Genomic DNA, 164,107 nt, shown 5'->3' on the forward strand with positions numbered 1-164,107 from the left:
TATCTTATAAATTGATAGCTTTATGAATGAGTTAGGTAGTAAATCAGGGCGATAGATGGATTGTTCAAGGGCAATGTTAGTATTATTAAGAAACCTGCCTAAATGATGATTGATGCGTATCGCGTATCATTTAGCCGATGTTTCGACCTATCTAGCAATGATTGTGATAATTCATATTCGCTTTTCTTTATCTCAACATGATACTCAATCATAGTCAATCTATTAACGCATACTAAAATGTATCTAAGTACGCTCTATGAGGTGATATTAGAGATAAGAAAGTCAGAAAAAAACCAAAATAACGAATTATATGAATGACAAGTTGGGAATAAAAAAGATTATATAAAAGTGAGGGCGTAAATAATCAGGATATTGAGTAATAGTTGTCTACGCAATAGTCTCAGAAACATAGCGAAATACTAAAAAACTGAGCGTAAAACGTCAATTTACTATACAACGCTATATTTGTTATATAAGGCTATTTAAGATAAAAATCAAGATCAAAACAGAAAGAAGACTGACTACTTAGGAGCGTTCTTAAGATGAGGAGAGATGTTAGAACGAATTTACTGTGAGAGTAATAGTAGAGCTGCCTGATAAAAGGCTTTTAAAAGTGTTACTAATATATAAGCTCAAAAGTGGCAGTATTATATTGCCGATTAAAAAGCATCCAACAAAGTGAAAAGTCACAAGAAAATGAAGCAGTTATGACATCTACTCACCTTGATGCGGTTCTATTTGAGTCAATAGAGGATAGCCTTCGCGATGAGCCAGACTATTTACCTTTTTGGCTTTGGTTTCAGCGATATCTTTAGGATAAATACCCGCAATACCTTTACTACTGTTGTGAATCGTCAACATAACTTCAACAGCAGAATCAACACTGTGGCGAAACTCCGACTGCAAAACGTAAACGACAAACTCCATCGGCGTATAATTATCATTATACATCACGACCGCATACATCGGTGGCTTCGCCACTTCTGGCTCGGCTACGAGCACGTCTGCTTGTGGTGACGTCTCACCCTCTGGCTCATTATCTTGAGCGCGTTGCGCAGGTATATTAGGAAAGTGCCAATCAAAAACGGTCGGCCTAGCTTGTAGAGTCATAGGTTTTATCATAATCAAAATATAAGGGTAAGTTTAGAATAAAAAGAGATTATACAGAGAGGCTGTCAGAAATAGCATAAAGTACCATGGTTATAACAAAGTATCGTTGCTATAAGCTAGTGGTTATAAATAGCCATTGTGCTTAACTAACTTTGGTTCATACCACTAAATTTCAAGTACTTATTAGATTTTAAATGCTAATTAAGGCTCAATAGGACTTTCATCTACTTCTGGCAAATCTAAAAGCGATAGCGGCATATTGTCGACCCTATCGCCAAGCTTCCAGTCATAAAGCTGTTCTTTTTGCTGACCACCGGCTCTCAAAGTCAGTTTTGCCTGCAATGGCTTAAAGCCTGATGGCATCATAAAGCGGCCACGAATACGCACAATACCCTTAATCGAATAACTGGCAGGATCTAGCGGCACTTCCACGAAGTCATCATCATCAAGCAATGTCAACGTTGGTGTTAAACGCTTGGCATTACCATCTTCACTGAGCATACCGATGTCAAAACCATACTCAAAAGCATTCTCAGGTAGCGGCTTAATATTAGCACCAATTATCTGTAGTGGCATGCCACCATTATCAGCAATCACCTCAGTATAGAGCTCATTAAGCTGGGCAACTTGTTTGTTTTCAACAGTTAGTGATTTTTGCGTTTCGCGTAACTCTTTCAAGTTTGCCAAACTAATCGCCAGCTCTTGCTTGGCAGTCGCAGCCTCACTGGTGGCTATTTTGTTGCTAATCCGCAAGTCTTTTAGCTCTTTGGTTGCCTCATTGCTATTGATAATTGCTTGCTTGGTCTCGGTTTGCATCGAATGAAAGCCGCGCTGATAGCCAAGCTTATGACCAAATAACAATCCAACAGTAGCGGTCACTAATATGGCCACAACAAAGAGTGCCAGCACCAGTGTCGATGCCCCTTTTTGACCAGCAATGAGATTGTGATGGTTGTCGATAAAGCGGTCACTGCTTTGTAAAGAATGCGGTCTACGCTCCACTTGATATGGAACAGAGTCTTGGCACGATAAACGTGCTGGCTGTGAGCAAAAGCGTAGTACAATCTTAACACGCATTTAGACAGTATCTCTTAACAGTAAGGGCAGGTTATTATAGCGGAATTTATAATCAATACCTAGCACCATCAATATGAATGATTTAACAGTAAAAATACAATGTTGGATAGTAAGATTAAGGGACAATCGGCGCAAAATTCAACCCCTGTGACTCATCAAACCCAAACATCACATTCATATTCTGTACCGCCTGCCCAGCCGCGCCTTTTACTAAATTGTCTTGTACCACAATAACCGTCAATTCAGAACGCTCATTGTCCTGATGTACCGAAATCCGCAGACGGTTGCTGGCTCGCACACTGCGCGTATCAGGATAAATACCTTTTGGCATGACATCAATAAACAACTCTGACGCATAGCATTGTTCAAATGCTTGTTGCCAATCGATGGCAGCGCCTTCTTCGGTCAACTCCATATGGATAGAGCTTAACATGCCACGAATCATTGGCACTAGATGCGGTAAAAAGCGAACACGATGGCTAAACTGACTGTCTAATAACTGCGCCACCCCCTGCTCAATCTCTGGCAGATGACGATGACCTGTAACGCTATAAGCTTTAAAATTGTCCGTTGTTTCCGCATAATTAAGCGCCAGACTCGCCTGACGTCCCGCCCCTGAAACGCCAGACTTCGCATCAATAACAATACGAGCATCGATCAATCGGGTGGCTTGCTGATTTTGCGCGTCAATAATGGGTTTTAAACCCAAAATAGCGGTGGTTGGATAACAGCCAGGATTTCCTACGACCAAAGCGTTTGCAAGTTTATCGCGATTGACTTCAGGTAAGCCATAAACAGCCGTTTTCAGCAGCTCAGGACAGGCATGCGACTGTTTATACCAATGCTCAAACTCCGTCAATGACTGGAGACGAAAATCAGCCGCCAAATCGATGACTCGTACACCTGCTTGAGTCAACGCTTGTGCTTGTTTCATCGCGACACCATGTGGCGTGGCAAAAAACACCACATCACATTTTTGTAAGGTGGCAAGCGTATCATCACCCAAGTCACTAAAGACAATATCCGAGATACCGCGTAAGCTTGGGAATATCTCATCAGCACGTGTACCCGCTTCACTACGTGACGTTAGCAAATCAATAGAAACCTCAGGATGAGCGGATAGTAAGCGAATCAGCTCAATACCTGTATATCCTGTGCCACCGACGATTGCTGCTGAAATCATAAGATATCCCCTTTTACTCAGTAATGTAATTGCTAGCTATCGCTACCACTGGATTTTAAATTTATAAGTCCAATTTATCATAGCATTTAAATATCTCAGTGGCTAAATACCACAATGATTAAATAGCACAGTGATTAAATAGCACAGTGATTAAATAGCACAGTGATTAAATAAAGCAATGGCTAGATTTTGTAATCATGCACGGCATCGATAAACACTTTGGCATTGTCAGGGTTGACCCACTGCGTAATACCATGACCCAAATTCGCCACGTAGCCAGTTTTTTCGCCATTAGCATAAGCGCTATCTAGCATTAACTTTACTTCTGAGCGGATGGTTTCAGGAGAACCGTAAAGGGTTGCTGGATCCAAATTACCTTGAAGCGCTTTGCTACTCTGTAACTTCTTATGCTGTTTGGTCAACTGACGCTGACTCTCAGTCAATGCTTGACGCGCCCGATCAAGCGGCATCGTCCAATCTAGACCTAAGGCATCCGCCTCACTATCCGCTTGGACATCTAGCCATAGTCCGCCGCCCTTGGTAAACAGTACCACTGGTATATCAGGGTGACGCACTTTTAGCTCAGCGACGATGCGCTTATTATAAACATGTGAAAAATCGATAAACTGACGATGACCAAGCGCGCCGCCCCAGCTGTCAAATATCTGCAATACTTGAGCACCAGCAACGACTTGCGCATCTAAATAGTCAATAACAGACGTGGCAAGCTTATCTAATAATTGATGTAAAAAAGCTGGGTTACTATATAAAAAGCCTTTGGTATAACGATAATCTTTTGAGCTGCCGCCTTCAATCATATAGGTCGCTAGTGTCCACGGACTACCAGAAAAACCGAATAAGGGCACTTGCCCATTTAATGCTTTACGAATGCTGGTCACCGCACGCATGACGTAATCCAGAGAATCATTGACATCAAGCACAGGCAGTCTATCTAAATCAGCTTGCGTACGAATAGGGTGTTTAAACTTCGGCCCTTCTCCCGCTTCAAAATACAAACCCAAGCCCATGGCATCAGGAATGGTCAAAATATCACTAAATAGGATAGCTGCGTCCAAATCATAACGACGTAGTGGCTGTAAAGTGACTTCTGTCGCGCGAGCGGTATCGCGGCACAAGCTCATAAAGTCACCTGCTTCAGCACGGGTGGCTTTATATTCTGGTAAATAACGACCAGCTTGGCGCATCATCCACACGGGCGTGGTGTCGATCGTTTCAAAACGAAGGGCACGTAGCAATCTGTCGTTTTTTAAAGGGGCAAACTCATGCTGAAGCGAGTTATTATTGTCTGAAGCACTCATGTACAAATCTCCAAAACAGCACGGTATTCATTGATAAGAATGACAATGAATACCGTGCTGGATAAAATAAGTTGAATATAAAGAATATAGAACGCGTCACACATTAAATAATCAGGTTTTTGTGCAAAGACGCGTTTTAATCAAAATCGCGTTTTAAGCCAAAAACGTCTAGTATCACAAAATAATACTGGTTTTCGAGTTTTTGAGTGCTAATTACTTTTAAATATTAGGGCGTGTTGATAAGCTTTTAGTCGCGGATAAATTTCCAACCTTGATGAGTATAAGTAATGGCATGACCAAAATAGTCTACTGACAAAAGTCATTTGATGCCTTATTTATACTTATAAATAAGGCATCTTTATACCTGTACATAGAGAATCAAGCGCATAGGAAATCGATACTACTACATCGTCAATGCTAGGTTGTCACGATGTACCATGACCACGCGCTCTTCATTATTACCAAGAATTCTATCGAATTGCTCAGTACGCTCACGAGCCACACGGCGCGCGTCACGAGAGGAGAAGTTGACTTGGCCAACGGCGAGACGCTCGCCTGTATCTTGGTGCACAATTTCGACCACATCACCTTCATCAAAATCACCGCGTACTTCTGCTACGCCGACTGGTAGCAAGCTCTTATGATGTTCAACGACGGCTTTTGCGGCACCAGCATCAACAATCAAAGAGCCTGACATACGTAGATGCGCTGCTAGCCATTGTTTACGAGCAATGATTTTATCTTCGTCATTAGTCGTTAGCAACGTACCAACCGCTTCACCAGATACCACACGGGTAATAACGTCATCGATAGCGCCGCTCACAATTACGGTAGGACAACCACCCATGGCGGCAAGGCGACCAGCACGAATCTTGGTTAGCATTCCACCACGTCCGAGTTTGCCACCATCACCTGCAATATCAAACAAGTAATCAGCCATGGCACGCTCTTGACGAATCATTTTGGCATCAGGGTTATCACGCGGATTATCAGTGAACACGCCGTCTTGATCCGTTAAGATAATGTACAAATCAGCATTGACCATCGCTGCTGCCATCGCACCTAACGTATCGTTGTCGCCAAATTTGATCTCATCAATGGTGATGGTGTCGTTTTCATTAATGACCGGTAGCACGTTCCATTCTAATAACTGTGTCAGTGCGCCTGTGGTATTCAGATAACGACTACGGTTGGACAAGTCATCATGGGTTAGTAGTAGCTGAGAGCTTTGAATACCGTGCTGAATCAACGCTGACCACCAGGTTTCAATCAAGCCCATTTGACCAATAGAAGCACAAGCTTGCAGCGCCGCTAATTTTTTGGGACGCTCCTCTAGGTTCATGCGTACCACGCCTTCAGCAACTGCCCCTGACGACACGAGCAGTACTTCCACGCCTTGCTTGTGCAGCTTAGCAATTTGCTTTGCCCATTCGTAAATGGCAGTTCGATCTAGCCCTCGACCGTTATTGGTTAATAACGATGAGCCAATCTTGACAATAACGCGCTGAATATCAAAGTTGCGAGTTTGCTTAATAAACCTTGCTTCTTCGGTCGTGTTTTCTATGTCACCTGCCATATAAACTCCTGTGTCTTATGTCAATTAATTACGGGGATTGATCTAAAAAATTCAAGTATATCAGTTTAAGCACCATCATTTAAGGAACATAAACGACTTCAACGCCATCTTCATCGTCATCATCTAAATCATCATCGTCGTTTAAGTCCAACCCTTCACGTGCCGCTTTTCGAGCCGCACGATAAGCCTCACGCTGGGCTTCAGTATTCAGACGTACTTCTACTTCTAAGCGCTCAAAACGTGTTCTTTGTGCTTCAGCGAAGATGGGGTCCTCTATTTCGCGTTCGCGCTCACGTTCAATCTCATTCATCAAATGATATTTAACAGCATCAGTCCCTTCACCCATTAGAGTTGACGTGCGAAATACATCTCCTGTCCAACCAAGCTCAGCGACAATATGGGTACAGAGCTCATTTAACTCTTCTTCAGGCACCTGATCAATTTTGTTTAATACCAAAATTTGGGGTAGGTTGGATAATTCAGGCGAAAAACGTTCAAGCTCATTCAAGATAACACGAGCATTTTTTACCGGATCGCTGCCATCAATTGGCTTTACATCAACCACATGTAACAGACGGCGCGTACGAGCAACATGCTTTAAAAAGCGAATGCCAAGTCCTGCACCTTCTGAGGCACCTTCGATTAAACCCGGAATATCCGCCATGACGAACGAGCGATGACGACCAATATCGACCACGCCCAGATTTGGAACCAACGTGGTAAACGGATAATCAGCAACTTTTGGTCTAGCAGCAGAGACTTGGCGGATAAAGGTCGATTTACCCGCATTAGGTAAACCAATCAAGCCAACATCAGCCACAACTTTTAGCTCAAACTTAAGAACTTTTAGCTCACCTTCAAAGCCTGAAGTAGCCTTGCGCGGTGCTTGATTGGTCGAGCTTTTGAAGTGAGTATTGCCCAAACCACCATCACCGCCTTTGGCAATGAGCAAGGTCTGACCAATTTCAATCAAATCACCCAATACTTCATCGGTTTCGGTATCGACTATCGTAGTACCAATAGGCACTGGCAAAAATAGATCGTCAGAGCCCTTACCCGAACAGTTTCTACTGTGACCATTCTCAGCTCTCATGGCGTCATAGCGACGCGTATAACGATAGTCAACTAGAGTGTTGGTATTATCTTCTGCAATGGCATAAACATCTCCGCCCTTGCCACCATCGCCACCATCAGGTCCACCACGTGGGACATACTTTTCTCGGCGAAAACTGGCGATTCCGTTACCACCGTCACCTGCTTTTACCGTTACGACGGCTTCATCAATAAATCGCATCTTACGTTCCTTAATTTACCATCCAGTTTATAAACTGGTTACAGCCAACGACTGTATTTTAGGGTATAGCTATGTGTTTGTGTAGTTGTAAAAACTTAATGCTTATAAAAAATTAGTGCTTGTAAAAAACTGGTTTAAAAATAATTATGACCCTAGTGTGCCAAAATACTTAGCAACAAGTATGACAACAACACCCGATAACCAATCGGACTATCGGGTGCTTGAGTATCACATCTAAAAAACATGGCTTCTATACGAAACTTAATGCATTAGCGTATCACTGCTATAGACTTAGAATTTTTACGCTGGAATCTGAGTATAGCTGATGCCGGCCATTTGTGTCGCCAAACGTAATACTTGCGTACTGTAGCCCACTTCGTTGTCATACCAGATATAAACGATGGCATGATTGTCCGTGAGAATCGTCGCTTGTGCATCAACGATACCGACGTGCGTATCACCGACGAAATCAGTCGAGACCGCTTCGGTAGAGTCCGTATAAGCAATCTGTGTTTGCCACTGGCTGCTATTAGAAACTTTACGCATAAACTCATTTAACGCATCAGCACTGGCAGGTGCAGTTTTGAGGTTTAAGTTTAAAATTGCTAAGCTGACATTCGGCGTTGGGACACGAATAGCATTACCGGTTAATTTGCCGCTAAGCTCTGGTAGTGCTTTACCAACTGCTTTTGCCGCACCAGTACTAGTGATAACCATGTTCAACACTGCACTGCGGCCACGGCGATCAGCTTTATGATAGTTATCGATTAGGTTTTGATCGTTGGTGAACGAATGAATCGTTTCCACGTGACCATTTTCGATACCGTACTCATCGTTCAGTACTTTTAGCGTTGGTGTAATCGCGTTGGTCGTACAGCTCGCCGCGCTGACAATCGTATCATCACCGACCGTATCATTGTTCACACCATAAACGACGTTTTTAATCTCGCCACCAGCAGGAGCCGTTAGCAATACTTTTTTAACGCCTTGAGACTGTAGATGCTTACCAAGACCGGCTTCGTCTTTCCAAATGCCCGTGTTATCAATAACCAATGCATCGTTGATACCATAAGCCGTATAATCAATTTCGCTTGGGTCTTTAGCATAAATAACTTGCACAAAGCGACCATTGATAATCAGACCGTTATTTTCATCATCAACCACCACGCCACCAGCGAAGCTACCATGAATCGAATCACGCTCTAGTAATGATGCACGCTTGGCCAAATCACCAGCAGCAGCCGGACGTACGACGATGGCTTTGAGTTGTACGCCTTTCGCGCTTGACGCTTGCGATAACAATAGACGCGTTAAGATACGACCAATACGACCAAAACCGTATAGCACGACATCAGTCGCACCATTGATAGCATTGTTGTCACTGCTAATAGATTGCAGAGCCGCTTGTACATCACTGTCATTAGCAATCAATTGACCGACATCGATACGCGCAGCTTGGATAGTCTTATTGTCTGCTAGCACTTTAACCATTGCTAGCGTATCAGCGATAGCGATGGCTTTTGCATCTTGATCACGCATCGCTACTTTTTGATGTAGTGCCAATATGCGACCGACTGAGGTCGTATCTAGCGTTTCGCCGAACAAAGTCACTTGGACGTCTTGCTCATTATAGAGCTTGTTCAAAAGCCCCATGAGCTCAATCGCTTGTTGCTCTTGGTTGTTATAATTGCTCAAGTGCTCTTGATGTAGGTGGCGTAAGGTATCAGCGTTGCTCACGAGAAACATCCTTATGGTCAGTAATGTATGATCAGTAAAGTATGAAGAAGTATCAAACAGATAGATTGTATTTAGTCTAAGTGACTATTCAAATACGGTGAGGTCAAATACGATGAGGGCAAAACATCCATGCCAATCATTTTTCATTTTCATCAGTGTATTTAGATCGCCTAGATTTTAGCCTAAAACGGTCAATTTTGCCAGTGATAACATATCAGCGCGCACTTATAACCTATTTTGGGGCTATATTGACTTGATTATAAAAATAAAGGCAGCCTATTACGCTACCTTTGTTAAATTCGAACGCCTTAAACAACGATGCTGTTAAACAACTAAATCGATAAACAACTAGCGCACTAAACAATTAAGTCACTAAACAATTAGGGTACTAAAGTAACTGTTTGATTGCTTTGTGCGGTCAGTTTAAATTCTTTCAAGTCGTAGCCTTGTTGCTGGGCAATTTGGCGATATTTCGCATAGGTTTCCTGACTGACATTGGGCGAACGTGCTAGTAACCATAAATAGTCTTTGTCTGGCGTACCAACTAGCGCTGTCTGATAATCAGCATCGCGCGCCAGTACCCAATAATCGGCACGACCGACTGGTAACCAGCGAATCCATGAAGGCAAGAACGTCACTTTTAGCTTGCTACCGGTATCGTCGGCAGGTTTTGCCAATCCCTCAGCAGTAATATCTGAACCGTCTTCAGCTTTACATTTATTGGTGACTACCACTCCGGAGCCGTCTGTTTTTTGGGCATAGTTTGCGGTTACATCACTAGCACAGTTGCGCTGAAAGTACATTGGTAACCGACCTATCTCATACCACGTGCCTGCATACTTTTTGAGATCCACACTGTCGACGGTGGTCGGTGTGTTCGCAGACTTATGGATGATGTCGCTGGGCTTCACAGACAAGGTTTGCGTTGTGGTTTTATCAGTCGTCGCCGTGGCAGAAGTTTTACTAGTGGACGCGCTAGTCGCTGGTAACGGCGCAGCATAAGCCGAAAACGCCGCCAACGGTATAATAATCGCTAGGGCAATGCCAGTATGCTTAATAAGCCCATTCATAAATATGCGCTCCGGTATTTCTTTATATGAGGTCGTCGTCAATGATAAATCATCTGTGTTTTGAGGTTTTTCTATTGAAATATTCGCTTGTTCCTCTGACATCAGTACATCTACTTTGTTAGATTCCTGTGCTTGCTTCTTCTGCGCTTTTTTGTAGCCACGGATTTTTTGAGAGCCGCTAGCTTTTTTGAAGCCATTAGCCGTGTCAAAATCCTCTATATCGCTATTTTTTGAATCGTTACTGTTGATATTACCGTTTTCAATCATAGCAAACTCTTTTGCCTGTGTAAGGCTTTTGTCGATGCTTTTGTATCCAAAATAGCTGTCTTGCAAAGACGATGTTTTTGCCAAATGGTTTGAATGTTCGCCGTTATAACTGTCGCTGTCATTACTCGCATTGAGACTTTTATTACTATTGATAGCATGGTTATAGCTTGCATCATTGCTGGCACTATTTACGTGTTGCCCATTATCCTGATAATGGTTCTTTAACTGACTGGTTTGCTGTGATTGAGAACCGGCTGCCTGTGCATCAGACCATGATGACTGAGGTAACTTATTGGTTTTCATAGGGATACCATTAATTATTGGTGATGGTTAAAAACTTATTCATTATCAAATAAATATTATTTGATTTTCTACACAAAAATATTGTTACTAATAAAGATAATGTGAGAAAAATCAAATATTATTATGAGTAGTGAGAGTCGCTTGACCAGACAATTGGTTTATTAAAAGCCAAAAACGTCATCTATAAAAACAGCTTGAAGACTCTCTAATTTGATAGCCTATCTTAATGGCAGTGCTATGATTAAAACAGTGTCGCAATGTAGGAAAACGCAACGGTTTGTAAGTAATTCTGTATTTAGATTAGAGAATAAACACATAGTTACCGATTGGATAAATATAAGGGAAGCTTATTATTATTAAGAATTTACTTTGATAAATGGTAGCTACTGTGCTTGACGTGATAGGCCTTGTACAAGCACTTGATGAGCATAGTTAACTTGGTATTTATTAATAAAAACTTGCTAAAAAAACGCCTAAACGAACTGGCTGATACCGGCCACGCTGATACCGCCGTATTGGACAGCTTGCTCAATCATAGCTGGTGACAAGCCACCCAAACCAATGACTGGCATGTCAGCCAACTGTGCCAAAGCTGACCACGCTACCCAACCTAATGGCGCAGTATCGGGATGCGTTTGGGTCGCTAGTACTGGTGATAAAAACACACCGATCACTGGTGCTTGCTGCTGCTGTAAACGAACACTAGCAAGCTGATTAGCGGCATGGATACTGGCTGCATCGTGACAGCTGATTATTAATGGTCGATCGAGAGGTAACGCCTGCTCACCTACGGAACTGTCTTGCTCATTATCAAACCATTTCATGAGCGCAGTCTGAGAGATTTGATGAGCAACGATCTGATAATCGGCTTGTAATGAATGAAGGCGACGCTCAAATGGCAGAATCACTTGAATGTCTGGACGCAAAGCCATCAATTGCTTTACGCTATTATCAAAGTCTGAGTCCTTAACTCGAATGTATAGCCAAGCATGGGTCCCTACTTTTTCCTTGTGATAGGTCAACCATTCTGTTGCTGGATTGGGCAGATCATTAAAGTGCGCCAAAGGATAGCTAATCGCTATCTGTGCGGGTAGACGCAACCATTCTAAAATCGTTTTATTGGCAGCAGGCAAATGATACTTCCCTGCCAATAGCGCAGATTTATTGACCCATTTTAGCGCTTGCCCTTCTAAGCCATAGCAAAGATGGCGATGTTGCTCATACTGCCCTGCTGTCAGCTCAATATTATAGACCTGCAAGCTCACTTGCTTATCCCCATAATCATGATGCAGTCGTCCAAGTTTGACGACAGTATTGTCGTGAATATCGATCCCAGTTTCTTCAGCGACTTCGCGTATTAATGCCTGTTTTGCGGTTTCATTCGCCTCTATCTTGCCACCTACAAACTCATAACGGTTGCCCTGATGTTGGGCCGCCTCTCGAAATCCGAGCAAATACTGTGCCTGATAATGAATAACAGCGACAGCGACGTTTACGATTTTTTGATGGTGGGTTTGTTGAATTATTGCGACGTTCACCATAATACTGTCCTCAAATGCTTGTTTTATTTGTTATGACTCGAATGCTTGCTTTATTTGTTATGAATAGTCACTTGCGATAATAAGCTGATATTAATTTAAGTCATTGATATAAATAATAAAAAATAAATTCAATCTGACTTTATCATCGTAGGTTTATATAAGTTTACATAATGACTGCATTTTATTTTATCAATTACCTTGCAAAACAATCCAATCTAAATGATAATTATTATCGTTAATGACTATTACTCTCTGATGTCGACTACTCAACTGTTTTATCAAAAGGAATTTATTATGAGCATGGTTATCTCTCGTTACTTGAACTGCCGCGAAAACCGTCTACCGACTTTGCAATCACAGCATCTGTTTGCCTTGACCAAAGAGGTACGTATTGAGCACGAAGGTGAGGAATATCGCTTACGCTTAACTCGCAATAACCGCTTAATTTTGACCAAATAGTTAAAATTACACCTCACAAAAAAACGCCTTTATCGAAAGGCGTTTTTTATTGATTAAAGTACAGTTGATTAAAGTACAGTAAATACTATTTGGGCAATATTAGAGTTAATAAATCAACCATTAGCTGATAACAGTATTATCCAAAATTGCCTTCTAAAATTGCCAACTATAAACCACATCAACCGCGTTTTCTGCCGCCGACGTTGCCTCGACATAAATTCGACGGGTCAACTGGTAACGAACAGATAGGCTGTTCTGCGCATTAAAGACACCTACCCCGTAGCGAATGTATAAGTCAGGGGTCACGTAACCGGTGACATTGACGTTAGTGTCTTCACTCCCGCCAGAGGCATCAACAGTCAAGCTTTGTAGACCAAAGGCTTGACCAATCTGGTTGGTTAAGTTGCGTGTACCGCTCAGCCCGAAGCTCAGCCCAGCGGCCGCTAAGTTATTCGTCACTTGCGACTTAAAGCCCTGCTCACTGATTTGCGTGGCGCTCTTATTATCGATACGACCAGTGACCAACGCATTCATTGCTTGCTGCTGGGTCAGACCAGCATTATTAAAGACGATAATGTTTGGACTCTCAGTACTGCCTTTAACACGCACGCCAACTGTTTTTCCGCTAATGACTTTGACAGCTTCAATACTCAGGTTAGGCTTCATCACATCCCCATTGAAGCGCACCTGCCCATAGTTAAGCTCTAGACTCTGACCGAAAGCATTGATATTGGTACGACGTGATACTTGCACCACCCCTGTGGCACGCATAATGCCCGTGCCGTTTTGAGTGATATTAATCGCACCTGCCAACGGAATAACCGCTCCAAAGCCACGGAAGTTAATGTCATCACCCAAATCAACACCGATATCAGCATTGATCGACCACGGTTTTGAGATAGCTAAGACTTCGTCGATATTACCAATGAGACGACGATCTAGGACGACCGCATCTTCTGTTTGCGTAATGATATCTTCACTAGCCTCTGGCGGACGAATGGTCGCTGATGGCACGCTGATGGCCCCTGTAATGTTGACGTAACGGTCGCCAGGACGCACGATAATATCGATATCAGGATTAATCTCAGCCAATAGCAAGGGTGGCTGGGTCAATACTAAGCGCTCACCAACGATACTCAATTTGGCTTGTAGTTTTTGCTGCCAGTTTACTGTTCCCGTTAGCGTGCCGCTACCCGTACCACTATTAAAGGTGCCGTCGATAGTTGCTTGCGTTCCACGAATCTTGGCATCGACATTAACTTTTCTTAAATTGACTGGCAAGTCAAGCATCGCGATACGACCGTTGGCCAATTTCACATCACCATAGAACTGTGGTTTTTCTAGCGTGCCACCAAGTCCGCCCGCCATAGTGATATTGCCTTCAAGCACACGCATACCGGGGAAGAAAGGTTTAAAAATCGCTAAATTAAGCTCATTGAGTACCAACGCGCCCGAAATGGGTTTGGGGTTTTTATAAGGATCGACGATGACTTCCGCGTAACCACGCGCGCCGCGACCAGTATTGATATCTGTCCGTAATTTAAGACCTTCAGGTACTGACAAGGCAATCAGTGACACACGCTTGTATGACAAGCTTACAGGAGCGCTGTCACCATCTTGAAGCAAGCCGATTTTGCCATTATCAGAATATAAAGTGGTATTGATAGTCGGTGGACGACCACGTTGCCAGCCGACAATCGCCTTACCATTAATCTGCCCTTGCCAATCAATATCTTTGGGTAAAAACACTGAAAATAGCGAGGCGTCTAGCTTTTGCAATGCCAAATCGACCTGACCACCAGACGGTGAAGCGATTAGGTTTTCACGTAAACACAGCTTGCCGGTTTGATCGGCCGCCTGCCAGCAATGCGCGGCAAGTTGCACCTTAAGCTCGCGGTCACTGCCGTTTTGCTTGTTAGGCAAATTGACAATCAACTGCGCTGGCTGCAACTGGTTCAAGGTGGCATATCTGGACTTAACACGACCTTTACCAATCACCCCAGACCAACTGAGTGTATTACGATTAAAACCACCTTTGAGTCTTGCTGCAATATCGAGCTGCTCGTTAGCGACATTGAGATCGACCACATGTGCCTGCTCAGTACCATTAAAAGACGCATTAACGCTTTTGAAGCTTTGCCCGCCAGCATCTAAGCCTTCAGCACTGATAATAAGCTGACTTGGGCTGTTTGCTAAATTCACGATTTTGCCGCGAATACGACCTTGACGCAAGATAAAGCCCGGCAGCGCAAGTCGCTCACCGACCAAATCAATATAGATAGTGGGTAACGCTTGTCCCGCAGGCTGCGATAAGGTCGCACCGCCAGTCACTTTGCCGGTCAGCTTACTAGAGAGCTGATCGAGACTGGTGATATTAATCTTGGCTTGTAATTGCTTGGCATTGCCATTGGCAGTGATGTAGTTATCGCCCCAGCGTAAGACGAGGTTATTGGCATTTAAACTCTCGATTAAGGCGTTCACTTGCTTATATTGCGCCTGTGCATCTTGCTTTTGTAAACGTTTAAAATAGCTCGCCAAGTCTTTTGGCAATCGCATTTTTGCAGCTAAGCTGCCTTTTGCACTAAGCGGCTGACCTTTTAACATGCCAGTCAAGTTGATTTGTTTGATATTAATGGTTTGCTGGGTGTCACTCCAGCGACCGTCGGTATCTATAGTACCGGTGATAGCGCTTGGCGTACTTTTGAGGAAATAACCTAAATTAAAGCGATTCATTACCGCCTTAATATCCCAAGCGATACCTTTACGCACATCGACAGTGCCGCTAGCATCGATACTACCTGCAGCGCCGACATGACGGAAGCGTTTGATACGGATGAGCTGGGCATCGCCACTGGCATCGATAGTCAGTTTGCCTGCTGGTAACTGCTCGGCATCTAATACACCGTCAAAATTTACTGCAAATCTATTTAGCTTACCCTTGGCATTCGCTTTGTTTTTTGGTGCTGTTTGCCACTCGCCACTGGTTTTTAAATCACCAGTAATAATGGCCGGATTGTTGGGTAAAAAATAACCCAAGTTGAAGTCATCAAAGCGACCATCCACTGTCCAACCAATATTTTTTCGCAAATCGATGACACCCTTCGCATTCACTGCGCCAGCCTCACCCTTATAATTGAGCTTACGAATACTGATCAGCCTTGGCGTGCCAGCCGCATTGATAGACAGACGACCCTTTGGCACATCCGCCGTATCGACCTGACCATCAAAACGCGCATCGAACATAGAAAGCTCGCCGCCAACGATATCGACTTTGGCATTACCACCACCAGTGATGCCGATAGCACGGCCGTCTTGCGTGGCATCAAGCTGCGCCTGCAAATCGGTATTGTTTAAATTAATAATATGACGCTGACCTTTAACCCCGCTTTTGCTGATATTCACTAAGCGGCCACTGGCACTAATACTGCCCGTTAGACGCTCAAGCGGTAGATCACTACGATACTTTTTGGGTAATAAACCATTAGTACGGGCATCAATTTGCCACGTTAATGGGCGCTTCTTGGTCGCCAGTTGAATCTGTCCTGTACCTGATAAATCACCGACGATACCATTATATTTGAGACGATTGATGTCAATGACATTGCCAGCTTTGCGGACGCGCACATCATAGTTGCCTTTGGGAGCAGCATTAAGCTCATTGATGACTGCATTGGCATCGACAGAGAGGGTCGAACCGCGCACGATGACATCAGCTTGACCACTAGGACTATCGATATTACCAATATTCGGAACATTACGACGGATCAGATTTTGCCAAGTGGCATCGATATACCAAGGCGCTACCTGTTTAACCTTCGCAGAGGTTTTACCACGTGCAATATTGGCATTAACATGTTCGCCATCACGCTGACGTAGATCCGCGTCAATCTCTAAGTTACCTGCACTGTTTTTTTGTTGATAATGTAGCGACAATCGACCGTTGAGTTTTTGCGGAGCGTAGGCTTTAAAATCAGCATAGTCGTCAGGAATCGCGCGGCGAATGTCAAAATTGCTACCAGTCGCGCGCACCTTTGCATCGAAGCTATTTTTCCAGTCTAAAATACCTTGTAATATTAGGTTTCCAGCTGGAACCTGAGCATCCAAACGATCAATGCGCAGTTGACTATTGGCAATCACTGCCCGCCCTTGATAATGCCCTGAAGGAATATCTTTGGCAGTCAGCTCAGTATTGATACGCAAACGTATCTCAGAGATGACCCCTGAGGCAGTGGCTGTGCCGCTTTTTAGGCGAATGGCTTGGCTTTCGGCATAAGGAATCAGAATGTCGTCCCATTGCAGTTTTGCCTGAAACGGTGAATCCTTATCGAGTCCTTGCACTACAAAATCACCGCTGACATCGTTATCATTGTAGCGGCTACGCACCTTACCAACGGTACGTTTTAAACTACCCGTAGCAGTAATATTGAGTGGATCAATGTAGGCTTTTTCTAAGGCACTGACCTCAGCAATAGCACTTAAGTCCAACGGATAGTCACCTTGCAAATCAATCTCACCTTGCAAAGCACTAACCTTGACGATATCTGCATACTGTAAATTGCCGCGACCTACCGTGACCATGCTGCCAACCCACGTCAAATCACGAGCGCTGATATCATGAATGACAATATGATCTTTGGTCACTTGTTTATAGACAATCGTTTTTATTTTGGCTTGATCAAAACGCAGATTTACCGGCAGTTTGAGCGTTTTATAATCAAATGGCTCACCCGTTGGCGGTTTTTTATTGATAATCTCAATACGCTGAATGTCGGCATCGCGCAGATGGACTTCTTTAGCAAATACCGCACGCCAGCCTATTTTAACGTAGGCTTTGTCTACCAAGATCTCAAGGTCTTCGGTTGCCTCGATATCGATATCTGTGACCAACAGACCATCACGTAAATTACCGCGCCCATATTTAAACTTAATACCCGTCTCAGCGCTAATCTTTTCTAATAAGAACTTAGTACCCGACTCAGTACCAGCCGCATAAAAAAAGATGGCGAACATAATCGCCAGTACGATGAGCATGAGTACCAGTAGCTTGAGCAAAAAAGACAGCGGATACCAACGCCTTACAGCACGGGCATCACGTTGCGCCGGATCTTCATCCGGTGAATTATTAGGCGGGGTATTTTTGGTCAACATCACACTCAACTACGTTAAAAAAATGATTGCCAACAATCGCTAAAAACGATTGACGAGGCTACTATAAAGGCGATCCAATAAAGAAACTCAACCTGACAGGAACACTTTCTTCTGTGACACCAGCGGCAACATCGACCCGCACCACACCAACAGGTGATGCCCAGCGAATACCAACACCAACGCCGACCTTTGTATCAGTCTCGAAGTTTTTGTCATAGGCATTACCCACGTCGGTAAAGACGGCGGCGCGGAAGCCAGGTTTAAACTCATAGTTATATTCCGCACTACCGACGGCGAGCACTTGCCCACCAGTCAGATAGCCGTTGTCGATAGGCGATAAGCTCTCATAATCATAGCCACGAATACTTTGATCACCGCCTGCAAAGAAGCGTAATTTATAAGGCACTTCATAGAAATCATCGGCCCAAATATAACCTGCATTGAGACTGCCAAGTACTTGATGCTTTTTGTCATCACCGAAACTATAAATACCGCTGACACCCGCCCGTACAATCGCCAAATCTGTATCGCTCAACGCCTTTTCAGCGCCTGCTTCCACAGAGTAGTACTGACGGATACCACGAGTCGGATTGGTCGCACTATCCACGTCGGTTTTATTGATACCATAGCCCAATAACAACGCTTGCTGCTTTGGTCTAGAAGAGGTAAAGCGTATCGGCAGATCTTCTAACTTCGTCTCATCAACCCCTGTCTCTAGCTCGTCTAAGCGATAACGTACAGAGTAGCTACGATTCCAGCCACTGTCACGGCGAATATTACGTGCCAATGAAGCTTTTAGCGTTCGGGTAGACAAATCAAAGTTACCTTTGCCTTGATCGATGACCTCCTCTTCATAGGTGAGGCGCGCATCTAGCTTATCATTAAGCGGATGCTTCCACGGTCGGCTGCCATAGACCGAGACATTCTTACTAATTCTAGAAACCTCAGTTTCTGCGCCAGCTTGATAGCCTTGACGATTGAGCAGATTGTAATCTATCTTAGCCGTCGCACGTACACCGGTATCGGTACCATAACCAATACCTACTTGGGCGTCGCGTGGCTTACTGGAAGAGACAAAAACATATAGCGGGACTTTTTTACTCTCTTGCACTTGTTGCGGCGTTTTACGTCCTGCTAGCGTCGGTGGTACAAAGTTTTCATCCGCAAGAATACTCTTTTCGTCTGGGAAGATTTTTTGTGCCACGTTGCTGATAGAGTCACTGATTTTACCTAAAATCGTGTCGGTCTCTTGGTCTTTTTCATCTAACACCCGATCATCTGGTAAGCGGCTTAAGCGATTGGCTTTTTGTTTGATGGCTTGGAGTTTATCCAGTGTTTGCTCATCTGCTTCAAATTCGATGGCAGCGATATCTGCGGGATTAACTTTCTCCCCACTATTGCCACTATTAGCATCGCCATCACTACTATTTGCTGCATCACTGTTTTGCGCAGTGTCATTTTGAACAGTACCATTTTGAACAGTGCCATTCGTATTACTGCTACTTTCTGCCCCATTATTTGCTGCGGCTACATCATCAATAATTTCTGAAGCATTGACCTCACTGTCAACATCGTCGTTGCCAGTATTACCAGCCGCATTGCCAGGCGCATTATCGAACGCTAAGGTACTGTTTTCACTGCTGTCATTGGGTGGCAAAATAGACTCGACATTGACAGTATTAAAATAACGTGTCGCTGATAAGTCGTTACTAAACTTAGTAACATCAGGGCGATAGAACGGCTCGCCGGGTTTGAAGTCAAACAACTGCTGCAACAATGACAATTCGACAGGTAGCTTATCAGGGTCGCGGGTCAGCGTATTGGTCGCTGCATCATAAGTAAAGAACACCACTTCGTCGTACTCGTAGCGGTCACCAGTATTATAAACCAGCGATACATCGGCGGTATTGTCTGGCAAAATGATATCGACTGATTTGTTCAGCCAATACTGGTCAAAATAACCATAAGTGTTGCTGAGTGACTCTAGCGCCGCTTTACTGTTTTTGTAAACGCGATGATTGAATACATCGCCTTCTTGCGGTGGTAGCTCTTTTTCCAACGCTTGGTATTCTTCTTGCTCGCGACCTTCACCGCGAATTTCGATAATACGACTGTCGACAATGACCGGCTCACCTAGATCTTCAATGACCACCTCAATGACGTCACTATAAGGCTGACGTAAGCGCATGGTCACATCATAATAACCAACAGCTTGTGCGGCATCTTGTGCAGTTTGGCGCAGACGCGGTAAGGCTGCGGTAAAGTCAACGACAGATTGGACAGTGGTGTCATCAAGCGCAGCTTTGATGTTTTTAATCGGTTGCGTGTCTTCGTCTGCTTCGATGAGTTTTTGCGGCGTATTAGTCGCATCGTCAGCGGCAACTTGCTGCAAGTAAACCGTCGTCTCGACGTGCGGTAACGCTTGAGCACCGTCATTAAAAAATCGATTGTAGAGTCGCTTAACGATATTGGTTTTGTTACGAGCCATGGTTTTTGGCTTTTTGGCTTGCTCGATACTTTGATTGACGGCTTGGGTTTCGGACTGATAATCAGGCAAATAATCTTCTGGATTGATAATATCTGACTGCGTGCCCTCTCCTCCTGTCACATTGCCTGCACTTACTGACCTCTCATCATCGATCATACTATCATCGTCGTTATCAGCGCTTCCACTACTGACAGCATCGCTGACATTGATGGGCCGTGCCATGATTTCAGCAGTCTCAGCCTGTTCAGCCGCTGTCTCGCTTTTGCCCAGCGTATCGAGATTGCTCGGTGCTGGCAAATTGGTCGCATCAAGACTCACGTCTAAGCCAATAGGCGGGGTGGTATCATTTAAAGTCGCGATAGGCGCATCAAAGTCGCGGTCGTTATTACTGATGCCATTCATGTTACTGACATTGGTGTTGTTAACGTCGTTACCATTATTAATGCTGTCAATGTCTTGCGCATTCTGTCTATCCAGCGCTGCCAGCTCGCGATCAATCTCATCAGGCGTCATCATCTGATAGCCCTGCTGTTGCACTGTCGCCGCTTGCTGCTCCAAATCTTTATTTGCCACATTCGCCTGCGCGTCACTCAACTCGCCTACATCATAAAGGTCGTTATCCAAATCACTGGCATCATCGACATTATCATCATCTTGCTGAGCGTTGGCATTGGCATTGGCATTGGCATTACCATTTACTCTTTGAGATGGCGAATTTTGTAGGTCTTTTTCTTTAGTACCAGACTGCTTAATACCTAGGTTTTGTTCGCTATAGTCATCCAATACTGACTTATCGATGATGCCTTGTTCCACTGCTTTCTTTAGGCGCAAGGCATCTAAGGCGATATCAAGCTGTGTATCCTCAGTAGAGGAGAACTGAGGGTCTGTGCGAGGGGGTTTAGGGGTTGGCGGTTGCGGTGGCGTTACAGTATTGAAAAATGGTTGGTTGGCTGTATTTTGCGTATCACGGTTCTGACTATTAAGGTTCTGACTATCAATAATTTGACTGTTCGTATTGGCATTGGTCGTGGTGTCAGCCAATGCTGCAGGCGCGATACCAAAACCCACCAAACTGCTCGCCAAGGCACTAAAAAGCGCTGAGCGCGTAAAATGAATACACGGCGCAGTCTGCTGTAAATCGTCCATCACGGCACATTTAACAGTATTGGTAGCAGCGCTGGCACGATTACCAGCATGAGTGTTTGAGGCTTTGTGCTGCGTAACCGACAAGTGGCGCGCTAGAGTTGAAGGCTGATGTTCCATGTATACTTATTTCCTATCACCTCACGCGGCACAAGGGAATGACGATAGCAGTCGCCAAGTCTTACCGGTGAATAAACGTAGAGCAGTTAACTGAGATTTTCTATGGCGACCGTACTTTTTTAGTGCTGGTTTTAGCGCTGAGCCTATCTCATCTGAACTTACTGACATAAGATAGGTAACTTTGAGTGATACCGAGGCTTTAATCTCGCTCAAATTTTCAAAAAGTAACTTTTCAAAAGACAACCATGTAAAATTTACAAATCATAACTTAGTCAATTATGAAATCATAGCTTCGGGCGCATGTATTTTTGCCAAAGCCTTGCTATTATACGGCTTAATATTGATAAAACCTATGCTATATTTCGATAAGTTTTTGATACTGTTGATAATTAATGGCACCCGAAAGCTGTGCTCAGCCCTTACCTCTCATCTATCAGCCGCGATCCATCTGTAGGAATTTTCATGGCCAATCAGTTTCAGTTATTTAAGCGCCGCCGTTTTAGCGCCATGTTTTTTACCCAGTTTTTGGGGGCGTTTAATGACAATATTTTTAAACAAGCACTCATATTAGTACTGACTTATACCGCTGCCAGTCAGTTGGGTATGGAAGTTAGTATCTTAAATAACTTAGCGGCAATGCTATTTATATTGCCCTACTTCCTATTTTCGGCACTGGCGGGACAAATTGCCGATAAGTTTGAAAAATCAAAGCTCACGCGCTTTATTAAGGTGCTTGAGCTGGTGATTATGGCGATTGCCGCCGTCGGCTTTGTTTTTGAATGGTACGGCTTGTTGTTTGTGGCATTGTTTTTGATGGGCACGCATTCGACCTTTTTTGGACCGATTAAATACGCTTATTTACCGCAAGCGATGAAGGAAGATGAGCTCGTCGGTGCCAACGGTCTGTTTCAGATGGGCACGTCGCTAGCCATCCTCCTTGGTATGATTATCGCTGGTGTCTTGACCCAGCTATCACAGTCGTTGTATTGGATTAGCGCCACTGTATTGGCGGTCGCTGTTTTAGGTTATCTGGCGGCTCGTTACATCCCTACCATGCCAGCCATGCAGCCGACGCTCAAAATTAATTGGAATATTTTTACCACCAGTTGGTCGACGGTACGCTATTTGTACTCGCTGCCGTTTTTATTCTTTGTCATTCTTGGCAACAGCTGGTTTTGGTTTTATGGTGCGACGTTTTTGACACAAACACCAGAATTCAGCAAGGTCATTTTGCATGGCGATGAGTCGGTGGTTATTTTCCTATTAACGCTATTTTCTGTTGGCGTGTCGATTGGGTCTTTGTTATGTAAAACCTTGACCAAAAACCAAGTCAGTTTACGCTTACTGCCCTTTGGTATTGCTGGTTTAAGTATTTTTGCTATTGATTTGTATTTTTCCTTGTCAGGTCTCAACATTGACGTTAATACTGAAACATTATTAGGCATTAGTGATTTGTTTGGTATGAGCGGCAGTTGGCGCGTATTTGCCGACTTGTTCTTTTTAGGCTTTAGTGGCGGTTTATATATCGTGCCTTTATATGCGTCTATGCAGGCTTATGCACCCAAAAGTCATCGCGCGCGTATCGTCGGTGCCAACAATATTTTTAATGCCATATTTATGGTCAGCTCAGCGATTTTTGCGATTGTGGTGCTCAACACCTTAGGATTGACGCTACCGCAATTATTTTTGGTTACGGGTGTGCTAAACATTGCTTTTGGCGCGTTTTTATATATTAAGCTTAATAAACACGTGCAGCATGCGGTCATACATACTAATGATGACGAGCTTAGCCGACAAGACTAAATGCCTAGAAGATCTAGCGATTATGAGTAGCGTTGGTGTTCACTAAATCATGCAGCCGATAATAGTGGTGCCGATAATTTATATTGTTTGCTATAGTAATGTGCATGAACAGAATATTGCTGCTTTAAAAAGCAAATATCAGCAATATCTTAATAAGAAGTTTTTTGATAACAATTAAAGCCATCAGGAGTGAATCATGGCCCTGCGTCCTTTATCCAAAATTGACCAGCTATTACTTGGGGTTGACAAGGCACTGCGAGCGGTTGTTCCGCATTCTAATCCCAGTACTCGCCCATTGCCCGTCAGTAATGACGAGATTCCTGAGCTGACCATTACCGAAGCGCGTCACGTGGCAGGATTGATGCGCATCAATCATACTGGTGAAGTATGTGCGCAAGGCCTGTATCATGGTCAAGCCTTTACCGCTAAAGACACTGGCGTCAAACAAGCCATGCAGCATTCAGCCGAAGAAGAAGTCGATCATCTGGTGTGGTGCGAAACACGGTTAAAGGAATTGGGCAGTCATGCTAGCCTATTCACCCCATTGTGGTATGGCATGTCTTTCGGTCTTGGCGCGGTCGCAGGGGCTATCTCTAACGAGTTTAGTTTGGGATTTGTCGCTGAAACCGAAGCACAAGTCAGCGAGCATCTGCAAGATCACATTGGACAATTACCCGTGCATGATCAACGCTCAAGAGAAATACTGGCACAAATGGATATTGAAGAATGTCACCATCGCGAGCTGGCGCTAGCAAGTGGCGGCGCAGCTCTTTCACCACCGGTGCGTCAGACCATGCGCTGGATGGCCAATCGGATGAAAGCCACGGCTTATCATCTATAAATGAATAGCGAGTAGCGCCTCTCATCGGGTTTATTGAATCAGGTAATTTAACAATCCTACTACTGATAGCATTGAGCTTAATTTGCTAGGGTATTAAAAATTTGTTCGATTTTGCTTCAATAATATAAAAAATTTCTAAGCATACAAAATAGCGTCGATAATACAAAACAACTATCAATCGATTGTAAATAACGACTTAATAAACAAGGTAACGACTTTTATGAAAGCCATCAACCAATCCAGCTTGTCTAGCAATGCTACCAAAGCGCCTACATTTGCGACCCTAACCGCATTAGCCGCTGCCTGTGCACTGATGTTGTCTGCCCCTGTCAACGCTGCCGAAGCGGATAGCAGCGCTAACGCTAGCACCACTGCTACGAACCCTGCTGTCCCTAGTGCCATGGATTCAAGCAGACGTGTCATTCGTCTCGCTAAACCAAACGCTACTGCTACTGCCAATACGGCTCAAACCGACGCAGCGGCAAATATGGCAACAACAAATAGCGTTCCGCCAAACAGCATTCAGCAAAGCAGCTCGCAACAAAACAACATGCCATCTAATACTACACAGGCACAAGAGCCAGCACAATCAACTGCACAAGCCAATACTGTGCGAGAGCGAGCACAAGCACAAGCACAAGCACAAGCACAAGCACAAGCAGCAGTTAATGCTGCGAGCGCGCAAGTGCAAGTGCAAGCGACAACTAAAATACCTGACACCGCAGAGCTAACAGGTACTACTAGGGTATATGAGCGTGGTCCAATGACTGCTACTGGCATTGATCTTCGTGGTGGTCAGTTGCCCAATATCCCAACACCGCAAGTACAACTTTCAAGCGTTAGCTTTGTACCGACGGTCTTAGTTCCACAGCAGCAAGGCTTGGGTACTGATAAGCTCGACGTTAGCTTGCTAGATGACTTTATCGAAGATGTCTCTCCTAACGCCCGTCACTATCCACCGAACTTCCCTAACCGCTCACAACGTCACTATACTCGTGAAAAAATCAAAGTATTGACTGAATGGATTGAGCCTTATGCCCAATCGCCAAACGCCTCTTATGACGTGCTGATTCGAGCGGCTAAGCTCAATGGTATGGGTCGTAACTTAGATTTAGGTTCAGACTATACGGTACGTGGCGGCAAATATGTCGACCGTGCTATCAAAATCAAACCTGACAGTGGTGAAGCCAACTTCTTATACGGCATGATGCTGTCAGAAGGTGGCGGCTTTAAAGAAGGTCAAAAATATCTAGACCGAGCCGTCTCATTGGGCTATACCGAAGCAGAACAAAGCTTGGCGCAGTCAGATTTATTGAGCGATCGCCGCGACAACGCTCTAGAACGTTTGCGTCGTCTTGAGCAACAAGTGCCTAATAATACCGTTATTCGTCAACAAATTAAGCTCGTTGAAGATGGTAAGTTTTATATTTGGGATATCCCAGCACCTGACATCGATGTAAAACCAGGGGCATAAACTCAGTTGTAAACATTATTCATTAGTAATAGTGACTTATAGTGTTATTATTGACTTATTAAAAAATGATTTGAGAGTAAAGCATATAGTGCCTTCTTTTTATATTGGTTTAGTATCAATAGGAAAAGAAGGCTTTTTTTGCAGATGATTTCTCGTTCAGCCAGTCTTATTTAATTAACTTCGCCAAAGTCGTTGCCAATGATTGTCGCTCCCTATCAATCACTGCCATTCACTATCAATATCCCCTTAGCCCCAAATCTGTTCGATAATCTAGGGCGTGTCCTCATTTTAGGTTAAAAGTTTGATACCCCATTACGCTTATTTTATCTTGTCCATTAGCGACGGCATTTGACTGTGAAGTTTCAAATATAATAGGGCGTGTTGAACATTCGATCATGGCACTGACAGAGACTGTTTTTTAGGCGATTCAAAGATAAAAATAGTAAGTTTAGTCATTCTAAGCGCCTCTTTTTATCAAAGAATCAGCAAAAAATAGTCCTGTCCTTTTAGGCTGATGCTAAAATTGCCCCATACTGTGTTGCAAGTCTAGCTAAGATATCAACATAATCTTCGACTTGCGCCGTGTCTGGAACAATTTTAGCGATCAGCAGTGTTCATTTATGAATGTTCAACACGCCCTAGTGAAATCCAAAAAGTTACGCTACACTCATCCTGTTATACTGACTACTTATAGTCAATATATTCTAAAAGCACGACGGTATTGCTGATATCAATTTTTTATAGGCTCTGTCTGGTGGCCTCTGTCTGCGTAGGCACAGCAAGCAAGAAAAATGGATATCAACAGTGCATAATGGTTCGATATTATGTTTCACTCACTATATCTATCTTATAGGCTTGACTATTATTTACTGGAATCCCCTATGACTTTCGCTAGCTCTGTCAGCAATCCGGCCACACACGCTATTAAAAAAACAAAGCCTGTCATTCTATTAGGGCTAATAACAGCCGTGGCGCTACTACCTGCCTGTAGTACAGTTTCTGTGACACAACAAGCCTCAGCAAAGACCATTTCTGCACAGCGTGGCAATATCGTCACAGACGATGAGCTCAGTAGCGACACAGCATCGGCTTTATTGTCAGCAGGACTTAATGAGCAGGCCTGTTTTCAGCAGTTTGACTTGTGCTTGACGCAGCTTACTGACAGTATGCTTAATGAACATTATCGTCCAGCGCTGTCCGTTTTTGCCGAGTTACATTACGCCAAAGCTCGCCAGCTTGCCGAGTCTAAAGAGTGTCAAGATGCGCTCGCCCGTCCGCCGCTTGATCCTTATTATGCCAATGCACCTCTGAGCGATGATGAGGCTAAAGAGCAGCAGAAAAATACAGATGCCTGCTTGATTAGTTATCAAGGTCGACTATTCGATGCCATTAAGTTCAGCTATACCTATCTGTTTTATGACAGTTTAGCGCATGATTTTGAAGGGGCAGATAAAGCAAAAAGCCAAGCTCAGGCCAAAAACCGCATTCCAACTGACATCGATATCCAAACCCAAGACATTTATAACTCAGCCAGCAATGACGTCATTACCCAGCTATATCAGTCGGTAGATGGCGCAAATAAACTCATGGGCAATACCAAAGTAGAGTATCTACCGATGAGCACCACTGTGCCCGATACTGGCAGCCAAGGTGCTATTGCAAACCATGCACCTTTAAAGGGTAAGCCTACTGACCAAGTCAAGGTCATGAAGGTACAAGTAGACCGCTATGATCTCAATATTTTTCTGCCTAACGAAAGTAACTACCTTCAAAATGCGCAAAAGCAAACCTCAGCGCTCGCCGATTTGGTGTCCACTTATGATCTACGTCTCTCGGGTCTTAACTCAATCAGTAAGCGCCCAGGACTGGGGATTAGCTTAGTCGCGTCACTGAATGATCGCTATACCACCACTGTGCGTCAGCTCTTGGTTTCATCGCTGTCGGGACGACTGAATAAAGACACGGTCGATGGCAAAAAGGATGATAGTGCGCCCAGCTCACGCATTTACCCCACGGGTCATTTATTGATGACGGGCCTAATTAAGCCCGCTGGCGATAGCATACTGGATACGCTCAGCAGTCATCAGCTCGATATCCACTTATACAACCCTCATCGTAGCGAGAGCGCCACTATCTTGGGTGATAACTATCCACTGGCGGCGAACTTCTCTGCCGGTTATGGACTATGGCTGGCAGAAAACCAGCTCGATGGCGTTGGTTACTTAAATCTAATCACCCGCCAGAAAGAAGCCAGCTTACCCAAACTGTTTATGCTAGAGCCTTACGATCCTGATAAACGGGTCATCATTATGGTGCATGGCTTGGCGTCTAGCCCCGCCACGTGGGTAAATTTGACCAACGATATTTTTAATGATGATAAGTTGCGCGATAATTATCAAGTGTGGCAGGTTTTTTATCCGACCAATTTACCTATTTTAGAGAACCGCTATCAAATTCAGGAGCTGATCAAGAGCACTTATCAGCAGACCGATCCTCAAGGAGGCAACCGTGCTAGCAAAAACAGCGTCATTATCAGTCACAGTATGGGCGGTATCATCTCTCGCATGATGCTGTCTGATGATAATCTTGCCAATAACTTAGACGCTTTAGAGGATAAAGACTTGCTCGAAAACAGCAGTAAACGCCAAGTCGATGAGATGCTAAAACAAGCCTTTGCTAATGATGAGCTGCGCAACCGTTTTGAGCTACATAGGCTGCCACAGGTCGACACTGCTATCTTTTTATCCTCGCCCTTTCAAGGTACCGACTACGCTGATCGCTGGTTTACTCGAGCACTACGCCGCATCGTTTATTTACCGGTTGGCTTGGTAAAGACCCTCACTGATAACTTGGCTACTCTCGCCATTCAAGGGGATTTGGCACAAAATCCTTTAGGTGCACTGTACCTACAGAACGGTGCCAGTCAGTTAAGCGATAAATCGTCTTTTATTCAGCTGACCAAAGATATCAAGATCAATGACGACATTACTTATCATTCGATCATCGCTAACAATGATGCCGACATCACTAGAGGCTTGGCGCAAATGCAGCCCGGCGGTGCAAGAATTGACTTATCTCAAGAGATATTAGAAGACAACAGCGAGAGTGCGCGCACAAATGATGGCCCCAAACCTGCATCTGAGTCAACCAATAAGCCCCTCGTCGCTGCGGTGACTGTCGATGAAGATATTAGCCAAGCACTGACCGAGCGCTTATCAGATGGTATCGTTCCTTACACCAGCGCCCATCTCGAAGGCGCCACCTCAGAAACCATCATCACAGGTGGTCATAGTATTCAAGAAAATCCGCAGACCGTGTTGACCCTGCGACGGATTTTGCATCAACAATTGCAGCAATGAGGCTCGTCTAATTGACAAGATACTGACTAGGGCGTGTCCTCATTTTAAAAATGGTATTGATAATAAATACTAAACACCCTCTATGCTTTTGGGCTATGTTCATTTATCGACAGGGTATTTCTTCAAGTAAGTTTTGGTGACTGGTAGGTGTGCGACCAGTCCCATAGGTAACTTGCGTGTGTACTTAGGGTGGCGCATACTACATTCATTGTAAATGACAGTAATATATTAATTTATAGGGATATAAATTACTTCATTCAGCTAGACAGTATTAGCTCAGCCGCATTTGATAAATTGATAGTGGTTGCTAACTAATACTGAGCCATTGCCCGTAACACTTATCATCCTGATTTACGGACAGCTACTTAAGCGTGTCATGGAAGCCTGCGCTATTCAGCTAACAGATAAAGGTAACCGTTTATGTTCGCTACATTTATGATTGACCAGCTTGATGCGCTGATGCTCGCGCGAATTCAATTTGCTTTTGTTATCTCATGGCATATTGTCTTTCCAGCTTTTTCCATCGGTCTTGCCAGCTTTCTAACGGTCTTAGAGTTCCGCTGGCTCAAAACTGGTGAGCCTATTTATGCCGAAGTTTATAAGCACTGGGTCAAGATATTTGCCGTAGTGTTTGGGATGGGTGTAGTATCGGGCGTGGTAATGTCTTACCAATTCGGTACTAACTGGGCCGTATTTTCTGATAAAGCCGGTAACGTCATAGGCCCACTACTTGCCTACGAAGTATTGACCGCCTTTTTCTTAGAAGCGTCGTTCTTAGGCATTATGCTGTTTGGTTGGGGTCGCGTCAGTAAACGCATGCACCTTGCTTCAACAGCGATTGTCGCTATTGGTACGCTAATATCTGGTTTTTGGATTTTGGCTGCCAACAGCTTTATGCAGACGCCGCAGGGCTTTATGGTCGGTGCTGATGGTTTGCTCTATCCAACCAATTGGCTTGAAATTATCTTTAACCCCTCATTCCCTTACCGTTACGCGCATATGATGACTGCGGCATTTTTGACCACAGCTTTCGTTATCGGTGGTATCGGTGCGTATTATCTGCAATCCAAAAAGCATGTTGAACATCGCAAACATGGTCGTGTCATGCTCGGCATGGCGATGGTCATGGCCATCTTTGTTGCGCCAGCACAAATATTTATTGGCGATATGCATGGTCTAAATACTCTAGAACATCAACCTGCTAAAGTCGCAGCGATGGAAGGTCTGTGGGAAAATGAGCGCGGTGCACCGCTTGTCTTATTCGGTATTCCAGATCAAAAAGCAGAAAAAAACCATTATGAAATTAAAATCCCTTATGTCTCGGGCTTAATTTTAACGCATTCATTAGACGGCGAAGTTAAAGGCCTTAAAAACTGGGCGCCAGAAGATCGGCCCTACGTTCCTATCGTCTTTTGGTCATTCCGCGTTATGGTGGCTATCGGTACATTAATGCTGCTTGTTGGTCTATTTAGCCTTTATAAATACTTTAAAAAACAACAATTCGATCCTGAAAGCAAATGGTTCCACCGTGCGTGGATGATGATGACGCCGCTTGGTTTTATCGCGATACTCGCCGGTTGGTTTGTGACCGAAACTGGTCGTCAGCCATGGACAGTATATGGGGTGATTCGTACTGCTGAGAGCATGTCACCGGTTGCAGCACAGCAAGTCGCAACGACACTTATAGGATTTATTGTGCTGTACGTCTTTGTATTTGGTGCAGGCAGTTTTTATATCTTACGCCTGATTGCTAAAGGTCCACAACCTTATGAAGATCCAGCAGATGACAACTTCTATGAGCATTCTATCACTGAAGGTCAAGGTCGCACGTTAAGTGGTGATAGTAACGTCAGTGAGAAAGTAGAAGATTTGGATAAACCTGCCGATGACGTCGATGATGGAGGGTTACGCTAATGTTTAACTACGGTGATGTATTAGATTTACCTTTAATTTGGGGCGGATTAATTGCCCTATCCGTCTTCATCTATGTCCTGTTGGATGGTTTTGACTTAGGCTGTGGTATTTTGTTCCCCTTTGCCGGCTCAGACAAAAACCGTAGCCGTATGATGAACTCTATTGCTCCCTTTTGGGATGGTAATGAGACTTGGTTGGTATTGGGTGGTGGTGGTTTGTTCGCTGCTTTCCCAGTGGCTTATGGCATCATCATGACCGGTTTATACCTGCCTGTGACTGCCATGCTATTTGGTCTTATTATGCGCGGAGTGGCGTTTGAGTTCCGTTTCAAAGCCTCTTCACGTCGTCATGTATGGGATACGTTCTTTTTCGTCGGCTCAGTAGTGGCGACATTCTCGCAGGGTATTATGCTTGGGGCGTTGGTGCAAGGCTTAGAGGCGAGCAATCGTCTGTATACTGGTGGTCCATTTGACTGGTTCACCCCCTTCTCTATCGTCTGCGGCTTTGCCCTGATAGTCGGTTATGCCTTGCTTGGCTCTACGTGGTTAATCATTAAAACCGAACACAAGCTGCAAGTATGGGCACGTAAAGTGTCTGGTTGGATATTATCGGCATTGGTATTGGCGATGATTGTCGTTACCGTGTTTATGTATTTTTCAGATATCGAAGCCCTCGAGGGTTGGTTTAGTTTGCCGGGTGCGTTATATCTAGCGCCAATGCCAGTTATCGTGCTGCTGCTATTCTTTTTCATGCGTAAGGATTTACGGACTGAGCGTGAATATCGCCCCTTCTTAATGACCGTTGCGCTGTTCTTGATGGGTTATATTGGCGTCTGTACAGCGTTGTTCCCTTATATAGTACCGTACCAAATGACTATCTATGAAGCGGCCGCTGCTGATACATCGCTGTCCTTTATGCTCATTGGTGCGGGTATTATGTTGCCGATTATCTTGAGTTATACCGCTTTTGCCTATTACACATTTAAGGGTAAAACGGATCACGAGCATATGTATTAACGGCTATATGTTAAGGAGAATCAGCCTTCGCTACTATTACTATTCTTGGTAGCGAACGCTTAAGATCATTAGCGCCTTAATACGTCACTGGGAGACGATTATGAAAAAACTCAGCAAAAAACAATCACAATGGGCATGGTTCATTGGTCTATATATAGCAGGATTTGCCGTTATTTTTACCATTGCCCAATTAATAAAGTTGGCAATGGGCGTGTAAAACCTGCCCTATTTCGCTAAACAAAAGCGCCGCATTGATTGTAAATCAATGCGGCGCTTTTTATGATCTTCGTTAAAGTAAGATTGATTGAAGTAAGATCTATTAAAGAATTATTAATTAATATTAATATCCCCTAAAGTTATGCACCGCGGTGGTTAGCCACGCCATGACTGTCAATAAATTCGTTGACCTGCGTTAAGCGCTCAGGTGTACCCACGTCTATCCAATTATCACGAATAACTTCCGCCGTAATCTGGAACTTAAGCATCGCTTGCTTAAGCAGAGGCGCTAGCGCAGCGGGTTGCCCGCTTACCAGCCCATCGACCAATCGTGGCGACATTACACTAATACCAGCAAAGGTATATTTGTCTGCATCACCAATTGGCTGCTCACTAGCCAGACCATTATTGAGCGCAAAATCACCACCGTTATTATGCTCTGGATTGTCAATCAACAATAGATGCGCCCGTTGATCAGCACCCAGCTCATAATCCTGCAACTGAGCAAAATTATACGTCGTCCAGACATCGGAGTTGACTAAGATAAATGGCTCGTCTTGTAACTTACCTGTTTGTAACGCTTGAAAAATTCCACCAGCGGTCTCTAAAGGTTCGTCATCTTCTCGTGACCAGTGCAACTTGACCCCGTAATCGCTACCATCACCCAAGGTATCCATAAGCTTGTCAGCAAGCCACGAGGCATTAATCGTAATATCAGTAATCCCCGCTGCTTGCAGTGCCTTAATATGCCAGACAATCAGCGGCTGACCGCCTACCTCGACTAATGGTTTGGGCGTCTCAAGTGTCAACGGACGCAAGCGCGTTCCCTTGCCAGCAGCTAAAATCATTGCTTGCGTAATGGTAGACATGCACGCTCCTTATTCAATTTATAATGATAGTGATAGTGATAGTGATAGTGATAGACGCAGCTTATTAGCCCTTTTTATAACGAGTCAAACTTATCTTTATAAGCCGGTAATACCGTGTCTTTTAGCCATTGATTAAATGGCAGTAGCGCTTGCTTCATCGATTCATTACCATGCTCAGCAAGCCAATTTAGCTCAAGTACTAGATCTCGCATGACTTTGGGAATATCAGCCAAATAACGGTCTTTACCATCGCGCTTAGACAAACGGATAAAAATCCCTAATACTTTGAGATGCCGCTGCACGCCCATCACATTCATATCATTTTCAAGCTGCTCAACACTATCGGCGGTGGTGAGCGCTGCTTGCTGCTGCAATTGCCAAAAGTCACGAATCCAGTCAGATATTTGATGCTCTGACCACTCAACATAAGCATCACGCAACAATGACACCAAATCATAAGTGTAAGAGCCGATCACCGCATCTTGAAAATCTATCACGCCCAAACGCGTGGGGTCGGCTTGGTCTTGCATAAGATTGCGGCTGTGATAATCACGATGCACAATCACTGCAGGCTGCTGTAAAATCTCTTGTATCAATACCGTTTTTACGTTATTCCATAAGTCCTGATTCAGCTCTACATCAATATAGGGGATAAACCAATCGCTAAATAAATCCATCTCGCGGTTCAGTAATGCTGTGTCATAATCGGGCAATTGGTGCTGCACTCTGGCAGTCTCTACTGGCACAGTCTGTAGGGAAACCAAGGTCTGCATGGCCAATTGATAATAATCGTTGATCTGTTCAGGCGTCGCCTCGACGAGTAAATGGGCAAACTCAATCGTACCAAAGTCTTGTAACACCAAAAAGCCTTTTGCCACGTCTTGCGCAACCAGCGTTGGCACATTGATGGCGGGTGTCATTAGCTTCGCAACATTAATAAACTGCTGCAAGGCGTCTTGCTCATCAGCAGAATCCATGACAATATAACGCGCAGTGTCAGCATCGTTATCAACCAATTGGATACGGTGATATTGGCGGGCACTTGCGTCACCAGGCAAACTGTCGAGCACAAACTCTCGGTCGATGAACACTTGTTGCAACCAATTCTCTAGCTGCTGTTGGCGGTTATTCCTATCGTTCAGAGTGGCATTCAGAGGGGTATTTAAAGGCATGGTATCAGTCATAGAGGGCATCGCAGGTTAAATATAAGTCATAAATCATTAAAGTAGTGATAAGTCAGGCAAAACCTTGCTAAAATAGTGGCAGCTTGATTGACAGTATCTGTTGTAATATAGATATTGACACATAGTTTTATCAACGCGCTAAGCAATAATCTAAAAAACGGCTTGGCGATGTTATAAATTTTGGTAAATAGTGTAGCTGATTTGGTTTTTTTTGACTATGATTAGTCGTCATTATATGTAAAACACCCAAATTTTTGAGATTATATGATTAGTTCCTGATTTTTTAATCATTAATGAGCCGCTAAATATAGCTAAAATACGGCTACTAAACTAAATATCGTCATTCAATAGGCTCTGCAATCATAGGTGTGCCCTTGTTATATTCTCCGCTTTACCAAAGCATCCGTTTGGTTTTATTTGGTGCCTTAGGCTTATCAAGTTTGACCGTCAGCGCAGCACTTACCAATGCTGACGCACAGACGACCGCATCTTTGCCCGCTGATACTACCAGCAGTTATGTCTCTGACCTAACCGGCGATATCAATACCGACGCCAATACCAATGTCAACGCTAATGTCAACGCCATCAATCAAGACATTAGTTACCAGCGTGCCGCTGCGCAGAGTAGTGTTTATGAAGCAGGCGAAGAGACTGTAAATGCTGCCTCTGAGAGCAGTAATCTTGACTTAGATACTGGCAGCACCCTCGATAATGGCAATTTAGACATCACTGAAATCGCTAACAATAGTGATGACGATGCACAAGCTCAGGCACAAACGCAGAAAAAACCCTTAGCGGCTGTCAGCGACAATGATGCAATCGATACCAGTGACGAGAGTATTCAAGACAGTTTACGGCGTTTGGCAGAATTTTATGAGCTCACCCCTGATACTGACTTATCAACGCAAAACGCTAGTGACAAACCCGTAGAGTCTGAAGATGACACTATCCAGAACACCCTAACACCTGCCACGCAAACCATCCCAAAAGTAGGCAAAAACTTGCGCCTACTGCCGAATGCTGTCGATAGTGCCCAACGCTGTGAAGGTCAATGGGTCTACCCACAGCAAAACGCTAATTATCAGCGCGCCGTCAATGAAGCGGCAATGGATAGTGGCCAGACGGCAACCAATCTAAATGGTGTGGCTAATAATCAGGCGCCTTTATTTGCAGAGTCTGATTATGGATATTATGACAATGTCGACTATGCCGAGCTCTCTGGTAATGTGATTGTCGATCAAGGGACTCAGCATATTGAAGCCGATAAAATCGTGCTGGACTTAAGCAGTGGTGTTACCGCAGCGCAAGGCAAAGTAATGTTCACCGATCAAGCGACTGGCGAGCAAGTAACACGTGCCAATACTCAAAACAATACTCAAAACACTGCTACAGGAAATATCACCGATCAGGCGGCAAAAGGCGGTCTTATTGGTGTCGCAGACAGTCTGGCTTATAATACCGAAACGGGACAGTCCACAGCCAATGATGTGGCATTTGCTAGCGTAGAACTCCAAGCACATGGCTATGCCAAACGCCTCAACCGACCTAACGACAGCCAGTATGAGCTTGATCGAGTCATGTTCAGTACCTGCCCACCAACTGACCGTAAATGGCAATTTGATGCCAAAAGCATTGATTTAGATACTGAGACAGGTCGCGGTAAAGCTTACAATACTACTTTCCGTATTGCAGATGTTCCGGTGTTTTATCTGCCTTATTTTAACTTCCCCATAGACAGTCGGCGCAGTACGGGGTTTTTATTACCGAATGCGAGTGTCAGTAGTAAAAGCGGACTTGAGGTTGATATCCCATACTATCTCAATTTGTCACCTAATTATGATGCGACGATCAATACACATATCTACAGCGATCGCAACCCGATGCTCGCAGGTGAGTTTCGCTATTTGACTGAAAATTATGGCGAAGGAATTTTTAACGGCTCGTATTTGCCGAACGACAAAGAGTATAACGACGAAGATCGCGCCAGTTTTTTTTATGATCATTACTGGTCATCAAATAGTATTCCACGCTTAAGTGGCGATGCTAAATACAGCTATGTGTCGGATGAAGATTATATTAACGACTTTGACACCCTAGGCTTATCAGACAATACTTTAAACTTACCGCGCCGTGCTCGACTTAATTATTATAATGACTATGTGAACGGTGAATTAAAAGTCGAAACCTTCCAAACGCTCAATGCTTTTACCGACAATGGTCAGCCATTACAAGACAAAGACAAGCCATATTCACGTTTACCACAGCTCAAACTTGATTACCGATTGCCTTGGGCAGAGCGTTTTGATATTACGGGTGTCCATGATTCTGCTTATTTCAAAAAATCTATCGATGATGGTTCTGAAAATGAAAAAAGCGGTGCGCGAATCTATAATAAAATTAGCGCCGCTTATCCGATGGAAAAGTCATGGGGTTATATCAAGCCCAAAGTCAGCCTACAACACCTGTATACCTCTTATGATGAGGACAGCTTAGCGGACAATCAACTCAATGATCAAGATGGTAGCCAATCGGTATTTGTGCCGCAAGCCAGTATTGACGCAGGTCTAAACTTCTATCAAGCAGGCTCACCTTTTGGGGCTTTTGACGATACGCTGGGTGGCTATCGCCTATTAAGTCCGCGCTTGAAATACACCTACTCACCGTTTAAAAACCAAAACGACATCCCTAACTTTAACACTCGTATTGCTTCCATTAACTACGAGCAGTTGTTTTCGGACAGTTGGTTTTTAGGGCATGATCGCTTGCAAGATTTGCATTCTATTACCCCTGGGGTTAATTATCGTTACATCGACGCAACGGGTGTGACACGTTTTGATGGTAGCATTGCTGAGCAGTTTTATATCGATGATGGGCGCGTCACCCTTGAAAACCAGCAACCCGTTTTTAGATCTTCCTCTTCTGGAATGGTCTGGGATACCAGTACGCAACCTTATAATAATGTTTGGGTGGATGTTAGCGGCGCGCTCACTGACAGTTATGACTTGAACTATATTACGACTGAATTGCGTTATCAGCCATCAGATAACAGCTTGTTTAATATCGGATTTGTGAAGCGCCAGCGCGATGAAAATACCAATCAGTTGCCGCTATCAGCTTTTACTGCCTCAGCTGTTTTCCCAATTAATAATAACTGGCGCGTATTGGCGCAAGGTCAATACGATTATAATCGTGATAAGATGCTCGACTCGTTAGTCGGTATTGATTATGAAGATTGCTGTTTCGGTTTTGCAGTTTATGGTCGTCGTTACTATAATGACTTGAACGTTAGAGACAAACCAACACAAGCGATTATGGCAGAGATTAGATTGAATGGTCTTGGTAGTAGTAGCAGCCGTTTGACACGATTGCTCGCTGATAAGATCTTAGGCTTTGAACCTGTGCAAACTGCATGGAAAGACTAAAAAACGCAAACAATGCTATATTGAGGCATTATTTGCGTCACTACTTACCTATTACATAACCTTGTTCGTAACCCTATTATGGACGACTTTATACAATATTTGCTTATTAAAAGTATTGGATAGCGTTGACCGACTACCATCCGATGCGATGACATTGATGAGGAGCATCATGAGATTTTTTTCTTTACGTCAGACCAGCCGAGCCGTACTGCTTTCTATGAGTATGAGTGCAGGCCTTGTACTTAGTTTCAGTGCTCAAGCTGCTACCGTTAATGCTGCAAAAGCACCAACGCCTAAAGCAAACGCTGCTGCTGAGCAAAGTAACGTCAATCGCTTGACCCCAGCCAACAGTACCGATGGTATCATTGCTTTAGTCAATGAAAACGCTATCTTAAAAAGCGACTTGATGGACGCAATCACCCAGACCCAAGCACGCGCCCAAGCGGCTGGTGAGCCGATTGCCAATTCAGCACAGCTACAGTCTGAAGTATTAAATGCTCTCATCTTGCGTGAACTACAACTGTCATTGGTTAAACGCGTCGGTCTAAATCCTGATGAAGCTGAGATTAATCAGCGTCTTGGTCAAATCGCTCAAGCTGAAGGGCTTGGTAGTATCGCCGCTTTGCAGCAACGCCTAGATGCCGCGCAGCCCGGAAGCTATGCGACCCTGCGTGCTAAGCTGATTGAAGATGCTGCGATTCAGTCTCTACAACAACGTCAAATCAGCAATCGTGTACGTATTAGCGAGCAGGATATCGATGCATTTTTGGCCTCTCCAGAAGCCAAGCGCCTAAACCAAAGCGAATACCAGACCGTCCATGTACGCGTGCCTTATATGGATGACTACAGCCGACTGTCAGAAGCCCAGCGTGAAGAAGCACTCAAAGTAGCACAAGCACTACGTGCGCGCTTGCTAGAGCCCAATGTCGACGTGGCTGCAGCCGTTACTGCCAGCCAAGGTAGCTACCCTATTCCAATACAAGGTGGCGATATGGGCTTTCATAAAGCCGCCGCTCTCCCGACCGAGCTATCGAGCGAGATTACCAAGCTTGATGTCGGCGCAGTAAGTGCCCCATTAGTGACGCCAGAAGGCATTGATATCATTAAGCTCGCTGATAAAAAAGACAGTGATAAAATGCTTGTGCCGCAGTGGCATACGCGTCATATCTTAATCAAAGTAGATGAGCTACAAACGGATGCGCTTGCTGAGCAAAAGATTAATGATCTGTATGAGCAACTGCGCAGCGGTGCTGACTTTGCTGGTCTGGCATCGACCTATTCAGACGACCCAGGTTCTGCAGGACGTGGTGGCGATCTAAATTGGGTAAGTGCAGACGATATGGTTGGACCGTTTGAAGCAGTGATGAAAAATACAGCAGTCGGTGATTATTCTGCGCCTTTTAAAACCCAGTTTGGCTGGCATATCCTAAAAGTAGAAGGTCAGCGCCAAGAAGATGTTAGTGAACAATATCGCCGTAGCATGGCACGTCAAGCGTTATATCAACGTCTAGCACCGCAAGCCAAAGAAGACTGGCTACAAGAGCTACGCGCCGGTGCTTACATCCAAGTACTTGGTTAATATCTTAGCAATGCGCTAATAAGTGGCATCTTAGTAAAAATAGTTGAATAAAAAGGGATATATGCCAATGCATGTACCCCTTTTTTGTATTAATAACTCATAGGTGTTTTTTCTTCTTACCTAGGAAAGCCTGTTTTTGTTCTTAGTAAATTACTTAGAAAGTTGGATATAGTGAGTGAAAAGTAATATTGATACATTATGCACTGCTGATATCATTTGATATGCTAGAAACTGCTACTTTATTTATCAGCTCATAATAATACACAAAGAAAAGCCCCGAACCTAGGGCGATTGGTTCGGGGCTTTTCTTTGTGTATTATTATTATTTCTTCCATTCTGACTTATCCTAAGTCGTAAACAGTAACTTATAAGACAGCGGGCTGACCTGTGCTTAGATTGTCACTGCCTCAACACTGCATCCTTGCCTATCCTTGTGTTGATGATTGTATTGTAGGGCAATTGGTTAAAGACCACTAGAGGCTAAAGACCTTATTTGACGTAAGCATTTGCTTACGTTTTGAGGAAGCCTATTGGCGTAGCCCTTAAGACTATAAAGGTTTAGCGAAAATACTAGGACATTCTCTAACTACGACTGCTCTGCTGCATGCTCTTTTGAGACTTTACAGCCTTCTTTTTTGCCAGCTTCGATTTTATTTTCTGTTTCTTTAACATCTTCTGCATTAGCAGTAGGAGCATTTTGCTCTTGATTGCTGGCTTCTTCTGGCTCATATTGTAAGGTCGTCATGACCGGAAAATGATCGGAGCCAATAGAGGGCATACGTCTGATATCAACCACGGTAAAGCAAGCACTATGGAAGATATGATCCAGGGCCCAACGTAAAAACGGATAATTGACATGGAAGGTATTGATAAAGTGACGACCAATACGAGGATCTAGTAGACCTGAGATACGTTGGAAGCGGCGCGTTGTCTTTGACCAAGCCACATCATTAAGATCGCCAGCAAGTATCGCCGTTTGCTCATTTTCTTTGATATGTTTGCCAACCATAAGCAGCTCTGCATCACGAGTCGTTGACTTATCCGCTTCCGTCGGGCTTGGCGGCATAGGATGCAAACAATATAACCAAATCACTCGTCCGCTTTGTAAGCGCAGCTGCGTGTGGATAGAGGGAATATCATCAATCATTAAATATTTGACTTTAGGATTTATCAGCTCAAGCTTAGAATACAGATGCATGCCGTACAGGTTATCCAGCGGTACTTTTACGGTATACGGATAGTCTGGCTCAATTTGCTGCAGGGCTTTTTCCCACTTTTTATCACTTTCTAGGGTAATTAAAATATCCGGCTGTCTTTGCTTGACTAAATCGACCAGTTTTTGCGTTTCGTCATTAGGGGTTAAGACATTTGATACCATAATTTTGAGTTGATGATCTTCGCCATCTGGCTTGTCCTTGGCACTTTGTACTTCTTTTTTCCACAATTTGGTATAAGGCAATACCATTCTCAGCTGAAAGGCCAAAGTCAGGCTTAAGACGACAAATAACAGCCACTGCCCTAGCTGCCATTGTGACCAAAATGCGAGCATGCCAACCCAAGCAACGACGCCAAGCACCATTATTTGAATACGAGGGAACTCAACGCCGCGCACCCACCAATTATCAAGAGGCAACAAACCCCAAATCGTCACAAACGCGATGAAACCAGCTAAGCACTGCGCGCCATAATATAAGAGGGAAAGATCCATAATGTGTAGTAACCGTTTATTAAGTGGATGATCAAACCAATGATTCTTATACTCATCGCTCGTCAATGACTAACGCCTGTATGATTATCTAAGTCAATCGTAGGTGCTTACTTTAGCATCTCATAACACTATCGCCTACTATTGAGCCTTAATTATGCGCAGCTGAGCATAAAACGTTACAATTTCAACTGATGCAAAACAGTGAGCTTGTTATATTTTCCATCATTCTTGCTTGCCCTGTATGCAACATGAGCACAACCGATATGATAGCGGCCTCATAATAATAACGTAAAGTTATAGTGGGCATAGTTATTAGTGTATGAAAAACAGTCAAAATCTGCGAAAACGCCTTGCTTTTTAGGGCTATTCACGGCATTGTTATCGGCTGGCGATGCAATAAATAATGGTAAAATAGGATTAGATTTCATGAGTGATTTAACAGTAGGTTTGGTAGGCTGGCGCGGTATGGTTGGCTCAGTGTTGATACAACGTATGCAGGAAGAAAAAGATTTTGACGGTATCACGCCGGTATTTTTTTCAACCAGTAACGCGGGTGGTGATGCGCCAAGTTTCGATGGTATTCAGACCAGCCAACTAAAAGACGCTCATGATATTGATGCACTCGCTGCTTGTGATGTGATTATCACCTGCCAAGGTGGCGACTACACTTCAAAAGTCCATCAACCATTGCGTGCCAGCAGTTGGAGCGGCTATTGGATTGATGCGGCAAGCACTCTGCGTATGGAAGATGACAGCATCATCGTTCTTGATCCGGTCAATCGCAGCGTTATTGATAGCGCCCTAGCCAACGGTCAAAAAGACTTTATCGGCGGCAACTGTACAGTATCACTTATGCTGATGGCCATCGGCGAGTTGTTTAATAGAGGCTGGGTAGAATGGGTCAGCGCGATGACTTATCAAGCAGCGAGTGGCTCTGGCGCCAACAACATGCGCGAGCTCATCAACGGCATGGGTGTACTACACGATGCGGTCAAAGATGAGTTGGCTGATCCTGCTAGCGCTATCCTTGAGATTGATAAAAAAATCGCCCAAACTCAACGCTCAGATGACTTTCCTAAGCAATACTTTGGTGTGCCATTGGCTGGTAGTCTAATCCCCTATATCGACGCACAGCTAGAAAACAAACAGTCAAAAGAAGAGTGGAAAGGCGGCGTCGAAACCAATAAAATCCTTGGTAACTCTGAAGCAGATAAAATTGCTATCGACGGTATGTGTGTCCGTGTGGGCGCCATGCGCTGTCATGCGCAAGGCTTAACCATTAAGCTTAAGAAAGATATCCCATTAGAGGAAATCGAGGCGACACTAAAAAACAGTGGCAATGAGTGGTTAGACTTGGTTGAAGACGATAAAGAAGCCGCTATGAACCGCTTAACGCCAGTGGCAGTGACAGGTACTTTGACAGTAGCTTTGGGTCGCTTGCGTAAGCTGAATATGGGGCCAGAATACCTAGGTGCGTTTACCGTCGGTGACCAACTGTTATGGGGTGCGGCCGAACCATTACGCCGTATGCTAAATATCATTCGTGAGCAAAAAAGCTAAAATTTATTTCCTGAAATTTAAGCTCAAAAAAAGACAGCGCTTGCTGTCTTTTTTTGGCGTCATTTTTGATGATAAAGGATCATTTTGGCTGATAAGCAATCATCACTTCATTGCGACGCATAAAAGGTAACGTCCATGGCGGATTATAGCGGGCAAGTTCCGGCACGCCAGTAACTTTTAAATTTTGGGATTGCATCCACGTCTGCAGCTCATCGGTTTTTTCTGCTACTTTTTTGCTGCCTGCCAATCCGGAGAATTTAATAACGCCATAAGTCTGTGCCGGTACTTTTTTAATCTCAATATTTGGATTATTGGGTTTGGGCAACGTTTGCAGCGTATATTGGCTTGGCATCGTAAATTGTACGCGCCATTTGCCATCGGCTTGTTGCATACTCACTGGTGCCGTCATAGCAATTTTCTGCGAATCACCATCACTCTTTTTGTTATTAGGCTGCATCGTAACAGGCGCTGTCATGCTAATCTTACGACTGCCACCAGTTGGGGCAGTATTATTGCCAAAAATATAATCTGCTAAAATCTTAAATCCTGCACGACTGGCAGCATCTTGATCACCCATTACCCAAGTCTGTGCCACCAACTGGGCATCATAATGACGCAATTCAAAACTCTTCGTTTTTGTCAAAACGGTATAGGTAGGCTCTTCGGTCGCCATAGCTGCTCCTGATATTAGTAATAGGCTACTGAACAATGAGCTACTAAATAGCGAGCGATTAGGTAAAAAATAAGTTGCTTCGATCATGTTCTTTATCCGCCATTCATCAGCAATGTTTAGTGGTTTTAATATTTATTCTTTACTTTAACAAGCACTGAACGACACTGTCTGTGTCTTTTGGTTGTTGTCGTAACACACGTACCAATGGATATAGAGTCAAAATATCCTAAAAAAATCTACGCTATTGCTGATATTAATTTTTTGTCGCCTCTGTCTGCGCAGGCACAGCAAGCAAAAAAAATAGATATCAGCAGTGCGTGATGTCTCGATATTACTTTTCACTGACTATATATTAATGACCCGCAAACATCGATGTCCAAAAAAATCGCTAACAATGCTATAATTAGCGCCATTTTCATAGTGTAAATAGCGGTTATCATATGCAATTTGTCTTACATAAAACAGCCAGCGGCACAACGCGTGCCCGCCGTGGTACGGTTCACCTCAATCATGGCGATGTGCAAACGCCAGCGTTTATGCCTGTCGGTACTTATGGTACGGTCAAAGGTATGCTACCACGTGATATCGAAGCCATTGGCGCTGATATCGTGCTAGGCAATACCTTCCACTTATGGTTACGCCCGGGCACTGAAGTCATCGATAAGTTCGGCGGCTTGCATAAATTTATGCATTGGGATAAGCCTATCTTGACCGATTCAGGCGGCTTCCAAGTATTTAGTTTGGGTGCGATGCGTAAAATCACCGAAGAAGGGGTCGACTTCAAATCCCCTATCGATGGCGCGAAAGTGTTTCTCTCGCCAGAAAAATCGATGCAGATTCAATATAGCTTGAACTCAGACATCGTCATGCAATTCGATGAATGCACGCCCTACCCAGCCACCCATGATGAAGCCAAAAAATCGTTAGAGCTCTCACTACGTTGGGGACAGCGCTGCGTTGATGAGCATAATAGGCTAGGCAGCACCAATGCCCTATTTGGCATCATCCAAGGCAGTATGTATGCCGATTTGCGTCAGCAATCACTCGAAGGCTTGCTCGATATCGGCTTTGATGGTTATGCCATCGGTGGTCTGTCTGTTGGTGAGCCAAAGGACGAGATGATGGATGTCTTAGATTATATCCCAGACGCCATGCCAGCAGACAAGCCGCGCTACCTAATGGGCGTGGGCAAGCCTGAAGATATCGTCGAAGCAGTCCGTCGCGGCGTAGATATGTTTGACTGCGTCATGCCGACTCGTAACGCGCGTAACGGTCATTACTTCGTGACAGGCGACTTAGACAATGCAGGTGTCGTCCGTATCCGTAACAGCCAATATCGCAATGATGAAGGCACATTAGACCCAGAGTGCGACTGCTATACTTGTCAAAACTTTAGCCGTGCTTATTTATACCATCTTAATAAATGTAAAGAGATGCTAGGTGCGCAGTTGGCGACTATTCATAACTTGCGTTATTACCAACGTCTGATGCAAGGTATTAGAGATGCTATCGAACAAGACGCCTTCGATGAGTTCGTCATCGGATTCTATAGCAAGCGTGGACAAACGGTTCCTGAGCTAAACTTACGCTAATCGTATTTTTGGAACAGTTATATAGTCAAAATATCCTAAAAACGCAATGGTATTGCTAGGGTCTGCATAAGCACAGCAAGCAAGAAAAACGGATATCAGCAATTCGTGATGGTTCGATACTACTTTTCACTGACTATACATACAGAAAGGGCTTAAGAATTATCTTAAGCCCTTTTTGTTGCTTATCATCTTTAAAGCTAGTGATTTAAATACTTTGAATTCGTATAAATCCTAGCCCATTAACGTAGTAATAAAGACCACGATAACGGCGATTGGCGCGACGAACTTAGCAACGATTTGCCAAAGCTGCCACATTCCATTAGATAGACCCAGCTCCTGTTGAATCGTACGCTGATCCATTTTCCAGCCAACGAAAATAATACCCGCAAGACCTGTCAGCGGTAATAGGAATTTACTGGTAAGCTTATCTAAAGCATCAAAGATACCATTACCCATAATGGTAAATTCAGACCATAGATTAAACGATAACAATGCCGCAACACCCAGTAGCCAAATCACCGTACTAGCAACGACTGTGGCCATCATACGATTCATCGATGTCCGCTCTTCCAAGAACTCAACCGTCGGTTCAAGTAAAGAGACAGATGAAGTAATAGCAGCGAAGGTAATCAATAAGAAGAATAAGGTTCCAAGAATTGTGCCTGCGCCCATACTACCAAAAGCAATCGGTAAACTGACAAAAATAAGGCCAGGACCTGAAGCCGGATCGAGACCATGACTAAAGATAATTGGGAAGATAGCCAGACCTGCAGCTAGTGCAATGACTGTATCCAAAATAACCACGGTTCGTGCTGTTTTGAGCAAGTTTACTTCGCGGCCCAAATAAGAGCCATAAGCCACCATAATACCCATACCAATGGACAGGGTGAAGAAAGCATGGCCCAAGGCTGCGAGCATAACGTCAGCGGTGAGCTTGCTAAGATCTGGTGTGAACAAGTAAGCCACTGCCTCACCAAAGCCACCATTGATCACGTTATAACCAACCATGATGAACAAAATCAAGCCCAACAATGGCATCAAAATCTTAGCAGTTCCTTCAATACCTTTGGTGACACCAATTCCAACGATTAAAGCAGTCAGCGCCATAAATACGGTATGCCAAACAGTCAGCGTACCAGCTGAGGCGAGCATCGCATCAAAGGTTGCAGCAACAGAATCGCTGTCTTGACCAGCGAAGCTACCGCTTGCGACTTTAGTAATATAATTCAGCGCCCAGCCACCAATCACACTATAAAAAGATAGAATCAAAAAGCCGCCTAAAATACCAGTGGCACCAACAATACCCCAACTGCGTGACTTGCCTTCGCTTGCGGCGACATCAGCGAAAGTATTAATAGGGTTTTTTTGCCCACGGCGACCGACCAACCATTCTGCGACTAATATTGGAAAACCAACCAGCGCGATACAGAATAAATACGCAATAACGAAAGCTGAACCACCGCTTTCACCAACCATATATGGGAACTTCCATATGTTTCCTAAACCAACTGCCGAGCCTACTGCCGCCAGTACGAAGCCAAAACTTGAGCTCCACTGCGCATGTTCTTGTTTATTGATAGCCATTTTGCCGTCCTCATGCTTCAATTAATGCTGCTTATAATCATCCGTGATTATTATAATTAGCTGCTGATATAACAGGCTACTTAATTAACGCCTCAATGTGACGCGCCTAGCAACATTATGAAAGAATTGTTTACAATATCGTAAACGCTCAGTTTCTGCTAAGCGACCAAAAAAGTCAAGTAGTCATAAACATAAAAAGCCATAACAATTGGTTATGGCTTTTTGACAGTTTGACGCTAATTAACAACAGTTTGGTATATCGACTATTCGAGATTAAAACACCACAAATTGCTATCTCTACAATAGCTCGCGTTTGGTTAGCGAACGACGCCGCGACGGCTTTTTTGTAGGGAATCAATGAGCAATTGAATCTTTGGCTCTTTTGGCAATAGCTCTTGCTTTAAGACTTCAAGCGCTTGAGCGGTCGTTAACCCGGATCTAAAAATCGTACGATACGCTTGGCGCAAGGTATCAATCGTGTGCTTAGACCAGTCTTTTCGGCGCATTCCTTCGACATTGAGACCATGTGCCTTTGCTGGATTGCCTGATACCATGGTAAAAGCGGCCACATCCTTCAAAATCAAACTGGCACCACCGACCAAGCTATAGTCATCAACGGTACAAAACTGATGAATACCTGAGTTACCACCAATTATCGTATGATCGCCAATGGTTACATGACCAGCTACGCCGACGTTATTGGCCAATACATTGTGATCGCCAATCACACAGTCGTGAGCCACATGCGTATTTACCATCAGCAAGTTGTGACTACCAATTTTGGTAAGCTCACCATCCTGCGCAGTACCACGATGCAAACTACAAGCCTCACGAATGGTATTATGATCGCCAATTTCAAGCCAAGTACGCTCACCAGCATACTTTAAATCCTGTGGATCCTCACCAATGCTAGCAAACTGATAAAATTGATTATGGCTGCCAATACGCGTCAGTTTTGCCACGACGACATGGCGATGCAGCGTGGTATGTGCACCAATCTTTACTTCGTCACCGACAATACAATAAGGACCAATGATAGCAGTCTCATCAATCTGAGCGGACGGTGAGATGAGTGCTGTTGGATGGATCTGACTCATAATTTGGACCTTTGTATCATCTGATGCAAGTAAATAGTAAAACAAATACCACTAATGTAGCGTTATAAATTAAGCCAATACCCGTTCAGATTATAAGTGAGTTTTGCTATTAACAACATGGGCGGCAATCTTTACGCAGTTTAGCCAGTGGTTATCTCGAAATAATAACGATAAGCTACTGCTCTTGACGGGCAATCATTACCTGAGCACTCGCTGCAAGCTCATTTTCGACATGAACCGTACAATCAAACTTATAGATACCACGCTTTTGCATAACTGTTTTGGCCCGGATAATAAGCTGATCGCCAGGAATGACGCGACGTTTAAAACGAACCTTATCCACCCCTGCAAACAGATATAAATAACCATCTTCGGCGGTCAATCCCGCGCTAATAAAGCCCAATACACCTGAAACTTGCGCCATACATTCTACCATCAATACCCCTGGCATAATCGGCTCATCCGGAAAATGACCATTAAAAAACTCTTCATTAATGGTCACGTTTTTGATACCGGTAATGCATTCGCCAGGCTGGCAGGCAATAATCTTATCTACCAACATAAAAGGATAACGATGCGGCAAATAATGCTTAAGCGTATGATAAGTTAACGGCAACGTGAGACCTTGCTCTGCCAAGCTTTTAATGTCTTCATCCGTTGGTATATCGATATGGGTGCTGCTCATAATGACGCTTCCTTGCTATATTTAAAAAGCCATATTTAAAAATTTATTACTGCTGAACTTGTATGAGCGCTAGTCATTACCAAGCTGACGAAAGCGCACAGCGGCACGGCGCCATTTAGCAGTCGGCATTGCCGCTGTTCCAGAAGAATATGACCCAGCGATCTTGATAGATTTGGTCACCATGGTCATTCCGGATAATGTCACATCATCGGTGATATTGATATGGCCAGTGATACCGACTGCGCCGCCGATGATACAGCGTTTACCAATACTTGTGCTACCTGCGATTGCTGTTTGGGCAGCGATTGCCGTGCCATCACCGATGTGCACGTTATGAGCGACTTGTACAAGATTATCAATAATAACATTATTGCCAATCACTGTGTCATCAATGGCGCCGCGATCGATACAGGTTTGGCTACCAATGCGTACATGATCACCAATGATGACGCGACCGAGTTGCGCAATGCGTTCCCAGCCTGTGATGCTAGGATTGCTGGTGGGAGCAAAACCAAAACCTTCCGCACCCACACTCACTCCTGCATGTAGTCTCACATGATTACCGATGACACAATCATGCCCGATGACCACTTGTGATTTGATAACACAATCACGCCCAATATTAGTATTTGCTTCGATTACTACATGAGCATCCAGACAACTGCGATCGCCAATACTTACATTATCACCGATAACACAAAATGGACCAATATTGACCTGTTCACCAATGAGCGCACTGTCAGCAATGACTGCACTAGGATGGATGCCACTACCTAGGATTTGACGAGCGAATACCTGACTGGCACTAGCATAAGCCAAATAAGGTGCTGCCACTACCAATGCTATAGAAGTGGCCGGTACTTGGTCACGATATTTAGCGGTGACCAACACAGCGGCTGCCTGACTGTTAGTCAGGCTAGAGAGGTAATGAGGATCTGCCAAAAAGCTTAATTGCGCATCGTTAGCAGTGGTTAAACTACCAATACTATTAAGTGTTAGCTTTAACTGTGTATCGCTCAGTTCTGCCTTATTAATAATAGGCTGACGCTGCTCAATCCGCGTGATAAGTTGCTCAATCGTTATCATAGTTGGCATTAACATTAGTATGAATAAAAGAGTCGTCAAGTTGAAATATCAACTCAACGACCTGTGAAGATCTGGCTTTTGATTGATGGTATTAATTTAATACAATCCATCCAAAAAGTGCTAGCAACTTAAGAGGCACTAACTAACTTAGAGCATACTAAGCTCTTTAGAACGTACTACCAATCTGGAACTGTACCTTCTCAGTCTGATCACCTTCTTTGTCACCAATCGGTACCGCATAACTCAGTGAAATTGGACCGATTGGTGTGTACCACGTTATACCTGCACCCGCACTAAAGCGTAAGCTATTATCTTGCGTCAATAATGGCACGCCGGTATCAGTCCCGTTATTAGGGTTGATAAAGGTACGATCTTCTTTATCCGTAGTGTCAAATACCTGACCACCTTCGGCGAACAGTACTGGACGTACTTGATCTGCCCAGTCACCCTTAAATGGTACTGGTAAAATCAATTCACTACCGAAGCTGACTAAAGCATTACCACCAATTTCTTCATCTCTAAAGCGTCTGTCATCATTGATCGCATCAAAATAGCCTTGCGACTTAGGACCCAATGTCGATGCCTCATAACCACGCACCGAACCATAACCACCAGCATAGAAGTTCTCGTAGAATGGCAAATCATTACCATAACCGAGTTTGGTATAACCGCGTGCTATTACATCTTTATAGATAGGATAATATATGTTGCCGCGATAGATAAGCTTCTGGTAGCTGGTATCACCTAGACCAATCGTTGCATCGACCGTATGACTCATCCCTTTAGTCGGGAATACGGGACGATCTAGCGTGCTGTAATCCCAGCCAAATAGCAAGTTATAGGTTTGATAGTCATTTTTGAAGCCAGTACGACCCGAGTCAGCCCCTTCGTTATTGACGAAGTTTTCATACGTGCCGCCATCGTCGATGATTTGCTGGACGTTTGACACGCCTAGGAAACGACCGCCACGTACTGAGGTATTATCAACGTTTAAGCCAGCACTGACACGCTTGGTTTCATCGACAGGATAGCTATAGTTAAGCGTGGCACCATAAGAATCGGTGACATACTTACTAACGTTTCTATCATCGAATTTGGTCTCACGATAATAACCACTTAGACCCTGCGAAACACCATTTTCCGTAAAGTACGGATCGGTATAACCTAAGCTATAAGAGTCGCGGGTTTCTGAACGCGATAGCGCTGCTTTAACACGGTTACCGGTACCCATGAAGTTATTTTGCGTCAAGTCTAACTGGAACGTGACACCGCCACTCTGTGAGTAACCGGCGGCAATCGTTGAGCTACCAGAAGGCTGCTCTTCAACCGTAAAATTCACATCCATTTGATCTGGCTGATTGGGTACTGGCTTGACATCGACATTGACTGCTTTAAAGAAGCCGGTACGCATCAGACGCGTACGTGACAACTGAATTTTTTCGCTAGAGGCAAGCGCGCCTTCTAACTGACGCATTTCACGACGCAGCACGACATCCTGAGTTTTGGTGTTACCCGTGAAGTTGATACGGCGTACGTAGATAGGGCGTGCTGGATCGATATAATAATCGACATCGACCATTCTCGTCTCGTCATTGATACGTGGTACCGGTCGAATTTGTGCTAAATAGTAACCTTCGTTACCATAACGGCTCTTTAAAGAGGCAGTCGTTGCATCAAGCTTGGCTTGTGAATATTTTTCATTGGGTGCAAAAGTAACCAGTTCTTTAAGCTCATTGGTCTCAAATGTCGGCTTGCCTAGGAAATTCACTTCCCCAAACTGATATTGCTCGCCTTCACTCAAGCTGACTTCGATAAAGACGCTGCGCTTGTCTTCACTGATATTAAGGACTGCATTGTCAACGTTAAAACGCACATAACCATCATTTTGATATAAGGCTTTTAAATTCTCTAAGCTGGCGGCCAGCTTTTCTTTAGCGTAGCGGTCAGACTTAGACAGCAAACGCGTCCATGACGATTCTTTGACAGCAAAAACGTCTTTAATCTCTTCATCACTAAAGTGCGTGTTACCAATGACATTGATATCGACAACTTTGGCCGGCTTACCTTCGATAAAGCGCACGTCAAGCTTGACGCGGTTGCCATCTAGCAGCGTCTGATCAACTTCGATATTACTGTTGTAATATCCTTGGCTAATATACTGCTGCTGCAGCTCGTTGGCGACGCCTTGCAATGTTGCTTGCTTAAGCACATCACCGACTGACAGACCAGCGTTGCCAAGCCCTTGCTCCAGACCTTCTTTTGGAATGAGCTTATTGCCTTCAAAATTGACCTCAGCAATAATTGGCCGCTCGACGACGTCAAATCGTAGCTGACCGCCTTCGACACGGCTTTGGATATCGGCAAAGTTATCAGTCGCATATAGCGCCTTAATACTGGCTGCCAGATTACTGTCACTTACCGTATCACCTACCGAAATAGGTAGAACCGGATAGAGACTATCAGGAGTTAGTCGTTGTAGACCATTGAAACCGATGTCAGTGACCACAAATTCTGCAGCCTGTACTGGCATACTCATCATCGCTACAACTAACGGCAACCCAGCCGCGCTCATAAATAAAGGCGTACGCATAAACACTATCCGTCAATAAAAAACTTGCTTAAGTTAAGTTAAAAAGCGCATGTTGTCTAGCCCAATTCGAGTAAAGTGATTCACTCACTCGCGGGAGACTCAGGACACTTTATATAAAACGCATCATAAAATAAACTAAAAATTACGATTAGTACAGAGACAGCGATACAAAAGAGCGCAGCACGCCTACCAAGAATCAGCGCACGATACGCGCAAAACCATTAGTGTATCGCGGCTTACCCTTTAGGTTGCCCTGCGATTCATCAAAACAGCCGACTGATATCATTACCAATTGCTAACACCATGAAACCTGCCAGCAAGAGTAAGCCGATATTTAGCCCTACCATTTGTACCCCTTCCGACAGAGGCTTACCGCGTATCAGCTCTATGAGATAATACACAATATGACCACCATCTAACACTGGAATCGGTAAAAGATTGAGTACGGCGAGGCTCAGGCTAATCAAAGCCGCGGTGGACAATACCATCTGCCAACTGATATCAAAGCTTTGTTTGGCGACTTTAGCAATCGTAATCGGCCCTGATAAATTGTCTAGACCAATCATACCTGAGAGCATCTTGCCCATTGAGCTAACCGTCATCACTGCCAATTGTTCCGTCTTTTCAAACGACTTAACCAATGACTCACCCGGGCCATATACGATGGTGGTTTTATAGGCATCGGGAATGACAATCTCAGACTGCGCCACCATAGCACCAATCTGTCCAAAGTCATTACCTAGATTGTCTTTTTTACCTTGCGGCATAATCTGAAGCTGTACGGGTTTACCCTCACGCAATACGGTGAAATTAAGCAAAGTCTCAGGATTGTCACGGATGATACGGGTGACACTGATCCAATCTTTGATTTCTGTATCATTGATAGCCGTAATGAGATCACCAACTTGCAGACCTTGACGACTGGCAGCACCATCAGCACTCAAATCGCTAACGATTGGTTCAATCTGCGGCTGCCATGGTAGCATGCCAAAGCTGGTTAGCGCGTCTTTACCTTGCGATGCGCCTTGCATAAATGCTTGGACAGGTGCTTGATAAGTTTTCGTTGTATTGGAAGCCTGTGACTCTGATTGCAAGGTAATGCTGACATTATCAGTCTCGCCCATTCGTCCAGCAAGGCGATAATTGATACCTTCCCACGTTTGTACCTCATGGCCGTCAATCGCGACGATTTTATCACCAACGGGTAACTGCGCCATAGCCGCTGGTGTATCGGGTAATACTTCACCAATCTTCGTCGCCAACTGCTCTGATGGCGTCATAAATAACACCCAAAACAACGCAATCGCGATAACAAAGTTCATGATAGGGCCAGCGGCAACGATGGCAATCTTTTTTAGTGGATGTTGACGATTAAAGGCCAAATGTAGCTCATCTTTGGCTACCGCGCCTTCACGCTCATCCAGCATCTTGACATAACCACCCAACGGCAGCGCTGAGATACGATAATCAATACCGCTCTTTTTGCTCGTCCAGCCAAAAAGCTTGGGGCCAAAGCCGATAGAGTATGTCAGCACCTTGACGCCGCAGAGCCTTGCGACAATATAATGACCCCATTCGTGTAAGGCAATAAGCGGACCTAAGACAAATATTGCCGCAAGCAGCGTTAATAAAAACGTCATGATCTTTTCTCAGTGTTTTCTCTTAGCATCTTCTATTAATATCGTTTTTAAACTAGGGTCTGTTGAACATTCAAATGTGGTACTGGCAGCGTCTATTTTTTAGACAATACGCAGTGAAATTTTTGACGCCTAGTCGTTCTAGGGTAGATAATTTCGCCATGTATTGGCAAAAAATAGTCCTGCCCTGAAAGGCTGATGCTAAAATCACCCCAAACGTTGTTGTAAACCTAGCTAAGGTCTCGACATTATCGTCGGTTTACGCCTGATTTGATAAAAGGTTTGGGACGATTTTAGCAATCAGCAGTCCTAATATTTGAATGTTCAACAGACCCTAAGAAACTCTTGCTACGATTATGCCAACTTTGCCACAAGTTTGTCAGTAAGATGGCGCGCTATCTTATCAATTGTTAATATATCTTCTATGTCAGCCGTGTCGCTTAATGGTGGTACCTGTATATCATCTAAGGCTTGCTCATTAATATCGGCAATATCCGTCAAACGAATCTGACCGTCCAAAAATGCAGCGACGGCAATCTCATTAGCAGCATTGAGTACAATCGTTGCCTGTGTGCCTGCTTGCATAGCTTGACGGGCAAGACGCAAGCACGCAAACTTCTGCAAATCAGGCTGAATAAACTCTAGAGCACTTAACGCAAACAAGTCTAAAGGCTGTGAGCCGCTCTCGATACGATCAGGGTAACTGAGCGCATGGGCAATCGGGGTTTTCATATCTGGGCTGCCGAGCTGCGCTAAAAAGCTGCCATCGCTATATTCTACCATTGAGTGGATGATACTTTGTGGATGAATGACGACATTTATCTTATTTTCTGGTAGATCAAATAAATGACAAGCCTCTATCAACTCAAGCCCCTTATTCATCATCGTTGCTGAGTCGACCGATATCTTTTGGCCCATCGACCAGTTGGGGTGTTTGACCGCTTCAGCGACGCTGGCTTGCTGCATCTGGGCAAATGACTGCTGCAAAAATGGCCCGCCTGATGCGGTTAACCATAGCTTACGAACACCATGGTTTGGCTGATGAATTTGAGTGTTGTCTTGTTGAATAGCGAGCGGCAAACACTGAAAAATCGCATTATGCTCAGAATCGAGCGGTAGCAAGGTAGCATTGTGCATTTTAACGGCATTAATCATTACCTGACCGGCCATTACCAGCGCTTCTTTATTTGCCAGTAAAATACGCTTACCTGCCCGTGCGGCGGCTAAGGTAGAAGGCAGACCAGCTGCGCCAACAATAGCAGCGACAACGGTATCGGTTTGCGTATCAGTAGCAATATCGACCAGTCCTGCTGCCCCGCCTACCACATCGATATCAAGACCTGCTGCGCTAAGACGCTCAGCAAAATCATCGACTGCAGCTGTCGGCACGCTGACACGCTTGGGCAAAAACTGCTGGCAAAGCGCAAACAATTTGTCTAAGCGGTGATAGCCTGATAGCGCATAGACTTGATAATTAAGCGGTTGCGCCGCCAAAATTGCTAGCGTGCTATCGCCAATCGAGCCTGTTGCGCCTAGTACGGCGATGCGTTGTGTCATAACCATCAGTGCCCACAATATTGTTACTGTTAAAATTTAAATAAAAAATCAGGAAAGTTAATAAGGTATGAATGATAGAAAAGCATCGATGCTAGATTATGTCGATGCTTTATTATAATAATAATTAATAAGACTGAGCTATTGGCAAAAACCAATTCATTCACGTGTACCAATTAGCCTGCATTAGTTTCTTAAACGACGATGAAGCCCAGCTGCTGTATCGCCCAAAAGCCAAGCGCAAATATTGGCGTCGCAGATAATAGCGAATCAATACGGTCAAGTATCCCGCCATGCCCCGGTAATATCGTTCCTGAGTCTTTTACATCAGCGCGGCGCTTGAGCATTGATTCAAACAAATCACCGAGTACAGAGGCGAGAATAGTGATGGCTGATAGCGACACAAATGCGATTAACGGTACACCAGTTAATTGTAGTTTGAAGACACTAATAACAACAACCACGAGCAGACCAGTCACAAGACCGCCAGCCAGCCCTTCCATACTCTTATTGGGAGAGACATTCGGTGCCATTTTGCGGCGACCGAGCTTACGTCCAACAAAATAAGCACCACTATCGGCACACCATACCAGCAAGAATACGTAGAGTAGCCACCATGCTGATAGCTGCCACAAATAAAACATAGCAGTGATCGATGCTGTCAGAATCACAGCGCCCATCAGTGCTAGCTTCCTACCATACCAATTGGTATGGGTTGGGAAAACGCGCACCCAAGATAGTGCCATCAGCCATATAGCCAGTGAAGCCACCCACCAAAACAGCCAAGTCACTTTAAACATTAGCGACACTAAAGTCAGTACCAATACCAATACCACAAACACCGCAGGCTGGCGCCACTTTGGCATCAGCTTGGTCCACTCATGCGCCGCGATAATCACACCAATGGCCAATAATGGAGCAAACAAAATAGGAGTTTGGCTCGCAAACATTGCAATACCAACGATAATAACGAGAACAATTGCCGTCTTAATTCGTTGCCACATACTTGTCGAACCTTATAATAATGAAAAATGTCTGGTCAAAGAGTGCATTATAGCAGCTAATCTACATTAGCCTACTAATCGCGATCGAGGCTAATTAAAGCGCTTTGTCATTTCACAAGCAAGTAATACTAATGGCTTGGTAGATTTTTGAGCATCTATTCTTTGAACACAGTAATTATCTGAATCAATAAATGCCAGCGAGTATTCTACTGATTTAATCATGAGCCACTTGACAGTGAGCAATGTAATACTGATAAATGAATAACGCTAGCGCTGCTCTGTCACTATCTGCTCGCTGGTTTTGCCAAAGCGCCGTTGGCGCTGAGCGAACTCTGCAACCATCGCTGCCAACTCATCGGCGGCAAAGTCTGGCCATAGGGTTTGAGTAAAGAACAGCTCAGCATAAGCTGATTGCCATAATAAAAAGTTAGAAATTCGATATTCACCGCCCGTCCGCACCAGCATATCGACTGCGGGTGCATCCGCTAATTGCACATATTCGCCAAGCATTTCTTTACTGATATTTTCAGCACGCAACTCCCCTGCTGCTACTTGCTGCGCCAGTTGTTTTGCCGCATTGGCAATGTCCCACTGACCACCATAACTGATGGCAATTACCAGTGTCATAGCATCAAAATGAGCCGTTTCGGCTTCTGCATCTGCCATCAATGTCTGTAAATCATGACTCAACTGGCTACGATCACCGATGAAACGTAAGCGAATGCGGTACTCGTTCATACGCGGCATTTGCTCATGAATGGTCGATGTTAATAGTTGCATCAATAGCGCCACCTCACTGGGTGGGCGTTGCCAGTTTTCGCTAGAAAAAGCAAATACCGTTAGCACCTCAATACCCGCATCGACACAATACTCCACGATAGGATCTAGCACATCTTTACCCGCCACATGTCCTTGACCTTTGCCGAGCGCATTGGCTTTACCATAGCGATTATTACCATCCATAATGATGGCGATATGGCGAGGAATGAGGGCAGGAGCCAAAACGGTGGGAGTAGACATGGGCGATACGACTTATTGTTGAGGTAGAATAATGTGCTGAAGTAAAACAATCATAACGCGCTCTATCGCATTAAAAAAGCATAATGCCAAATATTCATAAACTTATCATAAACCAGTCTAGCAATTGGGCTAATGACGATTGGCAAATAATTAAAACAACTCTGTAATGCTTAGTGTTTTTATCATCACAGTCTATATAGCAATAGACAGCCAATAGTGATTGACCATTAGCTGTCTATTATTATGATATTGTCTGCATTAAAAGACTTAATTTTTAAGCGCTTGGTTTATTTTTATAAAAAAAATAAACCAAAGACGGTACTTAAACGTCCATCAAATCGCTTTCTTTTTTGCTCAGGCGACCATCGATAGTTTCGATGTACTTGTCAGTGATTTTTTGAATATCATCACTGGCGCGGCGCTCGTCATCTTCCGAGATTTCTTTTTCTTTGGCCAGCTCTTTGATGTCATTCATCATATCGCGGCGGATATTACGGATAGAAACACGGCTGTTCTCAGCTTCTCCGCGCGCAAGCTTTTGCATATCGCGGCGCGTGTCTTCGGTCAATGCCGGCATCGGTACACGAATCACATCGGCCGTCATTGGGTTCAGACCCAAATCAGCTTCACGAATGGCTTTATCAATCGCTTGTACCATGGTACGGTCGAACGGCTGTACCAATAACGTGCGCGAGTCTTCAACGTTGACACTAGCAACTTGGTTAAGCGGTGTAGGAGCACCATAGTAGCTGACCATCACCCCTGACAACATGCCTGGATGCGCGCGACCAGTACGAACTTTACTAAAGGTACTCTCAAGCGCTTCCAAGGTCTTTTGCATACGCGCTTCGCCGTCTTGCTTAATCTCTTTGATCATCATGTATCCTTATTTATCGCTATCGACAAATCATTCATTATTGTTAGTTATAAAAATTTATTAAGGTAAAAATTATTAAGGTGTTTGCTGTTATATGAATTATCACTTCATATAGCAGTCATGCCAACGCTTGCTATATTAATGAAAAACGCGTGTGCCTTCGTTTTCGCCCATAATGACATTTAATAACGCATTAGGCTTGGTCATATCGAACACTTGTAGCGGCACGTTGTGCTCACGGCATAAGGCAATGGCAGTTAAATCCATAACGCCAAGCTTTTGTTCTAACACTTCATCAAAGGTCAGGCCATCATACTTAACCGCGTCGTCATGTAAGCTTGGGTCTTTATCATAAACCCCATCTACTTTGGTGGCTTTTAAAATCAAACCTGCTTCGATTTCAATACCGCGCAGGCAAGCAGCCGTATCAGTGGTAAAGAAGGGATTGCCCGTACCTGCGACAAAGATACACACTTCGCCATTTTTTAGGTAGCGAATCGCATTACGGCTGCTATAGCTTTCAGTAACTTCACCAATAGGTAAGGCTGACATCAAGCGTGTTTTAATATTGCGACGCTCAAGCGCATCACGCATTGCTAGACCGTTCATAACCGTCGCTAGCATACCCATTTGATCGCCAGTGACGCGGCCAACCAAGCCTTCTTTTTGCAGCTGGGCACCGCGATATAAGTTACCACCACCGACCACGATACCGACTTGCACCCCAAGCCCTCGCAAATGCGCGATAGACAAGCTCATCTTATCGAGCACTTCGGTATCAATACCCATGTCTTTGCTACCGGCTAAGGCTTCACCAGAGAGTTTCAGCAAGATACGAGAGTAACGCGGGTTTTTGTCAGACATGAGGTCACCTTATTTCGTTAAATTATAATTAAAATTATCGGTAAAACACAAATACAGTTAGCCTTGCAATTTACCTACCGCCCCATACTGGGTGATCAGTGTGTAAAAAGGCTAAATTGCGCTAATTGTAGCAAAAACTGCCTATCATTGGGCAATTTTCACTCACCTATTATCGTAGTCATTTAACCTTTATAGCGGTTGTCTAACTTTTATATTAGTCACCTAATCTTTTTAGCGGTCAGTTAAATAACAGTCATCTAACCTTTATAACTGGCAAATAAATCGTATTCGCTCGCATCATCAATCGTGACGGTTAGGAATTGGCCGACTTTAACTTGCGCATTGATATCGTCAACATAGACATGACCATCAATCTCAGGAGCGTCAGCGTAGCTGCGGCAAATCGCAATGCCTTCCTCGCTATCAATCTCATCGACCAATACCGTCAAGGTTTTACCAATTTTTTCTTGTAGCTTCTGTGCTGAGATGTCTTGCTGTAGCGCCATGAAACGCTCATAGCGTTCTTGCTTGACGGCTTCAGGGACGTGGTCTGGCAAATCATTGGCGACTGCGCCTTCGACTTCTGAATAGGTAAAGGCACCCACGCGATCAAGGCGAGCCTCGACCAACCAATCAAGCAGGCACTGGAAATCTTCTTCCGTCTCACCAGGGAAGCCAACGACAAAGGTCGAACGAATGACGATATCTGGACAAATCTCACGCCACGCTTTGATACGCGCCAAGGTGTTTTCGCTGTGCGCCGGACGCTTCATTGCCTTTAGGATGCGATGGCTGGCATGTTGAAAAGGAATATCCAAATAAGGCAGCAGCTTCTTCTCGCCCATGAGTTCAACGACTTTATCGACGTGCGGATACGGATAGACATAATGCAGACGTACCCAAATACCCAAATCGTTCAATGCTTGGCATAAGTCATAAAACTTCGACTTAAGCGGCATACCGTTCCAAAAGCTAGTCTTATACTTCAAATCCAGCCCATAAGCAGAGGTATCTTGCGAGATAATCAGCAACTCTTTCACGCCAGCATTTTTCAGTGCCATGGCTTCATTCATGACATTATCAATCGGACGCGAGACCAAATCTCCGCGCAAGCTTGGAATGATGCAGAAGGTACAACGATGGTTACAACCTTCCGATATTTTTAGATAAGCATAATGACTTGGGGTTAATTTGATACCCGCTTCATTGATTAAATTTATCTTTGGATCATAGTTTGCGTCCAAACTGCGGTTCGGCTTGGGTACATGCTGCGCCACTGCCGTAATCACTTCATCATACGCATGCGCACCGGTCACGGCTAGCACGGCTGGGTGCATGGCGCGGATTTTGTCCGCCTCTTTACCCAAGCAACCAGTAACGATCACCTTGCCGTTTTTGCTAATCGCTTCACCGATGGCGTCCAGTGACTCTTGCACTGCAGATTCAATAAAGCCGCAAGTATTGACCACGACCAAGTCTGCGCCTTCATAATCACTGGCAACCTGATAACCATCACGGCTAAGTTCTGTGATGATGCGCTCACTATCCACCAAGGCTTTTGGACAACCCAGTGACACAAAGCCAATCTTTGGTGCTGTGCTAACGGGTGCATTAGCAGTCGCTGCTGTTGTTTTATTTGATGTCGATGAAACCACATTGCTGCTTTGTTCAATGCTACGGTTTTGATTGTGATTGGCTTTATGGTGGTAAGGTTCACTACTATCCGTTGAGCTTTGCGCAGGCGTTGCTGGCGGCTTGGCAGGATTAAAAATAGTGGCAGTGTCTTTGGACATAGAAGCTGTTGGCGTGGAAGCTGGCTGTGGGGTGGTAATAGTCGTATTAAGCGACTCGGTAGAAGTTTTAGGCATGGCTGACCTTGCTAGAGAAAAATGGCTGTGCGCATTGTACGTTTTTTTTGCAAAAACCGCCAGTTTTGCCGCTCTAGTGTGTTGATTTATGGTTAAATATTAAATCTAGCACCTCTTTATTCTAGGCTTTAGTCATGACAGCTGATTTAACCACCAAAAAACCAACCCCGAACTTAGCATTTATATCTCAGCATTTATTCACCGCTATCTTGTGGGTCAGTGATGAGCTGGTCATTACGTGGCTAAATGCCCAAGCTGAGCAACTACTGGCTATTAGTAGTGGACGCTTGCTCAATCAATCTATATTGACTCTGCTTGCGTCCGAAAAATTAAAGAGGGATGAGCGCACGGCTCTGACTCTGGATAACGACAATAATAACACCGACCGTGACAAGCCAGACAATCACTGCGCCTTGACCGAGCGATTTCATCAGGCAAAGCAATATCAACAGCCCTTTATCGACCACGATCACATCATCAATACCCCACTCAATGGCAATTTACCACTCTCAATCGATTATAGCGTGACGCCTGTCATCTATGAGCAGCAACCTTATTTTATTATCGAGATGTGGGGTAAAGACCGCCAGAGTCGCATCTCAGAAGAGCAACGTCAGCAGCAACAATACAACGTTGCCCGTCATATGCTGCGTTCGGTTGCCCATGAAATCAAAAATCCATTGGCAGGTATTCGCGGCGCGGCGCAGTTATTACAGCGACAATTTATCAAGTTCAGCGAAGCGACTACTTTACATCATCCTCTGTCTGCTGTTATTAGCGACATAAGCTCTGGCACAAACTCAGCTTCGAATAGCGATAAGCAGTTGCAAAAGACAGCGCAGAAGCTCCGCAGCTATACCGACATTATCATCTCAGAGACCGATCGATTGACCCATCTTATCGGTCAATTTCTTGGCTCTAATCAGCTGCCAAATTGGCAAATGCTGAATATTCATGAGCCGTTAGAGCATGTCTTGTCTTTGGTCGTTAATCAATATCCGCAAGTGCTGCTACAGCGCGACTATGATTTGTCGTTGCCCGAGCTATGCGCTGATAGAGATCAATTGATTCAAGTGTTTTTAAACCTCATTAATAATGCCTGTGAATCGATGACTGAGCTTGAGCAAGCTCTGCAACAAAGCGCGCCAGCCGCCGCTCATCAATTGCCCTTAGATACTTTGCATAGTCATCTTGATATTGAGGCCAAGTATCAACCAAAACTGCATATTCAAACGCGCATTGCTTTTCAGCATACGATTGGCAGCCAACAGCACAAACAAGCGTTGCAAGTCAGCATTACCGATAATGGCTCAGGGATAGATCCTGCGCTGATTGGACAGATATTTTTCCCGATGGTGACCAGCCGTGCCGCCGGTACTGGTCTTGGCCTATCGATTGTGCAAGATATCATCAGCTGTCATCATGGTATGATTGACGTCAGCTCGAATCAAACACAAGGCGCCAATGCAAACTATAATCCCAGTTATAATGACAATAACAGTCAGACACGCTTTACGCTGTACTTGCCTTTTAATCAGCCCGCAACCGATGCGTAAATACGACTGAATCTATCAAACAACAACCCTGAATCACTTGCTCATTAGGCCTGATACATGACTGCATATAACGACAACTTCAAAGCTAACAGTGACAATCAAGGCTCGAATGATAAAATCTCTGACAACCAAATATCTGATAGCCAAGCACTTAACAGTCAGACCATAAAAGTAACGGTCAATAACGCGCCTGCTGAAAACCCTGCGACCTTATGGCTCATCGATGATGATTCAGCGCTGCGCTTGGTGTTGGCAGATACTTTTGAAGACGCTGGATTGACGGTTGTCAGCTTTACCCAAGCACAAGCAGCATGGACACGCCTCAATGATATCTTGCAACAGCGCGAGTCAGCCACTCAGCTACCGGATGTGATATTGACCGATATCCGAATGCCAATGATGGACGGCTTGTCTTTTAGCGATTGGGTGCACGACCACTTTCCTACGCTACCAATTGTCATCATGACCGCGCATTCAGACCTGAGCTCTGCCATCAATAGCTACCAGACAGGGGCATTTGAATATCTGCCTAAGCCCTTTGACTTAGATGATGCCGTCGCTACGATTTATAAAGCGATTAATTTTCAACCGAATATGCCGATAGCCACTCACGCAACCGCGTCTGTGACTAACAGAGCCACTGAGACAGCCGATGCTACTCAAGCAAAGTCTGATATTCATTTCAAGCCCAATACTGACGCAAAGCCGCAAACCAAATCTGCACGCAAAGTTAACACGACAGACAAAACCAATAAGACCGCTAAAAATAAGGCTGAGATTAAAGCTGAGACACCAGCCAATGACAACCCCAGCGGTATCATCGGTCAATCACAAGCGATGCAAACAGTGTTTCGTGCCATTGGCAGATTGGCGCACTCACCTATTACCGTTTTGATTACTGGTGAATCAGGCACAGGGAAAGAGCTGGTCGCTAGTGCTTTACATCAGCATTCACCGCGTAGCCAGCAGCCTTTTATCGCCCTAAATATGGCGGCTATTCCACACGATTTGATTGAGTCGGAATTATTCGGTCACGAAAAAGGCGCGTTCACTGGGGCCACGACGACGCGGCAAGGTCGTTTTGAGCAAGCGGATGGCGGTACATTATTTTTGGATGAAATCGGCGACATGCCGTTTAGCACCCAAACGCGGCTGCTACGGGTATTGGCCAACGGAGAGTTTTTCCGTGTGGGCGGACAGCAGCCAGTCAAAGTGAACGTGCGCATCATTGCCGCCACCCATCAAAACTTGGAAGAGCTGGTCAAACAAGGCCGATTCCGTGAAGATTTGTTTTATCGCCTCAACGTCATTCGCCTACCGCTGCCACCGCTACGGACGCGCCGCGAAGACATTCCTGCCTTAACCCGTTATTTTATGCAACGCGCGGCTGAGCAAATGAATACCGCATCCAAGCAGCTACAACCTGCCGCGCTACAGATTATGCAAGCCTTCGACTGGCGCGGCAATGTCCGCCAACTTGAAAACGTCTGCTTATGGCTGACGGTCATGGCGACTGGTGATACGGTCATGATTGATGACTTACCGCCAGAGCTGCTTGAAGGGATGCCAGCGAACACAGAGCTGCAGACACAACAAACGTTGTCCTCGTCTGAATTTGCTCAAAACAATCATCAGCAACACAGTGCTAGCCTGCATAGCCGTCATCAAAATAACTTTATTCAAGACAACTCTATTCAGAGCAATCAAACTCAGAATGGTGCTAAAAACCCAAGCTGGCAGCAAGCACTAGCAGAGTGGGCTCAGCACGCACTGCAAACAGGCGAAACTGACATCTTGCAAACGGCAACGCCTGAATTTGAACGAGTGTTGCTCACAGCGGCACTCAATCACAGCGGTGGTAAAAAGATAGCGGCTGCCAACTTACTCGGCTGGGGACGTAATACGCTGACTCGCAAATTACAGCAACTTGATATGTCAGCAGCAGACACACAGACCAAAGAGTAATAAAAATGCAAAATCATTAAATTAAAAATTTAGTAAAATCAGTTATTTATCATAGCAAGCAAAAATAATCGTTAAATAATTAAAAATAATTGCGAAAAGGGCTTGTCAAACCATTCAAACTCTATATAATAGCCAACCACTGAGACGCACTACCGAATCAGTTAACTATCTATGTTGTGTTTGAATTTAAACGCCAATAATGATAGAGTAACGAAAATGGGGCTGTGGCGGAATTGGTAGACGCACCAGATTTAGGTTCTGGCGCCGCAAGGTGTGAGAGTTCGAGTCTCTCCAGCCCCACCATTTTCGGATAGTACATCTTAGACCAAATATCAAAACCTGCTTTTTAGCAGGTTTTTTTGTGTCTGAAATATGGCATTTATTATCACAAACGCTCTAAACCCTCCAACATCTCATCCATAATCTGATACCTTTTCTCCACCCGCTTCGCCAATGCTCTATCAACAATACATTGATAATAACTATACTCTAGTGGCAGTCTTGGAATCGGTTGTTGACAATGTTGTGTCGCCCACTCGTTTAATACATCGCTACTTTGAGTATTTATCTTAAACGGTCGCTCGCCCATTAATATCTCATACAGCATTATGCCAAACGCATAAATATCGCTTTGCACCGTTGCGCCCTGCCCCTGCCAACGCTCAGGTGCGAGATACGCTGATGTGCCTGCAAGATGATGTAACTTTTTGGCGGCATGAAAACGCTGCGCTAAGGCAAAATCTGTCAATAACAAATCAGGCATTACCCTGCTATTATCCGCACTATTTGGCAACAGACCATCTAGCAGAATATTACTGGGTTTAATATCATTATGTAGCCAGCCAACGTTATGTAAATTAGTGATGAGATGAGCAGACTGCACGATAAAATGATGCTTTTGTTGAACGGTCAATAACGAATGATTATTAGCATTGATCCGCATTGCTAAGCTAGCATTGAGATAATAAGGCATGACAATTATCGTTAGCTGCTGAGAGTGGTTTAATGCGGGAATGGTTGAGTTGTCATAGGCTAGGATGGGCGGAGCAATAGCGGTCAGATTATTTTTTGTTAAAGAAGCTAAAGATGTCAAAACCTTAGCTTCATGATTTAAATCAGCGAAATTTTGATCAGAACCCTCATTTAACTGCCATTTAATCATCACCCTACCAAACTCTGAATGCTGAGCGCGCGTTAAGCCTTGATAGTCCGTCTCGCTACCCTTACTTTGCTGGCTACTAATACGCTGATGCACTATTTCACGATAATGCTTTGCTGACAACGCTTGAGTAATTAGTGGCAATACTTGCTGAGCGTGCGCTTGCAACGCTTGTATATTCGACAGATTACTGGCACTATTTTCCATAGTATTTTTTTCATCTGACCAGTTTCTCATGATATGGTGATACCTTTATCAAACCGCTATTCCTAATGTAAACGCACCTTTAACCGTTAGAGTCATTATGCCGCAATCAGCCAATACATCTCAGCCTTTTCCTTCATCTGAAGCCTCTGATCCGTCTGCTCATTACGCCCTGCCCGCGCCTTTGTTAGCGCTGCTCAGTCAATATCTGCAAGAGCAAGTCACGCCAGCTATCGAGATTGATCCTGCTCAGCTCGCTTATCGCTGGGTTGGTGGCCGCACCGGACATTTAAAGCCGTTGGCAGTCAATCTGTTTTTGAGCTTGGACGACTTGCATGGTATCGATACGCAAAAGGCAAAATTGGTACAAAACACGCGCCAGTTCTTAAAAGGTTATCCCGCCAATCATGTGCTGATGACGGGTACACGCGGTGCGGGTAAATCATCACTGATTCGCGCATTGCTACAAGCTTATCATAGCGAAGGCTTGCGCATTATTGAGATTGCTCGGGATGACCTACAAGTGCTAGACAAGATTCGTGCAGCGATCAATGAGCTGCCCGCAGATTGTAGTTGTCGCTATGTGGTGTACTGTGACGACTTGGCATTTAACGGTCAAGACGAGAGTTATCGGGCGCTAAAAAGTGTGCTTGATGGCGCGCTCGACTCTGAGCAAGACAAACTGCTGGTCTATGCCACCAGTAATCGCCGTCGTCTCCTACCGCAGATGATGAAAGACAATCTTGACATTTATAACGGGCAGACAGATGAAGTCAATCCCTATGAAACGATTGATGAAACCGTGTCGTTATCGGATCGATTTGGCTTATCATTGACCTTTCATCCCATGGATCAGACGACTTATTTACATATTGTTCAGCATTATCTGAATTTAGAGCAACAGAAAATTTCAGCCAGTCTTGATGATACTGATACTGCCCTTGATTTGGCAGGTGAAAATCTGCCTGATACTATCAGGGCCGATGCCTTGCGCTGGGCATCGGAACGTGGTGGGCGCTCGGGACGGGTCGCTTATCAATTCAGTCGCTATTGGAGCGGAAAAACGCAATTGGCTATCGTAGATTCAATTGACGACTAATAATCTGGCAAATAACAAGCTATAAATCACGTTTCATTATCGCGTGCAGAGCCTAGATACTGCACGCTGTTATCCTCTTGACTGCTTGCCAAATCAGCAGCACCATCGACTGTATATTGAGCGAAATCCGCTGCCAGCCATAGATTACCTTGATACGCACGTTGCGCATCTAAGCGAATATGTCCCATGTTTGCCGTATTGCTATTTGGGTTATCAAAGCTTTGATAACGCGCGCTAAAATGGGTCAAAATTAGATTCTTAAGTCCGACATCTTGGGCAAACTTGCCCACCAATTGCGCACTACTATGCATAGGATCAAAGTCTGGATTTTTGGTTTGAATCTTGGTTAAGACTTCTTGAGTATAAGTGGCTTCATGCACCAACAAATCAGTATCGACCAGCGCAGCGCTGAGACAAGCTGGCGTACCATTGTCCCCTGCTACTACCACCCGTGTACGCTTCACCGCATTATCGACATAATCTGCTGAACGAAGCTGGCGACCATCTTCGGTCATGACATCTGTACCTTGCTGCAGTTTGCCCCACAGTGCACTTGCTGGAATGCCGTCTGCGGTCAACTTGTCCGTATTAAGCGTGCGCTGACTGATGTTTTGCGTGATACCAAAGCCGTATGAGGCGACACGATGTGATAGCGGGGTGATATCAATATCAAGCTGATGCTGGCTGCCGAAACTGAAACTGACCTTGCCCTCATCTTCACTGTCTTTTGATAATACATCTTCTATCGCCATAAAGTTGATGGCAAAGGGAAAGTATAGCTCGGTCGTCAAAGTAATGGCATCGAGGAGTTTGGCGATGGCTTTTGGTGCAATAAGCATTAGTGGTTCGTGGCGTCCAGACATAGCCGCGCTCGCCAGCAATCCTGGCAAACCATAGCAATGGTCGCCATGCACATGGGTAATACAAATGGCGGTTAATTGATGTAAGGAGAGCTTGGTCTGCAGCAATTGTTGCTGCGTGCCTTCACCGCAATCAATCAAAACCCAAGGACGCGATTTGTTAGGCTGCGGGCTAGCGCCAGATAGATAAGGATTCAGGCACTCAATTGCCAGCGCCGTGACATTGCGCTGTTTGGTTGGCACTCCTGCTGAGGTACCTAAAAAAGTCAGTTTGAGCATGATTTAGCACTCATAGTACAAAATTATTAATAAATGATACGGCTTATGACAATTGGCACATCATGGTTCGGTCGCCTGCTACCATCTGTCCGCCATTAGCACTGCATTCATTAACCATGTTGGACTCGTAGGATTTCCAACCACCATAAAAGCTCGCTACACACAACAAAACGACCAGCAGTTTTTGTGACCAGGCTTTTATCGACACCTGCTGGCGGTTGATTTCTTGACGAGCAAGCGATGGGTTAGCATTGCCATCGGTATTGGCATCGATATTTTTGTTATCAGATTTATTCAAGTCAGTCATTACTGTATCCTAAAAAGGTTTTGTTTACGAATAAACAAAACCTTTGGGCAAAATATCAAATCAAGCATTTATAGAAGTATAAACGCTGGCAATTAAAACGTCAGACGACCACCCTTTTCTTCTGCGCGCTTAAAGGCATCACGTTCTTCACAATGCTTGAGCCAATTTAAGATGTTGGTATATTTACTCTTATCCAATCCTGGGCCAGCATTGGCACCTACGACTGCTAGATGCATCTGAATGTCAGCGGCGCTAAAGTCTTCACCGGCAAACCAATGATTGTCTTGTAGATGCTGCTCCATCATGTCGAGTATCTTATTTAAGCTATTGGTGATCATGCTTTTTTCGACTTGGGTTCTGATGCTTTTGCTAACCGGCTTAATCAGCATCGGCGATTGCTCAACCACTTTGGTGAATACTAAGCGCATGACCAGCGGCGGCATAACTGATGCTTCAGCGAAGTGTAACCAAAATGTATAAGCTTCCCATGCGGCTTCATTATCATCCGCAGGCTTGAATTGATGCGCTTTATCATAATGCTTGAGCAGATACTCGATGATAAACCCTGACTCAATCAGCGGGCGACCGTCAACTTCCAATATCGGTGCATGACCGAGTGGATGCACTTCTTTTAAGCTATCAGGCGCACGATAAGCTTTATTGCGCTCGTAGCACGTCAGTTGATAATCGGCTTTGAGCTCCTCTAGTAACCATAAGATACGAAACGAGCGTGAGTTTGCTAAATGATGAAGGTGTAACATAAACCATCCTAGTAATTGGTAATTGTAAATGCGCTATACTATTTTAGATATCATGTATCTTTATATATCATGTGCCAAATTAGGTCGAGCGTGATAATACTGCTATTGATAATAGCGCACTTAACTCGGCTTTGACACCACAACTGTGTAGAGCGGTTACGAAAAACAGTGTCTATCAAGTCAACTTTGGGGTTTACGACGACCCCTGCTTATTTGGCGTGCAGTACGTCTATTTTTCGATTCATTTTGTCTATTTTTTGCTGATACTTTCTGATTTTGCGAAAACGGTGCGCGGCCAACACCCCTTTGATACGGCGATTTTTTAGGCGACGGCGCGGCGGAAAGCTGCCCACTTGTGGCTCATTGTAGCCATGCAGACGGTCATCACGTTTACGTCCCCAATACCCCAAGGCACTATCGACAATCATAATCATCAAGGCGGCAAAAATCATACCGTACATAAATAAGGAGCCGCCCTCATCCACGCTTTGATGCAAAATAGTAGTAGAAAATACGAATAAAAATATCGGCTCAAGGTAGCATAAAGTGCCAAACAAAGAGACCGGCAATTTTTGACTGGCGACCATGGTCAGCGACATGGCTGCGGCGCTGATAATCCCTAATAACGGTAAGAAATACCACAGCTTACTGGTATCAAAGGCTACTTCAAACCCACCGCTCATATACAGAGCAATAATGACAACGGGTGACAGCAAGATCAGATCAGAGACCAAGCCAGTAATCGGCGGTACCGCTAATTTACGACGTAATAGATAATAAGGCGGATAACCCAAGCAGACAAATAACGTCGCCCAAGATATGGTGCCATACTGGAAAACATCATAAGCGATACCAGCGCCTGCGCATGAAGTCGCTAGCCACTGCAACACACTCATGTCTTCATTATAAAAAAACCGACCCACCATAATCATGATAAGCGGGTATAAGAAATAACCTAGCGTCACCTCAAGACCCAAATCATTGACGGGCGCCCACATAAATATCCAAATTTGCGCGCCCAAAATCGGGGTTGGCAATACAAACAAAAACCACTCTTTTGGGGTTTTTAAGGTCTTTAAATAGTCAAAAATATGTTGCCATTGCTTTAAGACACTGATTAACAATAGCAGACTTAGTAGCATCATCAGCACGCGCCATGACGCCACCTGCGTACCTGACAATGGTTGCATCAACAGACCAAACAAAAATAACAACGAGTATAAAAAATTTGCCGCCACCGCAGCGATAGCGCCTTGCGACGTTTGATTCGTAGTGAGCATAATTAACGACAGCCTGTACAGATTGGCGCACTTCCTTGGCAATTTTGAAAAAAAACAAAAGCCCCAGACGCGAACGTCGGAGGCTTTTGTTGCTAAGAGCTACGATAACTTTATCGTGCTTATATAATGAGCAGCATTATGTCAAAGTCATTCTGGATAAGCAATACAACTGTAAGACTAGTCTATCAAACGTGTGATTCAGTTAAGCCAATTATCGACATAAAGATGCTCATAACAACCGCCCACTTCACTGATTTTTATATCATACATACTTACATCGAGTCTAGCTGCTCAATTTTTTGCTTAAGCTTATTCATCTTATGTTGGTAACGACGAATTTTGCGGAAGCGATGCGCCTGTAGCACCCCATCGATACGGCGCTCTATCAAACGGCGGCGCGGTGGAAAGCTGACCACTTGCGGCTCTCGGTAACCATGCAAATGATTGTCACGCTTACGGGTCACATAGCCCATAGCACTGTCTAACAGCATGACCAGTAATGCCAGCGTAATCATGCCATACATAAACAGCGAGCCGCCTTCATCGAGACTTTGACTCAATACCGTGACGGATAATACAAACAACAGCATCGGCTCTACATAGCTCAATGCCCCAAATAACGAGACCGGCAACTTACTACTGGCAATCATCGTCAGCGACATTGCAAGCGCACTAAAAGCACCCAGTAGCGGCAATAAATACCAGAACTTAGCCTCCTGAGCAGCCATACTAAAACCACCGCTGACATAAAGCATGATGAGCACCACTGGCGTCAGTAAGGTCAAGTCAGACAATAAGCCAGTAATCGGTGGCACGGCAAGCTTGCGCCGCAGTAGATAGTAAGGTGGATAGCCCAAACATACAAACAAAGTCACCCAAGATATCGTGCCATATTGCACTATGTCATAGCCGATACCCATTGCGGCAAATAACGCTGCGGCCCACTGCAGCGCGCTCATATGCTCATGGTAAAAGAAGCGTCCGACTACTATCATCACCAGCGGCAATAAAAAATAGCCCAAGGTGATATCAAGACCAAAGCCGTTGACCGGCGCCCACATAAATAGCCAGATTTGCCCACCCAAAATCGGGGTTGGCAATACAAATAACAGCCACTCTTTTGGGGTTTTCAAAGTCTTTAAATAATCAAAAACGTGCTGCCATTGCTTTGTGAAACTGACCAATAATACCAAACTGAGCAGCATCATGAGCACACGCCATGAGGCTACCTGTGTGCCTGACAAGGGCAGCATAAACAGCCCAAACAAGAACATCATGGAGAATAAGAAGCTGGATGATACCGATGCTAGGGTTCCCTGAAAAGTTTGATTGGTCGTAAGCATAACAACAGCCTTAGAAAATAAAACACTTTGTTGGCATTATTTATAAAACCACGTAGAGTTATTAAGAGTTAAAAATAGAGTTGTGCAACACATTTCAAAAAACAGAATCTCAAAAAATAGAATTGCAAAACGAATAAATCAGAATGACGAATTAAACGAAGCAACAAAAAAAAGCCTCCAACGATAACGTCAGAGGCTTTTTGATAGAACAGTTATGAAAACTAAACTAAAAAGCTAGGCACTGAAACATTTATTCGTCATCGTCTGTGTTTTCGTTGTCAGTACTGTCATTATCCAAGGTAGGATCATTGGCAATATCGATAACATCGTTGACATCAGTCGTCGCTGTGTCGCCAGTTGCCGCATCAATATCTATCTGCTCTTGACCTTCCACATCAAACGTACCGTCTTCTCTCATGGCATCGATTAGCTCGTCGTCACTTTCTTCGTGATCAACACGCGCCATCGCCACCAGTTTTTCATCTTTTGACAGACGAATCAGCGTGACACCTTGCGTATTACGACCAGAGCTGGCCACATGCTGGACTGGCGTGCGCACTAATGTGCCTTTGTCAGAGATTAAGATAATGTCGTCTTCAGGATCAACCTTGGTCGCCCGTACTAATGCCCCATTACGCGTGCTAGTTTTGATAGCGATAACACCGCCACCGCCACGATTTTGCGTATTGAACTCATCGATCAAGGTACGCTTACCAAAGCCATTTTCACAAGCAATTAAGATTTCGAGTACATCATCTTCAATGACAACCAATGATTTGATAAATTCATCAGCAGCCAGACGCATACCACGGACACCTTTAGCGGTACGGCCCATAGCGCGAGCATCATTTTCATCAAAACGAATGGCTTTACCACTTGAAGCAAATAGCATGACTTCTTGGCTACCGCTAGTGATACGCGCGCTTACCAACTTATCACCGTCTTCTAAACCAACGGCAATCAAGCCATTCGAGCGAATATTGGCAAATTGCTTAAGCTCGACACGCTTCACTGTGCCATTGGCCGTTGCAAAGAATACAAAAGGTGGCTCTGCTTGCGTGCTATCCTCTAAATTATTATCTTCTGATAAGCTGTCATCGCCGTCTACTAGAGCGCTTGTTAATGACATCTCATCTTTTACCGACAATTCTTCTACGATTTTTGGAATAGGCAAGATGGTTGTCACGGTTTCATCAGGATTTAATCCGATTAAATTCACTAATGGACGACCACGGGCACCGCGACTGGCAATCGGCACTTCAAACCCACGTAGGCTAAAGACGCGACCGGTATCCGTAAAGCAAAGTACGGTGGCATGCGTTGAGGTCACAACTAAGTGATCAATCACATCGTCTTCTTTCATTGCAGTGGCTGACTTGCCTTTACCACCACGTTTTTGTGCCACATAATCATCAATTGGCTGCGTTTTTGCATAACCGGTACGAGAAACCGTCATTACCACGGTTTGCTCAGGGATAAGGTCTTCACGATTAAAGTCCATACGTGAATCGATAATATCGGTACGACGCTCATCACCAAAGTTTTCACGAATCTCAATCATCTCATTTGAGATAATGGACATCAGCTTATCGAAATCACCAAGAATAGATTCTAAGTGCGCGATTTCACGCAATAAGTCTTGGTATTCTTCAGTTAATTTGTCCTGCTCAAGACCCGTCAAACGATGCAGCTGCATGTCTAAAATGGCATTGACCTGCTCAAGTGACAAACGATAGCTTTCTTGATTATCAATCAGACCAAACGGTGCTTTTGGATCTTCGCCTTCGATAAAGTCTGGACGTACTGACTGGCTACCAGCAGCGGTCAACATCGCCACGACGCTACCTGAACCCCATGTATTATTTAGCAGGTTTTCACGTGCCAAGCCACGGTTTGCAGAGGATTTAATCGTCGCAATAATCTCATCAATATTCGCAAGTGCAACGGTTAAGCCTTCAAGCAAATGACCACGAACGCGTGCTTTATTAAGCTCATAAATGGTACGACGCGTGACCACTTCTTGACGATGGCGGACAAAGGCGGCAATTAACTGACGTAAGGTCAAAAGCTTAGGCTGGCCGTTATCCAATGCCACCATATTGATACTAAAGCTAGATTCAAGCGGTGTCTGCAGGAACAAATTATTGACGATGACTTCGGCTGTTTCACCGCGACGTAAATCAATGGCGATACGCATACCGTCTTTATCAGACTCGTCACGAATCTCAGTAATACCTTCGATTTTTTTGTCACGTACCAGCTCGGCGATACGCTCAATCAGCTTGGCTTTATTGGTCTGATAAGGCACTTCGGTAAAGACAATACGCTCACGGTCACGGTTGACACCAGTATCACTCATCGCTTCAATAATATAGCGGCCGCGCACATGCAGGCGGCCTTTACCAGTGCGGTAAGCATCTAAAATACCAGCGCGACCATAGATGATACCGCCCGTAGGAAAGTCAGGACCAGAAATATGCGTCATCAGCTCTTCGGCTGATATTTGTGGGTTTTCGGCATACGCTAAGCAGGCATTAATGACCTCGGTCAGGTTATGCGGCGCCATATTGGTCGCCATCCCGACCGCAATACCAGTCGCACCATTGACCAGCAAGTTAGGAACACGCGCTGGCAACACGCTTGGCATACGCTCAGAGCCATCGTAGTTGTCTTCCCAATCGACGGTATCTTTGTCCAAGTCAGCCAGCATCTGATGGGTCAGCTTGGTCATACGTACTTCGGTATAACGCATGGCAGCCGGTGGATCATCATCAATCGAGCCAAAGTTACCTTGACCATCAACCATCGGGTAACGCAAGCTAAAGTCCTGCGCCATCCGTACAATCGCATCATAGACCGCACTATCGCCATGCGGGTGATATTTACCGATGACATCACCGACCACACGCGCCGACTTCTTATAAGCTTTATTATAGTCATTAGACAATACGTGCATCGCATACATCACACGGCGATGCACTGGCTTGAACCCATCACGCACATCAGGCAGCGCGCGCGAGACGATCACGCTCATCGCATAATCCAAATAGGATTGCTTTAATTCATCCACGATGGCAATAGGACTGATCGAGTCGCTCATATACACTCCTTCACTCACATACTTTCGCTATAGGTTGCGCGCCTCAAAAGTGCTTACGCTGATACAAAAATATAGCGGCACAAACGCGCAACTATGATTGCTTTATCAACGCTGAAAAGCACCATCAGACGGGCAAAACCATAGGAAAATGGCGATACGGTTTTTGTTAAAAGTAATGTTTAATAAAAGAAGCCATTTTAGCACAAATTTGTTGATTTAGGGGGTTCTGACTGTCATAAAAATCAAGCAAAACAGCTCATTAGCGCTAATTTTTTAATCTGGTAATATCTACCAAAACGACTTTAACGACATACTTGTTTAGACTGGCTAATTTTGCCATTTTTGCATACAAACTTGCCCTCTTTTGAGCAATGCGAGATGCCGCCCATCTTACCAGAGCAAGGGGTATTTTTTGCTTGTGCTTGGCTCATAGAAGACAGTACAAAGGTCAGGGCCAGCAAAGATAGCATCATTGATTTCATCGTTTTATTCTTCCAAAAGCTCATTGGTTTACCCATAAAAAACTGCACCCACTAGGATGCAGTCTTTTAGTCTATGGTATGTCTTTACTCTTTACGCTTAAACCCTTTATGCCCAAATATTCTTAAGATTGGTTAAAATTTTGCGCAAAGAACTCACGGGTAGCTTGCGTACAGGCAGGACTGACTAAGCCACCATGATAGTTGCTATAAAAAGCCAGTAAGCTGTTTTGACCTTGTGCTTCGGCATCTGCCTTCACTTTAGCCACACTACTACTAAAGTTGGTTTGCACACTGGTGACCACAGTGTTGGCATTCCACTTGTTCATTGATGCCTGACCAATCATTGTAAGGCTCGGCTGGTCTGGACGACTATCCGCATTATCGGTATCTACATCTAATACCGTCACATTAAGTTTAACTGCAGGATTGTTGGTACTGGCTGCTTGCAATAATTTTGCCATAGAGCCGGTGTTTATATCATAATAGACGGTCGGATCTTGATTACCACCGCAGATGAGTGTTGGCATTTTTGGCACATAGCCACGTAGGTCGTTGTCTTTTAGCGCTTTACGCAGATTATTCTGCGGATTGGCAGCAGGTAAATCATTGCCATTTTCTGCAAATAGCCCATCAGGATTGTTGATGGTATCCGTCACATAAGCCGCGCGGAAATCAGATTTTATCAAGTAATCATTGTCATCATAACCACCCAAAAATGAGAATATAGAACCTTTGGACAAACCATCCAATACTGGATTCGTCGGCGTCTTTTGAAACAACGCATTGTTTGGTAATTTACCAGCCGCTACCAATTCGCCAAATGGTGAATCACTTGGTAATTGCGCACTGGCATACTTATCCAAAAAGATATCGGATTTATCTTGATAGATATTGCCGTACTTTTCTTGCAAGCCAATACCAAGCAAGGGCGCAAACCGAGAAGCGCCAATATTGACATTGCCTCTAAAGATGTCATCACCAAAGGCCGCCAAGGCATAAGGGCCGGAAGATGGTGCTATCGCCGTAATAGGTTTGTTTTGTGACTCTAGCAATCTAGCGGTTGCCATAACCACATAGCCACCCTGCGAGTAACCAGCGAGAAACAATTTACCTGAGTCATCAATCTTGAGGTAATTGGCATCGTTGGCACGTTTTTTTCTGTCAATGATTGAGCGGGCGCTGTCTAAGGCGTCGACCATATCCGTAGACTGTTGCTGGGCAACCAGATAAGGGTGATAATCAAGCTCTGATTCATCGTAGCCTGCATAGTTTGGCGCTACGACGATATAACCTTGGGCAGCAAAGTTCGCAGCGATTAACGTCGATTCGCCAACCGCCGGATTGTTTAGGTTGCCTACTTGATTAAAGTCATAAGACTTCTCAGTGGTCGTACCATGGGCATATAATAATACTGGACGGTCGCCTTGGCATTCAGCCGCATCGCCAGTCGGTACCATCAATGCCGCTGTCGCTGTGGTATCTTCATCGGCAGCACCTTTGGTATCATAGCTGACCTTTTCTATAGTCACGCCGCATTTGGCCGCTGGCGTTGCGCTATTACCAAAGCCACTGTCTATTTGGCTCGTACTAAAACTTTTTACAAACTTTGACGTGGCTGACGAGGTATCTGAATCAACAGCGTCAAAATCGTTATCGTCGCCACAACCGACGAGTAATAAACTACTCGCAATGGCAACTGAGAGCAAACAACGTGACATGACAGGCTTATTTATAATAGAGGAAGAGGCGATAATCATAATTGCTATCCTTAGCAGTAATAAAACAGAAGAGTGCCAAGCGTCCTTGGCAGTAGATAGGAGTCGTTTGACAGTGTTGATTTAATCAGAGTATTTGATGACAGTTAATGCATCAGCAATGTGTCTGATACCTTACTATATATACCGTAAAAAGTGAGCAAAAGCTACCGGAAAACATGCTCTTGAACATCACAATTGTCCTCGCAACGCTAATACTTTTAGCCATGAGGTTCACGATACCAGAGAGGTCAGCACTCCTGCTTACATGTCATAGGCTTTGTTTACATGATTTTGCCTTGATACTATCCACCCAACCCCTACTCCTTAGACAGTGTAAACCCTTATGCCAAGTGATATGAAAAACAGTACAAACGACAAGCAAGCAATAACAGAATCTCTGCAACACTCTATCCAAGCAGAAGAGATGCGCAGTGATCGTAGCTTCGATGCGATTGCCGATCATTTTGAAAAAAAGGTCTACGGTGGTCTTAAAGGCGACATTCGGCTGGCAGTATTGCGCCGTGATATCTTTGACTATACGGCGCAGATGAGCAAAGAGCTTGGGCGGCCTTTACGGATTTTAGATGTGGGTGCGGGGCTGGCTCAGATTGCGATTGAGCTTGCCGCTCAAGGCCATAGCGTGGTCATCAATGACATCTCTGCCAATATGTTAGAGAAAGCAAAAGCGAGCACCGCAGAAATCGATAAGAATCTAGATATACGCTGGTATGTTTGCCCGTATCAAGCGCTTGAGGACAAATTGGCGATAGATAAACTGGCAATAGACAACTGGCAAAATAAAGGCAGTGGGGCTGATAATACTGAAAACGCAGCTAAGTTTGATTTGATAATGTCACACGCCCTACTCGAATGGCTCGCAGAACCAGCCGCTATCATGGACTTTTTTGACCGCCAATTGGCTGAGCATGGCGCACTGTCGCTCTGCTTTTATAATCCAGCGAGCTTTGACTATCGTAATCTGATTATGGGTAATTTTAATCTGCTCGATAACACGGATTATAAGGCTGACAATAAAAAAAGCCTGACCCCTAATCATCCAGTCGCCAAGGAAGAAGTCGAGTCTTGGTTAGAAGCTCATCATTACCAAACGATTCTAACCAGTGGCTTGCGCGTGTTTCATGATTATGCGCCGCTCAAACGCGGCGGTCACAACGATCCTGATGCAGTCATACGCATGGAGCTACGCTACTCACAACGAGAGCCGTATAAATGGCTGGGTCGTTACCTGCATATCATGGCAACTCGGCAAGTTGCTTAAGTGGAATGATAACGAGCATCTAAAGTAGCGTTTGTTAAAGCGACTATCTGGCTTCTGCCACGCGCTCGGACCGATCGTACTCTGACCAAGTCGTCGCATTGATGTCTTTTTCATCAAAGACAACGACATGCTCAAGTATGGGCAAAATCCCAATTTGCGAGCCAATCTCATGATTATGATGACTGGCGACCAAGGACAAAACCGTCTGCCCATCATCGAGTTGCAAGCGATACAGATAATTAGCACCGCGAAAGACACGCCCCACTACTAAAGCGGTTCGGGGACTGTCATCATCATGAATAATATCGTCAGGACGGACCAGCACCTTAATCGGTGTGCCGTTGGGATAGTCGTACTCGCAATACTGCGGCTGTCCCGACTCATCATAGACTTCCATACGACGATAGATATCACCAAGTGCAGTCTCAACGTGACCTTCCTTGATGATGCCGTCTATCATTGCGCCTTCGCCGACGAACTCAGCAACGAACGGACTGACTGGCTCATGATATAGCTCGCTTGGTGTCGCCCATTGTACCAGTCGACCTTTATCCATGACCCCTACTTTATCTGCCAGCGCAAAAGCCTCGTTTTGATCATGAGTCACCAAAATAGCGGTAGTATTGGTACGTTTGAGAATATCGCGGACATTCATGGCCAATGACTCGCGAAGCACCACATCCAAATTAGAAAACGGCTCATCGAGTAGCAAAAGCTTGGGCTTCGGTGCTAACGCGCGTGCCAAAGCAACGCGTTGTTGCTGACCACCTGAGAGCTCATTGGGGCGTTTATTAGCATGCTCCGTCAATTCAACGAGGCTTAGCATCTCAGCCACGCGGGCTTTTTTGTCGGCTGCTGACCATTTATTGAGACCAAAAGCGATGTTTTTTGCCACGCTTAAATGCCCGAATAACGCATAATCTTGAAACACCATGCCCATGCCACGCTTGGCTGGCGCGACGGCGAACGAGGTCGTCGGTGTCTGTTCTGTCAAGCGTTGGTTATTTAAGCCAATCGTGCCGCGCCGACTTTGCTCTAGCCCTGCAATGGCTCGTAATGCTGTGGTCTTGCCGCAGCCGCTATAACCCAAAAAGCAGCCAATCTCACCTTGCTGCAAGCTTAGCGATAGTCCATTAACGATGATGGTATCGTCATAACCGACAATTAAATCTTGGACGCTAAAGTAAGGATTGGTGGCGATATTGGTCTCAGTATGTGCGCTAGAATGACCATCATGCTTAGCGATATTATTATGCTGTACTTGATAGGCTTCATCTGTTGATACTGGTGATTTTTTTACATTGCCAGCACGCACTTCCATTTTAGCCGTAGCCGACTTAGGATTGGCTGGGTCTGTTGAGTCTTTAATCAAGTCAGTATACATAGACGGTACCAGTAAGCTATTAGTGAATAAAACCAATAAATAAAACGGTAAAAATTATGGTGCTAATGAATCCTTGAGCGCGAGCAACTCTGTCTTTAACTTATTAAATAATAAACTGCGCTCAACTTACCTTTGCTTATCACTTTGACGTAGCAATATCCAAACAGGGATAAGACCGACCAGCACAATCAGTAAGCTTGGCAATGCTGCCCTGCCCCACATTCCTTCGCTGGTCATCTCAAACACCCGCACTGCTAGCGTATCCCAGCCCTGCCGCCTTGTCATCAAGGTGATTGGCATCTCTTTCATCACTTCGACAAAGCCCATCAGTAATGCCGTTAGCACCCCAGGGCTGAGTACGGGCAACATCACTTGTCGCCAGCGCTGATAAGGGCTGTCACTGAGCAATTTAGCCGCCGCTTCTTGATTGACAGTCAGTCGTTGTAACTGCCGATCGACTGGCTGAAAGCTTACAGTCATAAAGCGCGTCGATAAAGCAAGGAGCATTACAATCACACTACCAGACAGCACTTGTTGCGAGGTTATACCAAAAGCAATCAGCTGATTGTCAAGCCAAGCAATCGGAATAAATATGCCAACAGCTAATACTGTTCCCGGCACCACATAGCCTAGATTGGATAAAGTGGTCATGAGCTTGGTTGATTTATCAGGATATTGGCGCTTAATCCACGCAATGATGACTGCCAAGCAAGCAATAAAAATGGTGGTCATGCTCGCAATCATGAGACTGTTGGTGACAAAATCAATATAACGAGCGTCAAAATCTTGGCGGAAGTTTAACGCCGTCCAGTAGATGAGCTGCAAGAACGGTATTAAAAAGGCCAGCAAAAACACCAGTGTGCACAGTAACGTCATAGCCAATTTAGCAGACGTGCTGGCTTCAAAACGTTGATTATTGCCTTGAGTCACTGTATTGCCGCGTTTGCCTTGCCAATACTGCTCAAACAATACCACGATAAATACCACACCGATTAACAAAGCGGCCAACTGGGCGGCTGTCGTTAGACTAAAGAAGCCAAACCAAGCCTTATAAATAGCCGTCGTAAAGGTATCAACATTGAAGACTGAAACCGCGCCAAAATCTGCAAGCGTTTCCATACTGGCAAGTAACAAGCCGCCAATGACCCACGGCAAGGCCTGTGGTAATGCCAAGCGAAAAAACACGCGACTGCGGCTTAAACCAAGCATTTGACCCGCTTCAATCGCCCGCCTGCCTTGTGATAAAAAGGCCTGACGCGCCAGCAAATAAACGTAGGGATAAAACGCCAGTGACAACACCAAGCCTGCGCCCCAGACATTGCGTACCGACGGAATAGCTGTATCGATACCCAGTTCTCGCAAACCTGTCTGTAGCGGTCCACTAAAATCAACAATACCAACGGTAACAAATGCCAGCACATAAGCCGGTATCGCGAGCGGTAGCATCAGCGCCCACGAAAAAAAGCGCTGTCCGGGAAAGCGATACATGCTGGTGAGCCAAGCAAGTGCAGTGCCGATACTGCCAGAAATGACCGTCACCATGACCAATAAAATCGCGGTATTTTTGAAAACTTGCGGCAATACATACTCGCGCATATGCGTCCAGATGTCTGCCACTGGCTGCGTCCATGACAGCAGGACGATGAGAATTGGTACCAGCATAAACAACGAAATCAGTCCTAGGACTGATTTTGAGAGGATACGTTTGCGAACGGCATGGTCTTGACTAACAGCTTGGTTACTATGGTTACCATTATTGCTATTGTTATTGTCGTTGACTGTTTCATCTTGACGAACAGACGCGTCTGGCGTTGTGATCATATCATTATTACCGTGTCATACGCATAGAGATCCTAACTTAGCCAGCGCATACCCAAATAGCACGTTCACACTGTCAAACTCATTTAGCCTACTAAACGTAGTGCTGCATTTGTCTTTTGGCTACTGTGCTTTTTAGGTATGGCAGGGTTTAAGAGGCTCTATTTATAACCTGCTTTGTCCATCATTTGAATCGCTTGGGTTTGCAGCTCGCCAAACTTTTGCACGCTGATGTCGTCTTTTTTGAATTCGCCCCATGATCTGAGCATATCTGACTCATCGACGCCTTCTTTGACTGGATATTCTTTATCAGAGCTGGCGTAGAGACCTTGGGCTTTATCCGACGACAACCATTCCATCAATTTAAGCGCACCATCAGGATTGTCTGAGTCTGTGACCACACCCGCCCCAGAGATATTCACGTGAGTACCAGTAGTGCCTTGGTTTGCCCAAAAGACTTTGACAGGGAAATTCGGCTGCTCATCGAGCAAGCGACCGTAGTAATAACTGTTAGACAGGCCCACTTCACACTGACCGGCAGCGATAGCTTTTAGCATGCTAGTGTCATCACTGAAGACGTCAGTAGCCAAATTATCTACCCAACCACGAATGACGGCTTCGGTTTTTTCTTCGCCTAAGTTTTCAATCATACTGGCAACCAATGACTGGTTATATACAGAGTTCGAGGTGCGCAAACAAAGCTTGCCTTTCCATTTTGGGTCGGCCAAATCTGCATAAGTGGATAACTGGTCGGCGCTGACTTTACTTGGGTCATACATGATAGTACGCGCACGTAATGACAGACCCGTCCACTGACCTTTTGGATCACGATATTTTGCAGGCACATTGGCCTCTAAAACCGTCGATGCCACTGGTTGGAGCAAACCTTGCTCAGCCGCTTGCCATAAATTACCTGCATCTACAGTCAATAGCATATCCGCTGGCGTATTTTTGCCTTCCGCTTGCAAACGTGCCATCAGCGGACCACTCTTATCGGTCACCAGTTCAATATTGACGCCCGTCTCTTTCGTATAGCGGTCTAGCAAGGGCTTGATCAGCTGCTCGTTACGTGATGAGTAGATCGTAATCGTCTGTCCCTCAGCACTCGTCGCGCCATCATTCGTCACTTCTTGCTCGCTACTCGCTGCTGAGCCTTCCGCCTCAACGCTCTCTTCCGTCGTAGAGGAATTGCTACAACCTGCAAGTCCTAACATCATGCCAAATACGGCAATAGGTAAAGTAAGCTTGGTAGAAGGTAAATTTGCGCTGAAAGCTTTCAATGACATAGTTTTCCCCATTAATGGTGCTACAGATAATTGAGATAAAAAATCGTTATCAATTACTAATAATCAAGATTAATAACCGCATAATATCTGAAAACAACATACTAATAGAAATGAGATTAATTATCAATACATTTATTTAACTGGATAAACTGGTATTTATTTGGCTAAGCCCTTGCTTTTACAACGCAATTTTTGACTTAATTTCTGCTCAGCAGTTGTTTATTTAATCCATCTTTATCGCTGCTATTGCCCCAAACTTATAATAACCACTGACCTAAAATTGCATTGACTGCTGCTTCAGTACGTAATATGCGTGGACCTATATGCACTGCCTGACAGCCTTGCGCGGTAAGTAGCTCAACCTCATAGTCAATCCAGCCCCCTTCTGCGCCGATACAGACGAGACTGGGTAATGAGGCGCTATTAGATAAGTTGGTGTCTGCAAACAATGTTTTATCTTGACGTGGCTTTGCTAGTCTGTGCTGCTGTACATATTGCGAAAATGAAAGATCGCTGTAAGGATGCGCGACAATAGCGCGGTTGATGATTAGACTTGCCAGCTCATCCTCGACAAAGGGTTTAAAGCGCTTTTGCAAAGTGATGCGCGGGGCAATGCTATCCACCCCTTGTTGTAAGCCTTCTAATACGAACTCATCGAGGCGACTCAACATCGGACTTTGCCAATAGCTCTTTTGTGTACGGTAGCTATTGATAAGGATAATATCACGCACACCAAGCGCCGTCATATCCATTATCAAGCGGCGCAGCACTTTTGGACGTGGCAATGCCAAGATAACAGTCAGATTTAACTTAGCAGGTGGCACAACTGACAATTGGACATCACCTAGCTGAATACAGCGAGCAGCAATCTCCTCAATAATCGCCGTACCAAGATTGCCACCGAGTTGCCCGATTTTCAGCGTGTCGCCCACTTTTGCTGCCAATACATGATTGACATGGTTGATTTGCAACAGATTATTGATTATCGCAGAATCTTGCGAAAAATATTCGGTAGGTAGTAATAGACAGTTCATAGCGTCTCTTGGCTTGCATGCTGCTCAATTACCTTTTCAATCATGGCAAACTGGCGCGTTAATACTGCTTGCTGCTGTACGGTCATCTGCTCGCCAGCTTGCCCTGCCTGTTTGGCTAATAGCGGATGGCTAAGCCAAGACTGTAGTTGATCATAAATGAGCGCCGTATCGTTAGCAGCCAATGAGGATTTTTTGCGCGAGGATTTTTGCTTACCCTTTATCTCTGAACTACTGATATCTGAGCTACTGATAGCTGAATTGGCGATATTTTCATTATTGGTAGCAACATTCTCTATCGTCGTTGGCTTTATCGTAATTGGACGATAAAACGCATTGTTTGGCTGATATAACGCGCCGACACTCGCCAGCTTATCGACCACGCTTTGACATGATTGAGTATGAGGTCCCATTAGCACCGGCGTTGCCACACTCGCTGGCTCAACTGGGTTGTGTCCGCCTACATCGACCAAAGAACCGCCCACCAACGCCACATCCGCCAATGCATACCATGTCATCAGCTCGCTCATGCTATCTGCCAAATAGACTTGCGTGTCCGCATTGATTACTTCTTCGTTACTGCGCCGTGCCATTGTTAACTGACTGTTTTGGATAAGTGTCGCCACTTCATCGAAGCGTTCAGGATGTCTGGGCACGATAATCAACAGCGTGTCTGCCAGCGCTGGGTTGGACAATAGCTGCTGCTGTAATGACAGAGCGATGCTTTCTTCACCGATATGGGTGCTGGCCGCGACCCAAATAGGACGATCAGCTATGCCCAACTCGACGGCAATACCGCTCTTTTGCTTTTGTATAGTGGCACGCTCATGTTCTTTCTTAGCAGCACTGCTATCAATCGCTTGTACATCATCAGTTTTGCTATCAATCGTTTCATTATTAAGCATTGGTCTATTAATGACCCACTTGAGTGAGCCCGCCACCCGAATTTGCGCACTATGAGCACCCAGCTGGCGAAAGCGTTTAGCAGACTCATTGTCTTGCGCAATAATTAACGTCAGATTTTTCATCATACTGGCGCTGACAGCAGCGATTTTTTGATAGCTTGTAAATGAACTGGCTGATAGACGACCATTGACTAAGATGCTCGGAATACAATGCTCGGATAGCTTGGCTAAAATATTCGCCCACAGTTCGGTCTCTACAAATAAGGCCGCGACTGGCTGCACATGCGCTAAAAACGTCTCAATAACAGCAGGGCTATCTACAGGTACATAGCTATGGCTAAGCCGACCTTGAGCAATGTCAGCAGTGAAACGGCTGGCACCGCGGGCAAAACCTGTCTGCGTGGTATTGGTCAGCCAAATCTGATAACCCTGCGCCAATAGCATGTCAAGCAACGGCGCTACTGTATTGGTTTCACCTAAAGACACCGCGTGGCACCAGATAACGTTATTATCCATCTCAGCTTTATGGTGCATTTCAGCTTTGATATCCGCTGTTGGCGCTGCAGGATAGTGCTTGCCAAAACGCTGCGCCACTTCTTGCTGATAGTTATCGCGCTTGTGTGAGCGTCGCCAGACTTGCAGACGATATAGCGGCTTGAGTAAGCCAATGATACATTGATAATAAAAGGGTGGTTGATACACCGCTCGACTGGATAACGCGTTAGATGGAGACGCGGTAGTAGAGGGCTTGAATGGCGTAGGAGAAGATGGCATAGAACAGCCCAGATTAGTAATGAATCAGATAATACCATTCTCAAAAAACTGATGGTAAAAAACGCGACAATTCTACCTGAATTTTCTGCTTAATAATAAGCTTTTACGCAGTATGAGCTAACAAAAATCGTTTAGACAATAATTAATATTAGCACTGCCATTATTGTGACTATCGCCAGCAACAGCTGATAGCGCTTGATACTGTGTTGTTCTTGCTTTTGTGTCGTTATCAACGCTTGCGCTTGCTGCCACTGCGCCACCAAGCTGGCTGCTTCTACGTGACCATTTTGGGCAGCTTGCTCTAGCCAATACTTACCATTATTGATATCTTGCACTATACCAACCCCCTGGTAATACATCCTACTGAGTAAGCGCTGGGCTCGGCTGTCGTCTTTGCTGGCGGCCTGCTTAACCCATTCAACACCTGCCTCTGTGCCAGTGATTTTATCCGTAGCTAACCCTTCACCGAGTAGCTCATACATCGCTAGACGTAGCATAGCAGCGGTATTACCAGCATGCGCGGCTTCTCGTAGTTTTAACAACGCTTGCTCTTTTGCTGCCAAATGACGCTCTGAAAAACTAACTTGTGCACGTGGTTTGCTTTGCTTGGCAATGTGCTGTTCAAACTGCTCTAGCACTTTACAAGCTTGCTGGTATTCAGCATTACCAGCAGTTTGTGGCTGTTCAATCTCATCTAATTCTATCAATAACTGGCTAAAAATTTCTGGGGTTGGCGAGGGTTTGACAGGGACTGACGGCGAGCGATCTGACTTGGTTTGCGTTAATGCCGGTTCCAATTTAGACAGCTCAGGCTTTATCTCACCTTGTTGTTCATTCGATAAGTCTTTATTGCTTAGTCGATCCAATATTTGTGGAGCAGTAGCTTCATTCAAAGCATTTTTATTCAAATCAGCTCTATTTAAAGCATCTGCTGATGTAGCCGTTATATTCTGCTTTACTAAAGAGTGTTCACTAGTAGCGACTGTCTGAGAACTACTCTTCATGCGAATCGGGCTTAAACCTGCTTTTAAATTTGTATTGGGATTCGAAGCTGTATGGGACGTAATATCAGCTTTATTATTCTGATGGCTCGTTGCAGACGTGTGATTATTGCCAGCGCTTGGCAATCTGGCACTGACCGCTTGATACAAGCCACTAGCAACTTGCCCGCCTTGTACAGCGACAAACGGCCGGTCAATATGACCGAACAAACGCAACCCTACTGGTTCTAGGGCAAAAAATATCGGTGAGTTGACACTGTCATTAATATTGGCATTGTTATTGTCGCCATACAGTACTGCCATATGCTGATAAAAGTCATCGGCGCTCAGTGACCATGTTGGATAGCGTTTGCGCAGCTCGAACTGACCATACCAATGCGCTGTGGTTTGCCAGTGCCGTGCCAATACTTGGCCTGCATAAAACGCTAAAAACATCATGAAATTGCGATAACGTTCATCCGTTAGCAGCGTCTCTTCATCCCAATGACCCGCTTTAATCAAATCGCGACGTATCTGCGACAGCAAGGTGTCTATCCGTTGCAAGCTTGCCAGCGACTCATCCAAAACGCAATCACGTAGCTGAGTTTCGTAGGCAATGCCGCCTGCGACCGGACGATTCGCTAAGAAATCTTGCCAATAGCCTGCGGCGATATAATCAAGTGGCGTTAAAGGCGATGCAGACATAAGGCAAGCGTGTCCTTTTACAGTTCAATAGGTCATGAATAGGATGACATCGTTATGATGGCGACAGTAATGCAATGTGTAGATAGTTTACCTTAACCTAAAAGTTAAGGCGCTACAATAAAGGACTAAACAAGCGTACCACATTATCGAACAAACGCTCATAACCTGCACGCTGCTGCCATTCGGCTAAAGTCAAAAAATGACAGCTTTGCAGATAAGTCTCTTGGCAGTCAGTGATTTGAGCGACCATTTCTGGGGTATAAATCGCCAAGCTGACTTCCATATTGAGATAAAAGCTGCGCATATCGATATTTACCGTACCGAACAAACAGTAATCATCATCGATGACCACAGTTTTAGCATGCAGCAACCCACCTTTAAATAGCGCAATGGTCACACCTGCCTCTAGTAACTCCTCATAATACGCTTGGGATGCATGCTGTACTAAAAACGAATCGACCTTTTCGGGAACGATAATCGTCACCTCTACCCCGCGCTTAGCCGCGATCGTCAGCGCACTTGATAGCGCCTCATCAGGCACAAAGTACGGCGTGGTAATACAAATACGTTTGTTGGCGCGATGAATAACCGTCACCAATGTATTGTAAATAACATGCGCCGTCACCTGTGGTGCAGAAGGTATCAACTGCGCGACCACGCCTTCTATTATAGGCATCTGAGGTATGACTATCGACGTTGAGCCCGTATGTAGCGGCTCATCAGCGGCGATACTATCACCTAAGAACTTCACCCGGCTATTGATGTCATTGATGGTCGGATCCATCACATATAGTTTACGGGTATAGTTATTTATCCGCTGGTTTAGCTCGTCTAGATTGTTTTTGTTTTCAGCACCGATATCGGTAACCACCACCTTGGCCATCGCCGTCGCTATACTAATGGTACGATGGCTAACGCTACGTATCGCCACATCGATCCACTGTCCGACGTTTTTGTTTTGTTTAAAAAACTTAGGATCGACTAAATTAAAGCTGCCGATATAACCAATGTATTCATCAATGACCACCATCTTGCGGTGGTTACGCAGATCTGAACGCTTAAATAAAGTCTTGAACAAGCCTACTGGTAGCGACTGATGGACAAAGGCACCCGCGCGCTCTAACATTCGGTGCTCATTGCTGTTAAAAAAGCTGAAACTGCCAACACTATCCGCCAATATATGGCACTCGACCCCGCGCTGTACGGCAGCGACCAACGCCTCTATCACCTCTACCACCTGCCCCTTCGGATAGATAATATAAAACTCCATCAAGATGATGCTCTTTGCTGACTCAATATCATCGATCAAACGCTTAAAAATAGCATTGGGCGCGGTTAATAGCTGCATTTGATGATCGGGGAACACCCCAAAGCCTGTCCAGCGCGTCCCTATTTGGCTGACACCGCGATAGTTGTCGGGCAACAAATCTTGCCCCTTGTCAAAGACCAAATGCTCCCGCTTTGCCATATCATTCATCAGCAGGCTGGCTTGATCCACGCGTTCACGATAGCGGCGTCCGATCATTGGCTCACCCAGCAATATATAGGCAATAAATCCTACCACAGGCAAGGTATAAAGCACGGCAACCCAAGCAATCGATACACCAATATTGCGCTGTACCGATACAATCCGTAGCGTCATTAATATCATGAGCACGACATGTAATATCAGTCCCAATTCTGCAAAGTCGCCAAAAGACCATGTCGTAAAGTACTTTTCAATAGCAAAAGTGTCTATGCCCGCCTCCATCAACCAACCAATCAATTAATACCAATCAAATAATTCAACACATGCACGTGCCACAAAGCATTATCAGTATAGTAGCTTTTAGCACACACACAATAGGTAACTGTGTAGCCACTATATGGGCTAAACAAGCGCTACAATGACGACCATAAAACTAGGATAATCATCAATTTATAAAATACTTAAAATAATATTTGACAGGCAGGTGTAAATCTATATAATACACACCCACAGCAAGGGGCTTTAATTAAGTTCTATGTTGTTGAAAGTTTTTATGATTCTAGAGCGTGACACCTTTAGATAGTAGAACTTTTAAGAAATCCTATTTAAAGGATTTCTCTTGCGAAGCTAAAATTGCAGTGCAATTTTTATACGCTTCTCAGGGTGATTAGCTCAGTTGGTAGAGCGTCTGCCTTACACGCAGAATGTCGGCGGTTCGAATCCGTCATCACCCACCACTCTTTTTAGCGAGTGTCTCTGTAATAAGAGAAGATGCTAAAAACGACCTAAGCAGCGGTAGTTCAGTTGGTTAGAATACCGGCCTGTCACGCCGGGGGTCGCGGGTTCGAGTCCCGTCCGCTGCGCCATATTTAAAACGAATTCGGATGTTAAATCTGAGCAAGTTTCGCCTCAAACATAACTTTGTTTGAGGTTTTTTTGTGTCTGAATTTCCACTTAAACCTTTTCTTTATAAGGGTTGGATGCTTTCTCTCTTTTCACCTTTACCAAAAAATCTACTCTTCAAAAATGCATGAATGATAAGTTTTTGCACATGCACTCTATCTTGTGGAAGTCGGTGACCAATTTCTCAGGGACCAAACGGTGACCATTTTGTGACCATGATGGTTAAAGTTTGGTGGTAGTGACCCTTAATTTAGCAAATCTATGTATGAAGAGGTTTAGTGAAAAATCCATAACTTCGTGATAAAACCCTTCTAAAAACCAGTTTCAAAATAATAAAAATCCCCGCTACTAGGCAGGGATTTTTACTCAAACACTATCTTCAATACCTACGCCCTATCATCAATCGTTCACTGGTTTGTTCGGCTGATAATTAGAGTGTGACGGTTTTGCAAACGCCAGTTTGACCACCTGCAATGCTACACAAATAGCACCAATGATAAAGATGACATCGGCAAAGGTACGCACCCAACGTAGCGTTTGTAAGAAGTCTTGTTGTAAGAAGCCCTCACTACGCGCGTACCATAAACCTTCGGTCATGGAAGCATGCGCTTGGAAGATACCGATGGGTAGCAAGCTGGTCGCAATCATCAATACCAAGCCTATATTTAATGCCCAAAAGCCAGTTTTGATGAGCTTTTCACTAAAAATATAGTCTGGACGAATATATCGCATTACCAGTAATACAAAACCAATCGCTAAAAATCCATATACCCCGAACAGTGCAGCATGTGAATGCACGGCAGTGGTATTTAATCCTTGTAGGTAGAATAATGATACCGGTGGATTAATCATAAAGCCAAACACCCCAGCCCCTAACATATTCCAGAAGGCGACCGCGACGAAGCACATGATAGGCCATTTTAATTTATTCATCCATGGCGCTTGACGCTGCATAGACCAATGCTCATAGCCTTCATAACCTAAGACCACTAATGGCACCACTTCTAACGCACTGAATGATGCACCGATTGCCATCACCGGTGTGGTCGTGCCGGAATAATACAAATGATGGAATGTGCCTGGTACACCGCCAAGCAGGAATAGCGCGGCAGAGGCAATAGAGCTGGCTGTGGCGATTTTCTTATTCACCAAGCCCAAGTTATAAAAAATAAAAGCAAGCGAGACCGTAGCGAATACTTCAAAGAAACCCTCTACCCATAAATGCACAACCCACCAGCGCCAGTATTCCATGATGGTTAAATGGGTGCGCTCACCATAGAACAAGCCTGCACCATAAAATAAGCCAACACAAACGACGGAGGCAAAGAAGATAGCGAGTAAGTTTTTATCACCTTGTTCTTTAAAGGCAGGTAAACAACCACGGGTCATTAATAACAGCCAAAACAGTACGGCAACCCATTTTAAAATCTGCCAAAATCTGCCTAGGTCAATATACTCATAGCCTTGATGTCCAAACCAAAAGTTATATTTTGCGGGCATTATATCTGCTAAAGCAAAATACTGACCGGCAAAAGACCCCACTACCACGATAATTAATGAAAACCATAATATATCGACGCCTAGTTTTTGATATTTAGGATCTTTACCGCCATTGATAAGCGGTGTCAAAAACAGCCCTGCCATCAAAAATGCAGTGGCAATCCAAAATAAGGCCGACTGAATATGCCACGTACGTACTAGCGCATAAGGAAAAAAATCTGCAACTGGAATACCATAAAACTCTTGACCTTCGACCGTATAATGCGCGACAAAACCGCCGATAAATACCTGAAATACAAACAGTGCCACCACTAAAAAGCCGTATTTTGCGAGCGCCTTTTGAGAAGGGGTCAAAGCAACTTTGGTTAATGGGTCAGCATCTGGCGTGATTTGTTTAACCTCTTCTTCTTGACGTAAGAAAGACCAGCCCCAAATTAAAAACCCTACCCCAGCAATTAAAAAGACAATACTGGCGATAGACCACATAATATTTTCTGACGTCGGTACGTTATCGATAAGCGGCTCATGCGGCCAGTTATTCGTATAGGTAGCATCAGTACCGGGACGTTCAGCAGAAGCAATCCACGCGGTCCAAAAGAAAAAGTTGGTCAGTTTTTGTCTATCAGCAGCATCCATTATGGTGTTGTTCTTCATCGCAAAGTTCTCTCGAGACTCTTGCAATGCAGGGTCATCACCATACAAGCTCATATAATAAGGCGCTATCTGATTGATAGCGGCAATCCGCGTGTCTGATAGCACGACTTGCTCGCTATCATTGACCACGCTACCACGATATTCTTTTTTCAGCTGCGCGTTCAATACCGCTTTTTGATCATCAGATGCGTCAGAAAAATTACTGCCATATAGCTCTTCGGATCTAATATCTAACCATGCTACCAGCTCTCTATGCAGCCAGTCCGCGGTCCAATCTGGCGCTTGATAAGCACCATGACCCAATACCGAACCAAGCTGCTGACCGCCTGTGCGTTGCCATGCAGACTGACCATCTAAGATATCCTCTTCTGTTAATAAAACCTGACCAGTAGTATCGACATACTGATCTGGTATTGGTGGTGCTGTGCGATAGATTTCAACACCGCCCCACCCTAAAAATATAAATGTCACGATTAGCACGGCCAGTAAACCGAACCAATACTTCTTGTACTCACCCATGTCTCGCTCCTCCTTGCAAATAGGTCATAACCCTTAAACATCTATTAATAATGAATGTTTAAGGGTGTTTTAAGGCATCACTTATTTAAAATATAGTTGAATCACTATAAAAAAATACAGTGCTGCTGGGATGAATTTTGCGCAGCCTCTGTCAGCGCAGACACAGCACGCAAGTAAAATTTATACCAGTAGCACTGGTAATATTAGCGTATCGATTTTATGTCGAATTGACTATATGATTCCTATACTGCTAATAAGTCATGCGGTTAAATAGCTAACACCTAAGGTTATTTCAATAATCAGCAACACTGCTGTCTCAGTAATCGCAGTCCACCAAAGCCTTAAAAATAAATTATAACATTCATTTTAAATGAATGTTATAATTTATCTCAACAACATTTGATTTAATTTTAAAAACTATTCAAGCTGATCGTATAATTGTTGAAACAAGTCAATGCTACATCTGCTAATGCTAAGCTTAATGATTATTAAAATTTGATAAAAATCACTTTGTTTACTCAATCAAGGAGTTCTCATGAACCATATAATCATCCCCAGTCATTGGAAAGTAAAACGCTCTACCCATTTCTTTACCAAGGATAAAGTACCCAAAGCCCTACTCACTCACCACAATACTGCGGAGGGCGTGTATGGTCAGATTTGTGTCATGCAAGGAGAGGTCACTTTTTACGGATTTGCCAATGAAGCAGCCACCGAACCAGAGCAAACCATCGTCATTAAAGCGGGACAGTTTGCGGTTAGTCCGCCACAGTATTGGCACCGAGTGGAGCTGAGTGATGATGCTCAGTTTAATATTAATTTTTGGACAGAGGGCGATACGGCTAATAAGTCACTGTTTAACGCCTCTAAGATTCACAGCAAACCTATCGAAGCCTTGTTTGATAAGCCAAATGAATAAAATTGGTCTGATACCTATTTTTCTAGAAATTGAAGATAAGACAGTGTTTTTACTTAATGCCTATTCTCTATGGATTGAAACGGTCTCTATGGATTAAAACGGGCAACTTGGGCTAGGACGTGTCATCAATGAGCCGACCTATCTATCAAAATTATATATTTAGTGCTCTAAAAACAGCTATTCTGATAGCTAAATATTGTATGGTATTAATATTCAATAATTACTATCATGGGATAGCTTCCAAGCTCATAATTTCTCTACCCATAAAGCGAATAACACATGGACTATAACCACATACCCAGACAATCATTAGGCTTCTTCCCCACCCCTTTGATAGAGCTCACCAGATTGAGTGACAAACTCGGCGGCCCTACTATCTTTATGAAACGAGATGACAATACAGGATTGGCATTGGGTGGCAACAAAACCCGTAAGCTTGAATTTATAATGGGTGACGCCCTTGCTCAGGGTGCTGATTGCGTGATTACGGCAGGCGCTGCACAATCTAATCATTGTCGCCAAACTGCTGCTGCCGTTGCAAGCTTGGGACTTGACTGCCATTTAGTATTAGGCGGAGAAGAACCTGAGCAAGCAAGTGGCAATTTATTATTGGATAAGATTTTCGGGTGTCATATTCATTGGGCAGGCGCCCATCGCAAAGGGGAAGACATTCCTAAAATCGTCGAACAGTTAAAAACACAAGGCAAAAAACCCTACGTCATCCCTTATGGTGGTTCCAATGAATTGGGTGCTTTGGCCTTTGTAGAAGCCTTTAAAGAGTTAGAGTCGCAACGTACCAGCATGGACGTCTCATTTACTCATATTGTTTTTGCCTCTAGCTCTGGTGCGACACAAGCCGGCTTGATGCTTGGCAAGAAAATGCTCAACTCGCCTGCGCAGATCGTGGGTATCAATATCGATAAAGGCGAAACAGACAAAGTGCCATTTGATCAGTATACCGTCGCGCTTGCCAATAGCACCGCTGTCCTTATCGCAGCCGACCATCAATTTTCAGAGAGCGATTTAATACTTAACTCTGATTATGTAGGCGGCGGTTATGGCGTGGTTGGTGCTTTGGAAAACGAAGCCATTGAGATGACTGCGCAAACAGAGGGAATCTTGTTAGATCCTGTTTATACGGGTCGTGCGATGGGCGGGTTAATAGATATGATTCGCACAGGTAAAATTAAGCAAACGGATCGTGTGTTATTTTGGCATACGGGCGGTGCTCCCGCTTTGTTCGCTTACTCAAGTGCGTTAGAGATTACTCAAAAACGCTAGAAAATATCGTCAGCAAGTGGATAATGATAGCTCAATTCTTCTCAAGTCCAGTTTATACGCTCATAAAAACCAGATATAGTCAGTACCCTATAAATCAGATATGGTCTCAGGCTCGTTTAGTCTACTATTTGTAGTGCTTTCACCCGCCTTCCTTGTATCCAAATTATATTTAACCGACTATGGTTAACGCGCGTTCAGTGAACTGGAGTCATTATCAGTTAGTAGAATAAAAGGATTTAATATGCGACTGTCATCATTCATGCAAAAAATGCACAAACGCAACCCTAAACTTGGCAAAGTTGCCTCGCTTGCAACGGCCACAGGGGTACTTGCTGGTAACAGCCTAATCGTTGCACTACCGGTATGGCTAATGGGTGCTACTAAAGTCGTGACCGGTGCCGCGATCGCTGATGACACGATGATCAAAGTGACTAACTATTGGATAAATAGTAATAACGCCTTAATCGATAATATCTTGCCGGAGAAAGACTGGCGCATCAGCCTACCTGACGACGTCAATACCCAAGGCAAGTATCTACTGATGAGCAACCATCAGTCATGGGTAGATACCAGTATCGTGCAATACATTAGTGAAAACCGCTTGCCATTAACGCGCTTTTTTACCAAGTTTGAGCTGATATACATTCCTGTTATCGGTCAAGCGTTTTATTTTTTAGACTTTCCTATTATGCGTCGCCATTCTAAAGAGGCAATTGCTAAAAACCCAGCTTTACAAGGCAAAGATATCGAAGAAGCCAAACGCGCATGCGCCCTACTCAAAGACAAACCTTTTACCTTATTGAACTATTTAGAAGGCACGCGCTTTACCCAAGACAAGCATGACAAACAGCAGTCACCTTACAAGTATCTCCTCAAGCCACGTGCGGGCGGTTTATCATTAGCAATTAATGCGTTGGGTAAAGAGATGGATGGCATCTTGGATATGACCATCGTATATCCTGATGGGGTGCCGACTTACAGTGATCTGTGGAAAGGCAATATCAAACGCTTGGGTGTCGACGTACGACATGTCGAGATACCTGATGCGCTCTTTGATGCGGTCAAAAATGGCGGTTATGAGAATGATGAGGCCATCAAGGCGCAGATGTTTGCTTGGATAGAAGAGATGTGGCAGCAAAAAGACAAGCGCATTAGCGCTATGCTGGCTGAATTTGAAGCAACTCCTGCTAGTGGAAGTGCTGAATAAAAAACGTAAATAATCCACCCTATCATTCTTAGTATTCAATAAAGAAGCCCGCTAAAATTAATTTAGCGGGCTTTGCTACTTTATCATTAACGCGTTGATACTCACAATCACGCTTAAGCAGGTTGTCCAAACTTGCCATTGTGAAAGTCATTGACCGCCTGATGTAGCTCGGCTTCAGTATTCATCACAAACGGCCCCATGCGAGCGACTGGCTCGTTAAGCGGCTGGCCTGCGATTAACAAAAACCGCGCGCCATCATTAGCGCTATCCACAGTAACAGTATCACCTTTGGTTAATACAGCAAGGTTTTTGGCACGTACCGTATTATTTTTGCTGACATTTCCTTCAGCATCTCGTACTTGTAACTCACCCTCTACCACGTAGATAAAGGCATTGTGCTCGCTTGCCAAAGCCTGCTCAAAGCTGGTATTAGCCGGTAAGGTAACATCCAAGTACGTCGGATAAGTATAGTTATTGATAACAGGTCCAACCGTACCTTCGCTAGTCTCACCAGCGATGACGCGAATTTCGGTGCCATTGTCGCGGCGCTCAAGTGGCGTCGACTCTGGTGGAAACTCTTGATAATTCGGCTCACTCATTTTAGCGCTGGCAGGCAAGTTGACCCATAGCTGAAAGCCTTTTAACAAGCCCTCTTCTTGTTCTGGCATCTCTGAATGCAAGATGCCACGCCCAGCGCTCATCCACTGCACACCGCCCGGCTCGATGACACCTTCATTACCTGCATTGTCTTTATGACGCATACGACCATTGAGCAGATAGGTCACGGTCTCAAAGCCGCGATGCGGATGGGTAGGAAAGCCTGCCACATAATCATCAGCATCATCGCTCTCAAAGCAATCTAACATCAAAAACGGATCCAACGTATCCAGATGCGGCGTGCCAATAATACGCGTGAGCTTCACGCCAGCGCCATCAGAGGTTGGCATGCCAGGTAGTTGATGCATCACGGTACGGTGTTGTAGTGGGGTAAGATTATCATTGATTTTATTTGTAGTAGTCATAATCATCTTCCTATGTTTTTGCTCGGTTGTCTTTATTCGATAACACTATTATAGGTGTTGACGACCCGCAAATAAACAGGGGTAAACGCAAATTATAGTTCTTATTTTTAGAACAATACTTGTCGTTTGGAGCAGTTTCTCAAAATTATTAGGCCTTTTTAAAATAGAGCCAATGCAAAGACGACTCTATAGTCAATTTTACATAAAATCGATAAGCTGATATTACCAGTGCTATTGGTTTTATAGTAATTCAATTATATTTATATAATTCTAGGGCGTGTCCTCATTTGAAAAGTAGAGATAAAAATGAAATAACAACCTGCCTTGATGCTTGTGTATGCTGATAGTAACAGCATCATAATTTTTAGAATGACAGTATTAAAAATAAAAGCTTTTGTTTCAAAAGTATTTTACCTAATCGTTTGTAGACTTATGAAGGGGTCCAATTATGAAACGCAGCAATCAATTACAGCCATTATCTCGCCAGCATCACCTTGGTCTCAACTTATCTCGTCATGCGAAAGAATGCGCTGACACGACTGACGAGATTGCCAAGCACTGGCATAATCTCACCGCTTATATCGACGATATGCAATGTCATTTTCAGATTGAAGACAATTTAATTGCCAACGCCCTAGAGCCTTATCGAGCATCTCAACCTGAAGTAGCATCGGTATTAGAGACGCTTACTGGTCAGCATAAACGCTTGCAGACCCTGATAGATACGGGTCAAAAAACGGCGAATCAGTCTATAACGACAGAACAAGTTAGAGAGCTTGGCACGTTACTATACGACCATATTCGTTTTGAGGAGCGCGAACTGTATCCTATCGTAGAAAAGTATCTAACAGAGGATGAGCTAGATGCTGTTTATCAAGCAAGCCCAGACAGTATTAAGCGCTCAGATGAGAATCGCTAGAAATTATAGTGTTTCAAAAATGCTGTTTGCGTCGCTTTTATCAACGTTAATCGAGCATCAGCGTTGATTTAGCTTATTGACAGTGGCAATCAAGGCGACCATGATCACACCAATGATAATAAGAATGCCGGACATCATATGTGCAGCTTCATAATTCAGTGCCTCGACTTGCTCATAGATAGCAATCGAGACGACTTTGGTCTCACCGGAGATACTGCCACCTATCATCAATACCACGCCGAACTCGCCAATGGTATGGGCAAAGCTAATTAAGCTGCCAAGAATGATACCAACGCGCGCTTGTGGCAATGCCACTTTCATAAAGCGCCTCAGACGACTGGTTTCTAATAAATGTGCAACTTCAATGACGCTAGGTGGAATGCGCAAAAACTGAGCGTAGACAGGCTGAATATAAAAAGGCAATGAGTAAATAATAGAGCCGATGACAAGCCCTTCAAAGGTAAAGATGAATGGACTGATGTTATGCTCGGCAAGCCATCTACCGATACCAACGTTGGGGCTTAATAGCAGTAATAAATAAAAACCAATCACGGTAGGCGGTAATACCAACGGCAACGCGATAACGCCCATTAGTAAGACTTTAAAACGGCTAAGTACGCGGCCACGGCTGGGTTTGGCGAGCCAATAAGCAATAGGCGTGGCAAACAGTAATAAGCACAAGGTAGTCACACTAGCGAGCTTAATGCTCACCCACAATGGACTGAGCATGTCTGCCATAAGAGATTGGGCTATCATAACGTCACTGCTCTTTCTTGGTCGTTGCTAGCCGTTACTGATCGTAACAAGTAATATAGTCAAAATATCCTAAAAACGTGACGGTATTGCTGATGTATCGATATTACTTTTCACTGGCCATATCATTTACAAAAATTAAAGTAGCAAGGAAAAATAGTACAAGTACTACACCTGATAGGTTAAGCGATTTTGACACAGCTAATCATATTTTTGGGTTTGATATAAGGATAATGCTTGGTTATTTAACCATTAAATAGCCGGCTTGCGAGAAATAGTGTTGTCCTGCTTTTGAGCGCAAATAATCAGTAAAATCTGCGGCGATGAGTGCGTCACTGATGACGATTCCATCTTGCAAAATCGCTGGATAAGAGGCTGGCGCTAACGTGATAAATTGTTCGGGTTTGGCTTTGATAGCGATGATTTGTGACTGTGCAACAAAGCCATAATCCACACTGCCCGTATGTGCGTATTGAAATGCTTGGCCGATATTTTCTGCTTGTATCAGGCGTTTTTGCTGATTTAAAGTGTTATATAGAGTTTGCGACTGTAGATAGGCTTGTGCCGATGCGCCATAAGGGGCAAGCTCAGGATTAGCGATGGCTATCTTACCATTAGCGTCTTTTATTAATAAGTCACTCACCGCTGCTGGCTCAAGACCATGCAATGACTTAGTGACGCTATATAGTGCCAATTGACCTTGCGTATAAGTAAATGGTGTATAACTCTCATTATTTTTATCGTTGTCTACGACTCTTTCAGCCGCCAGTTTGGCAGGGAATTCTTGATTGGCAGATAAGAATATATCGTAAGGTGCACCTGCTTTTATTTGCGCGTATAACTTGCCTGACGAGGCATAAGTGACGTCGATATCCTGCGCCACTAAATTTTTATCTACTTTATAACCATCAACAATTTGAGGCAACACATCCGATAAATTGGCAGCAGCAGCAATACGTAGGGTTTGGGTTTGCTCAGGTGTCTGGCTAGCAGAATCCGTGTCAACCGTATTTTCTGCTGTGCAAGCGCTTAACGCTACTAGTAAAAACGCAGAGATAGGTGTCACCGCCATCAACTTAGCCATTACTAACCATCCTCGTTCTTAACCATTGTTACTAAGCCACTTGGAAACATCATTGTCGTAGTATTCTTGCTTCCAAACCGGAATATCTGCCTTAATTGTATCGAGTATCCAGCGGCAAGCATCAAAAGCGGGATAACGATGGGCAGAAACCACACCAACCCACACAGCGACATCGCCTATCTCTAAAGCACCGATACGATGAATGGCAATGGCATGAGTGATTTCAAAACGCTTTTTAGCTTCTTCGATAATTGCGCGACCTTGATTCAGCGCTAAGTCTTCATAACCATAATAGGTCAAGCGTTCAACACTAGTGGCATTATTATGATTACGCACTCTGCCTTCAAAGCAAACAAAAGCACCGCAGCTATCATCATCGAGGGTATTTTTTAGTCGACCTTCATCAATCGCTACGTCTAATAACGCAAAGCCATCACGCTCAGCGATTAGGTAGGCTTCATCGATACTACGCTTGATACTCATTGAGTGGCTGTGGACGTTATCTGTCATTTGATGTCTCTATTTGCTGTCTTTTTAATTAGGAAGCGATCTACTAAAATTTAACCACCCGCAACTGGGGTGATAAATACCACACTATCACCATCATAGATCTGGTCTGTCCATTTAGCAAAGTAATCATTTACCGCCACGCGTAGCTCTGCCTGCGGGCGACTAAAGCGATGCTTTTGACTGAGTTGTTCGTATAGCTCAGTCAATGAGGTCGACTGCTCAACGCTGACCGCTTCTTCTTGGCAATTGGCTTCGTCCGCTAAGCTGGCGAAATACAAGACGTTGATAGTCATCGTTGCTTCAGTGTTTGGTGCTACGTCAATATTACTCATAAAAACCTTCCATTCTGTGCAAACTATCGAGCGTTATAACTATAGTCAGTTAAAAGTAATATCGACACATCACGCACTGCTGATATCTATTTTTTTTGCTTGCTATGCCTGCGCAGACAGAGGCTTCAAAAAATTGATATCAGCAGTACCGTAGCGATTTTAGGATATTTTGACTATATATTACTGCTTATCTGGTAATGCTCATCGTTATAAAAAACTTCATTATTCTAAGTGTGATTTTAAGCATGACGATAGTCTGATTTTCCACCTGTTTTTGTCACCAAATGAATATTATCAATAACGATATCATGCGATAGCGCTTTGGTCATATCGTAGATGGTCAAACAAGCAATGCTAACGGCGGTTAAGGCTTCCATCTCGACCCCAGTTTTATGCGTGACTTTGACAGTGCCGCTGACGATAATGGCATTTAGGTCGTCATCATAAGCAAAGGCTAGACCAATCTTGTCTAGCGGCAATGGATGACACAGTGGAATCAAATCGTGGGTGCGCTTGGCGGCCATAATACCGGCGATATGCGCCGTCTGAGTAATGCTACCCTTTTTGGTCATACCATCAGCAGCTTTGATTTGCGCATAAATCTCGCTTGGGAAACGCACTTGTCCGACTGCATTGGCTTCTCGCGTCGTTGCCGTCTTGCCACTGACATCAACCATGGTAATATCGCCGTTGCCGTCTAGATGCGATAAGCTAGATTGTCTGCTTTCCTGATTATTGCTATTCATTGCTAATGTCTCTTGATAAGGTCTCTTGATAAAGTCTCTTGATAAAGTCTCTTGATAAAGTCTCTTGATAAAGTCTCTTGATAAAATTTTATAAATCGCTTAACACTGCGCAGGCACGTTGAAAATCTTCAGGGGTATTAAAGTTGGTCAGATGCTGCCAATTTTCTGTCAAAGGCACCGCTTGCGTAAGAGGCTTGATAAATGACATGACGCGGCGTTGACCGCTATCAACATAAGCCTTCAGATCAGGCTCAACACTTAATTGATACAGCCCCAATAATGGATATAGATGGCTATCATCGGTTAGACAAACCACTTTTTTATCGGCCGCTTGACTAATCACTGGTTGTAATTTTTGCCACAAATCAGTTGCCGGTATTAAGCTATCGCAGCTAATAACGAGTAACCATGAGGAGCCGGATTTTTGGTTTGGCGTTGTATCAGTGAGCTTAGCTAATGTCTGCAGAGCTGATTCAATAGCAACCAAAGCCCCGCCATTATCGCTCTGTTTGTCATCTTTCATAGGAGTGTAATCAGTAATATGCATAATTGAAGATTGTATATTACTAACAGTTAAATCTAAATCAACCGTAAAACCGCGCTCATTGTCTGCAATCATAATCAGTATATTGAAATCAGCGGCATTTGAATCAGCCGCTGTTAGTTCAAGGGCATGACGCACATGATAGTCTAATAGCCGCTCACCTGTCGACAGAGTGAGCTCCGCTTTGGGCGTGCCCATACGCTTGGACGCACCACCCGCTAAGATGACTACGCCTGCCAAGCTATTTAGATGTGGTGCAGTATCAACCATCATTGAATATCAGTCATGGCTAGGATTTTGTGCCAAAAAGTGCGGCACAAAATTGCATGGACGAGTACGGCTATCGAACTGCTCTTTTAAGATATTTTCCCAGCCAGTACGACACGCGCCTGATGAGCCCGGTAAGCAAAATATACCGGTGCCATTTGCCATGCCAGCAACCGCTCGTGATTGTACCGTAGACATGCCAATTTCATCTTTTGAGATGAGACGAAACATTTCACCAAAGCCATCGATCGACTTATCAAACAGTACTTTTACCGCTTCTGGCATGCTATCTCTGATAAAAAATCCCGTACCGCCCGTCGTAATCACTGCATGAACCTTTGGATCTGCAATCCAACCACTGATCACCGCTCTTATCTGGTAGATATCATCAGAGATCAATTGACGGTCTGCTAAATGATGCCCTGCTTCGGTTAAGCTGTCTACCAAGTATTGTCCTGAGGTATCTTCTGCAAGTGTTCGACTGTCAGAGACGGTTAATACGGTAATATTAAGCGGTGTAAATGCTGTAGCGGGTTTGCTCATAGAGTTTCCTCGAGAAGGTGATGTTAATGTTTAAAAAAGCGTAACGTGCTTATTAATTTAACCGCCAATGATTGACAGGTTATGCATAATGCCGCTATTGGCATCATGCAAATGATGGTGCTCAGGTTTAATCGGCATAAAGCTATATAGATCATTGACTAAACCTTGCACATCGTTAGTCTGTAGATGCTGACGAATATCATAGTTGCCTTGATCGAATAAGCACAGATGCACTTTGCCTTGACTGCTCACCCGCAGGCGATTACAGGTATCACAGAAATGCGCCGCGTAAGGGGCAATCATACCAATGCGTCCCATATAATCAGGATGGCTGTACTCTACCGCTGGACCATCACTACTGCCGCGCTCATGTGGCTGCCAGCCATGCTCTAATAAATAATCGGTAATAATATCGGACTGGGCATGCTGAGCAAAAAACAGATCGCTATTGTCGCTGGTCTGCATGAATTCAATAAATCGATAAGTCACTTGTCTATCTTTGACATAATCAATGGCATCTATCAGATTTTCAAAGGCAGTTTCTGCCATCAACACACTATTAATTTTAAGCTTAATATCCGTGGTTTGCAGCAACGTATCCATGTCAGCAAGTAGTTGTGGCAAGCTATCAAAGCCTGTCATCTTGTGAAAAGTAGCGGCATCAAAGCTGTCCATGCTGATATTTAACTGGTCGAGCCCAGCTGCTTGCCAACTGGTTAAATGCTTACCCAGCTTATAACCATTACTGGTCATCGCCACCGTTTCAATGCCATCAGTTTGTTTGATGGTTTCAATAATCTCGACGACATCGCGACGGATAGAGGGCTCACCGCCAGTGATTCTAACTTTTTTGGTGCCGACTTGAGCAAAGCCGCGTATCAGTGTGGCAATCTCAGGAACACTAAGCTCATCATCAGGGCGTTTGCCTTGATAGCCGTTCGGCAAACAGTATTCACAGCGAAAGTTACAGAAGTCGGTAATAGACAAACGCAGATAGGTAAGACGTCGAGCAAAACCATCAGTTAACGGTTGAGAGTGCTCAATATCTTGCTCGGTAGGTGCTGTTACAGACGGGGCTTGATAATTATCAAAAGCCGTAGCGGCTGTTAATGTAGACATACTAGGCGAATACAGTTGTGCATGGCCTATCTTAATGTTGTCATCACTCATATTTTCCTACCATCAGTAGTGCTTGTGGGCAGCATTACTTTATTATTCGTGTTTGGCCTACCATTGTATGATTTATTTTCAGTTTTTTTGTAGTCATCTTATAGAGATTTAGAAAACTGTCACTACGCATGTAGCCAAGGGAACGGCTGCACAATGACGCTATCACCTGATGCCACATTACCACTGTCTTTGTCCAAAACAACAAAGCAATTCGCTCGGCTAAGCTGTTTGATTCTATGTGATTGCTGACCTGAGAAGCACTCAACTTGATAACTGCCAGCGTCGTTTTGTGTGAGAACACCGCGCTGAAAGTCCTTACGACCAGCTGATTTTTTGATATCGTTTGTGAGCGTTGCTTTGACACTCAATTGCATGGGTCGCTCTGCTAAATCAGCGCCTGACATTTGCCACAATGCTGGTATCACAAACTGTAACGCCCCAACGACCGTCGATAATGGATTGCCCGGCAGACCAAAATATAACACGGGCTTAGCTATATCTTGGTTTAATTCACCAAACACAAACGGCTTACCCGGCTTCATCGCGACTTTATAGTGGTTAATTTGACCCAGCTGTTCAATCACGGTAGTCAAAAAATCATAATCACCAACCGAGACGCCAGCCGTTGATATCAGGACATCGCAGTCTTGCATCGCTTTATTGACAGCGGCAGTCGTCTGCTCTAGATTGTCAGGGATAATGCCGTAATCACGAATGGTCACTGGCAGATCAGCCAGCATGGTTTTGAGTGTAGGCGTATTAGAATTATATATTTGCGCCAAGCTTGTCAGCTCATTGCCAATAGCAACCAGCTCATCACCAGTTGCTAACAGGCCTACCGTCAATGGCTGAAACACCTTGATTTGGCTGACGCCCAAATTAGCCAATAAGCTAATATCAGCAGCATTAAGACGTTTACCTACCTTCAATACGGCCTCGCCCGATTCGATTTCTTCACCTTGTTTGCGAATATTGTTATCGATCTGAGCCGTTTGCGACAGCGTCACCGTGTAAGGTTTTGATTTATCGATTGTGTCTCTAATAGTGGCAAAGTTAGTATTCTCTTGCATGATGACCGTGTCACAGCTATCTGGAACGACGGCGCCAGTAAAGATACGTACACCTTGTCCCGCTGTTAACTCGCCAGTATAAGCACTGCCCGCTTGTGATTCGCCAATGATTTGAATGCTGCTGTCGTTTGATATATCGCTGCCATGAGCGATCGCATAACCATCCATCGCTGATAGATTCTGTCTTGGTATATCGAATGTTGCGGTGATATCTTGCGCCAGTATTTGATTACGACTGTCTAGCAGCTCACAGGTGTTGAGCACCCTTGTTGGCAATGGAAAGTCATTATTATTATAAGTATCTACGCGCAGCTTTATCGCTGTCTGTAACGCTTCCATCGTAATCATAGGGGAACACTCAGTTTGTCGGTTGTTATTAGTATTACATTATAGTGAGGCATTGCTAACAGTTTATCATCTGTAGCCCGTATTTTTTGCTATCAGCGTTAATTGCATCTCTTCTACTTGTTGTAGTCGATTTTATATATTTTCAATGCGAGTGTACTTAAGTTTTTGATAGCACCATACAAATAAGTTCATATAGCACCCTGCTCGTTAAACACTAACAGATAATCGATATTAGGGCATGTCCTCAATCTGAACGGAAGAGACTAAACAGGCTAAATACTACCAAATTGTATCAAATAGCTGGTCAATATCTCGATACTATAGTCAAGGAATTTTAGAATCGCTACAAGGCGACCGACCGCAGATAGTACACTGAGTACATCTAGGGCGGGCAACACCGTAGCGGTTTAAAAATGCTCTGACTATATCTGCGCTATTTTTCTTGTTTGGCTACCATTTATCTCATTTTTATCGCCATTTTTAAAATGATGACATGCCCGAATAGTGAGTACTTAATTTTAACTGCTTAATTTTCAATGCGAGCCTTTTAACTCAGTACCTTTTAAGTAAGCTGCTACCTGTAAATCAATGCCTTTAGATAGGGCATAAAAAAGCACCTTAATCTAGGTGCTTTTTTAGAGTCATCACTATAAAAAATTATGAACACAGTCGTCAAAAACGGTGGCGTTGATTATTACATAATAGCGCCAGCAACCAACTTCACCATGATGTCAATGAAGAAGCACTCCGCTGACTGATAAAACCATCTGGCGTTTGCCCGTTATCGGCTTGCCAACGCTGGAATGCTTTGCGCGTGTTGGTACCGATAATACCATCCGTGCCTTTGGTATCATAACCTGCACTGGTTAAGCGCTGCTGCAATCTGGTCACTTGAGAAGTCGATAATGGGTTTTCATAGCGCGGCCATGATTTTCGTAGACCACTTTGCCCAGCCAGTGCTTTACCCAGCAAGCTCACACCCAGCGCATAGCTCGATGAGTTGTTATAAACCTTGATCACATCAAAATTTGGGCTTAACAATAGCACTGGGCCATCTTTACCCGCTGGTAGCCATAGCTCCATTTGCGTATTGGCATCGAGATACACATCATCTATGGTATCAACGCCAAGCGCCGCCCATCTGGCTGCAGGTTGCTTGCTACCGACCACTGAATAATCAAATGAAGATGGAACCGTTACCTCATAAAAAGGTGCCAGACCGCGAACCCAGCCTGAGTTGCTGAGATAATTGGCCGTAGAGGCTAAGGCATCGCCTGTTGACCATGGGTTGCGGTGACCATTACCATCACCATCGACACCATGCTCTAACCAAGTACCTGGGATGAACTGCGTTTGTCCCATGCCGCCAGCCCAAGAGCCTTCTAACTGTGACCACGACACATCACCACGCTGCAATAGCGTCGCTAATGATAGTAACTGCGTTTCGGCGAACTCTTGGCGACGACCGTCATAAGCAAGGCTAGAGAGCGCGCTTGGTAAATCGCTATTGCCAGTCACCACGCCGTATGACGACTCCATGCCCCAAATCGCGGCGATGGTTTCTGCACTTACCCCATACTGCGATTCTAATTGTGACAAAAATGCCCGTTGCTCAGCAAACTTACGCTTACCCGTACTCACACGCCCATCTGATACCGCAGAATCAACATATTCCCACGGCATTTTTGAAAACTCTGGCTGTCCTGAGTCAAGCGAGATGACCTGCTGATTTAAGTAAGCAGAATCCATCAGACGTCGAATCGTTGAGGCATCATAGCCTGATGACAGCGCGCGCATGGAGAAGTCAGACTTCCAATCAGAAAAGCTGTTGTAGCTTGGTTTTGCCACTGGCTGCGGCTTGACGACCGGTGCCGGTGTTGGCTTTACTTGAATGGTTTGGGTCTGGGTAATCTGTACATTACCTTGACGCACAGGCTTGCTGGGTTTTTGCATCGCCTGTTGACTGGTACAACCGACCATTACTAAGGCAGGGAAAAGGGCAATGTACTGTTTTTTTAACATCATAAAAACTCTCAAGTATGGATAAGTAACTTAGCGATTAGCGGCAACAATTAGCAGCCGTTCATCAAATTTAACGTCTAAGCATTTAAAATCAAAGCATTTAACGTCCGAGTACAGCCCGTGGATCGATAGGATTGCCATTCAAGCGAACTTGAAATTCTAGACCGACTTGGTTGGTTTGACCACTGCTACCCATACTGGCAATACGTTGACCAAGTTGTACCTGCTCGCCTTCTTTAACCAGTAATTGACTATTGTGAGCGTAGGCGGTGATGTAATTATCGCTGTGGCGAATCATGATGAGGTTACCATACTCTGGTAGACCATTGCCCGAATACAATACAGTACCAGATTGGCTGGCAAGCACAGGATCACCTTCGTTACCAGCGAACCACATGCCCATGTTACCGGCTGCCGCATCAAAGTTGCGAACCACTTGGTTACGACTTGGATAATCATAGCCCGATGTCGCGTTGGCCGTTACTTCATATGCTGGCGTTGGCGTGCTGGTGACAGGAGGGGTATAAGTCGGCTGTGACGGAGCAGAAGTATTAGCACCATTATAAGTATTATAGCGATTGTTGCTAGCTGCCGTTACTGGCGCGCCTTCCCATAGCTTCAACCACTGACCGCTATAGATGGTATATTTACTATCCAAACCGTTCATCGCCCCAATTTGACGATAGCTCAAGCGATAGCGTTCAGCGATTTGACTGACCGTATCGCCACGCTGCACGCGATGATAGTTAGGAACGCCTTGCGCATTGGTAATAATCTTAGGTCCCACTTGGTTAGCTGATTGGTAAGTAGGCTTCGTCGCACAGCCTACTATCGTTAACGATGCTGCTGTCAACGTTCCTATCAATGCTACTGTTGCCAAGCGCGATCCAGCAATAAGCTTCTTCATACAAGATTTCCTATTCTTTATGTTACTCACAAACTCCTTGTGCTAATCACAAGCATTTTGCTAACTTTTATACCGTTTAGTATTTGGCAGCTAGGATTTGGCAGCACCAAATTATAGCATTAACGCCGACAACGTATTAAGGGTGTCAGCTGGCGTATGATGCAGGCGCACTGGAGATAGACTAATATAACCCGCTGCCACCGCTTGGTCATCCGTCATGTTCATGGCCGATGACTGAATATCTTCAGTTTCTAGTGACGATTCATGTTGCCGCTTACGTAGCGATAGCCAATAGGCATCTCTCCCGCGTGGATCTACCACATGATGTACAGGCCGTGCTATCTGACTATGTCCCAGACAGGTGATTTTTCGACCTTTAATATCATCAGCATCATTTACATCAGGGATATTAACGTTTAATACATGATAGGGCAAACTTTTGAATGCCTCTACTATAGATGTTTCGGTCAACAGTTTGACTATTTCATCGGCGGCCATTTGATAGCGGTGCGCTTGGTCTTGCTCGTCGCCTTTTATTCTCGCCCCTACCAGAGAAGTCGCAATCGCCGGTAAGCCAAAGAGTTGGGCGGTCAATGCCGCGCCAAAAGTACCCGAAAACAATACATCTTGTCCCAAGTTGACCCCTGAATTGATACCGGTAATCACGCAGTCAAAGCGCGTGTCTTGATACAGCTCGTGTAACGCCAAATAAACACAATCCGCAGGCGAACCATTGACCGCGATAAACCCCGACGGCAACTGCTGAGTATACAACGGCTGAGAGATGCTCAAGGCGCTACTGCAGCCGCTCTGCTCATTGTTAGGTGCGACCACCTTCACCTCACCAACCTTTGATAAAGCTTGCGCCAGCGCTAACAATCCTGGCGCATGTACCCCATCATCATTACTAACTAAAAATTTCATTTGTGCTCAATATATTTAGGTTTGACCGTCTGTCTGCTTGTCTACTTTAGGGTGGTAAAATTGCTATAATTAGCCCAGTATTTGACTATTAATTGCTGAGCGCACTTCACCCCGATGCACCACTGGGAACGATTGTTATCACTCCGTTTTATGCTAACTGTGGTCATTATTAGATAGCACTTTAACCCTATAGTCGTGTCAGGTGCAACGATATTATGGGCGATTATACCTGAATCGCTAGCAGACACGAACCCACTCTTTGCGCAGAATTTGCCTGTTGCTTGACAGCATCCTTTATTTTTCACGGTAGTCAAACGGCAATATAGTCAGTCCCAAATAAAATGAGTATAAGTATTATAATGCGCCACTGGTATAAATTTTCCTTGCTTGCTGTGTCTAAGCTGACAGAGGCGACGAAAAATTCATCCCAGTAGTACTATGTTTATTTTATAGTGGCTCGACTAGATGCAATTAAAACTGGTCGGTAACACGTTACAATAGACAACAACGTACAACAATATAAACTTATACTTTTATGCTGACGTAACTTATAGGTTGATGCTACTGATATGTTGCTGCAAAATGCCTTTGGCTCACAATATATCTACACATAAATCAATATTTTATGTGACTTTTGTTTTTTTACCCATTAACATATGACCATTAAATAAAGATAAGCGAGTGTAATACTGAATGAATAATCAATCGATATTATCTATAGCTTCTGTGATAGCAAAGACCGTCTCAAAAATCGGTTTTGCAGGACTGATAACGTCTGTTGCCATGCTGTCTCAAGCGACCAATGCTGCACCCAATCCAGCAACCACTATCCCATTGGATATGTCTGGCATGAATATCACCAAGCACGAGATTGCCGTGATGCAAGTATTGTCTGAGATTTGCCCGCCGATGCTAAATGGTAAACAGAAACAGCGTTTTTATAAGTCTTATACGGTACAGCTGCATGAATTGATGCCATCGTTAGAAGACCCAAAAGCGGCGATTCAATATCTATCAACACAGCAAGACTATCGCCAGATATTACAAGGCATCCGTAGCTGGACCATGGGCTTCTCTAAACAAGAAAATAAAGCCTTGTGCGAAGATTTGGCGAACGCTGAATATTAATGGATAATTAATAGATGCTTTCGTTGTATGACAAAAGTAGAACTTTTGCTAAGTCTAGAAATATTACTCTGTACAATCCTTTCTATTATTCACTTGGACATTAACAGCAATAAATAATGATAAAAAATATAGATATTGCTGCCTTTGCCTTATTGAGTTAAGCAAATAGAACGCTAGCGCGACGAGCTTTATAAGTGAGCTTATCGCGTCTAGGAAAAGCTTGCTGTCACCCCACTGCTCCATTGCAGTTGGTGCGGCAAGCTTTTTTGTGGCAAGTAAAAAAACATGCATAAATCTCAATATACCTAAAAGCCTTTTAAGTATTGCCTGCCTTTTTCAGTTGCGTCCTATTTTTTTTATTTATCGATTCCCCATCGGTTGGCATTTTGCTAAGATAAGGCGTTAATTTTATGTCCGTCGCTCAGGCCTCGTTTTCCTCACACATTGGCTCTTTTAAAACCTTATGTTTGAGACATAGGGTTTGAAATAACGTATGAGGTTTAGTACTAGCCATGATGCGATAGATACATTTGGTTCCATGATGCGGTGTAACAATCTATGACAGTAAAGCGTGTAAAAAAACAGCTGGTGCAGCTGGTCGTTGGTATGAGTATTTCTATGAGTGCGGTGATGGCGAGCGCTGCCATTCAGCCACCTGAGATGGAAAATACAGCCTATGTGCTAATGGACTACAATACTGGTGAAATATTGGCACAAAAAAATGCCAAACAAGCTCTCCCACCAGCGTCTTTGACGAAAATGATGACCAGTTACATCATTGAGCAGCGCTTAGCGTCAGGTGATCTTAAAGAAGACGAACAAGTATTGATGAGTCAAAATGCTTGGTGCCGTGGTAGTAGCAGTCAATCTTGTATGTATGTGCCAGTGAACCAAAAGGCCAGCGTTATTGATATGCTGCGCGGTATTATCATTCAATCAGGTAATGATGCCTCAAAAGCCATGGCGGAGCATATTGCTGGTAGCGAAGATTCATTTGCCATCCTAATGAATGAGCAAGCAGAAAAGCTGGGTATGGAGAATACCCACTTCGTCAACTCTACGGGTATGCCTGACGAAGGTCATGAAGCCTCGGCGTTGGATTTGGCCAAACTAGCCCGTGCTATTATCAAAAACAGCGGTGACTATTATGGTATTTATGCCGAAAAAGAGTTTACCTACAATGGTATTACCCAAGGTAACCGTAATGCCCTACTCGCCACTGACTCTACCGTTGATGGCCTAAAAACAGGTCATACTGATGCCGCTGGCTATTGCTTGGTTGCGTCAAGTAACCGTGAAGGCATGCGCCTAATCTCTGTCATCATGGGTACCGAAAGCCAGCAAGCGCGTGCCGATCAGTCACGTGAGCTACTCAACTGGGGCTTTGGCCACTTCACGACCGTAACCAAGGCACCGGCTGGCCAGTTCGTGAGCAAAATCCCTGTATGGTTCGGGGAAGCAGAGGAAGTAGAGCTGACTACAGGTGATAATCTGCAAATTCTAACCAGTAAAACGCAGAAGAACAAAATCACGACCGTAGTTGATATCCCTGAAAGCTTAGAAGCGCCTATCAAAAAAGGTCAAGAAGTTGGCAAAATGATGGCAGTCATCGATGGTAAGGCAGTCGCATCAGTGCCTATCATAGCGACCAATGATGTCGAGCAATCAGGCTTTATGAGTCGTATGTGGCAACATGCCGTACGCTGGGTACAAAACTTATTTTAAAGTAAGGCTATTTAGTCATCGCACAAATACTTTTTAAGAGCATGAGTGAATAAAAAAGACGCCTCCAATTTGGGCGTCTTTTTTTGTTTCTATACTGAGTTATAGCTATACTAATTGATACTTATATCTATTGCTTTTAAAGCAATTAAGCTCAAAGTGAATACTTTTGAAGTAAGCCACTTTTGAGATAAGCTATGCCCATATTAGCCAACTTTTCAGCAGATTACTTAAGGCTTTATCTTCATAAGCTGCGCTATAACAGTAATCGATACCAGCCGCTTTTAAGCCATGCTCAAAGCTGTCTAAGTATTGCGCTTGATGCGGCGCGTACCAGTAGACCAATAGCGCGCGGTTCTCACTCTCGTAGCTTTCAAACTGGCGAATACGCTTGGCGATAACTTCAGCGATGCCTGCGGACACATCTTCTGCAAACATCACCATATCGACTTTCTTCGTATGCAGTGCTTCGATCACAAGATGTTCATGCTGGTGACAGATGACTGTCGCCCCTAAACGCTCAAGCTCATCTACCAAAACTCCCGTTTCATGATCATAGTAGTAAACCACGTCCAATCCAGCCAATAGTTTTTGCTGACGAACGTGGGTTTTTTTGGGTAGAGGAATGGTGAGTATAAACTGCGTACCGACGCCTAGAGCGCTTTCAACTTCGATAGTTGCACTCATCAGCTGAGCGATTTGTTTGACCACCGGCAAGCCGATACCTGTCCCTTCGTACTGCCGAGTTTGTGAGGAATCTATCTGAAAAAATGGATTAAAAATATCATCGATATAATCGCTATCGATACCAATCCCCGTATCTTTGATAGTAATTTGCCAGCGGTTACTATTGTCAAAATGGGTCAATTGCGAGCTGATACTCACTTGTCCCACTGGTGTAAACTTAATTGCATTGCTCAGGAGTATTGATAATATCTGTTTTATTTTGCTCGCATCGCCTTCGAGCGTATAGTCTATATGGTGAATATGACTGACTAACGCCAAGCCTTTTTGTTTAGCAGCACACTCAACATCCGCTAACAGATCAGCGATTAACTGTAAGGGGTTAAATTCACTAAAATGTAGGCTAACTTGACCCTTTTGTATTTGATTCAATTGAATGATTTGGTCAAGCGACAATACCAATTTTTCACTGCCATTACGGATGATATCAACCGCATCTTTTTGCTCATTGTTTAAGCGCTCATCATCTAATAGATGCAAACCGCCAACAATAGCATTCAACGAGGTTTTTAACTCGTGAGTGATCATACTTTGAAAGTTATGCAACTGCACATCTAGGGACAAGTCCTTATGATGTAGCTGCTGTTCAAAGACGGCAAGTGCCTCGTAGTCTTGTTTGGCCGCTTGCAGGCGATCAAACAAAGTTATAAAGGTCTGTTTGATTTGCACCAGTTCTTGAAACTCAAACTGCTGCGGGATCACTGGCAGCTGTTCAAGCTCTGGGTTCTTACTAACGATCTCACACACCTCGGTTAGCGCTGCGATGTCTTTGACAGGCCAGCTGAGCTTACGCAGAATGTATAGCGCCCAAATAATAGCGAGCATGGTAGTGATAAGCCATAACAACAGGTTGCTACGAAACCAATTGGCCCGCAACTTATCTACATCTAAAGTGATATTAATATAGCCAACCAAGGCACTATTATCGGTTAAGGCTTCAGGGGCTGCCAGCTCAAGCGTGTTGTCTGATAAAAGCGTGTTTGGTTGCTGAGTGGCGTTTATCGTTGCAGCACTATCGTCAACGATATCATCACTGATGACTGGATAATTAAAGCTGACCGTACTGGCAAACAAAGCGTTTTGCCAGTCATCGTTTGACTGATAGGCGGTGAACCTATCTATATCAGCAATAGGCTGCGGCGTTGAATAAAATAGGATGCTTTGGATATTTGGTTCTGCCGCCAACAGAATGCTGACTTGCTTGGCAACAGTGTCGGCACCATCTACTGTCGACGCACTGCTTGTCAGTAAGGCGGCCAATTGCTGAATATGACGATGCTTCTGTTGATAATGATGCACCAAACCGTAAATAAAAGACAATAAAATACCAGCCAATACAGCCAAAATGATGGCTTGCACGACCGAGCGCCAGATAAGCTTAGGAAGGGTTTGCAGCGGTTGGTTGTTCATGTCACTCAACTGAGTTAAGACGACTGTTTATTTATACTACAGGTATTTGTAAGATATGGTAAGAGCAACATGCACATACTGTGTTGCAGCCTTGTTATAACAAAGCTGCAGTGAGTCTATATTCATAAATAAAATTATAAACATTTAAAGGCAGGTAAAACCGTTGTTTTAACGCGGTTTTTTATCTTTTGTGGTGAACTTCTGCGTTCGATTACGCTCACGTTGACGTAACTGTTGCGCTTTTGCTTTGGTTGGCGTATCACTTTTATTAGCGTAAGGATTTTCGTTGAGCTTAAAGACCACATTAAGCGGCGTACCTTCGAGCTTAAACACCTGACGGAATTGGTTTTCTAGATAACGCTGATAGCTCTTAGGGAGCGAGCCAGTTTGGTTACCATGAATGACAATCACGGGTGGATTGTGACCACCGATATGCGCATAGCGTAACTTGATACGGCGACCAGCGACCGTCGGTGGTGGATTGGCAGTCACGGCATCTTGTAAAATCTGAGTCAAACGGTTGGTCGACACTTCAAACATAGAGGACTGATAAGCACGCAGGATAGATGGATATAAATTACCCACGCCAGTGCCATGTAATGCTGAGATTAGATGCACTTTTACATACGGAATAAAATTAAAGCGGCGATCCATCTCAATTTTGATATAGTCTCTTTGATCTTGAGTCAGACCGTCCCACTTATTGATTGCTACGACTAAAGCACGACCGGCATCAAGGGCGTAACCAATCATATGCAAATCTTGATCGACGATTCCTTCATGAGCATCAATGACAATAACCGTGACGTTAGAGTCTTCAATGGCTTGCAAGGTTTTGATAACTGAAAATTTCTCTACTTTTTCATCGATTTTACCACGGCGACGGACACCAGCCGTATCAATCAATACGTAGTCTTTACCATCGCGCTTATAAGGGATATAAATACTGTCACGCGTGGTGCCAGGCATATCGAACACCACAACGCGGTCTTCACCCAATAGACGGTTCACCAAGGTGGATTTTCCCACGTTTGGACGACCGATAATGGCAAGCTTTAAACCTCTCGGCTCTACCACTGCATCTTGTTCAGGCATATCAGCAGTCAGAATTTCGAGCAAGTTACCGATACCGCGACCATGGCTGGCTGCCATCGGATACGGCTCGCCCAACCCTAAAGCATAAAATTCTGCAGGGGCAGAGTCATGGACACCATCGACTTTGTTGGCAACCACATAGACCGGCTTGCCAAGGGTGTGCAAGAACTTACCGATTTCGGCATCAGCGCCAATCATCCCAGCCCGTGCATCAACCACAAACACAATGATATCCGCTTCGTGAATGGCAGTATGCGACTGTTCAGACATGTAGTCATCGATGTTGCCGCTGCCATCATCCGCTTCACCAATACCGCCCGTATCGACGACGATAAAGGCTTTGCCTTCATATACCGCATCGCCGTATTGACGGTCACGAGTCAATCCTGACAAATCAGCAACCAGTGCCTGCCGACTTTTAGTGAACTGATTAAATAAGGTAGATTTACCGACGTTTGGACGACCAATTAAGGCGACCACAGGCTTGATACTCATGGGTTACTCTCAGTGAAGGGCACAATGACGGACAAGACAGTTACTCGCTTAATAATACGAGTAAACATGCTGTGCTTGAACGTAAACTAAAATGAATGATAAATATAAAACGATATAGTCAATCCTCTATAAATTAGATACGGTGTCAGTCTCGTTTAGTCTACTATTTGTAGTACTTTCACTCGCCTTTCTTGTCTCTAAATTATATTAAACCGACTATAGCAATAAAAAGGTATTATTTACTATTTTGCAATAAATAGATGGTATGCCTAGAGACAGCATTATTTATGAATACTGTCTCCAGATACCATACATAGGCATTACCTACCGCTATTATATAGAGATAATGCCGACAGCGCATCGGTCGCATAGAGTACGCGAAACCCTGTCGTTAAACAAGCCATTTACACAAGGCATGAAACGCTGACAAAGCAGCGTTTATATCTCTTAGCATCGACATTAAACAGTACGCTTAGTCATAGGCTTAAAAAAACCATTGATAAAGCGCCTGTTCATCAAGTCTTAGCGAGCTAATTGCCAGATAGCAACTTGGCCTGAGGTACTTTGGGTCAGCAAGCGGCTACCTTGAGCTTGCAAGTTGGTAAGCGCGCCTTTGGTCTCTACACGGCTGACGATTTTTCCGCTAGCAGGGTCAAATAAATGCACAACCCCATCATAATCACCCACTGCAATATAGTTCCCAATCATGACAGGGTTGGTTAAGTGGCGATAAGCCAGCTCTTCACTTTCCCATAGCATCTCACCATTGCTACGATCATAAGCGACTACTTTTCCGTCTAAGCTGGTGGCAATGACTTGCTGATTGTTTACCGCTAGCGCTTTTAGGCTGGCAAGATCATTGACAAACATCACTTGACGTGACGCCAAGTCAATCCCTAATAGTTGCCCACTATAGCTGATAGCAAACAGCTGATTATTATTGACGACAGGCTTGCCGTCAACATCGCTCATACGCTCAACTTCACTACTGCCCGCGCCCACGCCCACACGTCTTGACCACTGCGGTAGACCGCTATCGGTGGTCACTGCATGCAAACGTCCATCAGCCGTTGCCAATAATGCTGTTTTTTCATCTAACAACGTCGGTGCCGCATTACCGCGCACACTGATAGCAGGTACTTGAGTGGCGAACTGCCATACCGACTGACCAGTCTGTAGTGATAAGCCGTGCAAGAAGCCATCATTGGCCGACAAAATCACCCGATTATTACTAATAAGCGCTGGTGACAGTACCGAACCTGATAACTGTTGCTGCCAGCGTTTTGCGCCAGTCGCACTATCAAAAGCCATGACTCGCCCGCTACGTGTACTGACAATCGCAGTTTGGCTCAAGGCATCTATTGCCACGCCGCCTGTGATTTGATCACCGACATTGACCGACCATGACTCTTGACCAGCGCTATTAAAGCCGGTCAAATCACCACCGCGTGATGCCGTTACTATTTGACCATTGGCATATCCGACCTGTAAATCTAATGGGTCTTTTTTGCTGGCTTTTCTGTTACCGACATCAGTGCTAAATACAGGCTGTAGCACGCTAATAGGCTGAGCAATTTGCACCAGTTTTACAGGATCGTTAACGACAGGTTTGATACCGCGATTACAGCCAACGACAGCCGTTGCCAGTGCTGCGATGACAGCCACGTGCATGACAGTCGTCTTGATGGTCTTAGCCTTTAACGTGTTGCTAGAGCGAATAGATTGAGTCATGATAGGTTCTCACTACAAATAAATTAATCATTAATAAATTAGCCATCAGTAAATAGGCAATTGAGCAGTAATAAAAAAGTCCGGTACATTCCCGCTACATTGGCACCGACTGTTAATACTGCTCTGCTGACTTACTGCGCTACTTAGTTTGTAGAACGGTTTGAGTTAAGATATAAATCATTAAAACTAAGAGGGTTGCTCGGCGGTAGCGGTATTTTCCTCAATGACTAATGGCTGCTCAGCAGTAGCAGGCTCTTGCAGCAGGCCAGCTTGCGGCTCAATAGGCTCAGGCACGATACCCAGACTTTCCATCTTTAAAGCCAATACTGCACGCGTTTCTTGACGACTACGTAACAATTCCCAAGCATTGTTGTAAGACTTAATCGCTGAGTCTTTATTGTCTTGCGCCAAATACACATCGCCTAATAACTCTTGCTGACTGGCTTCAAAGGAGCTTGGCATATCGTTGTTGGCTTCGGCTAAGGCTGCATCTGCATCACCAGCCGCCAATAGCGTCTTAGCATAACGCAGACGAGTAATCGCAGTCAGACCCGCATCACCCAAATCGATTGCCAGCGCTTTTTTTAGCGTCTCACTTGCGCCTGTAAAGTCATCACCATCAACCTGTTGACGCGCTTTAATCATCAGCGCTTGCCACGCATAGACGGAGTCACCATGCGTGCTGACCAAGTCATCAATGTCTTTATTAAGCTGCGTACGGCTGTCTGATAGTGCTGCTTTTGCCTCTGCTTCTAAATCTGGATTTTGTGACGCCAGACTGACTTCTTCATTCAATCGCTGGATGTCCGCATAGTGATCGGCAGCAACCGTATCCACACGGGCATGATTGTCCTGCCAATATGTCCAGCCAAAATAAGCGGCCAGTGCCAACAAAATCGCAGTGACAATATAGCTGCCGTATTGCTTTAACGCTTGCATTGAGTTGTCTGCATTCGGCGAATTGGGTGTCAGAGCCATAGGTAGTTACCTGATAAAATTGTTATTAAGTTGCTGATGCTAAAGCGGTTCAGTGACGAGAAAAGTGCTCTTTACTCGATAGCCAATCCTGCGCGACCGTCTGTTGCTCACCTGTCTGCATGTCTTTGATGCTAATAGTCTGATCATCCAGCTCTTGCTGCGCAATAATAACCGTCAACGCAGCGCCCGATTTGTCCGCTTTTTTCATTTGCGCCTTTAGACTCGTCGCACTTGCCATTTTTACCCGCACATCTGGACGGCTATAACGCAAACGTTGTGCATAGCCAATACCCGCACCATAAACATCGGGATGAGCCACGACAAAGACATCACAAGCTGGCACATCAGCAATCGGAGCGACAGCTTCCATGAGTAACAATAAACGCTCAAGTCCCATGGCAAAACCAACCGCAGGCTCAGACTTCATCGGCTTGCTACTATCGCTACCGATTGATTTTAGCTGTCCAATTAAACCATCGTAGCGCCCACCGGCACAAACGGTCGCTTGGCTACCAAGCTTGTCAGTGACCCACTCAAAGACAGTTTTGTTATAGTAATCAAGACCGCGTACTAGATGCGGGTTAATCTCAAAACTGATGCCAAGGTCGGTCAAATAAGCTTGTACTTGTTCAAAATGCGCGACACTCTCTGCACCTAAAAAGTCAGCCAGCTTTGGTGCATCTGCCAATACTGCTTGGGTACTCGCCTCTTTACTGTCTAAAATACGCAGCGGATTGGTCGTCAAGCGGCGTTTGCTATCATCGTCTAGCTGCTCTTGTTTGTCCGTTAAATAAGTAACCAGCGCCTCACGATAAGCATGGCGCTCATCCAGCTCGCCCAAGCTATTTAACTGCAAATGCATCTCATCTTTTAGACCCAGCTCTTGCCACATCAGATGCGTCATAGCAATTAATTCAGCGTCGGCATCCGCTAGCGCACTGCCAAAGCTCTCGACACCCAATTGATGAAACTGGCGGTAGCGACCTTTTTGTGGACGCTCATAGCGGAACATCGGGCCGATATACCAAAGCTTAGGCGTATCACCACGCAGCAAATTGTGCTCAATCACTGCACGTACCGCCCCAGCTGTACCTTCAGGACGCAATGCTAAGGGCGTTGGTGGCTCGGACTTATCGGTAAAGCTATACATCTCTTTTTCGACGATGTCGGTTGCCCCGCCGATAGCACGGGCAAATAAGTCGGTTTGTTCTACGATAGGCAGGCGAATGTGTTCATAACCGTATCTACCCAATACATCAGCCAATATCGACTCTAAGTGCAGCCATTTTGCGGATTGGTCAGGCAAAATATCATTAAACCCTTTAATAGCTTTAATCATGGTACGGTCGTATCCTTAAAAATTTTAACAAGTATTCTATTATTGTTGTCATGCTTTAACGAACGCTACTGGAATCTGAATTATCCCAGCTTATTTTACTCGAATAATTTCATTCTCACGTTTTTTGGCCAATTCTTCTGCGTGCGCGCGAACCATACCTTCTATCTCATCGACCAAATTTTCGGTATCAATCAGATGGCTTTTCTCACCCATACGGTACACCAACGATTTTGGTGCAGCACCGACAATACCAATATCCGCTTCTTTCGCTTCACCCGGACCATTTACCTTACAGCCAATCACGGACAGGTTCATCGGCTCACGGATGTCTTCTAAACGCGACTCAAGCGCAGTCATCACTCTAATCACATCAAACTCTTGACGCGAGCAGCTTGGACAAGCAATAAAGTTCACGCCATTTGAGCGAATATTGAGCGATTTTAAAATATCGAAACCAATTTTAATCTCTTCTTCTGGCTCTGCTGCCAAGGAGATACGAATAGTATCGCCAATACCATCTAGCAATAAGCCACCAAGAGCAATGGCTGACTTGACCGCGCCTGTGCGATAGACACCCGCTTCGGTCACGCCTAAATGCAGTGGATTGTCAATTTGAGCAGAGATAAGACGATAGGCATCCAAGGTCAAAAACACATTGCTGGCTTTAACCGAGACTTTGTATTGATCAAAGTTCAGACGCTCCAAAATATCGATATGACGCATCGCTGACTCCAGCATTGCCTCGCCAGTTGGCTCGGTATACTTACGCTGAATGTCTTTTTCTAGGGAGCCTGCATTGACGCCAATACGAATCGGAATATTGTAATGCTTGGCACAAGCGACGACTTCACGTACTTTGGCGTCGCTACCGATATTACCCGGGTTAATACGTAGACAATCCGCACCCGCTTCGGCAACCGCTAGCGCAATCTTATGATCAAAATGTACATCGGCGATCAATGGGACGCTGACCAGCTTGCGAATCTCACCAAAGGCTTTGACCGTATCCATCGTCGGCGTTGATACGCGCATCAAATCAGCGCCCGCTTCGACGCAGCGCTCAATTTGCGCCACGGTCGCTGCCACATCACAGGTGTCGGTGTTGGTCATGCTTTGCACACTAATCGGTGCATCGCCACCAATCGCAACATCACCAACATAGATTTTTTTGGTCAGACGACGGTTAATAGGCGATGGCATTGACATACATAAATCCTTTAATCAGAACTGAAAAAACAATAGGCGAAGAGGTAAAAAGGCAGAAAGACTAAGGAGCCAACTCAAAACTGGCCTGCTTATCCGTAGCATAGGTATCTAAGGCGACGGCTTCTTGATTGAGCATTAAGCTGACGTTATCGATATTATCAATCTGTACATTAAATGGTGGCATGCCTGACAATTGGTAGTCACCAGCTGTCTGCGCGCCATTCATCAAGTTGCTACCAGAAGCGTCAGTAATACTAATAACGGCATTATCCGTAATCTTGATATCCAAAGCCGCCACACTGGTATTGGCATCACCGCCCAAATTGAGTGCAGAGCCAGACGCGCCGACCCCATTGGCATCGCTGTTGACTGCAGCACCTTGTGCTTGCTCTATGGCTGAGATATCCTCGACAGCTGCCGCTGGCTCTTGGTTATTCTCTTTGCTCGCATTGCTCACCATACGAAATAAAAATATCGCTAAGATGATTAGCGCGATAACGCCTATGATTAATAGGGGGTTAAAGCGAATACGGTTGTGCGTATCACGCTGCAATGTACCCATTGGGCGCAAAGGCGTGTCTATATTGCTTGCCGACTGGGCTTTTAGCTCTTTGGGATAAGCGGCATCGAAACTGCTCGCTATTTTTACCGGATCTAAGCCCAAAAATTTGGCATAATTAATCGCAAAACCACGAGCAAAAGCCGCTTGCGGTAGCTCAGAGAAGTTTTCACTCTCTAGCGCTTGCAAATGACGCTTTAAAATAAATAGCTCAGCTGCCACCTCTTCTAAGCTGATTTGTTTATTTTTTCGGGCTTGCTGCAATACGGCACCAAATGATCCCTGCGGGTTAGATTGAGTGTTTGATGATGGGGTGATCATTTCCATGGTGCCTCTGGATTATTAAGCCAAGTCTTAAGTTGTTTTGCCTCATCGCTTAACGGGTAAGCCGATAAAAGCTGCTGTGCCAATTGTTGGCGCGTTGTCTTGTTGTTTTGTGCAGCGGCAATTTTGATGCCTTGCAACAGTAAGCGTGGGCTAATACCCTGCCCTTGTACCAGCATCAAAGTCTCGTCATAGATCCGCTGCGCTTGCTGCACACGCTGCTGCTCAAGCAATAAGTCTACCAATTCAATATGGGCGATAATACTATTGCGATTGCCATCTAATGCCCGCAAGAATGCTTTGGCTGCTGCTGGATGATCATTGAGTTGCAGATAGGTGCGACCCAAGTTTTCTAGCGCGCCAATACGGCCTTCGTAACCCAATGCTGCACCGGCGATTTCAAACTGCGCCGCCGCTTCTTGGTAACGCTTCATTTGCGACAAATAAACGCCGTAATTATTGTGCGCTTGCTCAAAATCTTTATCAAGCGCGATGGCTTTTTTAAAATACTGGTCGGCTTTTTCAAGATTGATGCGGCTGCCTTCTTGCTGCAACAAAACGCCCATCATATCATAGGCTGGCGCGTAACGGCTATCAGCAGCAAAGGCTTTTTCTAACTGACGCTGCGCGGTATCAAGCTCGTTTTTGCGGATATATTGCGCAGCAAGCGAGGTGCGCACACGAGCGATTTCTTGTTGATCCAAGTTGCGATTGTCACTCGGTCGCGTGGACGTTTGATAAGGGGTGCTACCCGTTAGATCATTGGTCGTCGTGCTTTGACAGCCGCTCACTAGCAAGCCTGCCAATGCACTTGCCAGCAGCATACGCTTTGGCGTAGTCAGTGACTCAAGCGCTGATATCAACGGCTTGAATGCCGAAAGAAAGGGTTTTTGATATTTGAACTGACAAGAATCTTTAGAAGTCATCATAGCCGCCATCATAAAACTGTGGTTCAGTACAGAGGATCAAAGAAGCATCAGTTTAATAGATTTAGCCCCCATAAGTACAATTTAGTTACTATTAATTGTGGTCTTCATGATTATTAGCCGTTGTGACTACAATTTTATTACCGTTGTGATGGATAAAAGACAGCTAATGAGTAGAAATTGATAGATTGTTCATCACTTTTATCCATACCGTCTTTAATTATTGACACCAGTCTAAACGGTTAATACCGCCCCTATCCATGCTACTTTAAACCATCAATATTACAAATGGCATCACCCTAAACGTTTTCACGGTCTTTGATACTTTGCTGCCACGCCGCTGAGCGACGTGTTCTATCAGCCACTTGTCCGACTAATTGACCGCAGGCCGCATCAATATCATCACCACGGGTTTGGCGAATCGTACAGACAAATCCTGCTTGGCTCAAAATATCACTAAAGGCATGAATACGATTGTTGCTTGATTTGTCGTAATTGGCATGTGGAAACGGATTAAATGGTATCAGATTAATTTTGCTTGGCAAATCACCTAGTAAAGCAACCAATTGATGAGCGTGCTCGTTGCTATCATTGACACCATCAAGCATCACATATTCAATGGTCACATGCTTTTTATGGCGCGGATTCACGTCATAAACATAATTGCGAGCGGCTGCCATCAACTCTTCTAACGGGTATTTCTTATTAATCGGCACTAGCTCATTACGCAGCTCATCATTGGGTGCGTGCAGTGAAATCGCCAGTGCCACATCGATATCTTGTGCCAACTGATACATTTTTGGCACGACCCCTGAGGTTGATAATGTCACCCGACGCTTTGACAAACCGTAGGCGTGATCACTCAGCATCAGCTCCATCGAGCCAACCACTGGCTTATAGTTTAGTAATGGCTCGCCCATGCCCATCATCACCACGTTGGTCACGTTATTTTCCCACAAGCTATGATCAACGTTGTCTAAACTGTCATTTTCATCAGTCATATAAGAAGCATTAGCTACCCAAAGCTGTCCGATGATTTCAGCTGCCGTCAAATCGCGCTCAAAGCCCTGTTTGCCAGTACTACAGAAACTACAATCTAACGCACAGCCAACTTGTGAAGACACGCACAAAGTCTTACGGCCGTTTACTTTGCTGTCATCTGCTGGAATCAGTACCGTCTCAACCAATGAGCCGCCAGTGACTTCAAACACCCATTTGCGCGTACCATCATCACTATATTGACGATGAATCACTTTTGGCGGAACGACGCAAGCATTGGCTGACAGTTTATCGCGCAGTGACTTACTCAGATTGGTCATTTGTTCAAAATCTGTCACACCATGCTGATATATCCATTTAACCACTTGCGTCGCCCGAAAGGGCTTTTCGCCAATACTCTTAAAGTAATCCGCCAGTTGCGCTTGCGTCATCCCCAAAAGATTGGTTTTTGCCTGCGCTTCATCTACTAGCTTAATGCTGCTCATAGGCTTAGTAGGTACGTGCTGGATGGGTGTTTGAACAGTTGACATAATAGGTAACCTTTTTGCATAAGCTTAAATAAGCGCTGCAATTATTTATATGGGCGTTGCCACAAGCGATGCATGAGCAATCCGTTATGAGCGCATTTCCTATCGATAACTAATAGCTGATAAAAATATGCTGATAAGGGATTGATAATGCTCAGTAAACACAATAATGAGGGAAGTCGCTAAAAATTTCAATGAACAATCAGACTATTATAATAGCTAAAACGGCTTATACCCATAAGATATAAGCCGTATTCTCACACCAGTTATTAACAATTAATTTTGTTAATAATAGCTGAATAGTGAATTAAATATAGAGCTGGTACAAGGAAGACGAGCGCAAATCGTAGCTAGCTCATCAAAGCCGGTACATTAAGCGAGTCTGACACAGTAACAGCCTATATTTAGTTTACTATATTAACGCGTACGTGCACAAACTTCATCATCATTGAAGAAGTAGCTGATTTCACGTGCTGCTGATTCAGCTGAATCTGAACCATGAACGGCGTTTTCATCGATGCTGCTAGCGAAATCAGCACGGATAGTACCTTCAGCAGCGTCTTTTGGATTAGTAGCGCCCATGATGTCGCGATGCTTAGCGATCGCGTTTTCGCCTTCTAACACTGATACCAATACTGGACCTGACATCATGAAAGATTTTAGGTCATTGTAGAATGGACGCTCAGCGTGCTCAGCGTAAAAACCACCTGCTTTTTCATCATCAAGTTGCATCATTTTTGCTGCAACAATTTTTAGACCAGCTTGTTCGAAGCGGCTATAGATAGCGCCGATGTGGTTGCCAGCAACTGCGTCAGGTTTGATGATAGATAAAGTACGTTCGTTAGCCATGAAAAGCTCCTAATAAATGAAAAATAAAATGATAAATTCAATAAGAAATGAAATAGTAAAAGGGTTATTTTATCTCTGACCACAATGTTGACATAGGTTAGTTTAAACCACTCATTGCTTATCAATACGAAAACATGAGCGCCAACATCGGATTGCTGCCTATTATAATGATTAAGCCTATAAATGATAGGGTTAATTTATGACCGCACCTTGCATAAAAGTAAATTTATAAAGGCGGCATATCTTAAGACAAAGTAAGTATCCGTCAATAGCAGGTACTTACCCTACTTATCCAATCACTGACCATCTTTGTCCTTTATGAGCATGGGACTGGCTAAGCAAAAACGCTATACAAACACTATTAGCGAAAAACCCTCAACATATAAGGCTAAGGGTTTTCGTTAATACGAAGCTATGCAGATCACTGCTTTCAAGCAAGGCTAAAAACAACTACTCGCCTAGGCGGCTGTCTCGACAACTGCCCGCATTACATTCACGCACCCGCTCATTTAAGAAGTTAACGCGACTGGTCGTCGTGCGAGTGGCACAGCCCATATTAACAAAAAATCCATTTTCATCATCATGATAGCTACAACGATCATCACGCTCACGTATCCAAGCCAGTTGTCCACGTTTTAGCGTGGATTTTTGCTTTTTATTGAGCTGTTTGCTCAACTTATTATAAGAGTTATTCAGCTCTTTATCGGCTTGCAAATATACCTTTGTTAAACAGTACAAACCATCAAAGTCATTATTAGGATTATCACAATTTTCAGCGCCCCAAGAAAGCATAGGTATCATAAAAGCTGCAGAAGTTAACAGCGCTAAAGACGTCTTGCGAACGGAATGCTTAAGAATATTCGTTTTCATCACGTTTTCCTTTTCGTGTATTGATAAAATTAAAGCCACTGATGACATAATACACCGAATTAAACCAAAATAATGTTAGCAAGTCTATTTTTTCATGCAAAAAAAACCCCAATGCTCAGCACTGGGGTTTTATCGCTCAATCTACCTATTAATAGTAGTTTTTTAACACTACTTACGCATCATATGGGTCACGCAATACGATGGTCTCTTCGCGGTCAGGACCGGTTGAGATAATATCGACTGGGCAATCAATCAATGCTTCGATACGTTTGATATATATTTTGGCGTTTTCTGGCAAGTCGTCATAATTGGTGATACCAACCGTTGACTCACTCCACCCTTGTAGCGTTTCGTATTTTGGCGTCACTGACTCATAGAATTCAGCATCATGCGCGCCAGCAAACTCCGTATCTGGCACGTCATAGCCTACCCCAATGAGCAGCTCTTCAAGTCCGTCTAGGACATCAAGCTTGGTCAAGCAAATACCTGATAGTGAGTTCAATACCACTGCACGGCGCAAGGCTTCGGCATCGAACCAACCACAGCGACGTGCACGACCTGTCGTCGCACCAAATTCATGACCAACTCGAGCTAAATGCGCGCCAACATCATCGAACAATTCAGTTGGGAACGGACCACTACCAACACGGGTGGTATAAGCTTTGGTGATACCCAATACGTAGTCTAAGTACAATGGACCAATACCCGTACCAGTCGATACGCCGCCCGCGGTGACGCTTGAGCTGGTCACAAACGGATAAGTACCATGATCGATATCAAGCAATGTACCTTGTGCGCCTTCGAACATCAGGTTCTTGCCAGCCAGTCGCAATTGATTGAGGTCTTCAGTTACATCAGTAACCATGCCTTTGATTTCTACTTTCCACTCTTGGCAAAGCTTAAATGTTTCATCAAAATCAATCGCGTCAACTTTATAATACTGGGTCAGTTGGAAGTTATGATATTCGATTAAGTTACGTAGTTTTTCTTCTAAATCATCACGGAATAAATCAGCAAGCTTGATCGCACGGCGCGCCACTTTGTCTTCATAGGCAGGACCGATACCACGACCTGTTGTACCGATTTTGCCAGTACCACGCTTGGCTTCACGCGCCTGATCAAGTGCGACGTGATATGGCATAATCAATGGGCAGTTTGGTGAGATGCGCAGACGCTCACGTACCGGCACGTTGTTGTCTTCTAACTCTTTCATTTCTTTGAGCAATGCGTCTGGTGCTAACACCACGCCATTACCGATGAAGCACGTCACGCCTTCACGTAAGATACCTGATGGGATCAAATGCAAGACCGTGGTTCTGCCATCGACAACTAGCGTGTGACCTGCATTGTGACCGCCTTGAAAGCGAGCAACTGCTGAGGCTTTTTCGGTGAGTAAATCGACGATTTTACCCTTACCTTCATCGCCCCATTGGCTACCCAAAACTACGACATTCTTACCCATGATCAATCCTTACCTTTATGTATTGAGGTGTGTGCAATAACGGTTAAAAAACTAAAATGATGTTAAAACTGCTTATAACCTAAGACAGTTTTAAGGTATTTACTATCTGTTTTGCTAAGTACTAACGTATTTTTCGAAAGCGCTTAGCATGATGATTTTTTCTTACACTGGCGGCTATTTACTTAAAATCTGCTACAGCTAAAGGGTTTTTAGTTGCCACTGATTATCAGCAAAATCCAAACGGTGCGTGACATCTGCGGGACTATCTTGCGCATCTAATGGCATGGTAACGCGGTAGCCTTGCTGACGTAAGCTTTCAACTTGTTGTAACAACGTCTGCTTTTGAGTCTTATCAGCATTGTGCAAGGCGGCATAATCCACCAATACAATACTTGGCGCATCAAGCTGCGTATGGGCAAGCAAACGACTGACATCCATACTAAAACCGGTCGCTTCACGTGGCTGCTGGCTATAACTTTGCATACCATCAAAACGCCCACCGCGTACTAGCGGCTGGGTCTCACTATTGATATAGCCGTTAAAGACAATACCCGTATGATAATGATAGCCTGACAGTTCTGTCACATCGATACTGACCGGACACTGCCACTGCTCTTGCAGATGGGCAGTTAGGCGCTGTAACTCGTCAACAGCAGTAGCAATCTGTGTATCCTGCTGCGCCGTCGCTGACAATTTTGCCAATAAATGCGCCATATCATGACCAAAACGTGCCAATGCGTAAAAGTCATCGCCCATCGGTAACGCTTGGCAGACGCGCTTTAGCTCTGGCAAATTCTTATTGGCATACAAGTTCATCAATTGCTGAGTATCATGCTCAGGCAATTCGGCCAATTCAGCCAAACGCTTGAATATCGCCACGTGACCCAAATCGATGTGTAGCGCGGCACTCATATTGAGACTATTGAGCATCGTAAACAACACATCTATAAGCTCAATATCTGCCGCAAGCGAGGCGCAACCAAATATCTCAGCACCTAATTGCAACGGTGTGCGCGAACCAAAAAGCCCTGATGGCAAGGTATGAATCACATCCCCTGCATAGCAGTAACGCGCGATACCTGTGCCGCCGTGATGCGCATCAATACGCAAAATCTGCGGAGTAATATCCGCGCGCACACCCATTAGGCGACCGGTCAGCTGATCGATGATTTTAAAGGTTTGACGCTTTAGATCTTCTGAGGCATCACTGAGCAGCGACTCAGTAAACTCAATCATCGGTGGATTGACCAACTGATAGCCATGCGTAATCAGTTGCTGTGTAAGCTTGTGCCTGAGCACTTCTTGTTTTTGGGCGTCTTCGAACAATACATCGACCACCCCATCAGGCAGCAACCAGCTGTTGGCAACGTCGCTGGCGAAATTGCTCAAATAAGGTAAACGGTTGGGTGCGGCGTTGTGATCAGCGGACTGAGTCGCTGCTTTGTTGGCAATATTTGACTGGACAGGTTTTGCAGAATCAGAACTGACAGACACAATAAATCCTTGTTTGGCGTATCGCTTACCAAAAACGCGGTACTGATGCGGTACTTAAAGGTTATCTTTACAATTGCATTGACGCTGGGCGTTTTTATTTTTAACGCGCAACATCGTTGACCCAATTATTTATAAACAAACTAGGTAACCGCAAAAGGGTGAGTAATAAGTATAAGTTCGGAAGATAAGACGAGTATCTTTATGCGCTAATAAACGACGATAAATAATCAAGGCACTTTATGCTTTAGTTTAGCATAGCAGTTAAGGTTCGCCTAGTGACAATTCGCCACAATCACCATCTAATTTCGGGACATCGCTGCTACAAAGACAACGATTATATTCACCTTAGATACATCGCTGTGCGCCTAAGAATGTTAACATTATCCCTGTATAATAAAGACAGTCATGAGCATGGCGAGAACCACGCCTTCGACCCAGACTCATGGTACACTATCCTATATTTTTATCTCGGAAGCCTTATGTCATCTGATTATCATCCAAACCCAGCCATCAACCAAAGCAACGTTTTAGGCACTGCTCTTGCCAGTTGTTGCTTTGATCCTATCACCGGTTTTTATCGCAATGGCTTTTGTCATACTGGCAATCACGATGTCGGTCAACATACCGTTTGCGCCAAGATGACCAGTGAGTTTTTAAACTTCTCCGCCAGTCGTGGCAACGATCTCATTACCCCGCTACCTGAGTATAACTTTGCAGGTCTACAGCCTGGTGATTACTGGTGTATCTGCGCCTTACGCTGGGTCGAAGCGCTAGACTTCGATATTGCACCACCAATAAAACTCGAAGCGTGTCACGAAAGCTTATTGAGCTTAGTCGATATCGACACCCTAAAAAGCTATGCGCTTTAACGGATACGATTAATGGTTAGTGGTTAGTACTTAACAATGACTACTGTTTAATAATGGTTAGTTTTTAATAAATGACGGCCGTTAATAAATGGTAGCCGTTAATAATGACAACGGTTAAACGGATAAAAAGGTTTGCTTGGCGCGGGCTTTTATTTTATTAAAGGAGGGTGTATGGACAATGATGATGACCAATTGATCAAAAAAACGGCGCGTATTACACCTGAGTCTAACGTCAGTCGTATTTATGCCGATATGCACGACGAGCATCTTTATTTAGACAATTATGACAGCTATATCTACGGCGATACTGACGCCACTGCCGAAGATACGATTGAAACCATGACGGTCTATGATCCAGACTCTGAGCGTTATGAAGATATCGAATATAGCAGCACAGATGAAGTGGTCAGCTGTTACTCCTACTCGCGTAAAACTGGCGAAAAACTCGATCAAATAGCCTTAAATGACGTCAATCGCTGTTTGAGCAACAATGGTCAATTTGTCTGGCTCGGTCTGTATGATCCTAGCTTAGAAACCATGGTCAAAGTTCAAGACGCTTTTGGTTTACATGAGCTGGCGATTGAAGATGCTTTTGCCGATCATCAGCGCGCCAAAGTCGAAAACTACGACAACGATATGGTGTTTGTGGTGCTGCGTACGGCGAAACTTGAAGACAATGTCATTCGCTACGGTACGACAGCGATATTTATGGGCAAAAACTACCTGATTACCATTCGTAATGGCCCATCCAACTCTTACGCTCCTGTGCGTGAACATTGCCATCGTCGTCCTGAAAAGCTGCGTATGGGACCGATATTTGTCCTGCATGCTATTCTCGATTTTATCGTGGATAACTATATGCCGATTACCGATCGTTTGGGTCGCTACTTGCGTGAGCAGGAACGCTATGTATTTACCTACGAGTTCGATAAAAGCACCCTAAAAAACCTCTATGAGCTCAAATCGCAGCTGGTACACATGCGTGCCATTATTTTACCAGTGCAAGACATCTGTAGCTTCTTTATCAATCACAAAAAGAGCGAGTTAATCTCAGGGTTCTCGCAAGCAGCCAAGCCTTACTTTCGCGACGTCAATGACCATCTATTGCACTCTTTAGATGCCATCAATGGTCTCAATGAAATGCTCAGCGTCGTGATGAATACCTATATGGCAATGGTCAATATGGGACAGAACGAAGTCGTGCGTAAGCTTGCAGCGTGGGCTGGTATCTTGGCAGTACCGACAGCCATCGCTGGTATCTACGGAATGAACTTCGACTTTATGCCTGAGCTGCATTGGAAGTATTCTTACTTTGTCATTATGGCAGTAATCATCACTCTATGTAGTTACTTGTATTACAACTTTAAGAGATTAAAATGGTTGTAATATAAAATAAAAAGTATAAAAAAGGGCTGCCATTGGCAACCCTTTTTTTATGCTCATTCTACGTCAATTAGGTGTAATGGACATTATTCACGGCGGTGCTTGGTATGACTATCGGGCGCTTGAGCATTATCAGGAAGAAGCGCCTTGATAGCCAAGTTGGCATACTTCCGATCGAGATTGTCTTCTGGACGACCAAACGTTTTTGCCGTCCACGTTAGCACCACAATAGAGGCGCTCAGTACCATAATAGCCACAGAAATCGTCGCCAGTAGCCACAGATGGAAGTAGTCTGATACGGCCTGCACATCGACTACCAAATGTCGTGACAAAGCCGTAATGGCGATAAATATCAAAAACTGTACCGGCAGACGATGGGTCTTAAAATAAATACCAATCATGGCCAACAGTTCAAGATAAATAAACAACATCAAGATATCTTTTAAGTCCGCTGAGCCTTTTTGGATAATGCCAATAAACTCTTTGCCCGCAGCCCAAACCACGACCACACTGATTAAAAATAAGATTATGTAATGAGAGATATCGACGAACTCTCTACCAATATTTTGCAATCGCTCATGAATACCCACGTTCTTTTTAGCCATGTTAGATCCTATCAACGGTAAAGGGGTTGATGTAGTCTGAGTCTGTATAGGCTCAGGCTTCTTATCTATCGGCAATCCGTGCTCTTATGATTAACTTATTAACTGATATCTAAACCGGCGGCTTTTTCAGCGGCATCAACAGTTTGGCGAATAAGGGTATTAATCGTCATTGGGCCCACGCCACCTGGTACAGGCGTATAAGCACTGGCGATGCTTTCCACACTCTGCATCTCGATATCACCGACGCCGCCATTATCCGTTGGATGGAAACCTGCATCGATGACCACCGCGCCCGCTTTAATCCACGCAGCTTGAATCAATTCAGGCACGCCCACTGCTCCAACCACGATATCAGCGCGCTGAATATGAGCGGCTAAATCCTGTGTTCTTGAATGACAAATAGTCACTGTACAGTTGGCATTCAATAGCATCATCGCCATTGGTTTACCCAAAATAGCACTACGCCCGACGACGACTGCTTCTTTACCTGCCAGCTCAATACCGTGATGCGCTAATAAATGCATGATGCCTTGCGGTGTACATGAGCCATAGGCCGACTGCTGCATGGCCATACGACCAAAGCCGAGACAAGTCACGCCATCGACGTCTTTTGCCAAGTCAATCTGCTCAAAGCAAGCGCGCTCATCGATATGCTCAGGAACTGGATGCTGTAGCAAGATACCGTGAACGTCAGGATTGTTATTAAGCTCATCTATCTTTGCCAAGAGCTGCTCTGTGGTCGTGATACTCGGCATCTCAACGCGGATAGAATCCATGCCGACGCGCTTACAGGCATTGCCCTTCATACGCACATAAGTCGCTGAGGCGGGATCATCACCGACCAATATCGTCGCTAAGCTTGGTGTACGTCCAGTTTTATCCTTGATAGCATCCACGCGCGTGCGCAGTTGCTGTTCTATTTGTTTGGCAAGTGCTTTGCCATCCAATACGGTGGCGGACGCTTGGGCAGTAGACGCAATAGACATAGGAACTCCAATAGAGGGTGCGATAAAAAAATAAAGACAGCGCCGCAATTACTTGCATGCCTGTCTTATCCTTAATCAAGGTATGGTTGATAGTCATATTGTACCTGCCTACGCTAAAAAATCCTAGCGCACAATAGAACTTAACGGCTCGCATTCGACTCAATAAAAAAGTTAAAAACGCTATTTTATTAAAAACTGTCATTTATTGAACCCTTACTCACTGAACAAAGAAAATGACAGTGACTCACTAGAAACGTCATATTTATTATTTTTCTAAATATATAAGCATTCACGTTAATGAATTTTATTTTTTTGTTGAGTTAGATTGCTGTGCTTTGAAACATTTTTTAAGTTTGCTATATTTATGATGAATTTATTTCTCAGGTAACTATCAGAATTAGTTAACTATTGAGGAATTAGCCATTAAACACAGGGCTATTAAAAATAATAATTAGGAGACAATCACGATGCACACCACAGAAAATAAAGAACGTATTATCGATAATTCTGAAGATTTAAAAACTAAAATTACCGAATCCATAGATGCTTTTAAGCTGCGTGCTGAGCTGTTAATGGCCAATATAAAAGAAGGCGGTGATGATAGCTACGATCACTCGACCAGCAATGCCGGAGAAAAAGGTCTTAAGTCAGGCAAAGTGTCTGAGCTTACCGTTATCGCCCCTTTAAAAGAAGGCGGAGCAGAGCGTTTAAAAGAAATCTTAAAAATTGCAGGTGGCAACCTCAAAGGCGCTACGCGAGTAGGTACGCTGCACGATCTGCGTTTTGCGTTTTTAGATAATGATACTCGAGTGCTATTTTGCACGGCTTATGATGGAAATTGGGATCCATACATTGATGATTTTGCGACCAAAATTCCTGAGTTGATGGACATCTTATTTGGTAGTGTCGAAGGCTGGCCTGGTATCAAAGACCCAAGCGTCAAACAGTTTATTTTAGACCATCAGATTACAGCGGCGGCTTGGTACGTTGGTGTCCCTCATCTCACTATTCAAGATATTCGCCGTCAAGACCGTATTGTCAAAGGTATCAATAAAGCTTTGGATGATGCGCAGTCTTAACCTTAAAAAACGTCTAATTTTCAATAACTTTGTATTGTAGAAGAATCCTTTAAAAGTAGGCTTACCTATGAGTAATATTAATAATAAAAAACCACTAACAGAGTTGACCAATAAGTTGCATGACTTAAAAGATGAGTTTGGCAATCGTATTGAAGACAGTAAATTCGATTCGTGGCTCCAAATTATTAAAGAAGACGTTGGCGATAATATTGAGATGTTTGCCCGTAAAGCGCGCGGCGTATTCAATCCCAATCTGGTCGATATGCAGCTAGAAGACATTCAATCTCTTATTTTGCGTGAGCGCCCTAGCCCTTATTTCGGTACAGTTATCGCCGTCAAAGTCAATAATGCCGCCGTTGGACGACAAATGCTTGCCCAAGTTTTGCCCGATGTGACGGGCAGCAAAGAGTGGCATAAAGACATGCAAGCGACACTGTCTATCGTTATGACTTATGAGGGGCTAGAAGCATTGGGTGTGCCGCAATCCTCCTTAGAGAGTTTTCCTGATTCCTTTAAAGCAGGTATGGCGAATCGTGCCGATAAGTTGCGCGATACCGATGGCAATGATCCTGAAAACTGGATGGCACCTTTTGGTGATAAAGGGGATATCCATGTTTGCGCTGCAATCATTGCCGATAGCAAAGAAAAATGGCAAGCAAAACTTGCTGAACTAAAAGAAAACATGCAAACGCATATCGACTATGAGCATCCTGCCAACGGTGATATCGAAATCCTCATGGAACACGATTTTGGTTCTGACAACAATGTCAAAAATGTCTTTGGCTATCGTGATGGTATCAGTAATCCAGAGATTAAAGGCAGTGGTATCCAAACGCCGCCGAGTAGCACGAACGAAGCCATCGCAGCGGGTGAGTTTGTCTTGGGTTATGAAGGAGAAGCTGGCACGATTCCACCGATGCCGCAGCCAGAGATCTTGGGCAAAAATGGCTCGTTTATGGTACTACGTGCTTATAATAGCCATGTTGCTGCCTTCAATAAATTCCGCAAAGATAACACCGATAGCGAGGAAGAAGCTGAGCTTTTAGGCGCAAAAATGTGGGGACGCTGGCGTTCTGGTGCGCCCCTCGACTTGTCCCCTGATCATGATGACGAAGCGTTGGGAGACGATGCAAGCCGTAACAATGATTTCGGCTATAAAGACGATCCCTACGGTAAAAAATGTCCCTTCGGTGCCCATGCACGGCGCATGAACCCAAGAGACAGTAAGGACTTTATTTTATCTGATGTACGAATTCATAGAATTGTCAGACGTAGCGTCGGCTTTGGCGAAGTATTACCGCCTGATGTGACCGAAGACGATGGCAAAGAGCGCGGTTTATTTTTTATTGGTATCAATGCTCATGCGATGGAAACAGTCGAATTCTTACAATCACAGTGGATTAACGACGGCAACTTTATGAGCCTAGGAGAAGAAAAAGATCCAATGATAGGTTTGCATCATAGTAATAAAAACAGCGATGCGAATACTTTTACTGTGCCTGATGATCCTATTCGCAAACGCTATCATGGTATCGAAACTTTTAATACCTTGTACGGCGGTGAGTATTTATTTATACCAAGCTTATCAGCACTAAAATGGATCAGCCAGCTGTCGTAATAGGATAATAATCCTACAGGTTTCGTACATTCTATTACTTATTTATATCTTACAATTGTTCGCTCTTTAAATAAAAGCTATAAACTTTTTATCAATCTATCTCTCGGTGCTGTTCAACCATTTCAACACCCCCACTATTATAATAAATAGGAAAAACCATGTTAAAGAAATTATTTAAAGCCAAATTTACGCCTTACGATGCTAAGTATATTCAGCTAACAGCAAAAGATGAGCAGAACATTCGTGTGATTACCGATGATATCAAGAAATACATCGCTAGGAGCGACGATGCCAGTAATATTGGTTACCATACCCGCGATGCCCATGCCAAAGGCTATTGCGCACTCAAAGCTAAGTTTGAGATTTTGGATAATATCCCAAAAGAATATGCCCAAGGTCTGTATGCCACATCAGGCATTCATGATGCCGTGATTCGTTTTTCTAATGGCGCCTCACGCGTTTCACCTGACCGTAAATTAGGGTTAGCACAAGGACTGGCTATCAAAGTTTTTGATGTACCGGGCGAGAAGCTAGCACCAGGTGAAGAAGATAGTACGACTTTTGATTTTAACTTGATCAATCATCCGGTGTTCTTCTGTAATAGAATCGAAGATTATGCCTATATCTCTAAGCTTTTTTTAGAGCTACCGGAGTATGCTGAAAAAGGCGCGAGAGGCAAAGCAAAACTGGCTTTTAACTGGCTAACCAATTACGGCTCAAGACTACCAAGCAAAGAATCATTTAAAACGTTTAAAGCGCTCGGCGGTTTTACGACGATTGAGTCTAAAAACACCTTACTTTACGATTTTCACTCGCAAGGAGTAGTACGTCATGGTGATTACATGGCCAAAATCAGAGTTACGCCAACAGCAGCATCTACTAAGAAGATAACTCGCCGTGATTTAGATGTTAACGCAAGCCAAGAAGCGATTCGTCCATTGATCATCGAAGAGATACGTGAGCATGATTATCAGTTTGACGTCCAGATTCAGCTTTGCCGTAACCTGAAAAAGCAACCCATTGAAGAGATTACGACTGAATGGAAAGAGTCTGACGCGCCCTTTGTGACGGTCGCAACATTGACGATTCCGTGTCAAGATGTGCCAGATGATGGCAATTTTGAGATTATGGAGAACTTGTCCTTTACACCGTTTCGCTGCTTAGCAGAAAACCGGCCTATTGGTAATCTACAACAGTCGCGCCTAAAAGCTTATCAGATCGCGTCGGAGACTCGTCATAAACTTAATGATGTCAAACGCCAAGAGCCTAAGAGCTTAAAGCAGACTTTTGATAAATCGTTCTTTTAAGTTTTAGATGTAGATTTAGAGGATGCTGAACATACTATTGTCCGTACGACCTCATCAAATAATTAACCAAAAAATCGGTCTTTTATAGGCCGATTTCTTAATAAGGTTGGGTTATTTTTTTAGTGTCTAGGGTCTGTTGAACATTCAAATGTGGCAGTGGCGGTGGCTATTTTTTAGACAATACGCAGTGAAATTTTTGACGCCTAGTCGTTCTAGGTTAGACAATTTCGCCATGTATTGGCAAATAATTGCAGACTACAATATAACATCAAGCAAAGTTTGTACCGCCCTATTTGCTGCGTCGATAGCACCAGCGATATAACCAGGAAATGCTTCTGACCATTCACTTGCGCTGCCCGTTATACCATCTTGCCATATGCCTGTTTTTGGCTTGGCAGTAGGTGCTACGGCATGCTGATCTGTGCCACTGGCATCAGCAGGTATTGCAGTCAATGGGTCTTGCGCCCAATCTTTTAGATATTCAGCCGTTGGTGTCTCTGCCTGCACCCCAAATAGACGTACCAGCTGCGCTCGGCAATGGGCTTTCAGCTCTGTTTCAGAGACGCTTTGGCGAACATGAGCAGGAACCCCAAAGAAGCCAAATAATGCCCCATCGCCCTCTAGCAAGGACGCATCATGAATCTCAGTAAGCGGTCCTACTGCACTGCGCGCTGAACCCGATAGTCCTTGATTCCGCCAAAATGGTGAATCATAAACCGCCACATATTTGGCATGTGGCGCCATCCACGTCGCAGTCTCTTGCCATTCATTTGCTACATCTAGCGGTAAAGCAGGTTCAAATATGATATTACTGACCGCCAAGCGAGGCGGTAGCGCAAGCAACACATGCTGCGCTCGATAAGTAGTTATTTGACCATTTGTCATGTGTTCAGAGCTGCATTCGCTCTCTATTTTGATATAGTGATCAGTCTTGGTTAAGCGCCTTACTATCTGTCGCGTTACGATACGCTTGGCATCTAAGCGCGCGTATAAAGCATCAGTTAGAGCCGTCATTCCACCCACGAGGCGCATAGATGGTGGCGAACTCTGATAGCTTTGAGTACGGCTAGGTAACTCATTGGCAGCACGCTCAACCATCATGTCGCCTTCTTCGAACTGAGCGAAACGTGTCAAATCTAATGCCTCAATCAAATCACTTAATTGCGGCTGATACTCTGGCCAAAACCACGAGGGCCCTAAGTCGAAGCCATCGTTTGATTTTTCATTATCCACACTTTGACTACTAGCATTCTGATCTACTGATGATTTCGCAATAGCGATGCGCCCGCCCACTCTATCACGTGCCTCAAGCAATATATAATCGATGCCTCGTTGCTCTAATAAAAATGCCGCATATAGACCACTTAAGCCACCGCCAACAATCACAATAGGTAGGTTTTGCATAACAAATCATTCCTGCTCAATAAAGATTATTCAGCCAATAGTTTAGTAAGCAGCTCATCTATCTCAACTTTAAACTCTTTATCTTCAATTTTATTGGCGGTAATTTTGGCATTCTGTAAATTTTGAATAGCCGCTTCCTTTTCGCCCAGTTCAATCTGTAGCACCGCCATAGAAAAGGCAATCGATGACATGTGGTCTTTCGAATTAATCGCGGTCGCTTTGGTTAGTGCTTTGTCATAAAGGACCAGTGCTTCGTCCAAATCTTCTGTAAAGTCAGCAAGCGTTTCCCACTGCTCTGGATGATCTTTGTCTGTGTTTTCGTTATCAGTACAGATGGCTTTTAGCTCAGCATAAAACGCATCAAACGCTGCTTGATTGCCTATACGGTCGGCCTCCAATAACTCTTCAGCTAACTTATAAATAGATTTATATATTTTGGTATTAATCATTGCTTACAACCTTTTATTAACTTGGGGTATAGATTATTTGGTTAGGATTATAACGTAATTCTAGGGCGTGTCCTCATTTTAAAAATGGTGATAAAAATGAGATAAATTGCAGTCAAACAAGGAAAATAGCGCAGATAATATCGGGATATTAACCAGCTATTTAACGATGTTTGGCAAAATTTAGCCATTTTTAGCCCGTTTAGATATGATCAATTGAATTGAGGACACGCCCTAGCGGCTCAGATGATTGCCACAGAAAAGGACACGATATTTATATGGCTGTTATTAAGATTACTATGAACGTTATTAGGGCTACAACTCTCGCCAGTGCAACCAAAGCCGCGTATCTAGCTCAAACTGGTGATATTCAGGCTCCATATGGCAGCATAATTGATAAAACGCTTTGTTATGCTCATGCTCTTTAAAATGTGCCAACTCATGCACAACAATCATGCGCAAAAACTCAGGCGGCGCTTCTTGAAATAAGCTCGCCACGGTGATGCTATTATGCGATTTCAGCTTACTGCCCTGTACGCGAGACTGAGTGGTATGAATACCCAGCGCATGTTTTAAGACTTTTAATTTACTGCTATAACTGACATTCGATAACGGGCCAACTTTGCGCATATATTGGTTTTTTATCTCATTGATATACTGATAAAGTGCTTTATCGCTTTGTACTTGGTGCTGAATAGGATACTTTTTTGCTAGATAAGCGCCCAGTTTACCTTCACTAATGAGTAACGCGGCTTGGGTTTGAATTTGCTCAGAATAATGAGCGATGTACTTGAGTGTGGTCACAAATTTATCCTTTGCTGGTACTTCAAATTTTGTCTGTCTAGATTTTACCCTATATCTACTATCTGCCTATCATTGGTTCATAAATAAACCCCATAAGTTGAATCCAACTTATGGGGTTATCTCTTACAATACTTTTATTTAGAACCTACTACGTATAGATAGTTTTATACGCGATTGCCAATGAATCCATTAACGCTCTAAATGTAGATACTGCAAATGACGCTCGTACTGATTTAAGATATCGACCAATACTTGCTCTTTAGAGTAGCCCACCAAGTCATACTCTTGCGAGCCTTCGCTTAAGAACACTTCGGCACGATAATAGTACTCTGCATTCTTAGTTGAGGTGCTCAATGTGAAGTTAGGACGCTCAGCTTTGATCAAATTAACTTCATAAATAAAGTCATCTTCATCGCCATGTCCAACACGCAATTTGAGACCATCTATTTGACCGCTACTCTCGTCCATACCCTCATCTATATCTTGCCCGATATGTTCAGGGTTACGGATATCCAAAGACGTCTTTAAACCACCTGCGGCAAATTCTTTTTCAACTTCCGTCATGGCAGGTCTGACCACATTTTGTAAAAACCGTTCAACTTGTGCATGTTTAGGGAAGCTGACAATACGTTGCAAGCGAGCTTTCCAGCTCTTACCGCTATCGAGCACGTTAGCCGTACCAATCGTACTGGCTTTGCGCTTATTACCCTCTTCTTTTAATGATCTCCACATCGCCACCATATAAAGGACTAAAATAAGCGAGAATGGCAAACCGGCAATCACAGATACTGACTGTAATGAGGCAAAACCACCAGCAAACAATAAGCCTAAGGTAATAAGACCGGTCGCTGCTGCCCAAAATAAGCGTAACCAAACTGGTGCGTCGGTATCATTGGTCATGCCTCTTGAGCTTAGGTTCGCCAATACTAAAGCGCCTGAGTCAGCTGAAGTCACAAAGAATACTAACCCAATCACAACACCGGCAAATGATAGCACTTCGCTGTAAGGAAAGTACTCAAACAAGGCAAACATACCCATCGCTGCATCATTAACAGCGATTTCGCCAAGCTCGGTTGCACCATTGGCGACCAAATCTATCGCTGAATTACCAAAGATAGAGAACCATGCAAAAATGAAACCAAGTGGGATAAACATCACGCCAAACACAAACTCACGCAAGGTACGACCACGGCTAATACGCGCGATAAACAAACCTACAAATGGCGCCCAAGCGACCCACCATGCCCAGAAAAATATCGTCCAGCCTGATTTCCAATCGGCACCAGCAGTACCGTCATAGGCATACACATCAAAGGTTTTGAAAACGATGGTTTGGAAGTATTGACCAATATTTTGGGTAAAGGTATTCAGCAAATATACCGTGTTACCCATCACCAATATCGCGATTAATAGCAATATCGACGATAGCATATTAAATTCGGATAAACGGCGGACGCCTCTTTCCACACCAGTCATCGCAGAGATCGCTGCGGCAGCGACCACACCTATGATGATAAAGGTTTGAACCATTTTGCTGGATTCAATCCCAAACACATGAGTCAAACCCGCATTGGCTTGCAATACACCAATACCCAAACTGGTCGCAATACCCATCAAGGTACAAACCACACCAAAGGTATCGATACCATCACCAAGCCAGCCTTTAATTAAGCGCTCGCCAAAGATAGGCGTCAGTGGTGAACGTAACGCGAGTGGCATGTTTTTGCGATAAGCAAAGTACGCCAATGCCATCCCGATTAGCGCATAAATGCCCCAGCCATGTAGACCCCAATGTAAAAAGGTCTGCGCAAGTGCTTCACGCATGGCCGCCTCACTGGCAGGCTCGAGCCCCGTATGTGGCGTTAGATAATGCATCAACGGCTCAGACGCACCAAAGAACAATAAATCAATGCCGATACCAGCAGAGAACAGCATCGCGGCCCACGCTAAAAAGGGAAACTGGGCTTTTTCGTGATCTTGACCAAGCTTGATATCGCCATACTTGGAGAAGCCAACAAATAACGCAAATATACTATAAGCAGCAACCACCAACATGTAATACCAGCCAAAGCTCTCTGATACCCATGCCATACTTGAGCTTAATAATGCCTCACTATAATCTGGAAACGCAATTGTCCAGATGATTAATAAAATAGAAATAATAGCTGAACCTAAAAAAACCGTCTTATTTAGAGTCAGGGGTTTCGTCGCATCTTTTGATGGCGAGCTGTACATAAAAGACCTCAATAGGTAAATTAAACAGGGTCTGATATTGCTTTGTCCGTCATAACTTTATGACTGATAACCGCATGACATATAAATAACCGCATGACGCACAAAGCAGTACCAATAAATAAAATTTGCTACCTTTAAACTGTTAGAAAAATAGCAAAGCAAACGATAAACAGAGGCAGCCTTAAAAGCTTCATCTGCTTAACATTAGCGCGGATAAAAAAGACCTTTATGTAAAAAGGCCTTCTTATTAATATTTAATTTAAACAGAACCATAAGCACGCATCGGCTCAGCTCTCAATGGTGCATCATTGGCCGTATAATAGTCCGCTGTTGAGCGTGGCAGCTGTACACCGCGCATCTTATCAACGATTTTTTCTGCCAACATAATAGTCGTCGCGTTAAGATTACCACTAATTATATTTGGCATGATAGACGCATCAACGACTCGCAAGCCACTAATACCGTGCACTAGCCCTTCGCCATTGACGACCGAATCATTACCTTCGCCCATTGGACAAGTACAAGAAGGATGATAAGCCGTCTCACTATGGTTACGGACATATTCATCTAACTGCGCATCGGTCACTAGATCATCGGTCGGCGCAATAGCACGTCCACGATAAGGGTCAAGCGCTGGCTGATGCATAATCTCACGAGTGATGCGCATGGCAGCACGGAACTCTTGCCAGTCTTGGTCATGAGACATATAGTTAAATAAGATACTTGGATGCGCGCTTGGGTCTTTTGAGGTCAGCTTGACACGACCACGACTTGGCGAGCGCAATGAACCGACGTGTGCTTGGAAACTATGAGAGTTCACTGCACTGCGACCGTCGTAACGCACCGCTAACGGTAAGAAATGATACTGGATATTAGGATGGGTAAACTTCTCATCGGTACGAATAAAACCGCCGCCTTCAAACTGATTAGACGCGCCAAGACCAGTACCCATAAATAACCACTCCGCACCAATCGCTGGCTTGTTCCACCATTTATTGGCAGGTGCAATTGAGACCGGTAGCTTACATTCATACTGCATATACAGCTCTAAATGGTCTTGTAGATTATTACCGACACCCGGCAAATCTAAAATCTCAGTCACGTCCAAATCTTTAAGCCATTGACCAGGACCAATGCCAGAGCGCTGCAACAGTTGCGGTGTGGCAATCGCGCCCGATGAAACAATCACTTCACGAGATGCGTAAAAGTTTTTAGTTTGACCTTGATGTTCTACTTTGACACCGACAGCACGCTTGCCATCGAACAAAATCACATCAGTCAATGCACCAGTCAAAATCGTGATATTGCTACGCTGCTTGGCACGGTCAAGATAACCGCGAGCCGTTGATGCGCGGCGACCATTGGGCGTCACAAAGCGATCCATTGGCCCAAAGCCTTCTTGCTGATAGCCATTTAGGTCATCAGTGCTTGGATAGCCAGCTTGCACGCCCGCTTCAATCATCGCTTCAAACAGCGGATTGACTCCTGGCTTTGAAGTAGTCATCTCAACTGGACCACCGACGCCATGATAATCGTTTTCGCCAGCGTCGCAGTTTTCTAGCTTTTTAAAGTAAGGCAGACAGTCTGAATAAGTCCAATCTTCCAAGCCTTTAATTTTCGCCCAATCGTCAAAATCGAGCGCATTGCCACGGATATAGCACATACCATTAATCAACGATGAGCCGCCAAGACCTTTACCGCGACCGCAGTCCATCACGCGATTATTCATATTCGGCTCGGGATCGGTTTTGTAGCCCCAGTTATAAGTCGTCCCTTGCAACGGCATGGCGAGCGCCGCTGGCATCTGCGTGCGAAAGTCTAAGCGATGGTCTGGACGACCCGCTTCTAACAGCAACACCTTAATGTTGGCATCTTCGGTCAAACGCGTAGCCAGCACATTTCCTGCTGAGCCTGCGCCAACAATGATGTAGTCATACTCAGGTGTGGTTGTTGTCATAAAATGCTCCATAATATAGTCTGTTTAAAATAAGAATTAATAAAATACAATTTATTAAAATACAGACTCAAACGCGCCCAACTCTACTTGAATAGATTTGGTCTGTGTATAGTGCTCAAGGGCTTCAATGCCATTCTCACGGCCAATACCCGAATGCTTATAACCGCCAACTGGCATTTGTGCAGGTGATTCACCCCAAGTATTTAACCAGCAAATACCGGCTTCAATCTGACCGATCACTCGATGTGCGCGAGTCAAATCAGCGGTTACCACCCCTGCTGCCAAGCCGTACTCGGTATCATTGGCACGGCGAATGACTTCTTCTTCGGTCTCATAAGTCAATATCGACATCACTGGGCCAAAGATTTCCTCACGTACAATAGTCATATCATCGCTACAATCGGTAAACACCGTCGGGGCGACAAACGCGCCATTGGCAAGTTCGCCTGACGTGATACGTTCGCCGCCAGTCAATAGACGCGCGCCACCCTTTTTACCTTGCTCGATATAGCCAAGTACTCTTTCCATATGCGTAAAGCTGACCATTGGACCCATATTGATGCTCTCATCCATTGGATCGCCCAATTTGATACGATTGGCGCGCGTTAAGATAGCCTCTTCAAACTTGGCTTGTAGCGCTTTAGGGATAAACACACGCGTGCCATTGGTACAAACCTGACCGCTGCTATAGAAGTTCGCCATCATGGCGATATCAGCAGCGGTATCGATATCGGCATCTTCAAATACGATTAATGGCGACTTACCACCAAGCTCTAAGGTCACGTCTTTCAGCGACGATGATGCTGCACTCGACATGACTTTTTTACCAGTCGGCACACCGCCAGTAAACGATACTTTGGCGATATCAGGATGCTGAGTTAATGCTTCGCCAACTTCGTAGTTACCCTGTACGACGTTAAAGACGCCATCTGGCAAACCCGCTTCGGTAAATATTTCTGCCAGTTTTAAGGCGGTTAATGGCGTGACTTCTGATGGTTTAAAAATCATCGCATTACCTGCGGCCAACGCAGGACCCGCCTTCCACATAGCGATTTGGATAGGATAGTTCCATGCGCCAATTCCGGCTACCACGCCGAGTGGTTCCTGACGGGTATAGACAAAGCTGCTATCACGCAGCGGAATCTGACGACCTTCAATCATTGGCGCGAGCCCTGCATAGTACTCAACGACATCAGCACCAGTGACGATATCGACATATTTGGTTTCAGAAAGCGCTTTACCCGTATCTTTGGTTTCGAGCAATGCCAAACCATCATTGCGCTCACGCAATATCGCAACTGCCTTTAATAAAATGCGACTGCGCTCAACCGCTGTCATCGCTGCCCAAATTTTTTGACCTTTTTGCGCCGCTTTTACCGCTTCGTCTATCTGCTCATCGGTCGTTTGCTGAATAGTGGCGAGCACTTCACCCGTCGCTGGATTAATATCTTCAAAAGTAGTCAGCGTTTCATCGACAGCCAGATAGCGACCGTTAATATAAGCGGTTTGTACTTGTTCTAAATCGATAATGTCTGTTAAGTTACTTAGATTTGGGTTCGGATTTGGGTTTGTCTTTGAATCTGTCATGAGTTCTCCTGTCGACGACTGGCAAAAGCTTTATAAAAAGCGCTTATACCAAATAATTTCGTCATTGTTTAAGTTTTAAAAAATAAAATTTACGTGGTTCTTTCTTAAGGTTTTTTTAATGAGTTATTTGAGAGCTATGTTTTAATCATTCTCAGGTTGCGTCATCTTTATCAAACGCGCGCGTAATGATTTTTTGTCCGATATATTAATTCCTGAAAAATCAGAAAGCCAAATACCATCAGCGACCAAACGCACCATACATAGCGTTTCAGTATTATCGGTTGCTTTATGCTTTTCCAATTGCTCATTCGACCACGCAGCCCACAACTCACGCAGCTCGCTATCACCCAGCATCAATACATACAAAGTGGCTTGATTATCAAACTCTTCCTGCCCTTTTTCGCCCAAGCTAATCGTGGCATCGATATAAGCGCGGGTGAAAGAACCATAACGCACAGGGTCTTGCGCCATAGCTTGATTGACTTCTGCCTCAAACTTCGCCATCGCATCATGAAACACTTCAAGAATGAGCGCATTCTTAGTAGCAAAGTGATGCATCACGCCACCTTTGGTCACCCCGACTGCATCAGCAACGGCTTGAAAGGTCACTTTAGACAGCCCCTGCTCTAACGTGATTCGTGCCGCTTGATCTAGCAGTGCACGGCGCACCATTTCTGGCTGTTTTTTACGTTTATAAGGGTTTTCTGTTTCCATCTTTATTTCCATGTTTGTTTTCACCTACCTGTCAGTGCACCACAGAGTTAGACAGTAAGTTCATTACAATGACACCGCCGACAATCATCGCAATGCCTACCACCGCTGCGGTATCGAGATTTTGCTTAAAAAACAGCAAGCCCACGAGCGAGGTCAAAACAATGCCCAATCCGCCCCACAGCGCATAAGCGATACCAAGCGGAATGGTTTTGAGAGTTTGGGTCAACAAGTAAAACGAGATAGCATAAAGCACGCCCATAATCAGGGTCGGCACCAAACGCGTAAACTGCTCTGACTTTACTAAAAATGTCGTGCCAATCACTTCACAAATGATAGCAATGGCTAGGTAGCCGTAAGCAATAGTGGTAGGACTCATAGTTAAGATACCTGCTTCAAATCATGCATATCTTCTCGATTAAGCATAAGTTAGTCTGCATAAATAGTTTGAGTATGCATTAAAGAAACCATACGGTCGGTATTGTATAGAAATAATTTAGCAATGTGAAGGGCTGGTTTATGCTATTTTGTTTCATTGCATACAAACGATTGTCTTATTATTCAAAATACTAAGTCGAAAATCTACACGATTTATCTGATTAAATTGCAATTATGATTTTATAATCATTCTGCATAGATAAGGATTTCAGCTATTTTTAGCTCATTTAGCATGACTATTGAGTGAATTGAAGACACGCCCTAGCCAATAAATAAAAATTGTAAAGGTCAAAATGTGCCAAAGCAGTTCGTTTTATCAGGGATTACCGGTTATTTTTGACAGATTACGACAATATTTATAATTAATGGCGTAATAAGGTTGACAGCCTATAACTACTTGGCTAAAATGTGCTCCTCTTAACGCAAACAAGCAATGCTTTTTAGCATCATGTTTGTTGAACTTGTCGTTATGACCGCTTATTCTCCAATAGCTCAGTTGGTAGAGCAACGGACTGTTAATCCGTGTGTCCCTGGTTCGAGCCCAGGTTGGAGAGCCATATACTAAAAACCTTCATCATTATTTGATGAAGGTTTTTTTATGTTGCCCGTTTTATGGTAATAATATTAGCACTGCCGTGGTGTTCTTTTAGGCGTTTTTGTTGTATGGTAAGGATAGTTTGATTGAGTCAGTTTTCGTCTGAGTGCTTTACTCCTACTCACTAAAAGTAATGGTTTATTATGATACCTGTACGTATAAAAAATAAGTTTTCTGATCATCCGCAAAAAATCATGCGTCCGGTCAGTATTCGCTTGTCTGAAGAAATGATTGAGCTGTTAGAAGCGACCTCATCGGAGTTGGGATTTAAACGTATCCAAGGACTGATTCGTCTATATATTCGTCAAGGTCTAGACCGTGACCATCAAGATTATACCTTAGCGCATGACGAAGTATTTATCGAGACCTTGCGTAAGCGCGGTGTCAGTCAACGCATCATCGATGAAGCCATTGTGGTAACCCATAATAACAATATCACTCACCCATTGTCTGAGCTGCAAAACGACGACTAAGCGCGTGACTCTTAACCGTTAAAGTTTACTGATTTCCAAAAAAAGACTGAGTCTGCTTAATAGCGCTCAGTCTTTTTTTGGCTTTGATAAATCCCTATTTTTCTGTCTGTGAATTTGAATACAGTCATTAGCCATAATTCAACACAAAAGACAATTAAACGAGGTATATTAATAATAGTCATTATTCATTGTTATTCATTATGGCCGACAAGGAGGTACACAATGAGTGAGTTACATCAGTATTTCAGCAAAGCCTTTTTATGCACTTGGCTATTAGCACTGCCTTTAACACTGTCTTTAACATTGCCACTCGCTGGGTGCTCAGCGCCGCAAGCGGATCCCAGTAAAAAAACCATTCCGACCAACTCTGACCAATGGCAAAAGAAACTTGGAGCGACTTTTGAGGAGCTACCAAAGTCCGACCAACAACTGCTGAGCCGCTATATGCTACGTATGAAGTTGAGCGGCGCTTATGAATCAGGTGCTATGCCGCGTATTACTATCAAGCAAGCGCTGATACAACAACGTGAATACGAGCGCTTACATCCCAATAATCCAACTGGTAAAAAAAGTCCTATTATTAAAAGTCAGCAAGCTGCATCAGCCAATGCACAGAACTATCCGGTTGCCCTATTACCTGTCAAAACCAGTGATAGCGACAGCTTAAACCAAGTAAAACTACAATTTATGCTCTCAAATCATGGCAAGGTTGCTATTCAAAGTTTCAAAGGCACATTGACCATGCAAGATGCAAAACTGGAAAAAGGTAAACGCTTCAACATACCGCTCACACAATTCGAGCCAGCTATAAAGCCTGAACAATCTGGCAAGATAATTATCGAGAGTAGTATTGAGGACATCAACGTCATGCGCGCTATCAGAAACGCCCACGACGTGACGATAAATATTAGCAAAGGCATGCTAGTTTTAGAAGACGGACAACGAGTTGAATTTGATGAGTCATTAATGAAGTAAATGAACTCATTCAAGCTGCTAAAAAACATCTATAAAAAAAGCCCCAATCAATTACTGATTGGGGCTTTTTTCGAATTTGGCGGAGACGGAGAGATTCGAACTCTCGAAGGGCTATGAACCCTTGTCGGTTTTCAAGACCGGTGCATTCAACCGCTCTGCCACGTCTCCATTGGTGCATCATTATATAGATATCATCTCATAATGCAAGCGATTCATATTAAAAAAATGAAATTAATTTGCCGATGGTTTTAAATCAATGACTTACCGTTTGCTCGCAACTCTTTAATCAGCTTTTCAGCTTAACCTATTCACTTGAAGCCGTTTTATTTGCTCGAAGCTAAATGTAAGCACATATCAAGCAACCTGTTGGCATAGCCCCATTCGTTATCATACCACGCAAAAACTTTATACTGGTCGCCTACGTGCATAAGCTGTTGCCCATCAATAATCAGTGACTCCGTTTGATGAATAAAGTCACTTGAGACCAATGGCTCATCGGTATAGGCCATGATATCGAGTAAGCAACCTATGCTAGCCGTTTTAAGCACATCACGAATCTCTTCTATACTGACATCTGGAGTATCAAAGACAAAGGTGACATCAATAGCGGCAACATCGATGGTCGGCACTCTGATTGAATGTCCATTTATTTTACCAACCATCGCTGGCAACACCCGTTCTGTCGCAGCGATACTACTAGAAGTAGTTGGGATAATATTATGACCGGACGCACGCGCGCGCCTTGGATCGCGATGGGCTTGATCCAGCACCGTCTGGTCAGCTGTGACCGCATGGATCTCAGTCATCATCGCTGACTTGACGCCAAACACTTTATCAAGGGTATCAATCAGCGGCACCAACGCCTGCGTGGTACAAGAGACGCTCGATATAATCGGCAGCTCACGCGTGAGCTCCTCGGTATTAACGCCCATGACGATACAAGCATCGACATCATCAAAGGGTGCAGCACTGATAATGACTTGCTTGGCGCCAGCTTCGATGTGCAATTGCGCTTGGGCGTAAGAGCGAAAATGACCCGTACACTCAAGCACGATATCAACCCCCAGTTCCTGCCAAGGTAGCTTTTGTGGATCAGGTTCTGAGAGCAAGTTAATACAATAGGTATGATTGTTTTTTGTCAGGCAAAGCTGACTTTTACTATTATCATCAACTGCCCCAGTTCCAGCTACAATTTCAGCACTAACGCCCAGTCGACTTAAACGACCATGGGTACTGTCAAATTTTAATAAATGCAATAAAATATCGGCGGCGGCTAAGTCATTAATCGCGACCACATGAATGGCTCGACCCAACACTTCAAAGCGCTCTAGCAACGCACGCAATATATTACGCCCTATACGACCAAAGCCGTTAATAGCGACTCTAAGTGGCTGCGTATGCTCACTGGTGGCATAAAACGTCGCTGCTACTGCGTCAGACGTCAATTGATAAGTGGCGCTAGAAAAATTAGGCGTAACATCAGACATAAAAGGGTATCGCTATAAAGGAAGGTATATAAGTTAAGCGCTGCACATTCAATGCTCTAGAAAAACCAACATATTCATACGTATGATGATTGGTTTTAATATATGACTTAATAAATAAATGGCTGAATCAATAAATTGTTTAATAACTTGATTATTGGCTAATTGCTCGCTATGGCGTGATAAAAATCAGAGCCAAACGAATGGTATTGTAATCGATGCTTTGCTTAAGATGGTCAAAGATTGGGCGCAGCTTAATGCTGCCATCATCATTAAAGTCGTTCGGATTATTAGCGACTTTAATCGCCACATAAGCATTACCTACCGCTGTCATCACCTCGGCATCGGGACGCAGATGATCACAGGCGAGGCTTGGGTCTTGAGATTTTAACTCACCGATATGGCGCATAATGGTCGATTGCGACAACTGACGCGCTTGCGAGATTTCCGCAATTGACAAACTCTCTTCTAATAAGATTCGGGTCGCTAGCAAGGTGCTTTCTGACTTATCAGAGATTTGATTGCCCAGCTTCTGTTTTTTATCTATTTGCGCTTGCTGTTGCTCGCGGCGCTTCTTCTGCAAATTGGCATAAGCATCAATCACTGACTTACTTAGCGTACCGCCCGATTTTAAAATAAACTTCTCATGTGCCTGCGTCATGCTCTCTTCATCAAGCATCGCATAATTGGCATCAGCCTCATCAGACAATGCCAAAAAGCGTTTGTCTGCACCGCGTGCCAATGGATCAAGCTGCAAACTCATGTCATTCATACCGAGCAGTTGCAGCCCTGCCAGCGATTTTAATCGTGATAATGCCACATAACCTTGGCCAAGCTCAAAGGTGCGCGACAAGTCAATCTCCGCCGCATCAAGGGTCATACCTTGCGATTTATGAATGGTAATCGCCCAAGCTAAGCATAATGGTACTTGCTCATAGCTTGCCAGCACGTCACCAGTCTCATCTTCGATAATCCATTCTTCCGGCTCAGCAATGACTTCACGACCAGAATTTAGCCGAACCACAGGCATTTTTTGCGTGCTTGGCTTTTTAACTTTTGGTTTATCTTTGTCTTTGGTAGTCTTTTTACCTTTGCCTTTTATATTCTTATCAGCATCATTTTCAGTGCTTTCACTATCGTCTTCTATCAAATCATCACTATTATCTTTATCATCATTAATTTTTACCGCAGCAAAACCAATCAGCTCGCCCATCGTGCCATTAGAGACTCCTAGCTCGGTATTGTTTTTAATAAACATTACCTTGGCACCGACTTTTAATACCAAATCATCTTGGGTACGGACGGTCTTTTTCAGAGTCTCAACCAGTTTACTATCACCAGTAAATGTGGCTTCAAAGCGCATCATCTCGCCATCTAATGCGGCAAGTTCTTTATCATTGATGCTATTAACGTTGAGATTATGGGTATACAAACGGGTACGTTTGATATCGACGTTTTGATCAAAGGTGGCCTCTAAGGCAGCAATCGCCTCAAAAGTCACTTCTTGACGGCGAATTTGATTGAGGATATCGTCCAAATCAAGTCCGCCATTCGCCGCTTCGCTTACTTGACGATGTTGCTCAGACAAGTAGCAAATATGGAACTTAGCATCAAGCCATGCTTCAGACATAAAGGCAAATTTTTCACGATTGGTCTCGCCCTTACTACCAATCGGTGGCAGCTGAAAAAAGTCGCCGGCGACGACGACTTGAATACCACCAAACGCTGCATCATTTTTGCGTACATGCTTAAGCACTTGGCTGACCAAATTAATCTGCTTGGCGTGCAGCATCGATATCTCATCGATAATCAATACCGCAGTATCTTTTAATCTATCTGCCAAAAACTGCTTGCGCGATAGATTGCTTAAATCACGATCAGTCAGCTCATCCTTGATACCAATGCCCGACCAACTATGAATGGTCGTACCGTTCATGTGCGTGGCAGCAATCCCAGTACTGGCAGTGACCGCCACTGGCACACGGCGTGCGCGTAGATAATCGATGTATTGATTGAGTGTATAGGTCTTACCTGAACCTGCTGAGCCAGTCAAAAAGACATTTTGACCTGTTTTTAGGATATCAAGAGCAGAAGATTGACGCATATATTCAAACCAACCAATAACTTAGAAGAAAAAGAAAAGAGAGCAGCCATCAGCAATTTTATAAATGCCGTAGCCTAAAATATTGGCAATAATTATAACAGCTACATCCACTTTACGAACCCTTTTAACTGACACATTTTCCATAACTAAATTTTATGAGTTAATTCATTAGCTATTATTAAATGTGAGTATAAATCTGCTCAAAATTTGAGTAGTATGAAGTGAGAACTTGATCAGGAAGATTCGGTGGCGATGAGATAAGCATTTATTTTACACGATGATGTAATAAATAATTGCTTATATATGACTTGCCTCATACATAAAACAACAAGGAGCAGTTAATGTTATATCCCTATCCAAACACAGAAAAAAGCCAAGTCCAATTCCGCGAAAAATATGACAACTTTATCAATGGTGAATGGGTTGCACCTGTTGATGGGGAATACTTTGACAACACCAGTCCCATAGATGGCAAAGTCATTTGCCAAGTTGCCCGCTCAAAAGAAGCTGACATCGAAAAAGCCCTAGATGCGGCTCACGCTGCCAAAGATGCGTGGGGCAAAACCAGCGTGACAGAACGCGCCAATATCCTCCTCAAAATCGCTGACAAAATGGAAGCCAATCTTGAGTCTATCGCCATTGCTGAATGTTATGAAAACGGCAAACCGGTGCGTGAGACACTCGCAGCAGACATCCCGCTAGCCGTTGACCATTTCCGTTATTTCGCCAGTGCCATTCGCGCTCAAGAAGGCGGCATCAGCCAAATCGATGACGATACCGTTGCCTATCATTTCCATGAGCCACTAGGCGTTGTTGGTCAGATTATCCCTTGGAACTTCCCTATCCTAATGGCCGTGTGGAAACTGGCTCCTGCGCTTGCTGCGGGTAACTGTGTGGTTCTCAAACCTGCTGAGCAAACCCCTGCCTCTATTCTCTATATGTTAGAGATTATCGGTGCGGCTGACCTGTTACCTAAAGGCGTATTAAACGTCGTCAATGGCTTTGGTGTCGAAGCTGGTAAGCCGTTAGCTTCTAACCCTCGTATCAATAAAGTGGCCTTTACGGGTGAGACCACAACCGGTCGCCTCATCATGCAGTATGCCAGTGAAAACATCATTCCTGTGACCTTGGAGCTGGGCGGTAAGAGTCCAAACATCTTCTTCGCTGATATCATGGATGAAGACGATGACTTCTTGGACAAAGCGGTTGAAGGCCTAGTGATGTTTGCGCTGAACCAAGGTGAAGTCTGTACCTGCCCATCACGTGCACTGGTACATGAGAGTATCTATGATGAATTTATCAAACGCTGTATCGCCCGTGTTGAAGCCATCAAAATGGGCAATCCATTAGATACGGAGACGATGATTGGGGCACAAGCAAGCTCAGATCAATTAGAGAAGATCCTATCTTATCTAGATATCGGTAAACAAGAAGGCGCTAAAGTATTGGTCGGTGGCGAGAGAGCCACACACGACGGTGATCTGGGTGATGGCTATTACGTGCAGCCGACTATCTTTGAGGGCACTAATGACATGCGCGTGTTCCAAGAGGAAATCTTTGGACCGGTGCTTGCGGTAACGACTTTTAAAGATGACGAAGATGCGATGAGAATTGCCAACGATACGTTATATGGTCTGGGTGCTGGTATTTGGACGCGTAGTGTACATAAGGCATATCGCTTCGGACGTGGTATTCAGGCGGGTCGCGTATGGACGAACTGCTATCACATCTATCCGTCGCATTCTGCATTCGGTGGTTATAAACAGTCTGGTATCGGCCGTGAAAACCATTTGATGATGCTTGATCATTATCAACAAACCAAGAACATGCTGGTGTCTTACGATCCTAAAAAAATGGGGTTCTTTTAAGCCCCAGTTCGAAGCACTTTGCAATCGAGGTTGCAAAGTGTGTTAGGTACATTCACAGATTATTTTTATGCAGAAAATCTAACAAGGAAGAACTATATGAGCAATAAGATGAAAGCCGCCGTATTACATGAGTTTAATCAACCATTACAGATCGAAGAAGTTGATATTCCAACGCCAGGCGCGGGTGAAATCGTTGTCAAGATGCAAGCCTCCGGTGTCTGTCATACCGACTTGCATGCCATTGAAGGCGATTGGCCCGTCAAACCAAGTCCGCCATTTATCCCTGGACATGAAGGCGTTGGCCTGATTACTGCCGTTGGCGCAGGTGTGACCCATGTAAAAGAAGGCGACCGCGTTGGTGTGCCTTGGCTCTACTCTGCTTGTGGTCACTGTACCCATTGTTTAGGCGGCTGGGAAACCTTATGCGAGCGTCAACAAAACGCAGGCTATTCAGTCAATGGTAGCTTTTCAGAATACGTACTGGCCAATGCCAACTACGTCGGTATCATCCCTGAAAGTGTTGACTCGATAGAAATTGCACCCGTTTTATGCGCAGGCGTCACCGTGTACAAAGGTCTAAAAATGACCGATACCAAGCCTGGTGATTGGGTCGTTATTTCTGGTATCGGTGGTCTTGGTCATATGGCAGTACAATACGCCATTGCCATGGGACTCAACGTTGCGGCAGTCGATATCGATGACGAAAAGCTCGCATTTGCCAAAAAACTAGGCGCGACCATTACCGTTAATGCAAAAAATACCGATCCTGGCGAGTATCTAAAAGAAGAAATTGGCGGTGCCCATGGTGTGCTAGTAACAGCCGTATCTGCTATCGCGTTCGATCAAGCGTTAAGCATGGTTCGACGTGGTGGCACGGTGGTCTTTAACGGCTTACCAACCGGTGACTTCCCTGTCTCTATTTTTGATACGGTGCTCAACGGTATTACCATTCGTGGCTCCATCGTTGGTACGCGACTCGACTTACAAGAGTCGCTGGACATGGCAGCAGCAGGCAAGGTAAAAGCCACCGTTACCGCGGAGCCGTTAGAGAACATCAACGATATCTTTGAGCGTATGCGTAACGGCAAAATCGAAGGTCGCATTGTGATTGACTACAGTATGTAGTTATAGTTTATTCAGTTTAAAAGAGAGACAAGGCAACCGAGCGCAGATGTATATGTGATACCTCAAGTGAGGTTAACGCTGTAACTCTTTTATAGAGGATTGACTATATTGCTTGTGAGATTTTGATATTGTCTTAATGCTTCACACATTTAATCACAAACCATCAGTCGTATCGTTTTCATTCACATGCTATAAGTGATGTGAGTGAAAACGATACGGCTTTTTATATTCTCGCCCAATATGGGTATGAGGTTTATGCTTAATAAGACTCCTATACTTAATAAGACACTCGTACTTAATGAGACGTCTTCTACAATCATATTTTAATGATAAGGAAATCATTATGAACGTTACAGCGACAGAATCCTGCGTAGACTTGATTGAGCTACTTAAATCCAAGCACGGTGAACTGATGTTTCATCAGTCTGGTGGCTGCTGCGATGGTAGCTCGCCTATGTGTTACCCGCTAGGTGAGTTTAAGGTAGGCGGCCAAGATGTATTGGTCGGTGAGATTGCTGGTTGTCCATTTTATATGGGCAAAGCGCAGCACAAATTATGGCAAAATACGGATTTGACCATTGACGTGGTGGACGGGCGTGGCGCCAGTTTTTCGTTAGAAATACCAGAAGGTAAGCGCTTTATCGTACGTTCAAAAGTTTGCTCAATATAAATATGCTAATCGATAACACGCCCTAGGTAACATCACAGAACTTATCAATAGGCTCCTAGTGATAGTCTATTTTCTCTATCTACACGCTCTAGTCATTTTTATTTTATTATTCTGGCAAAATAATAGATACTGTAAAGCATAGCTTACTTTGAAAAGCTCGTTTTGATTGGCATGGATGCTATAAGGAAGATAAAATGGAACTTGATAAAACGTTTGATTACGTCATCGTGGGCGGTGGCTCTGCAGGCTGTGTGCTTGCCAGTCGGCTGACAGAAAATCCAGACATCAGTGTTTGTTTATTAGAATATGGCGGCGATGGTAAAGACCTCGCGGTACGCGTACCTGCTGGCTTAATTCTTTTGGTACCAGGTAAACCTCTCAAATTAAATAACTGGTGTTTTCACACCACTCCTCAAACGCATTTAAACGATCGACGCGGCTTCCAACCACGTGGACAATGTTTGGGTGGCTCATCGGCCATCAATGCTATGATTTACACCCGTGGTAGTGCGCTAGACTATGAACGCTGGGTTGAGCAAGGTTGTAAAGGTTGGGGGTTTGAAGATGTACTGCCCTACTTTATCAAAGCAGAAAACAATGTACACGGTGCCGATAAACTACACGGTGACAGCGGACCGCTGCATGTTAGTGACTTACTCAGTCCGCGCGATATCTCCAAAGCATTTGTAGAAGCGGCCGTTGCCAATGGTCTTGATCACAACTCAGATTTTAATGGTGAAAAGCAAGACGGCGCAGGATTGTATCAAGTCACCCACTTCCATGGAGAAAAGCAAGGGCAACGCTGCTCTGCCGCAGCCGCCTATCTACATCCCGTTCAAAATCGTTCGAATTTGACCGTCATTACCCATGCGCAAGCCAACCGTGTCATTATTGAAAACCATCAAGCTGTTGGCGTGGCTTACGAAAAAGACGGTGTCGAGCATCGCGTGATGGCACACCAAGAGGTCATACTATCAGGCGGTGCTTTTGGCTCCCCTAAAGTCTTAATGTTATCAGGCATTGGTCCTGCTGAGCATTTGCAGGCGCACGGTATTGAGGTCGTGGTCGATGCCCCTGAAGTCGGTGGCAATCTACAAGATCATCTGGATGTAGTTTTTGATTATGAAGTGAATACCAAAGATGTCATTGGGGTTGGCTTGGCGACTATTTCGACCTTAACCAAGAGCATACGCCAATGGAGAAAGGATGGCACTGGCCTATTGTCTACTAACTATGCAGAAGCGGGCGCGTTTTTTAGCGTCGGTGATGATCCAAAAGAATGGCCAAATACCCAATTGCACTTTGTGATCTCGCGCGTGATTAACCATGGCCGTGATATCAAACGTGGCTTCGCTGTCTCTTGTCACACCTGCTACCTACGTCCTGAGAGTCGCGGTACGGTCAGGCTGGACTCTGCCAATCCCTCAGATGCGGTATTGATTGATCCAAACTATCTATCACACCCTAAAGATGTAGAGTACATGGTAGCAGGCGCTGAGCGTACGCGCGCCATCATGCAAGAATCTCCAATGGCCGAATATATTACCGAAGACTACCCTGCCCCCTATATCGAAAAAGATGGCATGCTTGGCTATATTCGCAATAAGTCAGATACCATTTACCATCCGGTGGGCACTTGCCGCATGGGGTCAGATAATAACTCCGTAGTCGATTTAGAATTAAAAGTGCGCGGCGTCAGCGGATTACGCGTGATTGATGCGTCGGTCATGCCAACGTTGATTAGCGCCAATACCAATGCACCAACGATTATGATTGCTGAAAAAATGGCCGATCTTATCAAAGCCAAACATGAAAACGTTGAGCAAGCTGTTTCATAAGAGACAGAAGAAGGATGAGCACCTTATTACGGGTGCTCTTTTTTAAAAATCTTATCTACTAAAAACTTCATATTCAATAAAGCGAGAATAAGCTGATGGTATAAGAATGTGGCTCATATTTTTTCGTCGCTATCTTTAGGACTTATTTAGGCCATTCTATATTAGCAATCTATTTTCTGGCTTTAGAATATCTAAAAAATCGACAAGCTGCGTTAGATTGCTAAATTCACTGGCTATTAGGGTATTAGGGTATTAGGGCTTGTCCTCATTTTAAAAATAAGGACAAGCCCTAATACATTCGGAAATAAAGATATTAAAACGGTACATTTTCTATCAAAATTATCTTAGAGATGGCTTGCGTTACCACTGTTTAAAAGAGTATATTTAAACGACTTATTTATATCAGTATTTTTTGCAAACTTGAATCAAGGTTAAGGTCTGTTGAATTTTTTATCTTGTATACAAAAAAACGATATAAGCAATTGCTTTAAAGGGAATTAAAAGCACGTCAAGTACATTTATGGGTCAAAAATGACTCTATAAATATATTGGCGAATATTTATAATTACATAGGATGTAATAATGCAAAAATCACTCTTCAAATTGACCTTATTGGCGACGGTTATCTTAGGTATCAGCGCCTGTAGCGGCGACAACAAAACTACAGATGACTCTGCTGCCAGCTCAGACGCTAAAGCCGCGAAAACCCTACTTTATTGTTCAGAAGGCAGCCCTGCTGGCTTTGATCCCGCACAGTACACCGCAGGTACTGATTTTGATGCGAGCGCCTATCCTATCTATAATGGCTTGGTGGAATTCAAAAGAGATGGCACTGAGATTCAGCCAGCCTTAGCCGAAAGCTAGGATATTAGTGAAGATGGCAAGACTTATACCTTTAATCTGCGCAAAGGCGTCAAATTCGGTAAAACCGATTACTTTACCCCAACCCGCGATTTTAACGCGGACGACGTGGTCTTTACGCTAGAACGTATCACCAATCCTGATTTTGAATTTAATAAAGCCTATCCTGCTGAGTTCCCGTATTCTGTCGGCATGGGGCTGCCTGATCTGATCTCTACTATCGAAAAGGTCGATGACAATACCGTGAAAATCACTCTCAGCGAGACCAACGCGCCGTTTTTACAAAACCTAGCGATGGCCTTTGCTTACATCGATTCTGCTGAATATGCAGACAAGTTAATGGCTGCTGGTAATGCGGCTGACATTAATACCAAACCTGTTGGTACCGGACCTTTCGTCTTTACTTCCTATCAAAAAGATGCGCAAATTCGTTATACCAAAAATCCAGATTATTGGAACAAAGACGATATTCATATCGACAATCTAGTGTTTGTCATCACCAAAGACTCGGCGGTTCGCGCGCAAAAAGTGCAAGCTGGCGAATGTCATGTGTCCGCTTATCCAAAACCTGCCGAGATTGACTCTGTTAAAAAATCCGGTAAGGCCACCGTCCTTGATCAACCCGGCTTTAACGTCGGTTATGTCGGCTACAACGTTGAAAAACCAAAGCTTAGCGACCTTAAAGTTCGTCAAGCATTAGATATGGCCATCAACAAAGACGCTATTATTAACGCCGTTTATCAAAGCGAAGGGCTTAAAGCCACCAACCCTATGCCACCAACACAATGGGGTTATGATAAATCGATCAAAGACGCGCCTTATGACGTCGAAAAAGCCAAGTCCCTTATGAAAGAAGCAGGTGCAGATAAGCTTGCCATCAATCTCTGGTATATGCCCGTTCAGCGCCCTTACAATCCAAATGCCAAACTCATGGCGGAAATGCTACAAGCAGATTGGGCGAAGATTGGTGTTAATGCCAAGCTGGTCACTTACGAGTGGGGCGAGTATCTAAATCGCGCCGCTAAAGGCGAGCACGATGTTATTTTAGCAGGCTGGACAGGTGATAATGGTGACCCTGATAACTGGCTTGGTACATTGTTATCTTGTGATGCGGTCGGTGGCAATAACTACTCGCGCTGGTGTAATAAAGACTTTGACACTTTGGTGACTAATGCCCGTCAGATTACCAATCAAGATGATCGCGTCAATGACTATGTAAAAGCTCAGCAGATATTTAAAGAGCAACTGCCATGGACGACGATGGCGCATTCGGTGGTAACGGTATTCACCGCACCAAACGTCGTCGATTATAAAATTAGTCCACTTGGCTCAATACGCTTCGATGGTGTAAAAGTTGAATAATCTTAACTGATGAAGTCCGGTATGACATACACGATTGTTTAATTGGTATTCGGCTGGGTCAGATACTCTGCTCCAGCCTTATTTATATAAATTAAGCACTCTGTTAAGCAACCGCTTTGTTAAGCATGCTGTCACCAACACTCTCATCATTATCAACATTCTAGTCATCAACTTAGAGTTATTAAACCATAACTATTGAACCACAACTATTGAGCAGCCCATGCTACTTTATATTTTGCGTCGCATTGCCATTCTCATTCCTGTCTATCTTGGCTTAACGCTATCGACATTTACCCTGATTCGGCTCGTCCCCGGAGACGCCGTCGAGATTATGATGGGTGAGCGTATGGTCGATCCAGAGCTCCATGCTCGTGCCTTAGAAAGACTAGGATTAGACAAACCCCTCATCGTTCAATATTGGGATTATTTAACCGGTATCTTGACCGGTGATTTTGGTCAGTCCTTTCGTACCCGTACTCCAGTATTACAAGACTTCTTTGCCCATTTTGTGCCAACCTTAGAGCTGGCGGTATGCGCCATTGTTATTGCCAGTGTCATTGGGGTCAGCTTAGGTATCTTTGCCGCGCTGCGCCGTGGCACGTGGATTGATTACACTCTGATGTCAGGTGCGCTGGCAGGATACTCAATGCCCATCTATTTATTAGGACCTATCCTAACCGGTATATTCGCCCACTATCTAGGCCTATTACCCGTCGCCGGTGTCATATCTGTCGCGCAGTTTTTGGACGTCAAACCTTTATATGGTTCATGGCTATTGGGTTCCTTGACTTCAGGTGAACCGGGCGCATTTTGGGACGTGGTAAAACATTTTATCTTACCGTCTATTGCCTTATCGACCATACCACTCGCGATGATTGCACGCATGACGCGCTCGGCGATGCTAGAGGTACTAGATGAAGATTATGTACGTACCGCACGCGCTAAAGGCTTATCGCCGCGCCGCGTGATATTGGTACACGTGATGCGCAATGCCTTGATTACTGTGGTGACGGTAATTGGCTTACAGATGGCAACCTTGCTCGCTGGCGCTATTATCACTGAGACTATTTTTAGTTGGCCGGGTGTTGGTAATTGGCTTACAGATGGCTTCTTTACCCGTGATTATCCTATTGTGCAAAACGGTATCTTATTGGTCGCCACCGCCTTGATTTTGGTTAGCTTATTTATTGATATTTTGTATGGTCTGATCAATCCGCGCATCAGACATACTTCTTAATTTAACATTGATAAATACTCATATTATAAATAGTGGCTATTGGTGTTTGCATGGTTTTGAGTGATTTTTTAGCAAATGCTTAATACTTATTAAGGCTAAAACTCTAAAACTTTAAATATTAGCAAAGCACTAGCCACTGTAGGAAATGCTCATGAAGCCTTCTGTTCTTCCCTCTGATCTTAAGCTGATGGCAGCGACACCGCCGTCGTCTTGGCAGTTATTTTTATCGACATTTTGCCGCAATAAAGGCGCGGTACTTGGTTTTATAGTACTGGCCTTGATGGTGATTATCGCCATACTTGCGCCCGCCCTTGCACCGCATGACCCTTATGAATTATTTACCGGTCAAGAGCAATTGCCGCCAGCGTTTTTAAGTGGCGGCGATACGATGTTTTGGCTTGGGACTGATGATGCCGGTCGAGATACCTTATCTCGGGTGATGTATGGCGCACGTTACTCGTTGTTTATCGGTCTAAGTGCGACGACCCTTGCTATGTTGGTCGGCGTCTCGCTAGGGCTTAGCGCCGCGTTTTGGCCAAAGGTTTGGGGCAAGGCGGTGATGCTAGTCAATGATATTTTGATGTCTTATCCAAGCTTACTATTGGCGATTATTATTGCGGCTATCTTAGGGCCGTCTATGACCAACACCATTATTACCATTGCCTTGGTTTGTACCCCACCTTTTATCCGTCTGACACGCGCTACCGCCATGGTAGAGCTACAACGTGAGTACTTTGTTGCCTCGCAAGTCATGGGGGCTGGCGTGCTGCGCTTATTATTTATAACTATTTTACCTAACTGTATGGCACCGCTTATCGTCCAAGCGACAATGATTTTTTCCTCTGCTATTTTAGAAGCAGGCGCAATTGGTTTCTTAGGCTTTGGCGTGCAACCACCAGATGCCGAATGGGGCGCAATGCTCGGTACAGCGCGGCAATATATTCAAAGTAATGTTTGGCTCGCTATTTGGCCGGGTGTCGCCATCTTCTTAGCTGCCTTGTCGATTAACCTGACGGGTGATGGCTTACGCGATGCGCTAGATCCCAAATTAAAGCAGGTGACCTAAGATGACTGATACCTTAGATAAAACAGCGCTTACCAATACTTCTATGAATGGCTCGTTAATAAAAGAAGCGCCACTGTTGTTAGATATTGAAAATCTTTCGGTCACTTTTGGTCAAGGCGCGCGTGCTTTTCGCGCCGTCGATGATGTATCATTAAAAATCACCCAAAGCGAAGTCATCGCCGTCGTCGGTGAATCAGGCTCGGGTAAGTCGGTCACTATGATGGCACTCATGGGACTATTGCCGCCTTCTGCGACAGTTCGTGCCAAGCGGGTGATGTTTGATAATAAAGACATGCTGAGTATGTCAGCCAAAGAAAAGCGCGGCATCATTGGTAAAGATATTTCCATGATTTTTCAAAATGCCATGTCTTGTCTAAATCCGAGCTTTACCATTGAGATGCAACTGGGTGAAGTACTGCGTAAGCATCTTGGACTGCGCGGTGCAGCGGTACAGACGCGTATCTTAGAGCTGCTCGAACTGGTTGAGATGCCGGATGCCAAAAATCGACTTAAGGTTTATCCGCATCAATTATCGGGCGGTATGAGTCAGCGGGTCATGATTGCGATGGCGATTGCTTGCGAGCCAAAACTGCTTATCGCCGATGAGCCAACCACGGCTCTTGATGTCACGGTGCAAGCACAAATTATGGATTTGCTCGGGCGCTTACAACGCGAAAAGCAAATGGCAATGGTATTAATTACCCATGACTTGGGTTTGGTCGCGCAAAACTCACGCGATGTCGCCGTTATGTATGCCGGACAAGTGGTCGAAACCAGCACAGTGCCGGAGATTTTTCAACATCCTGCCCACCCTTATACCGAAGCTTTACTGCAAGCCATCCCTGAGCTGGCTATTGGGCAAGACAGGCTCAATAGTTTGCCGGGTGTGGTACCCAGCCAATATGATCGCCCAAGCGGTTGCTTATTGTCTCCCCGCTGTCCCTATAAAGAGCCCGCTTGTGAAGTACCGCCGCCCATTTTAGATACGCCCAATGGCAAAGTGCGCTGTATTCACTCTGAATTGCCTAATTTACCTACTCGCACCTCCACCCCTCACCTGTAGTGGCATAATAAAATTGGACAGCTTCTAAGAGGTTATAATAACCCAAAGAAGGAAACTAGTATGACCAACAATCGCAATCAATATACCCGAGAATTCAAGCTTGAAGCCATCAGCTTAGTGACTGAGCATAAGCGTAAAATACCTGATGTAGCAAGCTCACTTGGCATTGGCAAATCCACCCTGCAGAAATGGCTGAGTCAGTATCGACAAGAAACGAATGGCCAAGCACCTAAAGTCGGCAACGCTTTAACGGATGAACAGCGCGAGCTACAAGAATTGCGTAAGCAGGTTAAGCGACTCACTATGGAGCGCGACATATTAAAAAAGGCTTCTGCTCTGCTGGCCTTGGACAGCCTGAACGGCTATCGCTGATAAGCAAGCTTGCAGAGCAAGACAAAAGCGTCAGTAAACGCCGACTATGTGACTTATTTGGCATCATTAAAAGCAGCTACTACTATGGCACACAGACTAAGCCTATCGATATTGAACGTGTCAAACTCAAAGCCTTGATACGTCAAATATTCAATGACTCCAAACAATCAGCTGGGGCTCGCACCATTGTCGCCATCCTGTGGAATGAGCACAGTATTAGGCTAACGCGTTACTTAGCTGCCAAGATTATGAAGCAAATGAAACTGGTCAGTTGCCAGCTCAAGACCCACAAATACAAGCACGCTGATCAGGAACATAAAACCCATGACAACCTTTTAAAACGCAGATTTAGCCCAACGGCGCCCAACCAAGTCTGGACGGGCGATGTCACTTATATTCGCATTAAAGGCGGCTGGTGTTACCTAGCCGTTGTTTTAGACCTGTACGCCCGTCGTGTGGTGGGCTTTAGTGTCTCAGACTCACCCGATAGTATTCTGACAGGTAACGCTCTGAAAATGGCGTATCAGACGAGACTCAAACCAAGTGGTGTGTTATTTCACTCAGATCAGGGCACGCATTACACCAGTAAGAAATTTGCTGAATCAATCGATGATTGCGACGGTATGACACAGAGTATGAGCCGTCGTGGAAATTGTTGGGATAACGCCCCAACTGAGCGCTTCTTTAGAAGCTTCAAAACAGAGTGGATGCCAAAGGGCGGTTATGAGAATATCGCTGAGGCTAAAAGTGCCATTAGTGATTATATCTGGGGCTACTATCAAACCGTGAGACCGCACACTTTCAACAATTATTTAACACCAGCTGAAACAGAAAGACGTTACTTTAATCAAAACCTCTTATCAGGTGTCCTAAATTAGTTGACCACTACA

Annotated in this window: 122 protein-coding genes and 5 tRNA genes; 43 read left to right on the forward strand and 84 right to left on the reverse strand. The window is 44.4% G+C overall.

Translation table 11 applies throughout. The annotated features are described in order from the left end of the window. Positions 1-714 precede the first annotated feature (714 nt). The 9 genes from W293_RS0100055 to W293_RS0100095 form a co-directional block, all read right to left on the reverse strand. Entirely contained in the window at positions 715-1,110 is a 396-nt protein-coding gene (locus W293_RS0100055) for an ATP-dependent Clp protease adaptor ClpS (RefSeq protein WP_037026314.1), read from the reverse strand. 201 nt (positions 1,111-1,311) lie between these two features. Further along, positions 1,312-2,187: a hypothetical protein gene (locus tag W293_RS0100060; protein ID WP_025650497.1), complete on the reverse strand. Its 876-nt coding sequence runs from the start codon at positions 2,185-2,187 to the stop codon at positions 1,312-1,314. 115 nt (positions 2,188-2,302) lie between these two features. Beyond that, entirely contained in the window at positions 2,303-3,370 is a 1,068-nt protein-coding gene (gene argC, locus W293_RS0100065; RefSeq protein ID WP_025650498.1) for an N-acetyl-gamma-glutamyl-phosphate reductase, read from the reverse strand. A 182-nt stretch (positions 3,371-3,552) separates the two neighbouring features. Next, complete coding sequence (hemE, locus tag W293_RS0100070; RefSeq protein WP_025650499.1) at positions 3,553-4,689, reverse strand: uroporphyrinogen decarboxylase; 1,137 nt, start codon at positions 4,687-4,689, stop codon at positions 3,553-3,555. 403 nt (positions 4,690-5,092) lie between these two features. After that, positions 5,093-6,265, reverse strand: coding sequence for a glutamate 5-kinase (gene proB, locus W293_RS0100075; protein ID WP_025650500.1), 1,173 nt, complete (start codon positions 6,263-6,265; stop codon positions 5,093-5,095). Between the two features lie 79 nt (positions 6,266-6,344). After that, positions 6,345-7,559 carry an Obg family GTPase CgtA gene (gene cgtA, locus W293_RS0100080; protein WP_025650501.1) on the reverse strand — a complete coding sequence of 405 codons (1,215 nt, stop codon included), beginning with the start codon at positions 7,557-7,559 and terminating at the stop codon, positions 6,345-6,347. Positions 7,560-7,859: 300 nt separating this feature from the next. Beyond that, a complete protein-coding gene (locus W293_RS0100085; RefSeq protein ID WP_037026317.1) occupies positions 7,860-9,305 on the reverse strand; it encodes a glyceraldehyde-3-phosphate dehydrogenase in 1,446 nt (481 codons plus the stop codon). Between the two features lie 371 nt (positions 9,306-9,676). Further along, positions 9,677-10,936, reverse strand: a complete 1,260-nt coding sequence (locus W293_RS0100090; protein ID WP_025650503.1) for a lipocalin family protein — start codon at positions 10,934-10,936, stop codon at positions 9,677-9,679. A gap of 473 nt (positions 10,937-11,409) precedes the next feature. Beyond that, complete coding sequence (locus tag W293_RS0100095; RefSeq protein ID WP_025650504.1) at positions 11,410-12,477, reverse strand: NUDIX domain-containing protein; 1,068 nt, start codon at positions 12,475-12,477, stop codon at positions 11,410-11,412. 300 nt (positions 12,478-12,777) lie between these two features. On the opposite strand from W293_RS0100095, the gene hemP reads away from it, so the two are divergent. Beyond that, positions 12,778-12,936, forward strand: coding sequence for a hemin uptake protein HemP (gene hemP, locus W293_RS16870; RefSeq protein ID WP_227672156.1), 159 nt, complete (start codon positions 12,778-12,780; stop codon positions 12,934-12,936). Between the two features lie 153 nt (positions 12,937-13,089). Here hemP and W293_RS0100105 read toward each other — a convergent pair whose 3' ends face one another. The 3 genes from W293_RS0100105 to W293_RS17110 all read right to left on the reverse strand — a co-directional run bounded on the left by W293_RS0100105 (position 13,090) and on the right by W293_RS17110 (position 22,003). Further along, complete coding sequence (locus tag W293_RS0100105) at positions 13,090-18,084, reverse strand: translocation/assembly module TamB domain-containing protein (protein ID WP_025650505.1); 4,995 nt, start codon at positions 18,082-18,084, stop codon at positions 13,090-13,092. Positions 18,085-18,145: 61 nt separating this feature from the next. Further along, a complete protein-coding gene (locus W293_RS0100110; protein WP_025650506.1) occupies positions 18,146-21,835 on the reverse strand; it encodes an autotransporter assembly complex protein TamA in 3,690 nt (1,229 codons plus the stop codon). Between the two features lie 21 nt (positions 21,836-21,856). Then, on the reverse strand, positions 21,857-22,003 hold the full coding sequence (locus W293_RS17110) for a hypothetical protein (RefSeq protein ID WP_156915673.1): 147 nt from the start codon (positions 22,001-22,003) through the stop codon (positions 21,857-21,859). A 294-nt stretch (positions 22,004-22,297) separates the two neighbouring features. Here W293_RS17110 and W293_RS0100120 point away from each other — a divergent pair, with 294 nt between their 5' ends. The 7 genes from W293_RS0100120 (at position 22,298) to W293_RS17570 (ending at position 32,459) form a co-directional block, all read left to right on the forward strand. Then, a complete protein-coding gene (locus tag W293_RS0100120) occupies positions 22,298-23,638 on the forward strand; it encodes an MFS transporter (RefSeq protein WP_025650508.1) in 1,341 nt (446 codons plus the stop codon). Positions 23,639-23,840: 202 nt separating this feature from the next. After that, complete coding sequence (gene coq7 / locus W293_RS0100125; protein WP_025650509.1) at positions 23,841-24,479, forward strand: 2-polyprenyl-3-methyl-6-methoxy-1,4-benzoquinone monooxygenase; 639 nt, start codon at positions 23,841-23,843, stop codon at positions 24,477-24,479. Positions 24,480-24,699: 220 nt separating this feature from the next. Then, positions 24,700-25,953 carry a tetratricopeptide repeat protein gene (locus W293_RS0100130; RefSeq protein WP_025650510.1) on the forward strand — a complete coding sequence of 418 codons (1,254 nt, stop codon included), beginning with the start codon at positions 24,700-24,702 and terminating at the stop codon, positions 25,951-25,953. 881 nt (positions 25,954-26,834) lie between these two features. Next, complete coding sequence (locus W293_RS0100135; RefSeq protein WP_025650511.1) at positions 26,835-29,312, forward strand: esterase/lipase family protein; 2,478 nt, start codon at positions 26,835-26,837, stop codon at positions 29,310-29,312. Between the two features lie 420 nt (positions 29,313-29,732). Then, complete coding sequence (locus W293_RS0100140) at positions 29,733-31,226, forward strand: cytochrome ubiquinol oxidase subunit I (RefSeq protein ID WP_025650512.1); 1,494 nt, start codon at positions 29,733-29,735, stop codon at positions 31,224-31,226. Beyond that, positions 31,226-32,242, forward strand: coding sequence for a cytochrome d ubiquinol oxidase subunit II (gene cydB, locus W293_RS0100145; RefSeq protein ID WP_025650513.1), 1,017 nt, complete (start codon positions 31,226-31,228; stop codon positions 32,240-32,242). The genes W293_RS0100140 and cydB overlap by 1 nt, the downstream gene beginning before the upstream one ends. A gap of 100 nt (positions 32,243-32,342) precedes the next feature. Next, positions 32,343-32,459: a DUF2474 domain-containing protein gene (locus tag W293_RS17570; protein WP_373299586.1), complete on the forward strand. Its 117-nt coding sequence runs from the start codon at positions 32,343-32,345 to the stop codon at positions 32,457-32,459. A gap of 139 nt (positions 32,460-32,598) precedes the next feature. On the opposite strand, the gene murU is transcribed toward W293_RS17570, so the two are convergent. Together murU and W293_RS0100160 are read right to left on the reverse strand one after the other, a co-directional pair. Next, positions 32,599-33,327 carry an N-acetylmuramate alpha-1-phosphate uridylyltransferase MurU gene (gene murU, locus W293_RS0100155; protein ID WP_025650514.1) on the reverse strand — a complete coding sequence of 243 codons (729 nt, stop codon included), beginning with the start codon at positions 33,325-33,327 and terminating at the stop codon, positions 32,599-32,601. 74 nt (positions 33,328-33,401) lie between these two features. After that, entirely contained in the window at positions 33,402-34,499 is a 1,098-nt protein-coding gene (locus W293_RS0100160; protein ID WP_227502406.1) for an aminoglycoside phosphotransferase family protein, read from the reverse strand. Between the two features lie 386 nt (positions 34,500-34,885). On the opposite strand from W293_RS0100160, the gene W293_RS0100165 reads away from it, so the two are divergent. Together W293_RS0100165 and W293_RS0100170 are read left to right on the forward strand one after the other, a co-directional pair. Continuing rightward, entirely contained in the window at positions 34,886-37,933 is a 3,048-nt protein-coding gene (locus W293_RS0100165; RefSeq protein WP_025650516.1) for an LPS-assembly protein LptD, read from the forward strand. Between the two features lie 169 nt (positions 37,934-38,102). Beyond that, positions 38,103-39,512 (forward strand): peptidylprolyl isomerase, encoded by a 1,410-nt coding sequence (locus W293_RS0100170; protein WP_025650517.1) that lies wholly within the window; start codon positions 38,103-38,105, stop codon positions 39,510-39,512. Between the two features lie 586 nt (positions 39,513-40,098). On the opposite strand, the gene W293_RS0100175 is transcribed toward W293_RS0100170, so the two are convergent. Further along, a complete protein-coding gene (locus W293_RS0100175; RefSeq protein ID WP_198015400.1) occupies positions 40,099-41,220 on the reverse strand; it encodes an endonuclease/exonuclease/phosphatase family protein in 1,122 nt (373 codons plus the stop codon). Positions 41,221-41,646: 426 nt separating this feature from the next. On the opposite strand from W293_RS0100175, the gene asd reads away from it, so the two are divergent. Further along, positions 41,647-42,780: an aspartate-semialdehyde dehydrogenase gene (gene asd, locus W293_RS0100185; RefSeq protein ID WP_025650519.1), complete on the forward strand. Its 1,134-nt coding sequence runs from the start codon at positions 41,647-41,649 to the stop codon at positions 42,778-42,780. Positions 42,781-42,859: 79 nt separating this feature from the next. Here asd and W293_RS0100190 read toward each other — a convergent pair whose 3' ends face one another. After that, on the reverse strand, positions 42,860-43,453 hold the full coding sequence (locus W293_RS0100190) for an SOUL family heme-binding protein (RefSeq protein ID WP_025650520.1): 594 nt from the start codon (positions 43,451-43,453) through the stop codon (positions 42,860-42,862). Between the two features lie 440 nt (positions 43,454-43,893). On the opposite strand from W293_RS0100190, the gene tgt reads away from it, so the two are divergent. Beyond that, on the forward strand, positions 43,894-45,045 hold the full coding sequence (gene tgt / locus W293_RS0100200; RefSeq protein ID WP_025650521.1) for a tRNA guanosine(34) transglycosylase Tgt: 1,152 nt from the start codon (positions 43,894-43,896) through the stop codon (positions 45,043-45,045). 231 nt (positions 45,046-45,276) lie between these two features. On the opposite strand, the gene W293_RS0100205 is transcribed toward tgt, so the two are convergent. The 12 genes from W293_RS0100205 to rimO all read right to left on the reverse strand — a co-directional run bounded on the left by W293_RS0100205 (position 45,277) and on the right by rimO (position 60,911). Continuing rightward, on the reverse strand, positions 45,277-46,629 hold the full coding sequence (locus W293_RS0100205; RefSeq protein WP_025650522.1) for a sodium-dependent transporter: 1,353 nt from the start codon (positions 46,627-46,629) through the stop codon (positions 45,277-45,279). A gap of 317 nt (positions 46,630-46,946) precedes the next feature. Then, entirely contained in the window at positions 46,947-47,726 is a 780-nt protein-coding gene (gene lpxA, locus W293_RS0100210; protein ID WP_025650523.1) for an acyl-ACP--UDP-N-acetylglucosamine O-acyltransferase, read from the reverse strand. 175 nt (positions 47,727-47,901) lie between these two features. Then, positions 47,902-48,411 carry a 3-hydroxyacyl-ACP dehydratase FabZ gene (gene fabZ, locus W293_RS0100215; protein ID WP_025650524.1) on the reverse strand — a complete coding sequence of 170 codons (510 nt, stop codon included), beginning with the start codon at positions 48,409-48,411 and terminating at the stop codon, positions 47,902-47,904. A gap of 69 nt (positions 48,412-48,480) precedes the next feature. Then, positions 48,481-49,497: a UDP-3-O-(3-hydroxymyristoyl)glucosamine N-acyltransferase gene (lpxD, locus tag W293_RS0100220; RefSeq protein ID WP_025650525.1), complete on the reverse strand. Its 1,017-nt coding sequence runs from the start codon at positions 49,495-49,497 to the stop codon at positions 48,481-48,483. 166 nt (positions 49,498-49,663) lie between these two features. Further along, the gene (bamA, locus tag W293_RS0100225; RefSeq protein WP_025650527.1) at positions 49,664-52,087 is read right to left on the reverse strand and encodes an outer membrane protein assembly factor BamA; all 2,424 of its coding nucleotides are present in this window, start codon (positions 52,085-52,087) and stop codon (positions 49,664-49,666) included. Positions 52,088-52,350: 263 nt separating this feature from the next. Then, the gene (rseP, locus tag W293_RS0100230; protein ID WP_025650528.1) at positions 52,351-53,727 is read right to left on the reverse strand and encodes an RIP metalloprotease RseP; all 1,377 of its coding nucleotides are present in this window, start codon (positions 53,725-53,727) and stop codon (positions 52,351-52,353) included. Positions 53,728-54,078: 351 nt separating this feature from the next. Further along, a complete protein-coding gene (ispC, locus tag W293_RS0100235; protein WP_025650529.1) occupies positions 54,079-55,287 on the reverse strand; it encodes a 1-deoxy-D-xylulose-5-phosphate reductoisomerase in 1,209 nt (402 codons plus the stop codon). A gap of 185 nt (positions 55,288-55,472) precedes the next feature. Next, the gene (locus W293_RS0100240) at positions 55,473-56,282 is read right to left on the reverse strand and encodes a phosphatidate cytidylyltransferase (protein WP_025650530.1); all 810 of its coding nucleotides are present in this window, start codon (positions 56,280-56,282) and stop codon (positions 55,473-55,475) included. A 267-nt stretch (positions 56,283-56,549) separates the two neighbouring features. Further along, complete coding sequence (gene uppS, locus W293_RS0100245; RefSeq protein WP_025650531.1) at positions 56,550-57,302, reverse strand: polyprenyl diphosphate synthase; 753 nt, start codon at positions 57,300-57,302, stop codon at positions 56,550-56,552. 322 nt (positions 57,303-57,624) lie between these two features. Beyond that, positions 57,625-58,179, reverse strand: coding sequence for a ribosome recycling factor (gene frr / locus W293_RS0100250; protein WP_025650532.1), 555 nt, complete (start codon positions 58,177-58,179; stop codon positions 57,625-57,627). Between the two features lie 138 nt (positions 58,180-58,317). Then, positions 58,318-59,043, reverse strand: a complete 726-nt coding sequence (pyrH, locus tag W293_RS0100255; protein ID WP_010200240.1) for a UMP kinase — start codon at positions 59,041-59,043, stop codon at positions 58,318-58,320. 257 nt (positions 59,044-59,300) lie between these two features. Then, the gene (rimO, locus tag W293_RS0100260; RefSeq protein ID WP_025650533.1) at positions 59,301-60,911 is read right to left on the reverse strand and encodes a 30S ribosomal protein S12 methylthiotransferase RimO; all 1,611 of its coding nucleotides are present in this window, start codon (positions 60,909-60,911) and stop codon (positions 59,301-59,303) included. Positions 60,912-61,045: 134 nt separating this feature from the next. Between rimO and W293_RS0100265 the strand changes: the two genes are divergently transcribed. From W293_RS0100265 to W293_RS0100275, 3 genes are all read left to right on the forward strand, one after another. Further along, positions 61,046-62,467, forward strand: a complete 1,422-nt coding sequence (locus W293_RS0100265) for a two-component system sensor histidine kinase NtrB (RefSeq protein WP_025650534.1) — start codon at positions 61,046-61,048, stop codon at positions 62,465-62,467. A gap of 57 nt (positions 62,468-62,524) precedes the next feature. Then, positions 62,525-64,432 carry a sigma 54-interacting transcriptional regulator gene (locus W293_RS0100270; RefSeq protein WP_025650535.1) on the forward strand — a complete coding sequence of 636 codons (1,908 nt, stop codon included), beginning with the start codon at positions 62,525-62,527 and terminating at the stop codon, positions 64,430-64,432. 218 nt (positions 64,433-64,650) lie between these two features. Next, positions 64,651-64,735 (forward strand) — tRNA-Leu (locus tag W293_RS0100275). A gap of 82 nt (positions 64,736-64,817) precedes the next feature. On the opposite strand, the gene W293_RS0100280 is transcribed toward W293_RS0100275, so the two are convergent. Further along, complete coding sequence (locus W293_RS0100280; protein WP_227502408.1) at positions 64,818-65,828, reverse strand: serine/threonine protein kinase; 1,011 nt, start codon at positions 65,826-65,828, stop codon at positions 64,818-64,820. Positions 65,829-65,895: 67 nt separating this feature from the next. On the opposite strand from W293_RS0100280, the gene W293_RS0100285 reads away from it, so the two are divergent. After that, positions 65,896-66,894, forward strand: a complete 999-nt coding sequence (locus tag W293_RS0100285; protein WP_227502409.1) for an ATP-binding protein — start codon at positions 65,896-65,898, stop codon at positions 66,892-66,894. Positions 66,895-66,920: 26 nt separating this feature from the next. Here the strand turns inward: W293_RS0100285 and W293_RS0100290 are convergent, their stop codons facing one another. From W293_RS0100290 to W293_RS0100325, 8 genes are all read right to left on the reverse strand, one after another. Continuing rightward, entirely contained in the window at positions 66,921-68,033 is a 1,113-nt protein-coding gene (locus W293_RS0100290; protein ID WP_025650538.1) for a ribonuclease Z, read from the reverse strand. 43 nt (positions 68,034-68,076) lie between these two features. Next, positions 68,077-68,340 carry a hypothetical protein gene (locus W293_RS0100295; protein ID WP_025650539.1) on the reverse strand — a complete coding sequence of 88 codons (264 nt, stop codon included), beginning with the start codon at positions 68,338-68,340 and terminating at the stop codon, positions 68,077-68,079. Between the two features lie 92 nt (positions 68,341-68,432). Beyond that, positions 68,433-69,101 carry a glutathione S-transferase gene (locus W293_RS0100300; RefSeq protein WP_025650540.1) on the reverse strand — a complete coding sequence of 223 codons (669 nt, stop codon included), beginning with the start codon at positions 69,099-69,101 and terminating at the stop codon, positions 68,433-68,435. A 209-nt stretch (positions 69,102-69,310) separates the two neighbouring features. After that, positions 69,311-70,381 (reverse strand): EamA family transporter RarD, encoded by a 1,071-nt coding sequence (rarD, locus tag W293_RS0100305; RefSeq protein WP_025650541.1) that lies wholly within the window; start codon positions 70,379-70,381, stop codon positions 69,311-69,313. A 272-nt stretch (positions 70,382-70,653) separates the two neighbouring features. Continuing rightward, positions 70,654-71,724: an EamA family transporter RarD gene (gene rarD / locus W293_RS0100310; RefSeq protein WP_025650542.1), complete on the reverse strand. Its 1,071-nt coding sequence runs from the start codon at positions 71,722-71,724 to the stop codon at positions 70,654-70,656. A gap of 250 nt (positions 71,725-71,974) precedes the next feature. Continuing rightward, positions 71,975-74,824: a DNA gyrase subunit A gene (gene gyrA, locus W293_RS0100315; protein WP_025650543.1), complete on the reverse strand. Its 2,850-nt coding sequence runs from the start codon at positions 74,822-74,824 to the stop codon at positions 71,975-71,977. A gap of 302 nt (positions 74,825-75,126) precedes the next feature. Beyond that, the gene (locus W293_RS0100320; protein WP_227502410.1) at positions 75,127-75,342 is read right to left on the reverse strand and encodes a hypothetical protein; all 216 of its coding nucleotides are present in this window, start codon (positions 75,340-75,342) and stop codon (positions 75,127-75,129) included. Between the two features lie 86 nt (positions 75,343-75,428). Beyond that, positions 75,429-77,063 (reverse strand): alpha/beta hydrolase family protein, encoded by a 1,635-nt coding sequence (locus tag W293_RS0100325; RefSeq protein ID WP_025650545.1) that lies wholly within the window; start codon positions 77,061-77,063, stop codon positions 75,429-75,431. A gap of 424 nt (positions 77,064-77,487) precedes the next feature. Between W293_RS0100325 and W293_RS0100330 the strand changes: the two genes are divergently transcribed. After that, positions 77,488-78,342, forward strand: coding sequence for a methyltransferase domain-containing protein (locus W293_RS0100330; protein ID WP_413771505.1), 855 nt, complete (start codon positions 77,488-77,490; stop codon positions 78,340-78,342). Between the two features lie 43 nt (positions 78,343-78,385). Here W293_RS0100330 and W293_RS0100335 read toward each other — a convergent pair whose 3' ends face one another. The 7 genes from W293_RS0100335 to W293_RS0100365 form a co-directional block, all read right to left on the reverse strand. After that, a complete protein-coding gene (locus W293_RS0100335; protein ID WP_025650547.1) occupies positions 78,386-79,726 on the reverse strand; it encodes an ABC transporter ATP-binding protein in 1,341 nt (446 codons plus the stop codon). 126 nt (positions 79,727-79,852) lie between these two features. After that, on the reverse strand, positions 79,853-81,547 hold the full coding sequence (locus W293_RS0100340; protein WP_025650548.1) for an ABC transporter permease: 1,695 nt from the start codon (positions 81,545-81,547) through the stop codon (positions 79,853-79,855). 158 nt (positions 81,548-81,705) lie between these two features. After that, entirely contained in the window at positions 81,706-82,830 is a 1,125-nt protein-coding gene (locus W293_RS0100345) for an extracellular solute-binding protein (protein ID WP_025650549.1), read from the reverse strand. A gap of 257 nt (positions 82,831-83,087) precedes the next feature. Beyond that, positions 83,088-83,864, reverse strand: coding sequence for a 16S rRNA (uracil(1498)-N(3))-methyltransferase (locus tag W293_RS0100350; RefSeq protein ID WP_025650550.1), 777 nt, complete (start codon positions 83,862-83,864; stop codon positions 83,088-83,090). Next, positions 83,861-85,540 (reverse strand): 3-deoxy-D-manno-octulosonic acid transferase, encoded by a 1,680-nt coding sequence (locus W293_RS15835; protein WP_025650551.1) that lies wholly within the window; start codon positions 85,538-85,540, stop codon positions 83,861-83,863. Before W293_RS15835 ends, W293_RS0100350 begins: the two co-directional genes overlap by 4 nt. A 131-nt stretch (positions 85,541-85,671) precedes the next feature. Next, positions 85,672-87,225: a tetratricopeptide repeat protein gene (locus W293_RS0100360; RefSeq protein ID WP_025650552.1), complete on the reverse strand. Its 1,554-nt coding sequence runs from the start codon at positions 87,223-87,225 to the stop codon at positions 85,672-85,674. 112 nt (positions 87,226-87,337) lie between these two features. Then, the gene (locus tag W293_RS0100365; protein ID WP_025650553.1) at positions 87,338-88,975 is read right to left on the reverse strand and encodes a cardiolipin synthase; all 1,638 of its coding nucleotides are present in this window, start codon (positions 88,973-88,975) and stop codon (positions 87,338-87,340) included. 379 nt (positions 88,976-89,354) lie between these two features. Between W293_RS0100365 and W293_RS0100370 the strand changes: the two genes are divergently transcribed. Both W293_RS0100370 and W293_RS0100375 read left to right on the forward strand, forming a co-directional pair. Continuing rightward, positions 89,355-89,430 (forward strand) — tRNA-Val (locus tag W293_RS0100370). A 52-nt stretch (positions 89,431-89,482) separates the two neighbouring features. Then, positions 89,483-89,559, forward strand: a tRNA-Asp gene (locus W293_RS0100375). A 436-nt stretch (positions 89,560-89,995) separates the two neighbouring features. Here W293_RS0100375 and W293_RS0100380 read toward each other — a convergent pair. Next, complete coding sequence (locus W293_RS0100380) at positions 89,996-92,269, reverse strand: nitric-oxide reductase large subunit (RefSeq protein WP_025650554.1); 2,274 nt, start codon at positions 92,267-92,269, stop codon at positions 89,996-89,998. Positions 92,270-92,804: 535 nt separating this feature from the next. Between W293_RS0100380 and W293_RS0100385 the strand changes: the two genes are divergently transcribed. The 3 genes from W293_RS0100385 to W293_RS0100395 all read left to right on the forward strand — a co-directional run bounded on the left by W293_RS0100385 (position 92,805) and on the right by W293_RS0100395 (position 95,676). After that, positions 92,805-93,188: a DUF1971 domain-containing protein gene (locus tag W293_RS0100385; RefSeq protein ID WP_025650555.1), complete on the forward strand. Its 384-nt coding sequence runs from the start codon at positions 92,805-92,807 to the stop codon at positions 93,186-93,188. Positions 93,189-93,467: 279 nt separating this feature from the next. Next, entirely contained in the window at positions 93,468-94,469 is a 1,002-nt protein-coding gene (locus W293_RS0100390) for a D-cysteine desulfhydrase family protein (RefSeq protein ID WP_025650556.1), read from the forward strand. Positions 94,470-94,710: 241 nt separating this feature from the next. Next, the gene (locus tag W293_RS0100395; protein ID WP_025650557.1) at positions 94,711-95,676 is read left to right on the forward strand and encodes an acyltransferase; all 966 of its coding nucleotides are present in this window, start codon (positions 94,711-94,713) and stop codon (positions 95,674-95,676) included. 113 nt (positions 95,677-95,789) lie between these two features. Here W293_RS0100395 and W293_RS0100400 read toward each other — a convergent pair whose 3' ends face one another. Continuing rightward, a complete protein-coding gene (locus W293_RS0100400) occupies positions 95,790-96,698 on the reverse strand; it encodes a pirin family protein (RefSeq protein WP_025650558.1) in 909 nt (302 codons plus the stop codon). A 448-nt stretch (positions 96,699-97,146) separates the two neighbouring features. Between W293_RS0100400 and W293_RS0100405 the strand changes: the two genes are divergently transcribed. Further along, a complete protein-coding gene (locus W293_RS0100405) occupies positions 97,147-97,617 on the forward strand; it encodes a hemerythrin domain-containing protein (protein ID WP_025650559.1) in 471 nt (156 codons plus the stop codon). 57 nt (positions 97,618-97,674) lie between these two features. On the opposite strand, the gene modB is transcribed toward W293_RS0100405, so the two are convergent. From modB to surE, 12 genes are all read right to left on the reverse strand, one after another. After that, positions 97,675-98,373, reverse strand: a complete 699-nt coding sequence (gene modB / locus W293_RS0100410; protein ID WP_025650560.1) for a molybdate ABC transporter permease subunit — start codon at positions 98,371-98,373, stop codon at positions 97,675-97,677. Positions 98,374-98,611: 238 nt separating this feature from the next. Then, the gene (gene modA / locus W293_RS0100415; RefSeq protein ID WP_025650561.1) at positions 98,612-99,454 is read right to left on the reverse strand and encodes a molybdate ABC transporter substrate-binding protein; all 843 of its coding nucleotides are present in this window, start codon (positions 99,452-99,454) and stop codon (positions 98,612-98,614) included. Positions 99,455-99,472: 18 nt separating this feature from the next. Next, on the reverse strand, positions 99,473-99,964 hold the full coding sequence (locus W293_RS0100420) for a molybdenum cofactor biosynthesis protein MoaE (protein WP_025650562.1): 492 nt from the start codon (positions 99,962-99,964) through the stop codon (positions 99,473-99,475). A gap of 50 nt (positions 99,965-100,014) precedes the next feature. Then, complete coding sequence (locus tag W293_RS0100425) at positions 100,015-100,296, reverse strand: MoaD/ThiS family protein (RefSeq protein WP_025650563.1); 282 nt, start codon at positions 100,294-100,296, stop codon at positions 100,015-100,017. A 239-nt stretch (positions 100,297-100,535) separates the two neighbouring features. Continuing rightward, positions 100,536-101,042, reverse strand: coding sequence for a cyclic pyranopterin monophosphate synthase MoaC (gene moaC, locus W293_RS0100430; protein ID WP_025650565.1), 507 nt, complete (start codon positions 101,040-101,042; stop codon positions 100,536-100,538). A gap of 88 nt (positions 101,043-101,130) precedes the next feature. Then, positions 101,131-101,859, reverse strand: coding sequence for a molybdenum cofactor guanylyltransferase (locus tag W293_RS0100435; protein WP_025650566.1), 729 nt, complete (start codon positions 101,857-101,859; stop codon positions 101,131-101,133). Between the two features lie 6 nt (positions 101,860-101,865). Continuing rightward, positions 101,866-102,396, reverse strand: a complete 531-nt coding sequence (moaB, locus tag W293_RS0100440) for a molybdenum cofactor biosynthesis protein B (RefSeq protein WP_025650567.1) — start codon at positions 102,394-102,396, stop codon at positions 101,866-101,868. A 57-nt stretch (positions 102,397-102,453) separates the two neighbouring features. Beyond that, entirely contained in the window at positions 102,454-103,566 is a 1,113-nt protein-coding gene (gene moaA / locus W293_RS0100445) for a GTP 3',8-cyclase MoaA (RefSeq protein ID WP_025650568.1), read from the reverse strand. Between the two features lie 122 nt (positions 103,567-103,688). After that, positions 103,689-104,984, reverse strand: coding sequence for a gephyrin-like molybdotransferase Glp (gene glp, locus W293_RS0100450; protein ID WP_025650569.1), 1,296 nt, complete (start codon positions 104,982-104,984; stop codon positions 103,689-103,691). Positions 104,985-105,704: 720 nt separating this feature from the next. Next, complete coding sequence (locus W293_RS0100455) at positions 105,705-107,009, reverse strand: lytic murein transglycosylase (protein ID WP_025650570.1); 1,305 nt, start codon at positions 107,007-107,009, stop codon at positions 105,705-105,707. Positions 107,010-107,106: 97 nt separating this feature from the next. Continuing rightward, positions 107,107-107,913: a LysM peptidoglycan-binding domain-containing M23 family metallopeptidase gene (locus W293_RS0100460; protein ID WP_025650571.1), complete on the reverse strand. Its 807-nt coding sequence runs from the start codon at positions 107,911-107,913 to the stop codon at positions 107,107-107,109. 111 nt (positions 107,914-108,024) lie between these two features. Further along, the gene (gene surE / locus W293_RS0100465; protein WP_025650573.1) at positions 108,025-108,837 is read right to left on the reverse strand and encodes a 5'/3'-nucleotidase SurE; all 813 of its coding nucleotides are present in this window, start codon (positions 108,835-108,837) and stop codon (positions 108,025-108,027) included. A 693-nt stretch (positions 108,838-109,530) separates the two neighbouring features. Between surE and W293_RS0100470 the strand changes: the two genes are divergently transcribed. Together W293_RS0100470 and W293_RS0100480 are read left to right on the forward strand one after the other, a co-directional pair. Further along, positions 109,531-109,965 (forward strand): MCR_0457 family protein, encoded by a 435-nt coding sequence (locus W293_RS0100470; protein WP_025650574.1) that lies wholly within the window; start codon positions 109,531-109,533, stop codon positions 109,963-109,965. Between the two features lie 558 nt (positions 109,966-110,523). After that, positions 110,524-111,690, forward strand: a complete 1,167-nt coding sequence (locus W293_RS0100480) for a D-alanyl-D-alanine carboxypeptidase family protein (protein ID WP_025650576.1) — start codon at positions 110,524-110,526, stop codon at positions 111,688-111,690. Between the two features lie 192 nt (positions 111,691-111,882). On the opposite strand, the gene W293_RS0100485 is transcribed toward W293_RS0100480, so the two are convergent. From W293_RS0100485 to W293_RS0100545, 13 genes are all read right to left on the reverse strand, one after another. Then, the gene (locus tag W293_RS0100485) at positions 111,883-113,841 is read right to left on the reverse strand and encodes a sensor histidine kinase (protein WP_025650577.1); all 1,959 of its coding nucleotides are present in this window, start codon (positions 113,839-113,841) and stop codon (positions 111,883-111,885) included. 168 nt (positions 113,842-114,009) lie between these two features. After that, positions 114,010-115,431 carry a ribosome biogenesis GTPase Der gene (gene der / locus W293_RS0100490; RefSeq protein ID WP_025650578.1) on the reverse strand — a complete coding sequence of 474 codons (1,422 nt, stop codon included), beginning with the start codon at positions 115,429-115,431 and terminating at the stop codon, positions 114,010-114,012. 522 nt (positions 115,432-115,953) lie between these two features. Further along, positions 115,954-117,162 carry an outer membrane protein assembly factor BamB gene (bamB, locus tag W293_RS0100495; RefSeq protein WP_037026329.1) on the reverse strand — a complete coding sequence of 403 codons (1,209 nt, stop codon included), beginning with the start codon at positions 117,160-117,162 and terminating at the stop codon, positions 115,954-115,956. A 186-nt stretch (positions 117,163-117,348) separates the two neighbouring features. After that, positions 117,349-118,140, reverse strand: a complete 792-nt coding sequence (locus W293_RS0100500; RefSeq protein ID WP_025650580.1) for a YfgM family protein — start codon at positions 118,138-118,140, stop codon at positions 117,349-117,351. A 49-nt stretch (positions 118,141-118,189) separates the two neighbouring features. After that, positions 118,190-119,479, reverse strand: coding sequence for a histidine--tRNA ligase (hisS, locus tag W293_RS0100505; RefSeq protein WP_025650581.1), 1,290 nt, complete (start codon positions 119,477-119,479; stop codon positions 118,190-118,192). Between the two features lie 90 nt (positions 119,480-119,569). Continuing rightward, entirely contained in the window at positions 119,570-120,685 is a 1,116-nt protein-coding gene (gene ispG / locus W293_RS0100510; RefSeq protein ID WP_025650582.1) for a flavodoxin-dependent (E)-4-hydroxy-3-methylbut-2-enyl-diphosphate synthase, read from the reverse strand. Positions 120,686-120,746: 61 nt separating this feature from the next. Beyond that, positions 120,747-121,565 (reverse strand): helix-turn-helix domain-containing protein, encoded by an 819-nt coding sequence (locus tag W293_RS0100515; RefSeq protein ID WP_037026331.1) that lies wholly within the window; start codon positions 121,563-121,565, stop codon positions 120,747-120,749. Continuing rightward, complete coding sequence (gene pilW / locus W293_RS0100520; RefSeq protein WP_227502412.1) at positions 121,562-122,497, reverse strand: type IV pilus biogenesis/stability protein PilW; 936 nt, start codon at positions 122,495-122,497, stop codon at positions 121,562-121,564. The genes W293_RS0100515 and pilW overlap by 4 nt, the downstream gene beginning before the upstream one ends. A 296-nt stretch (positions 122,498-122,793) precedes the next feature. Next, entirely contained in the window at positions 122,794-123,978 is a 1,185-nt protein-coding gene (rlmN, locus tag W293_RS0100525) for a 23S rRNA (adenine(2503)-C(2))-methyltransferase RlmN (protein ID WP_407074168.1), read from the reverse strand. A 459-nt stretch (positions 123,979-124,437) separates the two neighbouring features. Next, positions 124,438-124,869, reverse strand: a complete 432-nt coding sequence (gene ndk / locus W293_RS0100530; protein ID WP_025650586.1) for a nucleoside-diphosphate kinase — start codon at positions 124,867-124,869, stop codon at positions 124,438-124,440. A gap of 450 nt (positions 124,870-125,319) precedes the next feature. After that, positions 125,320-125,739, reverse strand: coding sequence for a lysozyme inhibitor LprI family protein (locus tag W293_RS0100535; RefSeq protein WP_025650587.1), 420 nt, complete (start codon positions 125,737-125,739; stop codon positions 125,320-125,322). Between the two features lie 172 nt (positions 125,740-125,911). Beyond that, positions 125,912-127,201: an adenylosuccinate synthase gene (locus W293_RS0100540; protein ID WP_025650588.1), complete on the reverse strand. Its 1,290-nt coding sequence runs from the start codon at positions 127,199-127,201 to the stop codon at positions 125,912-125,914. A 198-nt stretch (positions 127,202-127,399) separates the two neighbouring features. After that, a complete protein-coding gene (locus W293_RS0100545; protein ID WP_025650589.1) occupies positions 127,400-128,695 on the reverse strand; it encodes an ATP phosphoribosyltransferase regulatory subunit in 1,296 nt (431 codons plus the stop codon). A 479-nt stretch (positions 128,696-129,174) separates the two neighbouring features. On the opposite strand from W293_RS0100545, the gene W293_RS0100550 reads away from it, so the two are divergent. Both W293_RS0100550 and corA read left to right on the forward strand, forming a co-directional pair. Beyond that, complete coding sequence (locus tag W293_RS0100550) at positions 129,175-129,564, forward strand: DUF2237 family protein (protein WP_025650590.1); 390 nt, start codon at positions 129,175-129,177, stop codon at positions 129,562-129,564. A gap of 171 nt (positions 129,565-129,735) precedes the next feature. Beyond that, on the forward strand, positions 129,736-130,950 hold the full coding sequence (gene corA / locus W293_RS0100555; protein ID WP_025650591.1) for a magnesium/cobalt transporter CorA: 1,215 nt from the start codon (positions 129,736-129,738) through the stop codon (positions 130,948-130,950). Between the two features lie 83 nt (positions 130,951-131,033). Here corA and W293_RS0100560 read toward each other — a convergent pair whose 3' ends face one another. Both W293_RS0100560 and folD read right to left on the reverse strand, forming a co-directional pair. Next, positions 131,034-131,552 carry a phosphate-starvation-inducible protein PsiE gene (locus tag W293_RS0100560; protein WP_025650593.1) on the reverse strand — a complete coding sequence of 173 codons (519 nt, stop codon included), beginning with the start codon at positions 131,550-131,552 and terminating at the stop codon, positions 131,034-131,036. Between the two features lie 98 nt (positions 131,553-131,650). Further along, the gene (gene folD, locus W293_RS0100565) at positions 131,651-132,538 is read right to left on the reverse strand and encodes a bifunctional methylenetetrahydrofolate dehydrogenase/methenyltetrahydrofolate cyclohydrolase FolD (RefSeq protein ID WP_025650594.1); all 888 of its coding nucleotides are present in this window, start codon (positions 132,536-132,538) and stop codon (positions 131,651-131,653) included. 467 nt (positions 132,539-133,005) lie between these two features. Between folD and W293_RS0100570 the strand changes: the two genes are divergently transcribed. The 3 genes from W293_RS0100570 to W293_RS0100580 all read left to right on the forward strand — a co-directional run bounded on the left by W293_RS0100570 (position 133,006) and on the right by W293_RS0100580 (position 136,542). Next, on the forward strand, positions 133,006-133,617 hold the full coding sequence (locus tag W293_RS0100570; RefSeq protein WP_025650595.1) for a hypothetical protein: 612 nt from the start codon (positions 133,006-133,008) through the stop codon (positions 133,615-133,617). Between the two features lie 67 nt (positions 133,618-133,684). Then, the gene (locus W293_RS0100575) at positions 133,685-135,235 is read left to right on the forward strand and encodes a Dyp-type peroxidase (RefSeq protein ID WP_084212254.1); all 1,551 of its coding nucleotides are present in this window, start codon (positions 133,685-133,687) and stop codon (positions 135,233-135,235) included. 158 nt (positions 135,236-135,393) lie between these two features. Continuing rightward, entirely contained in the window at positions 135,394-136,542 is a 1,149-nt protein-coding gene (locus tag W293_RS0100580) for a catalase family protein (protein ID WP_025650597.1), read from the forward strand. A gap of 255 nt (positions 136,543-136,797) precedes the next feature. Here the strand turns inward: W293_RS0100580 and W293_RS0100585 are convergent, their stop codons facing one another. From W293_RS0100585 to W293_RS0100620, 8 genes are all read right to left on the reverse strand, one after another. Next, positions 136,798-137,946 carry a flavin monoamine oxidase family protein gene (locus W293_RS0100585; protein WP_025650598.1) on the reverse strand — a complete coding sequence of 383 codons (1,149 nt, stop codon included), beginning with the start codon at positions 137,944-137,946 and terminating at the stop codon, positions 136,798-136,800. Between the two features lie 26 nt (positions 137,947-137,972). Next, positions 137,973-138,395, reverse strand: coding sequence for a hypothetical protein (locus tag W293_RS0100590; RefSeq protein ID WP_025650599.1), 423 nt, complete (start codon positions 138,393-138,395; stop codon positions 137,973-137,975). A 312-nt stretch (positions 138,396-138,707) separates the two neighbouring features. After that, positions 138,708-139,196, reverse strand: a complete 489-nt coding sequence (locus W293_RS0100595; RefSeq protein WP_025650600.1) for a M48 family metallopeptidase — start codon at positions 139,194-139,196, stop codon at positions 138,708-138,710. 189 nt (positions 139,197-139,385) lie between these two features. Continuing rightward, positions 139,386-141,431 (reverse strand): choline BCCT transporter BetT, encoded by a 2,046-nt coding sequence (gene betT, locus W293_RS0100600; RefSeq protein WP_025650601.1) that lies wholly within the window; start codon positions 141,429-141,431, stop codon positions 139,386-139,388. A gap of 259 nt (positions 141,432-141,690) precedes the next feature. Beyond that, positions 141,691-143,388, reverse strand: coding sequence for a choline dehydrogenase (betA, locus tag W293_RS0100605; RefSeq protein WP_025650602.1), 1,698 nt, complete (start codon positions 143,386-143,388; stop codon positions 141,691-141,693). Positions 143,389-143,442: 54 nt separating this feature from the next. After that, entirely contained in the window at positions 143,443-144,975 is a 1,533-nt protein-coding gene (gene betB, locus W293_RS0100610) for a betaine-aldehyde dehydrogenase (protein ID WP_025650603.1), read from the reverse strand. Positions 144,976-145,116: 141 nt separating this feature from the next. Further along, the gene (locus W293_RS0100615) at positions 145,117-145,689 is read right to left on the reverse strand and encodes a TetR/AcrR family transcriptional regulator (protein WP_025650604.1); all 573 of its coding nucleotides are present in this window, start codon (positions 145,687-145,689) and stop codon (positions 145,117-145,119) included. A 31-nt stretch (positions 145,690-145,720) separates the two neighbouring features. Then, the gene (locus W293_RS0100620; protein ID WP_025650605.1) at positions 145,721-146,065 is read right to left on the reverse strand and encodes a DMT family transporter; all 345 of its coding nucleotides are present in this window, start codon (positions 146,063-146,065) and stop codon (positions 145,721-145,723) included. A gap of 540 nt (positions 146,066-146,605) precedes the next feature. On the opposite strand from W293_RS0100620, the gene W293_RS0100625 reads away from it, so the two are divergent. The 3 genes from W293_RS0100625 to W293_RS0100635 all read left to right on the forward strand — a co-directional run bounded on the left by W293_RS0100625 (position 146,606) and on the right by W293_RS0100635 (position 148,167). Beyond that, a tRNA-Asn gene (locus W293_RS0100625) sits at positions 146,606-146,681 on the forward strand. Positions 146,682-146,862: 181 nt separating this feature from the next. Further along, on the forward strand, positions 146,863-147,192 hold the full coding sequence (locus W293_RS0100630) for a hypothetical protein (RefSeq protein ID WP_025650606.1): 330 nt from the start codon (positions 146,863-146,865) through the stop codon (positions 147,190-147,192). A 222-nt stretch (positions 147,193-147,414) separates the two neighbouring features. Beyond that, positions 147,415-148,167, forward strand: coding sequence for a hypothetical protein (locus tag W293_RS0100635; RefSeq protein ID WP_025650607.1), 753 nt, complete (start codon positions 147,415-147,417; stop codon positions 148,165-148,167). Between the two features lie 77 nt (positions 148,168-148,244). Here the strand turns inward: W293_RS0100635 and W293_RS0100640 are convergent. The 3 genes from W293_RS0100640 to W293_RS0100650 all read right to left on the reverse strand — a co-directional run bounded on the left by W293_RS0100640 (position 148,245) and on the right by W293_RS0100650 (position 151,755). Beyond that, positions 148,245-148,335: transfer RNA gene (locus W293_RS0100640), tRNA-Ser, on the reverse strand. Between the two features lie 155 nt (positions 148,336-148,490). Then, entirely contained in the window at positions 148,491-149,654 is a 1,164-nt protein-coding gene (locus tag W293_RS0100645; RefSeq protein ID WP_037026334.1) for a type I glyceraldehyde-3-phosphate dehydrogenase, read from the reverse strand. Positions 149,655-149,823: 169 nt separating this feature from the next. Continuing rightward, complete coding sequence (locus W293_RS0100650; protein WP_025650609.1) at positions 149,824-151,755, reverse strand: AAA family ATPase; 1,932 nt, start codon at positions 151,753-151,755, stop codon at positions 149,824-149,826. 341 nt (positions 151,756-152,096) lie between these two features. On the opposite strand from W293_RS0100650, the gene W293_RS0100655 reads away from it, so the two are divergent. The 10 genes from W293_RS0100655 to W293_RS15845 all read left to right on the forward strand — a co-directional run bounded on the left by W293_RS0100655 (position 152,097) and on the right by W293_RS15845 (position 164,095). Beyond that, on the forward strand, positions 152,097-153,623 hold the full coding sequence (locus W293_RS0100655) for an aldehyde dehydrogenase family protein (RefSeq protein ID WP_025650610.1): 1,527 nt from the start codon (positions 152,097-152,099) through the stop codon (positions 153,621-153,623). Positions 153,624-153,719: 96 nt separating this feature from the next. Continuing rightward, positions 153,720-154,748 carry an alcohol dehydrogenase AdhP gene (gene adhP, locus W293_RS0100660; RefSeq protein ID WP_025650611.1) on the forward strand — a complete coding sequence of 343 codons (1,029 nt, stop codon included), beginning with the start codon at positions 153,720-153,722 and terminating at the stop codon, positions 154,746-154,748. Between the two features lie 343 nt (positions 154,749-155,091). Then, positions 155,092-155,418 carry a DUF779 domain-containing protein gene (locus W293_RS0100665; RefSeq protein WP_025650612.1) on the forward strand — a complete coding sequence of 109 codons (327 nt, stop codon included), beginning with the start codon at positions 155,092-155,094 and terminating at the stop codon, positions 155,416-155,418. 194 nt (positions 155,419-155,612) lie between these two features. Beyond that, the gene (locus W293_RS0100670) at positions 155,613-157,256 is read left to right on the forward strand and encodes a GMC family oxidoreductase (RefSeq protein ID WP_025650613.1); all 1,644 of its coding nucleotides are present in this window, start codon (positions 155,613-155,615) and stop codon (positions 157,254-157,256) included. A 582-nt stretch (positions 157,257-157,838) separates the two neighbouring features. After that, positions 157,839-158,120 (forward strand): hypothetical protein, encoded by a 282-nt coding sequence (locus W293_RS17470; protein ID WP_240990810.1) that lies wholly within the window; start codon positions 157,839-157,841, stop codon positions 158,118-158,120. Between the two features lie 3 nt (positions 158,121-158,123). After that, on the forward strand, positions 158,124-159,479 hold the full coding sequence (locus W293_RS15840) for an ABC transporter substrate-binding protein (protein ID WP_264673004.1): 1,356 nt from the start codon (positions 158,124-158,126) through the stop codon (positions 159,477-159,479). Positions 159,480-159,699: 220 nt separating this feature from the next. Next, positions 159,700-160,716, forward strand: a complete 1,017-nt coding sequence (locus W293_RS0100680) for an ABC transporter permease (RefSeq protein ID WP_025650614.1) — start codon at positions 159,700-159,702, stop codon at positions 160,714-160,716. A 151-nt stretch (positions 160,717-160,867) separates the two neighbouring features. Next, a complete protein-coding gene (locus W293_RS0100685) occupies positions 160,868-161,782 on the forward strand; it encodes an ABC transporter permease (protein WP_025650615.1) in 915 nt (304 codons plus the stop codon). Between the two features lies 1 nt (position 161,783). Then, positions 161,784-162,845, forward strand: coding sequence for an ABC transporter ATP-binding protein (locus W293_RS0100690; protein WP_025650616.1), 1,062 nt, complete (start codon positions 161,784-161,786; stop codon positions 162,843-162,845). 60 nt (positions 162,846-162,905) lie between these two features. Further along, positions 162,906-164,095 (forward strand): IS3 family transposase gene (locus W293_RS15845; protein ID WP_101210725.1). Its coding sequence is split into 2 segments (ribosomal slippage): positions 162,906-163,164 and positions 163,164-164,095, totalling 1,191 coding nucleotides; the frame shifts between segments, so codons are not numbered across the junction. Positions 164,096-164,107: the final 12 nt, after the last annotated feature.

It is taken from the genome of Psychrobacter sp. TB67 (assembly GCF_000511065.1).
Classification (GTDB): Bacteria; Pseudomonadota; Gammaproteobacteria; order Pseudomonadales; family Moraxellaceae; genus Psychrobacter; species Psychrobacter okhotskensis.

What these genes read in the sequence shown, in the direction of transcription:
- W293_RS0100680 (WP_025650614.1), top strand. Translation starts at nt 159,700, where the DNA reads ATGCTACTTTATATTTTGCGTCGCATTGCCATTCTCATTCCTGTCTAT.
- moaA (WP_025650568.1), bottom strand. Translation starts at nt 103,566, where the DNA reads ATGAGTGATGACAACATTAAGATAGGCCATGCACAACTGTATTCGCCT.
- W293_RS0100585 (WP_025650598.1), bottom strand. Translation starts at nt 137,946, where the DNA reads ATGCAAAACCTACCTATTGTGATTGTTGGCGGTGGCTTAAGTGGTCTA.
- W293_RS15835 (WP_025650551.1), bottom strand. Translation starts at nt 85,540, where the DNA reads ATGCCATCTTCTCCTACGCCATTCAAGCCCTCTACTACCGCGTCTCCA.
- hemP (WP_227672156.1), top strand. Translation starts at nt 12,778, where the DNA reads ATGGTTATCTCTCGTTACTTGAACTGCCGCGAAAACCGTCTACCGACT.
- W293_RS0100485 (WP_025650577.1), bottom strand. Translation starts at nt 113,841, where the DNA reads ATGAACAACCAACCGCTGCAAACCCTTCCTAAGCTTATCTGGCGCTCG.
- adhP (WP_025650611.1), top strand. Translation starts at nt 153,720, where the DNA reads ATGAGCAATAAGATGAAAGCCGCCGTATTACATGAGTTTAATCAACCA.
- W293_RS0100205 (WP_025650522.1), bottom strand. Translation starts at nt 46,629, where the DNA reads ATGGCTATCAATAAACAAGAACATGCGCAGTGGAGCTCAAGTTTTGGC.
- moaC (WP_025650565.1), bottom strand. Translation starts at nt 101,042, where the DNA reads ATGAATAGCAATAATCAGGAAAGCAGACAATCTAGCTTATCGCATCTA.
- W293_RS0100615 (WP_025650604.1), bottom strand. Translation starts at nt 145,689, where the DNA reads ATGGAAACAGAAAACCCTTATAAACGTAAAAAACAGCCAGAAATGGTG.
- modB (WP_025650560.1), bottom strand. Translation starts at nt 98,373, where the DNA reads ATGATAGCCCAATCTCTTATGGCAGACATGCTCAGTCCATTGTGGGTG.
- W293_RS0100300 (WP_025650540.1), bottom strand. Translation starts at nt 69,101, where the DNA reads ATGTTACACCTTCATCATTTAGCAAACTCACGCTCGTTTCGTATCTTA.
- surE (WP_025650573.1), bottom strand. Translation starts at nt 108,837, where the DNA reads ATGAAATTTTTAGTTAGTAATGATGATGGGGTACATGCGCCAGGATTG.
- W293_RS0100460 (WP_025650571.1), bottom strand. Translation starts at nt 107,913, where the DNA reads ATGAAGAAGCTTATTGCTGGATCGCGCTTGGCAACAGTAGCATTGATA.
- rseP (WP_025650528.1), bottom strand. Translation starts at nt 53,727, where the DNA reads ATGACGTTTTTATTAACGCTGCTTGCGGCAATATTTGTCTTAGGTCCG.
- W293_RS0100325 (WP_025650545.1), bottom strand. Translation starts at nt 77,063, where the DNA reads ATGATTATCGCCTCTTCCTCTATTATAAATAAGCCTGTCATGTCACGT.
- W293_RS0100550 (WP_025650590.1), top strand. Translation starts at nt 129,175, where the DNA reads ATGTCATCTGATTATCATCCAAACCCAGCCATCAACCAAAGCAACGTT.
- W293_RS0100620 (WP_025650605.1), bottom strand. Translation starts at nt 146,065, where the DNA reads ATGAGTCCTACCACTATTGCTTACGGCTACCTAGCCATTGCTATCATT.
- W293_RS0100120 (WP_025650508.1), top strand. Translation starts at nt 22,298, where the DNA reads ATGGCCAATCAGTTTCAGTTATTTAAGCGCCGCCGTTTTAGCGCCATG.
- W293_RS0100590 (WP_025650599.1), bottom strand. Translation starts at nt 138,395, where the DNA reads ATGATTAATACCAAAATATATAAATCTATTTATAAGTTAGCTGAAGAG.
- W293_RS0100170 (WP_025650517.1), top strand. Translation starts at nt 38,103, where the DNA reads ATGAGATTTTTTTCTTTACGTCAGACCAGCCGAGCCGTACTGCTTTCT.
- W293_RS0100350 (WP_025650550.1), bottom strand. Translation starts at nt 83,864, where the DNA reads ATGAACTGTCTATTACTACCTACCGAATATTTTTCGCAAGATTCTGCG.
- frr (WP_025650532.1), bottom strand. Translation starts at nt 58,179, where the DNA reads ATGATCAAAGAGATTAAGCAAGACGGCGAAGCGCGTATGCAAAAGACC.
- ndk (WP_025650586.1), bottom strand. Translation starts at nt 124,869, where the DNA reads ATGGCTAACGAACGTACTTTATCTATCATCAAACCTGACGCAGTTGCT.
- W293_RS0100480 (WP_025650576.1), top strand. Translation starts at nt 110,524, where the DNA reads ATGACAGTAAAGCGTGTAAAAAAACAGCTGGTGCAGCTGGTCGTTGGT.
- W293_RS0100665 (WP_025650612.1), top strand. Translation starts at nt 155,092, where the DNA reads ATGAACGTTACAGCGACAGAATCCTGCGTAGACTTGATTGAGCTACTT.
- pilW (WP_227502412.1), bottom strand. Translation starts at nt 122,497, where the DNA reads ATGATGACTTCTAAAGATTCTTGTCAGTTCAAATATCAAAAACCCTTT.
- W293_RS0100085 (WP_037026317.1), bottom strand. Translation starts at nt 9,305, where the DNA reads ATGTTTCTCGTGAGCAACGCTGATACCTTACGCCACCTACATCAAGAG.
- corA (WP_025650591.1), top strand. Translation starts at nt 129,736, where the DNA reads ATGGACAATGATGATGACCAATTGATCAAAAAAACGGCGCGTATTACA.
- W293_RS0100470 (WP_025650574.1), top strand. Translation starts at nt 109,531, where the DNA reads ATGAATAATCAATCGATATTATCTATAGCTTCTGTGATAGCAAAGACC.
- W293_RS0100395 (WP_025650557.1), top strand. Translation starts at nt 94,711, where the DNA reads ATGCGACTGTCATCATTCATGCAAAAAATGCACAAACGCAACCCTAAA.
- betB (WP_025650603.1), bottom strand. Translation starts at nt 144,975, where the DNA reads ATGACAGATTCAAAGACAAACCCAAATCCGAACCCAAATCTAAGTAAC.
- W293_RS0100265 (WP_025650534.1), top strand. Translation starts at nt 61,046, where the DNA reads ATGACAGCTGATTTAACCACCAAAAAACCAACCCCGAACTTAGCATTT.
- W293_RS0100335 (WP_025650547.1), bottom strand. Translation starts at nt 79,726, where the DNA reads ATGTATACTGACTTGATTAAAGACTCAACAGACCCAGCCAATCCTAAG.
- W293_RS0100580 (WP_025650597.1), top strand. Translation starts at nt 135,394, where the DNA reads ATGTTAAAGAAATTATTTAAAGCCAAATTTACGCCTTACGATGCTAAG.
- W293_RS0100685 (WP_025650615.1), top strand. Translation starts at nt 160,868, where the DNA reads ATGAAGCCTTCTGTTCTTCCCTCTGATCTTAAGCTGATGGCAGCGACA.
- W293_RS0100280 (WP_227502408.1), bottom strand. Translation starts at nt 65,828, where the DNA reads ATGAGAAACTGGTCAGATGAAAAAAATACTATGGAAAATAGTGCCAGT.
- W293_RS0100515 (WP_037026331.1), bottom strand. Translation starts at nt 121,565, where the DNA reads ATGATCACCCCATCATCAAACACTCAATCTAACCCGCAGGGATCATTT.
- W293_RS0100135 (WP_025650511.1), top strand. Translation starts at nt 26,835, where the DNA reads ATGACTTTCGCTAGCTCTGTCAGCAATCCGGCCACACACGCTATTAAA.
- argC (WP_025650498.1), bottom strand. Translation starts at nt 3,370, where the DNA reads ATGATTTCAGCAGCAATCGTCGGTGGCACAGGATATACAGGTATTGAG.
- gyrA (WP_025650543.1), bottom strand. Translation starts at nt 74,824, where the DNA reads ATGAGCGACTCGATCAGTCCTATTGCCATCGTGGATGAATTAAAGCAA.
- W293_RS0100635 (WP_025650607.1), top strand. Translation starts at nt 147,415, where the DNA reads ATGAGTGAGTTACATCAGTATTTCAGCAAAGCCTTTTTATGCACTTGG.
- W293_RS0100500 (WP_025650580.1), bottom strand. Translation starts at nt 118,140, where the DNA reads ATGGCTCTGACACCCAATTCGCCGAATGCAGACAACTCAATGCAAGCG.
- W293_RS0100160 (WP_227502406.1), bottom strand. Translation starts at nt 34,499, where the DNA reads ATGCCTTTAAATACCCCTCTGAATGCCACTCTGAACGATAGGAATAAC.
- W293_RS0100330 (WP_413771505.1), top strand. Translation starts at nt 77,488, where the DNA reads ATGCGCAGTGATCGTAGCTTCGATGCGATTGCCGATCATTTTGAAAAA.
- glp (WP_025650569.1), bottom strand. Translation starts at nt 104,984, where the DNA reads ATGATTACGATGGAAGCGTTACAGACAGCGATAAAGCTGCGCGTAGAT.
- W293_RS0100320 (WP_227502410.1), bottom strand. Translation starts at nt 75,342, where the DNA reads ATGGGTAAACCAATGAGCTTTTGGAAGAATAAAACGATGAAATCAATG.
- W293_RS17570 (WP_373299586.1), top strand. Translation starts at nt 32,343, where the DNA reads ATGAAAAAACTCAGCAAAAAACAATCACAATGGGCATGGTTCATTGGT.
- W293_RS0100270 (WP_025650535.1), top strand. Translation starts at nt 62,525, where the DNA reads ATGACTGCATATAACGACAACTTCAAAGCTAACAGTGACAATCAAGGC.
- W293_RS0100690 (WP_025650616.1), top strand. Translation starts at nt 161,784, where the DNA reads ATGACTGATACCTTAGATAAAACAGCGCTTACCAATACTTCTATGAAT.
- W293_RS0100360 (WP_025650552.1), bottom strand. Translation starts at nt 87,225, where the DNA reads ATGTCTGCATCGCCTTTAACGCCACTTGATTATATCGCCGCAGGCTAT.
- W293_RS0100540 (WP_025650588.1), bottom strand. Translation starts at nt 127,201, where the DNA reads ATGGGTAAGAATGTCGTAGTTTTGGGTAGCCAATGGGGCGATGAAGGT.
- W293_RS0100175 (WP_198015400.1), bottom strand. Translation starts at nt 41,220, where the DNA reads ATGGATCTTTCCCTCTTATATTATGGCGCGCAGTGCTTAGCTGGTTTC.
- hemE (WP_025650499.1), bottom strand. Translation starts at nt 4,689, where the DNA reads ATGAGTGCTTCAGACAATAATAACTCGCTTCAGCATGAGTTTGCCCCT.
- W293_RS0100390 (WP_025650556.1), top strand. Translation starts at nt 93,468, where the DNA reads ATGGACTATAACCACATACCCAGACAATCATTAGGCTTCTTCCCCACC.
- W293_RS0100340 (WP_025650548.1), bottom strand. Translation starts at nt 81,547, where the DNA reads ATGATCACAACGCCAGACGCGTCTGTTCGTCAAGATGAAACAGTCAAC.
- W293_RS0100630 (WP_025650606.1), top strand. Translation starts at nt 146,863, where the DNA reads ATGATACCTGTACGTATAAAAAATAAGTTTTCTGATCATCCGCAAAAA.
- W293_RS0100650 (WP_025650609.1), bottom strand. Translation starts at nt 151,755, where the DNA reads ATGCGTCAATCTTCTGCTCTTGATATCCTAAAAACAGGTCAAAATGTC.
- W293_RS0100090 (WP_025650503.1), bottom strand. Translation starts at nt 10,936, where the DNA reads ATGAAAACCAATAAGTTACCTCAGTCATCATGGTCTGATGCACAGGCA.
- W293_RS0100060 (WP_025650497.1), bottom strand. Translation starts at nt 2,187, where the DNA reads ATGCGTGTTAAGATTGTACTACGCTTTTGCTCACAGCCAGCACGTTTA.
- lpxA (WP_025650523.1), bottom strand. Translation starts at nt 47,726, where the DNA reads ATGAGTCAGATCCATCCAACAGCACTCATCTCACCGTCCGCTCAGATT.
- W293_RS0100425 (WP_025650563.1), bottom strand. Translation starts at nt 100,296, where the DNA reads ATGAGTAATATTGACGTAGCACCAAACACTGAAGCAACGATGACTATC.
- W293_RS0100105 (WP_025650505.1), bottom strand. Translation starts at nt 18,084, where the DNA reads ATGTTGACCAAAAATACCCCGCCTAATAATTCACCGGATGAAGATCCG.
- W293_RS0100190 (WP_025650520.1), bottom strand. Translation starts at nt 43,453, where the DNA reads ATGGCGACCGAAGAGCCTACCTATACCGTTTTGACAAAAACGAAGAGT.
- ispC (WP_025650529.1), bottom strand. Translation starts at nt 55,287, where the DNA reads ATGGTTATGACACAACGCATCGCCGTACTAGGCGCAACAGGCTCGATT.
- W293_RS0100110 (WP_025650506.1), bottom strand. Translation starts at nt 21,835, where the DNA reads ATGGAACATCAGCCTTCAACTCTAGCGCGCCACTTGTCGGTTACGCAG.
- modA (WP_025650561.1), bottom strand. Translation starts at nt 99,454, where the DNA reads ATGGCTAAGTTGATGGCGGTGACACCTATCTCTGCGTTTTTACTAGTA.
- W293_RS0100575 (WP_084212254.1), top strand. Translation starts at nt 133,685, where the DNA reads ATGAGTAATATTAATAATAAAAAACCACTAACAGAGTTGACCAATAAG.
- W293_RS17110 (WP_156915673.1), bottom strand. Translation starts at nt 22,003, where the DNA reads ATGTCAGTAAGTTCAGATGAGATAGGCTCAGCGCTAAAACCAGCACTA.
- proB (WP_025650500.1), bottom strand. Translation starts at nt 6,265, where the DNA reads ATGGCAGGTGACATAGAAAACACGACCGAAGAAGCAAGGTTTATTAAG.
- asd (WP_025650519.1), top strand. Translation starts at nt 41,647, where the DNA reads ATGAGTGATTTAACAGTAGGTTTGGTAGGCTGGCGCGGTATGGTTGGC.
- W293_RS0100095 (WP_025650504.1), bottom strand. Translation starts at nt 12,477, where the DNA reads ATGGTGAACGTCGCAATAATTCAACAAACCCACCATCAAAAAATCGTA.
- W293_RS0100535 (WP_025650587.1), bottom strand. Translation starts at nt 125,739, where the DNA reads ATGAAAACGAATATTCTTAAGCATTCCGTTCGCAAGACGTCTTTAGCG.
- W293_RS17470 (WP_240990810.1), top strand. Translation starts at nt 157,839, where the DNA reads ATGCAAAAATCACTCTTCAAATTGACCTTATTGGCGACGGTTATCTTA.
- W293_RS0100435 (WP_025650566.1), bottom strand. Translation starts at nt 101,859, where the DNA reads ATGATGGTTGATACTGCACCACATCTAAATAGCTTGGCAGGCGTAGTC.
- W293_RS0100380 (WP_025650554.1), bottom strand. Translation starts at nt 92,269, where the DNA reads ATGGGTGAGTACAAGAAGTATTGGTTCGGTTTACTGGCCGTGCTAATC.
- cgtA (WP_025650501.1), bottom strand. Translation starts at nt 7,559, where the DNA reads ATGCGATTTATTGATGAAGCCGTCGTAACGGTAAAAGCAGGTGACGGT.
- folD (WP_025650594.1), bottom strand. Translation starts at nt 132,538, where the DNA reads ATGTCTATTGCGTCTACTGCCCAAGCGTCCGCCACCGTATTGGATGGC.
- der (WP_025650578.1), bottom strand. Translation starts at nt 115,431, where the DNA reads ATGAGTATCAAGCCTGTGGTCGCCTTAATTGGTCGTCCAAACGTCGGT.
- W293_RS0100240 (WP_025650530.1), bottom strand. Translation starts at nt 56,282, where the DNA reads ATGTGGCAACGAATTAAGACGGCAATTGTTCTCGTTATTATCGTTGGT.
- W293_RS0100055 (WP_037026314.1), bottom strand. Translation starts at nt 1,110, where the DNA reads ATGACTCTACAAGCTAGGCCGACCGTTTTTGATTGGCACTTTCCTAAT.
- cydB (WP_025650513.1), top strand. Translation starts at nt 31,226, where the DNA reads ATGTTTAACTACGGTGATGTATTAGATTTACCTTTAATTTGGGGCGGA.
- rarD (WP_025650541.1), bottom strand. Translation starts at nt 70,381, where the DNA reads ATGCTCACTACGAATCAAACGTCGCAAGGCGCTATCGCTGCGGTGGCG.
- murU (WP_025650514.1), bottom strand. Translation starts at nt 33,327, where the DNA reads ATGTCTACCATTACGCAAGCAATGATTTTAGCTGCTGGCAAGGGAACG.
- ispG (WP_025650582.1), bottom strand. Translation starts at nt 120,685, where the DNA reads ATGTCAATGCCATCGCCTATTAACCGTCGTCTGACCAAAAAAATCTAT.
- bamB (WP_037026329.1), bottom strand. Translation starts at nt 117,162, where the DNA reads ATGACTCAATCTATTCGCTCTAGCAACACGTTAAAGGCTAAGACCATC.
- W293_RS0100400 (WP_025650558.1), bottom strand. Translation starts at nt 96,698, where the DNA reads ATGACTACTACAAATAAAATCAATGATAATCTTACCCCACTACAACAC.
- W293_RS0100345 (WP_025650549.1), bottom strand. Translation starts at nt 82,830, where the DNA reads ATGTCATTGAAAGCTTTCAGCGCAAATTTACCTTCTACCAAGCTTACT.
- W293_RS0100455 (WP_025650570.1), bottom strand. Translation starts at nt 107,009, where the DNA reads ATGATGTTAAAAAAACAGTACATTGCCCTTTTCCCTGCCTTAGTAATG.
- W293_RS0100420 (WP_025650562.1), bottom strand. Translation starts at nt 99,964, where the DNA reads ATGACAGATAACGTCCACAGCCACTCAATGAGTATCAAGCGTAGTATC.
- lpxD (WP_025650525.1), bottom strand. Translation starts at nt 49,497, where the DNA reads ATGATAACGATTGAGCAACTTATCACGCGGATTGAGCAGCGTCAGCCT.
- W293_RS0100290 (WP_025650538.1), bottom strand. Translation starts at nt 68,033, where the DNA reads ATGCTCAAACTGACTTTTTTAGGTACCTCAGCAGGAGTGCCAACCAAA.
- W293_RS0100670 (WP_025650613.1), top strand. Translation starts at nt 155,613, where the DNA reads ATGGAACTTGATAAAACGTTTGATTACGTCATCGTGGGCGGTGGCTCT.
- W293_RS0100285 (WP_227502409.1), top strand. Translation starts at nt 65,896, where the DNA reads ATGCCGCAATCAGCCAATACATCTCAGCCTTTTCCTTCATCTGAAGCC.
- bamA (WP_025650527.1), bottom strand. Translation starts at nt 52,087, where the DNA reads ATGCGTACGCCTTTATTTATGAGCGCGGCTGGGTTGCCGTTAGTTGTA.
- W293_RS0100560 (WP_025650593.1), bottom strand. Translation starts at nt 131,552, where the DNA reads ATGGCTAAAAAGAACGTGGGTATTCATGAGCGATTGCAAAATATTGGT.
- rarD (WP_025650542.1), bottom strand. Translation starts at nt 71,724, where the DNA reads ATGCTTACGACCAATCAAACTTTTCAGGGAACCCTAGCATCGGTATCA.
- W293_RS0100655 (WP_025650610.1), top strand. Translation starts at nt 152,097, where the DNA reads ATGTTATATCCCTATCCAAACACAGAAAAAAGCCAAGTCCAATTCCGC.
- hisS (WP_025650581.1), bottom strand. Translation starts at nt 119,479, where the DNA reads ATGATTAAAGCTATTAAAGGGTTTAATGATATTTTGCCTGACCAATCC.
- rlmN (WP_407074168.1), bottom strand. Translation starts at nt 123,978, where the DNA reads ATGAGCAGCATTAAGCTAGTAGATGAAGCGCAGGCAAAAACCAATCTT.
- tgt (WP_025650521.1), top strand. Translation starts at nt 43,894, where the DNA reads ATGCAATTTGTCTTACATAAAACAGCCAGCGGCACAACGCGTGCCCGC.
- moaB (WP_025650567.1), bottom strand. Translation starts at nt 102,396, where the DNA reads ATGAGCAAACCCGCTACAGCATTTACACCGCTTAATATTACCGTATTA.
- W293_RS0100385 (WP_025650555.1), top strand. Translation starts at nt 92,805, where the DNA reads ATGAACCATATAATCATCCCCAGTCATTGGAAAGTAAAACGCTCTACC.
- betT (WP_025650601.1), bottom strand. Translation starts at nt 141,431, where the DNA reads ATGTACAGCTCGCCATCAAAAGATGCGACGAAACCCCTGACTCTAAAT.
- W293_RS0100295 (WP_025650539.1), bottom strand. Translation starts at nt 68,340, where the DNA reads ATGACTGACTTGAATAAATCTGATAACAAAAATATCGATGCCAATACC.
- fabZ (WP_025650524.1), bottom strand. Translation starts at nt 48,411, where the DNA reads ATGAGCAGCACCCATATCGATATACCAACGGATGAAGACATTAAAAGC.
- rimO (WP_025650533.1), bottom strand. Translation starts at nt 60,911, where the DNA reads ATGCCTAAAACTTCTACCGAGTCGCTTAATACGACTATTACCACCCCA.
- W293_RS0100130 (WP_025650510.1), top strand. Translation starts at nt 24,700, where the DNA reads ATGAAAGCCATCAACCAATCCAGCTTGTCTAGCAATGCTACCAAAGCG.
- W293_RS0100140 (WP_025650512.1), top strand. Translation starts at nt 29,733, where the DNA reads ATGTTCGCTACATTTATGATTGACCAGCTTGATGCGCTGATGCTCGCG.
- uppS (WP_025650531.1), bottom strand. Translation starts at nt 57,302, where the DNA reads ATGTCTACTCCCACCGTTTTGGCTCCTGCCCTCATTCCTCGCCATATC.
- W293_RS0100645 (WP_037026334.1), bottom strand. Translation starts at nt 149,654, where the DNA reads ATGTCTGATGTTACGCCTAATTTTTCTAGCGCCACTTATCAATTGACG.
- W293_RS0100365 (WP_025650553.1), bottom strand. Translation starts at nt 88,975, where the DNA reads ATGGAGGCGGGCATAGACACTTTTGCTATTGAAAAGTACTTTACGACA.
- betA (WP_025650602.1), bottom strand. Translation starts at nt 143,388, where the DNA reads ATGACAACAACCACACCTGAGTATGACTACATCATTGTTGGCGCAGGC.
- W293_RS0100570 (WP_025650595.1), top strand. Translation starts at nt 133,006, where the DNA reads ATGCACACCACAGAAAATAAAGAACGTATTATCGATAATTCTGAAGAT.
- pyrH (WP_010200240.1), bottom strand. Translation starts at nt 59,043, where the DNA reads ATGTCTGACAAAAACCCGCGTTACTCTCGTATCTTGCTGAAACTCTCT.
- W293_RS0100405 (WP_025650559.1), top strand. Translation starts at nt 97,147, where the DNA reads ATGAAACGCAGCAATCAATTACAGCCATTATCTCGCCAGCATCACCTT.